The organism is Burkholderia cepacia GG4 (genome assembly GCF_000292915.1).
GTDB lineage: Bacteria > Pseudomonadota > Gammaproteobacteria > Burkholderiales > Burkholderiaceae > Burkholderia > Burkholderia cepacia_D.
The window spans coordinates 740,934-971,619 of sequence record NC_018514.1 but is presented as its reverse complement, the minus strand read 5'-3'; the positions used below and the strand labels follow the sequence as shown (position 1 = coordinate 971,619).

General features: G+C 65.8%; 202 protein-coding genes and 8 pseudogenes (1 of these 210 running past the window's edge). 74 read left to right on the top strand and 136 right to left on the bottom strand.

What is annotated here, in order from left to right; all coding sequences use genetic code 11:
• Positions 1–428: 428 nt before the first annotated feature.
• Both GEM_RS30320 and GEM_RS20180 read right to left on the bottom strand, forming a co-directional pair.
• The gene (locus GEM_RS30320; RefSeq protein WP_272148452.1) at positions 429–1,244 is read right to left on the bottom strand and encodes a S1 family peptidase; all 816 of its coding nucleotides are present in this window, start codon (positions 1,242–1,244) and stop codon (positions 429–431) included.
• Between the two features lie 477 nt (positions 1,245–1,721).
• Positions 1,722–2,120: pseudogene (locus GEM_RS20180) on the bottom strand (SOS response-associated peptidase family protein); the annotation flags it as partial.
• A 79-nt stretch (positions 2,121–2,199) separates the two neighbouring features.
• Here GEM_RS20180 and GEM_RS20175 point away from each other — a divergent pair.
• A complete protein-coding gene (locus GEM_RS20175) occupies positions 2,200–2,502 on the top strand; it encodes a hypothetical protein (RefSeq protein ID WP_014899232.1) in 303 nt (100 codons plus the stop codon).
• Positions 2,503–2,584: 82 nt separating this feature from the next.
• Here the strand turns inward: GEM_RS20175 and GEM_RS20170 are convergent, their stop codons facing one another.
• The 29 genes from GEM_RS20170 to GEM_RS20030 form a co-directional block, all read right to left on the bottom strand.
• A complete protein-coding gene (locus GEM_RS20170) occupies positions 2,585–3,739 on the bottom strand; it encodes an HNH endonuclease (protein WP_014899231.1) in 1,155 nt (384 codons plus the stop codon).
• 146 nt (positions 3,740–3,885) lie between these two features.
• A complete protein-coding gene (locus tag GEM_RS20165) occupies positions 3,886–4,368 on the bottom strand; it encodes a DUF2514 family protein (protein ID WP_041490765.1) in 483 nt (160 codons plus the stop codon).
• On the bottom strand, positions 4,365–4,784 hold the full coding sequence (locus GEM_RS20160; RefSeq protein WP_014899229.1) for a glycoside hydrolase family protein: 420 nt from the start codon (positions 4,782–4,784) through the stop codon (positions 4,365–4,367). Before GEM_RS20160 ends, GEM_RS20165 begins: the two co-directional genes overlap by 4 nt.
• Positions 4,777–5,070, bottom strand: coding sequence for a phage holin family protein (locus GEM_RS20155; RefSeq protein WP_014899228.1), 294 nt, complete (start codon positions 5,068–5,070; stop codon positions 4,777–4,779). The genes GEM_RS20160 and GEM_RS20155 overlap by 8 nt, the downstream gene beginning before the upstream one ends.
• A 58-nt stretch (positions 5,071–5,128) precedes the next feature.
• Positions 5,129–5,845, bottom strand: a complete 717-nt coding sequence (locus GEM_RS20150) for a hypothetical protein (protein ID WP_014899227.1) — start codon at positions 5,843–5,845, stop codon at positions 5,129–5,131.
• Entirely contained in the window at positions 5,845–6,153 is a 309-nt protein-coding gene (locus GEM_RS20145) for a hypothetical protein (RefSeq protein WP_014899226.1), read from the bottom strand. The genes GEM_RS20150 and GEM_RS20145 overlap by 1 nt, the downstream gene beginning before the upstream one ends.
• Positions 6,153–11,390, bottom strand: coding sequence for a phage tail protein (locus tag GEM_RS32300; protein ID WP_014899225.1), 5,238 nt, complete (start codon positions 11,388–11,390; stop codon positions 6,153–6,155). Before GEM_RS32300 ends, GEM_RS20145 begins: the two co-directional genes overlap by 1 nt.
• Positions 11,387–11,950, bottom strand: coding sequence for a tail assembly protein (locus tag GEM_RS20135; RefSeq protein ID WP_014899224.1), 564 nt, complete (start codon positions 11,948–11,950; stop codon positions 11,387–11,389). Before GEM_RS20135 ends, GEM_RS32300 begins: the two co-directional genes overlap by 4 nt.
• Entirely contained in the window at positions 11,947–12,699 is a 753-nt protein-coding gene (locus tag GEM_RS20130) for a C40 family peptidase (protein ID WP_014899223.1), read from the bottom strand. Before GEM_RS20130 ends, GEM_RS20135 begins: the two co-directional genes overlap by 4 nt.
• A gap of 48 nt (positions 12,700–12,747) precedes the next feature.
• A complete protein-coding gene (locus GEM_RS20125; protein ID WP_014899222.1) occupies positions 12,748–13,431 on the bottom strand; it encodes a phage minor tail protein L in 684 nt (227 codons plus the stop codon).
• Positions 13,431–14,933 carry a hypothetical protein gene (locus GEM_RS31445; protein WP_014899221.1) on the bottom strand — a complete coding sequence of 501 codons (1,503 nt, stop codon included), beginning with the start codon at positions 14,931–14,933 and terminating at the stop codon, positions 13,431–13,433. The genes GEM_RS20125 and GEM_RS31445 overlap by 1 nt, the downstream gene beginning before the upstream one ends.
• Before the next feature lie 8 nt (positions 14,934–14,941).
• Entirely contained in the window at positions 14,942–15,280 is a 339-nt protein-coding gene (locus GEM_RS20115; protein WP_014899220.1) for a phage tail protein, read from the bottom strand.
• Complete coding sequence (locus GEM_RS20110; protein WP_014899219.1) at positions 15,280–19,380, bottom strand: phage tail tape measure protein; 4,101 nt, start codon at positions 19,378–19,380, stop codon at positions 15,280–15,282. Before GEM_RS20110 ends, GEM_RS20115 begins: the two co-directional genes overlap by 1 nt.
• 13 nt (positions 19,381–19,393) lie before the next feature.
• The gene (locus GEM_RS20105; protein WP_041490762.1) at positions 19,394–19,672 is read right to left on the bottom strand and encodes a phage tail assembly protein T; all 279 of its coding nucleotides are present in this window, start codon (positions 19,670–19,672) and stop codon (positions 19,394–19,396) included.
• On the bottom strand, positions 19,669–20,133 hold the full coding sequence (locus tag GEM_RS20100; RefSeq protein ID WP_014899217.1) for a phage tail assembly chaperone: 465 nt from the start codon (positions 20,131–20,133) through the stop codon (positions 19,669–19,671). Before GEM_RS20100 ends, GEM_RS20105 begins: the two co-directional genes overlap by 4 nt.
• A gap of 31 nt (positions 20,134–20,164) precedes the next feature.
• Positions 20,165–20,629, bottom strand: a complete 465-nt coding sequence (locus GEM_RS20095; RefSeq protein ID WP_014899216.1) for a phage tail tube protein — start codon at positions 20,627–20,629, stop codon at positions 20,165–20,167.
• A 57-nt stretch (positions 20,630–20,686) separates the two neighbouring features.
• Positions 20,687–21,028 carry a DUF3168 domain-containing protein gene (locus GEM_RS20090; protein ID WP_014899215.1) on the bottom strand — a complete coding sequence of 114 codons (342 nt, stop codon included), beginning with the start codon at positions 21,026–21,028 and terminating at the stop codon, positions 20,687–20,689.
• Positions 21,025–21,447: an HK97-gp10 family putative phage morphogenesis protein gene (locus tag GEM_RS20085; RefSeq protein ID WP_014899214.1), complete on the bottom strand. Its 423-nt coding sequence runs from the start codon at positions 21,445–21,447 to the stop codon at positions 21,025–21,027. Before GEM_RS20085 ends, GEM_RS20090 begins: the two co-directional genes overlap by 4 nt.
• Entirely contained in the window at positions 21,440–21,766 is a 327-nt protein-coding gene (locus tag GEM_RS20080) for a phage head closure protein (RefSeq protein WP_014899213.1), read from the bottom strand. Before GEM_RS20080 ends, GEM_RS20085 begins: the two co-directional genes overlap by 8 nt.
• Positions 21,766–22,332: a hypothetical protein gene (locus tag GEM_RS20075; protein ID WP_014899212.1), complete on the bottom strand. Its 567-nt coding sequence runs from the start codon at positions 22,330–22,332 to the stop codon at positions 21,766–21,768. Before GEM_RS20075 ends, GEM_RS20080 begins: the two co-directional genes overlap by 1 nt.
• A 6-nt stretch (positions 22,333–22,338) precedes the next feature.
• On the bottom strand, positions 22,339–22,524 hold the full coding sequence (locus GEM_RS20070; RefSeq protein WP_014899211.1) for a hypothetical protein: 186 nt from the start codon (positions 22,522–22,524) through the stop codon (positions 22,339–22,341).
• Between the two features lie 59 nt (positions 22,525–22,583).
• On the bottom strand, positions 22,584–23,891 hold the full coding sequence (locus GEM_RS20065; protein ID WP_014899210.1) for a phage major capsid protein: 1,308 nt from the start codon (positions 23,889–23,891) through the stop codon (positions 22,584–22,586).
• 102 nt (positions 23,892–23,993) lie between these two features.
• Positions 23,994–24,962 carry a S49 family peptidase gene (locus GEM_RS20060; RefSeq protein ID WP_014899209.1) on the bottom strand — a complete coding sequence of 323 codons (969 nt, stop codon included), beginning with the start codon at positions 24,960–24,962 and terminating at the stop codon, positions 23,994–23,996.
• On the bottom strand, positions 24,959–26,218 hold the full coding sequence (locus GEM_RS20055) for a phage portal protein (RefSeq protein WP_014899208.1): 1,260 nt from the start codon (positions 26,216–26,218) through the stop codon (positions 24,959–24,961). Before GEM_RS20055 ends, GEM_RS20060 begins: the two co-directional genes overlap by 4 nt.
• Positions 26,219–26,222: 4 nt before the next feature.
• Entirely contained in the window at positions 26,223–26,408 is a 186-nt protein-coding gene (locus GEM_RS20050) for a hypothetical protein (RefSeq protein WP_014899207.1), read from the bottom strand.
• A complete protein-coding gene (locus GEM_RS20045) occupies positions 26,405–28,117 on the bottom strand; it encodes a terminase large subunit (RefSeq protein WP_014899206.1) in 1,713 nt (570 codons plus the stop codon). The genes GEM_RS20050 and GEM_RS20045 overlap by 4 nt, the downstream gene beginning before the upstream one ends.
• A 9-nt stretch (positions 28,118–28,126) precedes the next feature.
• Positions 28,127–28,612, bottom strand: coding sequence for a phage terminase small subunit P27 family (locus tag GEM_RS20040; protein ID WP_014899205.1), 486 nt, complete (start codon positions 28,610–28,612; stop codon positions 28,127–28,129).
• 146 nt (positions 28,613–28,758) lie between these two features.
• A complete protein-coding gene (locus GEM_RS30310; RefSeq protein ID WP_014899204.1) occupies positions 28,759–29,115 on the bottom strand; it encodes an HNH endonuclease signature motif containing protein in 357 nt (118 codons plus the stop codon).
• 293 nt (positions 29,116–29,408) lie between these two features.
• A complete protein-coding gene (locus GEM_RS20030; RefSeq protein ID WP_014899203.1) occupies positions 29,409–30,344 on the bottom strand; it encodes a hypothetical protein in 936 nt (311 codons plus the stop codon).
• Positions 30,345–30,502: 158 nt separating this feature from the next.
• Between GEM_RS20030 and GEM_RS20025 the strand changes: the two genes are divergently transcribed.
• Positions 30,503–31,717, top strand: coding sequence for a potassium channel family protein (locus tag GEM_RS20025; protein WP_041490759.1), 1,215 nt, complete (start codon positions 30,503–30,505; stop codon positions 31,715–31,717).
• A gap of 215 nt (positions 31,718–31,932) precedes the next feature.
• Here GEM_RS20025 and GEM_RS20020 read toward each other — a convergent pair whose 3' ends face one another.
• The 10 genes from GEM_RS20020 to GEM_RS19980 all read right to left on the bottom strand — a co-directional run bounded on the left by GEM_RS20020 (position 31,933) and on the right by GEM_RS19980 (position 37,219).
• Positions 31,933–32,358, bottom strand: a complete 426-nt coding sequence (locus tag GEM_RS20020) for a hypothetical protein (protein ID WP_014899201.1) — start codon at positions 32,356–32,358, stop codon at positions 31,933–31,935.
• 43 nt (positions 32,359–32,401) lie between these two features.
• On the bottom strand, positions 32,402–32,650 hold the full coding sequence (locus GEM_RS20015) for a hypothetical protein (protein WP_014899200.1): 249 nt from the start codon (positions 32,648–32,650) through the stop codon (positions 32,402–32,404).
• Complete coding sequence (locus GEM_RS20010; protein ID WP_272148441.1) at positions 32,647–32,919, bottom strand: hypothetical protein; 273 nt, start codon at positions 32,917–32,919, stop codon at positions 32,647–32,649. Before GEM_RS20010 ends, GEM_RS20015 begins: the two co-directional genes overlap by 4 nt.
• 62 nt (positions 32,920–32,981) lie before the next feature.
• Complete coding sequence (locus GEM_RS30305) at positions 32,982–33,425, bottom strand: nuclease domain-containing protein (RefSeq protein ID WP_014899198.1); 444 nt, start codon at positions 33,423–33,425, stop codon at positions 32,982–32,984.
• Positions 33,422–33,739 carry a hypothetical protein gene (locus tag GEM_RS20005; protein ID WP_148283872.1) on the bottom strand — a complete coding sequence of 106 codons (318 nt, stop codon included), beginning with the start codon at positions 33,737–33,739 and terminating at the stop codon, positions 33,422–33,424. The genes GEM_RS30305 and GEM_RS20005 overlap by 4 nt, the downstream gene beginning before the upstream one ends.
• Before the next feature lie 14 nt (positions 33,740–33,753).
• Entirely contained in the window at positions 33,754–34,317 is a 564-nt protein-coding gene (locus GEM_RS20000; RefSeq protein WP_014899196.1) for a hypothetical protein, read from the bottom strand.
• Between the two features lie 169 nt (positions 34,318–34,486).
• Complete coding sequence (locus tag GEM_RS19995; protein WP_014899195.1) at positions 34,487–35,494, bottom strand: helix-turn-helix domain-containing protein; 1,008 nt, start codon at positions 35,492–35,494, stop codon at positions 34,487–34,489.
• Positions 35,491–36,345 carry a ParB/RepB/Spo0J family partition protein gene (locus GEM_RS19990; protein ID WP_014899194.1) on the bottom strand — a complete coding sequence of 285 codons (855 nt, stop codon included), beginning with the start codon at positions 36,343–36,345 and terminating at the stop codon, positions 35,491–35,493. Before GEM_RS19990 ends, GEM_RS19995 begins: the two co-directional genes overlap by 4 nt.
• A gap of 20 nt (positions 36,346–36,365) precedes the next feature.
• A complete protein-coding gene (locus GEM_RS19985) occupies positions 36,366–36,662 on the bottom strand; it encodes a hypothetical protein (protein ID WP_014899193.1) in 297 nt (98 codons plus the stop codon).
• Between the two features lie 257 nt (positions 36,663–36,919).
• Positions 36,920–37,219 carry a hypothetical protein gene (locus GEM_RS19980; RefSeq protein ID WP_014899191.1) on the bottom strand — a complete coding sequence of 100 codons (300 nt, stop codon included), beginning with the start codon at positions 37,217–37,219 and terminating at the stop codon, positions 36,920–36,922.
• A gap of 143 nt (positions 37,220–37,362) precedes the next feature.
• On the opposite strand from GEM_RS19980, the gene GEM_RS19975 reads away from it, so the two are divergent.
• Together GEM_RS19975 and GEM_RS30300 are read left to right on the top strand one after the other, a co-directional pair.
• The gene (locus tag GEM_RS19975; protein ID WP_014899190.1) at positions 37,363–37,614 is read left to right on the top strand and encodes a hypothetical protein; all 252 of its coding nucleotides are present in this window, start codon (positions 37,363–37,365) and stop codon (positions 37,612–37,614) included.
• 359 nt (positions 37,615–37,973) lie between these two features.
• Positions 37,974–38,354: a helix-turn-helix domain-containing protein gene (locus GEM_RS30300; protein WP_041490756.1), complete on the top strand. Its 381-nt coding sequence runs from the start codon at positions 37,974–37,976 to the stop codon at positions 38,352–38,354.
• 599 nt (positions 38,355–38,953) lie between these two features.
• Here GEM_RS30300 and GEM_RS30295 read toward each other — a convergent pair.
• Both GEM_RS30295 and GEM_RS19955 read right to left on the bottom strand, forming a co-directional pair.
• Positions 38,954–40,102, bottom strand: a complete 1,149-nt coding sequence (locus GEM_RS30295) for a restriction endonuclease (RefSeq protein WP_014899188.1) — start codon at positions 40,100–40,102, stop codon at positions 38,954–38,956.
• 166 nt (positions 40,103–40,268) lie between these two features.
• On the bottom strand, positions 40,269–44,156 hold the full coding sequence (locus GEM_RS19955) for a hypothetical protein (RefSeq protein ID WP_041490755.1): 3,888 nt from the start codon (positions 44,154–44,156) through the stop codon (positions 40,269–40,271).
• 1,173 nt (positions 44,157–45,329) lie between these two features.
• Here GEM_RS19955 and GEM_RS19950 point away from each other — a divergent pair.
• Positions 45,330–45,623 carry a hypothetical protein gene (locus GEM_RS19950; RefSeq protein ID WP_014899185.1) on the top strand — a complete coding sequence of 98 codons (294 nt, stop codon included), beginning with the start codon at positions 45,330–45,332 and terminating at the stop codon, positions 45,621–45,623.
• A 261-nt stretch (positions 45,624–45,884) separates the two neighbouring features.
• Here the strand turns inward: GEM_RS19950 and GEM_RS31435 are convergent, their stop codons facing one another.
• Positions 45,885–46,529: a hypothetical protein gene (locus tag GEM_RS31435; RefSeq protein ID WP_014899183.1), complete on the bottom strand. Its 645-nt coding sequence runs from the start codon at positions 46,527–46,529 to the stop codon at positions 45,885–45,887.
• Positions 46,530–46,725: 196 nt separating this feature from the next.
• Here GEM_RS31435 and GEM_RS19940 point away from each other — a divergent pair, with 196 nt between their 5' ends.
• Together GEM_RS19940 and GEM_RS31430 are read left to right on the top strand one after the other, a co-directional pair.
• The gene (locus GEM_RS19940; RefSeq protein WP_014899182.1) at positions 46,726–47,583 is read left to right on the top strand and encodes a hypothetical protein; all 858 of its coding nucleotides are present in this window, start codon (positions 46,726–46,728) and stop codon (positions 47,581–47,583) included.
• Between the two features lie 18 nt (positions 47,584–47,601).
• The gene (locus GEM_RS31430) at positions 47,602–48,300 is read left to right on the top strand and encodes a hypothetical protein (protein ID WP_014899181.1); all 699 of its coding nucleotides are present in this window, start codon (positions 47,602–47,604) and stop codon (positions 48,298–48,300) included.
• 33 nt (positions 48,301–48,333) lie between these two features.
• On the opposite strand, the gene GEM_RS31425 is transcribed toward GEM_RS31430, so the two are convergent.
• Positions 48,334–48,870, bottom strand: coding sequence for a hypothetical protein (locus GEM_RS31425; RefSeq protein WP_148283870.1), 537 nt, complete (start codon positions 48,868–48,870; stop codon positions 48,334–48,336).
• On the opposite strand from GEM_RS31425, the gene GEM_RS30290 reads away from it, so the two are divergent.
• The 3 genes from GEM_RS30290 to GEM_RS19925 are packed head-to-tail and all read left to right on the top strand — an operon-like array spanning position 48,869 to position 50,836.
• Positions 48,869–49,507, top strand: coding sequence for a hypothetical protein (locus GEM_RS30290; RefSeq protein ID WP_014899179.1), 639 nt, complete (start codon positions 48,869–48,871; stop codon positions 49,505–49,507). The two genes, GEM_RS31425 and GEM_RS30290, sit on opposite strands and share 2 nt — an antisense overlap.
• A complete protein-coding gene (locus GEM_RS19930; protein WP_272148440.1) occupies positions 49,482–49,757 on the top strand; it encodes an excisionase in 276 nt (91 codons plus the stop codon). The genes GEM_RS30290 and GEM_RS19930 overlap by 26 nt, the downstream gene beginning before the upstream one ends.
• Positions 49,757–50,836, top strand: a complete 1,080-nt coding sequence (locus GEM_RS19925; protein WP_014899177.1) for a tyrosine-type recombinase/integrase — start codon at positions 49,757–49,759, stop codon at positions 50,834–50,836. The genes GEM_RS19930 and GEM_RS19925 overlap by 1 nt, the downstream gene beginning before the upstream one ends.
• Before the next feature lie 63 nt (positions 50,837–50,899).
• Here GEM_RS19925 and GEM_RS19920 read toward each other — a convergent pair whose 3' ends face one another.
• The 10 genes from GEM_RS19920 to GEM_RS19875 form a co-directional block, all read right to left on the bottom strand.
• The gene (locus GEM_RS19920) at positions 50,900–51,136 is read right to left on the bottom strand and encodes a FitA-like ribbon-helix-helix domain-containing protein (RefSeq protein ID WP_014899176.1); all 237 of its coding nucleotides are present in this window, start codon (positions 51,134–51,136) and stop codon (positions 50,900–50,902) included.
• A 277-nt stretch (positions 51,137–51,413) separates the two neighbouring features.
• Positions 51,414–52,091 carry a hypothetical protein gene (locus GEM_RS19915; RefSeq protein ID WP_014899175.1) on the bottom strand — a complete coding sequence of 226 codons (678 nt, stop codon included), beginning with the start codon at positions 52,089–52,091 and terminating at the stop codon, positions 51,414–51,416.
• A 790-nt stretch (positions 52,092–52,881) separates the two neighbouring features.
• Positions 52,882–53,655 (bottom strand): SDR family NAD(P)-dependent oxidoreductase, encoded by a 774-nt coding sequence (locus GEM_RS19910; RefSeq protein WP_014899174.1) that lies wholly within the window; start codon positions 53,653–53,655, stop codon positions 52,882–52,884.
• Positions 53,656–53,687: 32 nt separating this feature from the next.
• Positions 53,688–55,274, bottom strand: a complete 1,587-nt coding sequence (locus GEM_RS19905; RefSeq protein ID WP_014899173.1) for a FadD3 family acyl-CoA ligase — start codon at positions 55,272–55,274, stop codon at positions 53,688–53,690.
• A 46-nt stretch (positions 55,275–55,320) separates the two neighbouring features.
• On the bottom strand, positions 55,321–56,364 hold the full coding sequence (locus tag GEM_RS19900; RefSeq protein WP_041490943.1) for a ferredoxin--NADP reductase: 1,044 nt from the start codon (positions 56,362–56,364) through the stop codon (positions 55,321–55,323).
• A gap of 22 nt (positions 56,365–56,386) precedes the next feature.
• Entirely contained in the window at positions 56,387–56,578 is a 192-nt protein-coding gene (locus tag GEM_RS19895; RefSeq protein ID WP_014899171.1) for a hypothetical protein, read from the bottom strand.
• Positions 56,579–56,617: 39 nt separating this feature from the next.
• Positions 56,618–57,136 carry a flavin reductase family protein gene (locus GEM_RS19890; protein ID WP_014899170.1) on the bottom strand — a complete coding sequence of 173 codons (519 nt, stop codon included), beginning with the start codon at positions 57,134–57,136 and terminating at the stop codon, positions 56,618–56,620.
• Positions 57,133–58,893, bottom strand: a complete 1,761-nt coding sequence (locus tag GEM_RS19885) for an FAD-dependent oxidoreductase (protein WP_014899169.1) — start codon at positions 58,891–58,893, stop codon at positions 57,133–57,135. Before GEM_RS19885 ends, GEM_RS19890 begins: the two co-directional genes overlap by 4 nt.
• Before the next feature lie 10 nt (positions 58,894–58,903).
• Positions 58,904–60,097: an acyl-CoA dehydrogenase family protein gene (locus tag GEM_RS19880; RefSeq protein WP_014899168.1), complete on the bottom strand. Its 1,194-nt coding sequence runs from the start codon at positions 60,095–60,097 to the stop codon at positions 58,904–58,906.
• Between the two features lie 169 nt (positions 60,098–60,266).
• Entirely contained in the window at positions 60,267–61,406 is a 1,140-nt protein-coding gene (locus GEM_RS19875; RefSeq protein WP_014899167.1) for an LLM class flavin-dependent oxidoreductase, read from the bottom strand.
• A gap of 259 nt (positions 61,407–61,665) precedes the next feature.
• Here GEM_RS19875 and GEM_RS19870 point away from each other — a divergent pair, with 259 nt between their 5' ends.
• Positions 61,666–62,016 carry a VOC family protein gene (locus GEM_RS19870; RefSeq protein ID WP_014899166.1) on the top strand — a complete coding sequence of 117 codons (351 nt, stop codon included), beginning with the start codon at positions 61,666–61,668 and terminating at the stop codon, positions 62,014–62,016.
• A 111-nt stretch (positions 62,017–62,127) separates the two neighbouring features.
• Here the strand turns inward: GEM_RS19870 and GEM_RS19865 are convergent, their stop codons facing one another.
• Positions 62,128–62,988, bottom strand: coding sequence for a LysR family transcriptional regulator (locus tag GEM_RS19865; RefSeq protein ID WP_014899165.1), 861 nt, complete (start codon positions 62,986–62,988; stop codon positions 62,128–62,130).
• A 164-nt stretch (positions 62,989–63,152) separates the two neighbouring features.
• On the opposite strand from GEM_RS19865, the gene GEM_RS19860 reads away from it, so the two are divergent.
• A complete protein-coding gene (locus GEM_RS19860; protein ID WP_014899164.1) occupies positions 63,153–64,541 on the top strand; it encodes a DHA2 family efflux MFS transporter permease subunit in 1,389 nt (462 codons plus the stop codon).
• Positions 64,542–64,563: 22 nt separating this feature from the next.
• Here the strand turns inward: GEM_RS19860 and GEM_RS19855 are convergent, their stop codons facing one another.
• The gene (locus GEM_RS19855) at positions 64,564–64,944 is read right to left on the bottom strand and encodes a DUF4377 domain-containing protein (protein WP_014899163.1); all 381 of its coding nucleotides are present in this window, start codon (positions 64,942–64,944) and stop codon (positions 64,564–64,566) included.
• Positions 64,945–65,181: 237 nt separating this feature from the next.
• Here GEM_RS19855 and GEM_RS19850 point away from each other — a divergent pair, with 237 nt between their 5' ends.
• From GEM_RS19850 to GEM_RS19840, 3 genes are all read left to right on the top strand, one after another.
• Positions 65,182–66,357 (top strand): helix-turn-helix transcriptional regulator, encoded by a 1,176-nt coding sequence (locus GEM_RS19850; protein ID WP_014899162.1) that lies wholly within the window; start codon positions 65,182–65,184, stop codon positions 66,355–66,357.
• Between the two features lie 101 nt (positions 66,358–66,458).
• The gene (locus GEM_RS32295; RefSeq protein WP_041490753.1) at positions 66,459–66,731 is read left to right on the top strand and encodes an SDR family oxidoreductase; all 273 of its coding nucleotides are present in this window, start codon (positions 66,459–66,461) and stop codon (positions 66,729–66,731) included.
• Between the two features lie 94 nt (positions 66,732–66,825).
• On the top strand, positions 66,826–68,019 hold the full coding sequence (locus GEM_RS19840) for a tyrosine-type recombinase/integrase (RefSeq protein ID WP_041490941.1): 1,194 nt from the start codon (positions 66,826–66,828) through the stop codon (positions 68,017–68,019).
• A 22-nt stretch (positions 68,020–68,041) separates the two neighbouring features.
• Here the strand turns inward: GEM_RS19840 and GEM_RS19835 are convergent, their stop codons facing one another.
• Genes GEM_RS19835 through GEM_RS19825 form a run of 3 tightly spaced genes read right to left on the bottom strand, consistent with a single transcriptional unit; the run spans position 68,042 to position 70,878 of the window.
• Positions 68,042–68,260 carry a YXWGXW repeat-containing protein gene (locus GEM_RS19835; RefSeq protein WP_014899160.1) on the bottom strand — a complete coding sequence of 73 codons (219 nt, stop codon included), beginning with the start codon at positions 68,258–68,260 and terminating at the stop codon, positions 68,042–68,044.
• A gap of 57 nt (positions 68,261–68,317) precedes the next feature.
• Positions 68,318–69,481 (bottom strand): DUF1501 domain-containing protein, encoded by a 1,164-nt coding sequence (locus GEM_RS19830; protein ID WP_014899159.1) that lies wholly within the window; start codon positions 69,479–69,481, stop codon positions 68,318–68,320.
• A gap of 2 nt (positions 69,482–69,483) precedes the next feature.
• On the bottom strand, positions 69,484–70,878 hold the full coding sequence (locus GEM_RS19825) for a DUF1800 domain-containing protein (protein ID WP_014899158.1): 1,395 nt from the start codon (positions 70,876–70,878) through the stop codon (positions 69,484–69,486).
• 288 nt (positions 70,879–71,166) lie between these two features.
• Between GEM_RS19825 and GEM_RS19820 the strand changes: the two genes are divergently transcribed.
• The gene (locus tag GEM_RS19820; protein WP_014899157.1) at positions 71,167–71,970 is read left to right on the top strand and encodes a glutathione S-transferase family protein; all 804 of its coding nucleotides are present in this window, start codon (positions 71,167–71,169) and stop codon (positions 71,968–71,970) included.
• A 322-nt stretch (positions 71,971–72,292) separates the two neighbouring features.
• Positions 72,293–73,081 carry a YncE family protein gene (locus GEM_RS29220; protein ID WP_014899156.1) on the top strand — a complete coding sequence of 263 codons (789 nt, stop codon included), beginning with the start codon at positions 72,293–72,295 and terminating at the stop codon, positions 73,079–73,081.
• A gap of 234 nt (positions 73,082–73,315) precedes the next feature.
• Here GEM_RS29220 and GEM_RS19810 read toward each other — a convergent pair whose 3' ends face one another.
• Together GEM_RS19810 and GEM_RS19805 are read right to left on the bottom strand one after the other, a co-directional pair.
• Entirely contained in the window at positions 73,316–74,161 is an 846-nt protein-coding gene (locus GEM_RS19810) for a GNAT family N-acetyltransferase (protein ID WP_014899155.1), read from the bottom strand.
• Between the two features lie 81 nt (positions 74,162–74,242).
• Positions 74,243–74,746 carry a periplasmic heavy metal sensor gene (locus tag GEM_RS19805; RefSeq protein WP_014899154.1) on the bottom strand — a complete coding sequence of 168 codons (504 nt, stop codon included), beginning with the start codon at positions 74,744–74,746 and terminating at the stop codon, positions 74,243–74,245.
• Between the two features lie 92 nt (positions 74,747–74,838).
• Between GEM_RS19805 and GEM_RS19800 the strand changes: the two are divergent.
• A pseudogene (locus GEM_RS19800) lies at positions 74,839–75,891 on the top strand (RNA-guided endonuclease InsQ/TnpB family protein).
• Positions 75,892–75,904: 13 nt separating this feature from the next.
• Here the strand turns inward: GEM_RS19800 and GEM_RS19795 are convergent.
• From GEM_RS19795 to GEM_RS19780, 3 genes are all read right to left on the bottom strand, one after another.
• A complete protein-coding gene (locus GEM_RS19795; protein ID WP_014899152.1) occupies positions 75,905–76,324 on the bottom strand; it encodes a hypothetical protein in 420 nt (139 codons plus the stop codon).
• Positions 76,321–77,076, bottom strand: coding sequence for an RNA polymerase sigma factor (locus GEM_RS19790; RefSeq protein ID WP_080599450.1), 756 nt, complete (start codon positions 77,074–77,076; stop codon positions 76,321–76,323). Before GEM_RS19790 ends, GEM_RS19795 begins: the two co-directional genes overlap by 4 nt.
• Positions 77,077–77,293: 217 nt before the next feature.
• Positions 77,294–77,593, bottom strand: coding sequence for a YXWGXW repeat-containing protein (locus tag GEM_RS19780; protein WP_014899149.1), 300 nt, complete (start codon positions 77,591–77,593; stop codon positions 77,294–77,296).
• Between the two features lie 293 nt (positions 77,594–77,886).
• Between GEM_RS19780 and GEM_RS19775 the strand changes: the two genes are divergently transcribed.
• Complete coding sequence (locus GEM_RS19775) at positions 77,887–79,572, top strand: purple acid phosphatase family protein (RefSeq protein WP_014899148.1); 1,686 nt, start codon at positions 77,887–77,889, stop codon at positions 79,570–79,572.
• Positions 79,573–79,724: 152 nt separating this feature from the next.
• Here GEM_RS19775 and GEM_RS19770 read toward each other — a convergent pair whose 3' ends face one another.
• Both GEM_RS19770 and GEM_RS19765 read right to left on the bottom strand, forming a co-directional pair.
• On the bottom strand, positions 79,725–80,357 hold the full coding sequence (locus GEM_RS19770; protein WP_014899147.1) for a LysE family translocator: 633 nt from the start codon (positions 80,355–80,357) through the stop codon (positions 79,725–79,727).
• Positions 80,358–80,481: 124 nt separating this feature from the next.
• A complete protein-coding gene (locus GEM_RS19765; RefSeq protein ID WP_014899146.1) occupies positions 80,482–81,378 on the bottom strand; it encodes a LysR family transcriptional regulator in 897 nt (298 codons plus the stop codon).
• 330 nt (positions 81,379–81,708) lie between these two features.
• Here GEM_RS19765 and GEM_RS19760 point away from each other — a divergent pair, with 330 nt between their 5' ends.
• The 3 genes from GEM_RS19760 to GEM_RS19745 all read left to right on the top strand — a co-directional run bounded on the left by GEM_RS19760 (position 81,709) and on the right by GEM_RS19745 (position 83,878).
• Positions 81,709–82,557: a sulfite exporter TauE/SafE family protein gene (locus GEM_RS19760; RefSeq protein WP_014899145.1), complete on the top strand. Its 849-nt coding sequence runs from the start codon at positions 81,709–81,711 to the stop codon at positions 82,555–82,557.
• Positions 82,558–83,042: 485 nt separating this feature from the next.
• Entirely contained in the window at positions 83,043–83,303 is a 261-nt protein-coding gene (locus GEM_RS19750; RefSeq protein ID WP_006760082.1) for a hypothetical protein, read from the top strand.
• Positions 83,304–83,578: 275 nt separating this feature from the next.
• Positions 83,579–83,878, top strand: a complete 300-nt coding sequence (locus GEM_RS19745) for a DUF4148 domain-containing protein (RefSeq protein WP_014899144.1) — start codon at positions 83,579–83,581, stop codon at positions 83,876–83,878.
• 99 nt (positions 83,879–83,977) lie between these two features.
• On the opposite strand, the gene GEM_RS19740 is transcribed toward GEM_RS19745, so the two are convergent.
• The 6 genes from GEM_RS19740 to GEM_RS19715 all read right to left on the bottom strand — a co-directional run bounded on the left by GEM_RS19740 (position 83,978) and on the right by GEM_RS19715 (position 92,628).
• A complete protein-coding gene (locus tag GEM_RS19740) occupies positions 83,978–85,753 on the bottom strand; it encodes a diguanylate cyclase domain-containing protein (protein WP_014899143.1) in 1,776 nt (591 codons plus the stop codon).
• Complete coding sequence (locus GEM_RS19735) at positions 85,750–86,883, bottom strand: extracellular solute-binding protein (RefSeq protein WP_014899142.1); 1,134 nt, start codon at positions 86,881–86,883, stop codon at positions 85,750–85,752. The genes GEM_RS19740 and GEM_RS19735 overlap by 4 nt, the downstream gene beginning before the upstream one ends.
• Before the next feature lie 190 nt (positions 86,884–87,073).
• Positions 87,074–88,657, bottom strand: a complete 1,584-nt coding sequence (locus tag GEM_RS19730; protein ID WP_014899141.1) for an aldehyde dehydrogenase (NADP(+)) — start codon at positions 88,655–88,657, stop codon at positions 87,074–87,076.
• A gap of 87 nt (positions 88,658–88,744) precedes the next feature.
• Complete coding sequence (locus GEM_RS19725; protein WP_014899140.1) at positions 88,745–89,677, bottom strand: dihydrodipicolinate synthase family protein; 933 nt, start codon at positions 89,675–89,677, stop codon at positions 88,745–88,747.
• 31 nt (positions 89,678–89,708) lie between these two features.
• The gene (locus GEM_RS19720) at positions 89,709–91,283 is read right to left on the bottom strand and encodes a UxaA family hydrolase (protein ID WP_014899139.1); all 1,575 of its coding nucleotides are present in this window, start codon (positions 91,281–91,283) and stop codon (positions 89,709–89,711) included.
• 31 nt (positions 91,284–91,314) lie between these two features.
• Entirely contained in the window at positions 91,315–92,628 is a 1,314-nt protein-coding gene (locus GEM_RS19715) for an MFS transporter (protein WP_014899138.1), read from the bottom strand.
• Positions 92,629–92,892: 264 nt separating this feature from the next.
• On the opposite strand from GEM_RS19715, the gene GEM_RS19710 reads away from it, so the two are divergent.
• A complete protein-coding gene (locus GEM_RS19710) occupies positions 92,893–93,624 on the top strand; it encodes a GntR family transcriptional regulator (RefSeq protein WP_148283869.1) in 732 nt (243 codons plus the stop codon).
• Positions 93,625–93,655: 31 nt separating this feature from the next.
• Here GEM_RS19710 and GEM_RS30280 read toward each other — a convergent pair.
• A pseudogene (locus GEM_RS30280) lies at positions 93,656–93,895 on the bottom strand (FadR/GntR family transcriptional regulator); the annotation flags it as partial.
• A gap of 29 nt (positions 93,896–93,924) precedes the next feature.
• On the opposite strand from GEM_RS30280, the pseudogene GEM_RS19705 reads away from it, so the two are divergent.
• The 5 genes and pseudogenes from GEM_RS19705 to GEM_RS19685 form a co-directional block, all read left to right on the top strand.
• Positions 93,925–94,761: pseudogene (locus GEM_RS19705) on the top strand (MFS transporter); the annotation flags it as partial.
• A gap of 152 nt (positions 94,762–94,913) precedes the next feature.
• Positions 94,914–96,347 (top strand): PLP-dependent aminotransferase family protein, encoded by a 1,434-nt coding sequence (locus tag GEM_RS19700; protein ID WP_014899135.1) that lies wholly within the window; start codon positions 94,914–94,916, stop codon positions 96,345–96,347.
• Positions 96,348–96,426: 79 nt separating this feature from the next.
• Complete coding sequence (locus GEM_RS19695; RefSeq protein ID WP_014899134.1) at positions 96,427–96,822, top strand: hypothetical protein; 396 nt, start codon at positions 96,427–96,429, stop codon at positions 96,820–96,822.
• Between the two features lie 199 nt (positions 96,823–97,021).
• A complete protein-coding gene (locus tag GEM_RS19690; RefSeq protein WP_014899133.1) occupies positions 97,022–98,806 on the top strand; it encodes a nitrite/sulfite reductase in 1,785 nt (594 codons plus the stop codon).
• On the top strand, positions 98,803–99,270 hold the full coding sequence (locus tag GEM_RS19685) for a DUF934 domain-containing protein (protein WP_014899132.1): 468 nt from the start codon (positions 98,803–98,805) through the stop codon (positions 99,268–99,270). Before GEM_RS19690 ends, GEM_RS19685 begins: the two co-directional genes overlap by 4 nt.
• 72 nt (positions 99,271–99,342) lie before the next feature.
• On the opposite strand, the gene GEM_RS19680 is transcribed toward GEM_RS19685, so the two are convergent.
• From GEM_RS19680 to GEM_RS19615, 14 genes are all read right to left on the bottom strand, one after another.
• A complete protein-coding gene (locus tag GEM_RS19680; RefSeq protein ID WP_014899131.1) occupies positions 99,343–100,623 on the bottom strand; it encodes a virulence factor family protein in 1,281 nt (426 codons plus the stop codon).
• On the bottom strand, positions 100,620–103,214 hold the full coding sequence (mprF, locus tag GEM_RS19675; RefSeq protein WP_014899130.1) for a bifunctional lysylphosphatidylglycerol flippase/synthetase MprF: 2,595 nt from the start codon (positions 103,212–103,214) through the stop codon (positions 100,620–100,622). Before mprF ends, GEM_RS19680 begins: the two co-directional genes overlap by 4 nt.
• A 713-nt stretch (positions 103,215–103,927) precedes the next feature.
• The gene (locus GEM_RS19670) at positions 103,928–104,233 is read right to left on the bottom strand and encodes a hypothetical protein (protein WP_051138006.1); all 306 of its coding nucleotides are present in this window, start codon (positions 104,231–104,233) and stop codon (positions 103,928–103,930) included.
• Between the two features lies 1 nt (position 104,234).
• Positions 104,235–105,179 (bottom strand): electron transfer flavoprotein subunit alpha/FixB family protein, encoded by a 945-nt coding sequence (locus GEM_RS19665; RefSeq protein WP_014899129.1) that lies wholly within the window; start codon positions 105,177–105,179, stop codon positions 104,235–104,237.
• A 16-nt stretch (positions 105,180–105,195) separates the two neighbouring features.
• The gene (locus GEM_RS19660; RefSeq protein ID WP_014899128.1) at positions 105,196–105,945 is read right to left on the bottom strand and encodes an electron transfer flavoprotein subunit beta/FixA family protein; all 750 of its coding nucleotides are present in this window, start codon (positions 105,943–105,945) and stop codon (positions 105,196–105,198) included.
• 52 nt (positions 105,946–105,997) lie between these two features.
• Positions 105,998–107,161 carry a porin gene (locus tag GEM_RS19655; protein WP_014899127.1) on the bottom strand — a complete coding sequence of 388 codons (1,164 nt, stop codon included), beginning with the start codon at positions 107,159–107,161 and terminating at the stop codon, positions 105,998–106,000.
• Between the two features lie 211 nt (positions 107,162–107,372).
• On the bottom strand, positions 107,373–108,197 hold the full coding sequence (locus tag GEM_RS19650) for a substrate-binding periplasmic protein (protein ID WP_148283868.1): 825 nt from the start codon (positions 108,195–108,197) through the stop codon (positions 107,373–107,375).
• Positions 108,198–108,277: 80 nt separating this feature from the next.
• A complete protein-coding gene (locus GEM_RS19645; RefSeq protein WP_014899125.1) occupies positions 108,278–108,940 on the bottom strand; it encodes an amino acid ABC transporter permease in 663 nt (220 codons plus the stop codon).
• A complete protein-coding gene (locus GEM_RS19640; protein ID WP_014899124.1) occupies positions 108,937–109,578 on the bottom strand; it encodes an amino acid ABC transporter permease in 642 nt (213 codons plus the stop codon). The genes GEM_RS19645 and GEM_RS19640 overlap by 4 nt, the downstream gene beginning before the upstream one ends.
• Positions 109,579–110,394, bottom strand: a complete 816-nt coding sequence (locus GEM_RS19635) for an amino acid ABC transporter ATP-binding protein (RefSeq protein ID WP_014899123.1) — start codon at positions 110,392–110,394, stop codon at positions 109,579–109,581. It abuts the gene before it with no gap.
• A gap of 252 nt (positions 110,395–110,646) precedes the next feature.
• The gene (locus tag GEM_RS19630; RefSeq protein ID WP_014899122.1) at positions 110,647–111,165 is read right to left on the bottom strand and encodes a MarR family winged helix-turn-helix transcriptional regulator; all 519 of its coding nucleotides are present in this window, start codon (positions 111,163–111,165) and stop codon (positions 110,647–110,649) included.
• A gap of 19 nt (positions 111,166–111,184) precedes the next feature.
• The gene (locus GEM_RS19625; protein ID WP_014899121.1) at positions 111,185–112,195 is read right to left on the bottom strand and encodes an ornithine cyclodeaminase family protein; all 1,011 of its coding nucleotides are present in this window, start codon (positions 112,193–112,195) and stop codon (positions 111,185–111,187) included.
• 76 nt (positions 112,196–112,271) lie between these two features.
• The gene (locus tag GEM_RS19620) at positions 112,272–113,594 is read right to left on the bottom strand and encodes a M24 family metallopeptidase (RefSeq protein ID WP_014899120.1); all 1,323 of its coding nucleotides are present in this window, start codon (positions 113,592–113,594) and stop codon (positions 112,272–112,274) included.
• A gap of 246 nt (positions 113,595–113,840) precedes the next feature.
• The gene (locus tag GEM_RS19615) at positions 113,841–115,877 is read right to left on the bottom strand and encodes an NADH:flavin oxidoreductase (protein WP_014899119.1); all 2,037 of its coding nucleotides are present in this window, start codon (positions 115,875–115,877) and stop codon (positions 113,841–113,843) included.
• 250 nt (positions 115,878–116,127) lie between these two features.
• Between GEM_RS19615 and GEM_RS19610 the strand changes: the two genes are divergently transcribed.
• Entirely contained in the window at positions 116,128–116,748 is a 621-nt protein-coding gene (locus tag GEM_RS19610; protein WP_014899118.1) for a TetR/AcrR family transcriptional regulator, read from the top strand.
• A 42-nt stretch (positions 116,749–116,790) separates the two neighbouring features.
• Here GEM_RS19610 and GEM_RS19605 read toward each other — a convergent pair.
• Positions 116,791–117,222: pseudogene (locus GEM_RS19605) on the bottom strand (LysR substrate-binding domain-containing protein); the annotation flags it as partial.
• Here GEM_RS19605 and GEM_RS30955 point away from each other — a divergent pair.
• Positions 117,205–117,408 (top strand): annotated as a pseudogene (locus GEM_RS30955) (short-chain dehydrogenase); the annotation flags it as partial. The pseudogenes GEM_RS19605 and GEM_RS30955 overlap by 18 nt on opposite strands.
• A gap of 51 nt (positions 117,409–117,459) precedes the next feature.
• Here GEM_RS30955 and GEM_RS19600 read toward each other — a convergent pair.
• Genes GEM_RS19600 through GEM_RS19585 form a run of 4 tightly spaced genes read right to left on the bottom strand, consistent with a single transcriptional unit; the run spans position 117,460 to position 125,961 of the window.
• Entirely contained in the window at positions 117,460–121,647 is a 4,188-nt protein-coding gene (locus GEM_RS19600; RefSeq protein ID WP_014899115.1) for a bifunctional nitrate reductase/sulfite reductase flavoprotein subunit alpha, read from the bottom strand.
• 16 nt (positions 121,648–121,663) lie between these two features.
• Positions 121,664–122,008, bottom strand: coding sequence for a nitrite reductase small subunit NirD (gene nirD / locus GEM_RS19595; RefSeq protein WP_014899114.1), 345 nt, complete (start codon positions 122,006–122,008; stop codon positions 121,664–121,666).
• 38 nt (positions 122,009–122,046) lie between these two features.
• Positions 122,047–124,614 carry a nitrite reductase large subunit NirB gene (gene nirB, locus GEM_RS19590; RefSeq protein WP_014899113.1) on the bottom strand — a complete coding sequence of 856 codons (2,568 nt, stop codon included), beginning with the start codon at positions 124,612–124,614 and terminating at the stop codon, positions 122,047–122,049.
• Positions 124,615–124,635: 21 nt separating this feature from the next.
• Positions 124,636–125,961, bottom strand: a complete 1,326-nt coding sequence (locus tag GEM_RS19585; RefSeq protein ID WP_014899112.1) for an MFS transporter — start codon at positions 125,959–125,961, stop codon at positions 124,636–124,638.
• A 659-nt stretch (positions 125,962–126,620) separates the two neighbouring features.
• On the opposite strand from GEM_RS19585, the gene cobA reads away from it, so the two are divergent.
• The 6 genes from cobA to GEM_RS19550 all read left to right on the top strand — a co-directional run bounded on the left by cobA (position 126,621) and on the right by GEM_RS19550 (position 131,717).
• Positions 126,621–127,394, top strand: a complete 774-nt coding sequence (gene cobA / locus GEM_RS19575) for a uroporphyrinogen-III C-methyltransferase (RefSeq protein ID WP_014899111.1) — start codon at positions 126,621–126,623, stop codon at positions 127,392–127,394.
• A gap of 117 nt (positions 127,395–127,511) precedes the next feature.
• On the top strand, positions 127,512–128,105 hold the full coding sequence (locus tag GEM_RS19570; RefSeq protein ID WP_014899110.1) for an ANTAR domain-containing response regulator: 594 nt from the start codon (positions 127,512–127,514) through the stop codon (positions 128,103–128,105).
• A 5-nt stretch (positions 128,106–128,110) separates the two neighbouring features.
• Complete coding sequence (locus GEM_RS19565) at positions 128,111–129,154, top strand: CmpA/NrtA family ABC transporter substrate-binding protein (protein WP_041490931.1); 1,044 nt, start codon at positions 128,111–128,113, stop codon at positions 129,152–129,154.
• 124 nt (positions 129,155–129,278) lie between these two features.
• Positions 129,279–129,878, top strand: a complete 600-nt coding sequence (locus tag GEM_RS19560) for a uracil-DNA glycosylase family protein (protein ID WP_014899108.1) — start codon at positions 129,279–129,281, stop codon at positions 129,876–129,878.
• Positions 129,879–129,947: 69 nt separating this feature from the next.
• Positions 129,948–130,889, top strand: coding sequence for a helix-turn-helix transcriptional regulator (locus GEM_RS19555; protein ID WP_014899107.1), 942 nt, complete (start codon positions 129,948–129,950; stop codon positions 130,887–130,889).
• Positions 130,890–131,018: 129 nt separating this feature from the next.
• The gene (locus tag GEM_RS19550; RefSeq protein WP_014899106.1) at positions 131,019–131,717 is read left to right on the top strand and encodes a fumarylacetoacetate hydrolase family protein; all 699 of its coding nucleotides are present in this window, start codon (positions 131,019–131,021) and stop codon (positions 131,715–131,717) included.
• A 255-nt stretch (positions 131,718–131,972) separates the two neighbouring features.
• Here the strand turns inward: GEM_RS19550 and GEM_RS19545 are convergent, their stop codons facing one another.
• Positions 131,973–133,568, bottom strand: a complete 1,596-nt coding sequence (locus tag GEM_RS19545) for a trypsin-like peptidase domain-containing protein (RefSeq protein WP_014899105.1) — start codon at positions 133,566–133,568, stop codon at positions 131,973–131,975.
• A 225-nt stretch (positions 133,569–133,793) separates the two neighbouring features.
• Complete coding sequence (locus GEM_RS19540) at positions 133,794–134,666, bottom strand: LysR family transcriptional regulator (RefSeq protein WP_014899104.1); 873 nt, start codon at positions 134,664–134,666, stop codon at positions 133,794–133,796.
• A 140-nt stretch (positions 134,667–134,806) separates the two neighbouring features.
• Here GEM_RS19540 and GEM_RS19535 point away from each other — a divergent pair, with 140 nt between their 5' ends.
• A complete protein-coding gene (locus GEM_RS19535) occupies positions 134,807–136,060 on the top strand; it encodes an MFS transporter (RefSeq protein ID WP_014899103.1) in 1,254 nt (417 codons plus the stop codon).
• Between the two features lie 38 nt (positions 136,061–136,098).
• Here GEM_RS19535 and GEM_RS19530 read toward each other — a convergent pair.
• Positions 136,099–136,722 (bottom strand): annotated as a pseudogene (locus GEM_RS19530) (alpha/beta fold hydrolase); the annotation flags it as partial.
• On the opposite strand from GEM_RS19530, the pseudogene GEM_RS19525 reads away from it, so the two are divergent.
• Positions 136,675–136,962: pseudogene (locus GEM_RS19525) on the top strand (LysR family substrate-binding domain-containing protein); the annotation flags it as partial. The pseudogenes GEM_RS19530 and GEM_RS19525 sit on opposite strands and share 48 nt — an antisense overlap.
• Before the next feature lie 72 nt (positions 136,963–137,034).
• Here the strand turns inward: GEM_RS19525 and GEM_RS19520 are convergent.
• The gene (locus GEM_RS19520; RefSeq protein ID WP_014899100.1) at positions 137,035–138,507 is read right to left on the bottom strand and encodes a PLP-dependent aminotransferase family protein; all 1,473 of its coding nucleotides are present in this window, start codon (positions 138,505–138,507) and stop codon (positions 137,035–137,037) included.
• A gap of 164 nt (positions 138,508–138,671) precedes the next feature.
• Between GEM_RS19520 and GEM_RS19515 the strand changes: the two genes are divergently transcribed.
• Positions 138,672–139,871, top strand: coding sequence for a GNAT family N-acetyltransferase (locus tag GEM_RS19515; protein WP_014899099.1), 1,200 nt, complete (start codon positions 138,672–138,674; stop codon positions 139,869–139,871).
• A gap of 24 nt (positions 139,872–139,895) precedes the next feature.
• Here GEM_RS19515 and GEM_RS19510 read toward each other — a convergent pair whose 3' ends face one another.
• Entirely contained in the window at positions 139,896–140,396 is a 501-nt protein-coding gene (locus tag GEM_RS19510; protein WP_014899098.1) for a DUF3331 domain-containing protein, read from the bottom strand.
• Between the two features lie 605 nt (positions 140,397–141,001).
• Between GEM_RS19510 and GEM_RS19505 the strand changes: the two genes are divergently transcribed.
• From GEM_RS19505 to GEM_RS19495, 3 genes are all read left to right on the top strand, one after another.
• On the top strand, positions 141,002–142,066 hold the full coding sequence (locus GEM_RS19505; RefSeq protein WP_041490750.1) for a 2,3-butanediol dehydrogenase: 1,065 nt from the start codon (positions 141,002–141,004) through the stop codon (positions 142,064–142,066).
• A gap of 212 nt (positions 142,067–142,278) precedes the next feature.
• Complete coding sequence (locus GEM_RS19500; RefSeq protein WP_014899096.1) at positions 142,279–142,935, top strand: VC0807 family protein; 657 nt, start codon at positions 142,279–142,281, stop codon at positions 142,933–142,935.
• An 87-nt stretch (positions 142,936–143,022) separates the two neighbouring features.
• Positions 143,023–143,889, top strand: a complete 867-nt coding sequence (locus GEM_RS19495; protein ID WP_014899095.1) for a CPBP family intramembrane glutamic endopeptidase — start codon at positions 143,023–143,025, stop codon at positions 143,887–143,889.
• A 46-nt stretch (positions 143,890–143,935) separates the two neighbouring features.
• Here GEM_RS19495 and GEM_RS19490 read toward each other — a convergent pair whose 3' ends face one another.
• From GEM_RS19490 to GEM_RS19465, 5 genes are all read right to left on the bottom strand, one after another.
• Positions 143,936–144,916, bottom strand: coding sequence for an aldo/keto reductase (locus GEM_RS19490; protein WP_014899094.1), 981 nt, complete (start codon positions 144,914–144,916; stop codon positions 143,936–143,938).
• Positions 144,917–145,122: 206 nt separating this feature from the next.
• Positions 145,123–145,797 (bottom strand): MarC family protein, encoded by a 675-nt coding sequence (locus GEM_RS19480; protein ID WP_014899093.1) that lies wholly within the window; start codon positions 145,795–145,797, stop codon positions 145,123–145,125.
• A 120-nt stretch (positions 145,798–145,917) separates the two neighbouring features.
• Positions 145,918–146,718, bottom strand: a complete 801-nt coding sequence (locus GEM_RS19475) for an enoyl-CoA hydratase-related protein (RefSeq protein ID WP_014899092.1) — start codon at positions 146,716–146,718, stop codon at positions 145,918–145,920.
• Between the two features lie 40 nt (positions 146,719–146,758).
• Positions 146,759–148,081: a phenylacetate--CoA ligase PaaK gene (gene paaK, locus GEM_RS19470; RefSeq protein WP_014899091.1), complete on the bottom strand. Its 1,323-nt coding sequence runs from the start codon at positions 148,079–148,081 to the stop codon at positions 146,759–146,761.
• A 58-nt stretch (positions 148,082–148,139) separates the two neighbouring features.
• Complete coding sequence (locus GEM_RS19465) at positions 148,140–149,693, bottom strand: 3-hydroxyacyl-CoA dehydrogenase (RefSeq protein ID WP_014899090.1); 1,554 nt, start codon at positions 149,691–149,693, stop codon at positions 148,140–148,142.
• Between the two features lie 547 nt (positions 149,694–150,240).
• Between GEM_RS19465 and GEM_RS19460 the strand changes: the two genes are divergently transcribed.
• On the top strand, positions 150,241–151,329 hold the full coding sequence (locus GEM_RS19460; RefSeq protein WP_014899089.1) for a calcium:proton antiporter: 1,089 nt from the start codon (positions 150,241–150,243) through the stop codon (positions 151,327–151,329).
• Positions 151,330–151,420: 91 nt separating this feature from the next.
• Here GEM_RS19460 and GEM_RS19455 read toward each other — a convergent pair whose 3' ends face one another.
• From GEM_RS19455 to GEM_RS19420, 8 genes are all read right to left on the bottom strand, one after another.
• A complete protein-coding gene (locus GEM_RS19455) occupies positions 151,421–152,554 on the bottom strand; it encodes a LysM peptidoglycan-binding domain-containing protein (protein ID WP_014899088.1) in 1,134 nt (377 codons plus the stop codon).
• Positions 152,555–152,574: 20 nt separating this feature from the next.
• Positions 152,575–153,345: a hypothetical protein gene (locus GEM_RS19450; protein ID WP_014899087.1), complete on the bottom strand. Its 771-nt coding sequence runs from the start codon at positions 153,343–153,345 to the stop codon at positions 152,575–152,577.
• Between the two features lie 634 nt (positions 153,346–153,979).
• Complete coding sequence (locus tag GEM_RS19445; protein ID WP_014899086.1) at positions 153,980–154,837, bottom strand: amidohydrolase family protein; 858 nt, start codon at positions 154,835–154,837, stop codon at positions 153,980–153,982.
• Positions 154,834–155,871, bottom strand: a complete 1,038-nt coding sequence (locus tag GEM_RS19440) for an NAD(P)-dependent oxidoreductase (RefSeq protein ID WP_014899085.1) — start codon at positions 155,869–155,871, stop codon at positions 154,834–154,836. The genes GEM_RS19445 and GEM_RS19440 overlap by 4 nt, the downstream gene beginning before the upstream one ends.
• Entirely contained in the window at positions 155,868–156,944 is a 1,077-nt protein-coding gene (locus GEM_RS19435; RefSeq protein WP_014899084.1) for a LacI family DNA-binding transcriptional regulator, read from the bottom strand. The genes GEM_RS19440 and GEM_RS19435 overlap by 4 nt, the downstream gene beginning before the upstream one ends.
• An 8-nt stretch (positions 156,945–156,952) precedes the next feature.
• The gene (locus tag GEM_RS19430; RefSeq protein WP_014899083.1) at positions 156,953–158,842 is read right to left on the bottom strand and encodes a TRAP transporter large permease subunit; all 1,890 of its coding nucleotides are present in this window, start codon (positions 158,840–158,842) and stop codon (positions 156,953–156,955) included.
• Positions 158,843–158,845: 3 nt separating this feature from the next.
• Positions 158,846–159,877, bottom strand: a complete 1,032-nt coding sequence (locus GEM_RS19425) for a TRAP transporter substrate-binding protein (RefSeq protein WP_014899082.1) — start codon at positions 159,875–159,877, stop codon at positions 158,846–158,848.
• A gap of 340 nt (positions 159,878–160,217) precedes the next feature.
• The gene (locus GEM_RS19420) at positions 160,218–161,126 is read right to left on the bottom strand and encodes a LysR substrate-binding domain-containing protein (RefSeq protein ID WP_014899081.1); all 909 of its coding nucleotides are present in this window, start codon (positions 161,124–161,126) and stop codon (positions 160,218–160,220) included.
• 113 nt (positions 161,127–161,239) lie between these two features.
• Between GEM_RS19420 and GEM_RS19415 the strand changes: the two genes are divergently transcribed.
• Both GEM_RS19415 and GEM_RS19410 read left to right on the top strand, forming a co-directional pair.
• Complete coding sequence (locus GEM_RS19415) at positions 161,240–162,178, top strand: 2-hydroxyacid dehydrogenase (RefSeq protein ID WP_014899080.1); 939 nt, start codon at positions 161,240–161,242, stop codon at positions 162,176–162,178.
• 72 nt (positions 162,179–162,250) lie between these two features.
• A complete protein-coding gene (locus GEM_RS19410) occupies positions 162,251–163,618 on the top strand; it encodes an MFS transporter (RefSeq protein WP_014899079.1) in 1,368 nt (455 codons plus the stop codon).
• A 36-nt stretch (positions 163,619–163,654) separates the two neighbouring features.
• On the opposite strand, the gene GEM_RS19405 is transcribed toward GEM_RS19410, so the two are convergent.
• The gene (locus tag GEM_RS19405) at positions 163,655–164,620 is read right to left on the bottom strand and encodes a LysR family transcriptional regulator (protein ID WP_014899078.1); all 966 of its coding nucleotides are present in this window, start codon (positions 164,618–164,620) and stop codon (positions 163,655–163,657) included.
• A gap of 364 nt (positions 164,621–164,984) precedes the next feature.
• Between GEM_RS19405 and GEM_RS19400 the strand changes: the two genes are divergently transcribed.
• From GEM_RS19400 to GEM_RS19385, 4 genes are all read left to right on the top strand, one after another.
• Positions 164,985–166,160, top strand: coding sequence for an HPP family protein (locus tag GEM_RS19400; protein WP_014899077.1), 1,176 nt, complete (start codon positions 164,985–164,987; stop codon positions 166,158–166,160).
• Positions 166,161–166,271: 111 nt separating this feature from the next.
• Positions 166,272–166,685, top strand: a complete 414-nt coding sequence (locus GEM_RS19395; RefSeq protein ID WP_014899076.1) for a MarR family winged helix-turn-helix transcriptional regulator — start codon at positions 166,272–166,274, stop codon at positions 166,683–166,685.
• A gap of 29 nt (positions 166,686–166,714) precedes the next feature.
• The gene (locus GEM_RS19390) at positions 166,715–168,502 is read left to right on the top strand and encodes a chloride channel protein (protein WP_014899075.1); all 1,788 of its coding nucleotides are present in this window, start codon (positions 166,715–166,717) and stop codon (positions 168,500–168,502) included.
• A gap of 515 nt (positions 168,503–169,017) precedes the next feature.
• Positions 169,018–169,350 carry a hypothetical protein gene (locus GEM_RS19385; protein WP_014899074.1) on the top strand — a complete coding sequence of 111 codons (333 nt, stop codon included), beginning with the start codon at positions 169,018–169,020 and terminating at the stop codon, positions 169,348–169,350.
• A gap of 135 nt (positions 169,351–169,485) precedes the next feature.
• Here the strand turns inward: GEM_RS19385 and GEM_RS19380 are convergent, their stop codons facing one another.
• Together GEM_RS19380 and GEM_RS19375 are read right to left on the bottom strand one after the other, a co-directional pair.
• Complete coding sequence (locus GEM_RS19380; protein WP_014899073.1) at positions 169,486–169,806, bottom strand: pyrimidine/purine nucleoside phosphorylase; 321 nt, start codon at positions 169,804–169,806, stop codon at positions 169,486–169,488.
• Positions 169,807–169,996: 190 nt separating this feature from the next.
• Positions 169,997–170,899 (bottom strand): LysR substrate-binding domain-containing protein, encoded by a 903-nt coding sequence (locus tag GEM_RS19375; RefSeq protein WP_014899072.1) that lies wholly within the window; start codon positions 170,897–170,899, stop codon positions 169,997–169,999.
• A gap of 181 nt (positions 170,900–171,080) precedes the next feature.
• Between GEM_RS19375 and GEM_RS19370 the strand changes: the two genes are divergently transcribed.
• Both GEM_RS19370 and GEM_RS19365 read left to right on the top strand, forming a co-directional pair.
• Entirely contained in the window at positions 171,081–172,265 is a 1,185-nt protein-coding gene (locus tag GEM_RS19370; RefSeq protein ID WP_014899071.1) for a M20 aminoacylase family protein, read from the top strand.
• 41 nt (positions 172,266–172,306) lie between these two features.
• Positions 172,307–173,626, top strand: a complete 1,320-nt coding sequence (locus GEM_RS19365; RefSeq protein ID WP_014899070.1) for an MFS transporter — start codon at positions 172,307–172,309, stop codon at positions 173,624–173,626.
• Positions 173,627–173,715: 89 nt separating this feature from the next.
• Here the strand turns inward: GEM_RS19365 and GEM_RS19360 are convergent, their stop codons facing one another.
• The 5 genes from GEM_RS19360 to GEM_RS19340 form a co-directional block, all read right to left on the bottom strand.
• A complete protein-coding gene (locus tag GEM_RS19360) occupies positions 173,716–174,819 on the bottom strand; it encodes a porin (protein ID WP_014899069.1) in 1,104 nt (367 codons plus the stop codon).
• Between the two features lie 62 nt (positions 174,820–174,881).
• A complete protein-coding gene (locus GEM_RS19355) occupies positions 174,882–175,301 on the bottom strand; it encodes a DoxX family protein (RefSeq protein ID WP_014899068.1) in 420 nt (139 codons plus the stop codon).
• 178 nt (positions 175,302–175,479) lie between these two features.
• Positions 175,480–176,757, bottom strand: a complete 1,278-nt coding sequence (locus GEM_RS19350) for a c-type cytochrome (RefSeq protein ID WP_014899067.1) — start codon at positions 176,755–176,757, stop codon at positions 175,480–175,482.
• Between the two features lie 2 nt (positions 176,758–176,759).
• Positions 176,760–178,379 (bottom strand): GMC family oxidoreductase, encoded by a 1,620-nt coding sequence (locus GEM_RS19345; protein ID WP_014899066.1) that lies wholly within the window; start codon positions 178,377–178,379, stop codon positions 176,760–176,762.
• On the bottom strand, positions 178,379–178,885 hold the full coding sequence (locus GEM_RS19340; protein WP_014899065.1) for a sugar dehydrogenase complex small subunit: 507 nt from the start codon (positions 178,883–178,885) through the stop codon (positions 178,379–178,381). The genes GEM_RS19345 and GEM_RS19340 overlap by 1 nt, the downstream gene beginning before the upstream one ends.
• 302 nt (positions 178,886–179,187) lie before the next feature.
• On the opposite strand from GEM_RS19340, the gene GEM_RS19335 reads away from it, so the two are divergent.
• From GEM_RS19335 to GEM_RS19325, 3 genes are all read left to right on the top strand, one after another.
• Positions 179,188–185,220: an alpha-2-macroglobulin family protein gene (locus GEM_RS19335; RefSeq protein ID WP_014899064.1), complete on the top strand. Its 6,033-nt coding sequence runs from the start codon at positions 179,188–179,190 to the stop codon at positions 185,218–185,220.
• 10 nt (positions 185,221–185,230) lie between these two features.
• Positions 185,231–187,468: a penicillin-binding protein 1C gene (gene pbpC / locus GEM_RS19330; RefSeq protein ID WP_014899063.1), complete on the top strand. Its 2,238-nt coding sequence runs from the start codon at positions 185,231–185,233 to the stop codon at positions 187,466–187,468.
• Between the two features lie 135 nt (positions 187,469–187,603).
• A complete protein-coding gene (locus tag GEM_RS19325; RefSeq protein WP_041490926.1) occupies positions 187,604–188,296 on the top strand; it encodes a hypothetical protein in 693 nt (230 codons plus the stop codon).
• 30 nt (positions 188,297–188,326) lie between these two features.
• Here the strand turns inward: GEM_RS19325 and GEM_RS19320 are convergent, their stop codons facing one another.
• The 3 genes from GEM_RS19320 to GEM_RS19310 all read right to left on the bottom strand — a co-directional run bounded on the left by GEM_RS19320 (position 188,327) and on the right by GEM_RS19310 (position 191,514).
• The gene (locus tag GEM_RS19320) at positions 188,327–188,848 is read right to left on the bottom strand and encodes a GNAT family N-acetyltransferase (RefSeq protein WP_014899061.1); all 522 of its coding nucleotides are present in this window, start codon (positions 188,846–188,848) and stop codon (positions 188,327–188,329) included.
• 87 nt (positions 188,849–188,935) lie between these two features.
• Positions 188,936–190,183, bottom strand: coding sequence for a multidrug effflux MFS transporter (locus GEM_RS19315; protein WP_014899060.1), 1,248 nt, complete (start codon positions 190,181–190,183; stop codon positions 188,936–188,938).
• Positions 190,184–190,617: 434 nt separating this feature from the next.
• Positions 190,618–191,514, bottom strand: a complete 897-nt coding sequence (locus GEM_RS19310) for a glutamate/aspartate ABC transporter substrate-binding protein (RefSeq protein WP_014899059.1) — start codon at positions 191,512–191,514, stop codon at positions 190,618–190,620.
• A 422-nt stretch (positions 191,515–191,936) separates the two neighbouring features.
• Here GEM_RS19310 and GEM_RS19305 point away from each other — a divergent pair, with 422 nt between their 5' ends.
• From GEM_RS19305 to GEM_RS19295, 4 genes are all read left to right on the top strand, one after another.
• Positions 191,937–193,589, top strand: a complete 1,653-nt coding sequence (locus GEM_RS19305; protein WP_014899058.1) for a S8 family peptidase — start codon at positions 191,937–191,939, stop codon at positions 193,587–193,589.
• Positions 193,590–194,092: 503 nt separating this feature from the next.
• Positions 194,093–194,251 (top strand): hypothetical protein, encoded by a 159-nt coding sequence (locus tag GEM_RS31915; protein ID WP_014899057.1) that lies wholly within the window; start codon positions 194,093–194,095, stop codon positions 194,249–194,251.
• Between the two features lie 47 nt (positions 194,252–194,298).
• Entirely contained in the window at positions 194,299–197,070 is a 2,772-nt protein-coding gene (mgtA, locus tag GEM_RS19300; protein WP_014899056.1) for a magnesium-translocating P-type ATPase, read from the top strand.
• A 67-nt stretch (positions 197,071–197,137) separates the two neighbouring features.
• Entirely contained in the window at positions 197,138–197,884 is a 747-nt protein-coding gene (locus GEM_RS19295; protein ID WP_014899055.1) for a transporter, read from the top strand.
• A gap of 73 nt (positions 197,885–197,957) precedes the next feature.
• On the opposite strand, the gene GEM_RS19290 is transcribed toward GEM_RS19295, so the two are convergent.
• From GEM_RS19290 to GEM_RS31910, 3 genes are all read right to left on the bottom strand, one after another.
• A complete protein-coding gene (locus GEM_RS19290) occupies positions 197,958–198,242 on the bottom strand; it encodes a hypothetical protein (RefSeq protein ID WP_014899054.1) in 285 nt (94 codons plus the stop codon).
• A gap of 71 nt (positions 198,243–198,313) precedes the next feature.
• Entirely contained in the window at positions 198,314–199,189 is an 876-nt protein-coding gene (locus GEM_RS19285) for a LysR family transcriptional regulator (protein WP_014899053.1), read from the bottom strand.
• Positions 199,190–199,460: 271 nt separating this feature from the next.
• Positions 199,461–199,844, bottom strand: coding sequence for a hypothetical protein (locus tag GEM_RS31910; RefSeq protein ID WP_187293271.1), 384 nt, complete (start codon positions 199,842–199,844; stop codon positions 199,461–199,463).
• A 216-nt stretch (positions 199,845–200,060) separates the two neighbouring features.
• Between GEM_RS31910 and tssF the strand changes: the two genes are divergently transcribed.
• Entirely contained in the window at positions 200,061–201,872 is a 1,812-nt protein-coding gene (gene tssF / locus GEM_RS19280; RefSeq protein ID WP_041490748.1) for a type VI secretion system baseplate subunit TssF, read from the top strand.
• Between the two features lie 50 nt (positions 201,873–201,922).
• Here tssF and GEM_RS19275 read toward each other — a convergent pair whose 3' ends face one another.
• The 7 genes from GEM_RS19275 to GEM_RS19245 are packed head-to-tail and all read right to left on the bottom strand — an operon-like array spanning position 201,923 to position 210,875.
• Positions 201,923–202,174, bottom strand: a complete 252-nt coding sequence (locus GEM_RS19275; RefSeq protein ID WP_014899051.1) for a PAAR domain-containing protein — start codon at positions 202,172–202,174, stop codon at positions 201,923–201,925.
• Positions 202,175–202,185: 11 nt separating this feature from the next.
• On the bottom strand, positions 202,186–202,917 hold the full coding sequence (locus GEM_RS19270; RefSeq protein ID WP_014899050.1) for a putative type VI secretion system effector: 732 nt from the start codon (positions 202,915–202,917) through the stop codon (positions 202,186–202,188).
• Positions 202,918–202,938: 21 nt separating this feature from the next.
• The gene (locus GEM_RS19265; RefSeq protein ID WP_014899049.1) at positions 202,939–203,670 is read right to left on the bottom strand and encodes a putative type VI secretion system effector; all 732 of its coding nucleotides are present in this window, start codon (positions 203,668–203,670) and stop codon (positions 202,939–202,941) included.
• Between the two features lie 21 nt (positions 203,671–203,691).
• Positions 203,692–204,423 (bottom strand): putative type VI secretion system effector, encoded by a 732-nt coding sequence (locus GEM_RS19260; protein WP_014899048.1) that lies wholly within the window; start codon positions 204,421–204,423, stop codon positions 203,692–203,694.
• Positions 204,420–207,320 (bottom strand): T6SS effector BTH_I2691 family protein, encoded by a 2,901-nt coding sequence (locus GEM_RS19255; protein WP_014899047.1) that lies wholly within the window; start codon positions 207,318–207,320, stop codon positions 204,420–204,422. The genes GEM_RS19260 and GEM_RS19255 overlap by 4 nt, the downstream gene beginning before the upstream one ends.
• A 43-nt stretch (positions 207,321–207,363) precedes the next feature.
• Positions 207,364–208,338 carry a DUF4123 domain-containing protein gene (locus tag GEM_RS19250; protein ID WP_014899046.1) on the bottom strand — a complete coding sequence of 325 codons (975 nt, stop codon included), beginning with the start codon at positions 208,336–208,338 and terminating at the stop codon, positions 207,364–207,366.
• A 5-nt stretch (positions 208,339–208,343) separates the two neighbouring features.
• A complete protein-coding gene (locus GEM_RS19245; RefSeq protein ID WP_014899045.1) occupies positions 208,344–210,875 on the bottom strand; it encodes a type VI secretion system Vgr family protein in 2,532 nt (843 codons plus the stop codon).
• Positions 210,876–211,265: 390 nt separating this feature from the next.
• Between GEM_RS19245 and GEM_RS19240 the strand changes: the two genes are divergently transcribed.
• The 5 genes from GEM_RS19240 (at position 211,266) to GEM_RS19220 (ending at position 215,345) form a co-directional block, all read left to right on the top strand.
• Complete coding sequence (locus GEM_RS19240; RefSeq protein ID WP_014899044.1) at positions 211,266–212,336, top strand: serine hydrolase; 1,071 nt, start codon at positions 211,266–211,268, stop codon at positions 212,334–212,336.
• Between the two features lie 46 nt (positions 212,337–212,382).
• The gene (locus GEM_RS19235) at positions 212,383–212,619 is read left to right on the top strand and encodes a DUF7661 family protein (protein WP_014899043.1); all 237 of its coding nucleotides are present in this window, start codon (positions 212,383–212,385) and stop codon (positions 212,617–212,619) included.
• A 185-nt stretch (positions 212,620–212,804) separates the two neighbouring features.
• Positions 212,805–213,260, top strand: a complete 456-nt coding sequence (locus GEM_RS19230) for a MarR family winged helix-turn-helix transcriptional regulator (protein ID WP_014899042.1) — start codon at positions 212,805–212,807, stop codon at positions 213,258–213,260.
• A 70-nt stretch (positions 213,261–213,330) separates the two neighbouring features.
• On the top strand, positions 213,331–213,894 hold the full coding sequence (locus tag GEM_RS19225) for a cysteine hydrolase family protein (RefSeq protein ID WP_014899041.1): 564 nt from the start codon (positions 213,331–213,333) through the stop codon (positions 213,892–213,894).
• Positions 213,891–215,345 (top strand): DHA2 family efflux MFS transporter permease subunit, encoded by a 1,455-nt coding sequence (locus GEM_RS19220; protein WP_014899040.1) that lies wholly within the window; start codon positions 213,891–213,893, stop codon positions 215,343–215,345. The genes GEM_RS19225 and GEM_RS19220 overlap by 4 nt, the downstream gene beginning before the upstream one ends.
• 34 nt (positions 215,346–215,379) lie before the next feature.
• Here the strand turns inward: GEM_RS19220 and GEM_RS19215 are convergent, their stop codons facing one another.
• On the bottom strand, positions 215,380–215,976 hold the full coding sequence (locus GEM_RS19215) for a LysE family translocator (RefSeq protein WP_014899039.1): 597 nt from the start codon (positions 215,974–215,976) through the stop codon (positions 215,380–215,382).
• Between the two features lie 106 nt (positions 215,977–216,082).
• Between GEM_RS19215 and GEM_RS19210 the strand changes: the two genes are divergently transcribed.
• On the top strand, positions 216,083–216,949 hold the full coding sequence (locus tag GEM_RS19210; RefSeq protein WP_014899038.1) for a LysR substrate-binding domain-containing protein: 867 nt from the start codon (positions 216,083–216,085) through the stop codon (positions 216,947–216,949).
• 575 nt (positions 216,950–217,524) lie between these two features.
• Here the strand turns inward: GEM_RS19210 and GEM_RS19200 are convergent.
• Positions 217,525–219,243 (bottom strand): SulP family inorganic anion transporter, encoded by a 1,719-nt coding sequence (locus GEM_RS19200; protein WP_014899037.1) that lies wholly within the window; start codon positions 219,241–219,243, stop codon positions 217,525–217,527.
• A gap of 287 nt (positions 219,244–219,530) precedes the next feature.
• Here GEM_RS19200 and GEM_RS19195 point away from each other — a divergent pair, with 287 nt between their 5' ends.
• Complete coding sequence (locus GEM_RS19195) at positions 219,531–220,772, top strand: mechanosensitive ion channel family protein (protein ID WP_014899036.1); 1,242 nt, start codon at positions 219,531–219,533, stop codon at positions 220,770–220,772.
• A 59-nt stretch (positions 220,773–220,831) separates the two neighbouring features.
• On the opposite strand, the gene GEM_RS19190 is transcribed toward GEM_RS19195, so the two are convergent.
• A complete protein-coding gene (locus tag GEM_RS19190; RefSeq protein ID WP_014899035.1) occupies positions 220,832–222,253 on the bottom strand; it encodes a PLP-dependent aminotransferase family protein in 1,422 nt (473 codons plus the stop codon).
• A 152-nt stretch (positions 222,254–222,405) separates the two neighbouring features.
• Between GEM_RS19190 and GEM_RS19185 the strand changes: the two genes are divergently transcribed.
• Both GEM_RS19185 and GEM_RS19180 read left to right on the top strand, forming a co-directional pair.
• A complete protein-coding gene (locus GEM_RS19185; protein ID WP_014899034.1) occupies positions 222,406–224,730 on the top strand; it encodes an FdhF/YdeP family oxidoreductase in 2,325 nt (774 codons plus the stop codon).
• A gap of 12 nt (positions 224,731–224,742) precedes the next feature.
• Positions 224,743–225,663 (top strand): bestrophin family protein, encoded by a 921-nt coding sequence (locus tag GEM_RS19180; RefSeq protein WP_014899033.1) that lies wholly within the window; start codon positions 224,743–224,745, stop codon positions 225,661–225,663.
• 22 nt (positions 225,664–225,685) lie between these two features.
• Here the strand turns inward: GEM_RS19180 and GEM_RS32285 are convergent, their stop codons facing one another.
• The gene (locus tag GEM_RS32285) at positions 225,686–225,955 is read right to left on the bottom strand and encodes a hypothetical protein (protein WP_148283866.1); all 270 of its coding nucleotides are present in this window, start codon (positions 225,953–225,955) and stop codon (positions 225,686–225,688) included.
• Here GEM_RS32285 and GEM_RS32280 point away from each other — a divergent pair.
• The 6 genes from GEM_RS32280 to GEM_RS19150 form a co-directional block, all read left to right on the top strand.
• Positions 225,935–226,264 (top strand): hypothetical protein, encoded by a 330-nt coding sequence (locus GEM_RS32280; protein ID WP_014899032.1) that lies wholly within the window; start codon positions 225,935–225,937, stop codon positions 226,262–226,264. The two genes, GEM_RS32285 and GEM_RS32280, sit on opposite strands and share 21 nt — an antisense overlap.
• Before the next feature lie 249 nt (positions 226,265–226,513).
• Positions 226,514–226,846, top strand: coding sequence for a sugar ABC transporter ATPase (locus GEM_RS19170; protein WP_014899031.1), 333 nt, complete (start codon positions 226,514–226,516; stop codon positions 226,844–226,846).
• A gap of 132 nt (positions 226,847–226,978) precedes the next feature.
• On the top strand, positions 226,979–228,571 hold the full coding sequence (locus GEM_RS19165) for an ABC transporter substrate-binding protein (RefSeq protein WP_014899030.1): 1,593 nt from the start codon (positions 226,979–226,981) through the stop codon (positions 228,569–228,571).
• A gap of 10 nt (positions 228,572–228,581) precedes the next feature.
• Positions 228,582–229,652 carry an ABC transporter permease gene (locus tag GEM_RS19160; protein WP_014899029.1) on the top strand — a complete coding sequence of 357 codons (1,071 nt, stop codon included), beginning with the start codon at positions 228,582–228,584 and terminating at the stop codon, positions 229,650–229,652.
• A gap of 66 nt (positions 229,653–229,718) precedes the next feature.
• A complete protein-coding gene (nikC, locus tag GEM_RS19155; RefSeq protein WP_014899028.1) occupies positions 229,719–230,633 on the top strand; it encodes a nickel transporter permease in 915 nt (304 codons plus the stop codon).
• 1 nt (position 230,634) lies between these two features.
• Positions 230,635–230,686: the 5' end (the start) of an ABC transporter ATP-binding protein gene (locus GEM_RS19150; RefSeq protein WP_014899027.1), read on the top strand. It continues 863 nt past the right edge of the window; only the first 52 of its 915 coding nucleotides appear in the window; its start codon is at positions 230,635–230,637; the stop codon falls past the right edge of the window.

Here is a 230,686-nt window from a genome sequence, read left to right as displayed (position 1 = left end):
TTGCTAGACCAAACGTCATTTTTTGTGCACCACGGTAGCGGTATCTGCGAAAACGTCGCTCGGTCGCTGCTGTCCGCCCCTTGCTCGACGCTCATAGTGACCGTAGTACCGTGCCGGCGAACTGGCGACGAAATCGAACCGCTTTCTGGCAAGAAGAACGAGTGCCCACGTGGAATGATGTTCTCAGCCCCTACCAGTACCAATATCTCAACCGCGTTCGGGCCACCAAGTACCTTTCGACCGCCAGTTGTCAACGATCGACCCGGTGACATCGAATGTCCGAAAGTGGCCGGCTACGGAAGTTCGGCGCTGGATACCCGCCATGCGTCGCAGCATCAGCCGCCAACTTCCGTAGCCGCCCCGTTGTTGCCGTTGAGCTTTGACGAAAGCTGTCGTTCAATGAGATGTTAGGCGGCTGCCGCAAGAACCTAGTTAAGTGCACCACAACACTCCTTGTATCGCTTTCCGCTTCCGCAGGGGCACCGCGCGTTTCGGGACACCGCCGGCGCTGGCTGAAAAGCTTTCCTTACGGCCTCTTCGAGCACCAAAAGCTCACTTGCCTGAATCACGTATCCAAGGTTGTTCGGGATACTTCCAACTGCTATCGGCTTCGTATCCGTTGGAACGTCAACTACGACGATCTCGCCGGTTGTAGTGTGTTGAGGGCCGGCGTACAGGGTTCCAAGCAATGCCACTCGACTCCCTGCACATAGCGCACCGTCCGGGCTGACATAGCTCCCAATATTCGCCAAGAATACGGGGGATCCTGACGAGCCAGGGAAGCAAGCTGCATCAATGAGGAACTCAGGCTTCCCGTTCAATTTCAGCTTGGGATGTGTCGCCGTAATTCCCTTTCTGATGATTGGTAGATTATGAAGCTGATCCCATAGACCGTTTGGGTAACCAATCATCACGATCTCCTCCATCGGAGGCAAAGACTCCAGAAGATCGTTGCTTGCGAGCGTCCCTTTACCAAGAGGTACGAAATGGTAGGCCCGCCCGTCCTTGCTTGCACTATTTAAGATTGGGCCTATAGGAAGGGCAACTAGATCTATCGTGGCTGTAGGGTGGGGTATGCAATATTTACCCAAATCGTTAAGGACTACGGCCTCATGCTTCCCAAGATCTGGAGTACCGTCTTCATTCTTCAACGTCAAATGAAAGACTCCTCGGATCGCACCCTCGACAACATGCTTGTTCGTCACTACGCAGGGAAGTGCTTTCCCCTCTGCCTCGCAGAACATAAAGATGTAGCCAGAACCCGATGAGATTCTATTCTGTGAATCCGTGCATTCAATGCGCACCGTGCTATGCACAAGTTGCGTGATGGGATGGATGAACTGAGACATCGATGGAAGCGCTTAACGTTCAAAGTCAAGGGCGCTACGCGACGCTTTATCGCGCAGCGTCCCCTGCACCGCAGTGTTAATCCTCTCGCTCACTGGCGCACCTTTGCGCGGATGTAGTGAAAGAGCGTCCGAATGACATTTACCACCAGATAGGCATAAAGCATACCGCCTCGCCCGGATGGCCACTATCGGGATCAGGTAGCGACTGGCCGCTCCTGGCCGAACCCCGCTCGACGAAGTGGCGACTCCGCCCATACCAACCACAGGTCGTAACGCAGGACGCGCATCCATGTTCGCGAACCACCGACCTCAGGCAAAGCCGACACTCCAGTGTCAGACCGACAACGGATGTGATTTGCGATTTATAGCCCTTTATTTCGCGGCCGTCTCTGCCACCAAATGATCGGCCGGATAAAGCTGCAGCATCGCACGAGCCGCCTCGACGTTCTTCGTGTGCAGCCACTCGTCATAGTCGGACGGTCGCAGGATGACGACCGAGCGCTTCTCATCGCCCGGCTTGTGCATGTGCTTCATGACCTGGTGCTCGTCGGCGTTCACGGTCAGCATCGCCATCGCGAGGGTCTCGGCGCCGTCCGGCCCCTTCCATGCGCGCCATACGCCAGCCACGCAGTACGGCTGCCAGTCGGCCACGCCGATCCGGTACCGCACGTGCTTGCCCGTCTCCCAGTTCGGTTCGTAGATCCAAGCGGCCGGTATCAAGCAGCGCTGCCCGGCGCGCCACGCCGCGCGATATGCCGGTTTCTCTCCGACGGTCACGGCTGGCGAGTTTCACCTTCTCACCGGCCAATTTCTCGATGAATCGGACGCGCGCGCGATCGAGGACACGAAAGTGGATCGCAACGTCGTGCCGCTTACGGACCCATACCGAAATCACGCAACGAAGATGCCGGGGTTCGTTGCCCCGACCGAGACCGAGTTACGCGAGATATGGCGGAACAACCAGGATCCAGAAATCCGGCGCCTCATCCTAGAAATTGTGACGCTCCGAAAATCACTTCAGAAGGTCATGGACTGGTGGGAAGGCGCGAACCGCAATACCACGAATCATGGCGAGCTCGGTGGTCCGTTCGGCCCCTTCCGCAAACTTTACTTCATGCTCCGCGATGAAATGCGTCGTGCCGGGCTGATGTGACAACACCCGGGCGGCAATGGCCCTGGCCGCTCGAAACCAAGGCAGAACTCGATAGCGCTGAGACGATAGCCAGGGAGAATCGTCAGGCGTTCTCCTCCAATAGATCGCCTCGGTACAGCTTCAGCAACTCTTCCTTGCTGATCTTCAGTCTCTTTTCTACCAATCGGTCCTCGCGCTCGGACAACAGAAAGTTGATATCGCGTACCTTTTCGTCTGCCTTGCCGTGATGCAATCGCCTATGACAATTGGGGCAAAGGGCAACGATATTGGCTGTGACGTCGAGCGAGAACGGATAACCACCTTGATTGCTAAAAGGGATCAGGTGGTGGGCCTCCACGTACGGTGTGCCCGTGGCGTTCGAGATAAAGGTTTGGTGTTCGGCATCAATTTCGCATTTGAAATTCGCCAATTGAAGTGCCCTAGCCGCCACCGTGGGGTTACGCTGATATCCCGCCTTGCTGAGACCAGATGATCCGATCTTGGGCACCGCGACGCCACCCTTGCCTTCAATGACCCGCTGGGACTTAGCAGCCTTCTCCAACACCTTCATTTGATATTCGGTTTCAGCGTCGGGCTCTTTTTTCTGGTTTGCAAACCAAGCATCATGAGATTGCTCGTAAAGTGGCTTCGACACCCTCTTCTTGACCTTGGCGCAGATATCCTGAAACTCCCTAGCAGATCTGAAAACATTTGGGAGGCGCAGCCCCGCCAAATAGCTAGTGGTCTGCCCATCCACCGGAAAAAATCTCTCCGGCGCGGCCCGAAAAATCGCTTGAGTCAGTTTCGCATGCCCCGTGTACTTGACCTCCTGGGCCTTGCCGAAGACCGCTTCACTGATCTTCTTACCGGACATGACCTCCTCATACAGATCCCAAAGCTTGTCGATGTCATCGTGATTTCGGTCGTATAGGTACGGGAAAAGCCAGGTCTGACGAGCATCGGCTTTGGGGATGCCAAGGAATCCGTGAGGTACATCCGCAACGATGCCAAGTTGGGGCTTGATGATCGCTAGAACTCTCTCTCTTTCGACAAATGATTGCTTATTCAAGAGCGCGAGAAAGGTGAATGGATCGATCTCCGTGAGAGGCACTGTTGTGCCCTCCGGATTTTGATCCATTAGTCCATTGACGCCGGCGCTCTTGAGAATAGTTATCAACACCAACTGCTTGTCCCGATATGCCAGCAACTTTTGCGACATTTCGCCGTAAAACGGAACCCAATCGAATCCCTTAGTCACGTGTCCTCCCCCCGAGGTTGTGTGCGTTGAACCCATCTAGGGACCGATTATGCACGTAGCCGTTTGCAACTGTACCCGACTGGCAAGCGCCCGCTTTGTGTCAATGGAAACAGCCCTTGAATGGATCCTCTGCGATCATTCTCACCTCACTTCCTTGCAATCGACGTCAGCGCGTCGTAGTCACGTTCACACTGCTTGCCGGCGATGCCCCGATCGTCAGCGATCTTTGCCAGCTCTCCCGACGTTTCATCAGACCGGCCGAGCACGTCGGCAAGCAGATCGAGGGCGTCGCCGGTTGCCGGGCTTCCGGCGGAAGCGCCGGCACTTCGAACATCGGCGACAAGCACGGCGACTTGCTTACGCAGGACGTCAGCAGCACCATCGGCAGCAGCACGAGCGTGCAGCGCCTCATCACGTTGTTTCGCGGCATCGGTTGCAATCTCCTGTTGCGCCACCAAGCGGCGGCGAAATTCATCGCGTTCTGCCATCAGATCTTCGATCTGTTTTTCCTGATCTGCGACCTTGGCGGACTGGTCCGCATCACGGTGCCCGTCGGCATAGCCGGCAACGATGCCGACGAACATCGCGACAAGTACCGCGAGCCAAATGCGAGGATCAAGCCACGTCATACGCCGGACCTCATCATCGACGCGAGCCGCTTCGCGCGATCTCCGACCTGCCGCGCCCACAGGCTGTCGAGCATTTCGTCCGCAGACTTGCGCCAGTCGCCACGTTGCGCAGCCGCGAGGAAATTGCGAAACCCGAGCAACCTCCCTTGCATGTTGAAAGCCATGTTCATCATCACGCGCTGCCGAACCGGATCAAGCGACGACCACCACGGCAGATTGCGATCGAGCCACGCCTCGGCCTCCGCGATGTCGTTCTGGTACATCAGCTCGATCTCGTTGTCGCGAAACCCCTTGTCGGTCAGGTTGCGGCCGATGCCGCCCGACACCTTCCCGACCGTGTCGGTATAGATACGATACCGCCGGTCTTCGTCGCGCGTGAGTTCAGCCTTCAGCTTCAATGCGTCGTAGTTACCCATTCTTGCTTTCCCCAAAAAGTTGCTTTGCCTTCCTGCGCAGCAGCACCTCCAGGTACTGCGACCCGACGATGCCAAACGCGCTTCCGAGCCCGAGCAATGCGATCGGCGGCAAGTCCGGGATCTGCATCAACGCGACTCCTGCCACCATCGACGTTGCGGAGCCGAGCACCGCCCGGCCGACGACGAGCCGAAACGACAACGGCTCGTGACCGACCAGCACCTTCGCGATACCAATCAACCCGCCCATGAGAATCAACTCCAAGATGGTCTTTTCATGCTCTTGCATTACGGCTCCCGTTCCCCGTACCCCAAAACTGAAAAAGGCCGCCAAATTTGGCAGCCCATCACACAATTCCCGTCGCATCCAGCACCATGAAGCGCGAATGCCATTGCTCTCGAAATCCTGACCAGTTTGGCTTTCGCCCACCTCCGTACATTGTTGTGCCCCACGAGACCGTATTCCCGTTGACGCGAATCGAGCTCAGTTCGACGCCCGCCGGGTCATAGCTCCATGCTTGGCGAACCGGGTAAATTCCCGATACGACGATTGGCATACCGTACGTCCTCGATTGCCACGTGGCACCGGGTGCGCCTAGCGTTGCCCACCCAGTTCCAGGCAAGTACTCGTCGTAAATCACATCGAGCACGCGAAGGAACGGCTTCGACGAATCTGCGATCAGATCACCGCGCTCGTTGAAAACCTGCAGCCCAAACTTGCCGGCCACCGGCGGCACACGATCAAACAGGAAGAAGTAGACCGTGCACGGCCGTTCAGTGATAAACGTCAGCGTGTAGGTGTTGCCGCTTCGCGAACTGCGCCACACCGTGATTCCGACTCCATCCGACGCATACACGCCGTACATCGGACCGGCCGTCGAGTTGAACGAGAATGAAACGTTCGGCAACGTCGTGTAGAACGGCTTCCCTGCGTCGTTGAGCGCCAGCTGCAGCACCCCATCCGCCGAACTTGCCGACATCGCCTGCACCATCTGATAGTTTGGTGTCGAGCCGTCTATCTGATACACACCGGTATCGGTGAACGCCTGGAATCCTGCCGCCATCAATACACCCCATAGACGATCCAACCTGGAACCTTCGTGTACGCATTGGATCCGCTTGCGTTTCCGCTGTACGACCAACTGACGCTGCCCGCGTTAATCGCGATGACAGGCGACGGTTCAGCGCCGGAAACGCGATAGAAAATCTGATCCGGCATAAAGGCCCAAAACGGCTCTCCGCCGGTCATGCTGGCCGCAACGCTCCCGTCATTCCCGCCCGTGTGCACGATGCCGATAACGCGCCCCGCGCGCGACTTCGCGTCGAGGATCAGGCGGCCGGCGCCGTCAAAAATCTGAAGTCCGGCCGTCATCACCACATCCCCATGCGCACACGTAGCACGCCGTTACCGTCATAGACCCGGACGCTGCTACCATCCACCACCAACCGATTCCCGCTACCGTCAGAGGCGTTGATTTCGAACCAGCCGCTCTTGTCGAGCCGCCAGCCCTGCCGCCCTGCGATGTAGTTATCCGACTGGATATAGCTACCGATCATCGCGTTCGTGATCCAGCCAGCACCGATCAGCGCCTGACGAAGGAACACCTGCCCGCCTTGCACCACGAACGGCACGATCGACGAGCCGCCGTTGTTCGGGTCGACCACCGCGAAGCGGCTCGCCGACACCAACACCTGCGATTCAACGATCCCGCCGCTGTTATCGATCCCGATGCCGATACCAGCGATGTACGTCCGACCGTCTGTCGTGACCTGCGTCTTGATCTGATACGACGCGGAAACACGGCCATTCAGATCCGCATACGACTGCGCGACCGTTTCGACCGCTGCCGCGTTCGCGTTAGCCTGTACACGAACCGTCGTGATCTGCTCGGCATGCGCACTGATCGCATCGACGCGAGCCTCCGACTCGGTTCGAATATCGGCAATCAGCGACGCCTGGTCGTTCTCCATCTGCGCGGTAACAGAGTCGAGCCGTTGCGCGAGCGCCATGTCAGCCTCGGCACGCGCGGTCTGTTCCGAGTAAACACCGGCCATTACCTTCGTCGATCCGGCTGCCTGCCCCGTGTCGCCGGCCATCGGCACGTTGATCTGCGCCGACACGCTTTCAATACGATTCGACAGGGCGCTATCGCAATCAGCCCGCGCCTGTTTTTCCGCCGTAATATTGGCGGTGTTCTGCCCGACAGTTGCACTGATTGTGTCAATGCGCTTACCCAGCGCCGAGTCAGCGTCGGATCTGGCCGTCTGCTCTGCGGTGATCGCTGCCGCGTTTCCTCCAACCGTCGAACTGAGCGAATCGATCCTCGTCGACAGCGCACCATCGGCATCCGCGCGTGCTTTCTGTTCCGTGGTAATCGCAGCGGAATTCACTGCAGCCGAAGCGGTTACGGTGTCGATCCGGTTCGACAGCGCATTGTCGGCGGTGACTCGAGCATCGGCTTCGGTCGAGATCGCAGCTGCGTTGTTCGCGATGCGTGCATCCTGTGACGGCACCCAGACACCACCATCCCACACCAGCATCGTATTGTTACCGGCGGTGCTGACGATGTCGGTTGCTGTCGGGATGTATCGCCCCGTTCCCGTGAGCTTTTCGAGCTGCGCCCCCCAAATGTTGACAGCCCCCGCCCCCGTCAGCGGTATGTTGTAGCCGACGTTATTTGCCCCGGTAGACGTCGGCGCCCACGTGACCGAACACCGATACCAGCCACCACCAATCGCAACGATTTGTGGATTGGTCGCAATCCCCGATGTTGTACCAACCTTGCCAGCAGCCAGATCGAAATACTGCACACCTGTCTGCTGGAACGATTGCACGGCAATCTGCGTCGCGGTTCCTGCCTGCGCAAAAATCGATTGGGTGTACCTCTCACCCGCCACCATCGACGAGCCTTGATAGATATAACCCTGACCGCTGACGCTCAACGTTGCTGCTGTTTTCGTGCCGTCCGGTGCGATCACCGCGTTATCGACAACACTCGTGACAAGCGAATTGCGCCCCCACGCTGAAGCGGCCGCGAAAGCCTGTGATTGCTTGAACAGGTTCGCACTACCCAGATCGATCCACACATCGTTGATCGCCTTTGCGATCGGCATAACCGACTGCCTGAATGTCGAGTTCTTCGCATTCGTCTGTGCCTGCACAACAGCGATAGTGCCGGCATTTGCCGCGTCTCCATCTGCGCGCGCGGTTTGCTCCTGAGTAATCGCCGCGGCATTTGCATTCGCCGTCGCCGTCACGGCATCGACACGCTTACCGAGTGCCCCATCGGCATCCGCCCTGGCCTGCTGTTCGGTGGTGATGGCTGCTTTGTTGTTGCCTACGTCCACCGTCACTGCATCCACCCGCTTACCGAGCGCCGTGTCGGCGCCGGCCCGCGTCGTCGCCTCCGACGAAATAGCCGCCGCGTTGTCGTTGGATTTCGCGACCACAGTGTCGATACGCGTCGACAGCGCGCCATCGGCGTCAGCACGAGCTTGCTGCTCGGCCGTGATCGCGGCCTTGTTCACGCCGACGTCGACCACCACCGCATCAACCCGCTTACCAAGCGCTGTGTCGGCGCCGGCCCGCGTCGTCGCCTCCGACGAAATAGCCGCCGCGTTGTCGTTCGACTTCGCAACCACCGTGTCGATGCGCGTCGACAGCGCGCCGTCTGCACCGACTCGCGCAGTCTCCTCCGCCTTGATCGCCGCCGACGCATCACCAACGCTCGCGGTCACGGTATCGATCCGTTTGCCAAGCGAATCATCGGCAGTCTGCCGGGTCTGCTGCTCGGCGGTGACCGCCGCCCCGCGCTGTCTCGCCTCGTCCGCCACCGCGTTTGCGCGATCCGTCGCCTCCTTCGCGATCGCGTCCGTTCGATCCTTCACCTCCTTAGCAATTGCATCCGCACGATCTCGCGACTCAGCCGAGACCGCATCGGCGCGGGCCTGTGCCTCGCCGGCAACTGCAGCCGCGCGGTCTGTCACTTCCTTCGCGATCGCCTTCGCGTTGTCGGCGACGCCATGCTGGATGCCCGGAATCGCGTCGATCGGCTTTTTCAGATCCTCGCCGAGCGCCGAGTGGGAAATCTGCCCTTCGAAGAATTTCTCGTAGGCACTCTGGTCGGTCGTCGGCTGCCCCTGCACGCCGGGACCGGTAGCCGGAAACCACGGGCCAATATTCCCCGTCGTGTCGACCAGGCGCGCCCAGTAATAAAACACCTGACCGACCGCAAGCCCTTGAATCGACGTGAACGCTTGCGGATACGCGAAATCGGAAAACTTAATCGCGTCGGCACGGTTCGGTGTGCGGCTCTGCCAGATTTCCGTGCGCTGCGTGTCACCGGCTGAACCGTCAGAGGGGAACGCCCAATCCAAATTGATGCCGTACACGACGCCGGCAGCTTTCAGGGACACGACAGCCGGCGGCAGGCTTGTTTTGCCCGTCAGTTGCGTTTCCGCGCTGACGGCCGGCAGTGACGTGACACCCATCACGTTCTGCGCCCGCACACGGGCCACGTAGCGCCCCTGATAGATGCCCGGCACTTCGACTTGCAGACCGCCCGTCTGCGCGACTGTCACCCACTCACCGTTATCCTTGCGCCACTCGGGCAGGTACGTCACCGCGTTATCCGCGGCGTCCCACGCGATGACCATTGTCGTTTTCGAAATGCCCTGGTCGATCGCCGAGTAAGTCGAGATCTGCACGTTCGTTGGCGACGCTTGCACCGACGGCGGAATGATCGTCGGCGGTCGCTGCTGGATCTGCGCACCATCGTCGATCGCCGCGTATTTCCCCGGCTCGTGCATCGTCGCCGTGATCGTGTACGCGATCTGGCCGTCGTCATCGCTCTCCTGCACGCTGACAACGCGATAGAGCTGCGCTGCGAGCTCGCTGCTCTCCACCATCCACACTCCACCCGACACCGGGTCGGCATCGAATCGATCCACCAAAGTGAGCACATCGCCACTTACCGACTTCACCGCGCGCGATTGTGCAACGCCCGACGGCAGGATTGCCGTGAAGCGGTCACCTGCTGCAACCGTTGGAGCCTTGTCCAACGCGACGACGGCGCCTGCCGCGGAACGAACGCGACCACCGATTCGCCTGCCGGCCTTTTTCGGATCGGCGATCGCGATCACCTGGCCAGGGCCAACCAGCACGCCGTCCATACCAACCTGGAACGACACCGTTCCGGATTCGTAACGCGAGGTCAGCAGAATCCACCGGCCAAGCCGATGCGCCTGCGCCTGCGATGTGCATCCGAACGCCGTGACCTGCGTTTTGACGACGCCGTGCCGAGCAATGCCATCCTCATCCGGGACATACTCGACTGCCTGCTTGTACTGGTTCGTCGGGTCGTTGTAGCTGACGAGCGCGACCGTATATCGCGTCTTGCGCTCACTGCCGACGTACCGGAACGCACCGCCGACTACGTTCGCCGCGGTGTACACATACGCCGGATCCGAAGGCATGTCGGCCGAAGCAACCACAGCACCCGGCCCCCAGTACGCGATTCCGCGGAAAACGCTGGCGATGTCCTGCAGCACCTTGAACGCATCGGCCGCCGACTGGATCACGCAATTGCACGTGAAACGCGGCTCGACGCCGCCCTTGCCATCCGACACCATCACGTCGCAGTAGCGCGCGATTTCGTACAGCCCCCACTTGTCGATCATCGACGCGTCGACCGATTTGCCGAGGCCGTAGCGTTCGCTCAACAGCAAGTCGTAGAAAATCCACGCCGGGTTGTTGGTCCATGCCAGCTTGAACGTGCCGTCCCACGTACCGGAGTACGCGCGTGTTTCCGGGGCGTAATTCGATGGCACACGAACAATCAGGCCGCGAACGTGGTACGACCGCACCGGCACCTGCGAGAACGAGCGTGCGTCGAACGTCATGCCGACGAGCGCCGTCATCGGATAGCGCAGCTTTCGATCGACAACCTCGGTGATCGCTTCGATATTGACCGCGTCGGCGATCAACGAGCTGTGCGCGTTCGGCGTGATACGCCGCACACGCACCAACCATCCGGTTTTCGCGCGCGGCAGCTCGATCCGATGCGACCGCTCGTAGAGCGATGTCGTCTTGCCATCGAATGCGGCCGACAGCACCTGCGCGTACGATCCGCCGTCGACCGACAGATCAATCGCGTACTCCACTCGACAGCCAAAAACACCGGACGCGGGGTCACTCTTTTGCAGCGCCGGCACACCGAATCGAATACGGACCGCCGTAAGTTGCGTGTTCTGCACCTGGCGCACCCACGGTGCGTCCGAAGTCAACGGCACGCCAACAGCCGCTTCACGCTCGACGGCAGGGAATCCGGGCATGAAATCCTGATCCGGTGTTCCCGTTCGCACGTCGACGCTGTAATTCTGGAAGTTGACCGAGCCGTCGGAATTCTGGATCGGCGTGCCATCGAGGAACACCGACTGCATGCCTTTGACGAGCCCGACAGCCTCCCCTTCGGTAATGATGTCGAGCACCTTGGCGAGCGCGACGGAATGCAGGCTATCCGGCGACTCGCCACCACCACCACCGCCGCCACCACCGCCCTTCGCACCACTGATTCGCTTCAGTCCGGATTCCGCGTATAACTTTCTCACATCCGATCCTCTGTATAGATGCCCGAGCTGACGACCTTCGAGCCGACGATCATTTCGCCATAGACGAGCGGCACGGGCTCGCCCTGCGCTGCGCTGTTCACCGGTCCGTTGAAGTAGTAGGACGTGCCGTTGTCGGCCACGCCCGCGAGCCCGGCCTGCTGCGGGCTCAACATCTGTGTGATGCCGCCTAGCGCCATCGAAACACCCAGGCCGATCAGCGTCGGCTGATTGAAGACGAAACCGGCCACGGCCAGGGCTGCGCCGAGAATCGTCTGGAACAGCCCGCCGCTCTTGCTGCCGATAATCACCGGCGCAATCCGAATCGCATCGTCGCCGACCGGCGCGCCGAGATCGTCTTTGCTCAGGTTTCGCCGACCGTTGAACACTGCGAACGTCAGCCCCTTGCTTCGCGCGTCAAGCAGGAACTGCCGAAAGCCCGGAATCAGCACCGACAGCGCACGTACCGCCTCGGCGGTAGACGACACGGCCAGCCGATGAATCCGGCCAAACCGGGCCCCCGCAATCCCGTAAAGCCTCACCTCGCGCAATTTCTCGCTCAATCGGCACCTCCCACGTAACGCAGCACCATCGTGCAGCAGTCTCGCCACATCGAGCCCCACACAGCCCGACAGGACAAACGCCCGTACATGTGATGCGCGAACATGCCGTCACCGAGATACACGCCCGCGTGATTCGGCACGCCGTTTTTGCTCCGGATTTGCATCAGCAACACGTCGCCCGGTTCGATCTGCGCATCGCGCCCCAAGTCGAGAAATCCCGCGTCCTGGTAGTGCGCGACGTACAGGTTCGAGTACCCGTCGTTCCACCACTCATCCTTGCGCTCGAAATCCGGCAGCGCGATCCCGCGCTCCGCGAGATACCAGTCGCGCACCAGCGAATAACAATCGAGGACGCCGTGCACATACTCCCGGCCGTACAGCGGCGCGACGTACCCGCTCGACCCGAACTCGCGCCAGTTGTCGATGCCGATCGAGCCGTCCATCTGCACGCCGAGCGAGACAATCACCCACAGCGGGATGCCCGCGCGCTCGCACATTGCACGGTCGCCCATGCTCGGCTGCGCTGTCCCATTCGGATGCGAGTGCACGAGCGCGAGGATTTCACCCATGTCCTCGGCGTCCGCGTAATCCTCGGCCGCGAGCGAGAATTGCTCGGTCGGCATCGACGCGACATTCCTGCCCGGCACATACAAATCGCCCGCCGCGGTCCGCACGACCAACCCGCAGCACTCGCGCGGGTACTCGGCGAGCGCGTGGGCTGCGATCGCTTGCTTGATCCGTTCGTCCATAAAAAAACCCGCCGATTGGCGGGTCCATAAAGAGAGGGTTGTCGACGGCTAGGCGAGCGTGTCGCACAGGTAGCCGCCGTACGGCAGCGGGTTATTCACGCCGAAGCGGCATTCGCACCCGCTGATCTTCTGACTGCAGCGGTCGAGCGCGGGATCGCCCACCGGCTTGTCGCTCTTGTCGAAATACACCATGCCGACATACCCGCACTCAGGTCCGCGATAGCGCCACTGGCACATGCCGACGATTTGCCGCGCTGGCACCTGCTGGCCGCCGAAGTCGAGCGGCGACGATAGCGTGAACTCGACCTGCACGCCGGGCTGCTCATCGCTTTTCTGCTCGATACGCCATTGCTCGACCGGCCATTGTTCATTCGGGTCCGCAGCCGGGTTCCCGCCCGGGAAGTTGATCGCGTCGAGGTATTTCGCCAGCGTGCGGCGCCGGAAGACCTTCGCACCGACAAGGTCCTCGAGCGCGATACACAGCGCCGTGATCGTGCCGTTGATGTCGCCGACGGTCAGCGTCGGGGACGGTTGGCGAGCGTCGGATGTTCGCTCAAATCCGGCAGCCTGGATCGGCCACGGCTTGTACTCCTGCCCCTGCCAAACGATCGACGTCGACTGCAGATGGCCGTGAAATCTCAGGACCTCACCACCAATCGCACTGCAATCGACTTCGAACAATTCAACGCGGCGCCCCGGCTCTAGCTTTTGGATGTCAGCGGTAATCGGCATTAATGAGTCACCCCGCGGATGTTAAGCGCCAGTCCAATCGGGCCTACGTTGGCAGTCTTAAATCCCGCTACTTGAATTGTGTACGTCCTGCCCACTACGAGGCCCGTGGCGGCGATCGCTACGTTCACGCGATAGAAGTTGCTCCAGTTACCTATCACCGAAAGCAGATCCTGATAGCACGTGCTTTCATCTAGCGCCGTATTAGTCACCGTGTCGATTAACTTGAAGCTGTAACCCACGGTCAAGTTGGATGACGTACCGGCGACAGAAATACCTCCGAAAAACGAAATCAGCGCCGTACCACTCAGGCCGGTGTGCGCAAAACTGTAGCTCCACATGTTCGCGAATGCGCCGGGCCCGCTATACGGTGTATCCGGCACCGTTGTGGAAGTCGTAACTCGGGCACCGGCGAGCTGGCTAACCTGAACCGGGTTAGGCAAGTTTCCCGAATCCCACGGCACCTTCCCACCGAAGGTCGGACGACCGCCAAGCGCTGGCGCGCCCCCGAGATAAGCAATGCTTCCCTCCTGCGAGTACAGCGACGGAGCCGCACCTACCTCAACCTTGATACGTCTGAAAGCGATCCCGTTGGCGACTGCTGTAGCCAATGAAGCGTATTTCCCGACCCTCATCGACGCGGAGTTCGCCGGCGCAGTCGTGCTCTTGCGCACCGCCACCCAGTCGACCGTACCGGCCGCGATTCGAGAATCAAGGTCGATCGACGCAAGCAGTGAACCGCCCGCGTTGTAGAAGTTGCAAAATAGCTCGGCCAGTCCGGCCGACATGCCGGGCGTTCGAATCTCTCCTGAAAACGTGATCGGAGTCCCGGCCACTACGGGGATCGCATCGCTTTGATCGGAAACTGATACGTTCGCAAGCGCCGCTGCGTTCGTGAAAGCGGTATCGCCCCCTGCATATACAGCGGCACCAAAATTCGCCGCCTGCCAGCCGACATTCCCGAATTCTCCGCTTCCGTTTTTCAGAAGGTTCGCCGAGTTCGCGCCTTGAACCCGCCCCGATACTGCGACGTCCCCGCCGACACTCAAACCACCGCCGACAACCAGCGCCCCGTTGACAATCTCATCGTCACCATACGCGCGGCCGCGAGTCAACACGCGCCAAGCTTTGACTCCATCCGTATCGATGAGCGCCCCCTCGCCGTTGTTCAGCCGACTGAGTGCGAAGGAGTCGCCCGAACCATCTGCAACCGCCAGCGAAACAGCCTTTCCCACGTTTCGGAGATGGATCACGCCATCGGCCGGACACGACGCCGCAGCCGGCAGCTTCACGGTGCCTCCGGCCGCAATATTGATTGCGACGCGCTTGCCAACGTGGCTCGCTGCGAGCGTCTGCGCCGTCGTGATCGGCGTCGCAGTGGTAAGCGTAGCCTGCGCGCTTAATACATCGACGTTCGCGTTAAATTTCGTGTTTGCAGTACGCTGATCGTCGCCGCCGGAACCTGCCGGCGCCGATCCAAGATTTGCCTTCTGAAGATTTGCCATACCGTTTCCTACGGTGCGAATGTCTGCTCAAACTGTGCGGTGATCGTGTACACCCTGCCGTCCTTCGTCGGCTCCGTGTACTTCTCACACACAAAACGCGCCTGCGGCCGAAGCGGCGGCGACCAGAAAAACGAAATCGCGCCGGCACGCGCATCGAGGAACGCGAATATCTCCGTGATCTTCGCCGCGCTGCCAACGAACCGGAGGGTGTATGTCGACACCCGGTTATTGAGGCCGTCGGCCGCACGCTGCGTGTACCCGTCGCCAAATTCGGCCTTTCGCACACGCAGCGTCGTGTCGCCGCCGAAACCTTGCACGGTCGGCGACCAGTTAAACGTGTCGATCATCACCCCATCCCGTTTTTCAGTTTCCAGAGCGCCCCACCTTGACGGCTCTCCGTCGCGATCAGCCCCTGCACCAGCTGCGTGAGCTTCTTCACGAATTCCGCGCTCGCCATGACCTGCGACGCGTTGCCAGCCCCTCCGTCGATCGTCACTGGGATATTCAGCGCAACGCCGCTACCCTGACCGCCTAGCACGCCACCGCCGGCCGAGCCGCCGCCAACGAGCCCGCCGTTTGCGAACTTCGCGAAGCCGAGATCCTGTCCGCTGTTGATCGCCTCAAGCAGCCGCAGCATCCCCGGCTTACGCACGGCAGCAGCCTTCACCACGAATTCCTCGTTGGAAAGCCATGCAGGAATGCTGTCGCTCGTCGACGTACCCGGCCCTGTCACACGCCCGCCCGTGGCGAGGTGGAACCCGTAGGCATTGCCACTGCCATCAGCCAATGCATCCGTCAGGCCGCCGCCGAGCCCGCCGAGCAGCGACGACGAGCTGAATCCACCGGCCGCGGACGCGCCGAGCCCGAGCGCCGAGCCAAGCGCGCTAAATACCGGCGCCATCGCGGCCCGCGCAGCGAACCGGGCCAGATCGGCGATCATGCTGTCCACGAGTCCCCGGAAATCCAGCTTCCCGGTTGCCGCGAACGACGCGACGGCATCCTCCAGGTTGCGGAAGGAACTGGTAAACGCCTCCTCCGCCCTGCCGGCAGCGTTCTCCGCTGACTCCTGATACAACGCGACCGCGCGGCTCGCACCAACGCGCCAATCCCGCTGCATCGCGAGCCGTTGATCGAGATAGCTGCGCTCACGCTCGACCTGCTCGACCTCGGCCCGATTTATGCGCTCGATTTCCGCCAGATATTCCGGCGAGCCGAGCGTGCCGTCTTTCCGCGCGCCCTTGGTGAAATCGTCGCGCCGGCGCCGAAACTCGTCGCCGACCCGGCTCATCGCCTCATTCAGCTCACGCGCGTTATCCCCCATCGGCATCGCGGCCAACTCGCGCGCGACCTCGCGCTGACGCTCCGACGCGTAATCGGCCAGCTCCGCATCGATTTGCGCACTGCGCTCCTTCAGCTTGTTGATCGCCTCGTGATAGCGGACCTCCTTTTCGAGCTGCGCCGCGCGGTCGTACGCCGCGCGAATCGCCGCCTGATCACGGACCAGGCTCTTGTCGCCGTCGGTCAACTTCGTGCGCTTGGCGGCCAGATCGGTCAGCTTCTGGTTGAACCCGATACGGTCCTTTTCCGACTGCGTCAGTTTGTCGGTTGCGACCGCCTCGACCCGCAGCTGCGCAATGCGCTGCGCGATGTTGTCGAGCATGCGCTGACTTTCCGACTCGGACCGGGATCCGCCTGACCGGCCCTTGTGCGCCAGCCCCGGCGCGTTGACGCCGATACGCGCGACCTGGCCGGCCGACTCCGATACCGTGTCGTCGAATGCCTTTTTGCCTCGCGCAGCGGCAGCTGCGAGCGCCGCGTCCGCGCTAAATCCGAACTTCTCGAATTTCTTGCTGACGAGATCCGCCTGAAACTCGGCCAGCGCAGCAGCAACGACCATCTGCTGATTCATCAGCGCGAGCTCGCGCGTCAGATTGTCGATGTTCCGACGAGCGCCGGCCTCGACCTTCGCATCCTTGTCCTGGATCGCCTTCTCAAGCGATTTATAGGCGTCCGCTCGGCCTGCGATCAAACCGGCCTGCCGCGCCTCGGCAGTGTTAGCGCCCTTCGTTTTCGATTCGTATTCGGCCCGTTGCTGCGCCGTCATGCCGATGACGTCGGAGGCCTCCTTCAGCTTCTCGACGTATTTGTTCCAGGCCTCGGCCGCCATGCCGCCCGCGAAGAAATTATTCTCCTCAGTGAGCAAGCGAACGCCCTCAGCTGCACCGCGCGCTGCTGCGTCCATCGCGGCGAGCGTGCGCGCACCCTTGTCCGCCGCAGCGCCAGCCGTGTCGATCGCAGACGCGGCCTGCACCAGCTCCGCCCGAAGATCGTCACCGCCCTTCGTCGCGTCGACGAACACTCCGACCAGCCGCGACAGCTCGCGCGACTTCTCGTCGACGCCCAGGTTCTCCGCCTTGACGCGCTTCAGCCCTTCGAGAAACCGATCGAGCGCTGCCTGATCTTCGTCAGTGACGATCGGCGCGCCGTCGCCGAACCCGGGCACGATGACGCTTTGCGACGCCCGTGTCGCAAGGCTGCTGTACGCGTCCGCGACATCACTGCGAGCCGACGCCTGCGCCTGCTTCGCGCGATTGCGCTCAACCTCCTGCAGGAGCGGCGACAGCTGCCGGTACTTTTCGATAATCTGATCGAGCGGCGCCTGCATGTCGACCAGGCTCGACGTCGCGCTGCTCGCATGATCACGGAATACCAACCAGTTGACCGCGGCGCCGAGCGCCACCGTACCGACCGTCGCGATGATGCCCGGCAGCCCCCCCATCACCGACAGCATTCCAGACCCCACCGTGCGCATCAGCGAGCCCGCGCGCGCAGCAGCCGTTTGCGCCACCGCCGCGCGCTCAGTCGCGGCAGCAAGGCCGGCCGTCGCCGCCGTCGCGCCACGCTCGGCGCGCTCGCGGGCCTGCGTTGCCGCAGCCACCTCGCGCTCGGCAACCGCGAGGCCCTTCTCCGTGTCAGCGAGTGCCGCTGCATAACGCGTTTGGTCGACCGTCCCCTTGGCGGCTGCTGCCTCCAACGCGACGCGCCGCTGCTGCGCCAGTGCCAGCGACGCCTCGGCCCGCTCGAGCTCACCCTGCGCTGCCGCAGTCTCGCGTGCGATCACCGCCGCGTAGGGCGTGCCCGCGATACGCGTACCAATCTCCTGACTGTTAGCCAGACTCGACCGGGCAGTCGCGACCTGTGCGACCGCGCTTGCCTCGATTGCGCGCGCCTCGGCAAGCTTCGCCTGCGTGTACTGGATCGAACCGGCCGTCAACGCCGACTGCATCGCGAGGCTTTCCCGCATCGCCCGCATGCCGGCTAGTTCAGCCGCCGCGGCGACCTCGGCCGCCTGCGCGTTCTGCAACTTCGCCGCAGCTGCGTCGCGATCGCTTTGCGCCTTCGTGATCGTCACAAGCGCGGCCGCGTTCTCCGCCTGTGCCTTCGCGATCAGCGCCTGCCGCTCGGCGTTCCACGCGATCGCCGATTTGCTGACGGCGACAGTGGTCTGTGCGAAGTACACGCCGAGCCGACCGGCCGCGAGCGATGCACTGATCGTCACGATCTCATCGAGGTGATCAGCAACGTAGACGACGCTCTGCGCCATCTTCGCGCTGGCACCCGTCGCCTCGTTCGCGTGCCCGACGTAGGCGACGATTTCCGTTTGCAGGCGCGTCATCGCCTGCCCAACGGTCATATCGACCTTTCCGAACAGCGCGTCGGTGCTCGAACCAGCGTTCTTGAGGGCGTCGATCAGGTTCTCGACGGTCAGCTTGCCGTCCTCGGCCAATGCCTTCAGCTCGGACGTGCCCTTTCCCATGCCTCGAGCGATCGCGTCTGCCACGCCCGGCAGCTCCTCGAGCACGCTTTTCAGGTCCTGCCCGCGCAGCTGGCCCGCCGCGAATGCCTGGCCGAGCTGGACGATACCGAGGCGCGCCGTGTCGGCAGAAACGCCAGACAGCGCGACGGCCTTACTGATCGTTTCGACCAGCGGGCCAACTTGCTTGATCGAAAGGCCGAGGTGCCCCGTGTTGTTGGCGATCCGCTGATATAGCTCGGCCGTCGCATCGAGCGGCTGACGCGTCGCCTGCGCGATGCGCAGCACGTCGTTCTGCGCGACCGCGAAATCAATCTGATCGCGCGTAACGATCTTGAGCCGGTTGCTCAGGTTCGTCCATTCATCGGCGTATTCGATGAGCTGGTGCAAGCCGAAGGCCGCGGCCGCAGCCTCGGCATATCCGCGAATTGACCCGCGCGCGGCCTCGATCGCGCGCACTGTCACCTGCACGCTCGCCGCGTTCGACGCGAACGCAGCATCAGCGGTCCGGCCTCCTTCCCGGACCGCGTTGAAATACCCGCTAGCAGTCGACCCGAGCTGCTGCATGCGCCGGTCGTACTGGGTTGTATTCGCGGTTACGCTGACGATCAGCTCGCGCAGACTCGTTGCCATATTTCCCTTCCGCCTACTTTGCCAAGCTCATTAGACCTGCGAAGAATGGATCATCCTCGACCACCTGAGCATCTTCCGGAACGCCGCGCCAGTTCGGCATCATGTCGGCAACCTTCACCTTTGCGCCCTGTGCCTGGAACACCGCCGATGCCACCATCGCGGCGTGCAGGTCGTAGCGGTCATCGCTGATCGGCGACTCGGCATCCAGCGCCTGCCACAATGCAAACTCGGCGGACGACATTTGCGCGCGCAGCTCGGCAAGCGTCTTGCCGAGCCGCAGCGCCAGCGTCAGTTCGAGCCGGAGATCGGGGTTTCGGCGGAAGGCTTTTTTCCTTCGTCCTCCGGGTCGAAGTTGAGCTTGCCGATCTCGATCGCCTTGCTGACGATGCGATCGTGAGCGACGCCGTACACCGTCGCTACAGCCTCCGCGTCACCGTCCTTGAACTCGCGCTGCCACCCCTCCGCCGACTCGGTGAACAGCACCCGCACGAACAGACGGGCATACGCCATTTGGTGAACTTCCTGACCGAGCTTTTCGTATTTCGCGCGGGCTGTCTCTTCGTCGTCACCCACTTCGACACCGGCAGCCAGGCGAAGCGGTTCGAGCCAGAACGCGCGATCACCGAGCAGCGGCTCGCGCACCGCGACGGTGACATCACCCCATTCGGGCATCGGCACCAGTTCGTGCCGCCAGCCGGCCAGCGGGTTGAGGATTGCAGCGCGCAGCGCACCAGGATTTACCTTGATGTTCATTTTTCTATTCCTTCGTGATTCGCGAAATGGATCAACCTGCCGGCGGCGCCGGCGGCGGAACTTCCTTCGGCGAGCCGCTGACGCGCACGCTGTAGGTCGACGTCACGATGCCGTCGACGCCAGCCGACCACGTGTACTGCCGCACCATGCCGACGAACAGGAATTTCGATCCGTTCCGGAACGTCACGCGGAAAACGCGCTTTTCACCGGTCCCACGCGCAGCACGGAGAATCAACTGGCCTTCGTCGTCGGACGAGTAGTTCCCATCGACGGAGAATTCGCCCGGATCGGGCAAGCCCAGCTCGTATTCCTTTTCGTCGCTTGCGAGCGTGGTCGAATCGATTTCGGACGACTGGCCGCCCTGCCACTGGATCGTCTTGCTGGTAGTGTTCAGATCGACGAAGGTGAGCGTGTTGCCGTCGAGATCCGTCGAGACGGTTTTCGAAACCTCGACCTTCGTACCCTGCGACTTGATGCGCTTGCTTTTCTCTGCCATATGCCCCTCAAATGAAAAAGGCCCGCACTTGGCGGGCCACACACACTTCCGATTCCGTCAAAACTGCACGGAGATTTCGAGGCTCACCCGGAAATCCCCGGAATCGCTCGAGTAGTCGTCGGGCAGTTCATCGACGGCGCCAACCGAAAATTCGTCTCTCGACGAAGCCCGCTCGATTACCTGGTCAGCGAGCGCATCAGCCTCGGTGTACGTGCTCGCATAGGCATCGATCTGAAATACCCCAGACTTGCCACCCGTCGCCCCGCCAATTGCGATATCCCGCGCACCGCTTACGCGTGACACCACGTAGTACGGAGATTTCGCATTGGTCGCGACACTGACATAGCCCGTCGCATCACCTAGCTTCCCGATTGCATTACGGATGACGAGCGCGCTCAACTGGCACCTCCGATCACCGCATCGATCGCCCGAGCGATCTCCGTGCGAATCGCCCCCTCCGCCTGGGCGATCGAGGCGTCGAACGCAGGCCGCACGAAGGGCTGCGCCCTCATATGCTGCGTGCCGAGCTCGACGAAACGCCAGTGAAACGCGTTGGTCGGCGAGCCGCCCTTACCCTTCGTACGCACTCGCACACCAGCAGTCGCCAAACCCAGCGCATCTTTCTGGCGCAGCGCGGCCGACACGATGTTTCGGCGCAGCCTCCCGGTTTTCTTCGGCGCCCGTGCGCGGGCCTCGTCCCGGATCACCTTTGCGCCGGCCACGGTCGCACGCCTGAGCGCCTTCGTCGTCTGCGCCTTCGCCAGCTTCACGAAGCCGGCCTGCAGGTCGGCCAGCCCAAGAATTTGCACGCTAGACATATTTCTCCCCCACTTTCACGGACAGGTCGAGATAGCCACGCTTGCACGCCGGCAGCACCGCCGTGATGTCATACAGCCTGCCGTCGTAACGCACGCGCATCCGCTCGTCGATACCAGATCGATAGCGGATGCGCATGCTGGCGACTGTGGAGCCTCGAATCGCCCCGGAGACCACGTGTTCCTTTCCGTTCACGAACAGCACGTCGGCCCACGGACGCGAATGCACGACCCATGCACCGGGCAGCGGCTCACCGTTCTCGTTTTCTTCGCCGCTCGGCCGCTCGATGACGATTCGTTCTTTCAGCTTCCCGGCTTTCATCAAAACCTCGGTGGAACGGTAATTGAGTCGAGCAGCAGGTCCGCGTAACCGTCGGGCATCTGTACGATTGACTGACCGTCGGTGAAAAGCTCTCGATGGTCATAGGCCCATGCCGCCGCAAGCAGCATCCAAGACCGCACCGACGGATGCTTGTCGACGTCGATACCCGCTTGGTACGTGATGGTCACAGCGTGCGCATTCGGCCAGTGAGCGGCGCCAAGCGGAGCGCAGAGCGTTTCTCGTCCCAGTTGGACAACTTCATACACACTCGGGTCGAGAGTCGACGCAACACCTGTCGAGTCGCGCGCTTCGATGCTGTCAACGCCCACCACTTGCCCGACGGACAACGAGAATTCGCCGGTCGGGAAACCCGCTAGGCGTTCGACGTAGCGCGCTTTCCGGATAGCAGCGCCAGACTTCCTCTCGGCCGCCTGGCGTGCACCTGGAATCACGATGCGCTGGACGTACTCTCGTTCGCCGTCGTCATCGATTCGACACTGGATCGCGACGTCCTCGAAGGTAAGCGGCTCCACGTCGTCCAGATATTCGACGAGAACAGCAGTCATCTCGGATTACCCCTTTGCCGCAGCGGCCTTGCCTGTATCGACCTTCTGCGAGGCTTTCGCCTCCTTCGGCTCCGGCGCGGACGCGTCCGCGATTCCCGCATCGACGAGCCGGTCTGCGTGCTCGTCCTCGAACCCCGCGACGTCGCCGGGCGTGTACTGCGCGTAATGCCGTTTGAACTTGATCACCTTCATGTAATTCTCCGAAATTCGACCCGCCCACCAACAGACGGACCGCACGGTTAACGATTCGCTTACGCGCCCCAGGCCACGCCGGCCAGCACGGAAATCGACTCGACGTGACGCGGGCCGAAGTCGTTCTTCGCGATCACGCGGATCAGCGTCTGGTCGCGCTGGAATGCACTGATCATGTTGCCGTCGGCGTCCTTGTAGGTCGCCTCCTTGCTGTAGTCGATTTCCAGCGTTTCTTCTTCGCCAATGAACACGTCTCCGAAGTCGGTGAAGTAGATCTCCGACTCGTTCGCACCTTCGCCGAGATTGATCGGCACCTGCGTCGTCTTGCCAACCGGGTAGCCCTTCAGCATGCCGCTCGCGAGCTCCGAATAGACCTTGTTGCCGTTCCCGTCGCGCAGACCTTCGAGGAAACGGAACGTCCGCGGGGCCATGATCCAGCCCGGCTGAGTGAGGTTGGCATCCGCGTTCTCGAGCGCGAGAATGGCTTTGCCGAGATCCGTTTCGATCTTCTGCAGCGTCGAGCCATCGCTCGCCTTGATGACGTTGCCAGGAATCGCCCAAAAGCGCAGACCCTTCGGGGTGTTCGCCGTACCATCGTCGCGAATGAAAGCCTTGTCTTCGCGCGCGCCGATCGCGGCTGTCAGGTCGCCGACCACGATCTGATCGACGTTCGGGTTCACGCCGGCGTACTTGATCAGATCGTTTGCGATCGGCACCAGCGCGGCCATCTTCTTCGCCGTGAGCTTCAGATCGTCGAACTGTTGTTGCGTCGTCGGGATGTCGGTGTCGGCGCCGATGTAGCCGACGATCGCGCCGCCCTTCAGGCGCGGGATGGTGATGTTGCCGTTCGAGAGCGGCAGCGTACGAGCGCCGAGCTTCCGGACAACCGACTTCGGGCGCAGCAGTTCGATCACCTCGCTCGACAGGTTCTCGGGCACCAGGACACCGCCCGCGCCCGGCGAAAGGGTGTTCAGCGACATGGCGACGTCCTCGCCGAAGCCGCGCTCGATTGCAATCTTCGACGCGAGCTGCGCGTCGCCGCGCGCTGCAGCGAGCGCGCGAACCATGCGCGCCATCTTCGCGCCCTTCACTTCCGGCGCTTTCGGTTGCGCCGGCATGGTCGCACCAGCGGGTGCAGCGACAGCGGCCGGCGTCGGGTCGACCGGCACTGCCGCTGCTGCGGCCATACGTTCCGCGGCTTCCGCGCGCTCGATTTGCGCAGTCAGATCGTTGAATTTCGAACTGAGCTGATCGAATTCGGCTTGCTGCTCGGCCGACAGTGCGGTACCGCCCAACTCGATCTGAGCCAGCGCCTGAACGCGCTGGTTGATGGCTGCGCGTTCGCGGCGGAGTTCATTGATATTCACTACCCTTCTCCTAAAAAAAATGCCACCCGAAGGTGGCAGTGCTCAACTGAGACGCGAACGCGCTCTGATGTTGATCGTGGAAATCCGATTTTTTGTGACTGGTTACATCATGGATTGCATGTTCATTGCCGCCGCACGTGCCGATACGCTGCGTCGGGCGATGCCGCTCTGACGCTCGGCTCGCGATGCACGCACTTCGGCAGCAATCCGGTTGATTGCGGCCTGCGGCGTCTCGATGCTGTCCGCCAGCCCGGCGTCGACACCTTGCTGCCCGAAGAAGATACCCGCCTGCGTGTCCCTCACCGCCTGCGTGCTCATGCCACGGAAGTTCGCGATCGCGTCGACAAACTGCTTGTAGCTGTTTTGCACCATGTCTTTAAGAAACTGCAGCGACTGGTCGCTCAGCGGCTCATGCGGCGTGAGGTCGTTCTTGTGATTGCCGGCGAATACCGACGTCACCTTCACCCCCTGCTGCTCATCGCGCTTAGAGACATCGAGGTGGTTCGCGATCACGCCGATCGAACCCACGCCCGACGTGCGACTGACGATCACGTTCGACGCCGCCGCGGCAATCAAATAGCCCCCCGAAAATGCCGAGAAATTTACGATTGCCGTGATCGGCTTGACCAGCGATGCAGCGCGAATGTCGTCTGCCAGCTCAAACGCACCGGTTGCGCTGCCGCCGTTGCTGTCGACGTCAAGGACGATATGTTCGACTGCCGGATCCGCAGCCGCCTGATTCACGGAAGTACGCAAACCCTCGTAGCTGGTCATCGGCTCGCACGCATTCATGTGCGCCGAACGGGACACCAGGATTCCCGACACCGGAATGATGTCCATACCGGTATCAGCCACCAAGGCACGGCGACGTTCCGACGCCGCAGCCATCTGAGCACCACTGTCGAACTCGTCGTCCTCCATGATCTTCGGCTGCGCGCCGTTCATGGTCAGGTTGACGATGTTCAGGTTGAGAGCCTGATTCGCCCACTGCACCGCGAGCGCCATCATCGGGTCCGTGACGAGCTGCGACTGGTTGAAAATCAGACTTGCAAGTCTGAGGTGCGGTTTCAAGATAGGATCCTCTCAATTTCGCCGATTTGGGCTTTCGTTGGCTCGGTCTTCCCGGCCGCTACTTGCTGCGGCTTCGACGCGTCGACCATGTTCATCGGACTCAGGTAGATGTCGCCACCCTTGACCGGCGGCATGTTTTCGAGCCGGCGAATATCGTTGATCGAAAGCCAGCCCCACTGCCGCCCGACCGCATAAGCGGCATAGCGCGACGACTGATCGCCTCGCAGCAGCCCCGAAAGGTTGTATTCGATGAAGTACTGCTTCCGTTCGGACGGCAGCAGCAGATCGCGCGTCTTCGCCTGCTCGTGCCGCTTGACCCATGGCAACAGGGTGTAGATGACGAACTGAAGCGACTGATGCTCGATGTTGCTGAACGTGGCGCGTTCCAGCTCGTTCACCATGTGAGCCGGGATCTTGTAGATTCGCGCGATATCGAGTGAGGAAAGACGAAGCGCATCAATCAGCGCTGCGTCGACGTTCGTCATCGACAACGGCCTGAACGTCATACCCTCCTGCAGCAACGCGACCTTCTTCGCGTTCCCGGATCCACCGAATTTCGCATTCCAACCGTCCGTGATTCGATCCACGCTGGCCTGATCCTTCAGCGCCGGAGCATCCTTCGGCCGCTCGATCACGCCCGACAGGGCCGTGCCATTCATGAATGACTTCCCGGCGTACTGCTGGATCGCCTGCGCATGTCCGATTGCGTTCGCGTGAAGCATGACCGGCGACAGCCCGGTATAGCCGTTGATCGACATCCAGCGAACGTGATGCACCAACCGCTGCGGCATCGGATCGCCCCCGTAGACACGATAGACCGGCATGAGGTCGGAACCCTTCATTACCGTCATTGCCTCGTTATCCAGCGGATACAGCCCGAGAATCACGCCGTCCTGATCGCGATCGATGAAGCTGTAGCTGTTGCCGCGAAGGCCGACAGCAACCTGCGACTGCTCCTGATACTCGAACGGCGTCTGCCACGGATTCGGCTGGTATTTCAGGATCGAATACAGCGGATGGTCAGTCGCCGGCTTCCTGTCGTCGCCCGAACGCTCATACAGCTCGATCGGCAGTTGAGCGATGCTCTCCGACAGCAGCGTGACGCAGTTTTGCAGGACCGTCAGCGAGAGCGCGCTCACGGGCGTAACGACCTGACCAGCTTCTGATCGCGCGCTTCCCAACAGCGCCGACAACCAACCGCCAGAACTCGTTTGGGTTTGACCGGAATTGGACAGCAATTGCCTACTGAAGAACATCGGGCTACTCCTTCGGCTGCCCGACTCGCTGCGCACGAGCCGCTGCCATATCCGCCAAGAGCGCCCACAACAGAAGCAGGACACCCGCGACAATCAGGCCGATCGGCAGGCTGATCAGCACCACCCCCGTGACCAGCAGCGCAAACCCGAGCAGGCCGGCCACCCAGGCCGCAATAGCAATTGATTTCAAACACCCACTCCTTGATCGTAGATCGACTCAGAATTGACTCGATCGGCCAGCATGGCTCGACCTATCGCCATGATCAGCGCCACCGCGCCGTCGATTTTGTTGTCGTTGCCCTGCTTGATCGGGCGCACCACGTCATCGTTGCCCGGCAGATTCTTTCCGATCACGTTGCTAATGCACCAGGTCATGATCGGGTTGCCGTCGTGATGAAACCGGCCCGACGTAATCGCCGCCTCGAGCTCCTTCATCGGGTCCGACATGTTCGTGTAGTTCTGCACGATCGTGACTGGCGTCAGCCCTTCGTCTTCGAGCTGATGCGAGAGGTTCGTCGCGCCGTGCGGGTCCAGTGGCGTGCATTGCACCGGGCATATCCGGTTCGCGTCCTTTGCCTCTTCGAGAATGTCGCGATAGTCAATCTCCGCGCCATCCGTTTCGAGCAGAAAGCCCTGATTGACCCACGCCTGATACCGCTCCGCCATACGGCGGTTCTCGGTATTGCGCACCGTGTCTTCGGGAACCCAGAATCTCGGCGCAACGCAGAAGTAATGCCGCCTCCCGTCAATGTCGCGCCAAAAAAGGCGAGCCATGCTGTTCAAGTCGAGCTTGCGCGCCATATCGAGCGCGAGCACGCTGTCTTGCCCCTCGAACTGTTCAAGCGTCAGCGAGCGGTCCTCGCACGCCTTCAAGTCTTCGAGGTTGAAATAGCCCGCCTTGGCCGAGGTCCACACGTTCAAGTGCTTCGTCTTGAACGTGTTTGTGAAGCGTGCCGACTTGATCGCGCGCTGCTGCTGGCTCTCCAGATACTCCTGATAGACCGAGATTCCGATATTCGGATTGGCCTTCGCCAGCACGTGCGGATCGGTCCAATCATCCCCTTCGTCGATCGTCCAGATCCAGCCGAAAAGCTCGTCGTCGGGAACCGTCCCCTCGAGCATTTCGATCACCTGCCGGCGCTTGTCGAAACACGGGCCTTCGATGTTCGCGCCTGCCGTCGTGATGATGAACATGAGCGGCTGACGACGCGCGCCCATACCGGTCAGCATCGTTTCGTACAGTGCGGCGCTATCGTGCTCGTGATACTCGTCCACGATTGCGCACGAAGGCGAAGCGCCATCGCCGGGGTTGCCGATGATCGGCTCGAATCGACTCCCGTCCGCCGGCTTGTTCATGTTCGAGGCGTTGACCTCGATTCCAGCCGAATCGACCAGCATCGGCGAGCGCTTGACCATCAATTGAGCTGGGCGAAAAACTTCCCACGCCTGCTTTTCCGACGTCGCGCCCGAATAAACCTCCGCGCCAAACTCGTCATCGAGCACGAACATCCCGATACCGACGCCGGCCGCGATCACCGATTTGCCGTTCTTTCTCGGCACCTCCCAGTAGCTCTCGCGAAACCGGCGCTTGCCGGTGCGCTTGTTGACCCATCCGAAAGTCGCCATCAGGCCGAACTTCTGCCAAGGCTCAAGCGTTACCAGTTGCCCCTTGAACGCCCACTCGCCCTTCGTGTGCGGCAGCAGTTCAACGAGCGCGAGCTTTCGCTCAGCGGCTTCCGGATCGAACTTCCACCGGAAATCCTTCTTTCGGCTCGCCGCAAGGTCGTCAAGGTGGCGCTTGCAAGCGAGTTGCACATACCGGCAAGCGACGCGCTTGCCACGAACGACTTCTCGCGCGAACTTGAGCCCCTGCTCTACGCGCGGGAAATTCGTCGCCATGTCTTCCAATCATTTGCCGAGCAGCTTCGCGAAAGGGTTGTCGGGTGTTTTCGGCTTCGCGCCGACCAGGCGCTGCCTGCTCGCCGGGTCGAGCCCCAGCATTGCGCCGAAGCTCGCCATTTGCGCCGCGGCCTCCTTCACAACGGTCGCAGCCGGATTCTTCATCGGACTGCCTTGCGAGCTGTCAACGACAGGGCCGTTGCGAGTCAACTCGTCCTGAGCAGTGCGCCAGTTGCCGTAGGCTGCACAGAAGATTTCAACAATGTGCAGGTCGGTCACTTGCAAGATTTTTTGCCCGCAAAGCAGCGGAACAACGCGCTCCCACATGTCACGCGCCTCACCGGCAATCCACTCCGGTGGCTCGATGTTCGTGACCAAGCCGAAATCAGGCTCGTCCTTATTCAGCGCGCGTTTGCCGGGATTTCCCGCAGCGACTTTCCGTGCGGTCGGCTTGGGTTTTCTGCCCCGCCCCGGCACTGACGCGATACCTCCCACTGGCCAACTCCTGAATTTTTAATTTCGCGGGCGTAAAAATTCGACGAAGCGGGCGGTCCCGGAGGTGACGTCTACCAGACTTTTTCACCCCCCTCCCGCCTGAGCATCCCGCCGGGCGGGCAACCACCGGCGCGGCCGCTCCCTCGTCATCGCAACCGCTCGCGGGCCGTCTTCGTCGCGTGACAGTCACGGCAGATCGCTTGCAGGTTCTCGTCGCGGTCGGTGCCTCCCTGTGCCTTCGAAATGACATGGTCAACCGCAGTGGCGAGCGTCAGGCGCCCTGCTTGCAAACAGGGCTGACATAGGCCGCTTTCGCGGCGCAGGATCCGCAACCTGATCCGCTCCCACGCGCTTCCGTATCCGCGCGCATGGCGATTGCCTCGAACGGCATCGGGCTTCCACTTGACGGTCTCATGCGCGTGTCGATCGCAGTGCGTCTTGCCGTCCGCGACTAGCGCACCACATCCCCGATGCTTACACGGTTTCAGCGTTCGTATCGGCATAGACCTTCCTCATGGCGATTTGCGCACGTAAACGAAAAAGCCCGCGCGGCTAACCGGGCGGGCTTCGTTTTGGGCGCACCTCGCGCCCGACGTCGTCAATATAGCGAAACGAGAAGGGGTTTACAAGCACTTTGTGAGTATCAGTCTGCACCAGACCAAACAGACAGCAGCAGAGCGACTGATGCGGTTCAGCCAGCAAGCGACGGTCACGTACACGCCAGACCAGACCTCTGAATGTCTAGTAGGAGCAAAATTCGGCCTCATCCCTTGGGCGACGCGCCTCAAGGCTTCACTCAGAGCGTTGGCGGCAAGATCAAATCTTGCCGTGCCGGCACGAGAATACCACCAGGCGAAGTCGTGAGATTCTCGCTGACCTCTAAGGCGATCGCCTCAATATAGTCGGATCGTAATTGGACCTGCTGCTTGTAGGAAATATTGATGTACTCGCTGTAGTCTTCAATGTATCCCTGATCAATCCCCAGTGCGCCAGGGTATGTAATCCGGTTCAGCGCATCCAGGGCTTGTTCGTGCGTGATTTCGCCTTTTTGGGACATCGCGGTGAGCAGTCGTCGGCAGACCTCATAGCTGTGCTCGCCGGTTTTATGCTTCAGCATCGTGAGCACGTGTGGATAGCGGCCAGACAGCACTGGATCGATAACCTCAGATCGTTCGTCCCCCTGTATCGCCTTTGCCTGTATGCCAGCGAGAGCGCCTGTATCTACTTGGCGGGCCAACTCAGCAGCCCCGGCCTCGTTCACCCTGTAAAACTGAAGGTCAAAGGGGCTGCCAGGATTATAAAATGTAGCCGTCAAAGGTCGGTTCTGGAGCCTACTATCGGCAGTGATGAACGGGATGTATTCGTTGACCATCTTGTCGGTTACGCGACCAACAGTGCGGTTGGTGCACCAAGCCAGCGCTCGCCGCCCAACGACGTCCGGGTGTTCTCGGCATAGTCGCGCGAGCATCGCTTCAAAGACCAAACCTTTGAACGAGGCTACGGGGCGCTTCGTGTAGATCGCCCAACTCTGCTTAAGCGGATCATAGAATGCATTCCCACTAGCCAGTGCGTCCTGCAGTGTCACATGCCGATACTGCATAGCCAGCAGTTGGAACTGAGTCTCGAACGGGAGACTTGGATCCCGAGCGCGAATCGCTGAAGGCGCAACAATGACCTGAGTTGGCAGGCTTACGATAGGAGTGGGAGCTTCATAATTGAACGCTTGGTTCATGCTTCCGTCCTGCTTTAATCAGAAATTTAGAGCTGTGCATGATGCCACACTTGACATTTGACGGCACGGATTGTCGGTTGCGCCGAAAGTCTGCTTCGAGCCGTGCATTTACTCGTAGCGAGCAATAGTGATTGTCAGTCGCACCCGATATTCGGATAATGATGTCGGTTATCGGCCATCGAATCACCACTCGGACACACGTGAAAAATAAAATTTCTACGACCAAGCAAGTCGGTTTTGTTTTCGATTTGCTCAAAGAACACGATATCCACTCGGCAGACGAATTTAGAAGACTTATTGACGGCAAGATGTCTCTTCACGGTAGCGTAACGTTCGCGATTCTGCGTGACGCGGATGTGCCCCTGGATAGCGAGAACCGTTGGTATGACGATGAATTCGAGTTTCGCCAAACAATCTTTGATTGCGAGGAAATATCGCTCAGAAACTCTTCAAAAATCAGATTGCACGACTGCATATTCCTTGGGTCGCTCTTCGTTAGCAACGGAAACGATTCCATCGCGACCGAAGTGTATATGGATAGCTGCATCGTCGAGCGAACACTACAGATACGGGTTGGAGAGAATGACGCGTCCAGCGTTGGCCTTACTGATGTGTTCAGCGAAGAGCTTCGTATCGTGCAATCTCATGTCTCCGAAATTGGAATCTTCGGCGGCGCATTTGGCGGGACAGTACTTGAGCGGAGTGAGGGGGCGCAATTGACTGTGATGAGCGATTCGTTAGGAGAATTTCAATTTTCGGACTGTAACTTCAATCGGGTTGCCTTCCCTCGAGGACAAGTGAATGTTCATGCGCTACCTCGGAGGCATTTTTTGACGCGGCTCTTCACTCAATGCCACAAATTTTGCGCTTTCGACGCAACATCCAAAGCGAAATATTCGGATTTGTACTGGGATCAGCGATCGAACCAGGAGCGTATCCGAAAGCTGATTGAGACATACGATTTTTTTCTCAGTCAAACGGAATTGCGTCACAGCAAGCTAGATGCGTCTCACGTGAAATACCTGCGAGCACTCGCCGAAAGCCATTCACACGGCAGCCGGTGGTTTGTGTTTGCGACCGGAGCGTTCCTGAAGCCGTCGAGAATGCTTCTGCTGTCGGCCGTGATGTTGAGTGCGTTTGCTGCCATTTACATGCTCCCGTTTTGCAAGTTCGTGACGGCAGGCTCGAACGTGCCTGGCTCGTTGAATATTCTTGACGCCATATATTTTTCGTGCGTTACGTTCACAACGTTAGGCTATGGTGACATCGTACCTCTCGCCGGGGCACGTGCGATAGCCATGACTGAAGCCCTTCTTGGAATCGTGATGTCAAGCAGTCTCGCGGTGAGCATCGCGAGGAGATACATTGAGTAGACGGCTGAGAGGTCGAGATTCACCCCGACGTGCTCAGCCCGTCGGGGCTGGCCTCGCAGTCGACGGGAATGCACTCTGCGGACCTTGCCAAAGATCGTACGCTCTACGTTGCGAAGAGCCCTTGACGCTTTAGCATGGCGGAACGCTCTTCAGGGTCGATCACTGCCCTTGGTGGGCGGGCATCGACAAACAGATCAGGTCCAGCCCTGCCCGTTTTATGCCGGCTGCGGCTCCTTCAGCAGACCGCGCGCCCTCACGCGCCAATACAGCGCTTCCTTCGCGGCCTGATAGCTCGCATGTGCGTCCGACAGATCGAGTCCGCGCGGATTGCTCCAGACTCTTGCGCCGCAAGCCTCGTTCATCACACCGATCATCTTCGTTTTCATGTGCCGTTGAATCGCGGCCCGTTCCTGCCACGTCAACGCGTCAACGCACACGTCAACCTGTTCCGCCCGCTTCTTCGCCGCCTTCCGGTCGGCCTCTTCCGATCGCTCATCGGCCGTCAACGTGCGTTCGTCTTCCGAGAAGCCGCGGCACGACGGATCGACGCGCCCAAAGCCAAGGCTCGGCACGTACCCTGCCTGCCAGTCGTACCATTCGCCGAGCAGTTCTTCGATCTGGTTGCTTTCGTCGATCGTCATGTTGTTCCTGTTTTCGAATTCATGAGAGGCTGACCACCAGTCGTTACATGACGACCGTGAAGTTGATGCCGTAGTGCGTGAGCCAGTCGCCTATCGCATGGCGCATCGTCCGGTTGCGGGGCCACGGAAACGAGATCTGCATCCCATGTTCCGTATGTGTGATCTCACCGCTGAACGGGCATTCGTCGAATGCGATGAGATCTGCGTCAGTTACTCCATCGCGATGGCGAATCGCCGAGATAAGCAGCCTCTCGGGCACGTCGCTGTACAAGATGCATGCGGCAGCGCTCATGCCTCGTCCCTCAAATCGATTTCGAGCGTGCCACTTGCCAAGAACTGCCCGAGCACACGCGACTTCTGGTTGTCTATCCAATACAGCTTCGTTCGGAACACTCCCGGCGCGACCCAGCGCGGATCACCCTTCGCGATATGTGTTCGGTACATCTCAGGAACAAACACGTCCGCTTCAACCGCCGCCACCAGTTGCCGCTTGACGGTCGGAATGCGCGCCAGCCGAAATACCGTCGCGTCGATCTTTCGCGTGATCTCTGTGATAACCATTGCCCCCATACCGCGCTTACGGGGCGTGCTACGCATCCCCGCCGGGATATGCACCCACATCCTCACTGACAATTTGCTTCTCCCATCTTTCGAGCCCGCACCGGCGCCCATTCCTCGTATGCCCGATCCCACACATCGAACTTGACCTGCTTGGGTGTGCCAACGCGGTTCTGATCGATCCACGCGTGACAGGGTCCGCAGCCAGGAACCGTGAATTCGTTTTTCGCCTTCATCGCCCCAGCCTTCCCGTGGCGCGATTGGTTCGAGTGACACGGCACCACGGTTTCGTCGATCGGATTCCGGCGGCAAAGGCCTGGCACGCGCAGGTAACACAGTTCGCCGCGGCAGGCCTCCAGATACTTCAGGCCTTCGGCGACGGTGGGCCGTCTCGGGCGCCGTCTCTTCGCCACCTGCTGCGGAGCCGGTCCCGGCAACGGCGCACCTTTCCGGGCCCATGACCCTCGCGACATCGGCTTCGTGCGCGGTTTGAATCCGGAGCGCTTCATGCCGACGCTCGCGCAACATCGACCATCGAGCGGATCGCCGGAATGGCCGTGGCAATTCCAACCTCGAACGCGACGTGCCGACGTTTGTCGGCCGGCATCACCTCGATCGATGCCGGGAACGTCTTGCCCGTGAGATGTAGCTCGTAGCCCTTACTGCTGCGCCGCCCGAGCCGGATATACCCGGTCGAAATCAGACGGTTCACAGTGCGCTTCATACTGTCGGGCGTCGATCGGAGCTGCGACGAAAGCACCCGCAACGTAATGCCAGGGTTCTCTACAAGCCGCTCGCAGATGCATCGCTGCGTGAAGCTCATCCTTTCGTCGCACATCAAAATTCCTCCGTTTGCCAACCGCCGCCGTCCTTTGCACGACCGGCCGTCACTGCGATGAACCGCACCGGGTACTGATCCGCAGCGACCTTCACCTTCACTCGCGCGTCGTCTTGCCAGTGGCCTTTCACCTCGTGAGCTTCGAGCTGGCCGCTCGCGAGCATTACGGCGAAGTCCGGCGTGTAGAACGTGTTGTCGGCGAGCCGGAATTTAATGCCCTCGAATCGGTACCAGACGATCTCACCGGCCTGCTTCCGGGCCTCGAGATGATTCGCGTAGCGCTGCTCGGTCTTGTTCATCTCGCCGGCCTTCAGGCGTCCAAGTGCTTGCATGCGAGTCTTGGCGTCAGACTGGCGATAAGCCGGCGTTGCCACCGACGCGGTACCGATTCCGTCACTGATGTCGTCGAAACCGGCGTCGACCTGCGGTCGGTTCCCCGTCGCGTCAAAAACGGCCTTCTGCGCCGCGGTCATCTTCGAACGCGAGTCGTCGCGCACGCGCGCTGTGCCGACCTTCGTCGTACCCGCATCAACGCGCATCGGCCAAGTGGTTCGTTTCGTCATGCCTTCCTGTCGCTATCCACGTAATTCCTTAACTCACGGCGTGCTGTCTCGGCTGCCGTGTCCCCAAAGCGTTCGCGCACTGACGTGATGAGCGCGTGCGCCTTGCTGTTCCTGCCAGCCCGAGCGTCCAGCACTGCGGCCATGAACCGCTCGCGACACTCGCCGGCCGTCATTCCGCTGCCTGCTGCGCGCTCTGATCGCGCGGAATGTCATTGAAAAACGCGTACAGAGCTTCGTAGCGCTCTTCGCTTTCGCGGCTCACCGTACTCAGCATGTCTTCCATCCACTCGCCTGGTCCGGCTGCCTTGAACACCCGCGCCTTGTACTGCTCGAAGACCTGATTCGGTTTTTCCTCGACACCAAGCTGCTTGCCGTGCTTACGAATACCCGGTGCAGTCTTCCACCAGTCCGGGGCGACGGAGGTATCGGCTCCTGACGAAGCAGCGGCGACGTCGCCCTTCAACAGAAACAACCCCGTCCAGCCACGCAGCACGGCTTCTTCGATACATGCCTTCGGGTCTTGCCCCAGCGAACGCAGCTTCGTCAGTTTGCGGAGGGAAACCACGGCCGCCGGTCGCGTCCACGGTGCGTCCTTGTGCTTCGCCTCGCGGTGTTCGCACCACATGTCCCAATCCTCGAACGCGAGCCAATCCGGGAGTTCCATCGCCTGCAGCTCGCCGTGAGCCGCAACTTTCAGCGCACGTCGTGCGCCTTGGTGGTTCTCTGACGGTTCCTGTGGTGGTTCATGGTGAATCGGGTGCAACCCATTGCACCCTTTTGCGAAACCCATTGCACCCTTTCCGTCGTTCGTTGCACCCTTTTTGCTGCTCGTTGCACCCTTTCCTATGGGTGCATCCGTTGCACCCTTTGAGCCAGCGGAAATGGGTGCAATCTCTGCACCGTTTATCCAGTCGGGATTGATGCGGTACTCGCAGGCGCGACCACGACCGCCGCCCGCGTTGGCAACCAGAATCAACCAGCCGCGTTCCACCATGCTCTTGAGCTGGTACTGCACGGCACGCACCGAGCGGCGCGTCTTTTCCGCGAGCCTTTCGATGCTCGGGAAGATGTGCTCCCCGTTGTCGTCGCAGAAGTCGGCCAGCTTCAAGGCGAGCAACAGTTCGTGGTCCTCGCCCGGATACCGATCCCACACCATTGTTTGGACCTTGATGCTCATGCAGCCCCGTCGATCGACATTTGCCGAGGATCCGCAGGCTCGGTAGCCGGCGCCGCAGCGTCGATCCCGAGAACCCACCGCAGCACGTCGGCACGCTCACCTGTCGCCTTCTCGAGCTCGGCGGCGATCTGCTTGCGGGTGCGCATGCGCGGGGCCGCGTCGCCGGCCAGCACAGCCTTCTGTGCCCGCGACTTCGCATGCCCTTCCTTGCCGTCAGCCGCTGCGATGACGGCCTGCACCTTCTGGCGCTGCTGATCCGGCGTCAGCTTCGCGAGCTTCAGCGCGTTCGAGACGGTGATCTGGTCAGCCTCGAGCGCGTCACGGACGGCAGCCGTGCAATCGAGCAACTTCAACTGCTGGCGGACCGTCGGCACCTCGACGCCGAACATGGTTCCGACGGTTTCTTCCGTGTGGCCGACATCGAGCATGCGCGCCATCTTCTCGGCGCGGTTGATCGGCGAATCCTCTTTGCGGATCTCGTTCGTGCTAACCATCACGGCAGAGAACGACTTACCGCCGTCGTTGATAACCTTCTGCGGGATGGCCGGGATTGTGATCGGCGGCTCGCCGGCGGCGATCAACTGCCGATTGAGCTCGCGGGCATTGATCACCCGCGTGCGGCCGTCGATGACCAGGTTCTTGCCGGTCTCCGGATCCTTGTAGAACAGCACCGGCTTACGCACCCCGATCGTGCGGTAGTTCAACACCGTCTTCGGGTTCGGCTCTTGATGGACGCGCCGGTCGTACAAAGGGTGCGACGGGTCGACAACGAGCTCAAGGTCGTTCGGGTCCATCGCGAGCGCAGTTACCTTGCTCTGCGCGCCATATGCTTCAACGGAGCTTTTTGCCACGTTTCCTCCAGAAAGGTGATTCAGGCCGCCAGCGCGTCGGGCGGCGAATTGCGATCCGCGAAATCGGGATCGCCTGGTGATCGGATTGAGCCGTCGGCGCGGTGCCAGCAGTACAGCGAACCGCGCCGATGCCAGAACCAGTAGCCGGCGCACGTGCACGCCATCAGGCGCGTGTTGCGCTTCTGCATCCAAGAGTCGATTCGGAAATCGCGCCGGCCGCAGACGTCGCATTGCGGCTGCCGCACGTACTCGTCCGGGCGCTTCTTCAGCACCCGGCGCGTCTCGCATTGCCGGCAGCGGCAATGGAAGCGGGCCATCTCAGTGGCCGCACGGCACGGAGCCGTCGAGGGATTCGGACGCCCCGCACGACAGACACTTGCGCGGATATGTCGGGTGCTGGCTGGCATCGCGAACGATGCGCTGAACTTCTTCCGCGATCGCCGGCTTACGCGCCTGCGTATCGGGCGATTCGTTGATCTGCTTGGTTTCCATAATTTTCAATTTCTCAGGATTCCTAAACCTAAACAGAAGCACTCTCCTTCGAAAACGCTTTTGCCTGGGCCCGTCGCCTACATCACCACCGGCCGCCGCACTCCCCGAATCCTTCTCGTGCGCAGTGGCAGTTCACCCCCACCTTGCTCATCGTCGACAACCCGTCGAGGTATTCGCGCGAGACAACTCGCAGCTCGAGCGCGTTCAGTCCCGCGTCGATCTTGTTGATCGGCACGCCGAGATTCCCCGAAAGGAATCGGCTTACCTGCGAATCGTCCCAGCCGAGCGCATCAGCGACCGGCCCGCGACTGCGCGGATCGCTCAGCGCCTCCCGGAATGCCCGCTCAATGCTGGGTCTCCGGATGACTTCAATCGTGTTCATAGCAACTCAACTCCGTTCAAAACTGATTGAATGACCTTGCAGGTCGAATTTCCTAAACTGCGTACATCACAACTGGATGCGAACCACCGCTATGCGAGAATCGAAGCCTCTGACTTCTTCAACCACCACGCAGCGGGGTTCACATGACCATGAATCTGATTCCCGAGAGCGGCGCCTTGGCGGACTTGAGTGCCAAGGTCGACACGCTGGAAATTGCTTTGCTGACCGCGCTCAGCCTACAAACCAAGCCTCAAGCCGAGGCATTCTTGAAGGCGTTCGAGCAAAACGTCCAAGCCCGAGAATCGATCAATCGAAACGCGGAAGACCCGCTCACTTGGAAGGAGCGTCTTTCCCCCCACGCAAAGCGCCTGATTCAAGCGATGAAACGTCGATAGCTCCGTGGCCGCGCTCAGCCTCCCAATCGAGGCGAAGCGCCAGCCGGATCAACCGGACAACCAGACGTGCGTACAGGCGCTTCATGCGATCTGCGCCTTGCGAATGCTCGCCACATGTGAACCGTGAAGCTCCACCACTCTGCTTGCGATCTTGTGGGACGTACGCGCCCCCCTCGTTCCGTTGAGAAGTGCCGAAACGAGCGATTGAGAGCACGGGATCATCCTGGCAAGTTGCGTCTGGGTAAGGCCCGAGCGAAGCAGTTCGGTGATGGCGATTTGAATATCCATACGCCGAGTATCACATTTGTGTTTGATTGCGTCAACACAAATCGAATGGCACTACCTATTACGATTGTGATATGTACACATTAGCCGACAGACTGAAGTGGGCGCGCCAGAAGGCAGACTTGTCCCAAGAAGAGCTTGGCAAGAAAGCCGGCGTATCCCAGTCGACCATAGGTAACTTGGAGGCTGGAACTCGCAATAGCGCCCGACGCCTCCCGCAGATCGCAGCTGTTCTGGGAGTCAACGCTCTATGGCTTGCCGAAGGACGAGGCGAGCCAGCAGCAAATTCAGAGGCCTGTACGACCTACGATGACGCGATCACGAGCGCGAGCGAATCAGCCCGAGCAGTGATCGACGCCATCATAAAGGCCGATCAAGCTGGCGAACCAGAAACCACATTCAAGCTGATACTTCGGATGCTCCGCGCATCGGACAATCTCGGCGCGGGTGACTAACCGCCTTTCCGCACGGCACAGCAATCTCCGGCGGCAGCGGCTCAAGAGATGAATCTCGAAATCCATACCGAGATGTGATGATCGGCTCTCGGGCCGATAACGTAACACCGAGCACCGCCCTTCCCAGAAGGCAAACGGCCCAGCGGCCATGTTCCTCCCTCCACCCTTCGACGACGACGATCTCATCGATCAATGCAGGATTGATCGAATGGATCACCCTTGCCAGATCCCCCGGTTTGCACCGAAGGTGCGGTGTTGCTTCTTCCCTCATCAGCCGCCCTCGTATTTCATTAATCTCACAATACTGTATATACATACAGTAGTTTGCCAAGGAATCGAGGAGCTTTCAACCAACTTTGGCGGATGCATAAGATCGACAGACCACGGCTGCCTCTCGTCAGGCATGGTCCGCAGGCGATCTGTCTCCTATCTGGCGCCAGTCGAATCTCCCCTCAGGAAGAAGCGCACACTGACGCCAGAAGCTGGAATTCATTGCCGTCGAATCAATTCTGCCTACGACAAATAGGGCTGACTTGAGCAAGAGCTGAGCTCGATCCGCCAGCATCGATTTTACCTTTCCTTCCGAAAGCAAGAGACGCCTACGGGTGGGGCGGATGCAAGGGACGCCAAGTCACGCCTTCTTCGTGACCGACCAATTCGAAAATCCGCGCCTTGGGATCTTCACTCGAAATTCCCATAGGATTCGTCAGCCGCAACGTAATCGCCACGCCTTCGCGACCAATAGCATCGTCAGGTTTTTTCGAAAGATCGACTGCGATCTTCGGTGTTGGATCACCCATGGAAAACTTAATTTCGTTTGCGGTATGTTTTGCACTCAATGGTGTAATAGCGTTTGCTATGACATTCTCCAGCACCAGCGGATATTTTTCGCCCCGATTTATTTCCAATTCACTTTCGATTCGCAAATATTGCATTTGGAAATCGATCTCGTTGATCATTACGACCGTTCTATTGAGAAAAAATAAAGCTGTCGGACTCTTGAAAATGATCTTCTGCCGTATGCTGGAAGGCTTCCCGTCCCAGAAATTTCCATCCTGTGTACGCCAAGTATCCAAGAGCAGTTTCAAGAGATTATTTGCATGCTCTCCTCTCTCGAAAGTAACGACTCCATTCCCATGTTCTATTCGCGAGTAGCGATACAAATTTAGTTCCGGATCAAAATCGTCAGCGCTGTCAGGAGCTCCGACATCGGACAATTTCGCCGCAAGCAGATCCGCCGCAATTTTTTCAAGACCAGGTTCACACACAATCGTTGCATTCAACCTGATATCAACTGGCCTCGAACCGTGCATAAAAATTCTGACTTTGATCACTCGTCCGGTGTAGCCAAAGTCATCATCCATGGAGGGTCGGATGAGAAACAGATCTATGCCCTTGCTTTTTGCGTAAAGTTCGGCGCCGGCCTCAAAGCCAACGGTTGTAATGACAGCGTACTTGTCGAGACTGAGATCGTCACGTTTTGCTGCTGCAACATCGATAATGTCGCCATTAACCTTGTTCGACCAGTATTTACATTCCACACCAAGCGAGAGGATGTGAGGCTTAAACCCGAAGGTGACTAGAACGTCAACCTCTCGATTGCGCCCGGACGCTCCTTGAGCCTTGTAGCTTCGGACCACATCTACGGCGCTGTCATTCTGTGCGTACAGGTCTTTAACGAATTCTTCGAATGCTTGCCAGTTATCGATTCCTGCGATTCCCGCAATGACGGCCTTGTCGTATTTCACTGCTATTCCCTCCAGGATCGCTTGTGCGAGGTCTTAAAGCATGGGCACCGGGCGAGTCTATGTCACCAAACTGTGCCGCTGTATCGGACTGTCAAGCTGTTGTTCGGCCGGTCGCCTCTGCTCTGTTCTCCGTCGTGCAAACGCCGGCTAATCAAACTTCGCTCCATCAAGCATCTTCCCCTTCAATCCGCTTGGCTGACGCGATGCGCACGTCGAGCGTGCGGCGCGTTTCCTTCGCCCACTGGGCAAGTTGGGAAACTGGATGGCGGTACCAGGTCTCGAGAGGAACGAAGTAGGCCTCTAGATAAGGGATCAATGAACCCGACCAGGCGCCAATATGGAGTCGGCTGGCGAGCGCATCACGAAACGCCGCATGCTCGCCGTACCTGGCCGCAAGTCTTTCCATGGCGGGGTGCCACATCATATTTCCAGTATCATCTTTGTCAAAGAGCGGATAGAACTCGCAAAGAAATGGCGAGCGGTTTGGCGCATCGGCATCCGCCCATGCGAAACACTCTGACTCTGGAATGCCGTACAAGGGGCCTGCGCCGTTCTCGCTATCACCTTGGCGCCTAAACCCTCTGCTTGACTGGCCGACGAGCCGAGTCAGGCGGGATCGCTCAGTCGGGGTGGCGCGCTCCACAAATCGCGCAACCATTTCCCACAACTCGAGCGGCCGTTCCGTGACTAGGAGTTTGACGACCTTCCGGACCGCATCATCAAGCGCATCAAATGCATCATACTTGCTGAGTACGCAGAGACGCACGAACTGCTCGCCCAACTTCGCCGCGAAACGGTCGTCAAGTGCAGCATGTTCGTAAAGTAGCCTGGCCATGTTTTCGAAAAGGTAGCCGTCCCGGTTGCCGCGCCTGACTTCCCCCACTAGCGTCGATGATACGAGAATGCTTTTCGAGCGTTCAACTAGGTCCTGATCGAAAACAGTCCGACCATGCTGGTACATCGTGATGATTTCAAGGGCAGACCAGATGCCTTCCCCTTTGTGGTTGTTCGCAAGTTCGTCGACTAACGGGAGGATCTGATTGGCGTTCAAATGCGCTAGTCCTTGGCCATATGATAGATAGACACACTCAGCCGCGGCCAGGGTCCCTGCCTCGACTCTCTCGACGATTTCCTTGAGCCGCTCCGCCGAGATTTTCACGGCTGTGTAGATATTGATGGCTCCGCGTTTTAGCGCGTCGCACTGGAGCGCCAGTCGCACGCACTCGTCAGCAACGCCACTGTCGCGATCGTCGATACCGCCGAGCATGCCCCGAAGAAATCCTAGCCCCTCCAGATTCGCGGAGGCGCTAACCACCCCGACAGCAAGCCTGAAGGTCGCCAGCGGATCAGCGAGATTTCTCGCCAGCTCGTAGCCAAAGGGGTGGGAATTGTTGAGCTTCTGAGGCGCAATTTCGCGAACTGCACGTGCGACCAGTTCATCATCCTGCGCAATCTGCACGGCAACCTCTTTGGCCTTTCGCGACGAATATTCGAAGTCCAGAGTGGCACCGTCACTCTGGTCGTATTCCAGATCGGGGTCGTAGAGGTCACTCACCCAGAACTTTGTGTAAAGAAGGGCGAGGTGAATCAGATCCGTCGGCATCAACTTGTCATACAAAGCCCTTACTCGCCCCTGCAATTCCTCTGGATAGGCCTTGCGGTCAAAATAGAGCCACGATCCAACCGCCTGAATTCCTTCCAGCCAGACTCCGCGCCGCTGCGCAACGGCATTCGCGGCTGTCTCAATTTCGGCGATGAGCGGTTCGCAGATTATTCCCCGCAGACTCATTGCAAGAACTTCATCGCAGCGGCTCTCGAAAGACGCATACGTGGAGCGAATCCGCTCAAGCGTAGCGAGGCTTCGTCGATGGAAATCAAATACCTCCTCCCAAGTTTGCGGATGCCAATCCCGCAAGGGCGGTTGGCTGCCGATTTCCTCCGCGCCTGCGATCCGGGAAGAATATGTGCGACCAAGGCTCACCTCGAGCGCCTCGATGCATACTGCAATGATTCGCTCGTCGCCAGATGCGATGCCATGATCTATTACCGCAAACCTCTCCGAAGGTTCTGCCTCGGTGCCGCTAAAATCTATTTGAAGCAGCTGCTTGAACTGACCCGTTGCGTTGTTGCTCCAGTTTTCCGTCTCGACTGCTGCGAGACGCATCAGAAGGTGAGCTGCCAAACCGAACGACTGGTGGCGAAAGACAAGTCTTTCGAGCGTGTGCACGAGAAAACGCCGCCCTTCTCCAATCCCCCCGAGTTCATCAAGTGGCATCTCGCCGAAGACTCGCCATACTGTTTCGGCGCAGGCGTTCGGTGCGACATGAGATAAGGCATGCAGGCATTGAGCTCCAAACTCAGAACTCAAAGCGGCCAGCGTCCCGAAACGCCCTTCTCGCCCTACCAGCCTTTCGGCCACCGAGACGGCGGTGCGCGTCCGATCAAAATACCGCCACTGCGCTAAAAGTGCGACCACCAGCTCATTCGGAGCAGACTCAATGAAATGGATGATCGTTTCGGTGCGCAGTAGCTCGATTCTTCTAGCTCCGAGAAAGGCAGCGATTGGCAATGGCTGCGCCCGAAAGAATGGACCGCGGCGGTCCACCAGTTCGTGCTTCGATGCCGCGGACAGGTGTTCATACATTTCGTCACCGGATTGCCGCGCGAGCCGTTCGGCAACGAGATCGAGTTGTCCTGCCACGTTGGCTTCAGCCCCTACGCGATCGAATAGTGCCAGGCATTCGACGGCGCGTACTTGTTCCCGCCCGCCAACGCCACAGCCAGTCAAGACCCGTTCGACCACGTCCTCCATGGACTTAAGTGCCGGCATACCTCCCAGATGATTGTCCGTGGCAAGAACGGCGATTCGGGGAAACCCGCCACTAAGATTCTTGAGGTAAGAAATCGTTGTGCCGTCGCTTGTCGGGGCCCGTTGTCGAATGATTCCTTCAACAAGCGCATCATCGCTTCTCGACACAGAAATATTGAGAACACTCTCCGCTGTAATCGTGCGCTCGTCTATATCGATCGTGATCAGTCGAAGTCGACTACGCGCGTCAGACACGATGTCCGCCAGAACTGACGCTGATTCACGCGGGCACTCATCGATAACGACTAGCGCCGGAACGCTTCGCCCCACCATGGCTTCGATAACTTGGAGGAGATGCTCCTGTCCAATGCTCCGAAAGTCGCAGTAGATCGCCGACACGCCTGTGATGACTCTTTCTAAGGTGTTCCGGTCACGGAATAGCTCATATACGAAGCGGGACTTGCCGATCCCGGAAGGACCGATGACTCGAACACATCGCTTCGGCTCAGCTATGTGCTCAAAAATGCGCTCGCGTGCCTGATGGGAATTCAGCAAATCGCCGGAATGGGCGTTTCCGTTGCCACTCTCTCCGACGTCATAGCGGGGAGCCTCATCATCGACGAACCGGATGGAAGCAAAATCGGCGCGTCCGCCCCAACTGTCAATCGTCTGGAACCCGCCCAAAGGAAGGCCGGTCTGTGCTTCGTTCAACCAGACCGCGACGGAAGGATGCTGGCTGGCCCAGGCTGCGATCTGATTGGCGTCATAGATCATGATCCCAATCAGATCGTCGGGATTCGCGCCAGCCTCGAGAATGCCCTCCCTGATTCCGGCGAGGCGCCGAGTTAGCTTGTTACCAACGATCGCAGCCGACGTAAATCCAATATATGCACCGCGTGCGGCAATCGCGGCCGAAACGGCGTCGTTCAATACCCGCGGCACACCTTCTCTCTGTGAGGCCTTTGTCCAGACCTCCCTCTTCCAGCCAGCTGGCTCGGGATCTGTTGCTTTGGACTGGAATACATTCATGCGGCAAGGGAGGTAGTCGGTGTCTTCATTCCCACCGCTCCAGTGCACCCGGGCATCCTCCCCGCCGTCCGCAATGGTGATCTGCAGGGGCACGGAGACGCCCCGCAGGGCTATCCCTGCGCTTTGTGCTTCGGCATGAAGTAGCTTTCGCAACAATTCGACCAGTTGCAAGCTGTTCAGAGATTCAATCTGGGTGGGTGAGATATCGAAAATCATTTTCCGTGTGCTTGCATAGCGAACGACACCACGCCGTAACGCCGATTGACTCAGAGTTTAGTCTGTCGGTTCGCATCGAACACAAGTTTCGGTCGTGACGAACTTCTTGCTGCTCCTTGCGACGCTAAGATTGGACTACACGACGCATTTGAGCCGCATTAACGCGATCGGCATGAGTTCCCATGTCCCAGGAACGTTGCACCTAGGGCGAATGTCCTGAAGCGCGAGACCGCTGCCAACCTTGGATAGTTGCTCCTGTCAATGTATGCGCCGGATAGACATTGAGGGGGCCGGGGGAATCTCTAGCCTGCGGAAATCGCGTAGCCGGATGGCTCTTGAACCTCGAAAACGGTCGTAGCCACTACAGCGACTCAAATGACGGCTTTTGGGGTCGAGCGGTAGCCGTCATGAGCATCCGGAATGACAGACCGAGGTGACAAAGGAAATGTCATTCCCCCGCGAATCTCGATCGACCAATACCCCCCAGGAACTGGCCGCTACCAGACAACAATGGCCTTCGAGGCCTGCTTTGGAGCAGTTTTCTGCGTCGAGGCGCATATCGCCCCAAGTCGATATCGTTCATAGATTTGCCTCGATCGCTTCGCACACTGCAATCACAAATGTGTTGACACAATAAATCACGTATGTGATTATCAATCTCAACGCAGGACAGACCGCTGCGCCACCGCCTCAGCGGTCGATCTTTAAGAGTGCTAGTGCGCCGGGACCGCAGTACAGGGAGCAACCGGCCGGCCCAACGGTGTGGCCGAGAAACGGGGTAGCGCCCGACACCGTCAACAGCTTTCAGTGAGGACGCCTCAAGCCGTCGCGGCGGCTCTAAATAGCCCGTATACATGGTCACCTCGTAGTGGAACCGAGGCGTCCTCCCTGAGTGCTGTTTTCTCTCTTGCCCTCGACGCCGCACATTCTTGAGAGAACGGACCGCGCTGATCGAATGGCATTGCGCAGGTAGTGCCCTTCCGTGAGCGCAGTCAGGCCGCCAGATATCTAATCGGCCTCAATACACTTCGGATAACGAATTTATTTCCACATTGCTTATTGGCACTGGTCTAGGTGTCTTTGCTACTGCAATGCTGTTCGTCGTTGCGTTTGATCTCCGGCGGAGATACGGCCGCAAGCGCAACGACTAACAAATGACGAAGAGAAACGAAGATGGAAACCACCAACAAGGAACAGATTTACGACGAGCAAATCTCGCCGCTTATGACCCAGATCATTGCGATCTGCCAACAACACAAGATCCCGATGCTCGCGTCCTTCTCCATTCCAACTGAAGCCGATCCCGATCTCGCATGCTCGACGTCACTGATTGGCAACGGCTTCGAAGCGCCGGAGAGCTACACCAGAGCACTTCGCGAGCTGCGTCCCGAGCTGTTCCGTCGACCGGGACTGATGATCCGGGCCGAGCACGGCGACGGAAGCATGACGCTCACCTCCGTCATCTGACGCCGGCCTCCCCAACTACAACAACGCGAGATGACCATGAATCGAGATTGGATTCCGCTCTGTCTAATCGCCGGCCTCTATCTGCTCGCCGGCGCCATCGCCCCTCCGATCGACTGTCTCATGGGAGTGTGGTCGTGAAAGCTCTCCTGATCCTGTGGCTTAAGAGCCTCGCCGTGCTCATCGTCGTCGTGCTCGTTCTCGCCACCACCCAACAATGGGATGAGTCCGCGCGCTGCACAAGTACCTACTGTACGTACTCTCTCATTCGATCTCAGGAACCCCAAGCCTGATGCGTTTGATTCCATCAGAAAGCTCTTCAAAAATGAGCATCGCTCGTTCCTGAAAGGATTGCCATGGTGCTGGATCTTCTTTTTTTTCAATTCCAGAGAACATACCTTCTTTAGACGCATAGTCCTGCGCCAACGCGAGTACCTCGTCGGAGAGTTGCCGGGCATCAAGCAAGCAAGTTACCGATCTGAAATCTGGAAACACATGCACAGGCAGTTCAGCAATCGCAGTATGAAGCTGGTCAAATTCGTCTCTGCGTCGTTGCCTACGGCTAAGGTCCTCCTGCTTCTGCGCTTTTGCTAGATGGCTCGCCAGGGACTGTGTGTTTGAGTAGAGGCGCAAAACAATGGACTGAAGAAGTCCATAAGCACGTGTGTCGCTCTCACGCTCGTGTTTTTCGGCGCTTTTTCTGGCGTGATCTGTCTGGTGGTACGCCGCCCAGATAGCTCCAATTACGGCCCCAACAGTACCAATCGCTTGCGCCCATGAAGCCCATTCGCCTGATCCGCCGGGCATGTGCACAACTAAACAAGCGAACGACAACCCCAGAGCAAATCCCGCGAGACCAACGGCCGTCTCACGCGTCTGTTGCGCCGAAAGCACTTTCTTTGCGCCCATTGCACCCCCGCATGTATTGGTGCAAATCCTAGCACGACCACCTTACCCCGTAGCCACGCGCATTCCGGTGCCTCGGATGCGTGGCTTTTTCTTGTGGGCGGCTTGTATAGCGCCCGCTCTTTTCGTGTTTCCCCTGGCAGTAGCACTTTGCAGGCGTCCTTCGTAGCGCCCGCTTCTTTTCTCATTTGAGGATGCGATGACTTCGCGTAACCCATACCTGATCGAGGGACCGGCGCAGATCTGCTTTAGCGGCGGACGCACGTCGGGATACATGCTGCATCAGTTGCTCGAAGCGAATGGCGGCTTGCCTGACGACTGCATCGTGACGTTCCAGAACACTGGTAAGGAGCGCGAGGAAACGCTCATGTTCATCAATGAGTGCGCTCATCGATGGCATGTGCCGATCACCTGGATCGAGTGGGACGGTTTCGAAGAAGGATCGCGCTCCCGGTGCCACGTCCGGATCACGAATTTCGAAACGGCCAGTCGGAAAGGCGAACCATTCTCGCGCCTGAATGACGCGCTTGGCATCCTGCCAAACCCGGTGATGCGCACCTGCACCGCAAACCTGAAGGTGAAAGCCGGCCGTGCGTTCATGCTTTCGCAGGGTTACGACGAATGGGACAACGTCATGGGGATTCGAGCCGACGAGCCGCGGCGCGTCGCACGTCTCTTAGCACCCGGTCGTGACAACGGTGGCGGCATTCCGAATCTGCCACTCGCGCGTGCCAACGTGCGCAAGGCCGATGTTCTCGCGTTCTGGCGCACCCAACCGTTCGACCTTGCACTCGATCCGGAAGGCGATTTCGGCAACTGTGACGGCTGCTTCCTGAAGGCGCGGCACAAGATCGTTCGCGCGTTCGTTACGCGGCCCGAGCTAGCTGCCTGGTGGATCAACGAGGAATCGCGCCCGTCCGGCGCCACGTTCCGAAACGACCGTCCCTGCTATTCCGAGCTGCTGCGCGAAGCCGAGTTCTATGCGAAGCAGATCCCGCTCGAATTTCCCGAGCACGAAGACGATGACACGCTCATCGACTGCATGTGCGGCGACTGACCACCTGAGGACCACACCATGACCACCCACAACGAAAAAAGCCCGCTCAACCAAATGGAGAGCGGGCAAGAAAAAAGATCAGCATCCGAGGCTCGAGCGCTGTCCGGAGAGGATAACGGCGGTTCGCCGGAAAACTTGAGCGACAAGAGCCGTGCTGATGCGCTGACGGACCTACTGAAAAGCATCGCGACGAATCTCAATGCCGGCCTTCCCGGCATCGCGCTTACTCGCGCCGAGGCCGCCCTCGAACTGCTCGCCGCATCCCATGTCGAGCAGCCAGAAAAAAGCCCCGCTCCCCTGGGAGGGAGCGAGGCAGCAGGCCGGCGGATACAAGCGAATTGCCCCACCAGCGACATTTTTGAATCCCCACCTCCATCGAACAATAGGGAATTCCCGACTTCAATATCCGAAAACGATTGCGAGCATCGGATTGCTCTTGCGCCTTCGCAGCCCGCAGCAGCGCCGATCCGCGATCTGATCGCGAACGACGCATATGCAATGTCATTTGAGACGATGGGGCAATATCGCGCCGCGCTTCTGGCTGAGTGCGATGCACCTGTCGAGCAGCCCGCAGCAGCGCCGAACCCGGACACAGAGCTTGGCGCGTTTGTGCGCAGGCTCGTTGCAGCGCTTGCAGACAGTCCGAAATCGTTCCTCGCGAACGTGCAGCGTGCGATCGAGGATCAGGCATCGGCCACGCCGAAGCACAAATCATGAATTTCCGGAGGGACTACGATGAGGCGCTGCGCCCTACGGCCGAAATGCCGAGCGCGCTGGGTCATGATTCTCGAAGTGATGTCGCGCCCTTCCGGCCACCTCGCGAAGATTATCGATTTCGCCCTGGCTCGCAAGCCATTCACGCAGACGCATGTCGACAGTCAGGTCTCCAGTCGGGAAGAAATCAAGACTTGCTGCCGTTGCCAGACGAAGCTCAAGAATCGAAGTGAGCAGCGAGTACGGGCGCACATCTTCTAGTCGAATTGCGTTAAGAGCGTGAAGGGCGAGTTCGCGCACAAGGCGATTCTCGCGCGTCAAAAAATACTCTCGAGCGTCGTCCAGCGCTGTCGTCGGCTCGCACGGCAAGTCCATTATGAGTCGAATTGCCTCGTTGGCGATTCCATGCCAACCGCCAAACTGGAACTTTGCACCTTCAAGTTCCCGGTCTTGTTCGCGCTTGCTTTGAAGGTGATGTTGAAAAAACACCACCCCATAGGCTCCTGCGATAGCGAGTATCGAAGCGCCAGTCTGTGCCAATGACAACCAATCCGATCGATGGAATGAATCCATGCGTGAACTCCCGATTTTGTTTTCCGGCCCGATGGTAAGGGCCATCCTCGACGGCAGCAAGACGCAGACGCGGCGCGTGATGAAGCTGCAGCCCGATGCTCGGACGACGGAAGTAAGCGTGTGCCGCGATCAATGGATGGGCATCGGCCCGTCCGGAATCGGCGTCGGCACTTCTCAGTGGGATCCGTGGCGAAAGTCTCGATTCGCTGCCGATTATCGGCTGTGGGTGCGCGAGACGTTCGCCCACATGTACCGCGGCAATACGACTCCAGAAACGCGGCGAGATGACGATGTGGTTTATAGAGCGGACGGCTTCACTCCCGACGAATACGTCTATGGCACTTGGAAGCCGTCCATCCACATGCCTCGCTGGGCGTCGCGCATCACGCTCAAGATCACCGGCGTGCGCGTCGAGCGGCTCCAGCACATCAGCGAAACGGACGCACGCGCGGAAGGCGTGACGATCGAAGAACATCTCGCGCGCGGCTACTGCGCCGGCGCGGATCGGCCGCCGAGCATCCGCGCCTACCGTGATCTCTGGGACGGCCTGAACGCTGCGCGCGGCCACGGCTGGGAAGCAAACCCGTGGGTCTGGGTCGTCGAGTTCCAGCGTGTCGCCCAGCCAGCCGGAGCCTGAGATTGCAGGAAGCAGCACAACGGATATTGGAAGTGACCCGGAACCAGTGGGGAATCAATTGAAAATCAGACTTAGCGATTGGCTCGCACAAGAATTCAGCCCGGCGCCTGCCATGCGCACGGCGTCGCGGTGGATCAAGGATGGGAAGATCTATCCGCCGCCGATCAAGGTCGGCAACGCATACTACGTCGAGCAGAACGCCGTCTACCAAGACAACATGCGCCCTCGCCTTATCCATAGGATTGCATAATGGCAGCACGCCCGCGCGTCCGGACCCGCGCAAACTGGCCGGAGCATCTGCATGAGCCGCGCCCGGGATATTTCACCTGGTACGACCCGCGCACGAAGAAGACTCACGTGCTGGGTCGCATCCCGCTCGCTCAAGCGATCTACGAGGCAACCGAGGCGAACATGCTCGTCGCGACCGGGAAGTCTGCGAAGACCCTGGCTGAGCGCGTCGAGAGCGATTCGCCCACTTTCAGCGAGCTGCTGAAGAAGATGCCGGTCTCCGAGAAATACAACACCGCGCAGAGCAGGAAGCTCTCGGACGGACGGCTGGAGGCGAAGCTCGGCAAGATCAAATGCGCGGAGCTGACGACGAAGCACTTCGCGGACATTCTCGAGGCGATCGTCGCAGACGGGAAAATTGCCCTCGCCAAGGTTGTGCGCGCACGCAGCATGGCCGTGTGCCGGCGTGGCGTATCTCTTGGATGGATGAGCGCTAACCCGGCGCTGCTCACCGAGGGGGTGAAGTTCAAGACGAAGCGCAGTCGCCTGACGCTCGAGACGTTTCAGAAGATCCTGGCGCAAGCGCCGACCGTCACGAGCTGGCTGGAGAACGCGATGTTGCTGGCCCTCGTATCAGGCCAGGACCGCTCGACCTGTGCGCGCTGGGAGCGCTCATGGGTCAAGCATGGCCACGCACGAGTCACGCGCCAGAAGACTGGCGTTGTCGTCGAGATCCCGACGACGCTGCGTCTCGATGCAATTGGCATGGCGCTCGCCGACGTGATCGCACGCTGCAAGAAGACCGGCGTCATCAGCCAGTACCTGATCCACTACACGACCAGAAAGAACGGAACCGTGCCGGGTGCCCCGGTCGGTCTGGCGGTCATCTCGGCTGCTTTCGCGCGGGCCCGCAGAAAGGCCAAGATCCCGGATGAGAATGCCCCGTCGTTTCACGAAATCCGGAGCTTGGCGAAGCGCCTGTACGACAAACAGGGAGGGATCGACACGAAGGCTTTGCTCGGCCACATGTCGGATACATCGGCGGAAACCTACGCTGACGCACGGGGGATTGAGCCCATTCGGGTCAAGGTGAGTTCTTAACGAATTCTGAACAAGTTCTGAACACGTCCTTATGCAACAAGGGTTTCCGGCCGATCGATTGTTTCAATCAAAAACACGCCTGACCTCGCCGGAATCCTGTACACGTTGGAAATCCGCGTCTTCGCCGACATCGGGCATGCTCATCAGCACTTGCGCGAATGTCCGTCGCTTCGGCCGGCCGAGTGCATCGGCCAGAATGGCCCGATGTTCGGCCTCGGCACTCCTGCCATTGGCCGCAGCCTGCTCGCGCAGGCTCTGAACGATACTGTCATCCACGTTACGCACCAGAAGATTTGCCATGGGTCCCTCCATCCAGGTTGCTATCAATGATAGCAACGCGACGGTGAATTGCAAGCATTGCTATCATCGCCACGATCGGACGGAAGACGGTGGTCGGCGTTGGCCGGCGGCAGCGGACGGCATGAATCCGCCTACCTTCCGCCGCCGACCCGACGCGTCGAACTGCTGTTGCGCAAGGTAAGCCGAATCGGGGCGACGAGGAAGACGGCCGAATGGCCATGCCACCGACGGGCGGCCTGCGCAGACGCGCACGGCCGCGCCGTGACGCGCGCGCGACTCAGAACCGATACGAGATCCCGATCTGCAGGACCGGATACCAGCGATACCGCGACATCATCCGGTTCAGTTCGTCGAGGCCGCTCTCGGCCAGAATCTGGCTCTTCTTCGGACCGGCCGCGGCGGCCAGCTCAGGCGACAGCGTGTACGAGCAGCGCGGGATCCCGTACGCGACGCCCAGGTCGGCGACAAAGCCGAACCCTTTCGACGCCGGCCGATGCCCGTAGCCGATCCCGACATACGGCATCACGGTCGGATAGCGCGCCTCCGCGACCGCATACATCCCCGGCAGCGCCGGATAGCGCTTGCCGGCGAACACGAAGGTGCCGTTGTCAGGCACCGACACGCCGCGAATCTCGTCGTCGTTGAAGCGCAGCCCGATGGTCGCGCGAAAGCCGCTGCCGTGCCATGGAAAGATATCGGCATACAGGCCGCCCTGCCGCAGCTTGATGTCGTCCTGGTAGCGATTGCCCGCCACCGTGAAGTCATGCGTCAAGTTGATCGCATTGAAATCCGCGTGCGCGCCCAGCACCGAATTGAAGCTCACGGCCGCGCCGATGCCTGCGCCCTGCGTGCCGCCCTGCAGGTAGATTTCCTGCGCGTGCGCGCCGGCCGCGAACACCACCGCCAGCGCTGCCCATTGGTTCACTGTCATTTTCACGGGCGTCTCCCCCGACATGTGCCAGGCGCGCCTGCCCGCCGCATGCGGCTCCCGCCGCCATGCGTAGCGCGTTCCCCCGGCACGACACCTTGCAAGCAAGCTTGCTGTTTGACGGATCGAACGTGCAGCACCCGTTCGTGTCGCCGATGCGACGCATCACGCGTCCGACGCGACGGGCCGCAAAACCCGCGGCTCGACCCGGTCCCCGATATTTCGATGTCGTTGCGTGCCGCTCCCGCGAATCGTTGCCATCAGTCACGGTTGATACGAGCGGCACCGCCCTCACCGCAAAGGGTGTGCCATGCGGCGCAAACCGGCGCCGGACAAGCGTTGCAGGCAAACAGCCGGGGGTGACGCGGGATGGAATCGGCGGAAATGTTTCAGGAACGCATCTGTGTTCGGGACTTCACCACCGTGCACGAGGCAGGCAGCGCGGTGCATCAGGCGCCGCGACGCACGTCGGACAAGCGCGCGCGACCGTCGGCGCACGCGAATCGCGACGGCCGGCGAGCGCGTGTGGCGGCACGGAGGAAGGAAAAACGTTTCATTGACGTGACCTCGCGCCGAGCGCGCGCGGTCGGGATGCGAGACCGTGCGGTGCGGGTCAGGGTGAACACCGATGAAGGTGCGTACACAACCAGTCGTGGGTGAGACGGAGGTTCATGCGCGTCGACGCATGCAATGCCGGCAGCCGATCCCGGGCGCCCGCGATCCGCTGATTCGGGATTCATTCGGCGCTGACAGCGCCCGGGACAACCGAGGCATCCCGCTGGCGAGCCCGCTCGTCAGGGCGGGCTTCGTCCATTCGCTACAGGCCGTAGCCGCCCGACACGTTCAACTGCTGCCCGGTGATGTAATTGGCGCGATCCGACGCGAGGAATACCGCCGCGCGCCCGATATCGTGCGCCTTGCCCCAGCGCTTGAGCGCGAGCATCTTCTGCGTCTCGTCGATCCACGCGCGGTCGAACTGCCCCTGTTCGAGCAGCACCGGAAACATCCCGGCCTCGATCACACCGACCAGGATCGAATTCGCGCGGATCTCGTGACGCCCCTCCTCGCGCGCGAGCCCCTTTACCAGCGCCTCGTTCGCGGCCTTCGGCGCGACCGACAGCCCGTCGCGATCCGGCCAGCGCAGATGCCCGGCCGAACCGAGCGTCACGAACGACCCGCCGCCCGCTGCGCGGAAATGCGGCAACGCGGCCTTCGCCGCATTGAAGAAGCCGACCGTTTCGACCTCGATCGCGCGGCGCCAGTCGTCGTGCGTCATGTCGCCGATATGACGCTGGTTCACGAACGGACCGGCCGCCCACACGATCGTATGCACGCGGCCATGCGCTTCGATCGCGGCCGCGAGCGCGGCAGCGACCTGCGCTGGATCGGTCACGTCCGCGCAATGCGTGGTAGCCGCTACGCCTGCCTCGCGAAGGTCGCGCGCGACGCGCTCGACCACCTCGGCCTTGCTGCGATAGCCGAGCGCGACCGGCACGCCGGCGCGTGCGAACTCGAGCGCGACGCCCTGCCCGATCCCGCCGCTGCCGCCGAACACGAGCACCGCGCCCTGCGGAAATCCGTTGTCGTTCATTCGTTCATCCCGTTGAAGTGGCGCAGCGCCGCTCAGGCCGCCGCTTCGCTACCCGCGCGCAACCGGTACTTCAGCACTTTCCCGGCCGCGCTCGTCGGTAGTTGCTCGACGAACGTGAAATGCCGCGGCACCTTGTAGTTCGCCATGTTGCTGCGCGCCCAGTCGTTCAGTGCGTCGGCGTCGGTGTGCGCGCCCGGACGCAACACGACATACGCATGCCCGACTTCGCCGAGTCGCGTATCGGGCACGCCGACCAGCGCGACCTGCGCGATCGCCGGATGCGCGGCCAGCAGCCGCTCGATCTCCGCCGGATAGCAGTTGAAGCCGCCGACGATGAACATGTCCTTGATCCGGTCGGTGATCTTCAGGTTGCCGTTCGCATCGACGCAGCCGAGGTCACCCGTATGCAGCCAGCCGTCCGCGTCGACGGTTTCGCGCGTCGCGTCCGGCTGGTTGAAGTAGCCGCGCATCACGTTGTAGCCGCGTACCCAGATCTCGCCCGTCTCGTCCGGCCCGAGCACCGCGCCGTCCGGCCCCGCGATGCGCAGTTCGACGTCCGGCATCGGCCGGCCCGACGTATAGGCGACCGTCTCCGCGTCGTCGCCGTGACGACACAACGTCGCGAAGCCGCACGATTCGGTCAGCCCGTAGCCGGTCAGCACCGTCTCGAAGCCGAGCTCCGCCCGCATCCGCTCGATCAGGCTCGGCGCAATCGCGGCCGCCCCGGTCACGGCGATCCGCAGCGACGACAGGTCGCGCGTCGCGCGATCGGGCGCATCGAGCAGCGCGTAGTACAGCGTCGGCGGTCCCGGCAGCACCGACACCCGCTCGTCGGCGACCCGCCGCAATACCGCGGCCGGCTGGAACACGAGATGCGGCAGCACGGTCGCGCCGCTCGACAACGCGGCAAGCCAACCGGCCTTGTAGCCAAACGTATGGAAGAACGGATTGACGATCAGGTAGCGGTCGTCCTGGCGCACGCCGGCGATCTTCGCCCACGCCTGCGCGGCGCGCAGGTTCTGCCCGTGCGCGGTCATCACGCCTTTCGGGCGGCCCGTCGTGCCGGACGTGAACATCAGGTCCATCACGGTGTCGGGCGTCACCTGCGCCTCCCGAGCGCGCACCGCGGCGAGCGGCACCGCCGCGCCGCGCGCGAGGAACGCGTTCCAGGTCTCGTCGCGCGCGCCGGACGGCGGCTCGCCGTCGAACACGACGACGCGTTCGAGCGTCGCGGGCCGGTGCGGCGCGAGCATCGCCGGATAGGATTCGCCGAGGAAGGTGCCGCAGCAGAACAGCAGCCGCGCGCCGCCGTCGTGCAGGATGCCGCCCACCTCCATCCCCTTCATCCGCGTGTTGACCGGCACGAGGATCGCGCCGACGGTGTGGATCGCCAGCGCCGCGACGATCCATTGCGGCAAGTTCGGCGCCCATACGGCGATCCGGTCGCCGGTGTCGATGCCGCTCGCAAGCAGCGCGCGCGCCGCTTCGAGACGCGCCGCGTCGAGTTCCGCATAGGTCAGCCGGCCGTGCTCCGACTCGATCGCCGGATGCGCGCCGTGGCGCGCGGCAGCCCGCGCGATCAGCGCGGGGGTGGTGAGGATTTCGTTGTCCATCGTCATAGCCATCGGAACAGGGTTGCCGCGCGCGCCGCCGGCGCGCCGCGGCTCAATCGGGGAACACCACGCGCAGCGCGTCACTCGCGGGCCGCGCGCAGCACGCGAGCGTCCAGCCGGCCGCGATCTCGTCGTCGTCGAGCACGTGGTTGCTGTCGAGCGCCACCTCGCCGCGCTCGATGCGGCACATGCACGCGCCGCACTGCCCCATCCGGCAGGAATTCGGTGCGGCCAGGCCGGCGCGCAGCATCGCGTCGAGCAGCGTTTCGCCCGGCGCGCTGTCGAACGCGAACGCCTCGCCGTCGAGTACCGTCTCGATCGCCGCGCCATCGCCGGACGCGGCGGCTGCCGCAACCGACGCCGCCGGATCGGCCTGCGCCGGCGCATCGGGCAGCGACGCGAAGCGCTCGACATGCACGCGCGCACGCGGCAAACCAAGGCCGAGCATCGCGGTCAGCGCGTTCTCCATGAACAGCGCGGGCCCGCAGATGAACGTCTCCTGCTGGCTGAACGGCCGCGCGAGTTCCTCGAGATGCCGCTGCTGCGGCACGCCCTGCACGCTGTCGAGCCAGTGGATCACGCGCAGGCGGCCCGGATGACGATGCGCGAGCTGCTGCAGCTCGTCGCGGAAAATCACCGAGCGCTCGTCGCGGTTCGCATAGATCAGCGTCAGCATCCCGCGCCCGTGCACGAGCGCCGATTTCAGGATCGACAGCACCGGCGTGATGCCGCTGCCGCCCGCGAACAACAGCAGATCGCCGTCGAGCGTGCGCGGCGTGAAGACGCCGGCCGGCGGCAGCACGTCGAGCGTGTCGCCCGCGCGGATGCGGTCGCACAGCCAGTTCGACGCACGGCCGTCGCGCACGCGCTTGACGGTGATCTTCGGCGCCGCGTCGATGCCCGGCGCGCTCGACAGCGAGTAGCAGCGCGCGACGGTCGCGTCCGTGCACGGCACGTTCAGCGTCAGGAACTGGCCGGGCCGGTAGGTGAACGCGTCACGCAACGCGACGGGCACGTCGAACACGAACGAACACGCGTCGTCGCTTTCGGCGATCACGTCGGCAACGGTCAGCCGGTGGAAGCGGGAATCGCTCAGGGAATCGCTCATCGCCCGCTCCTCATGCCGCGCCGGCCGCGTGCCGGGCAACGTCGGTTGCAGAGCAATGCGCGTGGCTCGACGCCTGCGCCGGCGCGACGCACGCGAATACACTCAGCACCTGCGCTGCCGCGGCGCCAATCATCTGCGCGCGCTCGCGCAGGATCGTTGGGGCCGCTACGTTCGCGATATTGCGGTTCAGTCTGCGTGTCATGGGTCGTCTCAATCCGATGCGGGAAAACGCGTGCCGCCGTCACGCGGCCTCGCGGCTCGCGGGCGCGCCGGGCGTCGTGTAGGCGCCATCGAGATAGACGAGCGGATCGACTTCGCCGCTCATCAGCACCTCGCGAATGCGTCCGATGAACACGGTATGCGTGCCGTATTCAAAGCGGCCGTCCTGCTCGCACACGAAGCTCGCCTGCGAATCGTGCAGATACGGGACGCCGTGCTGCGACGTATGCCAGTCGCCGGTCGTGAAGCGCGCCTCGCCCTTCAGGCGGCCGCTGCAGTCGATCGCGATGCCTTCATGGCGTGCCGACAGCACGTTCACGCAGAACGGCGCGCCCGCGTCGAGCGGCGGATACAGCGACGCATTGCGGTTGATGCAGATCAGCAGCGACGGCGGATCGGTCGACAGCGAATCGACCGCCGTCGCGGACATCGAGTAGCGCCGGCCGTCGTGCGCGCTGCTGATGACCGTGACGGAGCGCGCGAGGCGGCGCATCGCGAGCAGCATGTCGGTGCGCAGCGGATGGGTGGTGAGATCGCTCATGATTGGACTCCGTCAAGTTCAGTCGTGGACGGCCGGGTTGGCCGGCCGCCGGCGTCGGCCGCTTGCGCGGCCAGGTGGTCGGCGGCGATGAACCCGAAGGTCATCGCCGGACCGAGCGTCGAGCCCGCGCCGGGGTAGCTCGTGCCCATCACCGATGCACTGGTGTTGCCGATTGCGTAAAGGCCGTCGACCGGTGCGCCGTCGGCGCGCAGCACGCGCGCCTGCGCGTCGGTGACGAGCCCGCCTTTCGTGCCGATGTCGCCCGCGTCGATCCGCACCGCGTAGAACGGCGCCTCGTCGACCGGTCCGAGGCACGGATTCGGCTGGTTGCGCGGGTCGCCGTAGTACGTGTCGAACAGGTTGTCGCCCTTGCCGAACGCTTCGTCGATACCAGTCGCCGCATAGCGCGCCATGTCGCGCAGCGTGTCGTGCAGCCCCGCCGCATCGACGCCGATCCGCGCGGCGAGCGCATCGATCGTGTCGGCCTTCACGAGCACGTCGCGAAACGCGTCGGGAATCCGCGCATCGGGCATCATCGACGCCGGCATGATCGGCCCGCACGGATACTTGCGGCGAAAGCGCGCGTCGAACACCATCCATGCCGGCACGCATGCACCGCTGCGCGCATGGTCGCGATACATCGCCGGCACGAATTCCGAATACGGCGCGGCTTCGTTGACGAAGCGCTGGCCGAGACCGTTGACGATCACGCAGCCCGGCAGGTTGCGTTCGACGAACAGCGCGCGCTGCTTCTCCTCGCCGGCGACGCCGACCGTCGGCGCGCCCCACACGTGTTCCATCAGCGCGAGCGCGCCGCCGAGCCGGTGGCCTTCGGCGATCGCGTCGCCGGTGTTGGCCGGCGGCGTCGCGCTCCATTGCGTTTGCGTCGGCTGCGGCAGGTAGCGCTCGCGCATCGGCTGGTTGCGCTCGAACCCACCCGCGCCGAGAATCACGCCACGCCGCGCGGCGATCGTCACCGGTTGCCCGAAGCGCTGTGCGCGCACGCCCGTCACGCGGCCGTCCATATCGAGCAGGTCGAGCATCGGCGTATCGAGCCACACGGGCACGTTGCGGTCGAGCAGCGCGCGGCGCAGGCCGCCGATCAGCGCGTTGCCGAGCGTCAGGCGCCGGTCACGCCGCGTGCGGCGGCGCACACCAACATCGAGCCAGTAGCGGCCGAACTGCGCGATCGCGAGTTTCATGAAGCCCGGTCCGCGCGCAAACAGCGTGTGCGCCTCCTTCGACGTCACGGCCACCCGGCCGCCGATCAGCGTGCCGGGCGACGGCGGCCGCAGCCGGTCGAGCTCGTCGCCGAGCCGCGCGCCGTCGAACGGCAGCGGATCGAGCGCGCGATAGCCCGGCATCGCGCCCGGCAGCTTCTGGAAATAGTCCGCGTACTTCGGCAGCGCCTGGTAGCGCACCGGCGTCTTCGCTTCGAGGTAACGCAACATCTCTGGCGACTGGTCGAGATACGCGTCGAGCCGCTCGCGCGACGACGCGCCGGCCGTACACGCGTCGAGATAGCGGCGTGCCGCCTCGCGCGTATCGGTCGCGCCGAGTTCGGCGATATGGTGGTTGCACGGAATCCAGATGCCGCCGCCGGAGACCGCCGACGTGCCGCCGTACAGCGCCGTCTTCTCGATCACGACGACGGACAGCCCGCGGTCGGCCGCGCGGCACGCCGCGAGCAGCGCGCCCGCGCCCGAGCCGACGACCACGACGTCGAACGCGTATTGCTGCGCTTGCGTGTCGTTCATCGCGGCCTCGTCAGATGAAGTAGTCGGTGTTCTCGCGGCCGAGCATCACCGCGCCGAGGTTCTGGCCGAAGCGGTCCACGTTGTTCGCGTAGTGCGCGCGCGCCGCATGCAGGTCGAGGAAACGGCGCACCAGCGGATTGCGGTGATAGATGCCGTTGCCGCCCGCGTAGCGCAGCAGCGCGTTCGCGGCCTGCGCGCAGCGCTCGGCGACCTGCGCGGACTGGTAGCGGAAATGCACGCGGCGCTCGATCGACACGGCCGGGCCGCCCGTCACCGACGCCATCAGTTCCGCGAAATTGCGCTTGAGCAGCACCTTCATCTCGTCGATCGCGACGGCCGCGTTCGCGCACGCGTTCTGCGCGCCCGGATCGTCGGTCGTCTTCGCGCCGCTGTTCGCGGACACGCGCGTCGCCGCATAGCCGGTGAAATCGTCGAGCGCGCCCTGCAGCGCGCCGATGCACGACGTGCACACCGCCCGCACGAAGATCTGCGCGAACGGCAGCTTGAACAGCGGCGCGTCATTGACGACCAGGCCCGGGCTGGTGCCCATCATCCCGTCGATCGCCTTGTGCGTGCGGTACGCCGGCACGAACACGTCGTCGACGACGATGTCGTGGCTGCCGGTCGCGCGCAGGCCGAGCACGTCCCAGTCCTGCTGGATCCGATAGTCGGATTTCGGCAGCAGGAACGTGCGGTATTCCGGCGGCTGGCCGGCTTCCGCGGGCGGCACCAGCGCGCCGAGGAACACCCATTCGCACAGTTCGCTGCCGCTCGAGAACTTCCAGTGGCCGGACAGGCGGAAGCCGCCTTCGACCGGCGTCACGCGGCCGACCGGCATGTAGGTCGACGCGATCAGCGTCGCCGGATCGTTGCCCCACACGTCCTGCTGCGCGCGTTCGTCGAACAGCGCGAGCTGCCAGTTGTGCACGCCGACGACGCCGTACACCCACGCGGTCGACATGCAGCCGCGCGCGAGCGCCATCTGGACGTCGAAGAAGGTCTGCGGATCGAGCTCGTAGCCGCCATAGCGCTTCGGCTGCAGCACCTTGAAGAAGCCCGCGGCCTGCATGTCGGCGATCGTCTCGGCCGGGATGCGGCCCTGTGCTTCCGCCTGCGCGGCGCGGCCGGCGAGCGTCGGCGCAAGCGCCTCGGCCCGGGCGATCAGCGTGGCGGCCAGTGCGTTCGAATCGTTATCGCGATGCACGAATGTCTCCTGTGATACGGAGCGCGCGCGGCAGCGCCCACCCCGGTCTCTCTAAGTGGTTCGTCGCGGCCTGCGCCGCGAGCGAGGGTTCCTGCTGCCGATGGTCGGGCTCGCGCGGCCGCGCCGCATCGTCCGAAGGGACGACGGGCGCGGCCCGGCCCTGCCCGGCTTAGGCGCAGGCGCGCTCCTTTTCCTTGTTGAAGAACGGGATCACGTGCTCGCCGATGTTGCGGATCGTCTCCATCTGCGCGTCGTGCGGCACCGTGCCCATCTGGCACAGGAACAGCACTTCGTCGACGCCCGCTTCCTGCAGGCGGCCCACGTAGCCGATGCAGTCGTCCACCGTGCCGTACGCATGGTTCGGGTTCATCATCGCGAGCGCCGGATCGGCGAAGTTCACGACGACTTCCTCCGACGCGAAGCGCGAACGGATCACCATCTCGCCGGAATCGGCCTGCACCAGGTCGTCGCCCCACTTCGCCGGGTCCGGACGCTCGCCGCCCGTGTACCAGTACGCGAGCGATTCCATGAAATAGCGCTGGCCGCGGATGCCGATCTTGCGGGCCTTCTGGCCGTCGGCCATCACGACCGTCGGGCACAGCGCCGCGAGATGCTGGGTCGGGCGGAAACCGACCTGGTCTTCCGGCTTGCGGTTCGCCCACGCTTCGCGATAGACCGCGTTCTTCTTCGCGACTTCATCGGGGCCGCCGAAACCGAGCACCAGCGCGCCCATCCCGCGCTGGCCGGCGCGCAGCAGCGCGTCGGTGTTGGTGCACGCGAGGTACATCGGCGGATGCGGATCCTGGAACGGCTTCGGGTGGATCGGACGCTTCGGAATCTTGATGTACTGGCCGTCGTGCTCGATCTCGTCCTGCACGAACATCTTCGGCACCAGGTACATCGACTCGTCGATCATCGGCTGCAGTTCGTTGAGGTCGTAGCCGAACGCGCCCGCTTCCTGCTGGCTGCCGCCCTTGCCGACGCCGAAATGCACGCGGCCGCCCGACAGGATGTCGAGCAGCGCGACGCGCTCGGCAACCTTGATCGGATGGTTCATCGCCGGCGGCAGGCACACGACGCCGTGACCGAGGCCGATGCGCGTCGTGCGGCCGGCCAGGTACGCAAGGAAGGTTTCCGGCGCGCTCATGTGCGCATAGTTGGTCAGCGACGTGTGCTCCACGCACCAGATCGTGTCGAAGCCGACCTGCTCGGCCAGCAGCGCCTGCTCGACCGTCTCCTTGAACACCCGGTGGTCGCCCTCGCGCGATGCGTCGGTGGTCTGGGCTTCGTAGATGAGGGAAAACTTCATTGCGTGCGTCTCCATGTATGTTGGACGAGTCGGGGTCGTGCAACCGCCCGCACGATACGGACGAATAGCGACGGTCCACGGATGGGAGTGTCGGCGCGCGGGCCCGTGGGGGCATCGTCTGTTTGGAGTAACGACCCACCTGCGGGGACAGCGGGGTTTCACCGTCATCCGATCGGACTGCGTCGCGGCCGGCACCGCGCGCTAGCATCGAACGACGGTGCATTGCGCGCCGCACACATCACGACAAGGGAGAGAGGGAATGAAGGTATCGATGCTGCTGTATCCGGTCGACGACATCGACGCAGCCTTGCCGCTGTTCGTCGACGGACTGGGCCTGAACGTGAAGTTCCGCGACGGCGACCGCTATTGCGCGCTCGACGGCGGCCCGCTGACGATCGCGCTGGTCGCCGGCGACGAGCAGATCGTCGAGCGCGCGGCGCTCACGCTGCGCGTGGATGAGGACGACGACCTCTACGCGGCGATGGCGCGGGTCGTGAAGGCCGGCGCGTCGGTGCGCGTGCCGGTGCAGGCCGGGCCGCACGAATACCGCGCGGTGCTGGAGGACAAGAACGGCGCGCTCTTGGTGATTTCGCAGAAACGCGCCGCATGACGCGGCCACGCAGGGCGCGCGGCCCGGTCGGCCGGAACCCGGCCGGATGCCGCGCGGCGAGCCGGTGTCAGGTAACGATGTGCACTACATGCGCTGCACGCATTACATGCATTACGCGGCCGCACCCGGTGCGCGCAGATCGCTGGTTTCCAGCAGCTCGAGCAGCGTGCCGGCCGGCTGGCTGAGCCGCTTCGCGGCCAGCGCGATGAATTCGACGTCGGGCAGCGCGGGCAGCCCGTCGCCATTGACCGGCGGCGCCAGGCCACGCGCCGACAGGTACTGCGACGTCGCCGTCAGCCCGAGCCCGGCCCGCGCGGCCGCGATGCAGCCCGGCTGGCTGCTGCTCGAACACACGACTTCCCAGCCGATCCCCTTTTCCGCGAGCGCGTTCAGCACGACCGCGCGCGTGACGCTCGGCTCGGCGACCAGCACGAGCGGCAGCGGCCGCTCCAGGTCGACCACGGTGCCGGGCCGCGCGACCCATTCGAGCCGCGCGCGCAACAGCGGCGTGCCGCGCCGCTCGCCGAGCCGCCGCTTGCCGACCATCAGGTCGAGCGCGCCCGCATCCATCAGTTCGTAGAGCCGGCTCGTCATGCCGGTCGTGATCTCCAGCGCGACGTCCGGGTGCGCGGCGCGGAACGCCGCAAGCACGTCCGGCAACGCGACCAGCGCGAGATCGTCCGACGCGCCGAGCCGCACCCGGCCCTGCAGCCGCGGCTTGCGGAACTGCGATTCCGCGCGGTTCAGCGCCTGCAGGATCACGTTCGCGTGCACGAGCAGCGCCTCGCCGTCGGCCGTCATCGCGATCGAATGGGTGTCGCGCACGAACAGCCGGCGGCCGACGCTCTCTTCGAGACGACGGATGTGTTCGCTGACGCTCGACTGGTTGAGCCCGAGCTGCCGGCCCGCTTCGGTGAAGCTGCGGCAGTTCGTGACGGTCGCGAACGTCTTGAGCCAGACGGGATTGAGCATCCCGCATTGTCATCGGCAATTCCGATGGCAGTCAATGCCTTCAGGCGGCTTCCCGATGAACAGCGGAATCGGTACCATCGAACGCTTGCAGACCGGCCGTGCGCCGGCACGCATCTGTCGGGCCGCGTCGCCACCGCGCCGGCCATCGCACCTCCGAACCCGTCATGTCCCGCGAACCCTCACACTCCGCGCTGCTGTGGATCGTCGCCGCCGCATTCTTCATGCAGTCGCTCGACACGACGATCGTCAACACCGCGCTGCCGTCGATCGCGCAAAGCCTGCACGCGTCGCCGCTCGCGATGCAGCCCGTCGTGGTCGTCTACACGCTGACGATGGCGATGCTCACGCCGGCATCCGGCTGGCTCGCCGACCGTTTCGGCACGCGCCGCGTGTTCTCGCTCGCCATCCTGGTGTTCTCGCTCGCGTCGATCGGCTGTGCCGCATCGCACACGCTCGGCCAGCTCGTCGTCGCGCGCGCGGTGCAAGGCATCGGCGGGTCGATGCTGCTGCCGATCGGGCGGCTCGCCGTGCTACGCCGCGTGCCGGGCGAGCAATACGTCGCGGCGATCGCATTCGTGTCGATCGCCGGGCAGCTCGGCCCGATCGTCGGGCCGACGCTCGGCGGCTGGCTCACGCAGGCGATTTCCTGGCACTGGGTGTTCATCGTCAACGTGCCGGTCGGCGTGGTCGGCTTCATCGCGGTGCAGCGCTTTCTGCCGCACGACCAGGCGACGCAGCCGCCGCCGTTCGACTTCGTCGGCTGCGCGCTGCTGTCGGTCGCGATGATCGCGCTGTCCCTCGCGATCGATCCGCCGATGCCGGCGCACCGCACCGGCTGGGCGATCGGGCTGGCGGTGCTCGGTGTGGCAAGCGCGCTCGCCTACCTGCCCCATGCGGGGCGCCGCGCGCAGCCGCTGTTCCGGCTCGGGTTGTTCCGCGAGCCGAACTTCGGCTCGGGGCTGCTCGGCAACCTGCTGTGCCGGATCGGCACGAGCGCGGTGCCGTTCATGCTACCGCTGCTGATGCAGGTGCAGCTCGGCTATACGCCGCTGCAGTCGGGGATGATGCTGCTGCCGGCCGCGATCGCCGGCGTGATCGCGAAGCGCTGGATCGCGCCGCTCGCCAAACGCTTCGGCTATGCGACGTTTCTGGTCGTGAATACGGGGATCGTCGGCTGCGCGATCGCGGGATTCGCGCTGATCTCGGCGCGGCCCGCGCCGGCGCTGGAGATTGCGTTGCTGATCGTGTTCGGCGCCGCGAACTCGATGCAGTTTGCGGCGATGAACGCCGTGACGCTCAAGGGCTTGCCGCACGCCGACGCCGGCAGCGGCAACAGCCTGTTCACGATGATGCAGATGCTGGCGATGGGGCTCGGCGTGTCGATCGGCGGCGGGCTCGTCAACCTGTTCGCCGCGCATTGGGGATCGATGGCGAACGGCTTCATGCTGTCGTTCGCCTGCATGGGCTCGGTCACACTGCTGTCGTCCGTCGTGTTCCGGCGGATCGATACCGCCGCGCCGCCGCGCCCGGTGGCGCCGCGACCGTCCGCCTAGGCGCTGCCGCGCGCGCCCGGCGTCAGTTGACCTGACGGCGCTCGACCACGCGCTTGAGCACCCAGCGGATCGACGAACCGTCGGCCGGCGGCTGCGCGACGCGGTATTCGTCGACTTCCAGCACATATTGATAGCCGGGCTGGTACGCAAAGCCCTCGATGCCTGCGTACCACAGGCTCCACGGTTCGGCCGGGCTGCTGCGCACCTGCAGGCAGTCCATCGGCGCGACGCCCGTGCAGCGGGCCGGCTGCGGCGCGACATAGACGGTTTTCGTCACGGGCCGGCCGTCGGCCGGGCGGGCCGCACGCGCGCCCGTCGCTGCCGCGTCGGCCTGGCATCCGGCGAGCAGCGTGCTGCCGGCAATCATGGCCGCGCCGAGCAGCGTTCTGGTCTGGCGAATCATCTGATGTTCCTCTGGAAGCGTGGGCGGGGCGATTAGACGAGCCGCGCGGCGGAAAAGTTCACAAACAGCTTACAACCTGCGCGCCGCCCCCCTCATTCGTGGGATGTCGCGGGTGCGCCGGCGCGCTACCGTATTGCAGTGCAGGTGCGCGCCGCCGCCGGCGGCCCTGATCCGCCCCTGCACGCACCAGCACGCCCGGCGCACCGCGACCCGGCGGCTGCAACAGGAGACAACCCGATGACCACGGCGCCCCCGGCCCTGCCCCCGTGTCTTGCCCAATCGACTCTGACGCTCGAGCAGTTCGACGCGCTGCTCGCGAAAATCTACGAAGGCCCGCTGGAAGACGTGCCGTGGGGCGGTGCGCTCGAACAGATCCGCGTGCACCTGGATGCGAACTACGTGACGATGATCCTGCGCTGGCCCGCCAGCGGTCACACGGGGCTGATGATCAATGCGTCCGGGCACAGCGCGCCGCTGCCCGGCGTCGCGTCGTACAACAACTACTATTACGCCCTCGATCCGTTCGTGAACCTGCCGAGCGATCGCGTCGTCACCGTCGATGAATTGCTCGGCGTCGGCGTGTGGCGCAGCAGCACGATGTACCGCGAGTTTCTCGAACCGTTCGACGTCGGGTACCTGATGGGCGCCGACCTGCGCACGCCGGACGGGATCGAATGCCGTTTCCGCGTGTGCCGCTCGCATCACGGCCACGCTTTCTCGGTGGCCGACAAGGCCGTCTGCAACGCGCTGCTGCCGCACCTGAAGCGTGCGGTGCGGCTACATGCGAAGTTCGGGATGGTCGAATCGGAGCGCACGCTGTACGCGAGCGCGATCGACCGCATGCTCGTCGGCACCGCGATCCTCGACGAGCGCGGCACGATCATGAAGACCAATTCCGTTGCGGACGAGATCTTTGCCGAATGCGACGGCTTGCGCGTGCGCGGCGGCGCGCTCGAGGCGTCGTATCCGCTGGAGGACCGCAAGCTGCAGAAGCTGATCCGGCAGGTGCTCGCGGAGCGCGCGGGTGGCACGCCGTCGGTCGCGCAGGCGATCGCGGTGCCGCGCCCGTCCGGCAAGCCGCCGCTCGGCGTGCTGATCCGCACGGTCGCGCTCAGCGAATGGTCGGAGGACAATCCGCGCCGGCCCGCGTGCGCGATCTTCATCCGCGATGCGGAGCGCAAGTCGCAGGCGTCGCACGAGATCGTGCGCAAGCTGTTCGACCTCACGCCGGCCGAGACCGCGCTGGCGCTCGCGCTCGTCAACGGCCTGACGCTCGAGGAAGCAGCCGACGAGCTCGAGATCAGCAAGAACACCGCCCGCTCGCACCTGCGCGCGATCTTCTCGAAGACCGGCGTCACGCGGCAGGCGACGCTCGTGCGGACGTTGCTGAACAGCGTGCTGTCGTTGGGATGAGGTGCACGAGGCGGAGCGGACCGGGTGGCGCCGTCGAATCCGCCTCGTCCGTTTCAACGTCGAAGCGCGGGCGAGTGCCGCCTGACCTGTCGTTCTCTTCAATGTCACCGGAGAACGCAACGGCAAGCTTCGCAGGAAAAGTCGCCGTCGTGACCGGGGCGGCGACCGGCATCGGACGGCAGACCGCGCTGTGCTTGGCCGAGCCGGCGCGCAGGTTGCGTTGCTGGACACCGTCGTGTCCGCGGCGGAAGCCGACGGCGCGGCTCGGCGAACCGCGCGACATTGCGGAAACGGTGATGTGGCTGTGCTCGCCGGCCGCGCGCTTCGTCACTGGTCAGGCGCTTGCCGTCGACGGCAGGTTCACGGTGTGGTGATCGTGTACCATCGGCGCTTCCCGATACGCTTTGGCGCGCTGCCTTCGTCCGCCCGGCCATGCCCGCGCGGCCCATGCAGCGCACCGCCCTTCGCATGACCTCACCCGTTCCGTCCGACGCCACGCTGCGCCCGCTGCCGATCGATACGCTGACCGTGCCGGCCGCGCTCGACGGACGCGCGGGCACCAACCGCTCCGGCAGCGCGCATCCGCAGATCGCCGCGACCAACGACCTCGACGCCGTGCGCGCATGGCTCGCGCGCTTCATCGATACGCCGACCACCTTCCAGAACTACCGCAAGGAAGCCGAGCGCCTGCTGCTGTGGGCCGTGATCGCGTGCGGCAAGCCGCTGTCGTCGCTCACCCACGAGGATCTCGTCGTCTACCGGCAGTTCCTGCTCGCACCCGCGCCGGCCGACCTATGGTGCGCGAACGGCGGGCGCAAGCATCCGCGCGGCGACCCGCGCTGGCGGCCGTTCTACGGGCCGCTGTCGGCGGCCAGCCAGCGGCAGGCGCTGGTGATCCTGAACGTGATGTTCTCGTGGCTCGTGCAGGCCGGCTATCTGGCCGGCAATCCGCTCGCGTTGTCGCGGCAGCGGCAGCGCCGGCCCGCGCCGCGCATCACGCGCCACCTCGGGCAGCCGCTGTGGCAATCGGTCAAGGACGCGATCGCCGCGATGCCGCGCGACGATGCGCGCGCATCGTTCCATGCGGATCGCGCGCGCTGGGTGTTCACGCTGCTGTATCTCGGCGGGCTGCGCATCACCGAGGCGGCCGACACGACGATGGGACAATTCTTTTGCCGGCGCGACGCGAACGGGCACGAGCGCTGGTGGCTCGACGTGACCGGCAAAGGCGGCCGGCAGCGGCTCGTGCCGGCCACCGCCGAGATGATGGCCGAGCTCGCGCGCTACCGGCGCGCACATGGCCTGCCCCCGCTGCCGTCCGACGGCGAACCCACGCCGCTCGTGCTGCCGGCCGGCCAGGTGCGCAGGCCGCTCACGCGTGCCGCGCTGCACCGGATCGTGAAGCAGGTGTTCAGGCACGCGGCAGACCGGTTGCGTACGCAAGGGGATGCCGGCGAGGAACAGGCGCGCGTGCTCGAACAGGCGTCGGCGCACTGGCTGCGCCACAGTGCGGGCTCGCACATGGCAGACGGCCGCGTCGACCTGCGGCTCGTGCGCGACAACCTCGGGCACGTCTCGCTGACGACCACCAGCCAGTATCTGCACGCGGACGACGACTGGCGGCACAGCGAAACCGAGGAGAAGCACCGGATCGAGTGGTGACCCGAGCGCCCTTCGGCCCGCTTCAATACACGGCCACCCAATGCCCGGGCACCCACGCCCAGTGGTTTCCAGCCCAGCGGTAATGCCCCTTCGCCCAGCGATAGCCGGGCGCGGGCGGCGGCGGCGCCACCTCGGCGACCGGCGCGGGCTGAGGCGGCCGCACGGGTTCGACCACGCATGCGGACATCAGGACGGCACTCGCGGACACCAGCACCGCAAGCGAAACGGATCGGATCTTCATCGTCAACCCTCCCTGTCATGTAATCGGTTGGCGGAATAAACGCGGACATGTACCGCGTCACGCTGCGCCGCGAACGAGGCCCGTCACCGGCCTGGTCGTGCCGCTTTCCGCGAACAGCGTGGCCGCGGTCCGACCCGGATCGAGCCGCAGGCTTTCGGCGGCCACGCCGGCGATCAGCGCGTCGAGCGACGCGGTCGGCTTCAGGTCGCGCCCTTCGTACAGGTCTCCGGGGCGCAAGCCGGGCCAGTCGGCAATCACGCGGCCACCCGCGACCGCCCCGCCCGCCAGCATCGCGACCGACGCCTGCCCGTGATCGGTGCCGCCCGTACCGTTCACGGCGGCCGTGCGGCCGAACTCGGTCGCGACGAGCACCGTGGTCTGCTGCCACACGGGACCGAGACCGTCGCGCAAGGCGGCGAGCATCGTGTCGAGCGCCTTCAACTGATTCGCGAGCCGTGCGTTCTGCGCGCTGTGCGTGTCCCAGCCGCCCGTCTCGATCATCGCGATCCGCGGGCCGTCGTCGCGCGCGAGAAACGTCGCGGCCAGCTTGCCGACGCCCGCCGGGTCCTGGCGCGCATGCGCGTCGCCGGCGAGGCCGCGCGCGGCCATCGCCGATTGCCACAACGGGCCGAGCTGCGCGTCCGCCTCGTAGAGCGCCGACACGCGCGCGAGCAGGTCGTCCGGCGCGGCCGGCAGACCGGACGCCGCATACGACGCGGCCTGCACGCTACCGCGTAATGCGAGCGGCACCGTCGGCGCGAACGCGATCGCGCTTTCACGCGTCGCCGGCAACATCGCGGCGAGCCGGTTCAGCCAGCCGTCCTTCACCTGGTACGGCGTGCGGCCGCCCGTCTCGAGCACGTTCTGGCCGTCGAAATGCGAGCGGTCGCGATACGGCGACGCGATCGCGTGGACGAATAGCGCCTGCTTGTCGCGAACCATCTGCGCGGTCTGCGCGAGCGACGGATGCAGCGCGAACGTGCCGTCCACGCGTGTCGCGGCCGACGTGTCGATCGCCAGCGGGCCGCGCAGCGACGCATACGCGGGTTCCGCGTACGGAACGACGATGCTCAGGCCGTCGGCCGCGCCGCGCTGGATCACGAACACGAAGCGCCGGTCGGTTTCGACGTTGGCGAACACGATGCGCGGCGCGACGAGGAGCGCGCCCGCGCCGGCGGCGGCAACGCTCAGGAAGTGTCGACGGGAAACAGACCAGACCATGATCACCTCCGTTGGAAATCGGGTGACACGAGCAGCAGCGCGAGCGACGTGGTCGCGCTTTCGGCGCGCGACAGCGCGGTCGCCGTAGGTGCGCTCAGCGAGCCCGCCAGCAGTGTGTTGCCGAGCGTGCGTGGATCGAGCCGGTCGCCCGTGCGCGCAGCGAGCCGCTGCGCGATCTCGACGCGGCGCACCAGCGCGTCCGGCGCGGCCCAGCTCGCGGCGACGTCGTCGTAACCGGCCGGCGACCCGGGCCGCCAGACCGGCTGGCCGAGTTGCGCGAGCAGCGGCGCGGCTTTCAGGTCGCCCATGTCGCGCCAGCCGAGCCCGCGCAGCGACGAAACAGCCCACTCCCACGGGGTCTTGAACTTGCGGTTTACCGGCGACCATGCGTCCGGCGCATCGATCAGCGCGCGATAGACGGTCGGCAGATCACCGCCGCTCGAATCGAATGCGCGCGCAAGCCGGTCGGTGAGCGCGGGCGGCGGATTGTCGGCGACGAAATGACGGGCAAGCTGGAACGCGATATGGCGGCCCGTCGCCTGCGAATGCGCGAGGTCGTGCAGGATCGCGCGCGCCTGGGCTTCGCCGGACTGGTCGTAGGTACGCCCCATTACCGTGCGTGTGCCGGGCTCGTGCAGCTTCGGGCGGAACACGAACGCGCCGGGCGCCGCGTCGCCGGGCTGCGGCCCGCGTCCGCCGGCGATGCTCCAGCCCGTCAGCGCGCGGGCGAATTCGGTCACGTCGGCTTGCGTATAGCCGGTACGTACGCCCAGCGTATGCAGTTCCATGATTTCGCGCGCGAGGTTCTCGTTGAGGCCACGCCGCGCCGCCGGGTCGCGGGCTTCGGCGCGCAGCGCGGCCGGACTGTCGGGACCGACCGAGCGCGCCTGGTCGAGGAACAGTTGCATCGCGGGATGCTGCTCGACGGCGACGAGCATGTCCTCGAAGCGGCCGAGCACATGCGGGCGAATCGCATCGCGCTCGAAGGCGCCCGCATACGCGGCGACCTGCCCCTTGTCCACCGACACCGCGAAATGGTTCGCCCAGAAATGCACGAGACGTTCGACGAACGGTGCCGGTGTGTTCAGCGCACTGTTCATTCGCGCGACGACGGCGCTGCGATACGCGTCATAGCCGTCGCGACGGATCGACTGCGCGGTTGCGCGCTTCGCGGCGGCATCGTCGCCCGTCATCGTGTTGCGTGCATTCGCGAAGCGCGTCGCGAGCGCTACCGCGTCCGGTTCGGCGGCCCACGCGGCGGGACGCGCGTCGTAGCGGTCGAATTGGGCAACGAGCACCGCCTTCGGATCGACAGGTGGCGCTTCGTCGGCGCGCACGCCGAGACCGAAGCGGTTCAGCGCGATGGCGGCCGGTGAGATGTCGTTCGGATGGTCCATGACGGGGGCTCTCGCAATGCGTACCCGTGTTTAACGGGGGCCGGCGGGAAATCCGTCGCGGGTTGGTTGAATATTTTTTGGTCCGCCGCTGCAAGGTCGAAGTGTGTCTTGCTGTTCGGTTTCAAGCGAAGGCAACCAGCCGTTGCGTCATGCGATCATCAGATCATTCTGGAGCGCCGGCCGGTAGGCAAAAGGAGCATTGATACCGCCCTGCGCCGTTGCCACAATTCCGAAGGCACGCTGGTTATTGTCGCAAGCGCAATGCAGTGACGAGCGAGGACCATGTCAATGAGTCACGACGGCGTTCATCCTGCTGTATTGATCACGATGCCGCACAGCCACTACAGCGAAAAAGCGCGGTGGGCACTCGACAGGCTCTCGTTGCCCTATCGGGAAACGCCGCATGCGCCGCTGCTGCATCGGTTGGTAACGAAACGCAACGGCGGCAGCAGCGTGCCGTTGCTGATTCATGGCGGCGCACGTTTCATCGACTCCACCGATATCCTGAAGCATCTGGATGCCGTCTGCGGCGGCGACGTGCTGTACCCGCGCGATGCCGGCCTGCGGCAGGAAGTCGAAGCACTCGAGACGCAATTCGACGAAGTGCTGGGCCCACATGCGAGGCGTTGGGCCTATGCGCAATTGCTGCCGGATCGAAGGCTGCTGCTGCACGTGATGACACGAGGCGTACCGCGGTTCGAGGCCGTGTCGCTGCCGGTCATCATGCCGGGTGTCGTCAGACTCATTCGTGCTGCGCTCAGGATCACGCCGGAGAGTGCGGCTCGGTCCATCGAGCGCGTGCGTGCCCTTTTCAAGGAAGTCGACGGCCGGCTGGGCGATGGTCGGCAGTTTCTCGTCGATGGGCGGTTCACTGCGGCGGATCTGGCGTTTGCGGCGCTCGCCGCACCGGTGCTTTTCCCGGCGGGGTATCGCGCTGCTTATCCTTCGCTCGATGACGTGCCGGTTGCAATGCGCGACGAGGTCTTGCGGTTGCGGGATACGGCTGCGGGGAGGTTCGCGTTGCGCCTGTATCTGGAAGAGCGGGATCGGGTGAGCGCTGTCGCCCAGGAACTGGGTCAAATGCCTGAATGACAAGCAACAGAACTTTGTTGCATTGCTCATGTGCGAATGTCGAGGACCTGGATCGACTGGCGACGACTGCGAACATTGCCGAAACGCGCGCAAGCGTAAACCCGTACTCGATATCGGCACTGAGGCAAATTTTTTCATCTAGTCTAGATAGCAACGTGTCGCGACTCGCCACTTCATGCGTGTGCCAGCGATGCGGTCAATCCATTTCAGCGCTCGTGCGAAATTGGTACGAGCCGATGCAGAAGGCACGCAGTTTGCCTTTTGTAAGGGCGTTCTCTGCCTCGATTACTTTCAGCTTCGCCCGGGGTCAAGGAGAATCGCCATGCCGACATGCCGCGTTGGGCGAGCACGTGTCTACCTCGAAGCCATCCATCGTGTCTTCGCCATCCTGATGTTGTTCTCGCTGGTCCTGATCGCTGACGAGGCGCTCGGGCAGCAACATGCTTACGTAGCCAATGCCCGTTCGAACACGGTATCGGTCATCGACGAGTCGACCAATGCGGTCGTGACGACGCTTGCGGTCGGGGCCGGTCCTGTGAGCCTTGCCATCCTTCCGGGTGGGGCGCAGGTTTATGTCGCCAACAGCGTCTCGAACAACGTGTCTGTCATCGACACGACCACCAATACTGTCACCGCCACGATTCCGGTTGGCTTGGGCCCGGTGAGCATCGCTTTCACGCCAAGCGGAGGGCGCGCGTACGTGGCGAACGCTTACGCCAAGTCCGTATCCGTTATCGACACGGCCACGCAGACGGTGATCGCCACCGTGCAAGTAGGCAACCAGCCCAATAAAGTCGCCATTTCTCCGGACGGAGCAAGCGTCTACGTGACAAATGGCACTGACAAGTCGGTGTCGGTCATCGCTACGGCGACCAATACCGTCAAGGCCACGGTCGGAGTAGGAACGATTCCGTTCGACGTCATCACTCCGTTTGTGCCGCCCGCGCCAACGTGCAATGACAATATGCAGAATGGGCAGGAGACCGATGTAGATTGCGGCGGCCCGGTTTGCCCGAAGTGCGGATTGTCTAAAAAGTGCTTGATCAATTCCGACTGCGCAAGCAACCACTGCGTGAACAACATGATGGGGCCGCCAACCTGCCAGCCTTGATTCCTCTTAGGTCAACAGGACACGATCGCCTCACAGCGGCGGATCTGGCGTTTGCTGCGCTTGCCGCACCGGTGCTTTTTCCCGCGGAGTATCGCGCTGCCTACCCGTCGCTCGATGACGTGCCCGCTGCGATGCGCGCTGAAGTGTTGCGGCTGCGGGATACGGCGGCAGGACGCATCGGGTTGCGTTTGTATGTGGAAGAACGCGACCCGTGTGTGCTGTGTCCCAGCGCGATCAACCCAGCTCGAACGACGTCACCCCGAACACGCGGTCGATCGCAATCGCGGGCGCTTCTTTCGTGTACATCCGCGCGGTTTCGAAGACGCTCGACATCCCGTGCCGTTCCGCCAGCGCGACGGCCGCAGGATTCGTTTCCGGCACATCGAGCACGATCACCTCGCCGGGCATCGTCGCTGCCAGCGCGCGAAACAGCCCCGTGGCAACGCCAGCGTCATCGGCAAAGAGCGGGCCGATCTTGCAGCCCGCCGTGCAGCGGCGCACGACGCCGTATCCCGCGACACGGCCGGCATCGACCGTAGCCAGCGCAACGGCATCCGGCTGCGCGATCCAGGCGGAGACGAAACGCTCGCGCGGCGCAGGAAAACACTGGCGATCGTAGGCAAGCAACTGCTCGAACGGTACATCGGCCGCGGCCGCCACATGCGCGCACCCGATGCCATTCACGCGCCCCTGATAGCGGATGTTGCGATACGCGAGCCGGAACCCGGACTTCCTGTAGTTCGCCTGCTGGGCCACGACACCGTCGAGACCGACATTGCGATCTCCAAGGTAACGCATGCCGTGCTGCCAGATGCGCATGCCGAAGCCTTTGCCGCGAAACCCGGGTTTCACGATGTAAAGACCGATGAAGCCGAAGCGTTCGTCATAGGCGACGGCGGCAAGGCACGCGACCGGCTCGCCGCGCCACACGCCGACGAAAAAGCCGGCCGGGTCCGCTTCCCTGAAACAGCGCGGATCATGTCGGCCAGGGTTCCACCCTTCCGCGGCGGCCCATTCGAGCGACATGGCCACCTCGTCGGCCGACATGGTGCGCACGATAAAGTCTTCGCTTCGATCCATGATTCGCCCCTGTCTCGGCACTCGAGATTGCCGCCTACCGATTCTCGAACATGGCGCGTCGTCACGCAACGCGACTTGCGCTTACTGACTCTCCGCCGTGTCGCGCTTCTTCTGAAACTTCGCCGGCAGCCGCCAGTTCCCGCTACGCCGCAATCCGTCGACGAACTTCGCGCGCTCGTCCGGCGTCAGCGTCGCCGCGAAATCGACGACACTGCGCTCGACCTGCCCGCGCAACGCACTATCGGCCGCCCGCGTCCGATCGAGCGCGGCGTCGATCGCCGCACGATCGAGCTGCGGCGCCGCCAGCAGATCCAGCACCGTGACGCGCCCGTCACGCCCCTCTCGTGCGAAATCCCGACCGTCCTTGCGTGCCGCCTTCAGCGCTGCCGCGAACGCCTGCTGACGCGCATCGGACAATTCGTCCGCGGCGAACCGCAACGCCGTACGCTGCCCAGACATCCCGGCCCCATGCAGGTCACGATGTGTCGAGAACCACTGATACGCGCCGCCGCCGATCGCGCCGAGCATGAACACGTTCAGTACAACGGAGCCGACGAGGACCAATTTCCACCCGCGTTCATTCATCGGAATTTGCTCCAGAAATCCCCGCCATTGTTGGCAGGAAGGAAAGGCGTACGGTTGACATGCAGCTTCTTCCACGGGTTAGCATGACCGGCATGATTCTTGTCTATCGCTACCGGGTGAAGTCGCTCAGCGGACTGCGTAACAAGCAGAGCCGTGCGGTGAACTTCGTCTGGAACTTCTGCAACGACACGCAGAAGCACGCGCTCAAGTTGAGCAAGAAGTGGCCGACGGGTTTTGACCTGAACATGCTCACCTCCGGCAGCAGCAAGGAACTCGGCATTCACTCCGGCACGGTCAACGCCACATGCGAGCAATACGCGAAGTCGCGCAGTCAGCGCCGTCGGCCCTACCTGCGCTATCGCGGCAGGAAATCGATTGGTCGGGTACCGCTGAAGGGCCGCGACCTGAAGCGCGAAGGCGACGCGTTCCGTTGCGCCGGCAACACCTTTCGCGTGTTCAACAGCCGACCGCTTCCCGAAGGCAAGATCAAGGACGGAACCAACTTTGCGCAGGACGGGCGCGGCAACTGGTTCCTGAATATCGTGATCGAGATACCCGATGTTCAGGCCCGACCGATCCGTTCCGGTGTCGGCATCGACCTCGGTCTGAAAGACTTCGCCGCACTTTCGACCGGCGAGAAACTGCCGAACGACCGGTTCGGCCGACGCGCGGCGTAAAAGCTCGCGAAAACTCAGCGGGCGAGAAAGCACAAACGACATATCGCGAAGCTGCATGCGAAGGTGGCGAACGCCCGCGCCGATTTCCAGCACAAGCTCGCGCTCAATTTGGTGCGGCGGTTCGATTACATCGCGGTCGGCAACGTGTCGGCCGCCAAACTCGCCAAGACCAGGCTGGGGAAAAGCGTCTACGACGCATCCTGGTCGTCTTTCCGAAACAAGCTCCGTTACAAGGCGATCGCGCACGGAGCCACGTTCGAGGAGGTGGACGAAAGCGGTTCTACCCAGTCCTGCTCGTCGTGCGGATCGAAAGACAGCGCGGCACGGCCGAAAGGTATCGCGGGGCTGCGAATAAGGGAATGGACGTGCAGTGGCTGTGGTGTCGTGCATGATCGTGATACCAATGCAGCGCTAAACATGCTCCGATGCGGACGTGCATCGCCAGTTGCGGGAATCCTCCGCCTGTAGGCGGAGGCGGACGTCAATCGTCTCCTCCGTCGATGCTCGGGCCGCCGAACGTCGTCGTCAGATAGCCGGGTTCGTGCTGCGCGATCGGCGCGCTGCCGAGCATCAGCATCGACACGGCCACGGCGCCCGCCAGCGCACCGGCCAACCCGACGCCCGCGAACGCCGCGCCCGACCACCACACTTTTCCGCGCCGCCGCGCACGCTGCGGCGCGGGCGCCGACGCGACGATCCGCTCGACCAGCGCCGCCGCAGGCGGCCCGACCGCGTCCTGTGCGAGCCATGCATCGAGCTCGGCGGCATCGTCGAGCGCCGCCAGTGCGTCGCGCGGATGCGCGTGCGCCCACGCTTCGGCCGCCGCGCGCTCGGCTTGCGGCCAGCGCCGCGCATCGCAGCCGTACGCGGCGACGATGGTACGGAATCGTTCGGGTGTCATCGCTTGTCCTCGCTAGGTGGGTCGCCGGCCAGTTGCGCGCGCAAATTGCGCCTCGCGCGCGCGAGCAGGCTTTCCAGCGCATCGACGGTGATGCCCATCAGGTTGGCCGCTTCAACATTCGACATTTCCTGATAGTACTGGAGCACGAGCGCTTCCCGCTGCCTGGGCGGCAACGCGGCGAGCGCCTGGCGCACGCGCGCGTCACGCGAGCGCAGCTCCGCGTGCGCGGCCGGCTCGGGTTGCGAGTCGGGCACGTCGGGCAGCGCGTCGACCGGCTCCTCGCGCCGTCCGCGCAAGCGGTCGTAGCAGAGGTTCAGCACGACGCGATGCAGCCATGTGTCGAAGCGCGCTTCGCCTTCCCGCCAGCGCGGCGCGTGATTCCAGATCCGCAAGAAGGTTTCCTGCGCAACGTCTTCGGCTTCGGTCCGGTCGCCGAGCAGGCGCGTCGCGAGCGCAAGCAAGCGCGGCAGCTTGCGTGCGACGAGCACGCGCACGGCCGACGCGTCGCGCGCGCCGACCCGCGCGACGAGTTCCGCGTCCGGATCGCCGTCGCTCAACGCGTGCTGCTCCGCAACGCGCTGCGCGCACGCCGCATGCTGCGGGCGGGCGTGCCCGCCGTCCGGCTGAAGCTCATCGTCGTGCCCTCCTTGCCTGCATCGGGCCTGCGCCGCACGGCGCGATGCCGACGCTGCGGCGACGCGTGGCGCGCGGTCGGTCCTGTCGGTTTCATCGACATCCGGTTCGAACGGCATCTCGATCCTGTCGATCGCCCGCCGGCCGGCTCGATCAATATACGACGACCGGCGCGGGCCGGTAATAGACCGGACGCGCCGGTACCACGACGCAGCCGGCCAGCACGACGGCCACGGCTGCCACGATCAAGATGGCTCGGAAACGCATGGTTCGCCTCATGACGTTGCGTGGAACTCCCGCCGCGCACACGCTGCGCGTTGCGCGGCAACCTGCCCGTCACGCCCAGTGACCCGGCACCCAGCGCCAGTTGGGACCACGCGCGGCCCAATGTCCGGGTGCCCAGTGATAACCAGCACGAACCACCTGCCAGTGTCCCGGGATCCACACGTAGCGGCCCTGCCGCCAGTGCCAGTGCCCCTGGTCCCACACGTAGCCCGCGCGCGGCGCCGGCATGACTTCGACGCGCGCCGGCGGCGGTGCGACAGGCGCGACGATGACGGCCTGCGCGAATACGGCGGACGTCGCCAGCGCAGCCGCGCATCCGGCGGCGAATCGCAATAAAACAGAAAGATTCATGAAAGACTCCAAAGCGTCGTGTATCGGCTGGAAGCGGCCGTTCATGCTTTAAACGACGCAGGTGGAGGAAATCCGTCGCGACGCGTGCAAATAAATTCCGGCCGTGTCGGCAACACTGCGCACCTCGACACATGCGACCCATGCATCGATCACCGCCTGTCACAACCCGGCAAAACTGCGCTTCGACAATGCGTGTCACCGGGATCCCGCTCGTTTCCGGCCCACGCCCCGGACGCGCTCGCGCACGGCCGGGCGGTTCCGCATCTCGCGTATCACTCAACGAAAATACGATCATGTCGAACCAGGACAACTTCCCCGCCGATTCGAACGAGCCGGCCGCTTCCGTATCACGTCGCGGCTTCCTGAAACTGGCCGGCGTATCCGGCCTCGCCACCGCCGCGGGCGGGCTCGCGGCCGCCCGTGCCGCCGGGTCGAACCCGGACGGCACGCCCGAGCAGGTGCACCTGACGTGGGGCAGCGACCCGACGTCCGAAGTCGCGATCTCATGGGCGTCGCCCGCGCCGGCCGTCAACCCGCGCGCGCGCATCGTCGCCGACGGCGAGCCGGCGCGCACCGTGCACGGCGTGCAGCGCCTCTACACCGATGGCCTGAACGGCGAGACGGTGTTCACGTACCACGCGCGCGTGCACGGGCTGAAGCCGAACACGCAATACCGCTACGAACTGACGGCCGACAACGACAGCAACGCCGCGCAGCCGTTCTCCGCGACCTTCACGACCGCGCCGCGCGGGCGCTCACCGTTCCGCTTCACGAGCTACGGCGACCTCGCGACGCCAAACGGCGCGTGGGTACTGTCGTCGCCGCAAAGCCGCTTCGCGGTGCAGGCCGTCGAGCAGTTCCAGCCGCTGTTCCACCTGCTTAACGGCGACCTCTGCTACGCGAACCTGAACCCCGCGCATCAGCCGGAAGTGTGGCGCGACTTCGGCAACAACAACCAGACGTCGGCCGCGAATCGCCCGTGGATGCCCTGCCCCGGCAATCACGAAATCGAGTTCAACAACGGTCCGCAGGGGCTCGACTCGTATCTCGCACGCTATACGCTGCCCGAGAACGGCACGCGCTTCCCGGGCCGCTGGTACAGCTTCCGCGTGAGCTCGGTGCTGTTCATCTCGCTCGACGCCGACGACGTCGTGTATCAGGATGCGGCCGCGTTCGTCGGCGGCCCGAATCCGCTGGTGCCGGCCGCGAGCACCGGCCGCGCGCCGATCGACCCGGGCACGTCGTTCTACGTGCGTGGCTACAGCAATGGCGAGCAGACGCGCTGGCTCGAGCACACGCTGCGTCACGCATCACACGACGACGACATCGACTGGATCGTCGTGCAGATGCACCAGGACGCGCTGAGTTCGTCGAAGACGGGCAACGGATCGGACAAGGGCATCCGCGAGGCATGGCTGCCGCTGTTCGACCGCTACGGCGTCGACCTCGTGCTGTGCGGCCACGATCACGACTACGAGCGCAGCTACCCGGTGCGCGGCTGCAATCACCGCGCGGGCGTCGATGCCGCGACCGGCGAAGTGGTCGAAACGCTGCAGCCGCGTCCGGTCGGGACGACCGATCCGGACCGCACGACGTTCGACACGAGCCACGGCACGATCCACCTGATCCTCGGCGGCGGCGGCACCAGCGCACCGCTCGACGTGTACGGCGAGAACCCGGCAACCGGCTATGCACAGGCAAAGGTCTTCACGAAGCCGAACCGCCCGGTGCCGGGCACGGCGGCGAACACGTTCGTGCGCAAGCCGGCCGATGCGCTCGAGGACGCGATCTGGTCCGCGCGCCGCGACACGGGCACGGGGTACGGGATCGCCGTGTTCGACCACGATCCGGGCAAGCCGGGCGGGCACACGACGATCACGATGCGCTACTACCACGCGCCGGGCGCCGATCAGCACCCGACCGCGCAGTACGAGCTGTTCGAAACGATCGAGCTGAGCAAGCAGCGACGCGAACACTGATGCGCCGGTCGCCCGCTGCGCGTGAACGCGCGGCGGGCGACCCGGTTTCGCTCATGCAGTATGTCGCGTGCCCAACACGCTCCACGCGCTTACGCACGCAGCGAATACGCGAGGGGCTGCTTCACGCGGATCGTCGCAAGCCGTCCCGCCGTCTAGCTGCGCGACTCCAGCGCGATACGCACGGCCAATCCCGCCAGCACCGTGCCCATCAACCAGCGCTGCGCCAGCGCCCAAACCGGCCGGCCGGCAAGAAACCCCGCGATCGCACCGGCCATGCTCGCGATCAGCGCATTGACGCTGACACTGACCGCGATCTGCACGCAGCCCAGCGCCAGCGATTGCGCGAGCACGCTGCCGTGTCCCGGTGAAATGAACTGCGGCAGCAGCGACAGATACATCACCGCGATCTTCGGGTTCGCGAGGTTCGTGACGAAACCCATCGTGAAGAGCCGCGCGCCGCTGTCATGCGGCAATTGCCGCACCTGAAACGCGGAGCGACCGCCCGGCTTGAGCGCCTGCCACGCGAGATACAACAGGTACAGCGCCCCGGAAAAGCGCAACGCGTCATATGCGTACGGCACCGTCAGCACCAGCGCGGTAATGCCGAACGCCGCGCAGAACATGTAGAACACGAACCCCAGCGCGACGCCGCCGAGCGATACCAGGCCCGCGCGGCGACCCTGGCAGATCGAGCGCGAAATCAGGTAGATCATGTTCGGGCCGGGCGTCAGGACCATGCCGAGGGATACGAGTCCGAAAGCAATCAGGGTGGGCAAGGCCGGCACGGCATTCTCCTTCTGGGCGACGAAGTCAGGGACAAGTGACGAACAATGTATTGCATGTCATCGAATGCCGGCATGAATAAAATTCAAGCCCTGCATGCACGCGTTTCATTGCCCTGCCCGCCCGCTACTTGCCCTTGTTCGCGCGTGCCTGGAGCGCCTTCCCCGCCTTGACGCGCTGTGCGTCGACCAGCTTCACGAACGCATCGGCGATCGCGTTGCCGGTCGCGTTCCACGCCAGCCGCACTGAACGATGCAGCTTCGGCGACAGCTCCAGCACGCGACCGCCGAACCGCGTGTACGTGAGCGTGATGCGCGGGACGATCGACACGCCCATTCCGGCCTCCGCCATCGACAGAATGGTCCGCATCTCGACCACATTGAACGCGGCCTGAAGCGTCGCGCCGCCGCGGGCGAAGTAATCGGCGATCACCGGCCCGCAACCGGCCTTCGAGAAAATGAACGGCATCGCGGACAACCGTTGCGCCGACACGCTCTTGCGGCCGTCGAACATGCCGTCCGCAGCCACCGCGACGAAATCCTCGTCGAGCAGCGGCAAATTGTTCGCGAACGTCTTCGTGCCGGCCACCACGCCGATGTCGGCGGTACCGTCGTCGATCCAGCCTTCGACTTCCGCGTCCGTGCCTTCGAGCAACACCGCCGTCACGCCCTCATGCGCCTGTTTCAACGCCTCGAGCGCAGGTACGACGAACGCCAGCGATACGCTCGGCAGCGACGCCACCACCAGCCGCCCTTCGAGCTTGCCGCGCGACAGGCTGAACTGCTGGCGCAGCGCCTGCGCTTCCCGCACGACGCTCTGCACGTACGGCCACAGGCGTTCGCCCGCGGCGGTCAGGACGACCGGCTGGCGGTCGCGCAACAGCAGCTTGACCTCGGTGATGTCCTCCAGTTCGGTCAACGCGTGACTGATCGCAGATTGACTGCGACTGAGCCGCTCGGCCGCGGCCGTCAGCGAGCCGAGTTCGACGACGGCCGCCAGGGCCTGCAACTGGGCAAGCGTCATCGTGCCTCCTGGTTTCGGTGCATGTATTTTCCACATGATAGGGTGAGTCGTCATGAATTGTATTGAACCGGCGCAGCGATCGGCGACATCCCCGATGTCCCGCGCCGCGGTCGGGTAAGATTCAGCCTCGAACCGGGGCGAACCCTGCCGACGTCGCGCTCGCCTGTGCGTGCGAACCCGGCGGCGGCCCCCATCGGAAACCGGCCGCCGGGCACTGCAACCGGGCGACCGGATCAACCCAAAACCAAACAACAGCGTGCGAAGCCGCACGCGCCGGCGACGCGCGACGTCGATCGCATCCGCCGCCGGTTATATCCCGACCTGCTCCCGATGATTCATCTCGATCTGACTGAAGGTGTGTTGGTTTCCAGCCTGCACGGGCTCGCCCTGCTGGACCTCGCCGGCATCGCCGTCGCGCTGCTGCTCGGCGGGATGGTCAAGGGGATCACGGGCATCGGCGTCCCGCTGGTGGCCATGCCGATCCTCAGCCAGTTCCTGCCGATCCGGCATGCGGTGCTGCTGCTGTCGATGCCGATCATCCTCGGCAACATTCCGCAGGCGCTGGAAGGCGGCGAAGTGCTGGCGACCGCCCGGAAGATCGCCGCGCCGATCGCAGGCACCGTGTTCGGCAACGTCGTCGGCGTCGCGATCCTCCTGTCGCTGAACGCGAGCCACGCGCAGGCCGCATCGGGCGCGCTGCTGATCGTCGCCGCGACGCTGATGCTGAGCGCACCGAAACTCAACCTGCCGTCCGTCTGGCAGAAACCCGTCGGTTTCGCGCTCGGGTTCGGCGCGGCGCTGATGGAAAGCATCGCGTCGGTGCCGGGCCCGCTGCTCGCCACCTACCTGATTTCATCGGGCGCGACCGGCCGCGCCTTCACCAAGCAGATCGCGATCATCCTCGTGGTGTCGATCGTCACGCTGATCACGACGTTCAGCGGTGCCGCGCACGCGAGCGGCGCCGACCTCGCGATTTCGGCGGCGGCCAGCCTCCCGGCCATCGCCGGCATGTGGCTCGTGCGCCCGCTGCGGGACAAGATGTCGCCGCGCATCTTCCGGATGGTCGTCCTGCTGTTCGTGCTCGTCGCGGCCGCCCAGATGATCTGGAAATCCGGCGTCTTCAGGCACGCCGCACCGCCCGTCGCCCAGGTGCAGAGCGGGCATGCGGGCACGAAATGACGTCGTCCGGACGCCGCCCCCGTCGCGCCAGCGATATCGACCCGATGGCGCGCAAGCGCGCATGGGTTCTGAAAGCTGCGAAGCGTAGTATTCGCGGCTTTGACGTACCGCGCCCGATTCCGTGAGAACCGGCAGACGCGCAGTACCGGCATTGCTACCTACCCGCCAGCCGGCCCGACGTCGGCGACGGCGCGAATTCAGAGGCGCGAAATGGAAACGTACGTATTGCTTGGCTGTGGGCTCGGCCTCGGTTTGCTGATTGCCATCTGGGGGATCTGGTCGCTCAGGTAAGCGCGCCTGTTCCGACGCAAGGAATCCGAAAGCAGAAGCACAGTGAATTGTATTCTCCGGTCAATATCACCACCCGATTGATTCGCAGTCCGACATGAACGGCACCGGGTCACGACCGATGAAGCCGGCAGCATCACGCCCGCCACGCCAATCCCCGCCCTGCCTCGTTCCCCAAGACACGTTAGACTGTCCGGATGGAACAATGCCGTTATTGCCAGAGAATCCGCGATGAATGGGATTGCCACGGGGACGAATGCCGCCGGGCGATCGCCAAGGCCCTGCGCCGGCAGCGCGCGGGCCTGCCGATGGTGCCCGATCGCATCCGCAACGAGCTGCCGTCCGGCGCGCCGACCCAGCAAGTGATCGCCGTGCTGTCGCGCCAGCGCCTGCGCGCGCGCCGCGGCAACGAGGAACGCCGCGAGCGCAAGGAAATCGACGACGCCGACGGCGTCTGATCCGGTAACACCCCCAACTCCCGCCCCCCGCCTGCCGGCGCCGCGCCACCGGGCGTCCGCCCGTGCACGACGCGTCGCCCGCGCGCCGGCCGTCGGCTTGCAAACCCTGCAACCAATAATACGGCCGAATCCGATTTATCCCGAAATTATTGCCTCGCTTGCAATGATCTTTCGCCGGAATCCACGTTTACCCTAGGTTCACCGAAGCCTACGATGTAATCAATCGCTTACGACATGGTGTCGGCAGCGAACTCAATAAAACATCGGAGGTCATCATGAAATCGCTCGTTTCCGCAGTCGTCGCCGCTGTCGCCCTGTCCGCTTCGTTCGGCGCATTCGCTCAAAGCACCGTCACCCGCGCACAAGTGCGCAACGAGCTGGTCCAGCTCGAAAATGCCGGCTACAAGCCGAGCCAGTCGAGCCCGTACTACCCGGCCGACATCCAGGCAGCCCAGGACCGCGTGCACGGCGCCGACAACAGCGGCTACGGTGCGCAGCCGGCCCCGGTCGTCCAGGGCGGTGCGCCGGCAGTGAAGGTGCAAAACGCACGCGACTCGGTCTACTTCGGCCACTAAGCCCGCCACTGCGCGCCCCGCGCGCAGTCCGCGCCATGCGACGAGCCCGTCCCGCGACGGGCTCGTCGCGTTTGCAACGCCCGCGTCGCCGCGCCGTGGTCAGCGGCTGCCGCCGGACGCGACACCGTCGGCGACGTCCATGCCGGCGCCGCCGCCCAGCAGCTCCTGGTAACGCACGCACGCGCACTGCGCGGATGCCTTCGCTGCATACATCGCCGCGTCGGCCTTGACGAGCAATTCCTCGGCCGACGCGCCGTCGGCCGGATACTCGCTGACGCCGATGCTCGCGCCCACGGCGAGATGCCGGTCGCCGAACTCGAGCTCCTCGGCCATCACGATCTGGATGCGCGACGCGATATCGCCGATCACGGCCGGCGAACGCACATCCGAAATCAGCACGATGAACTCGTCGCCGCCGAGCCGCGCGGCCATGTCGCCGTTGCGCAGCACGAGGCCCAGCCGCTTCGCGACCGCGACCAGCGTACGATCGCCGGCCGCGTGCCCGTGCTGGTCGTTGATCTGCTTGAAACGATCCAGATCGACGAACATCACGGCCAGCCCCTCCCGCACCGCGGCGGCATGCCGGATCGCGGCATCGAGGCGCTCCATGAACAACAGCCGGTTCGGCAGCCCGGTCAGCGGATCGTGGCCGGCGAGGTGCGTGAGTTCCAGTTGCTTCGCGCGCAGCATCGCGACCTGCGTGCGGATCTCGACCCGCATGCTGTCGAAACAGCGCGCGAGCACGCCGATCTCGTCCGCTCGCACGACCGGCAGCCGCTCGGCGGCCGGATCGTCGAACACGTGCGTCGCCGCGCGCGCGAGCATTTGCAGCGGCCGCGTGATCGCGCGCGCGAACAGGATCGCGAGTATCACGGCCATCAAGCTCGAGATCAGCACCATCCGGACGATCCGGTCGCCGAGCACCCCGGCCGGCGTCAGCACGTCCGTGAGCGGACGTGCCAGCCCGAGCACGACGAAGCGGGTTCCCTCGTCGTGCCCGAACGGCGTGCGCGCGAACACCAGCAATTCACCCGGCGCATCGTCGGGCCGCGCAAGGCCGTTGAGCGTCACGTTCGTGCGCGTACCGCCGAACAGCAGCCGCGTAACGGGAAAGCTGTCCTGCATCAGCACGCGCCGCCCGCGATCGAAGCCGAATATCTGCGACGGATCCGGATGGACGAGGAAATCGCCCCACTCGTTCGCGAGATACACCGCATAGTCTTGCGGCAGATCGCGCTCGAGCCGATCGAACACGCGAGACAGCTCGACGTCGACGACGAGCGCGCCGACGACCTGCCCGGACCGGTCGACGACCGGCGTGCCCACGCGCAGGATCGGCAGCCCTTCGGCCGCATGCGAACCGGTCTCGTGATTGATCACGATCGGCGACAGGTAGATATGGCCCGGCGGGGTCGCGAGCGTGTCGAATACGTAGGAAAACTGCCCTTTCTCCTGGAGCGCGCTTTCCGGCGGTACGGCGATGTCGTGCCCGTCGCGATCGACGCGAATCCGTTCGAGCCCGAAATGGTCGCGCGCGATCAGGCGGATCTGCAGGTACTCGGGGTGATTCCGCATGAAGCTGCCGTACACCTGCTCGAGCCGTGTGCGCGGCGCGCGATCGATGCCGTCGTTGCCTGCGACGAGCGCCGCCGACGGCAACTGCGCGAGCACGAGCGCATCGTCGGCAACGTCGGAGAGTGCAGTCGTAAAGCGCTGCCCGAGCAGTTGCGTCGACATCAGCAGGCTGTGCTGCGCTTCCTGCACGAGCATCGTCCGGTTCGCGTGATACGCGTAGTAGCCGGTCGTGCCGGATGCGATCACGCCGATGCACGCGAACAGTGCCGACAGCTTCGACGTGAGCCCGAACCTGATCATTTTCCGAATCGCTCCGGTCGGTCGCCCGAGACGATGCGGCCCCACAGCAACTCGCGCCGCGCGATGTCCTCGACCGGCTGGAGCCAGACGAGGTGCTGGTGCCCGGCCTCGAGACCGGGCGGCGGTTCGAGCGTGTTCGCGAGCCCCTGGCGCTCGGTCAGCAGCGCGCCGATCGCCGGTTCAAGCATGTAGTTGATCCATGCGAACGCGAGCTCGGGACGCTCCGCGCCGCGCGTGACGCCCCAGCAGTCGAGCCATGCGAGCGCACCTTCGTCCGGAATCACGTAGCCGACATCCGCGCCGGCGCGGCGCAGCTGCTCGACCTGCTGCGTGCCGTAGTTGCCGAACATCAGCGCCGCGCGATGCTGGACGAACAGCGCGGTCGCTTCTTCCGGCAGCGTGTAATACGTGAGCAGGTTGCGTCGCAGGTCGATCAGCTTGTGCGTGACGGCAAGCGTTTGCGTGGGGGACAAGTGGAACGGATCGGGATAACCGAGCGCAAGTGCGGTGAAGGAGAAATTGTGCTGCGCACTGTTGAAATCGAGCACCTTGCCGCGATAGCGCGGGTTCCAGAGTTCCAGCATCGAGCGCGGCGCGGCCGGAACCTGCTTGCGATCGTAAATCAGGCCCATCGACGAATACGTGAACGGAATCGCGTACGTCGAACCGTTGTGCACGAGGCCGCCGATCGTCGCGAGTTGCTGGAAATTCGGCAGCTGCCGCCGGCGATTCGGAATGCGCGACAGGTCGATCGGTGCGAGCAGGCCGTCGCGCGCATAGCGCTGGATCTCGGCCGTGTTGGCCGCGAGCACGTCGTACGGCGGCGGCGACGCGCTGTGCATGCGGGTCCACAGCGCTTCGTCGGAATCGACGAACGTCACCTCGACACGCACGTGAAATTGCGTCTCAAACGCGTTGACGATGTCGCGGTCCGCATAGCCGGGCCACGCGAGCACACGCAACACGCTATCGCTGAGAGTCTCGGGAGAGGTGGCCAATACGGGCACGCACAGCAAGCCCAGCGTCAACAGGACGAGCCATCGCTGCAATCGCCGGACAGCACGAAACCCGCGCCGACGCGCGTCAATTCCCCTGAACAATGGGACCCCGTATGAATAGCCCGACTGCATTCGACCGTCCTTTTTGGCGTCGACGCGTTATCGTGCAACGAGACCACAAAAAACAATGCCGTGCAATTGGAACAAGCCGTACAAATGCGTAGCGATCGTTCGACGGCGCCGGTTCCGCGAATGATCAGGCGAAAGCACGCATTGCACGTGACCGCCCAAGCGAGCGTCGCTTCGCCCGTCACGCCCCCCTTCACTCACGCACGCCGAGCCTTCCGTCGATGCTGCGCGGCACGTTCAGCGGATTGCCGTCACGCAGTGCAGCGGGCAACAACACGTCCGGAACATCCTGATAGCAGACAGGCCGCAGGAACCGGCCGATCGCGACGCTGCCGACCGACGTCGAGCGGCCGTCCGACGTCGCCGGATAGGGTCCGCCGTGCACCATCGCATGCGCGACCTCGACACCCGTACCGAAACCGTTCACGAGAATTCGTCCGGCACGCCGCTCTAGCAGCGGCATGAACGAGCGCGCGCCATCGCGATCGCGCTCGTCCAGGTGCAGCGCCACCGTGAGTTGCCCGTCGAGCTGCTCGATGAGCGCGTACATCGCATCGAGATCCCGGCACCGCACGACGAGCGACGCGGGGCCGAACACTTCGTCGTGCAGTTCAGCGTGCCGCGCAAAATCTTCCGCCCGTGTCGCGAACAGCGCCGCGCGGCCCGCATGACGGATGTCGCCGGTCGTCGCGCCATGCGCGAGCCGTTCGACGCCCGCATGTGCCGCGAGCCGCTCGACCGCCGCGTCGTACGCGGCATGGATGCCCGGCGTCAGCATCGCGGTTGCGGGCAACCCGGCCAGCGTCGCGGCGGCGCTCGCCTCGAAACGCCGCAGCGCCGGACCGTCGACGCCGAGAACCAGCCCCGGGTTCGTGCAGAACTGGCCGGTGCCGAGCGTCAGCGATGCGGCGAACGCGCGGCCGATCGCTTCCGCACGTGCTTCGAGCGCGTGCGCAAACAGCAGCACCGGATTCACGCTGCTCATCTCCGCGTACACGGGAATCGGCTGCGGCCGGGCGGCGGCGAGCGTCATCAACGCGACGCCGCCTGCGCGCGACCCGGTGAAACCCACCGCCTGGATGCGCGGGTGACGCACCAGCGCCGCGCCGACTTCGTAGCCGTCGTCGAACAGCAGCGAGAACGTGCCGTCCGGCATCCCGCATGCGTCGACAGCCTCGCGGATGGCGTGCCCGACCAGCGCCGACGTGCCCGGATGGGCCGGATGGGCCTTCACCACCACGGGGCACCCGGCCGCCAGCGCCGACGCGGTATCGCCGCCCGCCACCGAGAACGCCAGCGGAAAATTGCTCGCGCCGAACACCGCGACCGGACCGAGCGCGACGTTCTGCAGACGCAGGTCCGCGCGCGGTAGCGGTTGCCGGTCGGGTTGCGCCGGATCGATGCGGGCGCCGAGGAACGTGCCGTCCCGCACCACCTGCGCAAACATCCGCAGTTGCGCGACCGTGCGTGCGCGCTCGCCTTCGACGCGCGCGCGTGGCAGGCCGCTTTCCGCCACGCAGCGCGTGATCAGCGTGTCGCCGAGTGCCAGCACCCGATCGGCGATGGTATCGAGCAAGGTGGCGCGCTCATCGAGCGTCCTGCCGCGATAGTCATCGAACGCTTGCGACGCCAGCGTGCATGCCGCGTCGACATCCGGTGCCGACGCGCGGCCGAACACGGGATCGAGCGCGGCACCGGTGGCCGGATCGATCGCCTGGAACCCGGCCGCGCCGGCAACGCTGCGTCGACCGATCAGGGAAGCGCCGGAAATCTGCATGAATCGTCCTCGTTGAATCGTTTGAATCGTTTGAATCGGCCAATCCTGCCGCCGCGACATCGCTGGCCGCCCGGCGGCCCCGCAATCTCAGCGACCCCAGCGCAGCACGAGCGGATCGAGCGGCCGCGCGATCCGCAGCAGGCTTTCGCGCGTAGCCGGGTGCATCGCCGGCAGCGGATGACGCACGGCGTCCGACGCGATCACGCCGCCCGCCTTCATCAGCGCCTTGGCAGTCGCGATGCCGCCTTGCCGGTTCTCGTGATTGATCAGCGGCAGCCAGCGCTGGTACTGGCGCTCCGCTTCTGCGGCGTCGCCGGCCCGCCACGCATCGACGATCATACGAATGCCGTCGGGATACGCGCCGCCCGTCATCGCCCCCGTCGCACCGGCTTCGAGATCGGCCATCAGCGTGATCGCCTCTTCACCGTCCCAGGGTCCGACGATCGCGTCGCCGCCGAGCGCGATCAGTTCGCGCAGTTTCGCGGCCGCCTGCGGCACCTCGATCTTGAAGTACGACACGTTCGGAATCTCGATGGCCATCCGCGCGAGCAGCGCGGCAGGCAGGTGCGTGCCGCTCGCCGGCGCGTCCTGGATCATGATCGGGATGTCGATCGCATCGGACACGGTGCGGAAGAACTCGACGATCGCCGTCTCGCTCGCGCGAAACGTCGCGCCATGATAGGGCGGCATCACCATCACCATCGCGGCGCCCGCATCCTGCGCGCGACGGCTGCGCTGCGCACATACCGTCGTGCCGAAATGCGACGTCGTGACGATCACCGGCACCCGGCCCGCCACGTGCTCCAGCACGCAGCGCATCACGGTGTCGCGCTCGTCGTCGGCCAGCGAGAACTGCTCGGAGAAATTCGCGAGCACGCACAGGCCGTCAGAGCCCGCGTCGATCATGAAATCGACGCAGCGGCGCTGTCCGTCGAGGTCGAGGCGGCCGTCGTCGGTGAAGATCGTCGGGACGACCGGAAACACGCCGCGATAGCCGGCGGCTGAAAGGCTCGATTGCATCGGTGAAACTCCTTGCTGCGAAAAATTGAGGTCAGGTGATGGCGCCGATCTGCCAGGGCACGAATTCGTTCTGTCCGTAGCCGTGCAGCTCGCTGCGCGTCGCGTGGCCCGATGCGGCGTCGAGCATCATCCGGAACAGCGTCGCGCCGAGCGCGTCGATGCGCGCACCGCCGTCGAGCACGTCGCCGCAGTTCAGGTCGATGTCGTCCGCCTGGCGGCGCCACAGCGCGCTGTTGGTCGCAAGCTTCAGCGACGGAGTCGGCGCGCATCCATACGCGGAGCCGCGGCCCGTCGTGAAGCAGATCAGGTTCGCGCCGCCCGCGACCTGGCCGGTCGCCGAGATCGGGTCGTAGCCGGGCGTGTCCATGAACACGAGCCCTTTCGCGCGCACCGGCATCGCATACTCGTAGACGTCGACGAGATTCGTGCTGCCGGCCTTCGCGATGCCGCCGAGCGATTTCTCCAGTACGGTCGTGAGCCCGCCGGCCTTGTTGCCGGCCGACGGATTGTTGTTCATCGCCGCATGATGGCGCGCGCAGTAGTCCTCCCACCAGCGGATCCGCGCAACGAGCTTCTCGCCCACATCGCGCGACACCGCGCGGCGCGTGAGCAGGTGCTCGGCGCCGTAGATTTCCGGCGTCTCGGACAGGATCGCCGTGCCGCCGTGACGCACGAGCAGGTCGACCGCCGCGCCGAGCACCGGATTCGCGGTGATGCCCGAATAGCCGTCGGAGCCGCCGCACTGCAGGCCGACCGTCAGGTGGCTCGCGCTCACCGGCTCGCGCCGCACGTCGTTCGCGGCAGCGAGCATCGACTCGACGAGCGCGATGCCCTTCTCGATCGTCTTGCGCGTGCCGCCGCTGTCCTGGATCGTGAAGGTGCGCAGCCGCGCGTGCTCGGCCAGCCCCTGCGTCTCGAGCAAGCGCGGGATCTGGTTGGTTTCGCAGCCGAGCCCGATCACGAGCACCGACGCGAAATTCGGGTGGCACGCGTAGCCACCGAGCGTGCGCTGCAGGATCGCGAGCGCGTCGCCGTCAGGGTCGACCGCGCAGCCGACTCCATGCGTCAGCGCGACGACGCCGTCGACGTTCGGATACGCGGCGAGCGCATCCGGATGGATGTCCCGGCGGAAATGATCGGCGATCGCACGCGCCACCGTCGCCGAGCAGTTCACGGAGGTCAGGATGCCGATGTAATTGCGGGTGGCGACCCGGCCATCCTCGCGCACGATGCCGTCGAAGGTCGCACGCTGCACGTCGGGCACGAAATCGGTTACATGCGCGCCTGCGCCGAACGCGTAGTCCCGCGCGAACTCGCCCATGTCGAGGTTGTGCGTATGGACGTGCTGGCCGGGCCGGATCGGCTGGCTCGCGAAGCCGATGATCTGGCCGTAGCGACGCACGGGTGCACCGGCGTCGAGCGCGCGCGTCGCGACCTTGTGGCCGGCCGGGATCAGCCCGGCGACGGTCACGCCTTCGTCGTCGATGCGCGTGCCGCCCACGAGCTGTTCGACGACGACGACGACGTCGTCGTCGGGATGGAGCCGGATCGTGCGCGCGCGCGGCACGGCCGGCGCCGGCTGGGTTTCGATGGAAAGGGACGACATGGTGGTTTCCGGTTGGATCAGGCGACGGGCATCAGTCGAGGCCGCGGTCGCGGTAGTCGATGAGGCTCGCGCAGACCGCCAGGCCGAATGCGGCCACGACGAAGAACATCAGCGCGAGGAAATAGGTGCCGGTGAATTGCACGATGAGGCCGATCAGGATCGGCACGATGACGCCGACGATGTTGCCGCTGAAGTTCATCGCACCGGCCAGCAGGCCCGCACGGGACTGGCCGCCGAGCGTGGCGGGCACGCCCCAGAACATCCCGCACCAGCGAATGAAGAACAGCGCGATCGACAGCAGCACGACGACGCTGACGAGCCCCGTCGCGAAGCTCACCGCGAGAATCGCCGCGGCGGAGACGAAACCCGCGACCGAGAACATCGAGCGCATCACGCGGTTCGGGGCGCCGCCGGCCGCGCGCCATTTGTCGGCGACCCAGCCGCCGAACAGCTCGCCAATGAAGCCGCACATGAAGATGATGAACGTCGCGCCGCCCATCTGCTTCAGGTCGAAGCCGTGCGCCTTGTGCAGGTAGCTCGGCATCCACGTCATCAGCCCGTAGAACACGCTGTTGTAGCAGGCCCAGCTCGCGAACATGAACAGCACGGAGCGGTCGCGCAGCAGTTCGCGGAACGGCACGCTCGGCTTCGGCTCGCCCGTGCGCGCCGCCGCCGCATGCGCGGTCACGTGCTCCAGTTCGGCCGCATTCACGCCCGCATGCTCCGACGGGTGATTGCGGATGTACCACCACGCCGCGGTGCCGACCACGATCGTGCCCACGCCCGCGACGACGAAGGCCAGCCGCCACGAGCCGAGGCCTGCGATCAGCGCGGTGATGATGATCGCGCCGCACGCCGAGCCGAGCGGCGCACCGCCGTCGAGCAGCGCCGCGCCGCGACCGCGTTCGGACGGTGTGAGCCACGAGCCCGCGAGCTTCGCGCCGGCGGGCATGATCGGCGATTCGGCGATGCCGAGCCCGAGCCGCGTCAGCAGCAGCGGCACCCAGCTGAAGCAGGCGGCCGCGACCGCCTGGCATGCGCCCCACCCGATCGTGGCGAGGCCGACGATCGTGCGCGCCTTGAAGCGGTCGACCAGCAGCCCGCTCGGAATCTGCATCAGCGCGTAGGTCCAGAAGAACGCGCTCAGCAACACGCCCTCCATCGCTGGCGACAGGCTGAATTCGGTCGAGATGATCGGCAGCGCGACCGACAGCGACGCGCGATCGATGTAATTGATCGACGACAGCAACAGCAGCAGCCAGAAAATCCGCCAGCGCACGGCGGTTGGCGCGGCCGCCGGGGCATGGGCCGTCTGGCGTGGTCCGGCGGAATCTTCGATATGCATGCCTGTCTCCTGAGGGGATGGTCGCCGGCCGTGCTTTCCTTCACAAGCCGGCCAACTAATATATTAGTTGGCGATTATAGAGATGCAGCCTGCCGTCGTCACCGGGGTAAACCCGTCCGTCAGGACCGGGCCGGCCTATCGAATTGCCGTGCGACCTGCCGAAAACGATTCGTGCACTAATATACTGATCGACCGGTACCTGCCCGCCCGCATCGGAGTGCGGCGCGCATGCGTGCCAGCTGCCTGCCACCCTCTTGCCGATTTATGAAGTCAGAACCCACCGTCCAGGACGCCTTCATCGCCCGCCTGATCCCTGCCGCCTTCGCGCTGGACCGCTCGAAGGCGCTGTCCGTGCAGATTCACGCGCTGCTGCGCGACGCGATCGTGACGATGACGCTGCACCCGAACGACGTGATCTATGAACGTGCGATCGCCGAAGCGCTCGGCGTGTCGCGCACGCCCGTGCGCGAGGCCCTGCTGCAGCTTGCGCGCGAGGAACTCGTGCTGATCGCCGCGCAGTCGGGCACCTTCGTCGCGCCGGTGAAGCGCGAACAGTTCGCCGAGAGCGCCCTGATCCGCAAGGTGCTGGAAACCGCCGCGATCCGCCGCGCGGCCGAGATCATCAGCGCGCGCGAGCTCGAGCAGCTGCACGACATCCAGGAAGCGCACCGGCGCGCGATCGCGCGCGGCAACGCGGTCGCCGCGATCGCGTGCGACAACGCGTTTCATGCGACCGTCAGCGCGGCCGCGCGGCTGCCGCGCGTGCAGCAGCTCGTCGAAATCGTGCGCGCGCCGATCGACCGCGTGCGGCATGTGACCGTGCGCGACCCGGTGGTCGGCGAAGTCACGCTCGCACAGCACCAGAAGCTGCTCGAGGCACTCGAACGTCACGATGCCGACGCGGCCGAACGTGCGCTGCACGAGCACCTCGACGACGCGTACGCCCGGCAGCAGCGCGCGTACGACGCCAATGTCGCGCTGTTCGAAGGTTCGTGAACGGCACCCGGCGCGAAGCGGAAGGTTGCCTGCCCGGACCGCGCGGCACCTCGAACGTCACCGGGCGCGCGGCATCGGCCGCCGACACATAGATGCCCGAGCCGGCCCGCACCTCGACGATTCCCTGCACCTCGAGCGCGATGATCGCCTCGCGCACCTGCGTGCGGCTCACGCCGAACTGGTCGGCCAGGCTGCGCTCCGACGGCAGCCGCGCGCCGGCTTCGAATGCGCCAGTCGCCACCATCGCGTGAATCTCCCGCGCAAGGCCGATATAGGAGCGGTCCGCGGCTTCGGCGTCGCGGCTGGCGCGGCTCGTTCGCGATCACGGGCGCACTCGGCATCGCGTGGGCGCTCGCGTGGTGATTCATCTATCGCGACCCGGAACGCTATCGCGCGATCGCGCCGGACGCCGTCGACGCACTACTGGCCCAGCGCGGCGCACCGGCCGTTGCGGGCGCAACCGACGGCCCGCAGGTGTCGTGACTCGACCTGTTCCGCTACCGCACCGTGTGGGGGATGATGATCGGCCTGTTCTGCCTGAACTTCGCGATCTACTTCTTCATCACGTGGTTCCCGAGCTACCTGCTGCAATCGCGCGGCTTCTCGCTCGCCTCGCTCGGTACGTGGGGCATGCTGCCCGCGCTGCTCGCGATTCCCGGCGGCTGGCTCGGCGGCTACGTGTCGGACCGCCTGTTCCGGCGCGGCTGGAGCGCCACCGCCGCGCGCAAGACCTGCCTCGTGCTCGGCATGCTGCTGTCATCGTCGATCGCGCTGTCCGCGTTCGTCGAGAACGTCTGGGCCTGCCTCGCGCTGTTCGCGCTCGCCTATGCCAGCCTGTCGTTCGCCGGTGCGAACGTGTGGACGCTGGTCGGCGAAGTCGCGCCGACGCCCGCGCACGTCGCGTCGCTGGGCGGCATCCGGAACTTCGCAGGCAATCTCGCGGGCATCTTCATCACGACGTTCACGGGCGTGATGCTGTCGATCACGAAGGGCTCGTTCGCCGTACCGCTCGCCGTCGCCGGCGCGCTGTGCGTGGTCGGCGCGCTGTCGTACCTGTTCATCGTCGGCAAGGTCGAGCCGCTGCCGGCCCTGCGCGACGGCACGAACGGACCCAACGCAGAGCCGAACGCGGCCTGACGCGGCGCGCGCAGCGGCCGCATCGGGAACGCGCGACCGGCCGCGGCCGTCGCGCTTTCCTTTTCGGGCCGCTCGTCGGACAATGAGCCGCGCCCGCGGGCGCGGCGCCGCACCGGCCCCGCGCGCGGCGCACACCTGCTCCGCCTGCGCCGATGAAACGCTACGAAACCCTCGCCCATACGATCGCCGACGAAATCCGCAACGGCAACCTCGCGGTCGGCACGCGCCTGCCGTCGCTGCGGCAGATCATCGCGCAACACGGCGTGAGCCAGTCGACGGTATTTCGCGCGTACTACCTGCTCGAACAGTGGGGGCTGATCCGTGCGCGCGAACGCTCCGGCTATTACGTCGCGCCGGGCGCCGGCCCGGCAGCGAACCCGCCCGCGAAACGGCGCGCGAGCCGCGCTGGCGCCACCCGCAAGGTCGACATCAGCGATCTGGTGTTCTCGGTGCTCGATGCCGCGACGCAGCCCGGCATCGTGCCGCTCGGTTCCGCGTTCCCGGCGCCGCAGCTGTTTCCGCTGCCGCGCCTCGCGAAGTCGCTCGCGCAAGCGACGCGGCTCGTCAGCCCGTGGAGCACGGTCGTCGACCTGCCGCCCGGCAACGAGGCGCTGCGGCAGCAGATCGCGCGGCGTTATCTCGCGACCGGCGTCGCGCAGCCCGTCGACGAGATCGTCGTCACGAACGGCGCGCTCGAAGCGCTGAACCTGTGCCTGATGGCCGTCACGCGGCCCGGCGACGTCGTGGCCGTCGAATCGCCCGGCTTCTATGCGGCGCTGCAGGCGATCGAGCGGCTCGACCTGCGCGCAGTCGAGATCCCCGTCGATCCGCGTACCGGCCTCGATCTCGATGCGCTCGCGAAGGCGCTCGACCGGCACGACATCCGCGCGTGCTGGTTCATGACCAACTTCCAGAACCCGACCGGCGTCACGCTGTCCGTCGACAAGAAGCGCGCGCTCGTGGACCTGCTTGCCGCGCGCAACGTGCCGCTGATCGAGGACGACGTGTACGGCGAGCTGCATTTCGGCCCCGACTACCCGCTGCCCGCGCGTGCGTTCGACCAGCACGGCCTCGTGATGCACTGCAGTTCGTTCTCGAAGACGCTCGCACCCGGCTACCGGATCGGCTGGGCCGCCGCCGGCCGTTTCGCAGAGAAGGTGCAGCGGCTCAAGCTGATGACGACGTTGTCGGCGAGCATCCCCGCGCAGGCCGGCATCGCCAACTACCTGGAGCATGGCGGCTACGATCGCCACCTGCGCAAGCTGCGCGGCGCGCTGCAGACACAGCTCGCACGCATGGACGACGCGCTGCGGCGCTGGCTGCCGGCCGGCGTCGAGTGGGTGCAGCCCGACGGCGGCTATTTCCTGTGGCTGTCGTTTCCGGATGCGATCGATGCGATGGAACTGCATCGCCAGGCGATCGCACGCGGCATCAGCTTCGCGCCGGGGCCGCTGTTCTCGGCCGCGCACGGCTTCGAGCGCTGCGTGCGCGTGAACTTCGGCCATCCGTGGAGCCGCGACATCGAACGCGCGATCCGCGTGCTCGGCGAACTGGTCGCCGAACCGGCAGTGCGCAAGGCCGGCTGACCCGCACGCCACGCGCTGCCATGCAGCCGACGCGAACACAGGTTACATTGCAAACCCCTTCGCTCCTTCGACGCATCCCATGAGCGCATTGCCCTTCCTCGATCACGCCGCGCTGCTGAAGCTCACCGCCGAAGCAGCCGGCGTCACGCAACCGTGCACCTGCACGAAGACCTCGCTTGCCGGCTGGACGAGCCTGCCGCTGTCGCTGCAGGACACCCAGCTCGTCGAAGTGGCGACGCTCGCACCGCCCGGCGACGCGGAGCCTTGCTACGACGAATACCATCCGGCCGGCACGCGCTACTGGTCGGACGACGCGCCGATCGCGCTGCGCCATTTCCCGTACAACCGCTGCAACGTCAGCCGCTGCGTGACGTGCGGCCGGCTGTTCCTGCGCTATCAGGAAGGCGGCGGCTACTTCATCGACCAACGGATCCGCGCGCTGAATCCGGCGCTCGTCGTCGACGCGCAGGCATGAACCCGGCGCGGGCATGCGCAACGCATGCCCGCCTCGACGCCTGCCCCACCGATCTGCTGCGCCCTTTTCGTCCCGATCTGCTGCTTGTCCCGCCGCCCCGCGTTCCCTACGCTGTCTCCAGTTGCCTGACATCCGTCGCAACGTCCCCTCCCGAGCGGCGCGCGCCCCCTGCGCCGCCACTCATCTCGCGTATCACGTCATGTACCGATATACCGAATTCGACCGGGCGCTCGTGCACAGCCGCGCCGCCCAGTTCCGCGACCAGCTCGAGCGCTGGCAGCACGGCACGCTGAGCGAGGACGCGTTCCGGCCGTTGCGCCTGCAGAACGGCTGGTACGTGCAGCGCCATGCGCCGATGCTGCGCGTCGCCGTGCCGTACGGCGAGCTGTCGAGCGCGCAGCTTCGCGTGCTCGCACGGATCGCACGCGACTACGACGTGCCCGACGACGCCATCTATCGCGCCGCCTGCGACGCGCAGGCGTTGCTCGGCACGCTGCGCCTGCCGACCCGCAACGCGCACTTCACGACCCGCACCAACGTGCAGTTCAACTGGATTCCGCTCGCGAAGGCAGCCGACGTGATGGACCTGCTCGCGACCGTCGACATGCACGGGATCCAGACGAGCGGCAATTGCATCCGCAACATCTCGTGCGACGAGCGCGCGGGCGTCGCGCCCGACGAGATCGCCGATCCGCGGCCGTTCGCCGAAGTGATGCGCCAGTGGACGACGCTGCATCCGGAATTCGCGTTCCTGCCGCGCAAGTTCAAGATCGCGATCACCGGCGCGGACGAAGACCGCGCGGCGACCGACTGGCACGACGTCGGGCTGAAGCTCGTGCGCAACGACGCGGGCGAGCTCGGCTTTCGCGTGAGCGCCGGCGGCGGCATGGGCCGCACGCCGGTGATCGCGACGCTGCTGCGCGCGTTCCTGCCGTGGCAGCACGTGATGAACTACATCGAGGCGATCGTCCGCGTGTACAACCGCTACGGACGGCGCGACAACAAGTACAAGGCGCGCATCAAGATCCTCGTGAAGACCGAGGGGCAGCGCTATATCGACGACGTCGAGGAAGAATTCCGCCAGATCGTCGAGCATGACGGCGGCCCGCACACGATCCCGCAGGCCGAGTTCGACCGCATCGCGGCATCGTTCGTGCCGCCGCGCCTGAAGCCGCGCACGCTCGACCTGGACGACGCCGATGCGCGCATGTCCGCGCACGCCGGCCGCCATCCGGCCTTCGCCCGCTGGCTCGCGCGCAACGTCGCCGCCCACCGCGACCCTGCGTTGCGCATCGTCACGCTGTCGTTCAAGCGCCGCCTGCAGGCGCCCGGCGACGCATCGCCGGAACAGCTCGACGCGCTCGCCGAACTCGCCGACCGCTTCTCCGCCGGCGAGGCGCGCGTCACGCATGCGCAGAACGTGGTGCTGCCGTGGGTGCACGTCGACGACCTGTTCCTGCTGTGGGAACACGCGCGCGCGATCGGACTCGCCAGCGCGAACGTCGGACTCCTGACCGACATGATCGCGTGCCCCGGCGGCGACTTCTGCGCGCTCGCGAACGCGCGCTCGATTCCGATCGCCGACGCGATCGCCGAACGGTTCCAGGATCTCGACATGCTGCACGACGTCGGCGACATCGACCTGCACATCAGCGGCTGCATCAACTCGTGCGGCCACCATCACAGCGGCCACATCGGCATCCTCGGCGTCGACAAGGACGGCGCGGAGTGGTACCAGGTCACGCTCGGCGGCTCCGACGGCTCGACCGCGAGCGGCCCCGCGCGGCCGGGCAAGGTGATCGGCCCGTCGTTCTCGGCGGACGAGGTCGTCGATGTCCTGGATGCGCTCGTCAACGCGTATCTCGATGCGCGGCTCGATGTCGACGGCCGCAGCGAACGATTCATCGACACGGTGCGCCGCATCGGCGCCGAGCCCTTCAAGGCCGCAGCGAACGACGCACGTCATCAGGCGGAACACGCATGAACCCGACCGACGAAACAAAGAACGCGCTCGCGAACGCACGCATCCGGCTGCTGACGCCCGCCGAACACGCCGCCGACGGGAACGCGCCCGACACCGCGACAGCGACGACGCTGACACCCCTGACGATCGGCAACGACGAGGAACTGCCGCCGCTCGCCGAACGGATCGCGCAGGCCGCCCGCATCGACCTGCACTTCCCGTCGTTCACCGACGGCCGCGCGTACAGCCAGGCGTACCTGCTGCGCAAGCGCTTCGGCTTCGCCGGTGACCTGCGCGCGACCGGCGAGGTGCTGATCGACCAGTTGCTGCTGATGGAGCGCACCGGGTTTTCGAGCGCGGTGCTCGGCGCCGATGCGGACATCGCGGCCGCGCGCCGGCAGCTCGACCGGTTTCCGGGCTTCTACCAGCGCGATGCGAGAACGGCAACACCGCGGCAGGACGCCGCGATCCAGGCGGACAAATGAAACGGGCGGCCCGCAGGCCGCCCGTTCGATGAACCGCAAGCGCCGCGCCCGCCGAGAAGCGGGCGCCGCCGTTCAGCGCGCCGCCACCGGCTTGCCGAACCCGCCGAGGATCTTCTTCTCGAGCGCGATGTAGTCGTGGCCGAAGTGGTGATCGCCACCCGTCTTGATCACGTCGGCACCGGTGTTCGCAAGCGCGGGGCACATCGTGTCCTTCTCTTCCGCGCCGTAGAAGCACTGCACGAGCTGCGGCGGCACCTTCGCCATTTCCGGCGCGACCTTCATCGCCTTGTCGCTCGCCGGCATCCCGAGCCAGCCCGTCACGCGGATCTGGAAGTCCGCCGACGGCGCGAAACCGAGCAGCGACATCACCGCGACCTTGTCGCGCAGGTCGGCCGGCAGCCGGTTGTACGCGAACGGCATCACGTCCGCACCGAACGAGTAGCCGACCAGCGCGACGCGGTTCGCATGCCAGCGCGCCATGTACGTGCGCATCACGCGCGCCAGGTCGCGGCTCACCTGCGCGGGCGACTGCTCGCTCCAGAAGTAGCGCAGGCTGTCGATGCCGACCACCGACACGCCGTCGCGCTGCAGCGCCTCGGCGATCGTCTTGTCGAGATCGCGCCAGCCGCCGTCGCCCGAGATCACGATCGCGAGGCGGTCGCTGCCGCCCTTGGCCGGCAGCTCGACGAGCGGCAGGTCCGACACGTCGAGCTCGTCGCTGCTGCTGGTGTCATGCAGGTGCGACGTGACAAGCGACACGAGCTTCGCGCCATCACCGGCCGTGGCCGTTTCGACGAAGCCCGGCATCGCGCGGCGCACGATCGTCGGATCGGGCGGGCACGGCTTGAAGCGCGCATCGAGCTTCGCCGCCGGGGCGACCGACACGACGCCGGCGATCGTGTTCTCCGGCGCCATCGACAGGATCTGTTTCGCGATCGTGCCGCCCTGGCCCACGCCCGCGACGATCGGCGTGTAATAGCGTGCCGATTGCGCGAGGCGCTCGAGCTGGTGGCTGACCGCCTCGGCGTCGCCGTCGAGGTGGTGACAGGTTTCCTGCTTCGCGGCGAGGTTCGCCGCATAGCGCTCCGAATCGACGCCGACCGTCATCGCGCCCGCTTTCGCGAGCGCGTCGGCCGCCTGCTGGTCGGCGGCGCCCCAGCCGCGTTCGCGCGAGAACAGCACGACGAAGCCGCGCAGCGGGCCGCTCGGCTTCGTCACGGTCACGGGGCCGTAGCGGCCGCCCGACACGGTTTCCGGTTTCGTCGCCGCCGGCTGCGCCGCGAGCGCGGCGCCGGCCAGCATCATTCCCGCGCAGGCGACAACCGCCTGCGCGATACCCTTCTTAAACATCATGAACGCCGACCTCCAGCCAGCAGGGACAGATCCGCGAGCGTGACGAACACGCCGACCGAGCCCGAGGCCGCGAGATAACGCGGCTCCCAGTGCGGCTCGAACTTGCTTTTGAATGCACGCAAGCCACGGAAGTTGTAGAAGCGGCCGCCGAAGCGCCAGACCATCAAGCCGAACCGGTGCCACGGCGACGGCATCTTCGCCGCCCCCATCCCCGAGAACGGCGCGATGCCCAGGCTCAGCTTGCGGAACCCCGCTTCCTTCAGATGCAGCGCGAGCTGCGTAAACAGATACTCCATCGCATACGGCGACGCATCCGGCAGATGACGCATCACGCCGACCGTCGCCTCGGTGTTGAGGTCGGTCGTCATGAACGTGACGAACGCGATCGGCTTGTCGGCCTGGCGCACCAGCATCACCGACTGCGTCGCCAGATAGCCGTCATGGAACGCGGCCACCGAGAAGCTCTTCTCGCGCGCGTCGCGGCTGTCGAGCCAGCCATCGGAGATGCCGCGCAGCGACGGCAGCGCGGCCGGCACCTCGGACGGCGCGATCACCTCGACCGTCAGCGCGTCCTTGTCGCCGCGGCGCAGTGCGTAGCGCAGGTGCGACCGGTTCGAACCCTTCAGGTCGAACCGGTCGAGCGCGATATGGGCTTCCTCACCGAGCTTCATCAGCGTGAGCCCGGCGTCGAGATACAGCGGCAGCGCATTGGCGCGCACCTGGTAGAACGCCGCGCGACCGCTGTGCGCGTGCGCCAGCGCGATGAACTTGCTGATCAGCGCCGGCCATTCCTCACGCGGGCCGACCGGGTCGTGCAGCGCAGCCCAGGTACGGCCGTTTTTCGCGTACATCAGGAACGCGCGGCGCGATTCGGAAAACAGGAACGACTTGTCGCCCATCAGCGCGAGGCCTGCATCGCTGCATTCCTGTGCGCGGATGATCTGCTCCGCGTCGAGCAGGTCCTGCGCGACCGGCTTCACGAACCGGCCGGGCGCCGGACGCAGCAATTGCCACAACGCGAACATCGCGACGAACACACCGGCCGCCAGCGTTGCGCGCAGCGCCCGCGGCGCGCGCGCGTCGAACGAGAAATGCGACCACAGATCGCGCGTGTACGGCACGTCGCGGAACGCGAAGCACAGCACCCACACGGCGAGAATGAGCACCATCGTCACCGACACGAACCAGCTCACCGTGAAGCGCTCGGCGAGCAGCGACGAATGGCGGTTGAAGCGGCGGCGGCTGACGAGCAGCAGCACCAGCAGCGTGCCGAGCACGCCGGCCTCGACGAATGCGAGGCCCTTGGCCAGCGACAGCGCGAGGCTCGCGAGCGTCAGCGCGAAGGTCATCCACCAGGCGCCGTCCAGACGGCGCAGCAGCCCGCGCGCGACGAACAGCAGCGCGACACCCAGCACGCTGCAGATCACCTGCGAGCCTTCGAGCACCCACAGCGGCACGATATTGCGCAGGATCGCAATCCGGTGCCAGAACGCCGGCGTCGCACTCGAAATCACCAGCATCCCGCCGACCGCGAAGGTCAGGAGACTCAGGAACAGCGGCGCCAGTTGCGACACGCGCGCGGCCTGCCGCGATACGAGCCGACGGCGCAGCGCGCGGCCTTCGAAACCGGCCAGCAGGCCGGCCGACAGCACGAGCGGCACGCCGAAGTAGATCGCGCGGTACGCGATCAGCGCGGCGACCATCGCGTGCGCGGGCACTTCGCGGCCCAGCGTGAAGACCATCGCGGCTTCGAACACGCCGATCCCGCCCGGCGTATGGCCGATCATCCCGAGCAGCAGCGCGGCCGCGTACACGGTGATGAAGGTCGGGAAACCGACCGGTGCGGCCGGCAGCAACACCCACAGCGTCAGGCCGGCGGCCACGACGTCCATGACCGCATAAACGACCTGCGCGACGAGGTCGCGCCGCGCCGGCACGTCGAACGACAACCATTTGAAGCGCGTGACGACCGGGCGCGCGGTGTGGCCGCACATCGCGGTGATCGCGGCCAGCACCACGAGCAGCGCGGCGCCGCCCCACATGAGCACGCCGGGCGCGACATGCAGCATCGCGGCGAGCGTCTGCGGTACGCAGACCATGCCGACGGCCGTCATCAGCACCAGTGCGAGCGCGAGCGTGCCGCTGGTGAATACCGTCATGCGGCCGATCTGCGCGGGCGTGACGCCCGACACACCGTACACGCGCGCGCGCACCGCGCCGCCCGTCAGCGCGCCGAAGCCGGTGGCATTGCCGAGCGCGGAGCCGGCGATCGCGCCGATCCACAGCGCGGCGCGCGGCACTTTCGCGGCGACGTAGCGCAGGCCGACCGCATCGCGGGCGACGAGCGCGAGATAGCTGAGCGCCGTCGCGGCAAGCGACGCGCCCCACTCGCCGACGGACATCTGGCGCAGCTGGCGGATCACCGACCGGTAGTCGACGGATTCCGACAGGTGCTGGAAAACCACGATCAGCAGCAGGCCGATGCCGAGCGCGAGCAGCGGCGACAGCACGCGCTCGTTGCGGATCAGCGTCGAGACACGGGCGATCACCGCCGCGGCACGGCCGGGCGGACCAGGGTGGCGGGAAGACATAGATTGTTCAGTGGTGGTGCATAGCATGTCGCGGCGCGGGACGGCCGGGCGGCGACGAATCTGGTTGTTCTGCGTGAGCGGTCGGCCTGGCACGGAGGCAGGCGGCGCCTGGATCAGAAATTACGAGTATACGGATTTTATATTACAGAATCTTTCGATCTTGCACCGGGCGGTTTGGGCGCGGCGTGCGCATCAACGGCGCATCAATTTCATGCGCAAGGTGCGCATCATACCGGGAACTGCCGGGGATTTTTCATCAGATGAATGACTTGTGACGCATTTGGGAGAAATCTGCCGGGCGAAGCTCGGCGCACGAGGACGAAAACGTCAGGCCCCGCGCTTTTCAGAAATGGGGACTGTGGTCGCCTGTCCATGCCAAAAGGGCCGGAGGGCGGCGTTCGGTCAGGTTGACGCCGTCCGATACCCGACAAACGCCTTCTTCGTCGTCCACCCGGGTTTTGTCGTGAAAGCTGCGCCGTCAACCAAAGGCCGACCGTCACGCGCGCAGTCCGGCAGCCCGACGGTCTGTAGACGGGCGTGCCCGCAACCCGGACCGATCAGGCGGCCGCTGCCCGCATGCCGGCTGAGCCGCTCCCTGCTGTCGCTCACGGGCCGACCGGTGTCGTGCACACGGATTCGACGGGCGGCATGCCCGGCACGACCGAAAACCGGATGCGGCCCGTCAGCGTCATGCCGAGCGCAACGACGTCGCGTTACAGGTTTCGCTGTTGGCGCGTCGTCCGGCCGATCTGCGATATGTGCCGTCGCTCCACCGCCACCTTGGCGGAGCGAATCGCACTGTCGAAGCTCGGCTCGGTTGCCACGTGCCGGTTGTCGACGCTGACGAACCATCGGTCTGTCGCGTGACACCAGCGGACCCGGCGGTCGTCCATCAGCGACGAAAACCAGCGCCATACGGCAGCGTCGTCGGAGTTCGCGACGAGCGCTGCCTGCCTGCGCGCTTCCCGCAACGCGCCCGGAGCGCTCGCGAGTGGTGGCGGCCGGTGTGAGTCAGCCATGCTACAAGGCGGCCACGATTCCGGGCAGCTCGACGAACAGATCGCCGACGAGGCCGTAGTCGGCCACGCTGAAGATCGGCGCCTCCGGATCCTTGTTGATCGCGACGATCACCTTCGAATCCTTCATGCCGGCCAGGTGCTGGATCGCACCCGAGATGCCGACCGCGATGTACAGCTGCGGTGCGACGATCTTGCCGGTCTGGCCGACCTGGTAGTCGTTCGGCACGTAGCCGGCGTCGACTGCCGCGCGCGATGCGCCGAGTGCTGCCGACAGCTTGTCCGCCAGCGGCTCCAGCACCTTCGTGTAGTTCTCGCCGCTGCCCAGACCGCGGCCGCCCGACACGATGATCTTCGCGCTGGTGAGTTCCGGACGGTCCAGCTTCGTCACTTCACGGCTCAGGAACTGCGAAATCCCCGCGTCGGGCGCTGCGTCGATCTTCTCGATCGATGCGCTACCGCCTTCCGCTGCAACTGGATCGAAGCCCGTTGCACGTACCGTGATGACCTTGATCGGGTCGCTCGACTGCACCGTCGCGATCGCGTTGCCTGCATAGATCGGACGCTCGAACGTGTCGGCCGAATCGACTGCCGTGATGTCCGAAATCTGCGCGACGTCCAGCTTCGCGGCGATGCGCGGCGCGATGTTCTTGCCGTACACCGTCGCCGGCGCGAGGATGTGCGAATAGTCCTTCGCGATGTTCAGCGCGGTGGCTTCGACGTTTTCCGCCAGGCCTGCGGCCAGTTGCGGCGCGTCGGCCAGCAGCACCTTCGAAACACCTGCGATCTTCGCCGCTGCGTCGGCCGCCGCTTGCGCGTTGTGGCCCGCGACCAGCACGTGAATGTCACCGCCGACGAATTTGCCAACCTCGGCCGCCGCTGCCACCGTGTTCAGCGTCGCGGCCTTGATCGACGCGTTGTCGTGTTCTGCAATCACCAGAATCGTCATTTCTTTCCGCTCCCTCTTACAGCACCTTGGCTTCGGTCTTCAGCTTCTCGACCAGCGTCTTCACGTCCGGCACCTTCACGCCGGCTGCGCGCTTCGGCGGCTCGACCACCTTCAGCGTCTTCAGGCGCGGCGTGACGTCCACGCCCAGGTCTTCCGGCTTGACGGTTTCCAGCGGCTTCTTCTTTGCCTTCATGATGTTCGGCAGCGTCACGTAGCGCGGCTCGTTCAGGCGTAGATCCGTGGTGACGACGGCGGGCAGTTGAAGCGAGAGCGTTTCCGCACCGCCGTCAACTTCACGTGCAACCGTCGCCTTGCCGTCTGCAATCGTCACCTTCGACGCGAACGTCGCTTGCGGCAGGCCTGCCAGCGCAGCCAGCATCTGGCCGGTCTGGTTCGAATCGTCGTCGATCGCCTGCTTGCCGAGGATCACCAACTGCGGCTGCTCCTTGTCGACCAGCGCCTTCAGCACCTTCGCGACGCCAAGCGGCTCGACGCCGTCATGCGCTTCGACGAGGATCGCGCGATCCGCGCCGATCGCCAGCGCCGTACGCAGCGTTTCCTGCGCTTGCGTCACCCCCACCGACACCGCGATCACTTCGGTCGCGACACCCGCCTCCTTCAGGCGCACGGCTTCTTCCACCGCGATTTCGTCGAACGGGTTTATCGACATCTTCACGTTCGCGATGTCGACGCCCGTGTTGTCCGACTTCACGCGGACCTTCACGTTGTAATCGACCACTCGTTTCACCGGTACCAGAATTCTCATCGCTTATCCGCCAAAATGTTGGGGCCGGCGCTCGCCGCCCGCCCCATGAGGTTTAGAACAGGTGATACATCCCGATCCGCAACGCGATCTGATGATTGTTGCTCGACGCGTTGCCGACCACGCCATCGAAAATCGCGGCCTGCGCCGCCGCACCGCCCGCGCGCTGGTAGACGCCCATCGCATAAACCGCCGTGCGCTTCGACAGCGCGTACGACGTCGTCAGGCCGGCCTGATGGTAGATCGGTGCGGCATCCGAGTAGCCGACATGCCCGTGCGTATACGTATAGGCGCCACCAACCGACCACGCGGCGGTCAGCGCATAGCGCGCCCAGACTTCATAGTTGTCGAAGCGGACCGTCGACGTCGTGCCGTTCGCGCGCTCGAAGCGCGTATCGGTAAAGTCGAGCCCGACCGTCGCATGGCCGAACGCATAGCTGGCCGCCGCACCCACCACCTGCTCGTTGGCCGGATTGCCGATATAGCTGAACGGCCCGGATGCGCCGATCGCCGGGCCCGTCGTGTTGGACACGAAATCGCCGTCCGTGAACAGCAGCGCCGGATTCTTCGCGTACAGGTAAGCGGCCGCGACGTTGAACGACGCGATCGAATAACTCGCGCCGACGCTCCACATCCCGGTCGTGCCGCGCCCCGACGCGGTCGAGTTCGTGAACGAGTACATGCCGCCGAACGTCAGGCCGCCGAAGCTCGGGCTCGCATACTTGATCGCGTTGTCGACGCGAAACGAGTTGTCGGTATTGTCGATGTCGCCGGCATGCACGAACGGCCCGCCGAACTGGCCGGGCGCCGTCAACGGCTGCAGGTAGTCCACGATCGAATCGTACTGGCGGCCGAACGTCAGCGTGCCGAACCGCGTATCCGACAAGCCGACGTACGCCTGCCGGCCGAACAGGCGGCCGCCCTGCCGCATCTGCCCGTTCTCCGCGCTGAACCCGGATTCGAGCTTGAAGATCGCCGACAGGCCGCCACCGAGATCCTCGCTGCCCTTCAGCCCCCACCGGCTTCCGTAGATGCCGTCGTAGGTGCCGTCCTGCATGTGCCACAGCGATTTTCCGCCGCTGTTGTTCGTGTAGTCGATGCCCTCGTCGATCACGCCGTACAGCGTGACGGTCGACTGCGCATGCGCGACGACCGGGCAAACGACGCATGCCGACGTCATGACCATCGAGCCGGACAGGCGCCATATCGTCTTGTTCATTTGGTATCCTGATTTCTTTTGATGATTAGGTTGGTCTTCTGTAACGTGTGTCGATTCAAGCGTTGATGAAGCGTCTGGTCCAGGGCGAGCGCACCGCCTGTCGCCCTGGATCCGGCCGTCGTGCGCGAATCAGCCGGTCTTCACCGCGCCGCGCCGCGCACCATGCGGGACGCGACGCAACTGTGTTGCGGCACCGGCATGTCCGTTCCGGTCACTGGATGATCCGCGGCGCGCCCACGTCGGCAGCCGAGGTCGACAGGCCGTAGGTCTTGAGGATTCGGGCAATCTCCCCCGACTGGCGCATTGCGTCGATATTGGCGCTGAGCGCGGCGCCGAGCGCGGCATTCGTCTTCGTGAAGAGCAGCGCCGTCTGCCCCGGTTCGAGCGACGCAGGCACGCGCGGATCGGGCTTCACGAGCATGATCTTCATCGACGCATAGCCGCCCTTCGCCTGGTTGTATTTCGACACCGCATAGCTGTCGGTGCCGACGTCGATCCGGCCCGCGGCCAGATCCTGCGCCATCGCGACGGGGTTCGGGTAGACGACCAGCGCGCTGCCGAGCAGTTTCTGCAGATTCCCGGTCCACAGGTAGCCCTGCACCGTGCCGACCCGCTTGCCGACGATACTCTCGACGGTGTCGACGCCCTGCTTCGAGATCACCGCCATCTGGTCGAGATACAACGGATCGCTCAGGCCGAGCACCTTCGCGCGATCGGCCGTGCGATACCAGTCGCCGAGGCCGATGTCGGCCCGGCGCGACACGACGGACTGCACCACGGCAGCCGGATCGATGACGGACACCGCAATCTTCAGGCACTCCCGCGCGGCGATCTGCTTGACGATTTCGCCGTCGACGCCCTTGAGGTCATTCGCGCCGGCCGGTATCGAATAAGGCGGGAAATCCCACACGGCAACCGACAGCGTGCCGGGCCGGATCGTCTCGAACTGGTGCGCAGGCTTGCAGGACTGTGCGTGGGCGGTTGCGCCGAGGCCCGTAAGACACAGGCCGACGAGCGCGAGCGAAAGGCGACGCATGGGTGATGTCATGAGAATTTCCCCGAAACAGCGTGGCAGGTTGAAAAAACGCCGGAAACCGGCAAACGAAAGCAACGAATTCAGCGAACCGCGTGCCGTCCCAGGCGGCGTTCGAGTGCGGATACGGCGAAGGTCGCCGGCACGCAGATCAGCGCGAACATCAGGCCCGCGAGCAGGAGCACCGGCATGTATTCGAACGTCGACGAACCGATGCTCGAAGCGCGGCTGACGAGTTCGGGCAGCGCGATCGTGAAGCACAGCGACGTCGCCTGCAGCATCATGATCGAGAAACCAAGCAATGCCGGCAGCGCGACGCGCAGGCCCTGCGGCACGATCACGAAGCGCAGCGCATCGACCGCGTTGAGCCCGATCACCGCGGCCGCTTCCTTCTGTCCGTGCGGCACGGCGTCGAAGCCGGCGCGAATGATTTCGCTCGTGTAAGCGCCGGTGCAGCACGCCAGCGCCACCACGGCGGACAGGAACGACGATAGCGTCAGCCCTGCATTCGGCAACCCGAAGTAGAAGAACTGCAGCAGGATCAGCGCCGGCGCGCCGCGTCCGATCTCGACGAACACCAGCGCGGAAACGCGGATCGCCTTCGGCTTCATCGACACGCACAGCGCGAGCACGAGGCCGAGCGGAATGCCGATCGCGAGGCTCAGCGCGGTGACTTCGAGCGACAGACGGTAGCCGCCGAGCAGGTCGGGCAGCCAGGATTGCCAGAGATCGATCATGGAGCTCATCGCGACACCCGCGAACGAAGGTGAAGATCGGCCCAGCGCGACAACCATGCGACCGGGATGCTGAGGGCGATGTACAGCAGCGCAGCGGCGGCATAGACGCCCAGTCCGCGAAACGTCTGCTGCGACACGTGATAGGCCTGGAACGCGAGCTCGCCGACGCCGATCGTCGACGCGACGGCCGAATCCTTCAGCAGGCCGATCAGGTAAGTCGCCGCGGTCGGCAGCGCGATGCGCACCATCTGCGGGAAAATCACGTCGCGAAACTGCTGCGCACGCGTGAGGTTCAGCACTTTCGCCGCTTCGTACTGCCCCGGGTGGATCGCCGTCAACGCGCCGCGGTAGACCTCGGACAGATTGGCCGCGGTCACGAGGCCGAGGCCGAGCGCGGCCGCCGTGAACGGATTGAGCGGCAGCAGGTCGTTGCCGATCCCGAAGAACACGAAGAACAGCCACACGATCGGCGGCACCGACCGGCAACCGACGACGAACGCGGTCGCGAGCGCACGCACGACCGGATTCCGGGCGCCGCGCAGCGCACAGAGCGGCATCCCGAGCACCGCGCCGATCGCAAAGACCGTCAGCGTCAGCGCGATCGTCCACGGGACGCCGGCGAGAATGGCGGAAAGGTGGTCGATCATTCAGCGGTCCCTCACGGCGCTCAGGAATTTCGCGGCGCGCTCCGTTCGCGGGTGGCGCATCACGGCCTCGCTAGGCCCGGCTTCGAGAATCCGCCCGTCCGCCATGATGATCACGCGATCGGACACGCTCTCCGCGAAATGCATCTCGTGCGTGACCACGATCATCGTCATCCCGGACGTCGCGAGCTCGTTCATCACCGCGAGCACTTCGAGGCCGAGTTCCGGGTCGAGCGCCGACGTCGGCTCGTCGAACAGCATGATTTCGGGTTCGAGCGCGAGCGCGCGGGCGATCGCGATGCGCTGCTGCTGGCCGCCCGAACAGCGCACCGGAAACTGATCGGCCTTGCTCGCGAGGCCGACCCGCTCGAGCAGTTCCATCGAGCGCCGGTCGGCGTCCGCGCGGCTGCGGCCCATCGTGCGCTCCTGCGCGAGGCTGACGTTGCGCAGCACCGTCAGATGCGGGAACAGGTTGAACGACTGGAACACCATGCCGATCCGGCGGCGCAACGTCACGAGTTCGCGGCGCGCGGGTGCGTGGTTCGCCTCGATCGTCACGTCGCCGATCGTCACGCGGCCTTCGGTCGGCGGTTCGAGCTGGTTGATGCAGCGAAGCAGCGTGCTCTTGCCCGACCCGCTCGGGCCGATGATCGCGATCACTTCGCCGGCATTCATCGAGAAGCTGACGTCCTGCAGCACGCGGTGTGCGCCGAACGTCTTGCCGACGCCGTCGACGCACAGGATCGGCTGCATGCCGGGATGGACGGCCTGCGTCGCGCCGGGCTCGGCCTGCAGGGGTGGGGCGACAATGCTGTTCATGGAAGCTTCTCCGTCGATGGCTTTCAAGTCGATTCTCCAGATCGATCGACCGTCGTCGCGCCCGGATCGGAACGCGTTCTTGACCTGCGATTCGTCTTTTATTTACTCAGTACACCGATATAATTCGATTACCTATATTGAACGCATCCAATATCCCGGGCTCAAGCGATCGTTTTGCATCAGGTCTTGCGCGACACGCATCAACTCGAGCGCGAGCCCACGTACATTCGGGCTACCGCGGCGTCATTGCGCTTACCACGCGTGACGCATGCCCATCAGCTTGTTCAGGATGCGATCGAGCACCGCACGGTCGTCGGCATCGAGCGCGCGCAGCATCAGCGTCTGCCGGTCGAGCGCGACGGGCAGCACGCGTTCGTAAAGCCGGTGGCCGCTGTCGTTCAGCGCGAGCCGGATCTCGCGCCGATCGTCCTGGTTGGTCTTGCGCCGGATCATCCGGCGCTCCGCGAGCCGGTTCACCGCGCGGCTGATGCTGTTTTTCGGCCGCCCCGTCACTTCGCAGATCTGCTTGGCCGTCATCGCGCCGGCACTCGACAGGCAGGCCAGCACGTTGAATTCGTCGCGACTGACGTCGAACGTCTGCATCATCTCCGCGAACACCGGTTCGGTGTAGTAGTTCGACCACAGCGTCAGCCGCCATGCATCGTTCAGCGGGCCGTTCGTGACGACGGCGTCGAACACCGCGTCGGCGCCCGTCGCATCATCGCGCGTTTCGTCATCGTCGTGCTCGGACGCAAGGCCGGTATCTTTCATCGCAGGCAGCTCCATCAGGTCAACGATCGGACAACATGCAGCCGTCAGCCGGTGCGGCGCACCGGCGGCTCAGCCAGTCGGCAAACATCAGGTCCAGATGACCGCCACCGCCGTTCTTGAACAACGTGATGTCGGCATCGTGCTGCCGCCCCGCCGCGCGGCCACCGCACAGGTCGAACAGATCGCCCTCGATGTCGGTCGGGTCGATCACGCCGGCTTCGAGCGGCTGGCGAATGTCGCCGCAGTGTTCGGTCACAAGCGCGCGATGATCGACGTAGATGCGCGAGCGCAGCAGCGCCGTGTCGTTCGCTTCGCGCATCGACGGCGTGTAGCCGCCGACCAGGTCGACATGACAGCCGGCGCGCAACCATGCGCCATCGAGCACCGGTGACGTCGACGACGTCACGCAGACGACGAGGTCGGCATCGCGAACGCTGCGTTCGAGCTGCTCGACGGCACGCACGTCGGCGCCGGGCGCGTCGCCCGCCGCCTGCGCGACGAGCCGCACCGCGCGTTCGTGGTTGCGGTTCCACACGTCGATCCGGCGCAGCGTCGGGAATTCGGCCACCATCACGCGCAGGTGCGTCGCCGCCTGCGCGCCCGCGCCGATGATCGTCAACGTCCGCGGCGCGCGCCGCGCGAGCAGGCGCGCACCGAGCGCCGAGTCGGCCGCAGTCTTGTAGCGGGTGAACGCGTTGCCGACGATGATCGAGCGAAACCGGCCGTCTGCGGGATCGCACAACAGCACGGCCGCATGCCAGTTGTCGCCCGAGCCGGCCGCGCGCCGGCTGTTGTCGGGCGAGATCGACACGACTTTCGTGCCGACCGTGCCGTCGTGCGCGCCGCCGAGCCAGATCAGCATCTCGCCGTCGTCGCGCGCATCGCGCGGCACGCTCGTGTGCAGACGCGCGAGCGGCGCATAGGCGTGCCGGTGGGCGGCCTCCAGCGCATCGACCATGTGCGTGGGCGGCACACGGCTCAATACCGCGTCAGCGGAGATCAGTTGTGGCAACGGACTGGATTCGATCATGGGAAACGGGCTTGTCATGTCAGGGCTTGCAATGTCGCAATCGATGGCTGCTGTCGAGAGCCTGCGCGCCGCCGGCTCACGCATCGCGGTCCGCTACCAGCGGCGTGGCCGACAGCGGGATCGCGCCGGTCGACGTGATCAGCACCTGCTCCTCGAGCTTCACGCCTTCGGCGCCGCCCTGCACGCCGATGTAGCTTTCGACCGATACGACCATGTTTTCCTCGAACGTGCCGTCATACCCCCACGCATCGAAATCGACCGCATACGCGACGCTCGGGTATTCGTCGACCAGCCCGACACCGTGCAACATCATCATGTAGCGGTTGTGAACGTAACGCTCGGGCACGGGCCAGCAGTGCTCGGCGAACTCCCGGAACGTGACGCCCGCGCGCAGCAGCCCGACGTTGTGGCGGATCTGGTCTTCCGCATAGCCGAGCAGATCGCGCTGGTTCGCGGATACGCCGCGCCCCGGGCACACGAAGCTGCGCGAAATGTCGGACAGGTAGCCGCCGGGCCCGACCATGTCGGTGTCGAAGCTGACCATGTCGCCCGGCTCGATCACGCGGTTCGTCGCATCCTGGAACCACGGATTGGTGCGCGGCCCCGACGACAGCAGCCGGCTTTCCGCCCACTCGCCGCCGTGCGCGATGTTGGTCTCGTGAAAGACGCTCCACAACTGGTTCTCGGTAATGCCCGGGCGCAGCGCCTCGCGCATGCGCGCGATGCCCAGGTCGCACACCCCCATCGACACGCGATGCTGCGCGATTTCCTCGGGCCCCTTCACGAGCCGGGCCTGCTCGGTCAGCGGCTGCGCGTCGAACAACCGGACGCCGAGCCGCGTGAGCCGTTCGGCGCCCCACGGATCGCAGCGGTCGACGGCGAGCCGCATGTTGCCGCCGCCGTGCGTGCGCAGCAGATCCGCGATCTCGTGCGCCCACGCATCGGCCTTCTCTTCGACGCGCGGCCCGGCCAGGAAATAGATCCACGGCGTCGCCGGCCGGATCTCGTCGATCGATTCGATGTGTTCGCTGTTGTGCTTGCTGCTCGTGAAATCGAACAGCACGAGCGGGCCGTCGGTGGCGATGAACACATAGCGGCTCGGCGAATGCATGACCCACAGGCCGAGATTGTTGGTGTCCGTCGCGTAGCGGATGTTCAGCGGGTCGGCCAGCAGCATGCCCGCGTAGTCGTGCTTGCGCAATTGCGCCCGCAGCCGTTCGACGCGATAGGCGCGCAGCGCGGGCCGATCGATTGCGTCGAACGCATCGAGCAGCGCGCGATCGACCGGCGCGACACGATGTCCCTGCACCAGTTCGTCATGCCGGTACGCGGAAGCCGCGTGCGCACGTGACGTCGACGAAGCAGCATGGGGGGATGGCGAGGCAGTGTTCACGATCACGGCGGTTCCCTTCTGGCTGGAGTGTGGGCGCTCGGGGTGGAGCGCGGATCCGACGCACTGACTGTTTCGACGCAGATTAGTCCCACGTGGAACCAACTGTCAATGCGCTAAAAATGTGTTTACCCTTGCGTCGCGAACGGCCGGCGAAGGCCGGCGGCAGACACCGGGAGCGCCGCGCAGGCGTGCGGAAATCGCTCCCGTTCCGGCCGCTCGCCCGGGGCCGGCGACCCGCGCCGGCCCTGCGCATTACAGATCCTTGACGAGCCGCAGCGCGTCGTAGATCGCCGCGTGCGTGTTGCGTGCGGACACCGCGTCGCCGATCCGGAACAACTGGAAGCGGCCCGACGGATTGCGGTTCTCGACCTGTGGCTTGCCGTCGATCAAGTCGTCGTAGTTGACCGCGCCGAGGTTCGTCGATTGCGGTTTCAGCGCGAAGTACAGCTCGTCCAGCGGGATCGTGCCGTGATTGACGACGATCTGGTCGTAGCGACGCTCGTTGCGAATGCCGCCGTAGTCGCTGCCGACGACCGCAACCAGTTCGCCGCCTTCGCGCCGGACGGCCTCGAGCCGGTAGGTGACCGTAAACTTCGCGTCGAGCTTCTGCAGCGAGCGCATGTACGGCACGAGATTCATGCTCATCACTTCGGGCGAGAACGCGCGGTCGGGTGTCATGATCTCGACCGCGCCGCCTGCATGCGCGATCGTCTCCGCCGCCTGCAGCGCCGGGTGATCGCCCGCGTCGTCGTAGATCAGCACATTGCGGCCCGGCTTCACGTCGCCGGAAATGATGTCCCACGCGGACACCACATGCTCGGCCCCGTCGGTCAGCACGTCGACGTCCGGCATCCCGCCCGTCGCGACGATCACGACGTCCGGCTGCTCGTCGAGAACGGTCGACGCGTCCGCCCACGTGTTGAACGCGAAGCGCACGCCGAGCCGCTCGCACTGCGCCATCCGCCAGTCGATGATGCCGAGCATTTCCTTGCGGCGCGGCGTCTGCGCCGTCAGGCGGACCTGGCCGCCCGGATGGCCGGTCGCCTCGAACACGACCACGTCGTGCCCGCGCTCGCCGGCAACGCGCGCCGCCTCGAGACCGGCCGGACCGGCACCGACGATGACGACCTTGCGCGTTGCCGGCGCGGTCGGAATCACATGCGGCATCGTCGTCTCGCGGCCGGTGGCCGCGTTGTGAATGCAGAACGCGGCGCCGCCCTGATAGATCCGGTCCAGGCAGTAGTTCGCGCCGACGCACGGACGAATCTCGTCCTCGCGGCGCTCGATGATCTTGCGCACGATATGCGGATCGGTCATGTGCGCGCGCGTCATGCCGATCATGTCGACCTTGCCGGACGCGATCGCGTGGCGCGCGGTCGGCACGTCCTGGATCCGCGCGGCATGGAAGGTCGGAAACTCGGTGATGCCGCGCATCTCGCCGGCAAAATCGAGGTGCGGTGCACTCTTCATCCCCATGATCGGGATGATGTCCGTCAGGCCCGCGTCGGTTTCGAGGTGCCCGCGAATCACGTTCAGGAAGTCGATCAGGCCGCTCGACTTCATCGCGAGCGACAACTGGATCCCCTCCTCCTTCGTCAGCCCGCCGGCGATCATTTCGTCGGCGGTGTAGCGTATCCCGACGATGAACGCGTCGCCGACGCGCTTGCGGATCGCGCGCAGCACGTCGAACGTGAAGCGCATCCGGTTTTCGAGCGGGCCGCCGTACGGCGCGTCGAGCGTGTTCGTCAGCGGCGACCAGAACTGGTCCATCAGGTGTCCGTAGGCTTCCAGCTCGATCCCGTCGAGACCGGCCGCCTTCATCCGCTCTGCCGCGTCCGCATAGTCGCGCACGATCCGTTCGACATCCCACTCCTCGAGCTTCTTCGGAAACGCGCGGTGCGCGGGTTCGCGCGCATGCGACGGCGACACCGCCGGCAGCCAGTCGCCTTTGTCCCAGCGCGTGCGGCGGCCGAGATGGGTGAGCTGGATCATCACTTTCGCACCGTGTTCGTGGCACTCGTCGACCAGATCCTTCATCCACGGCACGACCTCGTCGCGGTACGCGAGGATGTTGTTGAACACGGGCGGGCTGTCCTTCGAGATCGCCGCGGAGCCGGCCGTCATCGTCAGCGCGATGCCCGCCTTCGCGCGCTCGACGTGGTACGCACGGTAACGTGCCTTCGGCATCCCGTCCTCCGCATAAGCCGGCTCGTGCGACGTCGTCATGATGCGATTGCGAAACGTCAGATGTTTGAGGGTGTACGGCTGCAGCAGCGGATCGTTCGACATGGGATTCCTCTCGGTGGGAACGGGAGCGTGGTTCGTGACGGCCTGACATGAGTGACTGTTGCGACTCAGGTTAAAATCGCTGTACACAGGTGTCAAGTAAACAAAACACTGATGTACATTGAGCTCGGGAAACCCCGTACGACGGGCGTAGCGTGGCGTTTTGACCGGGTGTGCGGGCCGCCGGTGCGGCACAATGCGGGTTGCGAAGTGCGCACCCGATCGACGACTGGAACGAGAGGACGTTTGCCTGATGGAAGAACCGATTGCAGCCGAGAACATTCGCGGATCGGCAGACACGTGGCTGGACGCCGCGACGGAAAGCCTGCTCGAAGGCGGCGTCGAGTTCGTGCGGATCCTGCCGCTCGCGAAGAAGCTGAATCTGTCGCGCACGAGCTTCTACTGGTTCTTCAGGGACCGGGAAGAACTGCTCGCGACGCTGCTCGCGCGCTGGAAGGCGAAGAACACCGACAACTGGCTCGCGCGCACGGAAGCGTATGCCGACACGATCTCGGAAGCCGTGCTGAACGTATTCGACTGCTGGTTCGACGATGCGATCTTCGACAACCGCTACGAAGCGGCGATCCGCAGCTGGGGGCAGCAGGCCCCCGAGATCGCGACCGAGCTGGCCGACGCGGACGCGAAGCGGATCGCGGCGCTGACGGCGATGTTCGAGCGCTTCGACTACGCGCCGGTCGAGGCGCAGGTGCGCGCCCGCACGATGTATCTGACCCAGCTCGGCTACGTCTCGATGAAGATGACGGAGCCGATGGACGAGCGCATGGCGCGCATCGCCACCTACGCGGAAGTCTTCACCGGCAAGCCGCCGACCGACCGCGAAATGCAGCGGTTCTTTGCGCGTCGCGCGGAATGAAGCCGTCACCGTGCGCCACCCCGCGCATCGCTGCAGTGCACGCTAGTCGGTATCGGCCCGCTCGCGCAGCACGTCGATGAACGCGCGCAGCTTCGCCGGCACGTGCTTGCGATTCACGTAGTACAGCCACATCGGCGGCAGCGTCCGGCACGCACCCGGCAGCACCTCGACGAGCGCGCCGTCGCGCATGTCCTGCTCGATCCGTTCTCGCATGAACGCAAACGCGATCCCGACACCGGCGCGCGCCGCATCGATCACCGCATCGGCATCGTTCGTCACGAATACGCCCTCCGGATCGAGATCGAGGTCGTAGCGCACGTCGTGCAGCAGCCACTTGTGCAGGCGCCCGCTCTCCGAGAACCGGAAACGAATGCATGCATGCCGCTCCAGCCCTGCGATCGACGCGGGTGTGCCGTGCCGCGCCAGATAACCGGGCGACGCGACTAGCGCGCACGTCAGCGCGGGCACGATCCGGCCATCCATACGGTGACGCCCGAGCGGCTGACCTTCCCGCTCGAACAGCACGATCCGGAAGAAATGATCGTGAAAATGGTCGACGTGATCGAAAGCGACGGCGGTGCGTTCCGCAACCTGCTGCCGCAGTCGTCGGAAGCGTTCGTGCGCGCCGAGCAGGCGCGCGCGTGGGACCGGCAGCAGTAAGCGCCAGCGGTGCGGCGGGCACCGGACGGCGCCCGCCGCGCCCGCAGTCGGTCAGTACACGTCCCGCATGTAGCGCCGCGCCTTCGCGAGCCGCGCGACGTAGTCGTTCGCGGCTTCGTCCGACATCCCGCCGTGCTCCGCAACGACCGCCTTCAGCGCGGTGTCGACGTCCTTGGCCATCCGCGCCGCGTCGCCGCACACGTAGAAGTGCGCGCCCTCCTCCAGCCACGCGTACAGCTCGGCGCCCTGCTCGCGCATCCGGTCCTGCACGTAGATCTTGTCAGCCTGGTCGCGCGAGAACGCCACATCGAGCCGCGTCAGGAAGCCGCTGTCGCGCATCGCGCCCAGCTCGTCGCCGTAGTAGAAGTCGGTCTGCGCGTGCTGCTCGCCGAAGAACAGCCAGTTGCGCCCGCGCGCGCCGCGCGCCTGCCGCTCGTGCAGGAAGCCGCGGAACGGCGCGACGCCGGTGCCGGGGCCGACCATCACGACCGGCACGTCGCCGTTCACCGGCGGCCGGAAATGCGCGGACTTCTGCACGAACACCGGCACGCGGCCATCGTCCGCGCGATCGGCGAGGAACGTCGACGCGACGCCTTTGCGCGCGCGCCGGCCGTTGTGATAGCGCACGGCCGACACGGTCAGGTGGATCTCGCCCTGATGCGCGCTCGGGCTCGACGCGATCGAATACAGGCGCGGCTGCAGCCGCTTCAGCATCGCGACCAGCTCCGGGCCCGACAGGTCGATCGGGAACTCGTGCAGCACGTCCGCCAGCTGTTGCCCCCACAACCATTGCTTCAGGTCAGCCTTGCGATCGTCGCCGAGCAGCGCCTTCAGCGCGCCGTTCGCGCTGCGCGATGCGATGAAGGCGAGCGTATCGGGATGCGGGCGCGTGATATCGAAGTGGCGCGCGAGCGCATCGCCGAGCCGCACGTCGCCGACGCCGGCGACCGACACGGGTGCATCGGCCTTCAGCGCAGTGACCGACAGCAACTCGTCGACCAGCTCCGGGCAGTTGGTTGGCCACACGCCGAGCGCGTCGCCGGTTTCGTATTCGAGGTTCGCGCCTTCGGTCGACAGCGACACGTAGCGCGTGTCCTTGGCGGCGCCCGGGCGGTTGAGACGCAGGTTCGCGACGAGCTTCGACGGCGCCGGATGCGCCTTGGTCGGCAGCAGCCCCGACGGGCTCATCCCGGTCGTCGGCACCGCATGCAGCGCCGCATCCGCTTCCTTGATCCGTGCGACCACGCGTTCGAGCCACTGGTCCGCATCGCGCTGGAATTCGACGTCGCAGTCGACGCGTGCACAGAGCCGCGCCGCGCCGAGCTCCGCGAGCCGTGCATCGAGCCGGCGGCCGTGCCCGCAGAACTGGTCGTAGTTGCGGTCGCCGAACGCGAGCACCGCGAAGTGCACGCCGTCCAGGCGCGCGGCGCTGCCGGCCTGCAGCGCGTCCCAGAACTCGCTGCCGTTGTCGGGCGCATCGCCGTCGCCGAACGTGCTCGTCATCAGCAGCACGTATTGCGCACCGGCCAGCGACGCGAGCGGATAGTCGGACATGCACGCGGTGCGGATCTCGAAGCCCGCGTTCATCAGCTGCGTCGCGTAATCCTCGGTCAGCGATTCGATGTTGCCGGTCTGCGATGCCCACAGCAGCACGACCTTCGGCCGCGTGCGCACGATCCGCACGCCGCCGGGCGCGGCGGCCTCCGCCGGCAGCGCCGGTGCCGCGGCATCCGGCGTGCGGGCGGGCAGCGAGCGGCTGAACAGGCCCGCGAGCATCCCGTCGAGCCAGAACCGCACCGGCGGCGCGAGCGGCGCGCCGGCCGGTAGCACCGGCACGCCGCCTTCGCGCCGGCCGGCGCTCGCCTTCAGCCCGCTGACGAGGCCGGCCACGTACAGGCGCTCCGCCTCGGAGAGCGGCGGCGGCACGAGATCGGCCACGCCGAGTGCGGCCGCGAAAGTGTCGAGGTCTGCCATGTCGGATTCCTGTGAAACCATGTTCGGCACGATCGCCGGCGCGGGGCGCGCGTCGTCGCCGCACGCATCGGATCGCGCCGCGTCGTCGGCGGCGGACGCGAATGCGTCCGTGTCGACGCGCGTCAGCGCGACCGCGCAGTATTTCAGTTCGGGTTGCTGCGATTCCGGATCGATCGCGTCGTTCGTCACCGCGTTGATGCACAGGTCGTCGCCGTACACGTCGTTCCAGTGCATCGGCGCGAAGCAGTTGCCGCGCTGCACGCGGTCCGTCACCACGGCCGGCAGCACCGCGCGGCCGCGTGCCGAGCGAATCTCGACGCTGTCCTTGGTGGCGATGCCGAGCGCGCTCGCGTCATCCGGATGCAGTTCGACGAACGGGCGCGGATTGAGCTTGTTCAGCATCGCGACCTTGCCCGTCTTCGTCATGGTGTGCCATTGATGCTGCAGCCGCCCGGTGTTCAACACGATCGGGAACGTGCCGTCGGGCAGTTCGGCCGGCGCGATGTGCGGCCGCGCGAAGAAGCGCGCCTTGCCCGACGCGGTCGGAAACGCAAGACGCGGCGCGTCGTGCCCGTCGGCGGCCTGGCGCAGCGTCTGGCTCACGCCGTCGTTCAGGTAGCGAATCGGGTGCCGCTCGCGCGCGGTGCCCGGTGCGACCGGCCATTGCACCGGGCCGTCGCGCAGCGCCGCATGGCTCGCGCCGCGCAGGTCGTAGCCGGTCGCCGGATTCGAAAAGCGCACGATCTCGTCGAACACGTCGGCCGCCGACGCATAGTCGAACGCATCGCCGAAGCCCATCGCGCGCGCCACTTCCGCGATGATGCGCCAGTCGGGCAGCGCGTCGCCGAGCGGTGCGATCGCGGCGCGCATCAGCGTCATGTTGCGCTCGGAGTTGATCATCACGCCGTCGCCCTCGGCCCACAGCGCGCCAGGCAGCAGGATGTCCGCGTAGCGGTTGGTCTCGGTGTCGAGGAACGCGTCCTGCGCGATCACGAGCTCCGCGGCCTGCAGCCCCGCGATCACGTTCTGCCGGTTCGGCACGGTCGCGACCGGGTTCGTGCAGATGATCCAGCACGCCTTGATGTCGCCGGCCGCCATCCGTTCGAACAGGTCGACCGTGCCGTTGCCGGTGTCCTTGCGCAGCGTGCCGGCCGGCACGCGCCACAGGTTCTCGACGAAGCGCCGGTCGTCGTCGGACAGCACCGAGCGCTGGCCCGGCAGGCCGGGGCCCATGTAGCCCATCTCGCGCCCGCCCATTGCGTTCGGTTGGCCGGTCAGCGAGAACGGCCCGCTGCCCGGCCGGCAGATCTTGCCGGTGGCAAGATGCAGGTTGCAGATCGCGTTGGTGTTCCACACGCCGTGGGTGCTCTGGTTGAGCCCCATCGTCCAGCAGCTCATCCAGTCCTGCGCTTCGCCGATCCATTGCGCGGCCGTGCGGAGGTCGGCTTCCGCGAGGCCCGTGATGTCGGCGACGCGCTCGGGCGTGTAGTCGGCAAGGAACGCGGGCATCGCGTCCCAGCCTTCGGTGTATGTATCGATGAACGCGGCGTCGGTGCGGCCGTTCGCATGCAGCAGGTGCAGCAGCCCGTTGGTCAGCGCGAGATCGGTGCCCGGCCGGATCTGCAGGAACAGGTCGGCCTTGTCGGCGGTGCCGGTGCGGCGCGGGTCGACGACGATCAGCTTCGCGCCGGCTTTCACGCGATCCATCATCCGCAGGAACAGGATCGGGTGACAGTCGGCCATGTTCGCGCCGATCACGAAGAACAGGTTCGCGCGATCGAAGTCCTGGTACGACCCGGGCGGGCCGTCGGCGCCGAGCGACTGCTTGTAGCCGGTACTCGCGCTCGCCATGCACAGGCGCGAGTTCGATTCGATGTTGTTGGTGCCGACGAAGCCCTTCGCGAGCTTGTTCACGAGGTACTGCGCCTCGATCGACATCTGCCCCGACACGTAGAACGACAGCGCATCGGGCCCGTGCGTGTCGAGCACCGCACGCAGCCGGCGCGCGGTCTCGGCGATCGCGTCGCGGGCCGGCTGCGGCACGAGGTCGTCCTCGCGCGCACGGCGCACGAACGCGCGATCGAGCCGCCCGGAACGGCGCAACGCGACGTGCGCGGACGAACCCTTCGTGCACAGCCGCCCGAAGTTGGTCGGATGGTCTGAGTCGCCGGACACCTTGACGACCTCGCCATCCTCGACGTGCAGCACCATCCCGCAGCCGACGCCGCAGTACGGGCACACGCTCTTGACGGGGGTGGCGGTCATGCGTGCTCCCGGGTACTCAGGCAGCGATCCACACGAAGCCGTCCTCGACCCGGGACGGATACGCGCTCACCGACTGCTCGGGCGACTCGAGACATTCGCCGGTGCGCAGGTCGAAGTGCTGCTTGTACAGCGGCGACGCGACGACCACGCGCTCGCCGAGGCTGCCGATCAGCCCCCGCGACATCACGGCCGCCTGCGACACCGGATCGACGTTGTCGATCGCGAACACGCCACCGTCGGCGTGCGCGACATGAAACACCGCGACCTGCTCGCCGTTGACGAGTGCGCATACGCCGGTGTTCGGCACGATGTCGTCGAGCGGGCACACGCGGGTCCAGGACAGGGGAAGACGATCGTTCATGATGGGCTCCTTGGAAAAGACGCTGGTGTCGGTCAGGGTCAAACGGTTTCAGGTTCGGCGACGACGGGGATCGATACGGGCTTGCCGCCAATGCGCTCGCCGGGCGTCGCCGGACGGATCTGGCCGCGCGTCTCGACGAATTCGATGGTCGCGTCCGGCGCGTCGCTGTTCACGAAGTGACGGAAGCGCTTGCGCGTTTCCGGATCGGTGACGGCCTTCTTCCATTCGCATTCGTAGGTATCGACCACGCTCTGCATGTCGGCCTCGAGTTCGGCCGCGATTCCGAGCTTGTCGTGCACGACGACGTCAGTCAGGTAGTCGAGACCGCCTTCGAGGTTGTCGCGCCACACGCTGGTGCGCTGCAGCCGGTCGGCGGTGCGCACGTAGAACATCAGGAAGCGGTCGATGTAGCGGATCAGCGTGTCGCGGTCGAGGTCGGACGCCAGCAGTTCCGCGTGACGCGGCTTCATCCCGCCGTTACCGCACACGTAGAGGTTCCAGCCCTTCTCGGTCGCGATGATCCCGATGTCCTTGCCCTGCGCTTCCGCACATTCGCGCGTGCAGCCCGACACGCCGAACTTGATCTTGTGCGGCGCGCGCAAGCCCTTGTAGCGGTTCTCGATGTCGATCGCGAGGCCGACCGAATCGTCGACGCCATAACGGCACCACGTCGAGCCGACGCACGACTTCACCGTGCGCACCGACTTGCCGTATGCATGCCCCGATTCGAAGCCGGCCGCGATCAGCTCTTCCCAGATCGACGGCAGCTGCTCGACGCGCGCGCCGAACAGGTCCACGCGCTGGCCGCCCGTGATCTTCGTATAGAGCCCGTATTTCTGCGCGACCTGCCCGACCGCGATCAGCCCTTCCGGCGTCACCTCGCCGCCCGGCATGCGCGGCACGACCGAGTACGTGCCGTCGCGCTGGATGTTCGCGAGGTAGTAGTCGTTCGAATCCTGCAGCCCCGCATGCTCCTTCTTCAGCACGAACTCGTTGAAGCACGACGCGAGGATGCCCGCGACGGCCGGCTTGCACACGTCGCAGCCGAGGCCGTGGCCGTGCTTCGCGAGCAGTTCGCCGAAGGTCGTGATGCGCTCGACGCGGATCAGGTGGAACAGTTCCTGGCGCGAATGCGGGAAGTGCTCGCACAGATGGTTGTTGACCGCGAGGCCCTGCTTCTTCATCTCGGCCTTCATGATCTGCGTGACGAGCGGCACGCAGCCGCCGCACGACGTGCCCGCGCCGGTGCACGACTTCAGTGCGCCGAGGCTGGTCGCGCCGTCGGCCACCGCCGTGCAGATCTGCGACTTCGACACGTTGTTGCACGAGCAGATCTGCGCGCCGTCCGGCAGCGCGTCGACGCCGAGCGCGGGCTTCGCCGCACCGTCCGACGACGGCAGGATCAGGAATTCCGGCGCCTCCGGCAGCTCGATGCGGTTCAGCATCATCTGCAGCAGCGTGCCGTATTCGGCCGCGTCGCCGACCATCACCGCGCCGTGCAGGAACTTGCCGCAGTCCGACACCACCAGCTTCTTGTAGACCTGCCGACGCTCGTCCGTGTACTGGTACGTGCGGCTGCCGGCCGTCGCGCCGTGCGCGTCGCCGATGCTCGCGACGTCGACGCCCATCAGCTTCAGCTTCGTGCTCATGTCGGCGCCGGCGAACGCGGCCGAGCCGGCGGCGTCGCCGCCGAGCTGCTTCGCGACCACGCGCGCCATGTCGTAGCCCGGCGCGACGAGGCCGTACACCATCCCGTTCCATGCCGCGCATTCGCCGATCGCGTAGATGTCGGCGTCGCTCGTGCAGCATGCGTCGTCGATCGCGACGCCGCCGCGCGGGCCGACTTCCAGGCCGCAGGCGCGCGCCAGTTCGTCGCGTGCGCGGATGCCGGCCGAGAATACGATCATGTCGGCGTCGAGGTGCGAGCCGTCGGCGAACGCCATCCGGTGCGTGCCTGCCTCGCCATCGACGATCTCGAGCGTGTTCTTGCCCGTATGTACGGTCACGCCGAGCGCTTCGATCTTCGCGCGCAGCATCCGGCCGCCGCCGTCGTCGACCTGCACGGCCATCAGCCGCGGCGCGAATTCGACGACGTGCGTGTCGAGCCCCATGTCGCGCAGCGCCTTCGCGCATTCGAGGCCGAGCAGCCCGCCGCCGACCACCACGCCGCGCTTCGCGTGCGTGCCGCACGCCTGCATCGCTTCGAGATCTTCGATCGTGCGGTACACGAAGCAGCCCGCGCGATCGTGGCCCGGCATCGGCGGCACGAACGGGCGCGAGCCCGTCGCGAGCACCAGCTTGTCGTACGCGAGCGTTTCGCCGGACGCGAGCGTGACCGTGTGCGCGGCGCGGTCGATCGACGCGACGCACGCGTTCAGCCGCAGGTCGAACTGCGGATGGCGTTCGAAGAAGCCGGGCTCGACGAGCGACAGGTCGTCCGCCGACTTGCCCGCGAAGAATTCCGACAGGTGCACGCGGTCGTACGCCGGGCGCGGCTCCTCGCCGAGCACGGTGACCTGCAGCGCGCTCGCCGTGCCCGCTTCCGCCGCGACGCATTCGAGGAGCTTGTGGCCGACCATGCCGTGGCCGATGACGATGAGTTTCATGATGAGGATTCCTTCGGTCTGTCAGTTGGCGGCGGTGCCGGCGGCCAGCGCGCGGTCGCGCAGTTCGGCCTCGCGGGCCTTGTGTTCGTCGCTGAAGCGCACGGCCATCGCGCACAGCGCGGTCGCGGTGACGACGAGGCCGAGCAGGCTCAGCGTGTGCTGCACATCGCCGATGCCCTTCAGCAGGAAGGCCGCGGCGACCGCGCCGACGTTGCCGCCCGCGCCGATGATCCCCGCGACGCCGCCGAGCGCCTTGCGGTCGATGAACGGCACCAGCGCATAGGTCGCGCCGCATGCCATGTGCGTGAAGAGCCCGAAGGTCAGCATCGCGACGAGTGCGATGCCGATGTTTTGCGCATGCGAGAACCAGATCAGGCCTAGCCCTTCACCGACGATCAGCGCGCACAGCAGCGTCGCGCGCACGTCGAGGCTGCGGCGGGCGGCGACCTTGTCGGACAGCCAGCCGCCGAGCGCGCGGGCGAACAGCGCGAGCAGCCCGAACAGGCCGACCGCGAAGCCGGCGTCCTTAAGCGACAAGCCGAAGTGATCGACGTAGTACAGCGCGGCGATGTTGTGGATGAACACCTCGACGCCAAAGCACGCGCCGTACGTGACGAACAGCATCCACACGCGATAGTTGCCGCACGCGGTGAAAAAGCTTGCCCAGCCGCCCTTCTTGCCGCTGTCGACCGTCACGCCCTGCTGGCGCAGCGCGACGAAGTCGCCTTGCGGGCAGTCCTGCGTGAAGCGCCAGTACGCCCACGCCATCACGAGCATCGCGACGCCCGGCACGACCAGCGCGATGCGCCACGACGTGTCGTCGCCGAAGCCGAGCATCAGGCCGGCGGCAACGAGCAGCGGCATCAGCGCCTGCGTCGCGCCCGCGCCCGCGTTGCCCCAGCCGGCCGTCGTCGCGTTCGCGGTGCCGACCACGTTCGGCGCGAACATCACCGACGTGTGGTACTGCGTGATCACGAAGCCCGCGCCGATCGCGCCGATACCGAGCCGGCAGATCAGGAACGACAGGTAGTCGTGCGTGAACGAGACCGCGAACACGGGGATCGCGCCGAGCAGCAGCAGGCCCGCATACACGCGGCGCGGGCCGAAGCGGTCGCACATCGGGCCGACCAGCAGCCGCACGGCGATCGTCGCGGCCACCGCGGCGATGTTGATGTTGGCGACCTGTGCGGCGCTCAGGTGGAATTCGCGCGCGATCAGCGGCATCAGCGGCGCGCATGCGAACCATGCGAAGAAGCACACGAAGAACGCCATCCACGTCAGGTGGAACGCGCGCATCGGCGCGGTGCGGAAGCTGAAGAGATCGATACGGGTAGCTTTGTCGGTCATGTCATCCGCCAAACGAAAAACGGCGTCCTGCGCACCCGGTCTCGTCGAGAGACCCAATGCGTAGGACGCCGTTGCCCATGAAGCCCGTTGCCGGGCGCGTCAGTAATCGGTACTGCGGACGGATCGCCGTTGATCCGCCCGAACGAGCTTACGCAAGCGCCGTGCCATGCCAGCCCGAATCGTGCCGAACGCCCCGCCGCACAAGGCTCGGCGGCCGTCGAGCACCGCGCTCCCGGGTTCGGCGCGCGGTGCAGCAAGGCACAGACTTGGTGCGATGCAGCACTGTCGGCGTGCGACATCGCGGTGCGCGCCGGCGCCGCATGATGCACATCGATGCGGCAGCGTGTCGGCCCGCGCGCGGCGATCGCGGACGGGCGCATCGCCGTCGCGCGGGACGTGCGGCCACGCTCGCACGGCACCACGTCGCGCATCCCGCAAGTTGGCCCGGATATTGCTGAATTTCGTGCATCACACCGGCAGCGGCGCCGGTGGGTAGTCCCCGCAACACCTGCCCGTCGTCGACGGCGCGCGCATCATGACAACGGTGTCCCCGTGCGCAGCATCACGCGACCGGATGCCGGTGTGCTTCGACCGCCCGCCGCCGTCGCGACAGGCAACGCGGTATCGACCGCCGCATCCAAGCGGCACTGGAACACGACATGACGACTGGCAAAGTCACGCTGCTGGGCGCCGGCCCCGGCGATCCGGATCTCCTCACGCTGAAGGCCGTGAAGGCCCTGGCTGCCGCCGACGTGCTGCTGCTCGACGATCTCGTTGCGCCCGGCATCGTCGACCTCGCGCCGCAGGCGCGCATCATCCGCGTCGGCAAGCGCGGCGGCTGCCGCTCGACGCCGCAAGCCTTCATCGAGCGGCTGATGCACCGCTACGCGCTGCGCGGCGCGCACGTCGTGCGGGTCAAGGGCGGCGACGCGCTGCTGTTCGGCCGCGCCGGCGAAGAACTCGCGACGCTGCGCGCCGCCGCGATTCCGGTGGACATCATCAACGGCATCTCGTCGGGCTTCGCGGCCGCCGCGAGCCTCGGCATCTCGCTCACGCACCGCGAGCACTGCCAGGGCGTGACGTTCATCACCGCGCATCGCCAGGATCACGGCGAGCCCGACTGGGCGGCGCTCGCGGCGACCGGCACCACGCTTGCGATCTATATGGGGATGAGCCGCGTCGACAGCATCGCGACGGGCCTGCTCGCCGCGCTGCCCGCCGCGACGCCGGCCGCCGCTGTGCAATGGGCCGGCACGCCGCACGAACGCCGCTGGACCGGCACGCTCGGCAGTCTCGCGCGCGGCGTCGACGAAGCGCGGCTCGGCAGCCCGGCCGTGATCCTGGTCGGGGGGGCGATCGGCGAAGCGACCGTGCAATGCGCGGACCCGGCAATCGACGTCGCAAGCGCAGCGGCACTGTCCCGGGCCGCGTAGCATGTGCTGTATCGAGCGGCTTCGGCCGCACGCCCTTCCCGCAATCGCCGGCCGCGCTTGCGGCCCGCACACACTGTTCGCGCCTTGCACCCGAACGTCGTCGTCCCGACTCGCATCATGAGTTCGCCAACCCCGCCCGCCCGCCTGCGCGTGCTGCTCGTCACCGACACCGACAAGCCGATCGGCGAGCTCGGCGACGCACTCGCGCGCCTCGGCTACGAGATGCTGAACGATGTCGCGACGCCCGCGCGCCTGCCCGCCGCCGTCGAGGAGCAGCGCCCGGACGTCGTGATCATCGACACCGATTCGCCGTCGCGCGACACGCTCGAGCAACTTGCAGTGATGCACGCGACCGCGCCGCGCCCCGTGCTGATGTTCAGCCACGACGCCGATCAGGCGCTGATTCACGCGGCAGTCGGCGCGGGCGTCAGCGCGTATCTCGTCGAAGGGTTGTCGGCCGAGCGCCTCGCGCCGATTCTCGAAGTCGCGCTCGCGCGCTTCTCGCACGACGATGCGCTGCGCCGCCGGCTCGCCGACGTCGAGCGCGAACTCGCCGAACGCAAGCTGATCGACCGCGCGAAGCGCCTGCTGATGGATCAGCGCAGGCTCTCGGAACACGATGCGTATGCGCTGCTGCGCAAGCGCGCGATGGATCAGGGGCTGCGCATCGTCGACGTCGCGCGGCAACTGCTCGACGCGCCATCACCATGACCGCCATGAACATTTCGTCTCCCGCCGCGCCGGAACGCGCGCATCTTCGCCTCGGGTTCGTCGCACTGAGCGACGCGGCCCCGCTGATCGTCGCGCAGCGCCTGAATCTCGGCGCGCGCCATGGCCTGACGCTCGAACTGAGTCGCGAGCCGTCGTGGGCCGCGGTGCGCGACAAGCTGCTGACCGGCGAGCTCGACGGCGCGCACGCGCTGTACGGGCTCGTGTGCGGGCTGCAGCTCGGCATCGGCGGCCCGCAGGCCGACATGGCCGCGCTGATGGTGCTGAACCGCAACGGCCAGGCGATCACGTTCGCCGGCGGTCTCGCCGACGCGTACCGCGCCAACGGCGACGTCCGCGCGGCATTCGCGACGCTCGGACGCAAGCCGCTGCTCGCGCAGACTTTCCCGACCGGCACGCACGCCATGTGGCTGAACCACTGGCTCGCGTCGCACGGCGTCGATCCGTTGCGCGACGTGCGCAGCGTGGTCATTCCGCCGCCCGAGATGGTCGCGGCGCTCGCCAGCGGCGAGCTCGACGGCTTCTGCGCCGGCGAGCCGTGGCATGCGGTGGCCGAAGCCTGCGGCGCGGGCCGGACCGTCGCCGTCACCAGCGAGATCTGGCCCGATCATCCGGAGAAGGTGCTCGCGGCCCGGCGCGATTTCGTCGCGCTGTATCCGGCCACCGCGCGTGCGCTGATCCGCACGCTCGTCGATGCGTGCGCGTGGCTCGACGATGCCGCGCACCGCCGCGACGCGGCAGGCTGGCTCGCGTCGCCCGACGCGCTCGGCGTGCCGGCCCGGCTGATCGCGCCGCGCCTGCTCGGCGACTACGGCGCGGGGCCGTTCGCGCAGCCGCCGCTGCCGATCCGCTTCCACGACGGCGGCGCCGTGAACCGGCCGGATCCGCAGGAAGGCCGGTGGTTCCTGTTGCAATACCGGCGCTGGGGCATGCTCGACGGTGTGCACGACGACGCGGCGATCGCCGCGGCGATCGCGCAGACTGCGTTGTATGATGCTGCGGTCGCCGAAGGCGGTGCGGCGGGCAGGTGATTCCGGACATGGGGTGGAAAGGCAGCAAGGCCGCCGCGCAGCGACCTGCCGCGCCATGCCGGACGCCCGGCGCCCTTCCGACGACCCAGTATCCGTATCGCCACGCCGTCCCCGTCCCGAATCGATGCCGAAACGAACGCGCACGCCGCTCGACGTGCTGCTCACCGAAATCCGCGCATGCCGCGCCTGCGAAGCCGACTTGCCGCTCGGCCCGCGCCCTGTCGTACGCGCCCATCGCGACGCACGCATCCTGATCATCGGGCAGGCGCCCGGCGCGCGCGTCCACGCAAGCGGCATCCCGTGGGACGATGCGAGCGGCAAGCGGCTGCGCGACTGGCTCGGCGTCGACGCCGACACCTTCTACGACGAGACCCGCTTCGCGATCGTGCCGATGGGCTTCTGCTATCCGGGCCGCGGCGCAAGCGGCGACAACCCGCCGCGCCCCGAATGCGCGCAATTGTGGATCGACCGGCTGATCGCCGAATTGCCGTCGATCCGGCTGACGCTGCTGATCGGCCAGTACGCGCAGCGGCATTTCCTGCGCGCCACGCGCAAGGCGACGCTGACCGACACCGTGCAGGCGTGGCGCGACTACGGTCCGGACGTGCTGCCGCTGCCGCATCCGTCGCCGCGCAACCAGGCGTGGTTCAAGCACCATCCGTGGTTCGACGCCGAGGTCGTGCCCGAACTGCGCCGCCGCGTTGCGCCGCTGATCGCCGACTGACGGATTCCGGCCGCGCCCGGTTCGCTGTACCATCGCGGCTCAACCGCGTCACGAACCGCAGAATCCTTCATGCCATCCACCGCCCCGCCGCGCCTGTACGGGATGCCCGAACGCAGCGACCGGCTCGATTTCTACATCCGCGACCAGGCGTCGCGCCAAGCGATCACCGAACCGCACCGGCACGCGTACTTCCAGATCCAGTTCAACCTCGGCGGCGACACCGAGCAGCGAATCGGCGGCGTCACGCGGCCGTTTCCGCGCGGCGCGCTCGCGTTCGTGCTGCCGCACCGCGAGCATCTGATTCCGCATCCGGAAGGCGCGCACTTCATCGTGATCAACTTCAGCCAGGCGTTCCTGCGCGCCGATCTCGACGTCGATCCACTCGATCTCGAGGACGTCCCGGCACACCGATTTCCCGAGCTGACGCCGTTCCGCTTCCAGGAACATCTCGATTTCATCCTGACCGCCGACGCGTTCGACGAGGCACGCCGCCTCGCGCTGTGCATGCTCGACGCCGACCGCGTGCGCACCTTCGGCTCAACCACGTTGCTGCGCGGCTACCTGCTGCAGCTGATCGGGATCGTCTGCACACAGTACGCGGGCGCGCTCGACAAGCTCGCGCAGCGCGGCGCCCAGCGCGCGGGCCGGCGCGACGCGCTCGCGCGCGTGCTGCGCCACGTGCGCGCGAACCTCACCCGCGAGGACCTGACACTCGCCGCGACCGCCGAGGCCGCGTTCCTGTCGCCGAACTACCTCGCGCACCTGGTGCGCAAGGAAACCGGCAGCACGTTCACCGATCTCGTGACCGAGCGCCGCATCGCGCTCGCGCAATCGCTGCTCGCACATACGAGCCGGCGCATCGCGGACATCGCGCGCTCGGTCGGCTTCCGCGACGAGGGCTATTTCGCGCGGCGCTTCCGCGCGCGGGTCGGCGTGTCGCCGAAGGCATACCGGGACGCGAACGCCGCGCCGCCGGCCGCCGACGACGTGCCGGCGGCCGGCGACGCGTAGTTTTGTCCGGTTAAAGCGCAGTTGCGTCGCATCCGGGCGCGCACGCGTCGGGTATCGTTCCATGCATGCCGGCCCGCCGTACCTTGCGCGGGCGCCGGCATCCGTCTTCCTGTCGAACGAGGCCTTCCGATGTCCGCATACGTCATCGACGCTTCCGAGCGTCCTTCCGTCGAAGTCGAACAGTCGTCCGCGCGCTTTCCGGTGCGCCGTGTGTTCTGCGTCGGCCGCAACTACGCCGACCACGCGCGCGAAATGGGCGCCGATCCCGACCGCGAACCGCCGTTCTTCTTCACCAAGCCGGCCGACGCGATCGTCCCGGCCGGCGGCACCGTCCCGTATCCGCCGCTGACCAGCGACCTCCATCACGAGATCGAGCTGGTCGTCGCGATCGGCAAGGACGGCCGGTCGATCGACCCGGCCGACGCGCTATCGCACGTGTGGGGCTACGGCGTCGGCGTCGATCTCACGCGCCGCGACCTGCAGGCCGAAGCGAAGAAGCTGAGCCGCCCGTGGGACTGGGCGAAGGGCTTCGACGCGTCGGGCCCCGTGACCGCGCTGCGCGCGGCGAGCGCCACTGGCCATCCGGCGAGCGGCAGGATCTGGCTCGCGGTCAACGGTGAAACGCGTCAGCAAGGCGATCTCGCCGACATGATCTGGGCCGTGCCGGACGTGATCGCCTACGTGTCGCGCTCGGTCGAACTCAAGGCCGGCGACCTCATCTTCACCGGCACGCCGGCCGGCGTCGGCGCGCTGCAGCCGGGCGACCGGGTGACGGGCGGCGTCGATGGCGTGGCAACGTTCGAGTTCGTGATGGGGGCAAAGCCTTAACGGGCTGCGTAGGCGCACGCGACGCGCCGTCCATCCGGCGGTCGTCGTGTCGTGTCGATCCCTGCCGATCCACGCGGCGAAGGTATTCCACCGGATCGGCACGCCGTCCACATGCCTTCGATCTCGCGCAGGCTTCGAATGCGTCGAACGCGCGCAGGACACGGCGGCACGCCGCGCGATCGCGGCCGGCAGCAGCAGCATAGCCCGCTGCGCCCCCCCGCATCGCCGGTGGTCAGTACAGCACCCGTCAACGCCCTACCGTGCGCGCACCGACACGAACTTGCGCGCGTTGTCGCGCTGGATCAGCACGGCAATCACGCCCCCTTTCGCTTCGAGCGCCTGCACGTCGTCCTGTGTTTCGAGCAACGTGTCGTTGAGTTCAAGCACGACGTCGCCCGGCCGAATGCCCGCGTTCGCGGCCGGCCCGTGCACCGCATCCACCATCATCCCGACCGCGAGCCCCGTCGAACGCCGCTCGGCATCGCTCAGCGGATGCATCGTCAGCCCGAGCCGATCGCCGGTGTCAGGCGGCCGTGCGGCGGCCATCGCCACGCCGGCGGCACCGCCAGCGCCGACCGTGCCTGCGCTGCCCATCGCGGCCGCGTTGTCGATCGCGTCGCCGGTCCCCGTTCCCGTTCCCGTTCCCGTGACCGTCAGCGTCATCGGCGCGCGATTGCGGATCAGTCGCAGCGGCGCCTTCCCGCCGGGCGGCAACGCGGCGGCCAGGTCGTTGAGTTCGGCGGACTGGCCGATCGACTTGCCGCCGAACTGCACGATCACGTCGCCGGGCCTCACGCCGGCCGCGGCGGCCGGCGAGCCGGGATCGACGCCGTTGACGAGCGCGCCCGCCGCACGCGGCAGGCCGAACGCAGCGGCCAGCCCGACGCCGACATCCTGCACGTCGACGCCCAGCGCGTTGCCGGACAACACGCGCTGCGCCTGCGCGCTGGCCCGCACCTGCGCCTGCATCTGCGCCTGGACCTGCGCACGCACCTTCGTGGCGAGCGCGATCGGAATCGCGAACGTCATGCTCCCGTAACGGTCGTCGCCCGTGTAGACCTGCACCGCGATGCCGATCACGTCGCCCGCGCGGTTGAACACGGGGCCGCCCGAGTTGTCGGGATTGACGGCGATGTCGGTCTGGAAGAACGGAAACGCGCTGCCGTCCGGCAGCGCATGCGACGTCGCGCTGACGATCCCGGCCGTGACCGTGTTGCCCGAGCCGTCCGGCGCGCCGATCGTCATTACCGGTTCGCCGGCGCGCACCCGCGACGAATCGCCGAGGTGCACCACCGGCAGCTTCGTCGCGTCGACGTGCAGCAGGACGACGTCGCTCTGCAGATCGACGGCCAGCACCGTTGCCTTCAGCTCACGGCGATCGGCAAGTCGCACCGTCACGTCGGTCGCATCGGCGACGACGTACGCGGACGTCAGGATCAGCCCGTCGGCGCTGACGATGAAGCCCGAGCCGCTGCCCGATATCGCGCGCAGCGACGTATCGGGCGCCGGCGCCTGCGGGCCTTGGGTGGGTGGCGGCGGCGCGCCGCGCCGGAAGAATGCGGTGAGCGGATCGTCGGGATCGAGGCCCGCGAACGACGGGCCGCCTGCCTGCTGGTCGGGCGTGCCGGTCATGATGGTCACGACCGCCGGGCCGTAGCGATCGACGATCGCCGGGAAGTCGACCGGCATCGAATAATGCCGTGCGGCGGGCCGCTCCTTCGTGACAGGCCGTGTGACGGCCGGCGTAACGGTCCCGGCAACGGCTGGCGGTGGCGACGACAGAAAGCCGGCGCATACGCCCCCGATCAACGCGGTGCGAAGCACGGCGCGAGCAAGCGTCTGGCGAACCACGGTGCACCTCCCCCGGCAGTCGCGGCGCCGACCCGCGCGAGACGCGCGGACGCCCGACAAGCACCAGTACACGCATCCATTTATAGTCCACGCCGGATCGAGAACATACGAATCGAAACCCGCATGCCGGGTGGCGTGGCGGCGGCTGAACCGCGACAGCGTTCGTTCCGAACAAAGCGCGCAATTCTTCAATCGGCATATTCCCCGCACCGCCACCCCGCGCGCCTAGGCCAGCAGAAGAAAATTGCGCACGACCGCCGACGGGTCCTCGCGTCGCGACGCGATCGCCAGCCGTGCGCGCAGCCCGTTGCCCGCGAGCGGCCGATACACGACGCCCGCGACCTGCACCTGCGTGATCGCCTTCGGCACGATCGACACACCGAGCCCGGCCGCGACGAGCGTCACCGCCGACGCGATTTGCGGCGCGGGCTGCGCCATGCGCGGCTGGAAGCCGGCGGCATTGCAGGCGGCCACGATGTCGTCGAACAGCGCGCTGCCCGCTTCGCGCGGCACCTGCACGAACGACTCGTCGGCCAGTTCCGCCAGATCGACCCGACGACGCTGCGCGAGCCGATGCGCGAGCGGCATCGCAACGAACATCGGCTCCTCGTCCCAGTCCGCTGCCAGCAACCTCGCGGCGATACGACGTTCCGGACGCACGATCGCGACGTCGAGCCGCCCGGCCTCCAGCGCCTCGAGCAGCACGCCGGAGGTTGCCTCCTGCAACGTCAGTTCGGTGTCCGGATATGCTTCGCGAAAGCGGCGAATCAGATCGGCCACTTTCGAATTGAACGCCGCCGTCCCGGTGAAGCCGACCCGAAGTTGCCCGATCTCCCCGCGCGCGGCCCGTTTCGCCGCCCGTGCCGCGCGCTCCGCGTCGTCGAGCACGCGCCGCGCCTCTTCCGCGAAAACCTCGCCCGCCACCGTCAGCTCGGCGCCACGCGCGGTCCGCTTGAACAGTTCCACGCCGAGCTCGCTCTCGAGCGCCTTGATCTGCTGGCTCAACGGCGGCTGCCCCATGCCGAGCGTTTCCGCGGCCTTCGTGAAATTCGACGTGGCGGCCACGGCCAAAAAGTATCGGAGATGCCGAAGTTCCATGCGCTATGTGACCTCAAGGTAAGCAGGTGTGGCTTCAAAGCCAGTCGCAAAACGTATCGCTACGGTTTCTTTCATATATTGGACATATGTGTCGACGTGCGCAAGAATTCGGGTATTCCCTAGCACATCGGGTGCATACCATGTCTTCTCCCGCGATTTCGCCCGCCGCGCCGCGCGTCCCGAACGCCACGCCTGACGCGCTGCCCGCCGGCGTTTCGCCGCGCTCGGCGGCGTACCAGCGCATCGCGCTGGCGCTCTTCCTGGCCGGCTTTTCCACTTTCTCGCTGCTGTACTGCGTCCAGCCGTTGCTGCCCGCGTTCGCGCGCGAATTCAACCTGGGCGCGGCGTCGAGCTCGCTGTCCCTGTCGCTGTCGACCGGGATGCTGGCCGTCTCCATCCTGTGCGCCGGCGCACTGTCCGAACGCGTCGGACGACGCGGGCTGATGTTTGCATCGATGACGCTGGCCGCGCTGTTCAACCTGCTCGCCGCGATTTCGCCGAACTGGAACCTGCTGCTGATCTGGCGCGCGCTCGAGGGTTTCGCGCTCGGCGGCGTCCCGGCGGTGGCGATGGCCTATCTCGCCGAGGAAATCGCATCTGACGGACTGGGCCTGTCGATGGGGCTCTATGTCGGCGGGACCGCGTTCGGCGGGATGATCGGGCGGATCGGGATGAGCGCGCTCGAAGAGTACTTCTCGTGGCGGACCGCGATGCTGACGATCGGCGTCGTCGACCTCGTCGCGGCGATCGCGTTCGTGATGCTGCTGCCGCAGTCGCGGCGCTTCGTGAAGCGAACCGATCTGACGCTGCGCCACCACTTGCGGCTGTGGGGCGCGCAACTGCGTCACGCGCGGCTGCCGTTCGTGTTCGCGATCGGCTTCCTCGTGATGGGCGCGTTCGTCACCGTGTACAACTATGCCGGGTTCCGGCTGACGGCCGCGCCGTTCAACCTGAGCGCGACCGCATGCGGCCTGATCTTCGGCGCCTATCTGTTCGGGATGGTGTCTTCGTCGAGCGCGGGCGCCCTCGCCGACCGCCTCGGACGCGCGCCCGTCCTCGTCAGCGGCATGCTCGTGTTCGCGACCGGCCTCGCACTGACGCTATCGCACTCGCTCGTCGCGATCATCGTCGGGATCGTGCTGATCACGATCGGCTTCTTCGTTGCCCACGCGGTCGCGAGCGGCTGGGTCGGGCATCTTGCCGGTTCCGCGAAGGGGCACGCCGCGTCGCTCTACCTGCTCGCCTATTACCTCGGGTCGAGCGTACTCGGCTCGGTCGGCGGCACCTTCTGGCAACACGGTGCGTGGACCGCGGTCGTCGCGTATGTCGCGGTGCTGCTCGCGCTCGGACTGGTGGCGGCGCACCGGATCATTCGCGCGGAACGCGTGCGGTAAGCACTTTCGAAGCGCGCGCCGGCACGGGATGATGCGTGTCAGCCCGCACGCGCATGAAACGCCGCGATCGCCTTCCACATCAGTACCGGATTCGAGTACATCGGGAAGTGCCCGCAATCCGGGATCTCGGACAGCACGACGCCCTGCGCCGCGATCGCGCTCAAGTACGAAAGCGACGCGTTCTGCTCGCCGTACATGAACATCCGCGGGAACGGCAGGCCGAGGAATTTGCGCATCAGGTCGCCGTGGTCGGACAGGTCGACCATCGAGCGGAAGATCCCGCCGACGGCTGCGGCCCGCACCTTGTGGCGCAGGCTGGCCGAGTACAGCGCGCTCGCATAGGCCGGCGCGCGACGGGTCCGGTCGATGAAATCGTCGAAGAACCGGTCCGCGCTGTCGCGCGGATGATCGACGATCTGCCGGCTCAGGAAGCAATCCTCGGGCGCGATGTTCCCCTCGATGTCGACGAAGCTCAGCACGCGCTCCGGATGCCGGTGCGCGAGCATCAGCGCCGTCAGGCCGCCCATCGAATGGCCGACGAGGTGGAACCGCTCGATGCCCATGCGCTCGATCACGTGCAACGCCGTTTCGACGAGAAACGGGATCGAGATCCTCGACAGGTCAGCCCGGTCTACTTCGACATGCTGACGTCCGTCTGCCGCACGCACGGGCTGACGCCGCGCGTGATTCATGAAGTGCGCTCGGTGACTTCGCAGATCGCTTACGTCGGCTGCGGCCAGGGGGTGGCGCTGGTGCCTGCGTCGACGCGCAGGCTCGCGCCGGAAAATGTCGTCGTTCGACCGTTGAAGGAAAAGGTCATGGTCGTGACGGCGGCCGCCGTATGGAATACCCATCGGCATCATCCGATGGTCGATGAAGTGCTCGACATGCTGAAACAGTAGCGACTCGCTGCCATGGCGCCGCTTGGGGCTCCGCGTCTCCCGATCCGCCCCCGGTCCCCGCAAGTTCAAGGTTCAATCGCCGCCGACCCGATGCGCGATCGTCGACAAGGTCCGCAGCATCGGCGCGAACGCATCGGCCGACGTATTGCCGAAACCGAGCACGAGCCCGTTGGCCGCCGACGTCGCGTGGATCGAAAACCCCGACAGCGGAAACGGCCCGATGCCGTGCGCGCGCGCCGCTTCGACGATCGCGCGGTCGCGGTAGCGCGGCGGCAGCCGCAGCGCGAGATGGAGCCCGCACGGCCCGCCCTCGACCTGATGCGGCACGCTGAACTCGCCGTCCAGCGCGGCGAGCAGCAAGCGCCGCCGGTCGCGATACAGCCGGCGCATCCGCCCGAGATGCCGCCCGTATTCCCCCGTCTCGATGAAATCGGCGAGCGCGAGCTGCACGTGGCGCGTCCCGCCGCGCAGCATCTCCGGCAGCGCCGGCCGTACCGCGGCCAGCAGCGCGTCGGGCAGCACCAGGAAGCCGATCCGCAGCGCCGGGAACATCGTCTTGCTGAACGAGCCGAGATAGACGACCGGTGAATCGGCCGCGAGCCCGTGCAACGCGCCGATCGGCTCGCCGGTGTGACGGAATTCGCTGTCGTAGTCGTCCTCGATGATCCATGCGCGATGCCGGCGCGCGGCGTCGATCAACGCGAGCCGGCGCGAGATCGACAGCACCGCGCCGGTCGGGAACTGATTCGACGGCGTCGTGTAGACCAGCCGCGGCGTGCGTTCGCGCCAGTCCGCGTGTTCCGCGCGCAGCCCCTCGGCGTCGACCGGCATCGGCACGACGTCGAGATCGGCCGCCTGCATCGCGGTGCGCGCGCCGCGATAACCGGGTTCCTCGACCCACACCGTGTCGCCGGGGTTCGTCAGCAGCTGTGCGCACAGCGCAATCGCGCCCTGCGCACCCTCGGTGATCACGATCTGCTCGGGATCGCAGCGCACGCCGCGCGTCACGGCCAGGTGGCGCGCGATCGATTCGCGCAGCGCGCGCTCGCCGAGCGGGTCGCCGTACGCCAGCAGGTCGCGGCCGGCGCGGCGCAGCGCGCGGTCGATCGCGTGGCGCCACGCATCCACCGGGAAATGCGACAGCGCGGGCACACCCGGCCGGAAGCCTTCCGTCTCGCCGGTGCCGATCAGGCTCGGACGGATCCGGCCGAGCCGTTGCGCGACGGCCGGCGGCGCGGCCCGCCGGCGCGGCGCCGCCGGCCGCGACAGGCCGACCACGCGCGTGCCGCGACGATCGGATTGCAGAAAACCTTCGGCGACGAGCTGCTCATAGACGGCCGCCGTGGTGTTGCGCGACACGCCGAGCGTCTCGGCCAGCGCGCGCGTGCCAGGCAGCCGCGTGCCGGCCGGCATCGCGCCGCCGAGGATCGCGTCGCGCACGCGGCGCAGCAACTGGCGCTGCAGCGAAGGCGCACCGGCCGTGCGCGCGAGCGGTGCATCGAGCGGCAACAGCGGCGTGTCGCCGGAAGGAAAGGCAGTCGTCATCGGGATATCGCGGCGTGGAAGGCTCGGTCCATGGCGTCACCCTCCTCGGAGATTCGTGGCACCATAAATTTGCCATTGTCTGGCGCTTCTCATGGTACCTCGCGCGGACTACGATCGTCTGCATGCCGGCATGTCGCCAGCCATCAACCGAAGCGAGATCGACCTTGTCCACGCTCACCAACGCCTTCCAGCAGCCCATCGGCTACCCCGTTCCCGACTGGTCCGCGCGCCCGCGCCCCGAGCGCATCGTGCTCGAGGGCCGCTACTGCCGGCTCGAGCCGCTCGACGCCGACCGCCACGCCGCCGACCTGTACGCCGCCTACGCGCAGGCGCCCGACGGCGGCGACTGGACCTATCTGGCCCACGGGCCGTACGCCGACGAGTCGGGCTACCGCGACTACGCGCGCGGCGCGGCGGCGAGCGCCGATCCGCTGCATTACACGGTGATCGACCGCGCGACGAACCGCGCGGTCGGCACGCTCGCGCTGATGCGCATCGATCCGGCCAACGGCGTGATCGAGGTCGGCTCCGTCACGTTCTCGCCGCTGCTCAAGCGCACGCCGATCTCGACCGAAGCGCAGTACCTGCTGATGAAGTACGCGTTCGACACGCTCGGCTACCGGCGCTACGAATGGAAGTGCGACGACCTCAACTTGCCGTCGCGCAAGGCAGCCGCACGGCTCGGCTTCCGCTACGAAGGCACGTTCCGGCAGGCAATCATCTACAAGGGCCGCAATCGCGACACCGCGTGGTTCTCAATCGTCGACGGCGAATGGCCCGCGGTGCGGGCCGCGTTCGAAGCCTGGCTCGCGCCGGAGAACTTCGACGCCACGGGGACGCAGCGCGAGTCGCTCATTGCAATCCGCCACGCGCAGGCGAACGCACGCGATGCGGCCGGCCGCGCGAACGACGCGACGCGCGTCACGGTCCGCCCGCTCGTGGCCGCCGATGAAGCCGCGTGGCGCCCGCTGTGGCAGGGTTATCAGAAGTTCTACGAGACCGCGCTGAGCGACGCCGTGTTCGCGACGACGTGGGCGCGCCTGATGGATCCGGCCGAACCGATGTTCGTGCTCGGCGCGTTCGATGCGTCGGGCGCGCTGATCGGGATCGTGCACGCGATCTACCACCGCTCGTGCTGGACCGAAGGGCCGTACTGCTACCTTCAGGACCTGTTCACGGCAGCCGACGCACGCGGCCAAGGCGCGGGCGGCGCGCTGATCGAGGCCGTGTACGAGCGGGCCCGCGAAGCCGGCGCGAGCCGCGTGTACTGGCTCACGCACGAAACCAACACGATCGCCCGCGCGCTGTACGACAAGCTCGCGAACGATGCGGGGTTCATCCAGTACCGGAAGGATCTCAAGTAACGCGGAACCACGGCCGGCCGGCGTTCAGCCTGCAACGCCGGCCGGTTCCGTCGCGTCGTGGCCGGCGTCGTGATCCTCATCCGGCACGGCATCCCGCACCGCGCCGAACGCCTTTGGCACCGACGCCGGGCGGATCATCTCGTCGGCATTGGCCGGCACGGGCCGCCGCACCGGCCGGAACACCGGCTCGCCCGGCTCGATCGGCCGTCCCGAGATCGCGCAGCGCCCGGGCGCCAGCGCCGCGCGCAAACGCCAGCGCTGCTCGCCGTAGTGACAGCGGCCGCTCTCCACCCAACGCACCAGCAGGCCGTCTTCGCCGGCTTCCAGCACCGTGACGAACAGTTGCGGCCGCAACGGCGACATCGCCGCGACGCCGCGTTGGCGCGCGCGGCCGAGCGCAACGATGGCCGCGATCGGCCGCGCAACGTCAGCGCCGGGCGTCGGCATCGGGTCCGCTGCGCCGGAGGCCGACGCGGCGCACGACAGGTTTTCTTCGCAGATCAGGCTTTCCATGGTGTCCGGCATGCTTGACGAGAGTTTTCGGGCAGGTTGAACGGCGCGGGGCTCAGCGCCGGCCCGGCGGCGCGCGCAGCAGCGCCGGCCCGACGTTCACGGCGGCGCCCCGATAACTGCGCACCCGCGACTGGCGATTCGGTCATGTGCCCTCTCCGGTGACGCCGCCGCGCACTGCACGCGATCGGACCACCGCAGATGATACAAATTGAAGTTAACTTTAAGTAAAGGGGAAACGTGCGCAACGATGCGTTGCACCGATCGCCACAATGTGCACGCGGCAGCGACCGCCACCCGATCCGCTCGTCTCGCGTTTCGTCTCATATCGGTGAGACGAATGTCCCGGCGTCTCAATCCAGACGCCTTGTCGCAAGTGCAGCACATTCCGCGCACGCTTTCCGCCTCATCGCCGACTGTCAATGCAAGGCGACGTGCTGCATCGCACCTCGCCCGCCTCGCGCCGTCGCCGCGCACCGCGTCATTCGAGCTGGCCCCGTTCCTGCGTATGGGTCGATCGCGCAATCGCGCGACGGGCGCAGCGGCCCCTGCCTCGCGCCCGACGACAACCTGACGGAGACAGCAACGTGAGTACACCGGCACTGAACACCGCCCCCAGCATGAAGGCCGCCGTCTGGCACGGCCGCAACGACATCCGCGTCGAGGAAGTTCCCGTTCCGGCGCACCCGCCGGCCGGCTGGGTCCAGATCCGCGTGCACTGGTGCGGCATCTGCGGCTCCGACCTGCACGAATACGTCGCGGGGCCCGTGTTCATCCCCGTCGACGCGCCGCACCCGCTGACCGGCCTGAAGGGCCAGTGCATCCTCGGCCACGAGTTCAGCGGCGAGATCGCGGCGCTCGGCGCGGGCGTGGCGGGCTTCGCAGTCGGCGACCGTGTGACGGCCGACGCGTGCCAGCATTGCGGCAAGTGCTGGTATTGCACGCACGGGCTGTACAACATCTGCGAGAACCTCGCGTTCACCGGGCTGATGAACAACGGCGCGTTCGCCGAATACGTGAACGTGCCGGCCGAACTGCTGTACCGGCTGCCCGACAACTTCCCGACCGAGGCCGGCGCGCTGATCGAACCGCTCGCGGTCGGGCTGCACGCGGTGAAGAAGGCCGGCAGCATCGTCGGCCAGACCGTCGTCGTGGTCGGCGCCGGCACGATCGGGCTGTGCACGATCATGTGCGCGAAGGCGGCCGGCGCCGGGCGCGTGATCGCGCTGGAAATGTCGGCCGCCCGCAAGCAGAAGGCGCTCGAGGTCGGCGCGACAGTCGTGATCGACCCGAAGTCGTCCGACGCGATCGCGGAAATCAAGGCGCTGACGGGCGGCTACGGCGCCGACGTGTCGTTCGAGTGCATCGGGCACACGGCCACCGCGAAGCTCGCGATCGACGTGATCCGCAAGGCCGGCAAGTCGGTAATGGTCGGCATCTTCGAGGAGCCGACGTCGTTCAACTTCTTCGACATCGTGTCGACCGAGAAGGAAGTGATCGGCTCGCTCGCGTACAACGGCGAATTCGCGGACGTGATCCGCTTCATCGCAGACGGCCGGATCGACGTGCAGCCGCTGATCACCGGGCGCATCGCGCTCGGCGACATCGTCACGCACGGCTTCGAGGAACTGGTCAACCACAAGGACCGCAACGTGAAGATCATCGTCCAGCCCGCGACCGCTTGACGAACCCGGAGCCGGACGATGACCGGCGCGTGACGGACGCGTGACGGGCAGGCGCCGCGCCAGGCGGCCTTGGCGCGGCCCGCCGCACGGCCGGGCGCGTGCCCGCCCGCCTTCGCTTCGGCGCACGAACGACGGGGCGCCACGCGCAGGGTCGGACTTCGATATACTCGAAGCGACCTCACCGCCCGCGCGCCGCCCGCGCGCCTGCCCCCGTGAAACCACGCGCCGGCCTGATCCTCGAACTCGTCGTCAACCTGCTGCTGCCCTGGGTCGCCTACCGGGTCGCGCATCCGTATTTCGGCGAAACCGGCGCGCTGTACGCGTCGGCGATTCCGCCCATCGTCTGGTCCATCGTCGAATTCATCCGCTCGCGCCGCATCGATGCGGTAGCCGCCGTGGTGCTGCTCGGCATCGCGCTGTCGATCGCCGGCATGGCGCTCGGCGGCAGCGCGCGCACGCTGCTGATGCGCGAATCGCTGGCGTCCGGCACGATCGGCGTCGTGTTCCTGCTGTCGTTGTTCCGCGATCGTCCGCTGATCTTCTATCTCGCGCGCGCGACGGTGGCCCGCGAGACGGCCGGCGGCGCCGCCCGGTTCGAGACGGTCTGGGACGAGCAGCCGGGGCTGCGCCAGATGCTCCGGCTGATGACCTTCGTGTGGGGCGCGTGCATGTCGCTGGAGATGCTGCTGCGCTTGTGGATGGTCGTCACCTGGCCCGTCGAGCGCGTGCTCGTCGTGTCGCCGATCATGGGCTATACGGTATTCGGCACGCTGCTGCTGTGGACCTTCTGGTACCGGCGGCGCATGCGCGAGCGCAACCGCGTCGATATCCCGACCCGCGACGGCGTCACCGAGGTCGCCGGCCGCTGACCGACGGCCGTTCGCGGCCGGCCCGGCGGCGTGTCACGGCCGCTGGGGTATGATGCGCGGCGTCTCGTCCGCCCCATGCATCGCCCCATGTCTCTCTCGCTTCTCCCGTGTGCCACGATCTGGCTCGCCCTGTTCGCGGCCGCCGCATTCGCATGGCAGCGCCCGCTGCACGGCCTGAGCCTCGCCGTCGCCGCGTTCGGGTACGCCGGCGCGCTGGCGTTCGGCAAGCTCCCGCCGATCGTGCTCGCGCCGCTCGCGCTGCTCGTGGCCGCCGCCTGGGGCGTCGCGCCCGGCCGCCCGCTCGCGGTGCGCATCGTCGCGCACGTCGTATTTGCCGCGCTCGCGATCGCGCTGAGCCTGCACCTGATCCCCGGCTTCCACAATCCGCGCGTGATCGAGCCGACGCGTTTCACGCCGGACGCCGTGCCGTTCACGATGTACCTGAATTTCGACAAGCCGCTCGTCGGCCTGTGGCTGCTGTGGGTGCTGCCGTGGGTTGCGCCGGAGATCCCGCTGGCGCGCGCACTGCGCACCGGCGCCGTGGCGGCCGTCGCGACGGCGGCGGCGTGCCTGGCCGGCGCGCTCGCGTTCGGGATGGTCGGCTGGGCGCCCAAATGGCCGGCGTCGGGCTGGATGTGGCTCGCAAACAACGTGCTGCTCGTGACGCTCGCCGAGGAAGCGCTGTTCCGCGGTTACGTGCAAGGCGGGCTGACGCGCATGCTCGGCCGGTTCGGATGGGGCCCGTGGGCCGCGCTTGCGATCGGCGCGGTGCTGTTCGGCGCCGCGCACGCGGCCGGCGGCTGGCCCTGGATCGTGCTCGGCACCGTCGCCGGTATCGGCTACGGCCTCGCCTGGCGGCGCGGCGGGCTGCTCGCATCCGCGCTCGCGCATGCCGGGTTGAACGTCATTCACTTCGGGCTGTTCACCTACCCGATGCTTGCCGCCGCGCGCTGAACGCTGGGTGCGGCGGCAGCATCCCGCCGGTTTCGATCACGCGCGCTCAGTTGAAGCCGGCCACCGCGTGCGGCACGTACGGGCCTTCGAGCGCCGCGATTTCGTCGTCCGTCAGCTTCAGCGCCAGTGCGCCGAGCGCATCGTCCAGATGATGCGGCTTCGAGATGCCGACGATCGGTGCGGTGACGCCGCGCTTGTGCGCGACCCACGCGAGCGCGACCTGCGCACGCGGCACGTTGCGCGCGGCGGCGATCGCCGCGACGGCCTCGACGACCGCGCGGTCGGCATCGGCCGTCGCGTCATACATCCGCTGACCGACCTCGTCGCTCTGCTGCCGGCCCGACGACTCGTCCCAGTTGCGCGTCAACCGGCCGCGCGCGAGCGGGCTCCACGGAATCACCGCGATGCCTTCGGCCTCGCACAGCGGCAGCATTTCCCGCTCCTCCTCGCGATACAGCAGGTTCAGGTGGTTCTGCATGCTGACGAAGCGGGTCCAGCCGTTCTGCTTGGACGTGTACAGCGCCTTCGCGAACTGCCACGCGAACATCGACGACGCGCCGATGTAGCGCGCCTTGCCCGCCTTCACGACGTCGTGCAGCGCCTCGAGCGTCTCCTCGATCGGCGTGCGGTAATCCCAGCGGTGAATCTGGTACAGGTCGACGTAGTCGGTGCCGAGCCGCTTCAGGCTCTGGTCGATGTCGGTCATGATCGCCTTGCGCGACAGCCCGGCGCCGTTCGGCCCCGGCCGCATCCGGTAGAACACCTTGGTCGCGATCACGACGTCGTCGCGCTTCGCGAAGTCGCGCAGCGCGCGGCCGACGATCTCTTCCGACGTGCCGTCCGAATACATGTTCGCGGTATCGAAGAAGTTGATGCCGGCCTCGATCGCGCGCTGGATGATCGGGCGGCTTTCCGCTTCTGGCAGCGTCCACGGATGCGTACCGCGCGACGGCTCGCCGAACGTCATGCAGCCCAGCACCAGCTTCGACACGTCCATCCCGGTCGACCCGAATTTCACGTATTCCATCGCACGCCTCGTCATTGAAGTGGGGTTGGCGGCCGCATGCACGCCGCGCTTCGGCGCACCGCGCACGAACGCCGCGCCGTGCATCGGCCGGACGTCGCATGGTATCCCGCAGCGCGCAAACGCGTATCCGCCGCCGCGCGTGCCGCTCGGCAAGGTGGCGCCGACGTGTCGCGCCGCGCCGGGTCATGCATGGAAGGACGAACCGGCTACTTGATCTGGTTGGCGAGCGGCTGCAGAAACTCCGAGAAACCGGTCAGCATGATCTGCACGCCGATACACAGCAGCAGGAACGCCGACACGCGCTTCGCGACCTTGGTGCCTTCGGTGCCGAGATAGCGCGCGAGCAGCGCGGCGCGGCTGTAGGTCAGCCAGATCACGACCGCGACGAGCGCGGACACCGCGATCGACACGATGCTCGACAGCATGAACTCCGACAGCTTGTGCGTGCGGTTCGCGTTCAGCGCGATCGCGGTGGCGATCGAACCGGGGCCGACGGTCAGCGGCACGGTCAGCGGGAAAAATGCGCGGGTCATGATCGCGTTCGCGTCGATCGGCCTGACCGGTGTGTCGCCGCCGCCCGCCGGCCCGTCCGGCTCGTTCAGCATCTGCCAGCCGGCCACGGCGACCGCGAAGCCGCCGCCGATCCGCAGTGCTTCCATCGAGATCCCGAAGAAATGCAGTACCGGCGTGCCGACAAAGAACGCGACCATCAACACGATGAACGCGTTGAACGCGACCTTCTTCGCGAGCAGGTTCCGCTCGTGCTCGTTCAGCGCCTCGGTGCGTTCGAGAAACAGGAACGCAATGCTGATCGGGTTGATGATGCCGATCAGGCCGGTGAAGCCGAACAGGATCTCGGAGATAAGGCGGTTGACGATCATCGGGGGCGAAGAAACGGTCGGGGCTGGGCCGGCGGCTCGCCGGGGGTCAGGCATTGTAGAGCAAGCGCCCGCGCCCGAGACGCAAATCGCGGCCCGGGTCCGGCGGGCCGCGCCACCGCCTTATTCCGCGCCCGGCTCCCACGCCGGCGGCCGCTTCGCGAAGAACGCGGCGAAGCCCTCCTTCGCTTCCGGCGTCGCACGCACGCGGGAGATCGTCTGCGCGGTAAACGCCGCGCGTTCGTCCGACGGCGGATACTCGCCGATCGCATCGAAAAAGCGCTTGATCTCCATCAGCGCGTGCGGGCCGTTGCGGCTCAGCTCGGCGAGCGTCTTGTCGAGCGCTTCGTCGAGCGCATCGAGCGGCACGGCCTGGTGGATCAGCCCGATCGCGACGGCCTCGCCGGCCGCGAGCTGCGTCGCGGTCAGCGCGAGCCGGCGCGCCTGGCGCTGGCCGACCGCCTCGACCAGATACGGGCCGATCACCGACGGCAGGATCCCGAAGCGGGCCTCGCTGACCGCAAAACGCGCGTGATCGCTCGCGATCACGATGTCGCAGGCCGCGCACAGGCCGACGCCGCCGCCGAACGCGTGGCCCTGCACGCGCGCGACCGTCGGCTTCGGGCACTGCCGGATCGCGCGCATCATCGCGGCGAACCGCTCCGCGTCGCGCAGGTTGGCGGCCGCGTCGTTGGCGCTCGCGCGCTGCATCCACTGCAGGTCGGCGCCCGCGCAGAATGCGCGGCCGTCCGAGCGCAGCACGATCGCGCGCACGTCGTCACGCAGGCCGAGCGTCGTGAACGCGTCGGTCAGCTCGGCGATCATCGTCTCGTCGAACGCGTTGAGCACGTCGCCGCGCTGCAGCGCGACGGTCGCGATGCCGCGCGCATCGACGCCGACGGCCAGGGTCTTCAATCCATCCATCGAACAGGTTTCCTCAGGGTAGAACAGGGAATGGCGGAATTCAGGCGGCCTGCCGGCGGTCGATCACGCGCCGGGCCTTGCCGGTCGCGCTCGCGGGAATGCCGCCCGCAGCGAGCACCGTCACGCCGGCCGACACGCCGATCATCGTCTTGATCCGGTGCTGCAACTCGCGCGCGATCGCCGCGCGCTCGCTGTCGGTCACGCATGCGGCGGCCTCGGAGCGCAGCTCGACCGCGAGGTCGAGCCGGTCCATGTGGCCGTCGCGCGACAGCGTGATCTGGAACAGCCCCGACAGCTTCGTCTGCGCGACGACGATTTCCTCGATCTGGCTCGGGAACACGTTCACGCCGCGCACGATCAGCATGTCGTCGGAGCGCCCCGTGATCTTCGCGAGCCGGCGCATCGCGCGTGCGGTCGGCGGCAGCAGCGCGGTGAGGTCGCGCGTGCGGTAGCGGATCACCGGCATCGCCTCCTTCGTCAGCGACGTGAACACGAGCTCGCCCTCGCTGCCGTCCGGCAGCACTTCGCCAGTCACGGGATCGATGATCTCCGGATAGAAATGGTCTTCCCAGATCACCGGGCCGTCCTTCGTCTCGACGCATTCGCACGCGACGCCCGGCCCCATCACTTCCGACAGCCCGTAGATGTCGAGCGCGTCGATGCCCACGCGCGTCTCCACTTCCTCACGCAGCGCCTGCGTCCACGGCTCGGCGCCGAAGATGCCGATCTTCAGTGACGACTTGGCCGGGTCCATGCCCTGCCGCACCATCTCGTCGATCAGGTTCAGCATGTACGACGGCGTGACGAGGATGATCTTCGGCTCGAAGTCGCGGATCAGCTGCACCTGCTTCTCGGTCTGTCCGCCCGACATCGGCACGACCATGCAGCCGAGCCGCTCCGCGCCGTAGTGAATCCCGAGGCCGCCCGTGAAGAGCCCGTAGCCGAACGCGTTGTGCAGCGTGTCGCCCGGGCGGCCGCCGGCCGCGCGGATCGAACGCGCGGTCACGTTCGCCCACGTGTCGATGTCGCGCGCGGTGTAGCCGACCACCGTCGGCTTGCCGGTCGTGCCGCTCGACGCGTGCACGCGCACGACCTGCTCGCGCGGCACCGCGAACAGCCCGAACGGATAGTTGTCGCGCAGGTCGTTCTTGGTCGAGAACGGGAATTTCGCGAGATCGGCAAGCGTTTTCAGGTCGTCCGGGTGCACGCCCGCCGCGTCGAATGTCCGACGATAGTGCGGGACGTTGTCGTACGCGTGGCGCAGCGACCACTTGAGGCGCTCGAGCTGCAGCGCCTGCAGTTCGTCGCGGCTGGCGGTCTCGATCGGCTCGAGGGCGGCGGCGGGGTGGGTCGGGTGAGTCATCGGGGTGCTCCTCCAGTGGAGTAATGTCGTTGTCTTGATCGATGTGGCGGGCCGGCGGCTAGCGGAACGTGCGCCCGGCCGCGTGCAGCGCGGCGATGCGCGGCGACACGCGATAGCGGTCTTCGCCGTAGCTCGCCGCCAGGTTCGACAGCACGCGATGCACGCGGCCGATGCCGATCGCATCGGCCCACGCAAGCGGGCCGCATGGGTAGTTCACGCCCTTTTCCATCGCGAGATCGAGATCGGCGGGCGAGCACACGCCCTGGTTCACCGTGTCGGCCGCCTCGTTCGCGAGCATCGCGACGGTGCGCATCGCGACCATCCCCGGCACGTCGGCCACGCCGACGACGCGGAAACCGGCTTGCTGGAACAGGCCGACCGCATCCGCATAGGCGGCGTCGCTGCACTGGAGCGCGCGCGTCAGCGCGACGAGCCCGGCCTGCGCGTAATCGCGCGCGAGATCGACGAGCACGAGATCGGCCACGCCGGTTTGCGCGGCGCGCACCGTCGCGGTGCGGCCGTCGGTCAGCGCGATCGACGCGCGGCCGGCCACCGCGAGCAGTTCGTCGGCATGCGCGTCGTTCTGCCGGGCGAGCGCGATGCGTTCGATGAAGCGCGCATGCAGCGCGGCGGCCGGGCCGTCCTGCGCGAACAGCGCGACGTCGGCCGGCGCGTCGCGCGGCGGTTCGAGCTCCGGCGCGGGCGGCGTCGCGCCGTCCGCGTACGAATAAAAGCCGCGCCCCGACTTGCGCCCGAGGAAGCCCGCGTTCACGAGTTCCTGCTGGATCAGCGACGGCGTGTAGCGCGGATCGTTGAAGTACGCGCGGAACACCGACTCGGTCACCGCGAAGTTCACGTCGTGGCCGATCAGGTCCATCAGCTCGAACGGCCCCATCCGGAAACCGCCCGCGTCGCGCATCACTGCGTCGATCGAGGCCGGCGTGCCGCCCTGCTCGTTCAGCACGCGCAGCGCCTCCGCGTAATACGGCCGCGCGACGCGGTTCACGATGAAGCCCGGCGTCGATTTCGCCAGCACCGGCCGCTTGCCCCACGCGGCGGCCGTGTCATACAGCGCCTGCGCGACGTCCGGTGCGGTCGCGAGCCCGCTGACCACCTCGACGAGCGCCATCAGCGGCGCCGGATTGAAGAAGTGCAGGCCGGCGACGCGCTGCGGCGCACGCAGCCCGGCCGCGATCGACGTGATCGAGATCGACGACGTGTTGGTCGCCAGCACGCAGGTATCGTCGACATGGCGTTCCAGCGTCGCGAAGATCTCGCGCTTCACGTCGAGCCGCTCGGCCGCCGCCTCGACGATCAGTGCCGCTTCGGCGAAATCGGCCAGCACGCGCACCGCGCGGATCCGGCTCCCGGCCGCGTCGGCCTGCGCCGGCTCGAGCCGGCCTTTCTCCGCGAGCCGCGCGAACTGGGCGCGGATGCCGGCGAGCGCCTTGTCGCAGGCCGCTTCGTTCAGGTCGTACAGCAGCACGGTATGACCGGCCGCGGCCGCGACCTGCGCGATGCCCGCGCCCATTGCGCCGGCACCGATCACGCCGACGACCGCCGACGGCGCCAGCGCGCCCGAGTTCACCGAATGTGCAGAAGAAACAGCCATCGCTTGCGATCCGTCATGAAGTGGAAGTGTGAGCGATTATAAACCGACCGGTCGGTAGACTTATGTCAGGGCGAGCCCGAATTTGTCGTGCAAGAGACCGTTACGGAAACCGCAAAGACAAAAAAATCGAACGATCGGGGCACTTTTTGTAAACCGAAAGGTCAATGAAAGCGTTCGGATATGAGATAGTGACCCCGAAACGCCTGCTAAAATTCGACAAACTGCCGGATTTCAGGGGGAAACCGCGTGTCACGCCGCTGCCGCCCGCCGCCCGCCACCCTTTCGGGGTCGGAACCGAACCGTCGGTCCGCCTGTCGTGACGTGCGCGCGCCCCGCGATCGGCACCGGTCGCATCGAACCGTTTCATCCGGCGACGGACTTCGGCCCGCCCGCTCCCCTCGCCGCCTCATGGCGGCGAACCCAAGGCAGTGCCGTTTCGCGCTGCCAGCCATCAGCTTCATCGTCCACGTTCGGCGGATCATCCGGCCGGGCTTCGTCAACCCGTGACGGCGCGTCGCGCGCCGCCACTCGCATAGGGAAACCGTCCATGCCGCTCTCGTCCAACCAGCTCCCGCGCTGGACCCTCTGGGCCCCGCTTGCCGCCTGGCTGGTACTCGCGCTGTCGCGCGTCGTGCCGGCCGAAGGCCTCGCCATCGCCGTATTCGCCGCCGCGCTTGCCGGCGCCGTGTTCGCCGCCGTCCATCATGCCGAAGTCGTCGCGCACCGCGTCGGCGAACCGTTCGGCACGCTCGTGCTCGCGGTCGCCGTGACGGTCATCGAAGTCGCGCTGATCGTGTCGGTGATGCTCGGCGCCGGCCCGGAGAAATCGGGCCTCGCGCGCGACACCGTGTTCGCCGCCGTGATGATCATCTGCAACGGCATCGTCGGCATCTGCCTGCTGGTCGGCGCGTGGAAGCACGGCGAACAGGATTTCCAGGGGCGCGGCGCAAGCAAGGCGCTCGCGGTGCTCGCGTCGCTGTCGGTGCTGTCGCTCGTGATGCCGAACTACCTGAACGCCGCGCCGGGCCCGTTCTTTTCGAAATCGCAGCTCGCGTTCGCTGGCGTCGCGTCGCTCGTGCTGTACGGCGCTTTCGTGTTCGTGCAGACCGTGCGCCATCGCGACTACTTCCTCGCCGCGCACGACAGCGCGAACGAAGCGGTGCACGCGGCGGCACCGAGCAACCGCACCGCGGTCATCAGCATGGTCCTGCTGTTCGCGAGCCTCGTCGCGGTCGTGCTGCTCGCGAAGCTGCTGTCGCCGGCCGTCGAGCATGCGGTGCTGACGCTCGGCGCGCCCGAGGCGGCGGTCGGCATCGTGATCGCCGCGCTCGTGCTGCTGCCGGAAGGGCTCGCGGCCGTCACCGCCGCGCGTGCGAACCGCCTGCAGACCAGCATGAACCTCGCGCTCGGTTCGGCGCTCGCGAGCATCGGGCTCACGATCCCGACCGTCGCGGCCGTGTTCATCTGGGTCGGCCAGCCGCTCACGCTCGGGATCGGCGCGATGGAAACGGTGCTGCTGGCCCTCACGCTGCTGGTCAGTACGCTCACCCTCAGCCAGGGGCGCACGACGGTGCTGCACGGTGTCGTGCACCTGGCGCTGTTCGCGGCCTACCTGTTCCTGTCCATCACGCACTGACGCCCCAATGCGCGCAGCCCGGCGGATCTCCTCCGCCGGGCTGCGCGCATCGCTTCACCTTCCCTCCGCTTTCCCCCGTTTGACGCCGCGCCTACCGGACCGGAATCACCAGATGCTGGCCGGCCAGGATCAGGTTCGGGTTCGCGAGGTTGTTGCGACGCTGGATCTCGCGATAGCGCTGGCCGCTGCCGAGCTTGCTGGCCGCGATCAGGTTCAGCGTGTCGCCGGCCTTCACCACGTACGTATGCTCGCCCGACGCGGCCGCGGTCGTCACCGCCTGATCGCTGACGAAGTACTTGCGCAGCAGGTCGAGATACTGCGGCGACTGCTTGAGCTTCGCGATCGCGGCGTTCAGGTAGATCAGCAGATCCTGGTCGTCCGCGCGCACGCCGATCTTGTACGCGATGTTCGAGCCGTCGAGCTTGGTCACCGCGAATTTCAGGTCGGTGCCCTTGATCGAGCTGACCGCGAACGGGTAGTCGTAGACGAATGCGTCGACCGCATGGCCGTCGAGGCTCTTCGCGATGAACGCCGGGTCGGAATCGTCGACCTCGACGAACCGGACGTTCGGATACTGGCGCGTGACGAACGCGCGCACGTCCGGGTCGCCCTTCAGGATGCCGACCGTCTTGCCGACGAGATCGTCGGCCGAGCGGATCGCGGAGCCTTGCCGCACGATCAGCGAATAGCCGAAATCGTCGACGTACGGCACCGAATAGACGATGCCCGCCGGCGTGTTGTCCGGGAACGTCAGCCCGTCCATCGCGACGTCGACGACGTGATTGCCCTTCGCGTCGGTGTCGAGCAGTTGCTTCGGCACGCCCGGGTACGTGTCGACTTCGTGACGCGTATCGACGACGACCGGCTTGCCTCCATGCGAGAACGACGGATCCGCGAACAACAGCCGCGCGAATTCGACGTTGAAGCCGTGCGGCGCGCCCTTGTCCTCGCCGAAGAACGGCTCGCTCGGGTTCTGCACCGAGACCCGCACGATGCCGTTTTCGGCGATCGATTTCAGCGTGCTCGCCTGCGGCGTGAAACCGGCCGGCAGCACGTTGCCCGACGCCGACGGCTGCGCGGGCTGGCCTGCGTCGCCTGCCTGCACGGAGGGCGCGGCCGGGGCCGCGTCATGGGCGGGCATCAGCGTCGACAGGCCGCCCTGATGGACGATCCATACGCCGACGAGCACCACCAGGAATACGACTGCGCCGAGAAGTTTTTTCATGGTCGCGTGCCTGCAGGAAGTTATGGTTGTTTCGACGGCAACGCGGCGGCGCCCGCCGCATCAGGGCCGGGCACCTGGGCGCCGGTCATCACCGCCTGCTGCTGCGCCTGCTTGACCTCGGGGTTATCCAGCAACGACGTCTCCATTTCGGAGAACGCCTTGTTCACCGAGCGCATCACCGAATCGACGGCCACGTCGGTCTTGATCTGCTCGAACGTGTCGGCCGTCTGCCGGCCCGCGAGCTTGTTCATCTGCTGCGCCGCCTGCGACATGTCCCACATCGCCTTCGCGCGATCGATCGCCAATGCGAAATTCTTCAGCTCGGCCTGCACCTGCTTGTAGCGCCCTTCGCGAAACGCGAGCAGCTGCTTCATCGTGTCGAGCTGCGAGCGAAAGCGTGGCGCATCGTCCGGATACTGCTTCTCGAACAACTCGGTCTTGTTCTCGAAGTTCTTCACCTCGGTGCGGAACGCGGTGATGCTGTCCGCGAATTTCTGCGCAGCCTGGCGCTTTTCCGCCAGCTGGTTGATCAGCGTCTCGATCGGATTCGCCTGGGCTTCCTCGACGATCATCTTCACCTTCTGGTTCGCGAACTTCATCGCGACGACCGGCGCGAAATAGATCGCGCCGAGGCCGATCACGGCCGCCGTGATCAGCGCGATCATCCCCTTCAGGATGAACAGCGCGGCCGGTGCCGCGATCGCGACGCCGGCGATGATGATCGCCCATTTGATCAGCTTTGCCTTGCCACTCCCCGAACTGCCGTTTGCTTCATTCGAAAGCTGCGACATGAGTTTTTCTCCTTGAACCTCGAACTGAACTGCGTGCGTGTGCTGCGTCAAGCTCAATCGAAATGCTTCGGACTTCGGTGCCGCCACGCCCGCGGGCAGAGCCGCGGCACGCTACGGGAACGCGCGACGGCTGGCGTCACGAGACGCCGGTGTAAGCGTCGTGCGGGAAACGGTGTTCGGGCGCGGCAGGCTGCGGCCCGATGCGGCGATGCCGCTCGGCACCGCTCGACATCGTGGCCGGTGCGCGGACGGGAAAGTGTACCGACGCACGGTACGAAACGGGATGACGGATACGTGACGCGACGGGCGTCGGGAGGATCGTTGTTCCGGCGGGCCGACAGATGCGGGGCCGGCATTCCGGTACGAGTGCGGGCAGGCTCATCGTTGTTCTTTTGCGCGTTGCGGATGCGGGAACCACGCGACCGGTGGGCCTCGCTGCAAATGCACGGTCGTATCCTGCGCCGACCGGCATGCACCGTCAAGCGGGCGGCGCCACGCGCTGCCTTTCGTGATTGAAAGCGTGCACGCGGCGTCAGCTTTCAGAACGGCAAGGATATTGCCGATGCCGCGGCCCGCTCTGCTCGCTCAGGACTGTCGCCATCGCGCCGCGCGCTGCTGCCGGACCGAACGCTTGTTACGCCGCGGCGGCGCGGCGGGTATCCGCATCGAATCCGTACAGCACGGCCGGGTTGTCGACCAGGATTGCGCGGCCGATCGCATCATCGCCCGTGCACGCGTGCAGCCAGCCGAGCAGGCGCGCATCGTCGGGCACCGGCGACGCGTTCGGGTGCGGCCAGTTGCTGCCCCACAGGCAGCGCGCCGCATGCTCGCGCGCGAGCACGGTGGCAAGGCGCGCGACGTCGTCATAGCCGGGCGCGCCGGATTGCGAGGTCTCGTAAGGCGCGGACAGCTTCACCCATGCGTGGCCGCGATCGAGCAGGCGCCGCAGCGCGCCGAATGCAGGCGCATCCGGTGCCACGGGCGTCAGAAACTTGCCGGTGTGATCGATCACGATGCGCGCCGGCAGCGACGCCAGCATCCGCTCGACGTCGGGCAACGTCCGGCCGTCGAGCTGCACGTCGACATGCCAGCCGAATGGCGCGATCCGCGCGGCCAGCCGTTCCAGCTCGTCCCAGCGCGCGGCGCCGCCCGGCAACGTCATGAACCGCGCGCCGCGGATGCCCGCCGCATGCAGCCGCTCCAGTTCGGCCTCCGGCACGTCGACCTGCACCGTCGCGACGCCGCGCGCCTGCGGGCCGAACGCGGCCAGCGCATCGAGCGTGCAGCGGTTGTCGAAGCCATAGCCGGTCGGCTGCACGACCACCACGCGCGTGAGACCGAGCGCCCGCTGTACGCGGCGATACGCGTCCACCGGCGCATGCGGCGGGCGGAACGTCGCCGTCGGCGCGAGCGGATACGCGTCGTCGTAGATGTGAATATGACAATCGCACGCGTGCGATTGCCGCGTGCCGCCCGCGTCGCGCGTCGTCATTCGCGCGGTTCCATGGACGCAAGGGACACGCCGGACACGGCAGCCGAACGCCAGCGTTCGAGCCGCGTCGCCTGCGCGGCATTGACCGCGCCGTTCGGCACGCGCGCATCGAGCAGCGCGGCGAGTTGCTCGACCGTCTCCAGCGCCTGATGCTCGACCGCCGGCCGCGTCAGCCCGCCGATATGCGGCGTGGCGATCACGCGCGGATGGGCGGCGAGCGCGGGCGTCGGCATCTGGTCCGCCGCGCGGCCGACATCCAGCGCGCAACCGGCCAGCCGGCCGCCGTCGAGCGCCTCGCCCAGCGCCTGCTCATCGACGAGCTCGCCGCGCGACGCGTTGATGAAGCACGCGCCGGGCTTCATCGCGGCGAACGCGTGCGCATCGAACAGGTTCGCGGTGGCCGGCGTCGCCGGCGCGAGGCACACGACGTAATCCGCGTCGCACAGCAAGGCCGCGCGGTCGACCTGCTCGAGCGACGGCGCGTCGACTCGCACGTACGGATCGCACACCAGCACGCGCATCCCGAACGCCGTCGCGATCGGCGCGAGATGGCGCGCGATCTGTCCGTAACCGACCACGCCCAGCGTGCTGCCGCGCAATTCGCGGCCCATCCGCGGCACCGGCGGCGTGCCATGGTGATAAGCATTCGCATAGCTGCCGATGCCGCGCGCGAGGTCGATCATCGCGCCGACCACCCATTCCGCGACCGCCTGCCCGAAGCCGGGGCTCGCCTGCGTCACCAGCACGCCGAATTCACTCGCCGCATCGACATCGACGGTGCGGATGTCGACCGCGCAGCGCAGGAACGCGGCGAGCGCGGGCAGCCCCGCGAACAGCGCGCGCGGCGCCGGCGTCTGCCGGTACGCGATCATCGCGTCGCACCCTTGCGCGGCGGCGATCAACTCGTCCGTGCCGAGCTCCCGGTCGAACGGATTGCAGATGACGTCGGCGATCGCCTCCAGCGCGCGCAGCGCCTTCGTGCCGAAGTAGTGGTCGATCATCCCGGTCGGATGGGTCAGGTAGACGCGCGTCATGCGTTGCCTCCGCCCGATTCGACCGCACGCGGCGGCGGCGCGACCGATCCGCGCTCGACCAGCGTGACGCCCGGGAACACGCACTGCCCGGGCCCGGACGACGGATCGCCGTCGTGCCGCATCACGCGCCGCACCATCTCCGCGGCCATGTCCGTGACCGGCAGTTGCACCGTGGTCAGCGCCGGCCACGAGATCGCCGACAGGAAATGGCCGTCCATCCCGACCACCGATACGTCGTCCGGCACGCGCAACCCGCCGTCGCGCAGCCCGGCCATCAGGCCGAGCGCGAACAGGTCGTTGACCGCGACGAGGCCGGTCGGCCGCGCCGGATCGGCCGCCAGCGCAGCGCCGAGCGCGCGCCCGACGTCGACGATCACCGCGTCGCCGTATTCGTTCGCCGGACCGCCGTCGAGCACTTGCCCGTCGACGCCCGCCTCGCGCGCCACCGCGAGAAAGCCGCGAATCTTGTCGCTGCGGCTCACGGTGATGCCGGCCACCGTCGCGAAGGCGAGCCGCGTATGGCCCGCGGCGACGAGACAGCCGGTCGCGAGCCGCGCGGCCGCCTCGTTGTCGGCCGTCACGTGATCGACCTGCGATTGCTCGCCGGGCGTCGCGCGACGGTCGTAGCTGACGACCGTCATCCCGCGTTCGGCCGCGCGTTCGAGGTGGCTTTCGTCGGCGAGCGACGAAATGACGATCACGCGCCGCACGCCGTGCGCGAACAGGTCGTCGAAGAACGACGCTTCCTTGACCGCGTCGCGGTACGTGTTGCCGATCAGCACGCGATGACCGTACTGCTCCTGCGCGCAGGCCTCGATCTCGCGTGCGATGTAGCCGTACATCGGGTTCGCCATCGACGGCACCAGCAGCCCGACGAGCGGCGTCTGCCCCGTCTTGAGCTGGCGCGCGAGCGTGCTCGGCCGGTATTGCAGCGCGTCCATCGCCGCCTTCACGCGTTCGAGCGTCGCCGGCTTCATCTGATCGGTGCGGCCGTTGAGCACGTTCGAAACCGTGCTGACCGAAACGGCCGCATGACGGGCCACGTCCTGAATCGTACTCATGTCGTCTTGCATTGAACGGGCTACAGGCCGAAATGGGCCGGCAGCCACAACGAAAACGCCGGTGCGAAGATCAGCGCCACGAGGGCGACGGACAGCACCAGCAGGTATTTCACCATCGGCCGGGCCACGCGCCCGACCTCGGTCCCCGTGATCGCGCAGGTCGTGAACAACCCGAGCCCGACAGGCGGCGCGAACAACCCGAGCCCCATCGCCACCACCACGACCGTGCCGAAATGCAGCGGGTTGATGCCGAGCTGCAGCGCGATCGGCGCGAGCAGCGGCCCGAAGATGATCAGCGCGGGCGCGCCTTCGAGCACGGCGCCGAACACGATCATCAGCAGCGCCGCGAGCAGCAGGAACGCCGTCGAGCCGTACTGATGGGCAAACGCGGTCATTGTGCCCGAGACGAGTGCCGGGATCTGCTCGATCGACAGCGCGAACGACACGCTCGACGCCGCTGCGACGATGAACAGGATACCGCTCGCCATCGACGCCGCACGCACGAACACGCGACCGACCGAACGCCAGGTCAGTTCGTGGAACGCAGCCCAGCCGATCACGAGCGCATAGACCACCGCGAACGCTGACACCTCCGTCGACGTCGCGATACCCGACGTGACACCCTTGCCGATCATCGCGACCATGATCAGCGCGACGAGCGCGCCGCCCGCGAGCGGCAGCCAGGCGCGACGCTCGGTGAACACCGCGTCGATGTCGATCCGGCGCCCGCAGATCACCGTCACGGCTGCCAGCGACGCGGCCAGCACGGCCGCCGGCACGATCCCCGCGAGGAACAGCCCCGCGATCGAGATGTTCGCGACGAAACCCATGATGATCATGTTCACGCACGGCGGAATCGTCTCGGCCATCACCGCGCTGCACGCGAGCAGCGCCGCCGTTTCGTCGGGGTCCTGGCGCGCGCGGCGCACGGCCGGCATGACGACGCCGCCCACCGCCGCGATGTCGGCCAGCTTCGAACCCGATACGCCGGAAAAGCACGCCGTCGCAAAGATCACGATCAGCCCGAGCCCGCCGCGCACGCGCCCGAACATCCGCAGCAGCAATTCGACGAGCCGCGCAGACATCCCGTTCGACTCCATCAGCAAGCCCGCCAGCACGAAGAACGGCACCGCGAGCAGCACGAAGTGATCGGCGCCGGCGATGATCTGCTGCGAGTAGACGAGCAGCGGCAGCGTCGGGTCGGCGAGGAAATACAGCAGCGCCGAAAACGCGAGCACGAAGCCGATCGGCACGCCGAGCACGAGCCCGCCGACGAAGCCGGCGACGAGCAGCGTCCCCGGCGCGATCGCATGCTCGGGCCGCAGCACGTTCCAGCCGTACACCGCGCCCGCGACGATCACGCAGCACACGAGCGTGCCGAGCACGCGGCGGCGCGGCGCGTTCAGCGCATTCGCCAGCGCGAATACGGTCATGAACAGCGCGCCGAACATCATCGGGTACACGTTGATCCAGCCCGGCAGGCCGCCGGTGGTCAACTGATCGTACGAATCGCCGAGCAGTTGGCACGACGACACCAGCAGGTTCAGCGCCACCGCCGCGACGATCCAGTGCCCGACCTGCACGAGCGCGCCCTGCCAGCGCGCCGGCAGCCAGGCGCGGAACAGGTCGATGCCGACGTGCTGGCTACGGCCGAGCACCGTCGCCGCGCCGAAGAACACCAGCACGATCATCAACGCGCTTGCCACCTCTTCGGCCCAGTCGACCGGATCGTGCAGGAAATAACGGAAGACGACCGATGCAAACACGACGAGCACGTCGACGGCCAGCACCGCGGCCGACACGTATTCGATCCAGCGCATCGCCGCATCCAGCGCGCGCGCGGCCAGGCGCGCGGGACGGCCTGCGCCGGCGGCGGCCGGCACGGCGCTCGAGACGGAACCGGTATTCATCGCTCAACCCCGCGCGGCGGCGATCGCCGGAAACAACGGCGCAGTGGCCGGGTACTGCTTCGCGAACGCGACGTAGAGCCGGTCGTGCATCGTCTGCCGCAGCGCCGTGCGCTCGGCGTCCGCCATCGGATGGAACGTCATTCCGTGCTGCTTCAGCGCCGCTTCCGCCTGCTCGGCCTTCTGCGTCGCGATCGCGCGCTGCTGCGCGGTCGCATCGGCCACCGCGCGGTCGAACGCCGGGCGCAGGTTCGCGGGAATCCGGTCGAGCGCGCGCCGCCCCATCACCACGGTCATCGCCGCGAACACGTGGTGCGATTGCCAGCACGACTTGACGATCTCGTCGAAGCGGCTCGCGAGCACGGTGGCCGGATCGTGCTCGAGCCCGTCGACGACGCCCGTCTGCACGGCCATGTACAGCTCGCCGAACGGAATCGGCGTCGGCACCGCGCCCATCGCCTTGAAGGTGTCCATGAACGCCGGCGTCGGCAGCACGCGCAGCTTCGTGCCCTTCACGCCCTGCAGCGCCGTCACCGGCTGCTTCGTGAACACGCAGCGCCCGCCGAAGTGCGAGCCCCAGGTCAGCACCGAGCAGCCCGCGCGCTTTTGCAGCAGCGTGTTCAGGCTCGTGCCGACCGGGCCGTCGAGCACCTTCGCGACATGCGCATAGCTGTCGAACAGGTAGCCGAGATCGAGCATGCCGAGTTCCGGCGCGACCGTGGCCCAGATCGACGACCCCGCGATCATCATGTCGATCGCGCCGATCTTGACCTGCTGCGCGACGTCGCTTTCCTTGCCGAGCTGACTGTTCGGAAAGTAGTCGACCCGGATCGCGTCACCGACGCTCGCCTTCAGGTTCGCGGCGAGGCGCTCGTACCACACGTAGTGCGCGGCGTTCTGGTCGGCCGGCATCGACGACGAGCAGCGCAGCGTCACGGTCGGCTGCGCCGCGCGGCCCAGCGCCGGCAAGCCGCCCGCGACCGCGAGCGAGGCGGCGGACGCCGTTTGCAGAAAGCGCCGCCGGGTGAAGGTAGTCATGGCCGTCTCCTTTGCGAGTGCGCCTCCCGGCGCGCTGTATCGATTTAGTGTATCGGTACAGTAATACGATGACCGACGAGAAAAAATGAGGGTTTCCCCGGTCGAAAAGGAAAAATCGTGGGTTCCGGATGGCGGTTCGCGGCCGGAATTTGGTTCAGGGTCTGTATTTCTTCTGTCGTTCCGGCCCGTGGCGCGTTTCAATGCCGGAGGGCGGATATCATCAGACAACTGACTTTCGATGCGACGCGCGGGCGGCACGTTCGACGTCGCACCCCGCGGAAACGACCGCCATCGCCCGCGCCGCGATCCGCGAACACGGGCGAGATGCGCCCTCCCGGCGCTAACCGACGCCGCCGTCCGCCCCTGCCGTCAGAAACCGCTCGACCATCGCGTTGAACACGGGCAGCGCCGGATTGTCGTTGTCCGCGCGCCACGCGAGATACAGCTCGGCCGCCAGGTCGACGCCGGCGAGCGGCCGGAACACCACCCCGTCGACATGCAGCTCGCGCGCCGACGCCGGCACGAGCGCGGCGCCGAGCCCGGCACGCACGAGGCCGAGGATCGTGTGGGTCTGCCCGACGTAATGCAGGTAGTTCGGCAAGCGCCCGGCGCCTGCGAACATCCCCGCGATCATGTCGTGGAAGTACTTTCCCTCGTTCGGCGCATACGCGATGAACGGCTGCTGGTCGAGCTCGTCAGGACCGATGCGTTCGTACGCGGCGAGCGGCGCACCCGGCGCGACCGCGACGAGCAGCGGCTCGCGCTGCACGAGCCGGTATTCGAGCGGCTGGCGCGCGGCGCGCTGGCGCACGAAGCCCGCATCGAGCATGCGCGATGCGAGCGCGTCGATCTGCACCGTCGACACCATTTCGCGCAACTCGACATCGACTTCCGGCAACGCGTGCGCCGCGTGTGCGAGCAACTCCGGAATCATCCGGTATGCGCTGACGGCCGTGAAGCCGAGCGTGATGCGGCCGGCACCACCCTGCGCGACCCGCTGCGCGGCCTGCTCGGCCCGCGCGGAAAACTCGAGGATGTGCCGCGCATCGCGCAGGAAGCGCTCGCCGGCCGCAGTCAGCCGGACCTGCCGGCTGCTGCGTTCGAGCAGCGCGATGCCGAGTGCATGTTCGAGCAGCTGGATCTGCCGGCTGAGCGGCGGCTGCGTCATGAAGAGCCGCCGGGCAGCGCGGCCGAAATGCAGTTCCTCGGCCACGGCGACGAAGCAGCGAAGCTGGTTCAGTTCAATCATTCAAATCTTGAATCAATCGATAGTCTTTTCATGTTAGACCCACATCGATTCGATTCCTATACTCGGTTGCACCTGATGCGCGGCCTGCGCCGCGCACGACGACCGAAACCTTCATGACCATCGACATCCTGCTCACCCAGCCGCTCCCCGACGCCATCGACGCCGAACTGTCCGCCCGCTACGCGGTACACCGGCTGTATGCGGCCGACCAACCGGAGGCGCTGCTCGAGCGCGTCGCGCCGCGTATCCGCGGCGTCGTCACGGGTGGCGCGAACGGCCTGTCCGCCGCGTTGATGGACCGGCTGAGCGCGCTCGAAATCGTCGCGATCAGCGGCATCGGCACCGACGCCGTCGATCTCGACCGCGCCCGCGCCCGTGGCATCCACGTGACGACGACGCCCGACGTGCTGACCGACGACGTCGCCGACATGGCGATGGGGCTGATCCTGATGACGCTGCGCGACCTCGGCGCCGGCGACCGGATCGTGCGCGCCGGCCGCTGGGGCAAAGCCGCACAGCCGCTCGCGACGCAGGTGACGGGCAAGCGGCTCGGCATCGTCGGCCTCGGCCGGGTCGGACGCGCGATCGCGCAGCGCGCGCAGGCATTCCGGATGCCGGTCAGCTATTGCGGCCCGCGCGAACACCGCGACAGCGGCTATCGCTACGAGCCCGACCTGATCGCGCTCGCGCGCGACAGCGACGTGCTCGTGCTCGCGGCGTCGGCCGATCACGGCAACGTGCTCGTCACGGCCGACGTGCTCGCCGCGCTCGGCAACCAAGGATTCCTGATCAATGTCGCGCGCGGCAAGCTCGTCGACGAAGCGGCGCTCGTGCGTGCGCTCGCGGACGGCACGATCGCCGGCGCAGGCCTCGACGTGTTCGCGAACGAACCGCACGTGCCGCCGGCACTGCTCGAACTCGAGCGTGTCGTCGTGCAGCCGCACCGCGCGAGCGCGACGCACGAGACGCGCGAAGCAATGGGCCGGATCGTGCTTGCCAACCTCGCCGCGTGCTTCGCGGGCCAGCGCCCGCCGACCAGCGTCACGCGCTGAGCGCCGCCCCACCCGGCCCCGACTACGACACCAAACGAAACGCCTTCGCACGACGGGGGCCAGGAGACTCGCATGTCCAATCGATCCAGCGGCGGCGCCGCCGTCACCGCGTCGCCCGCCGCATCGCGCACGATCGGCCGCGTCCGTTACACGGTCCTCGCACTGATTTTCGCCGTCACCGTCATCAACTATGCGGATCGCGCGACGATGTCGATCGCCGGCACCGGCGTCGCCCACGACCTCGGGCTGACGCCCGTGCAGCTCGGCATCGTTTTTTCGGCATTCGCGTGGGCCTATGCGGTCGGCCAGATCCCGGGCGGCTGGCTGCTCGACCGCTTCGGCGCGCGCCGTGTGTATGGGCTAAGCCTGCTGCTGTGGTCGGTGTTCACGATGCTGCAGGGCACAGTCGGATGGTTCGCGGTGCAAGGCGCCGCCGCGACGCTCGCGCTGTTCGCAATGCGCTTCATGCTCGGTCTCGTCGAATCGCCAGCGTTCCCGGCCAATTCGCGGATCGTCGCGTGCTGGTTCCCGACCGCCGAGCGCGGCACCGCATCGGCGCTGTTCAATTCCGCGCAATACATGGCCGTCGTGCTGTTCACGCCCGCGATGGCGTGGCTCACGCATGCGCTCGGCTGGGAACACGTGTTCCTGTGGATGGGCATGCTGGGCGTCGCGCTGTCGGCGCTCTGGTTCGCGTGGTATCGCGAGCCGCACGGCCATCCGCGCGTGAGCGACGCCGAGCGCGACTACCTGCGCGCGCACGGCGCGCTCGTCGATCTCGAGGCCAACCGCGTCCGCAACCGTCCGCGCGTGTCGTGGCACGACGCGTCGCAGCTGTTCCGCCACCGGAACCTGTGGGCGATCTATATCGGCCAGTACTGCATCACGGCGCTCACCTACTTCTTCATCACGTGGTTCCCGATCTACCTGATCAAGGGGCGCGGGATGACGATCATGGAAGCCGGCTGGGTCGCCGCGCTGCCGGCGCTCTGCGGCTTCACGGGCGGCGTGCTCGGCGGCGTGCTGTCGGACTGGCTGATCCGGCGCGGCGTGCATCCGTCGCGCGCACGCAAGACGCCGTTCGTCGTGGGCATGGCAATGGCGACGCTGCTGGTGCTCGCGAACGGCGCATCGTCGAACGCCGTCGTGATCGCGCTGATGACGATCGCCTTCTTCGGCAAGGGGCTCGCCGCGGTCGGCTGGGCCGTGCTCGCCGATACCGCGCCGGAAGGAATGGTCGGCCTGAGCGGCGGCGTGTTCAACGGCCTCGGCAACATCGCGGGGATCGTCACGCCGCTCGTGATCGGCTACTTCGTCGCGCACACCGGCTCGTTCGCGGGTGCACTGTGGTTCGTCGCCGCGCACGGGTTGATCGGGATCGCCGCGTACGCATGGCTCGCGGGCCGCTTCGAGCGGATTCGCGTCACGCCCGGCGCATGACGCGCGGCGCGGCCCGGGTGCCGAACGCCGGCGGCATTACGCCCGCTGGCGGCCGGCCGGCGGCTCGACTGCGAGCCGGTCGAGTTCGCGCAGATCGTTTTCCAGCGCGGGCGTGAGCGTCGTGCGCAGGTGATCGAGGAAGGTGCGGATCTTCGCGTCGAGATAGCGGCGTGTCGCATACACGGCGTACACGCTGACCGTCTGCAGCCGGTACTCGGGCAGCACGCGGATCAGCCGCCCTGCGCGGATGTCGTCGAGCACCGTATACAGCGCGACGCACGCGATCCCGCGCCCCGCGCGCACCGCGACGCACAGCGCATCCGGCACGTTGACCTGGAACGGCGCCGGCTGCAGTTCGTAGACGGTATCCTCGTCGTCGCCGCGCTCGAGCCGCCACTCGCTGGCGGGCGATGCGGGCGTGTCGAGGCGCAGGCATACGTGGTTCGGCAGGTCGTCGGGCGTCTGCGGCGTGCCGTGCCGCGCCAGGTAGTCGCGCGATGCGACCAGCACGCTGCAGCTCGTGCCGCAGGTCTGCGCGACATAGCCCGAATCGGGCAGCTGCGACGCGGTCACGATCGACACGTCGTAGCCTTCCTCGACGAGGTTCGGCATCCGCTGCGCGAGCGTCAGCTCGACCGACACGTCCGGGTTGTCTTCCTGGTAGCGGACGATCGCCGACACGACGTGACTCTGCCCGAGCCCCGTCATTGCATGGATGCGCATCTTGCCGCTCGGCCGCAGCAGCGCGTTGCGCGCCTCGGCGTTCGCATAGTCGAATTCGGCAAGGATCGATTTCGCGCGCTCGAAGTAGCGCTCGCCGCTTTCGGTGAGGCCGAGGTGGCGTGTCGTGCGATGCAGCAGGCGTGTCTGTACGTGGGCTTCGAGATTCGACACCGCGCGCGACACCTGCGCGGTGGTCGCATCGATTTCTTTGGCGACCGCGGTAAAACTACCGGCTTCGACAACGCGCACGAACAGGCGCATGTTTTCGAGCATGTCCATTGAATTGGCTTGGGGAGTGTCGGTGGGGAAACGTCGGCGGCGCTCGCGTCAGACGGGAATCGGGGCGTGCGCGCGAACCACGCGCAAGCGATCACCATGCCGGGGAAAAGGCGGGAGAGCGGGCATCGCGTGCGTGGTTGTGGCATATCGGGGAATTCGGTGGCCCGAATTGTACGCCGCTGCAGACAAATTTGGGCAATCGCCCGGCCTCCAGGCTTTCATCGGATGAAAGCTTTCCGCAAGCCGTACACGTCGCGCGCATGCAACGCGTTGACGCGGTGCGACAATTTGTATCACGACGCGATATAATTTCATGCTTCGCGCCAGGCATCACCTGCGCCGTCATTTTTACCGCTTATCACCCATGTCGTCAGGCTCCTCCCCGTCGCGCCGCACGTTGCGCCAATGGCTGCACAGCTTCATTCCCCATCCGATGACGCTCGGCTGGCGCGAGCGCATGCGCTCGTGCACCGGCGCGCTCGTCGGCATCGCGACGGTCGGCGCCACGATGCGGCTGCTGCCGGGCGTGCCGGGCCTCGTGCCGCTGCTCGTCGCGCCGATGGGCGCGTCGGCCGTGCTGCTGTTCGCGGTGCCCGCGAGTCCGCTCGCGCAGCCGTGGTCGATCATCGGCGGCAACCTGGTCGCGGCGACCGTCGGCGTCGCGTGCGCGCAATGGATCGCCGATCCGATCACGGCCGCCGCGGTCGCGGTCGCCCTCGCGATCGGCGGCATGTTCGCGCTGCGCTGCGTGCACCCGCCGTCGGGTGCGGTCGCGCTGACGGCCGTGCTCGGCGGCCCGGCGATCCACGCGCTCGGCTTCGGCTTCGTGGTCGAGCCGATCGCGCTGCAATCGGCGATCCTGCTGTCGGCCGCGCTCGTGTACCACGCGCTGACGGGGCACCGCTATCCGCACGGCGGCGTGCGCCCCGATGCGAAACCGCAGGCCGGCAGCGCCGCGCCGGTGCGCGGCGGCTTTACGCGCGCCGACCTCGACGCGGTGCTGAAGCGCCGCAGCGAATGGCTCGACGTCGATCCGGACGATCTCGAAATGCTGCTGCGCGAAACCGAGATGCAGGCGTATACGCGCACCTTCGGCCAGCTCACCTGCGCCGACCTGATGACGAAAAACGCGATCGAGGTCGCGCCGTCGACGTCGGTCACGGCCGCGCTCACGCTGCTCGATCGCCATCGCGTGAAGGCGCTGCCCGTCGTCGATGGCGAGGACCGCCTGATCGGCATCGTCACGCGCGCGGACCTCACGCGCCAGCTGCGCCGCCCGGCCCCGCTGTGGCAGCGGCTGTCCGCGCGGTTGCCGCAGTCGTTCGGCGGCCAGCCGCCCAGCGTCGCCAGCGTGATGACCCGCGACGTCGCATGCGTGCCGCAGGCCATGCCGATCACCGCGCTGGTGCCGCTGTTCACGCATTCGGGCCACCACCACATTCCGGTCGTCGACGCGTCGCACCGGCTCGTCGGGATCATTACGCAGACGGATCTCGTCACGGGCCTGTACCAGCAGACGCAGATGCGCGCGGCCGCGTAACCGCGTAACCGCGACGAGCAGCGGAATGCTGGAAATTCCGCTGAAAATCGTCCATTTATATCATGTTGTGATATATTCACGCTACCGAAACTGACCGCCCGACCGACTGCAATGACCGATACCCGACGCGCGCTGACCAAGAGCGATTTTCAGCAACTGTCCGAGTTCCGCTACCAGATGCGCTGCTTCGAGCGCTTCTCCGAGCGCGCCGCGCAAAGCGAAGGCGTGACGCCGCTGCAATACCTGTTGCTGCTGCACATCAAGGGCTACCCACACCGCGAATGGGCAACCATCGGAGAAATCGCCGAACGCCTGCAGGCGCAGCATCACGGCGTCGTCGCGCTGGTGACACGCTGCGAGGCACTCGGGCTCGTGAAGCGCAAGACGAGCGAAGCGGACCGCCGGCAGGTCGAGGTCCACCTCGAAGAAGCCGGCGAAACGCTGCTCGCGCGACTCGCGGCCATGCATCGCGCCGAGCTGAAATCGCTCAAGGACGCATTCCAGGTCCCGCAGATCGATTACTGACCCAAGCTTTACCGACCTTTCCGACTCCGATGAACGCACCACACAAACGCGATTTCTCGACCAACGAACGCCTGCCCAGGATCGCGTTGCTAGCTGCCGGGATCGGCTTGCTCAGCACGCTGGCGGCGTTCGTGCTGTTGAGCCTGATTCATCTGTTCACGAACCTGTTCTTCTTCCAGCAGTTGTCGTTCGCCGACCGCTCGCCCGCCCACAACACGCTCGGCGCATGGGTGATCGTCGTGCCGGTGATCGGTGGCCTGATCGTCGGGATGATGGCGCGCTTCGGTTCGGACAAGATCCGCGGCCACGGCATTCCCGAAGCGATCGAGGCGATCCTGTTCGGCAAGAGCCGCATGTCGCCGAAGGTCGCGATCCTCAAGCCGCTGTCGTCCGGCGTCGTGATCGGCAGCGGCGGCCCGTTCGGTGCCGAAGGCCCGATCATCATGACGGGCGGCGCGCTCGGCTCGCTGATCGCGCAATGCGTGCACGTGACCGCGGCCGAGCGCAAGACGCTGCTCGTCGCGGGCGCGGCCGCCGGCATGACGGCCGTGTTCGGCACGCCGGTCGCTGCCGTGCTGCTCGCGGTCGAACTGCTGCTGTTCGAATGGCGCCCGCGCAGTTTCCTGCCGGTCGCGCTCGCCTGCGCGGTGGCCGGTTTCGCACGCGCCGTGTTCTTCGGCGTCGACCCGCTGTTTCCGCTGACCACCGCGTCGCCGACGCCCGTCGCGCTGCTGTCGTGCATCGTCGCGGGCCTTCTGTCGGGCATGCTCGCGTGCGGCCTGTCGGCGGCCCTGTACCGCGTCGAGGACACCTTCGCGAAGCTGCCGGTGCACTGGATGTGGTGGCCGGCGCTCGGCGCGATCGTGATCGGCATCGGCGGCTGGCTCGAGCCGCGCGCGCTCGGCGTCGGCTACGACGTGATCGGCGATCTGCTGCATCAGCACATCGCGCTGAAGATCGCCCTCGCACTGCTGATCGTGAAGGCCGTGATGTGGGTGATCGCGCTCGGCTCCGGCACGTCCGGCGGGGTGCTCGCCCCGCTGCTGATGCTCGGCGCGGGCCTCGGCACCGTGCTGTCGCCGATGCTGCCCGGCGGCGACCCGGCGCTGTGGCCGCTCGTCTGCATGGCCGCGACGCTCGGCGCCACCCTCGGCGCGCCGCTGACCGCGATCGTATTCGCGTTCGGCCTCACGCACGACGCGAACGCGCTGCTGCCGCTGCTCGCGGCGACGCTCGTCGCGCACGGCTTCGCGACCGTCGTAATGAAGCGCTCGATCATGACGGAAAAGATCGCGCGCCGCGGTTATCACATCTACCGCGAATACGGCGTCGACCCGCTCGAACGACATGACGTGGCCGAAGTGATGACGCCGGCCGCCGCGCTCGTCGCGATCGACGGCGCAACGACGCTCGACGCAGTCGAGTCGCAGTACTTCGGCGCGAAGCAGGTGCACCGTGCCTACCCGGTCGTGCAGAACGGCCGCCTGCTCGGTCTCGTCGATCGCGCGACGCTCGATGCGCAGCGCGCGCAAGCCGGGCCCGGCGCGACGCTCGCGAGCGCGTTCGCCGATCGCGCACCCGCCGTCGCACAGGCATACGAAACGTGCCGCGTGGTCGCATCGCGGCTCGCGGTGCTGGGCCTCGAACGCCTGCCGGTCGTCGACGATCCGCAATCGCTGCGCATCACCGGCCTCGTGTCGCGCAGCGACCTCATCAAGCCCGCGCTCCAGCACTTCGACGACGAACAGAAGCGCGAGCGCTTCCGTCCGGTCGTGCCGGCCAACCTGCGCGACGCCGGCACCCGCAAGGCCGGCTGACACGTCCCGCTTGCGCGGCGTTCCGGCCGCGCACCACTTCCCCTCCGTATCACCCGGCCTCGCCAAGCGGCGCGCAGCACGCGCGCCGCTTCGCCTTCCGCCGCGTCCGGCGTTTAAACTTCGTTGACAATTCGTCCGACGAAAGTTTGTCATCATGGTGCTCATGCGACGGGGCCACCACATTCAGCCATTCCACTTCGTCATCCAATAAAGAAGCGTCGCGGCGCGACATGCAGACACATGCAGCACGCCGCGGCCATCAATCCGCCACACCACCGGGCAGCGAGCCGACCACACGACGCATGACGTCGATGCCGCGTCCCCCGTCCAATGCGGGCCGCGCACGACGCATGCCGCACAGCAGCAGAATCCACAGCATCCGGGTTGCCGTTTGGCAAGTGCGTTAACAACTTGTTGCGGAATCGCCGGAACCGCATTCGTGCGATGCCATCTCACAGGTACGCAGTGCTGCTGCGCATCCCACTCAATCAATCACGACTCGAGGGAGATAAAACGTGAACGTGAAATACTTACCGCTCATCGCATTGACCGTGGCAATTTCTGCTCACGCAGCCGATCCCGCCGCGCAGAATGCGGGACAAAGCCAGAAATCCGCTCAGGACGTGTCGGCGTGCATCGCCAAGACCTGGGCTGACAAGTCGCAGCAACAGGTGGTCACGCAGAACGTGCTCGCCAACGGCCTCGCGACCGATGTCTACGCACCGGGCCAGCAACCGCCGAACGGCGCGGCCGCGATGGTTCGCCCGTCGTGGAAGCCGGGCGCGAAGACATGGGTCGGCATGCGCGGCGACGCCGCTGCCGCGGGCGACATCAACGCCTGCCTGTAAGCCCTGCGCCGGACGGCATTGCGCCGTCCGCATGCGACAAGCCCCGCTTCGGCGGGGCTTTTTGTTTCGGTGCATCGACCGCGCGCATGCGCCGAGGCCGATGCGGGCGCAACCCGCGCCCATGTGCTTGTGCGCTTACAGGTAGCTGCAGACGTAGTCGAGCGTCTCGAGCACTTCGATGTCGAAGCGGCTCTTGCCCGGCACCGAGAACGATTCGCCGGCGCCATAGGTTTGCCATTCGCTGCTGCCGTCGAGCTTCACGCGGCACTGGCCGGCCTGCACTTCCATCAATTCGGGCGCGTCCGTGCCGAAGTTGAGCGCGCACGGCAGGATCACGCCGAGCGTCTTGCGCGTGCCGTCCGGGAAGAGCACGGTATGCGACACGCACTTGCCGTCGAAATAGACGTTCGCGCGCTTGACGACCGATACGTTGTCGAATTGGGTTGCACTGGTCATGTGATGCCTCTGATTGCTGGATGCCTGATGGCGTGTTGTTGGAAGCCGGCCGGAGCGGCAGGCCGGTCGCTATGATACCGGCTCGCGGCGCCCGTGCCGCAAGCGCGCGCCGCACGCGGGAAACGCCGAACGCGCGCGGCCGATAGTCAGGATCACTACTGGATGGCGTGCGTGCCGCGCATGCGCCGGCTCACCTGAGCCCCTTGCGCCGAGCGGAATCGCGCAGGCAGTCGAGCAGCATCGCCGCGGCCGGCGTGAGCGGGCTGTCGCGGCGCGTGACGACCTGCACGGAGACACCCGGCAGCCGCTCGCGGATCGGCAGCACCACGAGCTGGTCGCGCGCCCACTCGCCCTGCAGCAGTTGCTCGGGCATCGATGCGATCAGGTCACAGCCCGTCATCAGGCTGTGCGCGAGCCCGAAGCTCGGGCATTCGACGACCCGCTGCGGCACCGGCAGCCCGTAGGCGACGAACGAGTTGAACAACACCTGGGTCGAGCTTTCCGGCGACGGATTCATCAGCCAGTCGGCCTCGACGAGATCGGCGAGCGACGTGGCCGACGCGAGCGGATGTCCCTTGCGCGCGACGATCAGCGATCGGCTCGCGTAGAGTTCCGCGTGATCGAATTCGGCCGCCAGCAGCTCGGGCACGACGACGGCCACCGCGAAATCGAGCGAGCCGTCGTGCAGGCGCGGCAGCGCGACCCCCGGAAACCCTTCGATCAAATTGACGCGCGCCACCGGAAAACGCCGCCGGAACGCGCGAAACGCATCGGGCAGGATCGTCACCGCGGCGGCCGGCGTGATCGCCGCCGCGACCGAGCCCGTCATCGCGCCCTGCGCCTGCTCGATATCGTCGCGCGCGCGCTGCATCTCGGCGACGATCAGCCGCGCGCGCACCTGCAGCTGCTGGCCGAACGCGGTGAGCTGCACGCCGCGCGCGGTGCGCACGACGAGCGACACGCCGAGCGCGATCTCCAGTTCCTTGACCGCCTTCGTCAGCGCCGCCGGCGACACGTTCAGGCGCCGCGCGGCCGCGCGGATGCTCCCCTCGTCCGCGACGGTGACGAACGCTTTCAGCTGATGGTATTTCATGGCGGCATGCGTGATTCGTGGAAACCCTGTGCGGCGCCGCGCATGCCGGCTCAGGGTATTCCCGGGCGGCAACCAGTGGTGTGCACCAAAGCAATTTATCAGCTTCTGGTGCGCAAAAGAAATTTATATGCTTTCACGTCATATGCGCGTCAAACGCCCCACCGGCCCCACAGGAGACACCATGCTGCAAGCCGTGAACCCCGTCATCCCCGGCATCGCCGCGATCGCCCCGGACCTGATCGAAGTGCGCCGCCGCATCCATGCGCACCCGGAACTCGCGTTCGAGGAAACGCTGACAAGCGATCTCGTCGCCGAGCTGCTGACGGGCTGGGGCTATGAAGTGCATCGCGGCATCGGCAAGACGGGCGTCGTCGGCGTGCTGCGTGAAGGCCAAGGCACGCGCACCGTCGGCCTGCGCGCCGACATGGACGCGCTGCCGCTCGCGGAAGCCACTGGCCTGCCGTACGCGAGCCGCCATGCGAACAAGATGCATGCCTGCGGCCACGACGGCCACACGGCGATGCTGTTGTGCGCGGCGCGTCACCTCGCGGCCACGCGCCAGTTCTCGGGCACGCTGAACCTGATCTTCCAGCCGGCCGAGGAGAACTTCGGCGGCGCGAAATCGATGATGGACGACGGCCTGTTCGATCGCTTCCCGTGCGATGCGATCTTCGCGATCCACAACATGCCGGGCCGCGCGGCCGGCGACATGGCGTTCCGCACCGGCGCCGCGATGGCGTCGGCCGACCGCGTGACGATCACGCTGCGCGGCGTCGGCGGCCACGGCGCAATGCCGCACTTCGCCCGCGACCCAATGTCGGCCGCGGGCAGCATCATGGTCGCGCTGCAGACCATCGTCGCGCGCGAGGTCGACGCGCAGCATGTGGCTGTGATCACGGTCGGCAGCGTGCAAGCCGGCGAGACCTTCAACATCATTCCGGAAACCGTCGTGATGAAGCTGTCGGTGCGCGCGCTGAACGCCGACGTGCGCGCGTTGCTCGCGCGCCGCATCGACGCGCTCGCGAAGGGCCAGGCAGAAAGCTTCGGCGTCACCGCGGACGTGGATTACGACTACGGCTATCCGGTGCTCGTCAACCATCCGGAGCCGACCGCGTTCGCGGCCGACATCGCGCGCCAGATGCTCGGCGCCGAGCGCGTCGAAACCGAGGCCGCGCCGCTGATGGGCAGCGAGGATTTCGCGTTCATGCTCGAAGCACGCCCGGGTTGCTATGCGTTCATCGGCAACGGGATCGGCAGCAAGGGCGGCTGCATGGTGCACAACCCCGGCTACGACTTCAACGACGACATCCTCGCGATCGGCGCGAGTTACTGGGTTCGCGTCGCCGAAGCCTGGCTCGCGGCCTGACGGCCCTTCACCACCCGTTCCGCGCCTACCAGGGGAACCCCATGGAAACGTCCGCCCTTTCGTTCGCCCGCTCGCCGGCCGATGCCCGCGCCGCCGCGAAGAAACGCCGCCTGATCGCGGCCGCCGCCGTCGGCAACGCGCTCGAGTTCTACGACTTCACGGTCTACAGCTTCTTCGCGATCCTGATCGGCAAGCTGTTCTTTCCGGTGCATTCGTCGTTCGGGCAGCTGATGCTCGCGGTCGCGAGCTTCGGCGTCGGCTTCGTCACGCGCCCGCTCGGTGGCCTCGTGATCGGCATGTACGCCGACCGCGCCGGCCGCAAGAAGGCGATGATCCTGACACTGCTGCTGATGGCGCTCGGCACCGCGACGATCGCGGTCGCGCCGACCTTCGCGCAGATCGGCATCGCCGCGCCGCTGCTGCTCGTGCTCGCGCGCCTGCTGCAAGGGTTCGCATCGGGCGGCGAAGTCGGCGCGTCGACGACGCTGCTGCTCGAACAGGCGCCGCAGCACCGCCGCGGCTTCTACGCATCGTTCCAGTTCTCGAGCCAGGGGCTCGCCGCGCTCGCAGGCGCGCTCACCGGTGTCGCGCTGACGTCGACGCTCAATGCCGCGCAGCTCGAAAGCTGGGGCTGGCGCGTGCCGTTCGTGATCGGCACGCTGTTCGTGCCGATCGGCTACTGGCTGCGCCACACCGTCGAGGAAGTGCCGGCCGCCGCGCCTGCCGCCGCGCACGACGAACCGGTCGCGTCGCTGCCGCTCGCCGACGTGCTGCGCCATCACGGCAAGGCCGTGTTCGCCGGCCTCGGCGTGACGATCGGCGGCACGTCGATCCACTACATCATCGTGTTCTACATGGCGATCTACGGCGTGCAGGTGCTGCACCTGCCGACCTGGCTGTCAATGACGGCCGGCTGCGTCGCCGGCGCGATCCTGATGCTCGTGACGCCGATCGGCGGCCACCTGTCCGACGTCTACGGGCGCAACCGGATCGTCTGGTGGACGCGCATCGTGCTGATGGCCGCGATCTACCCGGCGTTCATCGCGCTGAACCGCTGGCCGGGCGCCGCGTCGCTGCTGTCGATCATCGCCGCGCTGTCGATCGTGCATGCGATCAACATCGGCGCGACCGGTGCGATGCTCGGCGAACTGTTTCCGCGTGCCGTGCGTGCCACCGGCGGTGCGCTCGTCTACAGCGTGGGGGTCGCGATCTTCGGCGGCTTCGCGCAGTTCTTCGTCACCTGGCTGATCGCGGCGACCGGCAATCCGAATGCGCCCGCGTGGTATGCGATCGGCTGTGGCGCGATGACGCTGCTCGCGATTCGCTGCATGGACGAAAAAGCCGGTAAGGCGCTCGACTGACCGGCGGCCGATGCGGCCGAAGCTGCCGCATGCCGCTAATGAAAAAGGCACGACGACCCGTGCCTTTTGCGTATCTGGCGTTGCCCCGCTCAGAACGTATGCATCATCCCGACATACGCGCCCGTCTGCGACTCGCCCGTCATCGGGCTCGTGCCCGACGTCGCGTCGCGCGGCGACGCGAGCAGCGAGAAGTTCGAATTCCCGCCGTTGCGCACATAGGCGACGGTGCCGTACAGGAACGTGCGCTTCGACAGGTTGTACGTGGTGCCGAGCACGTACATCATCGCGTGGCCCGACGGATCGTGCGACGCATCGCCGCCGCCGTCGCCGACCTTCACGTAATAGCCGCCGCCCGTCACGGCCCACTCCGGATTGGCCGCGTAAGTCACGCCGAGCCAGTAGTGATCGGCGCGATCGGCGACGCCGGTCGGGCTGTCCGGCGCCTGGTAGTGCGTATAGGCCCCCTGGATCTTGAACTTCGACACCTTGACGTTCGCGCCGACGAAATATTCGCGCGACGCGGTGAAGATGTTGCTGAACTTGCCGTTGTTGTCGCGCAGCTCGTCGTAGAGGCCGCGCACGTCGAAGAGCGCCGAGTGGTACGACAGCATGATCCCGTCCGAGCGGCCGAAGTCGTCGGCCGCACCGTAATTGAAGCCGCGCGACTGGTTGCCGAACGCATATTGCGCCTGCACGTCGAAGCCGGCGATCACCGGGCTGTGATATTCGATGTTGTTGCTGCTCTGCTGCCAGTTGCGGCCGCGCACGAGCGATGCGGACGAAAACGCCTGCTGGACGAACGGATCGAATTCCCACACGCCGTCGCTGTCGATGAACAGGTTGCGGCCGGCCTGCAGCTGGCCCCACGTGTTGCTCTTCAGCCCGACATACGCGCGGCGCGACCACAAGCGTCCGCCGCCCGTCGTGCCGTTCATCACCTGGAACGCGGTTTCCAGGTTGAAGACCGTCGACATCCCGCCGCCGAGATCCTCGAAGCCCTTCAGGCCGAACATGCTGGTGCCCCAGTCGCCGCCTTCCGCGCTCCAGCGCGTCGAACTGCCGTTCGGCGTCGCGATGTGGTTCAGGTATTCGACGCCGCCGTCGATCCGGCCGTACAGCGACACGCTCGTCTGTGCGAACGCGGCCGCCGGTGCGGCGGCCACGATCAGCCATGCGAAGTATTTGAGTCGCAAAATGATGCCCCTCCGAGTCTCGACAGTCCGACACGCGCCCCATGCGCGCGCCGGCGGTCCGTTCATCCGCGATCGATCGAAAAACGACCGGGGCCCGCCGCGCAGAGCGCAAGCAGGCCACCCGAGATCGCGATGTTCTTGTAGAAATGAATCATGTTGTTGATCTGCTCGCCGCCCGTCATCGTCCAGTAGTGGTGGCCGATGATGCCGGTGGCGATCGTATACAGCGCAAGCAGCAGCGCGAGCGGCCGCGTCTGGAAGCCGACGAGGATCGCGATGCCGGCGAACAGCTCCATCACGACGGCGATCGCCGCCGAAATGATCGGCGCCGGCGCGCCCTCGCTTCCCATGAACGCGATCGTCCCGGAGAAGTCAGCGATCTTCTTCCAGCCGAACATCACGAACAGGATCACGAGCAGGATTCGGGAAAGCAGCAGCAGCACATCGCGCTGTGACGCGAGAAACGGTTGATTCGGTGTCATGGTGCGATCAACGAAAACGATGCGTGAACGACACGCACCGGATTGCCAATGAACCAGGACGGGCGGCCGCCAGCGCCACCCGCCCCGCTCTGCAACAACCGGCATCGGGGCCCGCCCGATGTGCTGTGCGCCTCCTCTTGTCAGCGTTGCCCTGCTTCGTACTGCGCCGCGCCCGGCGTCAACGCGCCTTCGCGACGTCCTGCTCGGTCACCTTCGCGGCCGGGTTGCCGAACTGCCCGGTCAGGTAGTTCGTCAGCGCGGCGATCTGCGCGTCCGACAGCTCGTTGCGGAACGCGGGCATCCCGACGTCCTCGCTGCCGGCCTTGCGCTGCACGCCATTCAGGATCACCTGCACGAGGTTCGCCGGATTCGACGCACCGACCGTCGAGTTGTGGAACAGCGACGGGTAGTAACCGTCCGGCGTGCCCTTGCCCTGCATCTGGTGACACGTCGCGCAGTTGCCGAGATACAGCCGCGCCGGGTCGATGCCCGACGACGCGAGCGCGACGCCGCGCAGCTTCAGGCCGTCCTCGGCCGGCTTGCCCCACGACGAGCGCGACTGCTTCGCGTCGCCGTTGGCGACGGCCGGCACCGTACGGACGTACGTCGCGATCGCGCCGATGTCGGCGTCGGTCATCTTCGAGAAGCTGTGCTCGACCGCCTCGGCCATCGGGCCGGCCGCCTGCGCGACGCCCGGCACGCTGCCGGTACGCAGGTACTGGGCGAGTTGCTGCTGCGTCCAGCCGCCGATCCCCGCGTTCTGGTCGGACGTGATGTTGTAGCCGTCCCAGCCCGCCAGCACCGAACCCGACAGGAAGCTGCCGCCCGTCTCGTCGAGCGACTTCTCCTGCATCGCGATACCGCGCGGCGTGTGGCACGTGCTGCAGTGCGCGAGGCCCTGCACCAGATACGCGCCACGGTTCCACTCGGCGCTCTGCGCCGGCTTCGGCTGGTACGCGCCGTCCTTCAGGAACAGCCAGTTCCAGATCTTCAGCGGCCAGCGCATGCTCAGCAGCGCGGGAATCTCGTTCTTCGGCGGCGCCTGCTTGACCGGCTCGACGCCGTGCATGAAGTACGCGTACAACGCCTGCACGTCGTCGTCGTTGACCTTCGCGTACGACACGTACGGCATCGCCGGATACAGGTTGTCGCCGTTCTTCGACACGCCGTGGCGTACCGCGCGCTCGAAGTCGTCGAACGTCCAGTTACCGATGCCGGTGTCGGGGTCCGGTGTGATGTTGCTCGTATAGATCTTGCCGAGCAGCGGCACCGGCATCCCGAGGCCGCCCGCGAACGGCTTGCCGCCTTTCGCGGTGTGGCAGGCCATGCAGTCGCCCGCGACCGCGAGGTATTCGCCGCGCTTGATCTGCGCGGGATCGGCCGGGTCGGCCGCGCGCACGAGGCCCGGCAGCGCGAAGCAACCGGCGAGCAGGAAGGTGAGAATAGATTTCCGCACGGTCAGACTTCCTTCTTCAGCGTGTCCGACATCCGCAGCGCCAGCGCCGCGATCGTCAGCGTCACGTTCACCGTACCGACGGTCGGCATCGTCGAGCTGCTCGAGATGAACAGGTTCGGATGGTCGAACGTGCGGCAGTCCTTGTCGACGACCGAGTCGCGTGCATCCGCGCCCATGATCGTCGCGCCCGTGATGTGGTTGTTCGGCGCGAACTCGTCGTTGAACGCGACCTCCGTGCCGCCCAGCACCTTCGCGGCCGTCGCATAGACCTCGCGCGTATGCACGGCGCCGCGCTTCACGTAGTCGTCGATCGCATACGTGATTTCCGGGCGCGGAATGCCGACCGCGTCGGTGGCCGTCTTGCTCGGCACGATGCGGTTCTCGGGTTGCGGCAGGATTTCGTGGAAGCAGTCGAACTGCACGAAGCGCGCGGAACGATCGCGGATCTGTGCGTCGAGCTCGCCGGACTTCATCAGCTTGCCGGCCTTGAAGATCTTCTGCGTCTCCTGGTTGATGCGCGACATGTTCGACAGGTGGATCTTCTTCGCGGCTTCGGTCGCGCGGAACGGGCCGTCGCGGAAACCGATCAGCGACGTCATCTCCTGCGGGCCGCGGCCCGGCCACAGCTTCTCGCTCGCGTAGAACGACACGCCCGTGCCCGGATGGTCCATCAGGTTGCGCCCGACCATGTCGGAGCTGTTCGCGACACCGTGCGGGAAATCGCGGTTCGCCGACATCAGCAGGATCTTCGGCGTCTCGATGCCGTTCGCGGCGATCACGAAGTACTTGCCTTCGACGCGATGGTCAGCGCCCGTCTTGTCCTTGTAGACCGCGGCGGTGATGCGCTTGTCCGGACCCGTCTCGAGCTTGTAGACGACCGCGCTGTCAATCAGCTTCGCGCCGGCCTGCTCGGCCTTCTCGACGTGCACGATGCCGTTGTACATCGCGCCGATCGGACAGATCGGCATGCAGTTGTTGTTCCCGCAACAGGTCGGCCGGCCGTCGTACGGACGGCTGTTGCGCGCGACCGGCTCGGTCACGACGTGGAACTTCGGGTCATAGCCGTTGAGCGCGCTCTTGATCGTCTGCTCGTTGAACGACAACGGCAGCGGCGGCATCGGGTACGGCTGCTTGCGCGGCGAGTACAGGTCTTCCTCGGGGCCGGGGCCCCACACGCCGAGCTCTTCCTCCGCGCGCTGATAGTAATGCTCGATATCGTCGTACTGGATCGGCCAGTCGCGGCCGACGCCGTACACGGTCTTCATCTTGAAGTCGTTCGGGATGAAGCGCCACGCCGACGCGGCCCAGTGCCACGTCGTGCCGCCCACCGCACGGATGTACTGCGAGTTGAACTTGTGCTCGCCCTTCAGGACCAGGTAGTCGTTCGGCGGGCCGTATTCCGGATGCGGCGCCCACGGGCTCGACGGGTACGGCGCCATGAAATCGGTCTTGTCCGCCTGGTTACGGAAACGTTCGACGATTTCCCAGCGCGGCATGCGCGGGCCGGCTTCGAGCAGGATCACCGACTTGCCCGCCATCGCGAGCTGGTGCGCAACGATCGCGCCCGCGACACCGGACCCGACGACCACGACGTCGGCTTTTTGCGTATCGGTATCGGCCATCAGGCTTGCCTCTCGATCGGTTTTTCGGCCCAGAAGCCGGGTTTGTTGGGGCAATACGACGGGATCACGAGCGTATCGGACACGACGCTGAACATTAATGCTTCTTCGTACGTAATCACGACGTTGTCGACGATACCGAGATACCACGCTTCGAGAATCGACAGCGCGGATGCCTGCTGATCGGGATTCAACGAGCCGGATGCGAGCGCGCCGGCGAGCTGGGACAGACCGTCGGCCGTCTTGAACGAGCCCTTCTGCAAGGCCTGCAGAAAGCGTTCGCCGAGCACGCGGCTCAGCCCTTTCTTGCCTGTCAGTGCTTCGGAGAGCGTCATGAACGTATCGAGCGGCGCGGTGCCGGGATCGCCGGCCAGGGCCCGCAACGCCAGCGAGCCGGTGAGGCCCGCCGCCGTCAGCGCCAGTGCGCCCTGCAGCCATTGACGCCGCGTGATGCCGGATGCGGCTGCGTCGTTATCGCGACGCGAGTGGGGAGTGTTGTCGTTGTGCATGTTTCCTTCTCTCGAACACCGGATTCGGGAAAACCACGCTTGATATTTCTCAAACATTGGCGCGGCCATGAAATGTACGCGCACAAATCGGAACGGACAATGGCTTTATAGTCCATTAAATGTTCCGCAATCCGACACAATCGACATTTCGCGGCATCTTTGTGTCGTCGACGCGACAATTCTGCATCGGGATGCAGCGTGTCGCAAGCGGACGACACGCCCCCTCCCGTCATCCGCTCACATGCGCGTCGGTTAGAATCGCCGCAATCAAACAGAAAGCTTCCCTCCGAGGGCATCGAGCGATGAAGCAGCACGACCAACACAACAACACGAATCAAACCAATCACACCACTCGGCTGCTCTGGCGCATCGGCGCGGTCGCGGCGCTCGGCGGCGCCGCGGCACTGTCGCTGCATGCGGGCGCGGCGCGCACGGTGAGCGTGTCGCCGCAAGGCACCGTCACCGAAGTCCGGCAGAGCGTCGTCAAGTTCGACGAACCGATGGTCGCGTTCGGCTCGGCGTCCGCGCCGAATCCCGCCCGCATGACCTGCAACGATTCCGTCGCCGCGCGCGGCCAGGGTCACTGGCTCGACGACAAGACGTGGGTCTACGATTTCGAGAACGACCTGCCGCCGGGCGTGCGCTGCTCGGTCGCGCTCAACGACACGCTGCGCTCGGTCGCCGGCAATGCGGTCAGCGGCCCGCGCCGCTTCACGTTTCAGACCGGCGGCCCGTTCCCGGTGACGGTCCGCCCCGGCTCGCGCGAGATCGAGGAACGCCAGGTGTTCGTGCTGAAACTGAACGGCCCGGCCGAACCGCGCTCGGCGCTTGCGAACATCTGGTGCGAAGCGACCGGCATCGGCAACCGCATCCCCGTCACCGCCGCCGACGACGACACCCGCAACGCGCTGCTCGACCACTTCGGCCTGAAGAAGGATGCCGCGCGCGTGCTGACGCTGTCGTGCGCGCAGGCGCTGCCGGCGAGCGCGAAGATGCAGCTCGTCTACGGCAAGGGCGTGGCCAGCCCGAGCGGCATCGGGAACGACACCGAGCGGCGCTTCGACTTCACCGTGCGTGCGCCGTTCGCCGCGAGCTTCTCGTGCGAGCGCGAGAACGCCAAGGCGCCCTGCACGCCGCTGCGCCCGCTGACGCTGTCGTTCAATGCGCCGATCTCGCGCAAGAACGCCGAGGCGATCAAGCTGCGCGGTCCTGACGGTTCGATTGCGCCGACCTTCGCGGCCGACGACCACAGCGACGAAGTGACGACCGTCACGTTCAACCCGCCGCTGCCCGCGCAGGCCAACCTGACGATCGAGCTGCCGTCCGGCCTGCGCGACGTGACCGATCGCTCGCTCGCGAACGCCGACCTGTTCCCGCTCGCGACGCGCATCGCGCCGATGCCGCCGCTCGCCAAATTCTCGTCGGGCACCTTCGGGATCGTCGAGCGCTTCGCCGAACCCGATACGCCCGCGCTCGTGCCCGTCACGCTGCGCAACGTCGAGGCCGATCTCCATATCGCCGGCCTCAATGCGGGCGGTGCGCAATTCGCGAACCTGAAGGTCGAGAACGACACCGCGATCCGTCAATGGATACGCACCGTCGAGCGCTTCGACAACTGGTCGATGACGGCCGGCACGATCGACGAGCGCATCCCGGGCCTGCTCCGGCGCAAGGGCCAGCACCCGGTGTATGTGCCGCTCGCGGCCGGCGAGAAGATGCCCGCGCCGCAGAACCGCCGCATCGACGTGCGCTCGCTGTCGCTGCTCGCCGGCGAACCTGGTGCGCAGGCGCTGACGCTGCCGAAGGCCGATCCGAAGACACTGCGTCCGTTCGAGGTCGTCGGCGTGCCGATCGACAAGCCCGGCTTCTACGTGCTCGAACTCGCGTCGCCCGCGCTCGGCCGCTCGCTGCTCGCGAAGCCGTCGAGCATGTACGTGCGCACCACGGTGCTCGTCACGAACCTCGGCGTGCACCTGAAACAGGGCCGCGAGAACAACCTGGTGTGGGTCACGACGCTCGACAAGGGCAAGCCCGTGCCGAACGCGCAGATCCGCGTGTCGGACTGCAACGGCGACGAGATCGCGGCCGGCAAGACTGACGCGCAGGGCCTGCTGACGATCGACGGTCAATTCGAGCCGAAGCACCAATGCAGTCAGTCGGAACACTTCGACGACTACTTCGTGTCGGCGCGCGTCGACGATCCGAAGACGGGCCCCGACATGGCGTTCGTCAGCTCGAACTGGAACCGCGGGATCGAATCGTGGCGCTTCAACGTGCCGACCGACACCGACAGTGCGCCGACGGTTCGCGCGCATACCGTGTTCGACCGCACGCTGCTGCGGGCCGGCGAAATCGTGTCGATGAAGCACTTCCTGCGCACCGAGACACTGCAGAGCCTCGCGTTCCCGTCGCAATACCCGACGCGCGTGACGCTCCGCCATCTCGGCTCGGACCAGACGTACAAGCTGCCGCTCACGTGGTCGGCCGACCACAGCGCGGACACGCAGTTCACGCTGCCGCCGGCGGCGAAGCTGGGCGAATACAGCGTCACGCTCGAAGGCGGCCCGGACGATGCGCCGACCGCCAGCTACTACAGCGGCAGCTTTCGCGTCGAGGCGTTCCGCCTGCCGGTGCTGAAGGGGTCGATCAGTGCGCGCGACGCGCAGAAGAGCCCGCTCGTCGCCGTGAAGGAAGCACCGCTCGCGGTGCAGATCGACTACGTGTCGGGCGGCGGCGCATCGAACCTGCCCGTGCAGGTGTCGGCGCTGATGAAGTGGGCGTCGCCGCCGTTCGCGGAGCGCTTCGAAGACTTCAGCTTCACGCCCTATCGCCCCGACCGGAGCGACGGTAACGCCGACGACGACGCGCAGGACGGCGACAACGCAGCGGCCGCGCACAACGATCCCGACGCGACCAGGCTGATCGCGGACAAGCTGCCGCTGACGCTCGACCGCAACGGCGCAGGTTCCGTCACGCTCAAGGGCCTGCCCGACGTCGACGCACCGAAGCGCATCGCGCTCGAAGCGACGTTCGCGGACCCGAACGGCGAAGTGCAGACGATCCGCGGCGACACGATCCTGTGGCCGGCCGCGGTGGTGGCCGGCATCAAGGCCGGCCGCTGGGTGTCGGTCGGCCAGCGCGTGCCGGTGCAGGCGCTCGCGGTCGACCTGCAGGGCAAGCCGCGCGCGTCCGTGCCGATCGAGATCAAGGGCGTCGCGCACATCACGACGTCGTCGCGCAAGCGGATGGTCGGCGGCTTTTATGCGTACGACAACAAGAGCGACACGCGCGACCTGGGCGTACTGTGCTCGGGCAAGACCGACGACAAGGGCCGCATGGCCTGCGACGCGACACTCGAACAGGCCGGCAACGTGCAGTTGATCGCGGTCGCGAAGGACGGCGACGGCCGCGCGTCGAACGCATCGACGTCGGTGTGGGTCACGCGCGAGGATCAACTCTGGTTCGGCGGCGACAACACCGACCGGATCGACGTGATCCCGGAGAAGACTTCGTACGAACCGGGCGAAACGGCGCGCTTCCAGGTGCGGATGCCATTCCGCTATGCAACGGCACTCGTCGCGGTCGAACGCGGCGGCGTGATGGAAACGCACATCGTCGAACTGAATGGTACGAACCCGACCGTCGACCTGAAGGTCGGCGAATCGTGGGGTCCTAACGTATACGTGTCGGTGCTCGCGTTGCGCGGCCGGATTCGCGCAGTGCCTTGGTACTCGTTCTTCACGTGGGGCTGGAAGGCGCCGGTCGAATGGGCGCGTGCGTTCTGGCGCGAAGGCCGTCACTATGAAGCGCCGACCGCCTTCGTCGACCTGTCGAAGCCGGCGTTCCGCTACGGTCTCGGCGAGATCAAGGTCGGCACGGGCGTGCATCGTCTCGGCGTGACCGTAACGACCGACGCGACGCGCTACACGGTGCGCAGCAAGGCGCAGGCGCACGTGAAGGTCACGCTGCCGAACGGGCAACCCGCACCGGCCGGCACGCAGATCGCGGTCGCGGCCGTCGACGAGGCGCTGCTCGAACTGATGCCGAACAACAGCTGGGATCTGCTCGACGCGATGCTGCAGCGGCGCGCATACGGCGTCGAGACGGCCACCGCGCAGATGGAAATCGTCGGCCGCCGTCACTTCGGCCGCAAGGCCGTGCCGGCCGGCGGCGGCGGTGGCAGCGCGCCGACGCGCGAGCTGTTCGACACGCTGCTGCTGTGGAATCCGCGCGTCACGCTCGACGCGAACGGCAGCGCGACCGTCGCGGTGCCGCTGAACGACGCGCTCACGCGCTTCCGGATCGTCGCGATCGCGGCAGTCGGCCCGGACCGCTTCGGCACGGGCAGCACGTCGATCCGCAGCACCCAGGACCTGCAACTGATCTCCGGCCTGCCGCCGCTCGTGCGGGAAGGCGATGCATTCCGCGCGCAGGTCACGCTGCGCAACACGACCGACCGCGCGATGCAGGTCGTCGTGACGCCGCGCGTGACGGGCCTCGACGTCGCGCCGCAAACGGTCTCGCTCGCGGCCAATGCGGCGACCGAGGTCGCGTGGACGATCACCGTGCCCGAGCAGGCGCTCGACGCGGCCGGCGCGCTGAACTGGCGCATCGAGGCGGCCGAGCAAGGCGGCAAGCGTGCGTCCGACGCGCTGGCCGTCGCGCAGAAGGTCGTGCCCGCGCTGCCGGTGACCGTGCAGCAGGCCACGCTCGCGCAGGTCGACGGCACGCTGACGGTGCCGGTGTCGGCACCGGCCGGCGCCGCCAGCAACGCGCAGGGCACGCCGCGCGGCGGCATTGCCGTGTCGCTGCAGTCGAAGCTCGCTGACGGCCTGCCCGGCGTGCGGCGCTGGTTCGAGCGCTACCCGTATCGCTGCCTCGAACAGCAGACGTCGCGTGCGATCGGCCTGCACGACACCGCGCAATGGCAGGCGCTGGTTGCGCGCATGCCGGTCTATCTCGACAGCGACGGGCTCGCGAGCTACTTCCCGCCGTCGTCCGACGATGCGCACTACGGCAGCCCGACGCTGTCGTCGTACCTGCTCGTCGTATCCGACGAGGCCAGCCGCCTCGACCCGCGCTTCGCGCTGCCGGAAGACCTGCGCACGCAGCTCGAAGCCGGGCTCGCGCGTTTCGTCGACGGCCGCATCGAGCGCAACGCATGGGCGCCGCGCCAGGACCGCGACCTGCGCAAGCTCGCCGCGATCGAGGCGCTGTCGCGTTACGGTGCCGCACAAGGCCGCATGCTCGGCTCGATCGAGATCGCGCCGAACCAGTGGCCGACGTCCGCGGTGATCGACTATCACGCGATCCTCACCCGCGTGAAGGACATCCCGCAGCGCGACGAGAAACGCGCGCAGGTCGAGCAGATCCTGCGTGCGCGCCTGACGTACCAGGGCACGCAGCTCGTGTTCTCGACCGCGCGCGACGACGACCTGTGGTGGCTGATGACGAGCAACGAGACCAACGCCGCGCGTCTCGCGCTGGAATTCGCGGGCGACCCGGCGTGGAAGGACGAGATGCCGCGCGTGGCGACCGGCCTGCTCGCGCTGCAACGCCAGGGCGCATGGCAGACGACGACGTCGAACGCACTCGGCCAGCTCGCCATCGAGCGCTTCTCGCGCACCTATGAAAGCACGCCGGTGGCCGGCACGACGAAGGTCGCGCTCGGCGGCGACGCGCGTGCAATCGCATGGTCGCAGGCGCAGGCGCCCGCCGACGCCCCCGCATCGGCCACCGCTGCGACCCGCGCCGCCGCCGCGCGCAGCGTGCTGATGCCGTGGCCGCGCGCGTCGCAGGCACCGGCCACGCTGTCCGTCACGCAGGACGGCACGGGCCGCCCGTGGGCGACCGTCGAGAGCCTCGCGGCCGTGCCGCTGCGCGCGCCGTTCGCGGCCGGCTACCGGATCACCAAGACCGTCACGCCCGTGTCGCCCGCCGTCAAGGGCGTGCTGACGCGCGGCGACGTCGTGCGCGTGCATCTCGACATCGATGCGCAGAGCGACATGACGTGGGTCGTCGTCAACGATCCGATCCCGTCCGGCGCGACGATCCTCGGTTCGGGCCTCGGCCGCGACTCCGAAGCCGCGACGCAGGGCGAGAAAACCCCGGACGGTGCGTGGCCGGCGTTCATCGAGCGCGACTTCGACGGCTACCGCGCGTATTACGACTATGTGCGGAAGGGCAAGCTCTCGGTCGAATACACGGTGCGGCTGAACAACGTCGGCACGTTCGGGCTGCCGCCGACGCGCGTCGAGGCGCTGTACGCGCCGTCCGTGTACGGCCTGTGGCCGAACCCGCCGATGACGGTGAAACCGGTCGACGCGGGCAAGTAACGAGACCGTGATGATCGATCGTGGATTGCCGCGGCCGGCCCGTTTCGCCGGCCGCGTATTCGTCGCCGTCGTGCTGGCTGCGCCGCTCGTCGCGCACGCGCTGCCCGGCTACGACGACGTGCGCCGCAACTGGCGCAGTTCCGACTGGGTGCTGCTCGCACGCGACGGCACGCCGCTGCAGCGCACGCGTGTCGACCTCACCGAACGACGCGGCGACTGGGTGTCGCTCGCCGACGTGTCGCCTGCGTTCCGCGAGGCGATCGTCGTATCGGAGGACAAGCGCTTCTACGAACACAGTGGCGTCGACTGGCGCGGGATCGCCGGCGCGGCCTGGGGCAACCTGTGGAACGAGCGCACGCGCGGCGCGTCGACCATGACGATGCAGCTCGCCGGGCTGCTCAGCGATGCGCCGCGCCGCTCGGGGCAACGTTCGCTGCCGCAGAAGGCCACGCAGGCGATGAACGCGCTGCTGCTCGAGCGCGGCTGGCGCAAGGACCAGATCCTCGAGGCCTATCTTAATCTCGTGCCGTTCCGCGGCGAGACGGTCGGGCTCGCCGCGCTGTCGCAGGTCCTGTTCGGCAAGGCGCCGTCCGGCCTCGATGCACGCGAGGCCGCGATCGCCGCGGCGCTGGTGCGCGGGCCCAACGCGACGCCCGCGAAGGTTGCCGAGCGTGCGTGCCGGATCCTGCGCGACATGCGCGCCGAGCAGGCGTGTGCGTCGCTCGACGGCTACGTGCAGCTGGTGATCGCACGCCCCGCCAGCGCCGTGCGCGACGACGGCGCGGCGCTGGCCCCGCACTTCGCTCGGCGCATCGCGGCCGAGGTCAGACCGGCGGCCGGCGCGCAGGTGCGCACGACGCTCGACGCGCCGCTGCAGCGCTTCGCACGCGACACGCTGACGCGCGCGCTGACCGAGCTCAACGCGCCCGCGCATCGGCGCAACGTGAACGACGGCGCGGTCGTCGTGATCGACAACGCGAGCGGCGAGATTCGCGCGTGGGTCGGCTCGTCGGGCGCGTTGTCGAGCGCGCGCGACGTCGATGCCGTGCTCGCGCCGCGCCAGGCCGGCTCGACGCTCAAGCCGTTCCTCTATGCGCAGGCGATCGACGAGAAACGGCTGACCGCCGCGTCGCTGCTCGACGATGCGCCGGTCAACCTCGCCGCCGGCGGCGGCCTCTACATTCCGCAGAACTACGACAAGGATTTCAAGGGCTGGGTCAGCGTGCGCAGCGCGCTCGGCGGCTCGCTGAACGTGCCGGCCGTACGCACGCTCGTGCTCGTCACGCCGCACCGCTTTGCGCGCACCTTGACCGCGCTGGGCCTGCCGCTCGCGCAGGAAGGCGACTACTACGGCTTCAGCCTCGCGCTCGGCAGCGCGGACGTCACGCTGCTGTCGCTGGCCAATGCGTATCGCGCGCTCGCAAACGGCGGCGTCGCGCGCAAGGTCGTCGACGTGCCTGCGCCCGCGCCGGCCGCCGGCGCATCGACACCGGGACGCACCGACAACGGCACGCGGGTGTTCAGCGAAGCGGCCAGCTTCGTCGTCACCGACATCCTCTCCGACAACAACGCGCGCGTGCGCACGTTCGGCTTCGACAACCCGCTCGCGACGCGCTTCTTCTCCGCGGTCAAGACCGGCACGAGCAAGGACATGCGCGACAACTGGACCGTCGGTTTCACGTCGCGCTATACGGTCGGCGTGTGGGTCGGCAATGCGGACGGCTCGCCGATGTGGGACGTGTCGGGGGTGACGGGCGCGTCGCCGGTGTGGTCGGCCGTCGTCGGCTACCTGCACCGCGACCTGCCGAGCCGCGCGCCGCAGCCGCCGGCCGGCGTCGAAACGCGCCGCATCACGTTCGAGCGCGAGGTCGAGCCGTCGCGCAACGAATGGTTCATCGCGGGCACGGCCCTCGACACGATCCGGCTGGCGGCGCCCGTCACGCCGGGCAAGGACGGCGCGCGTGCGCCGCTGACGATCGGCGCGCCGACCGACGGCACGATCTTCGCGATCGATCCGGACATTCCGCCGAAGAATCAGCGGATCTGGTTCGAGCGGTCGGCCGGACACGCCGCGCGGTTCGCATGGCGGCTCGACGACAAGGTGATCGGGCATGCCGACCGCATCGCCTGGATGCCGTGGCCGGGCCGGCACCGGCTCGAACTCGTCGATGCGCACGGCAACGTCGCGGATGCGATCGGCTTCGAGGTGCGCGGCGCGTTCGCGAAGGCGGCCGCCCGCAAGCCCTAGCAGGCCCTGGCCGCGCCGCAGCGAACGACCAGGCAAGCAATCCCCGGATCGGACGCCTAGAATATGAACAGCGTGCCGCTGCTGCGGCGCGCGCCGGTTGCCCTGCCGCGTCCCTTCTCCCGATCGCCCGCGACCATGAACCTTCGCCATCCGCGCTTCATCCGCCCCGCGCTGGGCGCCGCCTGCGTCGCCGCGCTCGCTTCGCTTGCGGCCTGCAACGGCGACGCCTGTTTCGGCGTCGATGTCTGCTTCAACAACAACAACACGCAGGCCGTCGCACTGTCCGGCACCGCCGCCACGGGCACCGCGCTCGCGAGCGCGTCGGTGACGGTCAGCTGCGTGCAAGGCTCGGCGACGACGCTGACCGACGGTGGCGGCAACTACCGGGTGACGGTCAACGCGGTGCTGCCGTGCGTGCTGACCGTGGCCTCGGGCGGCACGAGCCTGCATTCGCTCGCGTATGCGGGCGGCACCTTCAACACGACGCCCGAGACCGAGCTGCTGCTCGTCTATCTTGCCGCGCAGCTCGGCACGAACACGGCCGGGCTGATCGGCAATTTCCAGGGCAATGCGCACTTCCAGCAGGTGATGGGTAGCCCGAACACAGTGCAGGCCGCGCAATCGGCGGTGGTCACGAACCTGCAGCAGCGTTATGCGGTCACGTTGTCCACGCCGGCGTTCCTCACGACGTCGTTCGTGGTCGGGCAAGCGGGCGTCGACAGCGATCTCGGCGCGCTGGCCAAGGCTGGCGCGATCGATTCGAACGGGATGCCGGATCCGGCCGCGATTACGCTATTGACGCAGGCGGGCGCTGCGCACCCGCTGTAAGCCAGCCCGCGGCGGGACCAGGATCGGGCGTCAGGTGCCCGTTTCGGGCTCGCTGTCGGCCAGCAGCGCCCACCGTTCGTGGTCGCGCCATGCGCCGTCGATGCGCAGGTAGCGCGGTGAAAAACCCTCTTTCCGGAAACCGAGCCGCCGAACCAGCGCGATCGACGCGTGGTTGGCAGGCTGGATGTTGGCTTCGAGCCGATGCAGCCCGAGTTCGCCGAACGCGACGCCGGTCGCCGCGCGCAGCGCTTCCGTCATCAGCCCTTGCCGGCTGAACTCCACCATCCCGTAGTAGCCGAGATACGCGCTCTGGAACGGGCCGCCGACGATCTCGTTGAGGTTCACCACGCCGACGACCTTTCCGGACGCGCGTTCGCGCGCGACGAGGCCGACGTTCGGCCCGGTCAGGCAGCGGGCGAACCATTGGTCGAATCCCGCCTGGTCGGTGAACGAGTCGACCCACGGCAGATGGTGGCCGCGGCTCGCGCGGTTGGCGGTGATCAGGTCGGGAGCGTCGGTTCGGGCGACGCGGTTCAGCAGGATCAGGCTCATGATTCGGTCGAATGCGGCGTGTGGTGGAGCGGGCCGGCAGCAACCGCGCGCAGCCGCGTTGCCGCCGTCCGCGACGAACGATACGGCTTACGCGGCCTCGCCGCTCCCGCACGCGACGCGCGCGGCCTGCTGCTGCGACAGGTAGCGCAGCAGCTTGGTCACCATCCACACGACGGTGAACGACAGCACGACGAAGAACGCCGCGAGCGGCGTCAGCACCTGCACCGACACGAAGCCGGCCACGCCCATCATCGCGGACGACACGAGCAGCAGCGCACACCCGAGGATCGCGCTCGTCAGCCCCGCGATATGCGGAAACAGCGAATTGCCCTTGGCCATCAGCGTCGGATACATCGCGCCCGCGCAGAAACCCATCACGAGCACCGGTGTCGCGAGCGTCCATACGCGCAGGCCGACGGTCAGCGCGAGCACGAGCATCGCGACCGCCGCCAGCGCCATCACGCGCGCGCCGATGCGCAGCCGCTGCTCGGCGCTCGGCAGCCCGTGCCCGTGAATCCGGTTTGACAGCCCGCCGAGGAAATACATCAGGCCGATCCCGAGCGCCAGATAGCCGAAGAAGGTCGGCGGCTTGTGCAGCGTGGTCTGCACCATGAACGGCCCGACGATGTTGAACACCAGCAGGATGCTGTAGCACAGCCCCTGCGCGAGGAAGCAGCTCTGGAACACCGGGCTCGCGAGCACCTTGCCCGCGTTCGTCATCAGCGTGCGCGGCTCGAGATGGACCGGCTTCGGCAAGGTTTCGCGGTAGTGCCACAACAGCGCCCACATCACCAGCGAGTACACGAGCAGGAACACGAGGCACGCGCGCCAGCCGAACCATTCCTGCAGGTGCGCGCCGATCACCGGCGCGATGATCGGTGCGAGCCCCCACGCGATCGACATGTACGTAAAGGCATGCATCAGCGCCTGGCCCGAGAACGAGTCGGTGATGATCGCCTTCGCGAGCAGGTTCGTGGTCGCGATCCCGAAGCCCTGCAGGCAGCGCGCCAGCACGAACGTCTCCAGGTTCGGCGCGCCGAGCGACAGCAGGCAGCCGATCGTGTAGATCACCAGCCCGAACGCGAGCACGCGCTTGCGCCCGTAAGCGTCGGCGATGGGGCCGAAGATCAGCTGGCCGAGCGCATACGCGGCCATGTAGCCGGACACGCTCGACTGGATCGCCTGCGGCGTGGTCGCGAACGAGCGCGCCATGTCGGGCAGCGCGGGTACGTAGATGTCGATCGCGAGCTGGCCGGCGGACGCGAACAGGCAGATCAGGAACAGCAGGAAGCGCGGCGAGTTCGATTCGCGCGCGGGAGTGAGCGAGACGTTCATGACAAGCGGGAAGGAATCTGACGGCAGCAACACGCGTCGACCTGTTCGAATCCCGAACAGCCGTGCGCGGCCAATTGCGTATTGTGCCTGTTGTTGCACGGCGCGACCGGAATCCCATGGAATCGGCGAGGTTGAAATGCCGATTGCGGCACAGCCGGACACCTGCGACCCGGACCGCGCTTCGGCGCGCGGCACGGGTTCAGGCAAAGGGGAAAAGGACGGGCGTAGACGGGGCCCTGACGGATGCCCGGCGAGGTGCGACGCCGGATGGACCACGGGTCAGAGGACGGAGTTCAGCATCCGGCGTGAACGCGCCGGACGACCTTCACGGCCGCAGGATGCGCACCGCGACGCAGGCCCGGAGGCCGGCGGGATTCGAGCGTGCAGGCCCGCACACGCAACGTGTCGGACCGCACGCCCTCACGACGATACGATCAGTACTGCGCCTGATCCGTCGGATTCCTGAACAGCTGCTTCATCTCCGGCGACAACGGATAGTTGAGGCTCACGCCCTTCGGCGGAATCGGTTGCATGAACCACTGGTCGTAGAGCTTCTCGGCCGCGCCCGACGTCTGCATCTTCGCGATCACGCCGTCGACCACGTGCTTGAAGGCCGGATCGTCCTTGCGCATCATGCACGCGTAGTTTTCGTGAACGAGCGGCGTGCCTGCCACCGTATACGCGCCCGGGTTGCGGTCCTTCGCAATCTCGCCGTACAGCAGCGGCTCGTCCATCACGAATGCAACCGCGCGCCCCGTCGTGACGTTCATGAACGCTTCGGCGTGGTCCTTCGCGCTGATGATCGTCATGTTCATCCCCTTCTCTTCGTTGAGCTTGCGCAGCAGGCGCTCGTCCGACGTGCCGGCCGTCGTCGCGACCGTCTTGCCGGCCAGGTCCGCGAAGTCCATTACGCCCGAATCCTTGCGCGTGCTGAAGCGGATCCCGTACAGGAAGATGCTGTTCGAGAACGCAGCCTGCCTCTGCCGCTCCAGCGTGTTCGTCGTCGACCCGCACTCGAAGTCGATCGTGCCGTTCTGCAGCAGCGGAATCCGGTTCTGCGACGTGATCGGAATTTCCTTCACCGTCAGGTTCGGCGCCTTCAGTTCCGTCCTGAGCTGGTCAATGATGCGCGCCGCGATGTCGCGCGAGTAGCCGATGTTTTTCTGCTGGTTGTCCGAGTACGAAAACGGCACCGAAGACTCGCGGATACCGAGCGACACGATGCCCGTGTCCTTGATCTTCTTCAGCGTGCCGGTGAGGGCCTGCGCGTGCGCGCTGCCCGCCAGCGCGCAGGTCAACGCGACGGCCAGCCAACGGAAGCGGCGATCCATGCTTTTCTCCTGACGAAACGTTGATCGAATCGCGATCGTACGCCCGACAAAATTCGCGACGCATCAGGAAAAGCGCAAGCAGTCGTCCGTCACGGCCGCGCTCAGGCGGCCATTTTCCGTGGCGCGCAAACGCGCGTGCATCACGCATTGCGCCCGGCCGGCCGCATCCGGTAGCGTCCCGCCTGCCCGGTCGTCCGTTCCAGACCCGCAATCGCGCTGCGACGCAGCAACGGAATCGTTTGCGACGACCCGGCTTTTTCTCGTGAACCGCACTCAAGAAGCGCCCGGGGCGGCCGTTACCCAGTGCATGGCGCGTCGCAGCAACCTGGGCGCGACCGTCAGACAACAACGACCAGGTCCGGTGTTCCGGGACCCAGCACCACCGCCGGCACGACGGCTTGCTACGAGGATCGAGTTTCACCATGAAAGCCAAACGTTTCAATTTCGCGCTGGCCCGCTCCGCTCATGCGCGCATGCTCGCCGGCATGCTGTCCGCCGCCGCGCTCCTTCCGCTCGCCGGCTGCGGCGGCGGTGGCGGCGACGGCAGCAATCCGTCCTCCTCCAACGCAGCGCCCGCCCCCGCGCCTTCGCCCGCCCCGAACCCGACGACCCCGCCCGCGACCGGCGGCAGCAACGCGTGCACGACCCAGCAGGCCGCCGTGCAGATGGCCGCCCAGACGAGCGCGCCAGACGAGCCGCCGGTCGATCACCTGATCGTCAAACTGAAGACGATGACAACCGCGCGCGCGATGGCCGCCATCGACACCGGTACGCGACTCGACGCCGTGATCCAGCGCTCGATGGCGCGCTTGACGGCACCGACGACGACCGGCGCCGCACGTGCGTATGCAGCCGCGACGACGTCGCAGGCACCGCTGAACGTGCAGGTCGAGCGGACCCTGTCGGACGGCGCGGCCGTGCTGTCGATCGGCCAGCGCCTCGCGTCCGGCGACGCGGCGGCGCTCGCGCAGGCATTCGCGGCCGACGCCGACGTCGACTACGCGGAACCGGATCATCCGATGCGGGTCCGCGATACACCGAGCGATCCCGCCTATGGCCAGCAGTGGTATCTGTCCGATGCGAGCGTCGGCATCAACGCGCCGCCCGCCTGGACGCGGACCAAGGGTTCGCCGACCGTCGTCACGGCGGTGCTCGACACCGGCTACCGGCCGCACCCCGACCTCGTCGGCAACCTGCTGCCCGGCTACAGCTTCATCTCGAACGTCAACACGAGCAACAACGGGCAGGCGCGCGGCAGCGACGCAACCGATCCGGGCGACTGGGTCACGCAGCAGGAACTCGACGACGCCAGCGGCCCGTTCTACCACTGCGCGAGCGAACCGGGCAGCAGCAGCTGGCACGGCACGCGCGTGACGGGCGTGATCGGCGCCACCGCCAACAACGGCATCGGCGTCGCCGGCGTGTCGTGGCTCGGCCGGATCCTGCCGGTGCGCGTGCTCGGCAAGTGCGGCGGCGTGACGAGCGACATCGCCGACGCGATGCGCTGGGCGGCCGGCATTCCTGTCGTCGGCGTGCCGACGAACCCAACTCCCGCGAAGATCATCAACCTGAGCCTGGGCGGCGTGGGCGCATGCAGCGCGACGTTCCAGCAGGCAATCGACGACGTGAACGCGAAAGGCGTGACCGTCGTCGTGGCCGCCGGCAACGACGGCCTGTCGACCGCGCTCGACCAGCCCGCGAACTGCCGCGGCGTGATCAGCGTCGGCGCGACCGACGCGACCGGGCGCCGCGCGTCATTCAGCAACTTCGGCGCCGACGTCGCACTGAGCGCGCCGGGCGTCAACATCCTGTCGACGGCCAACAGCGGCACCACGACGCCGGGCACCGATTCGTACGGCCCCGCGAGCGGCACGAGCTTCGCGACGCCGCAGGTGACCGGCATCGTCGGGCTGATGCTGGCGGTGAACGGCAACCTCACGCCCGCGCAGATCCAGCAGAAGCTGCAAGGCGGCGCGCGCGCGGCGACGCTGCCGGCCAGCACGTCGTGCACCGCGCTGCCGGCCGGTGCCGGGATTGCCGATGCAGGCGCTGCCGTCACGGCGGCCATGCAATAACCGGCGCCCTGCTACTCCGCAACCGCGTGCATGCCTGCCTGTCATGCGCGCGGTTTTTTTATGCGTCCGGCCGGCAACGCCTCGCTAACGTTCTGCAAGAATCGCCCGAAAAAAAGGGCGGAAAAAGAGTTGACGCTTCGCACGACGACCTATTACCATCGGCCCGGTCTGATTACATGGAGTGTTCTGTGAACACCGATGCGAGTTGTAGTTGGTCCTCGACCAACTTGACTGCTGCCTGAGGAAACCGCGCAGAGCCTCGTCTTCTGCCGCATCCCGGGAAGCAGGATGCGGCGCCCTTCCGGCCTGACTGGCCAGAATCCCCGCCGAATTTCTTTCGATATCGCCGAATGCTCGTGCTGCGTCGTCGCGCGCGTGCGTTCGTGCCGCGCGCAGCGCGAGCTGCGTGCGTCTTCCGTTCGCGTGCCGTTCGGCCGTGCGCCCTTGTGCATGCGCGGCCACCGATCGCCCGTGCCGTCTACCCGCAACCGACAGGAGTGCAGATGAACTCAGACGACAGTAGTCGATTACCGCTCGCCGGTGCGACGCTGCGCATCGGCCATCCGACCGCACTCCACGCGCCGGCGAGCGTTCCCCCCTTCACCGATCCACTGCCGATCGCGCCCGACGCGACGCGGCCGGGAGCGCTCGTGCGTCGATAACGTCACGGTCGCTCCCCGCCCGCCGCCTCGTGCGCAAGGAGCGACACATGACACAACGAAACACATCGCAACAGAAACAGCGCGGCTTCATCCGCGGCGGCCCGGGTCAGCAGCACGAACCGCGCATCATGCGCGCCGCGCAGGAAGCGGCCCGCCCGCTCGAGGAAACCTTCAAGTCGCTGCGCACCAGCACGCGCGGCCTCACCTACGACCAGGCTGCCGATCGCCTGCAGCACAACGGCCCGAACGAAATCGCGCACGACAAGCCGCCACACTGGACCCACCAGTTGCTGCACGCGTTCCACAATCCGTTCGTCTACGTGCTGCTGGTGCTGGCCGCGATCAGCTTCTGCACCGACGTCTACTTCGCGGCGCCTGACGATCGCGACTACGTCGGCATGACGATCCTGCTGGCGATGGTGACGATCAGCGCGCTGCTGCGCTTCGTGCAGGAATTCCGTTCGCTGCGCGCGGCCGAGAAGCTCAAGGCGATGGTCCGCACGACCGCGACCGTGCAGCGCGCGGTGACCGCCACGTCCGAACCGTCACGTCGCGAGGTGCCGATGCGCGAAGTGGTGATTGGCGACATCGTGCATCTGTCGGCCGGCGACATGATCCCCGCCGACGTGCGCCTGCTCGCGTCGCGCGACCTGTTCATCAGCCAGGCCGTGCTGACCGGCGAGGCACTGCCGGTCGAGAAGTACGACACGCTCGGCGCGGTTGCCGGCAAGTCGGCGCATGCCGGTGCGGCAGGCGCGACCGGCACGGCGAACGACGCGTCGACGTCGCTGCTCGATCTCGAGAACGTGTGCTTCATGGGCACCAACGTGGTCAGCGGCACCGCGACGGCGGTGGTCGTCGCAACCGGCGAGGACACCTATTTCGGTTCGCTCGCGCGCAACGTCGTGAGCCACAAGCGCATCGAGACGAGCTTCGACCGAGGCGTCTCGAGCGTGAGCTGGCTGCTGATCAAGTTCATGTTCGTGATGGTGCCGATCGTGTTCATGATCAACGGCCTGACCAAGGGCGACTGGCTGAGCGCGCTCACGTTCGCGCTCGCGGTGGCCGTCGGCCTCACGCCGGAAATGCTGCCGATGATCGTCAGTGCGAACCTCGCGCGCGGCGCGATCGCGATGGCGCGCCGCAAGGTCGTCGTGAAGCGGCTGAACTCCGTGCAGAACTTCGGCGCGATGGACGTGCTGTGCACCGACAAGACCGGCACGCTCACGCAGGACAAGATCATCCTCGAACACCACCTCGATCTGTCCGGCCACAAGAACGAGGACATCCTGCGGCTCGGCTGGCTGAACAGCTTCCATCAGAGCGGCCAGAAGAACCTGATCGACATCGCCGTCGTCGCACGCGCCGACGAGATCGGCGAGCGCGTGAAGCCGCAGGGCTACAAGAAGATCGACGAGCTGCCGTTCGACTTCGTGCGCCGCCGCCTGTCGGTCGTTGTCGAGGACACGCACGGCACTCACCTGCTGATCTGCAAGGGCGCGGTCGAGGAAATGCTCGCGGTGTCGACCCATGTGCAGGACGAGGACGGCGTGCGCCCGCTCGACTTCGTCGCGCGCAAGCGGCTGCTCGAACAGGCGAACGCGTACAACGAGGACGGCTTCCGCGTGCTGGTGCTCGCGACGCGCACCATTGCGCGCGGCGACGAACGCGAACAGTACCGCACCGCGGACGAGCGCGATCTCGTCGTGCGCGGCTTCCTGACCTTCCTCGACCCGCCGAAGGAATCGGCCGCGCCAGCGCTCGCCGCGCTGCGCGAAAACGGCGTCGCGGTGAAGGTGCTGACGGGCGACAACGCGACCGTCACGATGAAGGTGTGCCGCCAGGTCGGCCTCGAACCTGGCAAGCCGATGCTCGGCGCCGAAATCGAGGCGCTCGACGACGCGACGCTCGCGCAGGTCGTCGAACGCACGACCGTATTCGCGAAGCTGACGCCGCTGCAGAAGGCGCGCATCGTCAAGGCGCTGCAGGCGAACGGCCACACGGTCGGCTTCCTCGGCGACGGCATCAACGACGCGCCCGCGCTGCGCGACGCCGACGTCGGCATTTCGGTCGACAGCGGCGCCGACATCGCGAAGGAAACCGCCGACATCATCCTGCTCGAGAAGAGCCTGATGGTGCTCGAGGAAGGCGTGATCAAGGGCCGCGAGACATTCGGCAACATTCTCAAGTACCTGAACATGACCGCGAGTTCGAACTTCGGCAACGTGTTCTCGGTGCTCGTCGCCAGTGCATTCCTGCCGTGGGAGCCGATGCTCGCGACCCAGCTGCTCGTGCTGAACCTGATCTACGACACGTCGCAGATGCTGCTGCCGTGGGACAAGATGGATCCGGAGTTCGTGAAGAAGCCGCGCAAGTGGGAAGCCGGCAACATCGGCCGCTTCATGCTGTGGGTCGGGCCGACCTCGTCGGTGTTCGACATCACCACGTACGTGCTGATGTGGACCGTGTTCGGCGCGGGCGCGATGTATCACCTGCACGGCGGTTCGGGCGGCCAGATCGTGATGAACTCGGGCTGGTTCATCGAGAGCCTCGTGTCGCAGACGCTCGTCGTGCACCTGCTGCGCACGCAGAAGATCCCGTTCCTGCAGAGCACGGCCGCGCTGCCGGTGCTGCTGTCGACGTTCACTGCGATCGCGATCGGTTGCTGGCTGCCGTTCTCGCCGTTCGCGGATTCGCTCGGCTTCATGCACCTGCCGGGCACCTACTGGCTGTGGCTCGCGGCGACGATGGTCGGCTACATCCTGCTCGCGCAGATCGTCAAGACGATCTATGTGCGTCGCTACAAGCAGTGGTTCTGATTTCCGCCGACCGGTGGCGTGCCGGCCCGCATCGGCCGGCCGCCCACGACGCACTACGGGTGACATAATGAAACGAAGCATCCTTCCGCTCGCCGCCGCGAGCGCCCTCTTCGCGCCGCTGGACGCGTATGCGGCCCATCCGCTCGTCAGTGACGACACGGGTACGCAGGGCAACGCGAACTGGCAGTTCGAATTCAACGGCGAGGAAACCTCGAAACAGGACGAAAACGGCCGCCATCAGTTGTGGAACGCGACGCTCACGCGCGGGTTCGGCGAGCCTGTCGATCTCTACGTGAACGCACCGTACACGCATCTGCAAACGCGGACCGACGATAACGGCGCGGGCATCGGCGATGTCGAGATCGGCATGAAATGGCGCTTCGTCGAACGCGGGCCAGTGTCGCTCGCGCTGAAACCGAAGGTGACGATGCCGACCGGCAACGACAGTCGCGGGCTCGGCACGGGCCGCGTCGGCACCGGCGCGACGCTGCTCGCGCAAGCCGACGTCGCGCGCGTCTCGCTGCTCGCGAATGCGGGCCTCGCCTACCAGCCGAACCGCCAGGGCGACCTGCGCTCGGTCTGGGCCGTGTCGGCCGCGGTGCTCTACAAGGCGACCGACAAGGTGCAGGTCATGGCCGACGTCGGCATGTCGCGCAACACCGAAAGCACGGCCGGCGCGAATCCGGCGTTCGTGATCGCGGGCGCAGTCTACTCGCCGGTGCGCTGGCTCGATCTTGACATCGGCTACCGGCACGGGCTGAACGACCAGACCTATCGACATTCGGTGATGGGTGGCGTCACGGCGCGGTGGTAATTCTGCATTGATGTACTGACGCCGCTAGTCAAGCGCGATACGACGGGCAGCCTTCATTCGGGCGACCCGTTTTTCATCTGCCGTCGTTCGCGCCGAACAATTGCGCGCACACTGCGCGCCCCTCTTCCGTCAATGCTGCACTGCCGGTGCCGTCGTCGTTCAGCGTCGTCGCGCTCAGGCCGGCGGCATCGAGTTGCGTCAGCACGCGACGCAGCGTGCTCATCGGCAATTGCGTGCGCTTCGCGATCTTCGGCAGCGACCACGTCTTGCCGGCCGGATCGGTCGCGGCCTCGTGCAGCGTGGCGAGCGTCGCCACGAGTGCGGGATCGAGCGGGGGATCGTCGGATTCTGAAGTCATCGGTTCGGGTTCGTAAGCCGGCGCCGAGCCGGCATTCAGGAAGGAGGCAATCGCGGACACTATACGCCCCGTTACGCGCCCTTGATCGCGGCGCGCATGAACGACACGAAATGCGTGGTCACGGGATCGTCGCGGCCGGACAGCCACGCGAGCCCCACGCGCCACTTCGCGTCCCTGCCATCGAGCGGCAAGACGGTCGCGTCGCGCAGCAGGTAGTGCGCACGCGACGGAATGAACGCGACGCCGACCCCGGCCGCGACCGACGTGAGCACCGATTGCACGTCCTCCGCCTGCTGTGTGACCTGCGGCACGAAGTGCCGCTCGACGCACCACCGGTCGATCTGCGCGGCGAGCCCGGGACCGCGTGCGCGCTGCAGCGCGATGAAGCCGATCTCGTTGAGCACGTCGAGATCGGCCGGCACCCGCTTGAAGCCGAGGTGCGGCGGAACCGCGAGCGCGAGCGCCTCGTCGATCACCTTGAACGACGACAACCCTTCATCCGACGGCAAACGCAGGAACCCGGCGTCGAGCTTGCCGGCGCGCAGCCGACGGGTTTGCTCGGACGATGACAGGTCGCTCAGCGTGACCGCGACACCCGGATTGCGGCGCCGGAATTCCGCGACGAGTTTCGGCACGAGCGTCAGCACGGACAAGCAGATGCCGAGCCGCAGATGGCCGCGTTGCCCGCTGGTCGCCTCCCGTGCACGCGCGAGGATTTCGTCGGCATCGCGCACGAGCGCCTGTGCGTCGGGCAGGAAGCGTTCACCGAACGGCGTCAGCTCCGCGCCATGCCTGCCGCGTTCGAACAGCTTGCCGCCGAGGCTCGCCTCGAGCGCGCCGATCTGTTTGCTCAGCGCCGGCTGGCTCATGTGCAGCGTGTCGGCCGCGCGGCTGAAATGGCTGAGCTCGGTGACCACCAGGAAGGTGCGCAGCAGTTTCAATTCCATTCTTTAAAGGAATCATGTCGATCGAAACATTCATTTTACTGATCGAACGGCGTGACGTTCAATACGGGCATGCCCTTCGCGGAATTCACTGTCATGCCTGTTGATCAAGCGGCCGAGTGCTTGGCTGATACATCGTGCGATGCCGTCGCCGCGGCCGATGCACGCGCAACGAAGCGTCGTGCTGGACGCAGCGACGGACGCAGCCGCCGTTTTCGCTTCGGCGATGCGATTGAAGACGCGCCGGAACGCACCGTGACGGGTTCGATAGCGATCAGCTTTGCGGTAGTGTCGCGGCGAAACTGGCCGCGCTGAACCACGCCACCTGCTGCGGTGTGCCCCGTCGAACATTCATCGTCATCGGTTTGTAGCGTCGTACCGCCATCTCCAGCGTTGCGCGGCAACGACGACATTCGGCCACGTGCATCGCGATCCCCTCAAGGTTCTCTTCTTGATGGATGCTGATCTGCTCGTCGGTCGATACGAACGGTGAATTCGGGCGCCGTCCTGCGCGCGACCGGTAGTCACAAGCGAAGCGGTGCTTCGCCTTCAATCCGCGAAAGGTCGAATCCCGGCAAACCGGTCCATGTTTTCCGACTGCGTCGCGCAAAGCGCGACTACGGCGCAGCACCGCATGTAATTCGTCATGTTGGGACATGTACGACAAAGATATGCGGCCGCCAGTACGAAATTTAAATAGCCGTTTCGGGTGCGCCGGTCGTGGATTTGGAATTCCCCGAGTCGATCGACGGTTTTTTCGTCAAGCGGTTATCATGGCAACGTCAGACGTTAGCGTGCCCGACACCATTCAGCGCAACCGAAACAGTCGGCGAATATATCGGTTCGCCGCCTTGCAGGTTCATCACTTCACGCAATGGATCAACTGCTTCCGCACTACGAACGAGAACTTGCGCTACTGCGCCGATCGATTGGAACCTTTGCGACACGCTATCCCAAAATTGCCGTTCGCCTGGGGATTTCCGGCGACCATTCCGAAGATCCCCATATCGAACGGATGTTGCAGTCGTTCGCGCTCCTCGCCGCGGATATAGGCAATCGGCTCGACGACAACTATCCTGAATTTGCCGAAGCGCTCCTCGGCATGCTGTATCCCCAGTATCTTCGAGCGCTTCCGGCATGCGCAGTTGCCCAGTTCGATGTCTCGGACATGTTCGAAAAGCTCACTGAGCCATCAGTCATTGCCCGCCACACGGAACTTGCAAGCAAGGTAGAAGACTGCCGTTTCCGCACCGTATATGACGTAGCGCTGGCGCCTGTGCGCATTTCGGCAGCGCGCTACGCATCGGCTACGGCTGTGCCCGCCGACGTCGTGCTGCCTCCCGGTACGACCGGCCTGCTCTCCATCACCTTCGAGGTAGCGCGGCCCGACTTTCGCCTCGAAGCCGTCCCCAGCCCGTTGCGCATCCATGTCAATGGCACCCGCGAAGTCGTCGGTACGGTAATGGACACGATGACGATGCGCACAACAGCGGCCTTCGTCGAAAACATCGAACGTCGCTGGTCAACGCTGCCCACACCGCCGCTCACCGCCGTAGGCTTCGATGGCGCCGAGAAACTGATCGACGAAGATCACGGGCCGCCGGCCCTGCGGCTACTGAGCGAATATTTTGCGTTTCCGAAGAAATTCGATTTCATTGACGTCGACCTCGCTACGCTCGTGCATGCGGCAGGTTCCGGCCAGCAGCTCACATTGCATCTCGCCATTTGCGGCGTTCATCCGGATTCGTGGACGGCACAGCGACTGAAGAATCTGTCGGCGAACAATCTGAAGCTCTTTTGCACACCGGTCGTCAACCTGTTCCGGCTTACGTCGCTGCCAGTCAAGCGAAATCCGATCACGGACACGTACCCCGTGCAATCCCAGAATACGGATGCCGCCGGCGTCGAAATCTGGTCCGTCGACGCGGTCCGCACCACCACGAGCCGATCCGGAGCGAACATCATTCATCCGTTCACGTCGCTCATGCACGGCAGTTCCGCCAAACCGGCCGGTCCCTATTGGGTTCTCAAGCAACACAACGTCGCCTCGCCATCGGGAAAGAAGGAAACCGCGCTGAGCCTGGTCGAACTCGACGGCCGACCGGCGAACGACACCGGGATCGAACAGATAACGGCGGATGTCTCCTGCTCGAATGGCAGTCTCCCTCGCGCGATGCGGGCCGGAGCCGAGGACGGCGATCTGGTGAACGAGCAGGGAACGATGGTTTCACGCATCGTGATGCTGGACGCACCGACGGAAGTCGCACGATTGTCGAAGGAAGGCGATGCGGCTTGGCGGCTCATCACACAGTTCGCCCCACACTCGATCGAATTGACCCGTACCGGGCTCGTGGAACTAAAGCGCCTGTTCCGCCAATTCGCTGCTCACTCTGCGGGATACGCGAACCTGCTCGACGGACTGACGAATCTGAGCCATCGCGTCAAGCGGCTCTGGCTTCCGGGAGAGCCGATGCCGAGCTTCGTGCGAGGTCTCGAAGTGACGTTGACTGTCGACAAGCAAGCGTTTGCCGCCGTCAGTCTCAGCACATTCATCGTCGTGATGGATCACTTCTTCGCCGTACATGCGCCCGTGACGAGTTTTGTCCAACTTGTCGTGATGTCGGCCAACACAGGCGCGGAAATTCGACGTTGCACGCCGCGGCCAGGCACAATCATGCTCGCCTGACTGCCTGCCCCGAAGCCTCAACGATCAAGTCGCGCCGCAATTCGTCCAGGTCACGTAAGGCTCGAAATCAGGTGACAGCCGCAGGTCGCCCGGTGACCGTGCCGGGCAATCGGAACCCCGTTATCTGTCATCGATTCGTCGCCCTCCTCGATCAAATTCGGTTTGACGTCTGGGTGTTGGGGGCAGGATACCTCGTCGCCCTTGCGAGCAACGAAACGGCCATCGAAACGCATCGTCGATGAACTGGTAATCACCTTGCCGCCGTGGTCGGTGTCGTCACCGATGCGGATGAGATTCATCATCGTCGATTGCCTTACGGGCGGTAGCGAAAGTAGTGAATGCCATATTCGAGGTCCCGAGTCTCCGGCTTCATCTGCTTCGACGAACGCACGAGATTGATCCTACGTACATCGCCCCAGCCGTAGCACGAGAAAATGACTTCAGCCAATTTAGCAAAGTGCCTCATCTTCATATAAGCACGGTGAAATAGTATCCAGAAGATCATTAGAGCGGCGGCGCCGGTTACGCCGAGGAATATTACAAGCGTCGTTCGCTCAATACCATCGGCGTCGCGGAATAGTAGAATGCACAACAACCCGAAAATAGGGATAAATAGACTCAGCATGATCTTCATCAGCCATCGATAAAGTGCTGACCTCCCTCTCGCTGCGTGCGGATACACTGCCACCACATCATCACTGATCCGTCGGACGGAGTAGGCAAAGTATCGATCCCGTGGCCTCAACTCAGCAACAATTTCGACCTCATCACCCTCTTTCATCGGCATTTTCCAGAGCCATCCCTCGACCAGCTTGCCGTCCAGCTCAAACTCCACCCAGTCCGCCTCTTCTTCAGAGTCTGCTGAAGACTGAATCAACCCGATTGCAAATGCCCCCATGCCCGCCAACGCCGCACCGGCCGCCGTCGCTTGTATGTAGGCGTGCTGTGCTTCATTCAAGACGAAGTCCTGCTGGCGACGCCGGCACTTCAGCTTGCTGATCGTGCCTCGCAGCACCTGGACCGCATATTCTCGCTCAGAACTCATGCCACCTCCGCCGTCCGCACCTCAAGGCCGATAGCGGAAGTAGTGAATGCCATAGTCGAGATCTCGCTTCTCCGGCTTCATCTGTTTCGACGAGCGCACAAGATTGATCCCGCGCACATCGCTCCAGCCATAGCATGAGAAAATGACTTCAGCCAGTCTAGCAAAGCGTTTCATCTTCAGATAGGCACGGTGAAATAATATCCAGAAAACAAGTAACGAAAAAATCCATGCGGCGGCCATTACTAAGATATGCGTATTTAAATCAACTCCCGCGTGATCGCGGGACATCAGGACCGTTACAATGCCACTGCAAAACACCCACGTAGTCAACATGATCGTCATCAGCCATCGATAGAGTGCTGACCTACCTTTTGTCGCGTGCGGATAAACCGCGACAACATCATCATTGACCCTTCGGATCGAGTAGGCGAAGTAGCGATCACGCGGCCTCGGTTCGGCTACGATCTCCACCTCGTCACCCTCTTTCATTGGCATCTTCCAGAGCCATCCCTCGATCTGCTTGCCGTCGAGTTCAAACTCCACCCAGTCCGCCTCTTCTTCGGAGTTCGCTGAAGACTGAATCAACCCGATTGCATATGCACCCATGCCAGCCAACGCTGCACCGGCCGCCGTCGCTTGTATGTAGGCGTGCTGTGCTTCACTCAAGACGAAGTCTTGCTGGCGACGCCGGCACTTCAGCTTGCTGATCCTGCCTCGCAGCACCTGAACTGCGTATTCACGCTCCGAACTCATGCTATCTCCGCCATCCACCCCTCAAGGCCGATAACGAAAGTAGTGAATGCCGTAGTCAAGATCCCGATTCTCCGGCCTCATCTGTTTCGACGAATGTATCAGGCTGATTTTACGTACATCCCTCCAGCCATAACACGAAAAAATGACTTCGGCCAATTTGGCAAAGCGCTTCATCTTCAGATAAGCGCGATAAAATAAGATCCAGAATATCAATAGAGAAAAGACACCTGCCCCGCCGAGGACTATCACGAGGGTCGTCCTGTCGATACCATCTGCATCACGTGACAGCATGAAGCACATTAGGGCGAAGATCGGTACAAAAAACCACAACATGATCTTCATCAGCCATCGATAAAGGGCCGTCCTTCCCCTCGTCGCATGCGGATACACCGCCACCGTATCGTCCCCGACTCTCCGGATTGAATACGCAAAGTACCGATCACGCGGCCTCGGTTCGGCTACGATCTCCACCTCGTCACCCTCTTTCATCGGCATCTTCCAGAGCCATCCCTCGATCTGCTTGCCGTCGAGTTCAAATTCCACCCAGTCCGCTTCCTCCTCGGAATTCGCAGACGATTGGACCAATCCGATCGCGAATGCCCCCATGCCGGCCAACGCAGCACCTGCGGCCGTTGCCTGCATATAAGCATGCTCGGTTTCATTCAAGACAAAGTCCTGCTGGCGCCGTCGGGACTTCAACCTGCTGATCGTGCCTCGCAACACCTGAACTGGGTATTCGCGCTCCAAGCTCATGCCATCTCCGTCATTGCCTTATCGAAGGCTTTTTCCTGCTGTGCCATATCCGCGTATTTTTCGACACCGTGATCTTTCACACGGAGAATAGCCTCTTGCCCGGTGCCAAATGCACAGCGAGAACACCACGATTCCAACTCGTTCGGGGTCAGGACGTCGGCGAGTATTTGAAGTGCAAGCACCCCAATCGTCGCTTCCCATGTAATCAGCATGCTTACCACTCGGAGCGATGCAACCATTGCCACCCGCGATGCAACAGTCTCGACCGCCATGATGACAACTCTATTCCCTGAGCGGGCTGCCAACTTCTTGAATAACGGTGCAGCAGTACTGATGGCATCGATGACAAAGGCCGTACCGGCGGCGACCCCCAACATCGTTTTGGCGACCAAGACCCACATGACGTCATACTGACCACTCTTCAGCTTTTTTTGAGTTGCTCCATAGTCCAACCATGCTGCAGCAAATGCCCCAGCTCCCGACAAAAAGCCTCCCACCATCTTCCAACTCATCGTCCGAACAGCCTTCTTCAGCGCCCCGTAGTACGGAGTCATCGTAATCGTGATGATCGACGCACTGAGCGACGCGCCCGACTTGATCAGCTTAGCGTTGGTATCTTCATCCTTGGCCTCAGACAACAGATGCCAAAAATTCACCAACTCACACAGCGCAGCAATCACCGCGATACGACCGAGACGAAGTTCCTTCATCGCGTTCGCGTCCTTGTCGGCCTTCAACTTTTCCCACACCTCATACAACTCGGTGGTCGGGTTTGGCCCCGCCTTCGTCGACGCCGTTAACACGGTTCGCGCCGTACGAAAGCGCTGCAAAATTTCGCTTCGACTCACTTTGTCATACAGGGCTTGCTTGCGGACGAGTGTCAGCGCGTCTTCGACAGGTATGCCCGCTCGCTGGAGAAACAGCGTCTGAACAATCTTCTCCCCGACAAAATCGCCCAACTTGTTGATTCGAAGTTTTTCGAAGACTCGATCACCAATATTCATGAGCAGAACGTCACGCCCTTGCTCCTTGTACATTGCTCCCAAGTACGAAATCTTCGCCGGGTTTGTCTCGAGCGCCAATTTCGAATATTTCTTATAGTAGTCGGTCAGTTTGCCGATGTACTTCACCGCCGTTACGACATATTTGACACCATCGTCCTCCAGCGGCTTATCCTTGTGCTCCAACGCGCTGGCGAGCAGTTTCTCAAGCTCTTCGCGCCCAGCGGGATGGTTCATGGCAACCGCCCGCCACACTATGCTTTCCTTGTCCGTCGGCTTCCAGCGCCCGACCAGATCATCGAGAATCGTAAGCCCTTTGGGCGTTGACCCCAGCCCGTCGATTGCCATTGCAACCACAACCTCGAATTCGAAGCTGTCACTAAGATCGTCGCAGTAATAGTCCTCCAGCGTGTCCGAAAGAAGTTTCGCCCGCAACCATTTTCCGACATCGTTGCTGCGCGTTTCCTGCAATTGGAACACGGTGTCTTGCAATTTCTTGTATGGCTTGCGGAAGTCCTCGATCCGCTTGCGCTGAAGCCGGGCTTCGTACCTAGACCATTCGGACTTCTGCATTCTGTCCAGATTGCGATCATGGAACCCGGGTTGCGCTTTCGCATACTCACGCGCTTCGCCCATGATCTCATCGCGGTACTTGCCAAGGTAGGGCGCGCTTGAACTCGCGCTGCCCGCGCGACTAAATCGGCCAATCTGGATAAGACGCGTCTGATAGCTCCCCGGGATGTTATTGGCAGCCATCCAGTCGAGATCATCATAATACGCATTGATCTCTTGGGCACGCACAGCATCCGCGCCCACCAGCGCTCTGGTGCGTTGCGCGGCCAAACCCGCGCGGGCTGTCGCCGAGCCGAGCGGAGTCATCGCATGCGCCTCTTTCGCCATGGCCTCCTGAGTGGCGAGGTTCTGTTTCGTACGCGAATCGACGATACGTTTGGCCGTGTCGATGTCGTTCAGGGCCATCACTTTCATGCCGAGCTCCTGCTGCGACCCATATCGGTCGAGCCAGGATACCGGGTCGTTTCGAAAGCCGTTCAGTTCGTGAACGTTGCCGACCGCATCCCACAAAGCGAACAACATTGGGGGATAGGTCGACGGAGCAGCCCCGCCACCGCCGGCATCCTTTTTCCCAACGTGGCCCATCATTTTCACAAGCGACTGGCTCGCCGATGCTGGCGATGCCTGCCGAATGTTCAAAGGATAACGCGACACCTCACGGGCAAGCAGATCTTCTCGATAGCTACCATCGTCTGCAGTAAAGCGCTGCTTGTCGTCAAACAGGCCCAACTGTTTTGCATCCAGGCCCGGCATGTACTCGAGTACATCGTTAACTGACGACTCCGTTGCAACGACCGCGTGGCCTGTCCCATCCTTTCCGGTAGCGATCCATTTTGACGGCTCGATCCATTGCATGCGTTGTTCACGCAAGTCTACGTAAACCTCGTATTTATCGAACGTTCGTGGATGCCATGCAAGTTGCGAGAATGCGATATAGACCTTGCCTGTACACAGTTCGGGTTGCTCGATCGCGATGACATCCATCGGTACGGCGATGGCACACTGTGCACAGTTCGGATGGGTCGTCGGAACCGACGGCAGCGGTCGCGACTGCTTCCATAACCTACCGTCTTCAGTCACCTTGTATGCCTCCCAGTAATTGGTACCACGTGCACCTACCGGGTAGAAAAGATAGAGCCAACCGTCGCGCAAAGTCCGGAGGCCATACTGATGCTCGGTGAGGCTGACGTTCGTCACACGGTCGCCGACGATGCCGGCGGGCATCTTGGCCTTTACCGTTTTGGGCAGGACGGTGTACCGCACCGGCAAGATCGGCAGCCCCGTTTTCTCACAGTTGGCACATTTCTGGTTATTTGCTGCCATACGCTCTCTTCGTATCGAATTCAGGCAATTTTGCCAACACCAATCAACGGAACGACGAAGCGCTCAATCGCTCGTACCAAGCACCGTCTCGAATTTCCGCGACATCTTGTTCTGTCAATACACCAACGGCTGCCGTATAAAACTTATCTGGCGCTCTCGCGCCCAAAAGCTGCAGCACTTTCGGATGTAGATCGAACTGCGGATGCAATGTCAGCGCATTCTCAATGAATGCCACGCGATCGTCCCGGTCAAAGAGTCCATAGTGCTCCGCACGCTCGGCGGCAGCGACTGCCGCAGCAACTTCGGATGATTCCGGTTGACGTTCAACCTTCATGGCATACAACGCAAGCGCTCTATTGACCAATCCGTGACGATGAATCTGCTGCCATTGCTCCGTCGTCAACGAAAGATCAGCACGTGACCCTACCGACACACTGTACGTTCGAGGTTTGGCGCCCGCGTCGAGCGCATGCCAGACCTTTACCGGCCCCAACAGCGCCTGCTGTTGCTCTTCGGAAAGCACTGGCCAGATCAAACTGAGTGCTCGCGTATCATAGAAGCGCAGCACAGACGGCAGCCCGTCTTCGTTGTACTGTAGAACGTGGCGGCCCCAATGCTCGGCGACCGCATCCAACGATGCCTCACTGGCGAGCCATCCACCGACACGCTGCCCCAGTCCTTCGGCCATTGACATCGGGCGACGATCCTCGAAGGCAATCTTCACACTCTCCGCCAAAACTCCAGCCCCTTCGGGGGTAGCAAGGTCCAAGTCGACAAGATATGGCCGGTGAGTGTCGGGAAACGCGTCGTGCCTGATCTCCACGATCGCACGCGTCAATTCCCGGAACCGCTCGGCTTCCTCGTCGTCATTTGTGAAATCCCGCTGGCTCGGATCGACGACGAGATAGCAGTGCATCTCCGGCCGCTTGCTGAAATATGTGCGCAAGCTGCCGACAGCCGCAGCTATCGCGGCGGCCTCCCGGGATTCGTCCATACCTGGCGCGTCTGAGTTGTCCATGTCCATTACTCCAGCACAACGCTCGATGCGCTATCTGCGGACGCCGAAGCCGTCTTCCAGGCACACCCCTTCGGCACGCTGGCGATCGGCGAAGGTAGACGCATCGACGATGCGCCCGGCTTGTCCCACGACGCACACTTTTCCAGAATCTGGCCACTGGTGCCGTTCTCGATCAGGTCAGGCGTGATCTTGATATACGAGCCGCCTGCACCGATCCAGATTTCTTTTTCTGCCGAGATAACAACTTTCCCATTCGAACTGGCAATCGTCACGTCATTGAGCGCCGAGAGCTTCATTTCGTCGCTCTGCGCCTGGATCTCGACCTTTCCCTTGGATGCAAACAGCTTGATTCCAGCGTTCTGCGCGAACAGACTGATCTTCTCCATCACGCTTGCGATCAGCGATTTGCCCGCCGCCACGTGCACGCTCTTGCCACTGACGATATTGACCTGCTGGTTCGCCGTGACCTGCGCCGACTCCTGTGTCGACAGCCCCACACCCGCAGGACTCGCCATCAGCATGATCGGCGTCGAAAAGCCATTCGCATTGCCCGTGCCGCCGCCGCCCGTACGACCGCCGCTGCCTGCGCCGCCGCTCACGCTATAGTGCGTCGCGTCGGTAAATTTCTTGAGCGCGTCCTGCCCTTCTTGCAGGCTCTCCGCCTGATTCGCCGAACTCGCCTGCGACGTCAAATCAACAACGGTTTCCGCGCTGGCTAACTGCTCGGAAGCAGCAGTCACGTTCAACGGCTGGTTCGTCGCTGTCGGGTGGGTAGATACGAACAAGCCCTGCCCCGCCCGAATGGCACCGTAGGCGTCTGATTTGAGATCGAAACCACTGCCGAGGAACGCACCGCGCGTATTGTCCGTCTGCTGGATCAGGTATCCGAGGTGCAAGTGAGACTGATAACTGCTCGAGTAAAGGTGAACCCGATTCTGCTGCGTCGAGTCGTCCATTACGAGCTGGTTGTAGCCGGTGCCGCCATACTCGCGCGAGCGTTGACCGGACAGCAAGCCGTTCGTATGCCATACCGGCTGCGTAGCACCCCCGTACATCCTCGCGATAATGACAGGCCTGTCACAGTCGCCTTCCATGAAACCGACGACCACTTCGTCGCCCTTGCGTAACGGCTGAATCCCGCCACGATTCGAGCCTGCATCAAGGAAGGTCGGACGCACCCAGCACGACGCACGTTCATCCTGACCGTTGCGGCGATTCCAGTGGAACCACACCTTCACGCGGTTCAGCGAATCCGTATAAACCTCTTCGCCGCCGGGCCCAGCGACGATCGCGTTCTGCAACTGCATGACCGGCTTCTTGTGCTCGAACGGGCTGCGGAACGGCACGTTGCGGGGCTGCGCTTCCACCGTCACCTGAAAGAAACCTTCGCCACCATCCGCGTGGCTCACCGTCGCACCCACCTTCGCTTCCGCGATTTCCGCAGCCAGGCCGTCGGGAAAATCCCCCACCTCATCGAGACCAGGCAGATTATTGCGAATCAGCCAGTCCACCCCGAGCAACACGAATTCACGATCCGGCTGGCTTCCGGCGTCATGGACCGGATGGCCGTGCAATTCGAAGCGCCGCCCGGGCATCGCGCAGCGCAAGCCGCCCACTCCGTGGAAGCGCTTCATTCGCGACTTCCTCTCCTCCAGTCGGATCTGCGCGAGGCGCTCGCCCTGCTCACGGTCCGACCACATGTATGCGCCCGGGTAGTCGTAGACCTCGCCATCCGTCGGCAACTCGCTCTGCGTATCGGTGACGCCTTGAACCTGCCGCGGAAGATCAGGTCGCTTGTAGTCGAACGAGCGCGATGTCAGTTGAGCACTTTCGATCTGAAGCTGCTCCTTCCACTGCACGAATCCGTCCATTTCACCACTGAACCCCGTGTGACTGAACTCGACAATGGACTGTCTCAGTTGCGGGACGAAATAGACGTCGTCCGTCAGGACCATCATGTGCGACCGGCCGTTGTCCGCCTGCTCGAAGTACGGAAACACGCCTACTTCTTCAAGGCTGCGGTAGACAAAGTTCAGGTCATATTCCCACTGCACTCGATTCGAATAAGACGGCAGCGGCTTGTGAAGATCGTAGCGGAACGCGCCGCGCGCTTGAGGATGCTCGTTGAAGACGTCGGTCAGAATTTGCTCGCCGTTCTGCTCCTGCCAGTCGCGCATATCGCGACGCAGCCGCAAGAAATAGAGCCAGGACGAGAATACCAGCTTGTAATAGGTCAACGTCCCATCGAATCCCAACCGGCTGAATCTGTGAACGTAACCGTGGATCGGCATGTACGTGCCGTCGGTCTGTTGAATCCAAAGCGTGACGGGTTTGCCAAGCAGCGCGTTGAGTTCGATCTGACTGCCGCGCGGCGAAACCGCATCAACCACGAATTCATAATCGCGGCCCAGCTTGGCCGTTCCTTTTACGTAGAGCGGCAATAGCCAATCGACGCCAAGCGGCGTGTCGAGTTTGACTAGACGATTGTATTGCGCGTTGCCCAGACGCAACGTCTTATAAAGTGCGGTGTGGCCCATGCAGCTTGCCCTTGGTTTGGTATTCAGGTGGGTTTCTGCCGAGGGCTGATTATAAATGTCTTTCCGAACAACACGACAGTGCTGAGCGCCTACCCACTAATCTCAATAAATTTACCTCCCAAAAAGTAACATTTACCAACACAATCCAATTAGGTAATTATTGCCATTCGGTGTAATCCATAACTTTGAGTCACATATCATTTCCGTGAGCATGGCCCGGATACGGCTGCTCCGCTGACAGCCAAGGAACAGCATGAATCCACGTGCATCACGCATCATTGCGCGCTCATCCATCGTCATCGCCACGCGATCGACCTTATAATTTCCCGCACCCGCTGACCGCCCACGCATTTCGCGCCGCAGCAACGCGCGTGAAAAGGAGACTTTCGCTTGACCGGCCTCATCGCGCGCCTGCCTCGTGCCCGGACCACCCTGCTCATCGCCCTCTCGTTCCTGACACTTGCGTTCGCAACGAACGCGTCGGCGCAGCCGCATCGCACGGCGGCGCCCCATGCGCATGCGAAAGTCGTCAAGGAGCAACCCGCCCACCGCAAGCACAAGGCCGTCAAGCACCGCCGCCCGCGCGTGACGCATCATGCGGTCAAGCGCCACGCGGCGCCCGCACCGCAGCACCGGCGCGCGGAACGCACGAACGCGGTTCGCCCGCGCCCCGCCGCGCAGCCGCGCCTGCTCGCGAGCTGCGGCTACAGCCCGCGCGCGGTGAGCTCGCTACATTCGCGCGCGGCCTACGTGCTCGACGTCGACTCCGGCACGCCGCTGCTGGCCCGCAACGCACGCACGGTGCGGCCGATCGCGTCGATCTCGAAGCTGATGACCGCCATCGTCGCACGCGACGCGGACCGGCCGATGAACGGCGTGCTACGCGTCACCTCTCGCGATCGCGACACGATTAAGTTCACCGGTTCGCGGCTGCCGATCGGCGCCGAACTGTCGCGCCGCCAGATGTTCCATATCGCGCTGATGTCGTCGGAAAATCGCGCGGCCGCCGCGCTGAGCCGCGACTATCCGGGCGGCCGTGCCGCGTTCGTGAAGGCGATGAACCGCGAGGCGCGCCGGCTCGGGATGCGCCATACGCATTTCCGCGAGCCGACCGGCCTGTCGCCGCACAACGTGTCGACCGCCGAGGATCTCGCGCGGCTCGTCGGCGCGGCCGCGCAGGATCCGCTGATCCGCTATTTCTCGACGGACACGTCGACCACCGTGCAGGCGGGCGACGGCGAGCTGCTGTACGTGAACTCCGATCCGCTCGTGCGTAACGGTCGCCTGCCGATCCGACTGCAGAAAACCGGCTTCATCAACGAATCGGGGCACGGCGTCGTGATGCGCATGCGCGTGAAGGGCCGCCGCGAAACGGTCGTGCTGCTCGGCGCGCCGACCCGCGCCGGCATGTCGAGCGATGCGCTGAAGATCCATCGCTGGCTGACCTGCTCGATCCAGTAAACGCGACGCGCGCGGCCGGCACATTCATCCACGAAGGAGCGATGCCATGCAGGACGAATACCGTTTCAACGCGTTCGGACGCCTGCTCGCCGTCGTGCGGACGAACGGCCGCTGGACCGTGTTCGATCTCGGCACCGAAGGCAAGCGGCGACCGGCCAACCTGCACGTTCCGTCCGCGCTCGCCGCGGACGAACTCGCGCAATATCTCGGCGACCTGCTGCACGAAAATGCGTCGCCGAAGTACAACGACGTCGTGCCGGTTCCGTTGCCGCGCCGAACGTAGCGTCCGGCCGCACACCGCCCACGGTCCGACAATCGGCGGTTGCCGAGCTTCCGCCCGCTGTTCTCTCCAACCGGCCTCGCCGACGCATCGTGCGTCGGTGCGCGGTGCGTCGACGTCGTGCACCGCGCATCACGAACGCCCACCAAACTAGACAGTTAAACTTGCAAGTTTAACTGTCGTGTTCTATGATCCGCCGCATGACTCCGCCACGCACACCCCGCATTTCCGCCGACACCGTCGCCGCCGACTTGACCCTCGCGGTCGGCCAGCTGATTCGACGGCTGCGCGCCGAGATCGAATCCGAGGGGCTCGGCATGTCGCAGACGAGTGCGCTCGCGCGGCTCGAACGACAGGGCCCGATGACGACCGCCGATCTCGCGCGCGCCGAGGCGATGAAGCCGCAGTCGATGAAGGCGATTCTCGCGAGTCTCGAAGAAGACGGGCTCGTCGAACGCGAGCCGCATCCGACCGACGGCCGCCAGATCCTGTTCCTGCTGACCGCGGCCGGCCTGGCGGCACGGCGCAAGCGCGACACCGCGAAGCACAAGTGGCTCGGCGCCGCGATCGAGAAGCTCGACGCCGAAGACATACGCACACTCGCCGCCGCGATTCCGCTGATCCGGCGCATCGGCGAGCAGTGACCCCGCGCGCGTGCCGCGCGGCATCCGTGCGGCGCGTGCCCCTTCTCCCCATGCACGGAGCATCCGCATCATGAGCACAACCCGTCTCGACACGCACACGGCACTCGTCGTCATCGACCTGCAGAAAGGCATCCTCACGCTGCCGACCTCCCATCCGGTCGCCCCGGTGATCGAGCGCACCCGCGAACTGCTCGACGCGTTCCGCGCGCGCGGCCTGCCGGTCGTGCTCGTCAACGTCGACGGCGGCGCGCCGGGCCGTACGGAGCAACCGCCGCGCAAGGATCCGTTCCCGGCCGACTGGGCCGAATTCGTCCCCGAACTGAACCGCCAGCCCGGCGACCACGTCGTGACCAAGACAACCTGGGGCGCATTTACCGGCACCGATCTCGACGCGCACCTGAAGGCAGCCGGCGTCACGCAGATCGTGCTGACCGGCATCGCGACCAGCATCGGCGTCGAATCGACTGCACGCCAGGCGCACGAACTCGGCTACAACGTGACGCTCGCCGTCGACGCAATGACCGACCTGAACGCGGACGCGCACACGAACAGCGTCGAACGGCTGTTCCCGCGGCTCGGCGAAACGGGCTCGACGCAGGAGATCCTCGCGCTGCTCGAGCGGCGCGGCGCGTGAGCGACAACCGCGCGCAGCCGGCACCGGACCGCGCCGCCGGCCGGCTCGATCCGTCGATCTGGAAAGTCAGCGCGGTCGCGACGCTCGGCTCGCTGCTGTCGCAGCTCGACGCAACGATCGTCAACGTTTCGCTGTCGAGCCTCGCGGCCGACCTGCACGCGAGCCTGTCGACGATCCAGTGGGTGACGAGCGGCTACCTGCTCGCGCTCACGCTGGTGTTGCCGCTGAACGGCTGGCTGGTCGACCGGATCGGCGCGAAAGCGCTGTACCTGTGGTGTTTCTCCGCGTTCACGCTGACCTCGGCGCTGTGCGGGCTCGCATGGTCCGCGCCGTCGCTGATCGCGTTCCGCGTGCTGCAAGGCGTCAGCGGCGGGCTGCTCGCGCCGATGGCGCAGATGATGATCGCGCGCGTCGCCGGTCAGCAGATGGCGCGCGTGATCGGTTACGCGGCGGTGCCCGTGTTGATCGCGCCGATCCTGGGCCCGATCGTCGCCGGTGCGATCCTGCAGTACGCGTCGTGGCGCTGGCTGTTTCTCGTGAACCTGCCGGTCGGCGCGCTGGCGCTGGCACTGGCCGTGTGGTTCCTGCCCGGCGACCGCGAGGAAACGCAGCAGCGCGAACTCGACTGGGTCGGCCTCGCGCTGCTGTCGCCGGCGCTCGTGCTGTTCCTGTATGGCGCGGAGCGGATCAACGCGGTGCCCGGCATCGCCGCCATCGCGGGCTCGGTGCTGCTGCTCGCCGCGTTCCTGCGCGTCGAGCGGCGCAAAGGCGAGCGTGCGCTGATCGACCTCGCGCTGTTTCGCTCGCGTGTGTTCGGCGCGGCGGCGGCCACGCAGTTCCTGTCGAACGGCGCGATCTACGCGGGCCAGATGCTGATTCCGGTGTTCCTGATCGAAGCGTGCGGCCGCTCGCCCGGCGAGATGGGCTGGCTGCTGGCGCCGCTCGGGCTCGGCATGCTCGTCACCTATCCGTCGATGGGCGCGCTGACCGGCCGGTTCGGCGTGCGCCGGCTGGCCGCCGCCGGCGCGCTGCTCGCGCTCGCCGCGACGCTGCCGTTCGTGTATCTCGCGCTGGCCGGCTACGATCCCGCCGTGCTGGTGCCCGCACTGTTTCTGCGCGGGATGGGCCAGAGCGCGATCGGTGTGCCGTCGATTTCCGCCGCGTATGCGTCGGTCGAGCGGCGCAACCTGCCGATGGCGACGACGTCGCTCAATATCGTCCAGCGCCTCGGCGGCCCAACGTTCACGACGATGTGCACGCTGTTTCTCGCGTGGCGGCTGCAGGCCGAATCCACGTCGACGGGCGGCACACACGGGGCCGCCTACGCGTGGACGTTCGGCCTGCTTTGCGCACTGCATGCGGCGAGCTTCGCGACGACGCTGCGGCTGCCGCGATGGTCGAGCGGCGCGGGCGGACGGCCGGCGGGGGCCGCGCGGGCCGGTTCGCGCTGAGTGTCGGGGCTGCGCCGTGCGCGCAGCGCCGCTACTACAACCACATCGGCACGATCGACGCCGCGAGCAGGGTCCCCAACCCCGCATTCACGCAACGCCACTGCCGCTCCGTGCGGAGCACGCGCGCGAACAGCAGCCCGGCACAACACCAGAGCGACAGCGACGCCATCGCCGCCACGCCGAACGCCAGCCCGAGCAAGGCGCCGAGCCGCACGGGGCCGGACGCGAGCGCGGCGAACGACGCGGCCGCGCCGAGCGTCATCGCCCAGCCCTTCGGGTTGTGCCACAGCATCCATACGCCGCTGACGAATCCTTGCGGCCGCTGCACGGCCGCGTCGACGCCGGGCTTGCCGCCGCGCGCGATGCGCGTGGCCAGCCACAGCAGATACAGCGAGCCGAGCACCTTCATCCCGAGCTGTAGCGCGGGCAGTGCCAGCAACACGCTGCCGAGCCCGGCCGCGGCGGCGGCCGCCATCGATGCCAGGCCGGCCGCGATGCCCGTCATCATCGGCAGCGAACGCCGATAGCCGAAATGCGCGCCCGACGCCGTTGCGAGCGTCGTCGCACCGCCCGGCGTCACCGTCGACACGATCACGAACAGCATCAGCGGCAAGTAGTCTTGAAGCGGCACGCGGGGGCTCCTGGTTGGTGTCGTCGAAGCCCCGTTTTACCCGCGATCCAGGCATTACAACAGCGAAAGCTTTTTATGCCTGTCATTAGCATCCATAATGTGACTCATGACACGCAATCTCGACATCGCGCTGCTTCGCGCGTTCGTCACCGTCGCCGATCACGGCAGCATGACGGCCGCGAGCCATGCGCTGCACCTGACCCAAGGCGCGATCAGCCAGCAGGTCGCGCGGCTCGAAACGCTGTCCGGCCCGCTGTTCGTGCGCGAGCATCGCAACCTGCTGCTCACGGCGGACGGCGAGCGGCTGCTCGGGCAGGCGCGCCGGCTGCTGGCCGCGCACGATGCGCTGCTGACCGACATGACGGCCGGTGCGATGGAGGGATCGGTGCGCGTCGGCGCACCGCAGGATCTCGTCGGCAGCTGTCTCGCGCCGATCCTGAAGGGCTATGCGCAGGCGCATCCGCAAGTCGCGCTGTCGCTCGTGTGCGCGGCGTCGCCGGAACTGCGCAGGGCGCTCAGGCAGGGCGACATCGACGTTGCGTTGATCGAGGCGCCGGTCGGATCATCGGGCGGCGAATGCATCGCCGTCGACCGTCTGGTCTGGGTCGGCGCGAAAGGCGGCGCCGCGCACCGGCACTCGCCGCTGCCCGTGTCGATGGTCGCGCAGACCTGCGCGTTCCGCCCGACGGTGCTCGACGCACTGCGCGCGTGCGATCGCGCGTGGCGCACCGTGTTCGAGAACGGCAGTATCGACGCGACCGCCGCGACCGTACGCTCCGATCTCGCGGTGACCGTCTGGCTCGCGTCCACCGTGCCGGCCGACCTCGACATCCTGCCCGCCGACAGCGGCCTGCCCGCGCTGCCGAACTTCGCGATCAACCTTCATCTGCCGCGCGGCCAGCACGCGCCGGCCGCCGTGGAGCTGGCCCGTCACCTGCGCAACGGCTTCGCGCGCCTGCGCGCTGCCGCCTAGCCGCTTTCCCGCTTTCCCGCTTTCCCGCTTTCCCGCTTTCCCGCTTTCCCGCCTTCTCGCCTTCTCGCCTTCTCGCCTTCTCGCCTTCTCGCCTTCTCGCCTTCTCGCCTTCTCGCCTTCTCGCCTTCTCGCCTTCTCGCCTTCTCGCCTTCTCGCCTTCTCGCCTTCTCGCCTTCTCGCCTTCTCGCCTTCTCGCCTTCCCGCCTTCTCGCCTTCTCGCCTTCTCGCCTTCTCGCCTTCTCGCCTTCTCGCCTTCTCGCCTTCTCGCCTTCTCGCCTTCTCGCCTTCTCGCCTTCTCGCCTTCTCGCCTTCTCGCCTTCTCGCCTTCTCGCCTTCTCGCCTTCTCGCCTTCTCGCCTTCTCGCCTTCTCGCCTTCTCGCCTTCCCGCCTTCTCGCCTTCTCGCCTTCTCGCCTTCTCGCCTTCTCGCCTTCCCGCCTTCTCGCCTTCTCGCCTTCTCGCCTTCCCGCCCTCTCGCCTTCTCGCCTTCTCGCCTTCTCGCCTTCTCGCCTTCTCGCCTTCTCGCCTTCTCGCCTTCTCGCCTTCCCGCTTCCCGCTTCCCGCTTCCCGCTTCCCGCTACATGACTCCCGGCTCCTGCTGCGCCGGCGTCACGCCCGCCGCTTCCAGCGCCTGGTGCAGCGTCGGGAAGATGCACGACGCGCCGACGATCTCCGTGATCCGGTGGCGCTCCATGTCCGCGCGCAGGTAGCGGTTGACTCGCCCGAACAGCACGCCGATTCGGCGCGCGTGCAGCATCTTGACGAGATCGGTGATCGTGCGCGCGGCCGAATAGTCGAGATCGGTGATCGCTCCCGCGTCGACGATGAACCAGCTCAGCGGCACCGGCGATGCATCGACGAGCTCGGTCACTTCGGCGGCGAACAGATGATCGTTCGCGAAGAACAGGTCGGAGCCGAACCGGTAGACGATCAGCCCCGGCGCCGTCATCGCGCCGGGCCGCGCGGGCACCGGCTGCCACCGCCCGCTGCCGTCGGCGGCTTCGAGCACCATCGTATGCGGCTGGTAACTGTGGCGCACGTGCCGCATCAGCGACAACGCGACCGCGAGCAGGATGCCGTGCTCGACGCCCACCGTCACGACGGCCGCGGCGGTGACGAGCGCAAGCGTGAATTCGCCGGGGCTTTCCTTGCGGATCGCCGCGAGGCTGCGCACGTTGATCAGCCCGAGCGCGATCGTAAACACGATGCCGGCCAGCACCGCATGCGGCAGGTACTGCAGATATGAACTCAGGAACAGCAGCACCACCGCGACCACCGCGGCGAACGCCAGGTGCCCGATCTGGCTGCGCACGCCCGCGCCGTCGGCCATCGCGGTCTGCGTCGGGCTGCCGTTGACGACGAACGCGCCGCCCACCGCCGCCGCCGCGTTGGCGGCCGCGAGGCCGAGGATGTCGGCGTTGGTGTCGACATCCTCGTCGTAGTGCTGCGCGAACACGCGGGCAGCCGCCGCGCTCTGCGCGATGATCATCACGAAACACGATGCGGCGACCGGCACGAGATCGAGGAACTGCTGCCACGTGACGGACGGCCAGCGCAGCGGCGGCAAGCCGCCCGCGACCGGCCCGAGCACCGCGATGCCGTGCGCGGCGAAGCCAAACGCCGCACTCGCGACGATGCTGCCCGCGACCGCGATCATCGGCATCGGCACGCGCGGCAGGAAGCGCTTGCACGCGAGAATCGCGACGACGACGAGCGCCGCGAGCGCGAGCGTCGGCCGATGCGCGTGAACGGCATGCGTGACGACATAGTCGAGCTGGGCGACGCTGCGCGACGCCGGATACGGGACGGACAAGCCGAGCATGTCGCCGAGCATCGCGATCGACACCTGCATGCCGACGCCGGCGAGAAAGCCGACCAGCACCGTGCGCGACAGGAAATCGGCGAGAAAGCCGAGCTTGAAGATGCGCGCGAGCAGCAGCATCGCGGCGGTCAGCAGCGCGACCATGCCGGCCAGCGCAACATACTCGGCGCTGCCGGCCGGCGCCATCGACGACAGGCGGCTCGCGAAGATCGTCGCGGTTGCGGAGTCGGCGGCGACCACGAGATGGCGGGACGCGCCGAAGCACGCGAACGCGATGAGCGGCAGGAACACCGTATAGAGGCCCGTCACGGCCGGCATGCCGGCGATGCGCGCATAGCCGAGCACCTGCGGGATATCCATCGACGCGAGCGAGATGCCCGCGAACACATCGCGGATCGCCGTCGCGCGACGAATCGGCAGAATGCCCTTCAGCAGCCATACGCGTGACGGCCGGGTTTCATTGGAATCTTGCATGCGTGAAATGCGTGAATGACGTGGCAACGGGGTTCGCGAAGTCGTTCGCGCATCGTGCCCCGAGCGGGCATCGCATGGCAAGTACACAGTGTATTGCGCGACGCGAACACGAGGACACACGGAAAATCCGCGCAACGGTGAGCATGTTCGGGAACCTAATGACATGAATGTTCGGCACCCGCCAGGAACCCGATGGCACAATCACGGTCCCTTACATGCGCCCTTCACCGGGCGCGCGCCGCGCCGCGGCGCCGATTCAATGCACGAGAAGGACCCTGGCTGCCCCTATGACCCTGAACGAATCCTGGTTTGCGCCGCTCGTCGGTATCCTCATCCTGCTCGCCGCCGCCGGCGCGATCACGGCCGCCGTCCATTTCCTGCTGTTCCGCGTGGTCGCGCGCCTCGCGCGGCTGTCGGCCACCCGCATCGACGACGCGCTGTTCGAGTTCGGCGCATTCAAGTGGCTGAACCGCATCGTCCCGTTCGTCGTGGTCAAGCTCGGGCTCGGCGCGGTGCCCGGCATCCCGGCCGCGGCCACCCAGGCCGCCGACAAGGTGCTGTTCGCGCTGATCGTATTCCTGGTGTCGATGACGATCAGCGCGACGTTGTCCGCGCTCGAACACTCGCATCGCACGAGCCAGCGCGACCAGCCGCGCCTGTCGCTGAAAGGCGCGATGCAGCTCGTCAAGCTCGTGATGTTCATCACGGCCGCGCTCGTCGTGATCGGCGATGCGACCGGCAAGCAGATCGGCCTGCTGCTGTCCGGCATCGGCGCGATGTCCGCGGTGCTGATGCTGATCTTCAAGGACACGCTGCTCGGCCTCGTCGCAGGCGTGCAGCTGTCGTCGAACGACATGCTGCGGATCGGCGACTGGATCACGATGCCGTCGGCCGGCGCGGACGGCACGGTCATCGACATCACGCTGAACACGGTCAAGGTCGCGAACTTCGATCACACGATCATCACGGTGCCGACGTGGAAGCTGATCACCGAGAGCTACCAGAACTGGCGCGGCATGACCGAAGCCGGCGGGCGCCGCATCAAGCGCGCGCTGTTCGTCGACGCGACGAGCGTGCGCTTTCTCGGCAACGACGAAATCGAACGGCTCGAACGCCTGACGCTGTTGAAGGACTACCTGGAAGACAAGGTCGACGCGATCGCTCAATGGAACGGTACGCTCGGCGCGGCCGGCGACTGCCCGGCAAACCGCCGCCAGCTGACGAATCTCGGCACGTTCCGCGCGTATGTCGCGAACTACCTGAAGGGGCATCCGCGGATTCGCCGCGACATGACCTGCATGGCGCGCCAGCTGCCGCTGACGGCCGAAGGCATTCCGCTCGAACTGTACTGCTTCACCGACACGACGAGCTGGGTCGACTACGAGACGATCCAGGCCGACCTGTTCGATCACCTGATCGCGGTGCTGCCGGAGTTCGGATTGCGCGTGTACCAGCACCCGTCGGGCTTCGACATGCGCCGGATGGCCGGCGCAGTGCAAGCCGAACTGCAGGCGCCGCACGCGCGGTAATGATCACCGCGGCGGCCAGCAACGGGCCGCCGCCGGCAACCGCGCAGCACGGCGCCCCCTCACCGCCCCGCGCACTCCGACGCGAGCCGCCCCAGCACCTTCAGCGCGTCCTCGATCTGCCGCGACCACGGATAGCTGTAGTTGAGCCGGATGAAATGCCGGTAATCGGCGGTCGCCGAGAACATGTGGCCGGGCCCGACCGTGATCCCTTGCGCCAGCGCGAGCGCATACAGCTTCATCGCATCGACCTGCGGCGGCAGCTCGACCCACAGCACATACCCGCCCTGTGGCTGCGACAGCCGCGTGCCGTCCGGGAAGAAGCGCCGCACCATCGCGCTCATCAGGCTCGCCTGCTGCGCATACTGCTTGCGCATCCGCCGCAGATGGAAATCGTAGCCGTCGTACTTCAGGTATTCGGCGATCGCAAGCTGCTCGATCGCGGGCGTCGCGAGCGTGTTCAGGAATTTCAGCTTCTCGACCTGGTCGCGATAGCGGCCCGGCATCGCCCAGCCGATCCGGTAGCGCGGCGACAGGCTCTTCGTGAACGATGCGCAATGCAGCACGAGCCCCTCGCGGTCGTACGACTTCAGCGCGCTCGGCGTCGTGTCGCCGAAATGCAGCTCGTGATAGACGTCGCTCTCGATCGCCGGCACGCCGTGCTTCGCCAGCAGCTCGACGAGCGCGCGCTTGCGCGCATCGGGCATCTGGAAGCCGAGCGGATTCTGGAAATTGGGCATCACCATGCACGCCGCGATGCGCTCGCGCTCGAGGATCCGGGCGAGCGCGTCGAGATCGATGCCGTCGCCCGGATGCGTCGCCACCTCCAGCGCGCGCATGCCCATCCGCTCGATCGCGTGCAGCATCGCGTAGAACGTCGGCGACTCGACCGCGATCGTGTCGCCAGGCTTTGCGACGGCCTGCAGGCACAGGTTGATCGCCTCGGTCGCGCCGATCGTCATCACGATCTCGCCCGGCTCGACCGCGATCCCGCGCTCCGCGTAGCGCCGCGCGATCTGGCGGATCAGCTCCTGGTTGCCGGGCGGCAGGTCGTCGATCACGCCCCAGCGCGTGCGCCGCCGCCCGATCGCCTGCGCGTAGCGCGCGAGACGCTGCACCGGGAACTGCGATGCATCGGGGTACGGCGAGCCGAGCGGCACCGCGTCGTCGCGCGCGATCGAGCGCAGCGTCGACAGCACGAGCCGGCTCACGTCCACCGACGACGGCTCGGCCGCCGGCGCGGACGTATGCAATTCCGCCGCGGCCGGCGCCGCCGCGCGCGCCCGCACGAAATAGCCCGACTGCGGCCTGCTCTCGATCAGGCCGCGGCTTTCCAGCACGAGGTACGCGCGCAGCACGGTCGTGACGCTGAGCTGCTGCTGCCGGCTCGCCTGCCGCACCGACGGAATCCGCTCGCCGGGCCGGTACACGCCGCGCTCGATCTGGGTCTGCAGCTCGTCGGCCAGTTGTTCGTAACGCTTCACGCGCCTCCCTTTCAACTTCCCTTCAACAACACAGTTGCGGTCCGCACTGCCTGAATGGCCGAAACTGTACTCTTTTTTGAAGCGAGCAGGTGTACACACAGCGCCCGGGGTGCCGCGCGTACGCTTCACCCATCGCCCCTGACACCCGCATCATGAAAAAGAAATCCGCCGCCGCGCGCATCGAACCGTACACCCACCCGGCCGCCGGCTGGGGGGCGCTGAAGGCCGTCACGATCAACCTGATCAAGGAAAAGGTCGCCGGCGGCAACTACCGCACGCTGCTGCGCCAGAACCAGCCGGACGGCTTCGACTGCCCGGGCTGCGCGTGGCCCGACCGCCAGCACGCGTCGACGTTCGAATTCTGCGAAAACGGCGTGAAGGCCGTGGCCGCCGAAGCGACGAGCAAGCGCGTGACGCCCGAATTCTTCGCCGCGCACACGGTCACCGAACTGCTCGAACAGACGGATTTCGAACTCGAACAGCACGGCCGCCTGACCGACCCAATGGTGTACGACGCGCAAACCGACCGCTACGTGCCGATCGCGTGGGACGACGCGTTCGAGCTGATCGCGCGCCACCTGCGCGCGCTGCCGGACCCGAACCAGGCCGCGTTCTACACGTCCGGCCGCGCGAGCAACGAAGCGGCGTTCCTGTACCAGCTGCTGGTGCGGCTGTACGGCACGAACAACTTCCCCGACTGCTCGAACATGTGCCACGAGGCGACGAGCCGCGGGCTGCCGGGATCGGTCGGCGTCGGCAAGGGCACCGTCACGCTCGACGACTTCGAGCATGCCGACACGCTGCTGATCTTCGGCCAGAACCCGGCGACCAACCATCCGCGGATGATGGGCGAGCTGCGCGAATGCGCGAAGCGCGGCGCGACGATCGTGTCGATCAACCCGCTGAAGGAACGCGGGCTGGAGCGCTTCGCCGATCCGCAAAGCCCGCTCGAGATGCTGACGATGTCGGGCACCAAGATCGCGTCGACCTTCATCCAGCCGACGATCGGCGGCGATTTCGCGCTGATCAAGGGGATGGCGAAGCGCGTGCTCGAACTCGACGATGCCGCGCGTGCCGCCGGCGCGCCGCGCGTGCTCGACACCGCGTTCATCGGCGAGCACACGGCCGGTTTCGACGCGTTCGCCGACGATCTGCGCAACGAAAGCTGGTCCGCGCTGACGGCCGAAAGCGGCGTGCCGTACGAGCAGATCGACGGCCTCGCGCAGCTCTATGCGCGCAGCGAGCGTGTGATCGCGACCTGGGGGATGGGCATCACGCAGCACAAGCATTCGGTCGCGACCGTGCAGATGCTGACGAACCTGATGCTGATGCGCGGCAACATCGGCCGCCCCGGCGCGGGCCTGTGCCCGGTGCGCGGCCACTCGAACGTGCAGGGCAACCGCACGGTCGGCATCGAGGAAAAGCCGTCGCAGGCGTTCCTCGACCGGCTCGGCCACGTGTTCGACTTCGAGCCGCCGCGCCACCACGGCTACGACGTCGTCGAGACGATCGAGGGCATGCTCGAAGGCCACGTGAAGGTGCTGATCGGCCTCGGCGGCAACTTCGCGATGGCGACGCCCGACACGCCGCGCACGTGGGAAGGCATGCGCCGCTGCGACCTGTCGGTTCACATCACGACGAAGCTGAACCGCAGCCACCTGATCCACGGCCGCGACGCGCTGATCCTGCCGACGCTCGGCCGCACCGAGATCGACCTGCAGGACAACGTCGCGCAAGGCGTGACGGTCGAGGATTCGATGAGCATGGTTCACGTGTCGTACGGGATGAACAAGCCTGCATCGCCGAACCTGATGTCGGAGCCCGCGATCGTCGCGCACATGGGGCATGCGCTGTTCGGCAGCGGCAAGATCGACTGGCTCGCGTACAAGGACGACTACGCGAAGATCCGCGACGCGATCGAGGCGACGCTCGACGGTTTCTACGACTACAACACGCGCATCGCGCGGCCGGGCGGCTTCCACCTGCGCGTCGCATCGCGCGACCGCGAATGGCTGACGCCGACGGCCAAGGCGAACTTCATCGCGCATGCACTGCCGACCGACACGCCGATCCAGCGCGCCCGCGCGCTGCATGGCGAGCGCCTGATGACGCTGATGACGACGCGCTCGCACGACCAGTACAACACGACCGTCTACGGGCTCGACGACCGCTATCGCGGCGTGTTCGGCCAGCGCCGCGTGGTGTTCGCGAACCGCGACGACCTCGCGATGCTCGGCCTGAAGGCCGGCGACTGGGTCGACATGGAAACCGTGTGGCACGACGGCATCGAGCGGCGCGCGGACGGCTTCCTGCTGGTCGAATACGACATCCCGCGCGGCTGCATCGGCGCGTACTACCCGGAAACGAACCCGCTGGTGCCGCTCGACAGCGTCGGCGACGTGTGCAACACGCCGACGTCGAAGTCGGTGCCCGTGCTGCTGCATCGCGCGGCCGCGCCGGCCGCGGCCGCCGCCTGACGGAGCGCCGCGATGATCGTTCGGCCGCGCGAGCACTGGCTGCGGATGCTGCTCGTCTGGAACGGCTCGGTGCTGCCGACCATCCTGCCGCAGCTCGTGCTGACGCTCGCGATCAGCCTCGTCGCGGTGTGGGGCGGCGGCCGCGTGCTCGGCGAAAAGGTGCCGCTGAACCCGACGCCGTTCACGCTGATCGGCCTCACGCTCGCGATCTTCGCGGGGTTTCGCAACAACGCGAGCTACGAACGCTACCGCGAGGGGCGGCAGCTGTGGGGCGGCGTGCTGACCGCCACGCGCACACTGGTGTCGCAGGCGCTCTGCTACGGCGCGATCGACGCTGACGACGCGGCGCGCCGCGCGTTCGTCCGCAAGGTCGTCGCGTTCGTCTATGCGCTGAAGCATCAACTGCGCGGCACCGATCCGGCGGCCGACCTGCGCACGCTGCTCGACAGCGCTACCTATGCGCGCATCGTCGCCGCCCGGTATGCGCCGATCGCGATCGTGCACGAACTGCGCGAAGCATTAGCCGCGCGCGCCGATGCGGGCCATCTCGCCGATACGCGGCTGTGGATGCTCGACGCGCGCCTCGACGATCTCGTGTCGATGGTGAGCGGCTGCGAACGCATCGCGTCGACACCGATCCCGTTCTCGTACGACGTGCTGCTGCACCGGACCATCTACGCATACTGCGTGCTGCTGCCGTTCGGCCTCGTCGATTCGATCGGCGCGGCGACGCCGTTCGTCACCGTGTTCGTCGCCTATACGCTGATCGCGCTCGATGCGATCGCGCACGCGATCGCCGAGCCGTTCGGCGACGGGCCGAACCACCTCGCGCTCGATGCGATGACGCGGATGATCGAGCGTACGCTGCTCGAACTGAACCGCGAACCGCTGCCGGCCGAAGTGACGCCCGGCCCGGCATACCAGCTCACCTGACGCGCTGCCCGCGCCGCGCCATTCAGTCGCGACGGCCGCGCAGGAAGCCGCCATCCGCGGCGGCCGCGGCCGCGATCCGCCTCAGCAGCACGACGCCACGCAGCAGATCGACGCCGCACGTTCGCTGCTGCACCTGAGCCCCGATCCGGCGCTCGCTGACGTAATAAAGACTTGCAATCGATACAGGCTGAAACGTCAACAGCCGGGGCACCTGCCGCGTTTTTTCGACAAGCGCCCATGATTCGGGCGCGCTACGACAGGAGAAAACGTCATGCGAGCCCTTACCCGCCATCTCGCGATCGCCGCCACCTTGATGTCGGTGCTGACCGGCACCGCGTTCGCCGAAACGCCGTGGCAGCAAGCGCATCCACGCCGCGAAGAGGTCAATCAGCGTCTCGCCAACCAGAATCGCCGGATCCATCACGAAGTGATGGAAGGCGAGATGTCGCACGCACAGGCCGCGCGCCTGCACCGTGACGACCGCAAGATCCGCCAGGAAGAGCGGGACATGGCCGCGCAGGATCGCGGCCACATAACGCAGAGCGAAAAGCACGTGCTGAACCAGCAGGAAAATGCGGTCAGCCACAAGATCGGCCAGTAACGCCGGCAAGCGTCAATTCGCCATCGCTTGAAACGCCCGCTGCCGCCGTGCGACAGCGGGCGCTTGTTGTATCGAATCGTTTCAGCGGGCCATTCGCGTCAAGTGCCGCGGGTATACTCCGACGTCACTCGCCGCCCGTATCGACTCGACCGTCAATACCGACACGATTTCGGCGGCGTCGTTGCGAAGCTCCGCGTTTCGCGTACCCCGCGCCCCAGCCTCGACACGAGACACACGACGATCCCGATCATGAAACGATTCCTGTTGCTCCTTCCCGCCGCCCTGCTCGCCGCCTGCGGCTCGGCGCCCTCGTCCGATTCCGCCGCGTCCGGTTCGGCGCCGATGATCTACGTGTCGTCGGCGCGTCCGGCCCACGCGATCGCCAATTGCCTCGACAGCCGCCTGTCCGGCACCGAGCGGTCGCAGCACAACGGCGTGACCGACATCACCGTCGGGTCGCGCTCGTACTTCGTCACGCTCACGCCGTCCGGCAACGGTTCGGTCGTCAAGGTCGTGCGCGGTTCCGGCAGCGAGCCGGCCGAGGAAGCGATGCGCTTCGCGATCGCGCGCTGCGTGATCTGACCGGCGCCGGGCGCCTCGCCCGGCCCGCACGCCGCTTCTCCTGGGCGCCGTTCCGCGCGCCCATCGAATATTTTCATCCGGGCCGCCGTCGATGAGAGAATCGCACCACGATTCCTTTCCCACGGAGCCCGCATGAAGCATCTGCTGTCCCGGTTGTTCGTCAGCGCTGCGCTCGTCGCGCTTGTTCCGGCGCTGCCGGCACAAGCCGCAACGCCGCCCGGCATTTTCGTCGTCGCCACGCAGCTCGGCGAATTCACGACCCTCGATCCGAGCGAAATCTACGAACTCGTGCCGTCCGAGTACGTCGCGAACACCTATGAACGGCTCGTGCGGGTCGACCTGAAGGACCCGACGCGCTTCGACGGGCAGATCGCGCAAGCGTGGACGGTCGGCGCCGACGGCGTCACCTACACGTTCAAGCTGCGCCCCGGCCTCGCCTTTCATTCCGGCAACCCGGTCAGCGCCGACGACGTCGCGTGGTCCCTGCAGCGCACCATCCTGCTCGACAAGGGTCCGGCAGGCGTGCTGGCCGATCTCGGCCTCACGAAGGCGAACGTGATGCAGAAGGTGCGCGCGGTCGATCCGCAGACCTTCGTGCTCGAAACCGACCGCAAGTACGCACCGAGCTTCGTGCTCAACGTGCTGAGCGCGTGCCCGGCGTCGGTCCTCGACAAGAAGCTGCTGCTGTCGCACCAGCAGGGCAACGATCTCGGCAGCGGCTGGCTGAAGACCAACGATGCCGGCTCGGGCCCGTACCAGCTCGTCAAGTGGACGCCGAACGAGAGCATCGTGCTGCAGCGCTTCGACAAGTACCGTGCGCCGTACCCGATGAAACGCGTCGTGCTGCGCCACGTGCCCGAGGCGTCCGCGCAGCGGCTGCTGCTCGAGAACGGCGACGTCGACGCGGCGCGCAACCTGAGCCCCGACAGCCTCGCCGCGCTGACCAAGGCCGGCAAGATCAAGGTCGCATCGTGGCCCGTGTCCGCGCTGCTGTACCTGAGCCTGAACACGAAGAACCCGAACCTCGCGAAGCCGGACGTACAGCAGGCGATGAAGTGGCTGGTCGACTACGACGGCATCCAGCGCAACATCGTCAGCACGACCTACAAGGTGCACGAGACCTTCCTGCCCGAAGGCTTCCTCGGCACGCTGAATGCGAATCCGTACAAGCTCGACGTCGCGAAGGCGAAGGCGCTGCTCGCGAAGGCTGGCTTGCCGAACGGCTTCGACGTGACGATGGACATGCCCAATGACTATCCGTTCATCGAGATCGCACAGGCGCTGCAGGCGAACTTCGCGCAAGGCGGCATCCGCGTGAAGCTGATCCCGGGCGACGCGAAGCAGGCGATCGGCAAGTACCGCGCGCGCCAGCACGACATCTTCATCGGCGAATGGTCGCCCGACTACATGGACCCGAACAGCAACGCGCGCGGCTTCGCCTGGAATCCGGACAATTCCGACCAGTCGAAGACGAAGATGCTCGCGTGGCGCAATAGCTGGGACATCCCGCAACTGACGAAGGACACCGAGGCCGCACTCGTCGAGCCGTCGCCCGCGAAGCGCGCGCAGCGTTATGAGGCGCTGCAGAAGGCCGTGCTCGCGAACTCGCCGTTCGTCATCATGTTCGAGAAGGTCGTACAGGTCGCGACGCGCCCCGGCACCACCGGGCCCGAGATCGGGCCGATCAACGATCTCGTGTCCTACCGCACGCTGAAGAAGCCATAAGATTCGCCGCATGTCGACTCCCGCCTCCTCCCTGGAAGCACTGCGCACGCTGCCCGCGCGGCACCCGGCCGTACGCTGGGCGCTGCGCATGCTGCGCTGGGCGCTCACGCTCGCCGTCACGTTCGCGGGGCTGCTCGCGCTGACCTTCGTGATCGGCCGCAAGGTGCCGATCGATCCCGTGCTCGCGATCCTCGGCGATCGCGCGTCGGCCGAGGCGTATGCGGCCGAGCGCATCGCGCTTGGCCTCGACAAGCCGCTCGTCACGCAGTTCCTGATCTACGCGCGCGACGTGCTGCACGGCAATCTCGGCATGTCGCTGCTGACGTCGAACCCGGTGCTCGACGACATCAAGCGCGTGTTCCCGGCCACGCTCGAACTCGCGACGATCGCGACGCTGATCGGCATCGCAATCGGCGTGCCGCTCGGCGTCGCGGCCGCGGTGAAGCACAACCGGCCGATCGACCACATCGCGCGCTTCATCGGCCTGATCGGCAATTCGGTGCCGGTGTTCTGGCTCGGGCTGATGGGGCTGCTGCTGTTCTATGCCCGGCTGCACTGGGTCGGCGGGCCCGGCCGGCTCGATCCCGCGTTCGACGGCATGGTCGACCCGCGCACGGGCAGCCTGCTGATCGACTCGGCGCTCGCCGGCGAATGGGACGTGTTCCGCAACGCGGTGTCGCACATCGCGCTGCCGGCGGCGATCCTCGGCTACTACTCGGTTGCGTACCTGAGCCGGATGACGCGTTCGTTCATGCTCGACCAGCTGAGCCAGGAATACATCGTCACCGCGCGCGCGAAGGGCTTGTCGGAGCGCCGCGTGATCTGGCGGCATGCGTTCGGCAACATCGCGGTGCCGCTCCTGACCGTGATCGCGCTCACCTACAGCAACCTGCTCGAAGGCTCGGTGCTGACCGAGATCGTGTTCGCGTGGCCGGGGCTCGGCTCGTACCTGACGGGTGCGCTGCTGAACGCCGACATGAACGCGGTGCTCGGCGCGACGCTCGTGATCGGCGCGATGTTCATCACCGTCAACCTGCTGACCGACGCGCTGTACCGCGTGTTCGATCCGCGTGCGCGCTGAGGGCCGCTGCGACATGACTGCTTCCACCCTGCTTCTTTCCCCGTCCATGCCGAAGGCTGTCCGATCATGAATGCCGAGCGTCTCACGCTGCGCGCGTGGCTGCTTTCCGATGCGCCCGCGTCGCGCTCGCAGGCCGCGTTCGGCCTCGCGTATCGCCGCTGGCGCCGCTTCGCCGGCAATCCGCTCAACCTGTTCGGGCTCGCGATCCTGGTCGTGCTGATCGTCGTCGCGATCGTCGGCCCGCTGATCATGCCGCACGATCCGCTGCATCAGGTGCTGCCCGACCGCCTGCTGCCGCCCGGTTCGGCATCGCACTGGTTCGGCACCGACCAGCTCGGCCGCGACATCCTTTCGCGGATGATCGCCGGTTCGCGCCTCACGCTCGGCATCGCGCTGCTCGTCGTCGTGATCGTCGTGCCGATCGGCCTGCTGATCGGCATGACCGCCGGCTATTGCGGCGGCTTCGTCGACAGCGTGCTGATGCGTTTCACCGACATCGCGCTCGCGTTCCCGAAGATCGTGCTCGCGCTCGCGTTCGCGGCAGCGCTCGGGCCGGGCGTGATCAACGCGGTCGTCGCGATCTCGATCACCGCGTGGCCCGCATACGCGCGGCTCGCGCGCGCGGAGACGATCCGCATCGCGCAGGCCGACTTCATCCACGCGGCACGGCTGCAAGGCGCGTCGGGCCTGCGGATCCTGCTGCGCTACATCATGCCGCTGTGCATGTCGTCGGTGATCGTGCGCGCGACGCTCGACATGGCCGGCATCATCCTGACCGTCGCGGGCCTCGGCTTCCTCGGCCTCGGCGCGCAGCCGCCGAGCCCCGAATGGGGCTTCATGGTCGCGTCGGGCCGCAACGTGCTGCTCGACGCATGGTGGGTTGCGACGCTGCCCGGCATCGCGATCCTGCTCGTCAGCCTCGCGTTCAACCTGCTCGGCGACGGGCTGCGCGACGTCTTCGATCCGCGTCATGGAGCGTGACATGTCACTGAATTCCGTCAACGCACCCGCGCCGCTGTGCGAGATCGACGGCC

Coding starts and splice junctions, on each gene's coding strand:
- GEM_RS30320 (WP_272148452.1), bottom strand. CDS start 1,244: ATGTTCTGCGAGGCAGAGGGGAAAGCACTTCCCTGCGTAGTGACGAAC.
- GEM_RS20165 (WP_041490765.1), bottom strand. CDS start 4,368: ATGACGTGGCTTGATCCTCGCATTTGGCTCGCGGTACTTGTCGCGATG.
- GEM_RS20160 (WP_014899229.1), bottom strand. CDS start 4,784: ATGGGTAACTACGACGCATTGAAGCTGAAGGCTGAACTCACGCGCGAC.
- GEM_RS20155 (WP_014899228.1), bottom strand. CDS start 5,070: ATGCAAGAGCATGAAAAGACCATCTTGGAGTTGATTCTCATGGGCGGG.
- GEM_RS20150 (WP_014899227.1), bottom strand. CDS start 5,845: ATGGCGGCAGGATTCCAGGCGTTCACCGATACCGGTGTGTATCAGATA.
- GEM_RS20145 (WP_014899226.1), bottom strand. CDS start 6,153: ATGACGGCCGGACTTCAGATTTTTGACGGCGCCGGCCGCCTGATCCTC.
- GEM_RS20130 (WP_014899223.1), bottom strand. CDS start 12,699: ATGGACGAACGGATCAAGCAAGCGATCGCAGCCCACGCGCTCGCCGAG.
- GEM_RS20125 (WP_014899222.1), bottom strand. CDS start 13,431: ATGCCGATTACCGCTGACATCCAAAAGCTAGAGCCGGGGCGCCGCGTT.
- GEM_RS31445 (WP_014899221.1), bottom strand. CDS start 14,933: ATGGCAAATCTTCAGAAGGCAAATCTTGGATCGGCGCCGGCAGGTTCC.
- GEM_RS20115 (WP_014899220.1), bottom strand. CDS start 15,280: ATGATCGACACGTTTAACTGGTCGCCGACCGTGCAAGGTTTCGGCGGC.
- GEM_RS20110 (WP_014899219.1), bottom strand. CDS start 19,380: ATGGCAACGAGTCTGCGCGAGCTGATCGTCAGCGTAACCGCGAATACA.
- GEM_RS20100 (WP_014899217.1), bottom strand. CDS start 20,133: ATGAACATCAAGGTAAATCCTGGTGCGCTGCGCGCTGCAATCCTCAAC.
- GEM_RS20095 (WP_014899216.1), bottom strand. CDS start 20,629: ATGGCAGAGAAAAGCAAGCGCATCAAGTCGCAGGGTACGAAGGTCGAG.
- GEM_RS20085 (WP_014899214.1), bottom strand. CDS start 21,447: ATGTCTAGCGTGCAAATTCTTGGGCTGGCCGACCTGCAGGCCGGCTTC.
- GEM_RS20080 (WP_014899213.1), bottom strand. CDS start 21,766: ATGAAAGCCGGGAAGCTGAAAGAACGAATCGTCATCGAGCGGCCGAGC.
- GEM_RS20075 (WP_014899212.1), bottom strand. CDS start 22,332: ATGACTGCTGTTCTCGTCGAATATCTGGACGACGTGGAGCCGCTTACC.
- GEM_RS20070 (WP_014899211.1), bottom strand. CDS start 22,524: ATGAAGGTGATCAAGTTCAAACGGCATTACGCGCAGTACACGCCCGGC.
- GEM_RS20055 (WP_014899208.1), bottom strand. CDS start 26,218: ATGTTCTTCAGTAGGCAATTGCTGTCCAATTCCGGTCAAACCCAAACG.
- GEM_RS20045 (WP_014899206.1), bottom strand. CDS start 28,117: ATGGCGACGAATTTCCCGCGCGTAGAGCAGGGGCTCAAGTTCGCGCGA.
- GEM_RS30310 (WP_014899204.1), bottom strand. CDS start 29,115: ATGCCGATACGAACGCTGAAACCGTGTAAGCATCGGGGATGTGGTGCG.
- GEM_RS20030 (WP_014899203.1), bottom strand. CDS start 30,344: ATGAACCAAGCGTTCAATTATGAAGCTCCCACTCCTATCGTAAGCCTG.
- GEM_RS20025 (WP_041490759.1), top strand. CDS start 30,503: ATGATGTCGGTTATCGGCCATCGAATCACCACTCGGACACACGTGAAA.
- GEM_RS20020 (WP_014899201.1), bottom strand. CDS start 32,358: ATGACGATCGACGAAAGCAACCAGATCGAAGAACTGCTCGGCGAATGG.
- GEM_RS20015 (WP_014899200.1), bottom strand. CDS start 32,650: ATGAGCGCTGCCGCATGCATCTTGTACAGCGACGTGCCCGAGAGGCTG.
- GEM_RS20010 (WP_272148441.1), bottom strand. CDS start 32,919: ATGGTTATCACAGAGATCACGCGAAAGATCGACGCGACGGTATTTCGG.
- GEM_RS30305 (WP_014899198.1), bottom strand. CDS start 33,425: ATGAAGCGCTCCGGATTCAAACCGCGCACGAAGCCGATGTCGCGAGGG.
- GEM_RS20005 (WP_148283872.1), bottom strand. CDS start 33,739: ATGAGCTTCACGCAGCGATGCATCTGCGAGCGGCTTGTAGAGAACCCT.
- GEM_RS20000 (WP_014899196.1), bottom strand. CDS start 34,317: ATGACGAAACGAACCACTTGGCCGATGCGCGTTGATGCGGGTACGACG.
- GEM_RS19995 (WP_014899195.1), bottom strand. CDS start 35,494: ATGAGCATCAAGGTCCAAACAATGGTGTGGGATCGGTATCCGGGCGAG.
- GEM_RS19985 (WP_014899193.1), bottom strand. CDS start 36,662: ATGGCCCGCTTCCATTGCCGCTGCCGGCAATGCGAGACGCGCCGGGTG.
- GEM_RS19980 (WP_014899191.1), bottom strand. CDS start 37,219: ATGAACACGATTGAAGTCATCCGGAGACCCAGCATTGAGCGGGCATTC.
- GEM_RS19975 (WP_014899190.1), top strand. CDS start 37,363: ATGACCATGAATCTGATTCCCGAGAGCGGCGCCTTGGCGGACTTGAGT.
- GEM_RS30300 (WP_041490756.1), top strand. CDS start 37,974: ATGTACACATTAGCCGACAGACTGAAGTGGGCGCGCCAGAAGGCAGAC.
- GEM_RS19955 (WP_041490755.1), bottom strand. CDS start 44,156: ATGATTTTCGATATCTCACCCACCCAGATTGAATCTCTGAACAGCTTG.
- GEM_RS19950 (WP_014899185.1), top strand. CDS start 45,330: ATGGAAACCACCAACAAGGAACAGATTTACGACGAGCAAATCTCGCCG.
- GEM_RS31435 (WP_014899183.1), bottom strand. CDS start 46,529: ATGGGCGCAAAGAAAGTGCTTTCGGCGCAACAGACGCGTGAGACGGCC.
- GEM_RS19940 (WP_014899182.1), top strand. CDS start 46,726: ATGACTTCGCGTAACCCATACCTGATCGAGGGACCGGCGCAGATCTGC.
- GEM_RS31430 (WP_014899181.1), top strand. CDS start 47,602: ATGACCACCCACAACGAAAAAAGCCCGCTCAACCAAATGGAGAGCGGG.
- GEM_RS30290 (WP_014899179.1), top strand. CDS start 48,869: ATGCGTGAACTCCCGATTTTGTTTTCCGGCCCGATGGTAAGGGCCATC.
- GEM_RS31425 (WP_148283870.1), bottom strand. CDS start 48,870: ATGGATTCATTCCATCGATCGGATTGGTTGTCATTGGCACAGACTGGC.
- GEM_RS19925 (WP_014899177.1), top strand. CDS start 49,757: ATGGCAGCACGCCCGCGCGTCCGGACCCGCGCAAACTGGCCGGAGCAT.
- GEM_RS19920 (WP_014899176.1), bottom strand. CDS start 51,136: ATGGCAAATCTTCTGGTGCGTAACGTGGATGACAGTATCGTTCAGAGC.
- GEM_RS19915 (WP_014899175.1), bottom strand. CDS start 52,091: ATGTCGGGGGAGACGCCCGTGAAAATGACAGTGAACCAATGGGCAGCG.
- GEM_RS19910 (WP_014899174.1), bottom strand. CDS start 53,655: ATGAACGACAACGGATTTCCGCAGGGCGCGGTGCTCGTGTTCGGCGGC.
- GEM_RS19905 (WP_014899173.1), bottom strand. CDS start 55,274: ATGACGATGGACAACGAAATCCTCACCACCCCCGCGCTGATCGCGCGG.
- GEM_RS19895 (WP_014899171.1), bottom strand. CDS start 56,578: ATGACACGCAGACTGAACCGCAATATCGCGAACGTAGCGGCCCCAACG.
- GEM_RS19890 (WP_014899170.1), bottom strand. CDS start 57,136: ATGAGCGATCTCACCACCCATCCGCTGCGCACCGACATGCTGCTCGCG.
- GEM_RS19885 (WP_014899169.1), bottom strand. CDS start 58,893: ATGAACGACACGCAAGCGCAGCAATACGCGTTCGACGTCGTGGTCGTC.
- GEM_RS19875 (WP_014899167.1), bottom strand. CDS start 61,406: ATGAAGTTTTCCCTCATCTACGAAGCCCAGACCACCGACGCATCGCGC.
- GEM_RS19870 (WP_014899166.1), top strand. CDS start 61,666: ATGAAGGTATCGATGCTGCTGTATCCGGTCGACGACATCGACGCAGCC.
- GEM_RS19865 (WP_014899165.1), bottom strand. CDS start 62,988: ATGCTCAATCCCGTCTGGCTCAAGACGTTCGCGACCGTCACGAACTGC.
- GEM_RS19860 (WP_014899164.1), top strand. CDS start 63,153: ATGTCCCGCGAACCCTCACACTCCGCGCTGCTGTGGATCGTCGCCGCC.
- GEM_RS19855 (WP_014899163.1), bottom strand. CDS start 64,944: ATGATTCGCCAGACCAGAACGCTGCTCGGCGCGGCCATGATTGCCGGC.
- GEM_RS19850 (WP_014899162.1), top strand. CDS start 65,182: ATGACCACGGCGCCCCCGGCCCTGCCCCCGTGTCTTGCCCAATCGACT.
- GEM_RS32295 (WP_041490753.1), top strand. CDS start 66,459: ATGTCACCGGAGAACGCAACGGCAAGCTTCGCAGGAAAAGTCGCCGTC.
- GEM_RS19840 (WP_041490941.1), top strand. CDS start 66,826: ATGACCTCACCCGTTCCGTCCGACGCCACGCTGCGCCCGCTGCCGATC.
- GEM_RS19835 (WP_014899160.1), bottom strand. CDS start 68,260: ATGAAGATCCGATCCGTTTCGCTTGCGGTGCTGGTGTCCGCGAGTGCC.
- GEM_RS19830 (WP_014899159.1), bottom strand. CDS start 69,481: ATGGTCTGGTCTGTTTCCCGTCGACACTTCCTGAGCGTTGCCGCCGCC.
- GEM_RS19825 (WP_014899158.1), bottom strand. CDS start 70,878: ATGGACCATCCGAACGACATCTCACCGGCCGCCATCGCGCTGAACCGC.
- GEM_RS19820 (WP_014899157.1), top strand. CDS start 71,167: ATGAGTCACGACGGCGTTCATCCTGCTGTATTGATCACGATGCCGCAC.
- GEM_RS29220 (WP_014899156.1), top strand. CDS start 72,293: ATGCCGACATGCCGCGTTGGGCGAGCACGTGTCTACCTCGAAGCCATC.
- GEM_RS19810 (WP_014899155.1), bottom strand. CDS start 74,161: ATGGATCGAAGCGAAGACTTTATCGTGCGCACCATGTCGGCCGACGAG.
- GEM_RS19805 (WP_014899154.1), bottom strand. CDS start 74,746: ATGAATGAACGCGGGTGGAAATTGGTCCTCGTCGGCTCCGTTGTACTG.
- GEM_RS19795 (WP_014899152.1), bottom strand. CDS start 76,324: ATGACACCCGAACGATTCCGTACCATCGTCGCCGCGTACGGCTGCGAT.
- GEM_RS19790 (WP_080599450.1), bottom strand. CDS start 77,076: ATGCCGTTCGAACCGGATGTCGATGAAACCGACAGGACCGACCGCGCG.
- GEM_RS19780 (WP_014899149.1), bottom strand. CDS start 77,593: ATGAATCTTTCTGTTTTATTGCGATTCGCCGCCGGATGCGCGGCTGCG.
- GEM_RS19775 (WP_014899148.1), top strand. CDS start 77,887: ATGTCGAACCAGGACAACTTCCCCGCCGATTCGAACGAGCCGGCCGCT.
- GEM_RS19765 (WP_014899146.1), bottom strand. CDS start 81,378: ATGACGCTTGCCCAGTTGCAGGCCCTGGCGGCCGTCGTCGAACTCGGC.
- GEM_RS19760 (WP_014899145.1), top strand. CDS start 81,709: ATGATTCATCTCGATCTGACTGAAGGTGTGTTGGTTTCCAGCCTGCAC.
- GEM_RS19750 (WP_006760082.1), top strand. CDS start 83,043: ATGGAACAATGCCGTTATTGCCAGAGAATCCGCGATGAATGGGATTGC.
- GEM_RS19745 (WP_014899144.1), top strand. CDS start 83,579: ATGAAATCGCTCGTTTCCGCAGTCGTCGCCGCTGTCGCCCTGTCCGCT.
- GEM_RS19740 (WP_014899143.1), bottom strand. CDS start 85,753: ATGATCAGGTTCGGGCTCACGTCGAAGCTGTCGGCACTGTTCGCGTGC.
- GEM_RS19735 (WP_014899142.1), bottom strand. CDS start 86,883: ATGCAGTCGGGCTATTCATACGGGGTCCCATTGTTCAGGGGAATTGAC.
- GEM_RS19730 (WP_014899141.1), bottom strand. CDS start 88,657: ATGCAGATTTCCGGCGCTTCCCTGATCGGTCGACGCAGCGTTGCCGGC.
- GEM_RS19725 (WP_014899140.1), bottom strand. CDS start 89,677: ATGCAATCGAGCCTTTCAGCCGCCGGCTATCGCGGCGTGTTTCCGGTC.
- GEM_RS19720 (WP_014899139.1), bottom strand. CDS start 91,283: ATGTCGTCCCTTTCCATCGAAACCCAGCCGGCGCCGGCCGTGCCGCGC.
- GEM_RS19715 (WP_014899138.1), bottom strand. CDS start 92,628: ATGCATATCGAAGATTCCGCCGGACCACGCCAGACGGCCCATGCCCCG.
- GEM_RS19710 (WP_148283869.1), top strand. CDS start 92,893: ATGAAGTCAGAACCCACCGTCCAGGACGCCTTCATCGCCCGCCTGATC.
- GEM_RS19700 (WP_014899135.1), top strand. CDS start 94,914: ATGAAACGCTACGAAACCCTCGCCCATACGATCGCCGACGAAATCCGC.
- GEM_RS19695 (WP_014899134.1), top strand. CDS start 96,427: ATGAGCGCATTGCCCTTCCTCGATCACGCCGCGCTGCTGAAGCTCACC.
- GEM_RS19690 (WP_014899133.1), top strand. CDS start 97,022: ATGTACCGATATACCGAATTCGACCGGGCGCTCGTGCACAGCCGCGCC.
- GEM_RS19685 (WP_014899132.1), top strand. CDS start 98,803: ATGAACCCGACCGACGAAACAAAGAACGCGCTCGCGAACGCACGCATC.
- GEM_RS19680 (WP_014899131.1), bottom strand. CDS start 100,623: ATGATGTTTAAGAAGGGTATCGCGCAGGCGGTTGTCGCCTGCGCGGGA.
- mprF (WP_014899130.1), bottom strand. CDS start 103,214: ATGTCTTCCCGCCACCCTGGTCCGCCCGGCCGTGCCGCGGCGGTGATC.
- GEM_RS19670 (WP_051138006.1), bottom strand. CDS start 104,233: ATGGCTGACTCACACCGGCCGCCACCACTCGCGAGCGCTCCGGGCGCG.
- GEM_RS19665 (WP_014899129.1), bottom strand. CDS start 105,179: ATGACGATTCTGGTGATTGCAGAACACGACAACGCGTCGATCAAGGCC.
- GEM_RS19660 (WP_014899128.1), bottom strand. CDS start 105,945: ATGAGAATTCTGGTACCGGTGAAACGAGTGGTCGATTACAACGTGAAG.
- GEM_RS19655 (WP_014899127.1), bottom strand. CDS start 107,161: ATGAACAAGACGATATGGCGCCTGTCCGGCTCGATGGTCATGACGTCG.
- GEM_RS19650 (WP_148283868.1), bottom strand. CDS start 108,197: ATGCGTCGCCTTTCGCTCGCGCTCGTCGGCCTGTGTCTTACGGGCCTC.
- GEM_RS19645 (WP_014899125.1), bottom strand. CDS start 108,940: ATGAGCTCCATGATCGATCTCTGGCAATCCTGGCTGCCCGACCTGCTC.
- GEM_RS19640 (WP_014899124.1), bottom strand. CDS start 109,578: ATGATCGACCACCTTTCCGCCATTCTCGCCGGCGTCCCGTGGACGATC.
- GEM_RS19635 (WP_014899123.1), bottom strand. CDS start 110,394: ATGAACAGCATTGTCGCCCCACCCCTGCAGGCCGAGCCCGGCGCGACG.
- GEM_RS19630 (WP_014899122.1), bottom strand. CDS start 111,165: ATGAAAGATACCGGCCTTGCGTCCGAGCACGACGATGACGAAACGCGC.
- GEM_RS19625 (WP_014899121.1), bottom strand. CDS start 112,195: ATGATCGAATCCAGTCCGTTGCCACAACTGATCTCCGCTGACGCGGTA.
- GEM_RS19615 (WP_014899119.1), bottom strand. CDS start 115,877: ATGTCGAACGATCCGCTGCTGCAGCCGTACACCCTCAAACATCTGACG.
- GEM_RS19610 (WP_014899118.1), top strand. CDS start 116,128: ATGGAAGAACCGATTGCAGCCGAGAACATTCGCGGATCGGCAGACACG.
- GEM_RS19600 (WP_014899115.1), bottom strand. CDS start 121,647: ATGACCGCCACCCCCGTCAAGAGCGTGTGCCCGTACTGCGGCGTCGGC.
- nirD (WP_014899114.1), bottom strand. CDS start 122,008: ATGAACGATCGTCTTCCCCTGTCCTGGACCCGCGTGTGCCCGCTCGAC.
- nirB (WP_014899113.1), bottom strand. CDS start 124,614: ATGAAACTCATCGTCATCGGCCACGGCATGGTCGGCCACAAGCTCCTC.
- GEM_RS19585 (WP_014899112.1), bottom strand. CDS start 125,961: ATGACCGACAAAGCTACCCGTATCGATCTCTTCAGCTTCCGCACCGCG.
- cobA (WP_014899111.1), top strand. CDS start 126,621: ATGACGACTGGCAAAGTCACGCTGCTGGGCGCCGGCCCCGGCGATCCG.
- GEM_RS19570 (WP_014899110.1), top strand. CDS start 127,512: ATGAGTTCGCCAACCCCGCCCGCCCGCCTGCGCGTGCTGCTCGTCACC.
- GEM_RS19565 (WP_041490931.1), top strand. CDS start 128,111: ATGAACATTTCGTCTCCCGCCGCGCCGGAACGCGCGCATCTTCGCCTC.
- GEM_RS19560 (WP_014899108.1), top strand. CDS start 129,279: ATGCCGAAACGAACGCGCACGCCGCTCGACGTGCTGCTCACCGAAATC.
- GEM_RS19555 (WP_014899107.1), top strand. CDS start 129,948: ATGCCATCCACCGCCCCGCCGCGCCTGTACGGGATGCCCGAACGCAGC.
- GEM_RS19550 (WP_014899106.1), top strand. CDS start 131,019: ATGTCCGCATACGTCATCGACGCTTCCGAGCGTCCTTCCGTCGAAGTC.
- GEM_RS19540 (WP_014899104.1), bottom strand. CDS start 134,666: ATGGAACTTCGGCATCTCCGATACTTTTTGGCCGTGGCCGCCACGTCG.
- GEM_RS19535 (WP_014899103.1), top strand. CDS start 134,807: ATGTCTTCTCCCGCGATTTCGCCCGCCGCGCCGCGCGTCCCGAACGCC.
- GEM_RS19520 (WP_014899100.1), bottom strand. CDS start 138,507: ATGACGACTGCCTTTCCTTCCGGCGACACGCCGCTGTTGCCGCTCGAT.
- GEM_RS19510 (WP_014899098.1), bottom strand. CDS start 140,396: ATGCCGGACACCATGGAAAGCCTGATCTGCGAAGAAAACCTGTCGTGC.
- GEM_RS19505 (WP_041490750.1), top strand. CDS start 141,002: ATGAAGGCCGCCGTCTGGCACGGCCGCAACGACATCCGCGTCGAGGAA.
- GEM_RS19495 (WP_014899095.1), top strand. CDS start 143,023: ATGTCTCTCTCGCTTCTCCCGTGTGCCACGATCTGGCTCGCCCTGTTC.
- GEM_RS19490 (WP_014899094.1), bottom strand. CDS start 144,916: ATGGAATACGTGAAATTCGGGTCGACCGGGATGGACGTGTCGAAGCTG.
- GEM_RS19480 (WP_014899093.1), bottom strand. CDS start 145,797: ATGATCGTCAACCGCCTTATCTCCGAGATCCTGTTCGGCTTCACCGGC.
- GEM_RS19475 (WP_014899092.1), bottom strand. CDS start 146,718: ATGGATGGATTGAAGACCCTGGCCGTCGGCGTCGATGCGCGCGGCATC.
- paaK (WP_014899091.1), bottom strand. CDS start 148,081: ATGACTCACCCGACCCACCCCGCCGCCGCCCTCGAGCCGATCGAGACC.
- GEM_RS19465 (WP_014899090.1), bottom strand. CDS start 149,693: ATGGCTGTTTCTTCTGCACATTCGGTGAACTCGGGCGCGCTGGCGCCG.
- GEM_RS19460 (WP_014899089.1), top strand. CDS start 150,241: ATGCCGCTCTCGTCCAACCAGCTCCCGCGCTGGACCCTCTGGGCCCCG.
- GEM_RS19455 (WP_014899088.1), bottom strand. CDS start 152,554: ATGAAAAAACTTCTCGGCGCAGTCGTATTCCTGGTGGTGCTCGTCGGC.
- GEM_RS19450 (WP_014899087.1), bottom strand. CDS start 153,345: ATGTCGCAGCTTTCGAATGAAGCAAACGGCAGTTCGGGGAGTGGCAAG.
- GEM_RS19445 (WP_014899086.1), bottom strand. CDS start 154,837: ATGACGACGCGCGACGCGGGCGGCACGCGGCAATCGCACGCGTGCGAT.
- GEM_RS19440 (WP_014899085.1), bottom strand. CDS start 155,871: ATGACGCGCGTCTACCTGACCCATCCGACCGGGATGATCGACCACTAC.
- GEM_RS19435 (WP_014899084.1), bottom strand. CDS start 156,944: ATGCAAGACGACATGAGTACGATTCAGGACGTGGCCCGTCATGCGGCC.
- GEM_RS19430 (WP_014899083.1), bottom strand. CDS start 158,842: ATGAATACCGGTTCCGTCTCGAGCGCCGTGCCGGCCGCCGCCGGCGCA.
- GEM_RS19425 (WP_014899082.1), bottom strand. CDS start 159,877: ATGACTACCTTCACCCGGCGGCGCTTTCTGCAAACGGCGTCCGCCGCC.
- GEM_RS19420 (WP_014899081.1), bottom strand. CDS start 161,126: ATGATTGAACTGAACCAGCTTCGCTGCTTCGTCGCCGTGGCCGAGGAA.
- GEM_RS19415 (WP_014899080.1), top strand. CDS start 161,240: ATGACCATCGACATCCTGCTCACCCAGCCGCTCCCCGACGCCATCGAC.
- GEM_RS19410 (WP_014899079.1), top strand. CDS start 162,251: ATGTCCAATCGATCCAGCGGCGGCGCCGCCGTCACCGCGTCGCCCGCC.
- GEM_RS19405 (WP_014899078.1), bottom strand. CDS start 164,620: ATGGACATGCTCGAAAACATGCGCCTGTTCGTGCGCGTTGTCGAAGCC.
- GEM_RS19400 (WP_014899077.1), top strand. CDS start 164,985: ATGTCGTCAGGCTCCTCCCCGTCGCGCCGCACGTTGCGCCAATGGCTG.
- GEM_RS19395 (WP_014899076.1), top strand. CDS start 166,272: ATGACCGATACCCGACGCGCGCTGACCAAGAGCGATTTTCAGCAACTG.
- GEM_RS19390 (WP_014899075.1), top strand. CDS start 166,715: ATGAACGCACCACACAAACGCGATTTCTCGACCAACGAACGCCTGCCC.
- GEM_RS19380 (WP_014899073.1), bottom strand. CDS start 169,806: ATGACCAGTGCAACCCAATTCGACAACGTATCGGTCGTCAAGCGCGCG.
- GEM_RS19375 (WP_014899072.1), bottom strand. CDS start 170,899: ATGAAATACCATCAGCTGAAAGCGTTCGTCACCGTCGCGGACGAGGGG.
- GEM_RS19370 (WP_014899071.1), top strand. CDS start 171,081: ATGCTGCAAGCCGTGAACCCCGTCATCCCCGGCATCGCCGCGATCGCC.
- GEM_RS19365 (WP_014899070.1), top strand. CDS start 172,307: ATGGAAACGTCCGCCCTTTCGTTCGCCCGCTCGCCGGCCGATGCCCGC.
- GEM_RS19355 (WP_014899068.1), bottom strand. CDS start 175,301: ATGACACCGAATCAACCGTTTCTCGCGTCACAGCGCGATGTGCTGCTG.
- GEM_RS19345 (WP_014899066.1), bottom strand. CDS start 178,379: ATGGCCGATACCGATACGCAAAAAGCCGACGTCGTGGTCGTCGGGTCC.
- GEM_RS19340 (WP_014899065.1), bottom strand. CDS start 178,885: ATGCACAACGACAACACTCCCCACTCGCGTCGCGATAACGACGCAGCC.
- GEM_RS19335 (WP_014899064.1), top strand. CDS start 179,188: ATGAAGCAGCACGACCAACACAACAACACGAATCAAACCAATCACACC.
- pbpC (WP_014899063.1), top strand. CDS start 185,231: ATGATCGATCGTGGATTGCCGCGGCCGGCCCGTTTCGCCGGCCGCGTA.
- GEM_RS19325 (WP_041490926.1), top strand. CDS start 187,604: ATGAACCTTCGCCATCCGCGCTTCATCCGCCCCGCGCTGGGCGCCGCC.
- GEM_RS19320 (WP_014899061.1), bottom strand. CDS start 188,848: ATGAGCCTGATCCTGCTGAACCGCGTCGCCCGAACCGACGCTCCCGAC.
- GEM_RS19315 (WP_014899060.1), bottom strand. CDS start 190,183: ATGAACGTCTCGCTCACTCCCGCGCGCGAATCGAACTCGCCGCGCTTC.
- GEM_RS19310 (WP_014899059.1), bottom strand. CDS start 191,514: ATGGATCGCCGCTTCCGTTGGCTGGCCGTCGCGTTGACCTGCGCGCTG.
- GEM_RS19305 (WP_014899058.1), top strand. CDS start 191,937: ATGAAAGCCAAACGTTTCAATTTCGCGCTGGCCCGCTCCGCTCATGCG.
- GEM_RS31915 (WP_014899057.1), top strand. CDS start 194,093: ATGAACTCAGACGACAGTAGTCGATTACCGCTCGCCGGTGCGACGCTG.
- mgtA (WP_014899056.1), top strand. CDS start 194,299: ATGACACAACGAAACACATCGCAACAGAAACAGCGCGGCTTCATCCGC.
- GEM_RS19295 (WP_014899055.1), top strand. CDS start 197,138: ATGAAACGAAGCATCCTTCCGCTCGCCGCCGCGAGCGCCCTCTTCGCG.
- GEM_RS19290 (WP_014899054.1), bottom strand. CDS start 198,242: ATGACTTCAGAATCCGACGATCCCCCGCTCGATCCCGCACTCGTGGCG.
- GEM_RS19285 (WP_014899053.1), bottom strand. CDS start 199,189: ATGGAATTGAAACTGCTGCGCACCTTCCTGGTGGTCACCGAGCTCAGC.
- GEM_RS31910 (WP_187293271.1), bottom strand. CDS start 199,844: ATGTCCCAACATGACGAATTACATGCGGTGCTGCGCCGTAGTCGCGCT.
- tssF (WP_041490748.1), top strand. CDS start 200,061: ATGGATCAACTGCTTCCGCACTACGAACGAGAACTTGCGCTACTGCGC.
- GEM_RS19275 (WP_014899051.1), bottom strand. CDS start 202,174: ATGATGAATCTCATCCGCATCGGTGACGACACCGACCACGGCGGCAAG.
- GEM_RS19270 (WP_014899050.1), bottom strand. CDS start 202,917: ATGAGTTCTGAGCGAGAATATGCGGTCCAGGTGCTGCGAGGCACGATC.
- GEM_RS19265 (WP_014899049.1), bottom strand. CDS start 203,670: ATGAGTTCGGAGCGTGAATACGCAGTTCAGGTGCTGCGAGGCAGGATC.
- GEM_RS19260 (WP_014899048.1), bottom strand. CDS start 204,423: ATGAGCTTGGAGCGCGAATACCCAGTTCAGGTGTTGCGAGGCACGATC.
- GEM_RS19255 (WP_014899047.1), bottom strand. CDS start 207,320: ATGGCAGCAAATAACCAGAAATGTGCCAACTGTGAGAAAACGGGGCTG.
- GEM_RS19250 (WP_014899046.1), bottom strand. CDS start 208,338: ATGGACAACTCAGACGCGCCAGGTATGGACGAATCCCGGGAGGCCGCC.
- GEM_RS19245 (WP_014899045.1), bottom strand. CDS start 210,875: ATGGGCCACACCGCACTTTATAAGACGTTGCGTCTGGGCAACGCGCAA.
- GEM_RS19235 (WP_014899043.1), top strand. CDS start 212,383: ATGCAGGACGAATACCGTTTCAACGCGTTCGGACGCCTGCTCGCCGTC.
- GEM_RS19230 (WP_014899042.1), top strand. CDS start 212,805: ATGATCCGCCGCATGACTCCGCCACGCACACCCCGCATTTCCGCCGAC.
- GEM_RS19225 (WP_014899041.1), top strand. CDS start 213,331: ATGAGCACAACCCGTCTCGACACGCACACGGCACTCGTCGTCATCGAC.
- GEM_RS19210 (WP_014899038.1), top strand. CDS start 216,083: ATGACACGCAATCTCGACATCGCGCTGCTTCGCGCGTTCGTCACCGTC.
- GEM_RS19200 (WP_014899037.1), bottom strand. CDS start 219,243: ATGCAAGATTCCAATGAAACCCGGCCGTCACGCGTATGGCTGCTGAAG.
- GEM_RS19195 (WP_014899036.1), top strand. CDS start 219,531: ATGACCCTGAACGAATCCTGGTTTGCGCCGCTCGTCGGTATCCTCATC.
- GEM_RS19185 (WP_014899034.1), top strand. CDS start 222,406: ATGAAAAAGAAATCCGCCGCCGCGCGCATCGAACCGTACACCCACCCG.
- GEM_RS19180 (WP_014899033.1), top strand. CDS start 224,743: ATGATCGTTCGGCCGCGCGAGCACTGGCTGCGGATGCTGCTCGTCTGG.
- GEM_RS32280 (WP_014899032.1), top strand. CDS start 225,935: ATGCGAGCCCTTACCCGCCATCTCGCGATCGCCGCCACCTTGATGTCG.
- GEM_RS32285 (WP_148283866.1), bottom strand. CDS start 225,955: ATGGCGGGTAAGGGCTCGCATGACGTTTTCTCCTGTCGTAGCGCGCCC.
- GEM_RS19170 (WP_014899031.1), top strand. CDS start 226,514: ATGAAACGATTCCTGTTGCTCCTTCCCGCCGCCCTGCTCGCCGCCTGC.
- GEM_RS19165 (WP_014899030.1), top strand. CDS start 226,979: ATGAAGCATCTGCTGTCCCGGTTGTTCGTCAGCGCTGCGCTCGTCGCG.
- GEM_RS19160 (WP_014899029.1), top strand. CDS start 228,582: ATGTCGACTCCCGCCTCCTCCCTGGAAGCACTGCGCACGCTGCCCGCG.
- nikC (WP_014899028.1), top strand. CDS start 229,719: ATGAATGCCGAGCGTCTCACGCTGCGCGCGTGGCTGCTTTCCGATGCG.